This window comes from Paenibacillus sp. J22P165 (assembly GCF_059692015.1).
Genome location: NZ_JCAUAP010000002.1, coordinates 517,668 through 748,353, shown reverse-complemented (window position 1 = coordinate 748,353; position 230,686 = coordinate 517,668). Strand labels below are relative to the sequence as shown.

The 230,686-nt window shown below is 45.0% G+C and carries 185 protein-coding genes (1 of these 185 running past the window's edge); 153 read left to right on the top strand and 32 right to left on the bottom strand.

Going from position 1 to position 230,686, the window contains the following annotated elements:
* The first annotated feature begins 500 nt into the window (after positions 1 to 500).
* The 7 genes from pbfA to AC58QM_RS07470 all read left to right on the top strand — a co-directional run bounded on the left by pbfA (position 501) and on the right by AC58QM_RS07470 (position 8,828).
* Positions 501 to 1,865: a (R)-1-hydroxy-2-aminoethylphosphonate ammonia-lyase gene (pbfA, locus tag AC58QM_RS07500; protein ID WP_497282658.1), complete on the top strand. Its 1,365-nt coding sequence runs from the start codon at positions 501 to 503 to the stop codon at positions 1,863 to 1,865.
* A gap of 32 nt (positions 1,866 to 1,897) precedes the next feature.
* Positions 1,898 to 2,695 (top strand): phosphonoacetaldehyde hydrolase, encoded by a 798-nt coding sequence (phnX, locus tag AC58QM_RS07495; RefSeq protein WP_497282657.1) that lies wholly within the window; start codon positions 1,898 to 1,900, stop codon positions 2,693 to 2,695.
* A 17-nt stretch (positions 2,696 to 2,712) separates the two neighbouring features.
* Positions 2,713 to 3,819, top strand: a complete 1,107-nt coding sequence (phnW, locus tag AC58QM_RS07490) for a 2-aminoethylphosphonate--pyruvate transaminase (RefSeq protein ID WP_497282788.1) — start codon at positions 2,713 to 2,715, stop codon at positions 3,817 to 3,819.
* 127 nt (positions 3,820 to 3,946) lie between these two features.
* The gene (locus tag AC58QM_RS07485; protein ID WP_497282656.1) at positions 3,947 to 5,059 is read left to right on the top strand and encodes a putative 2-aminoethylphosphonate ABC transporter substrate-binding protein; all 1,113 of its coding nucleotides are present in this window, start codon (positions 3,947 to 3,949) and stop codon (positions 5,057 to 5,059) included.
* A 177-nt stretch (positions 5,060 to 5,236) separates the two neighbouring features.
* Positions 5,237 to 6,271, top strand: a complete 1,035-nt coding sequence (locus AC58QM_RS07480; RefSeq protein ID WP_497282654.1) for a putative 2-aminoethylphosphonate ABC transporter ATP-binding protein — start codon at positions 5,237 to 5,239, stop codon at positions 6,269 to 6,271.
* On the top strand, positions 6,271 to 7,992 hold the full coding sequence (locus AC58QM_RS07475; protein WP_497282653.1) for a putative 2-aminoethylphosphonate ABC transporter permease subunit: 1,722 nt from the start codon (positions 6,271 to 6,273) through the stop codon (positions 7,990 to 7,992). The genes AC58QM_RS07480 and AC58QM_RS07475 overlap by 1 nt, the downstream gene beginning before the upstream one ends.
* 50 nt (positions 7,993 to 8,042) lie before the next feature.
* Positions 8,043 to 8,828, top strand: a complete 786-nt coding sequence (locus AC58QM_RS07470) for a DeoR/GlpR family DNA-binding transcription regulator (protein WP_497282651.1) — start codon at positions 8,043 to 8,045, stop codon at positions 8,826 to 8,828.
* Positions 8,829 to 8,893: 65 nt separating this feature from the next.
* Here AC58QM_RS07470 and AC58QM_RS07465 read toward each other — a convergent pair whose 3' ends face one another.
* Positions 8,894 to 10,273 carry an extracellular solute-binding protein gene (locus tag AC58QM_RS07465; RefSeq protein ID WP_497282649.1) on the bottom strand — a complete coding sequence of 460 codons (1,380 nt, stop codon included), beginning with the start codon at positions 10,271 to 10,273 and terminating at the stop codon, positions 8,894 to 8,896.
* A 145-nt stretch (positions 10,274 to 10,418) separates the two neighbouring features.
* Here AC58QM_RS07465 and AC58QM_RS07460 point away from each other — a divergent pair, with 145 nt between their 5' ends.
* The 10 genes from AC58QM_RS07460 to AC58QM_RS07415 all read left to right on the top strand — a co-directional run bounded on the left by AC58QM_RS07460 (position 10,419) and on the right by AC58QM_RS07415 (position 24,140).
* Positions 10,419 to 12,659, top strand: a complete 2,241-nt coding sequence (locus tag AC58QM_RS07460; RefSeq protein WP_497282647.1) for a hypothetical protein — start codon at positions 10,419 to 10,421, stop codon at positions 12,657 to 12,659.
* 24 nt (positions 12,660 to 12,683) lie between these two features.
* On the top strand, positions 12,684 to 13,580 hold the full coding sequence (locus AC58QM_RS07455; protein WP_497282646.1) for a DMT family transporter: 897 nt from the start codon (positions 12,684 to 12,686) through the stop codon (positions 13,578 to 13,580).
* A gap of 756 nt (positions 13,581 to 14,336) precedes the next feature.
* Positions 14,337 to 16,355 (top strand): MGH1-like glycoside hydrolase domain-containing protein, encoded by a 2,019-nt coding sequence (locus AC58QM_RS07450; RefSeq protein WP_497282645.1) that lies wholly within the window; start codon positions 14,337 to 14,339, stop codon positions 16,353 to 16,355.
* 268 nt (positions 16,356 to 16,623) lie between these two features.
* Entirely contained in the window at positions 16,624 to 17,481 is an 858-nt protein-coding gene (locus tag AC58QM_RS07445; RefSeq protein WP_497282786.1) for an ABC transporter permease, read from the top strand.
* 1 nt (position 17,482) lies between these two features.
* On the top strand, positions 17,483 to 18,355 hold the full coding sequence (locus tag AC58QM_RS07440; protein WP_497282643.1) for a carbohydrate ABC transporter permease: 873 nt from the start codon (positions 17,483 to 17,485) through the stop codon (positions 18,353 to 18,355).
* Between the two features lie 64 nt (positions 18,356 to 18,419).
* Positions 18,420 to 19,973, top strand: a complete 1,554-nt coding sequence (locus AC58QM_RS07435; RefSeq protein WP_497282641.1) for an extracellular solute-binding protein — start codon at positions 18,420 to 18,422, stop codon at positions 19,971 to 19,973.
* Between the two features lie 147 nt (positions 19,974 to 20,120).
* Positions 20,121 to 22,379: a helix-turn-helix domain-containing protein gene (locus tag AC58QM_RS07430; RefSeq protein WP_497282639.1), complete on the top strand. Its 2,259-nt coding sequence runs from the start codon at positions 20,121 to 20,123 to the stop codon at positions 22,377 to 22,379.
* A gap of 160 nt (positions 22,380 to 22,539) precedes the next feature.
* Positions 22,540 to 22,887, top strand: a complete 348-nt coding sequence (locus AC58QM_RS07425) for a VOC family protein (RefSeq protein ID WP_497282637.1) — start codon at positions 22,540 to 22,542, stop codon at positions 22,885 to 22,887.
* 39 nt (positions 22,888 to 22,926) lie between these two features.
* The gene (locus AC58QM_RS07420) at positions 22,927 to 23,667 is read left to right on the top strand and encodes a WecB/TagA/CpsF family glycosyltransferase (RefSeq protein ID WP_497282635.1); all 741 of its coding nucleotides are present in this window, start codon (positions 22,927 to 22,929) and stop codon (positions 23,665 to 23,667) included.
* A 35-nt stretch (positions 23,668 to 23,702) separates the two neighbouring features.
* Positions 23,703 to 24,140, top strand: coding sequence for a GNAT family N-acetyltransferase (locus AC58QM_RS07415; RefSeq protein ID WP_497282633.1), 438 nt, complete (start codon positions 23,703 to 23,705; stop codon positions 24,138 to 24,140).
* A gap of 72 nt (positions 24,141 to 24,212) precedes the next feature.
* Here the strand turns inward: AC58QM_RS07415 and AC58QM_RS07410 are convergent, their stop codons facing one another.
* Complete coding sequence (locus AC58QM_RS07410; protein ID WP_497282631.1) at positions 24,213 to 24,662, bottom strand: VOC family protein; 450 nt, start codon at positions 24,660 to 24,662, stop codon at positions 24,213 to 24,215.
* A 418-nt stretch (positions 24,663 to 25,080) separates the two neighbouring features.
* On the opposite strand from AC58QM_RS07410, the gene AC58QM_RS07405 reads away from it, so the two are divergent.
* From AC58QM_RS07405 to AC58QM_RS07380, 6 genes are all read left to right on the top strand, one after another.
* Entirely contained in the window at positions 25,081 to 26,505 is a 1,425-nt protein-coding gene (locus AC58QM_RS07405; protein ID WP_497282630.1) for a WD40/YVTN/BNR-like repeat-containing protein, read from the top strand.
* Positions 26,506 to 26,532: 27 nt separating this feature from the next.
* Positions 26,533 to 27,231, top strand: coding sequence for an ankyrin repeat domain-containing protein (locus tag AC58QM_RS07400; protein ID WP_497282629.1), 699 nt, complete (start codon positions 26,533 to 26,535; stop codon positions 27,229 to 27,231).
* Between the two features lie 23 nt (positions 27,232 to 27,254).
* On the top strand, positions 27,255 to 27,689 hold the full coding sequence (locus tag AC58QM_RS07395) for an NUDIX hydrolase (RefSeq protein ID WP_497282628.1): 435 nt from the start codon (positions 27,255 to 27,257) through the stop codon (positions 27,687 to 27,689).
* 132 nt (positions 27,690 to 27,821) lie between these two features.
* Positions 27,822 to 28,349, top strand: coding sequence for a hypothetical protein (locus AC58QM_RS07390; protein ID WP_497282627.1), 528 nt, complete (start codon positions 27,822 to 27,824; stop codon positions 28,347 to 28,349).
* 329 nt (positions 28,350 to 28,678) lie between these two features.
* Positions 28,679 to 30,805 (top strand): pectate lyase family protein, encoded by a 2,127-nt coding sequence (locus tag AC58QM_RS07385; RefSeq protein WP_497282625.1) that lies wholly within the window; start codon positions 28,679 to 28,681, stop codon positions 30,803 to 30,805.
* Positions 30,806 to 30,924: 119 nt separating this feature from the next.
* Positions 30,925 to 31,272: a hypothetical protein gene (locus AC58QM_RS07380; protein WP_497282624.1), complete on the top strand. Its 348-nt coding sequence runs from the start codon at positions 30,925 to 30,927 to the stop codon at positions 31,270 to 31,272.
* A 10-nt stretch (positions 31,273 to 31,282) separates the two neighbouring features.
* On the opposite strand, the gene AC58QM_RS07375 is transcribed toward AC58QM_RS07380, so the two are convergent.
* Positions 31,283 to 32,449 (bottom strand): FAD-dependent monooxygenase, encoded by a 1,167-nt coding sequence (locus tag AC58QM_RS07375; protein WP_497282623.1) that lies wholly within the window; start codon positions 32,447 to 32,449, stop codon positions 31,283 to 31,285.
* An 85-nt stretch (positions 32,450 to 32,534) separates the two neighbouring features.
* Between AC58QM_RS07375 and AC58QM_RS07370 the strand changes: the two genes are divergently transcribed.
* The 3 genes from AC58QM_RS07370 to AC58QM_RS07360 all read left to right on the top strand — a co-directional run bounded on the left by AC58QM_RS07370 (position 32,535) and on the right by AC58QM_RS07360 (position 34,986).
* On the top strand, positions 32,535 to 32,918 hold the full coding sequence (locus AC58QM_RS07370) for a hypothetical protein (protein WP_497282622.1): 384 nt from the start codon (positions 32,535 to 32,537) through the stop codon (positions 32,916 to 32,918).
* 190 nt (positions 32,919 to 33,108) lie between these two features.
* A complete protein-coding gene (locus tag AC58QM_RS07365; RefSeq protein ID WP_497282620.1) occupies positions 33,109 to 34,230 on the top strand; it encodes an alpha/beta hydrolase in 1,122 nt (373 codons plus the stop codon).
* Positions 34,231 to 34,323: 93 nt separating this feature from the next.
* Positions 34,324 to 34,986 (top strand): serine/threonine protein kinase, encoded by a 663-nt coding sequence (locus AC58QM_RS07360; protein WP_497282618.1) that lies wholly within the window; start codon positions 34,324 to 34,326, stop codon positions 34,984 to 34,986.
* A gap of 86 nt (positions 34,987 to 35,072) precedes the next feature.
* Here the strand turns inward: AC58QM_RS07360 and AC58QM_RS07355 are convergent, their stop codons facing one another.
* Positions 35,073 to 35,981: a haloalkane dehalogenase gene (locus AC58QM_RS07355; protein ID WP_497282617.1), complete on the bottom strand. Its 909-nt coding sequence runs from the start codon at positions 35,979 to 35,981 to the stop codon at positions 35,073 to 35,075.
* Positions 35,982 to 36,077: 96 nt separating this feature from the next.
* A complete protein-coding gene (locus tag AC58QM_RS07350) occupies positions 36,078 to 36,932 on the bottom strand; it encodes an AraC family transcriptional regulator (protein WP_497282616.1) in 855 nt (284 codons plus the stop codon).
* A 156-nt stretch (positions 36,933 to 37,088) separates the two neighbouring features.
* On the opposite strand from AC58QM_RS07350, the gene AC58QM_RS07345 reads away from it, so the two are divergent.
* Both AC58QM_RS07345 and AC58QM_RS07340 read left to right on the top strand, forming a co-directional pair.
* Complete coding sequence (locus AC58QM_RS07345) at positions 37,089 to 37,337, top strand: hypothetical protein (protein WP_497282615.1); 249 nt, start codon at positions 37,089 to 37,091, stop codon at positions 37,335 to 37,337.
* Positions 37,338 to 37,503: 166 nt separating this feature from the next.
* Complete coding sequence (locus AC58QM_RS07340) at positions 37,504 to 41,760, top strand: PKD domain-containing protein (protein WP_497282613.1); 4,257 nt, start codon at positions 37,504 to 37,506, stop codon at positions 41,758 to 41,760.
* Positions 41,761 to 41,853: 93 nt separating this feature from the next.
* On the opposite strand, the gene AC58QM_RS07335 is transcribed toward AC58QM_RS07340, so the two are convergent.
* From AC58QM_RS07335 to AC58QM_RS07320, 4 genes are all read right to left on the bottom strand, one after another.
* Entirely contained in the window at positions 41,854 to 42,015 is a 162-nt protein-coding gene (locus AC58QM_RS07335) for a hypothetical protein (protein WP_497282612.1), read from the bottom strand.
* Between the two features lie 134 nt (positions 42,016 to 42,149).
* Positions 42,150 to 42,647 carry a hypothetical protein gene (locus AC58QM_RS07330; protein ID WP_497282611.1) on the bottom strand — a complete coding sequence of 166 codons (498 nt, stop codon included), beginning with the start codon at positions 42,645 to 42,647 and terminating at the stop codon, positions 42,150 to 42,152.
* 82 nt (positions 42,648 to 42,729) lie between these two features.
* Positions 42,730 to 43,812 (bottom strand): stalk domain-containing protein, encoded by a 1,083-nt coding sequence (locus tag AC58QM_RS07325; protein ID WP_497282609.1) that lies wholly within the window; start codon positions 43,810 to 43,812, stop codon positions 42,730 to 42,732.
* A gap of 153 nt (positions 43,813 to 43,965) precedes the next feature.
* On the bottom strand, positions 43,966 to 44,115 hold the full coding sequence (locus tag AC58QM_RS07320) for a hypothetical protein (RefSeq protein WP_497282607.1): 150 nt from the start codon (positions 44,113 to 44,115) through the stop codon (positions 43,966 to 43,968).
* Between the two features lie 215 nt (positions 44,116 to 44,330).
* Between AC58QM_RS07320 and AC58QM_RS07315 the strand changes: the two genes are divergently transcribed.
* The 7 genes from AC58QM_RS07315 to AC58QM_RS07285 all read left to right on the top strand — a co-directional run bounded on the left by AC58QM_RS07315 (position 44,331) and on the right by AC58QM_RS07285 (position 51,941).
* Positions 44,331 to 45,023: a response regulator transcription factor gene (locus AC58QM_RS07315; protein WP_497282605.1), complete on the top strand. Its 693-nt coding sequence runs from the start codon at positions 44,331 to 44,333 to the stop codon at positions 45,021 to 45,023.
* A 12-nt stretch (positions 45,024 to 45,035) separates the two neighbouring features.
* On the top strand, positions 45,036 to 46,034 hold the full coding sequence (locus AC58QM_RS07310; protein ID WP_497282603.1) for a sensor histidine kinase: 999 nt from the start codon (positions 45,036 to 45,038) through the stop codon (positions 46,032 to 46,034).
* Positions 46,035 to 46,186: 152 nt separating this feature from the next.
* A complete protein-coding gene (locus tag AC58QM_RS07305; protein ID WP_497282601.1) occupies positions 46,187 to 46,942 on the top strand; it encodes an ABC transporter ATP-binding protein in 756 nt (251 codons plus the stop codon).
* Positions 46,932 to 48,791: an FtsX-like permease family protein gene (locus AC58QM_RS07300; RefSeq protein ID WP_497282599.1), complete on the top strand. Its 1,860-nt coding sequence runs from the start codon at positions 46,932 to 46,934 to the stop codon at positions 48,789 to 48,791. The genes AC58QM_RS07305 and AC58QM_RS07300 overlap by 11 nt, the downstream gene beginning before the upstream one ends.
* Before the next feature lie 143 nt (positions 48,792 to 48,934).
* The gene (locus AC58QM_RS07295; protein ID WP_497282597.1) at positions 48,935 to 49,396 is read left to right on the top strand and encodes a MarR family winged helix-turn-helix transcriptional regulator; all 462 of its coding nucleotides are present in this window, start codon (positions 48,935 to 48,937) and stop codon (positions 49,394 to 49,396) included.
* A gap of 36 nt (positions 49,397 to 49,432) precedes the next feature.
* Positions 49,433 to 50,698 (top strand): MFS transporter, encoded by a 1,266-nt coding sequence (locus AC58QM_RS07290; RefSeq protein ID WP_497282595.1) that lies wholly within the window; start codon positions 49,433 to 49,435, stop codon positions 50,696 to 50,698.
* A gap of 40 nt (positions 50,699 to 50,738) precedes the next feature.
* Positions 50,739 to 51,941, top strand: coding sequence for a multidrug effflux MFS transporter (locus AC58QM_RS07285; RefSeq protein ID WP_497282593.1), 1,203 nt, complete (start codon positions 50,739 to 50,741; stop codon positions 51,939 to 51,941).
* A 108-nt stretch (positions 51,942 to 52,049) separates the two neighbouring features.
* Here AC58QM_RS07285 and AC58QM_RS07280 read toward each other — a convergent pair whose 3' ends face one another.
* Positions 52,050 to 53,474 carry a family 4 glycosyl hydrolase gene (locus AC58QM_RS07280; RefSeq protein ID WP_497282592.1) on the bottom strand — a complete coding sequence of 475 codons (1,425 nt, stop codon included), beginning with the start codon at positions 53,472 to 53,474 and terminating at the stop codon, positions 52,050 to 52,052.
* Positions 53,475 to 53,645: 171 nt separating this feature from the next.
* Between AC58QM_RS07280 and AC58QM_RS07275 the strand changes: the two genes are divergently transcribed.
* The 25 genes from AC58QM_RS07275 to AC58QM_RS07155 all read left to right on the top strand — a co-directional run bounded on the left by AC58QM_RS07275 (position 53,646) and on the right by AC58QM_RS07155 (position 80,395).
* A complete protein-coding gene (locus AC58QM_RS07275) occupies positions 53,646 to 54,479 on the top strand; it encodes a helix-turn-helix domain-containing protein (RefSeq protein ID WP_497282590.1) in 834 nt (277 codons plus the stop codon).
* 199 nt (positions 54,480 to 54,678) lie between these two features.
* A complete protein-coding gene (locus AC58QM_RS07270; RefSeq protein WP_497282588.1) occupies positions 54,679 to 56,406 on the top strand; it encodes a sensor histidine kinase in 1,728 nt (575 codons plus the stop codon).
* Positions 56,406 to 57,206, top strand: coding sequence for a response regulator transcription factor (locus AC58QM_RS07265; protein ID WP_497282586.1), 801 nt, complete (start codon positions 56,406 to 56,408; stop codon positions 57,204 to 57,206). The genes AC58QM_RS07270 and AC58QM_RS07265 overlap by 1 nt, the downstream gene beginning before the upstream one ends.
* Positions 57,207 to 57,376: 170 nt before the next feature.
* Positions 57,377 to 59,044 (top strand): type 2 periplasmic-binding domain-containing protein, encoded by a 1,668-nt coding sequence (locus AC58QM_RS07260; protein WP_497282584.1) that lies wholly within the window; start codon positions 57,377 to 57,379, stop codon positions 59,042 to 59,044.
* 86 nt (positions 59,045 to 59,130) lie between these two features.
* Positions 59,131 to 60,021, top strand: coding sequence for an ABC transporter permease (locus AC58QM_RS07255; protein WP_497282583.1), 891 nt, complete (start codon positions 59,131 to 59,133; stop codon positions 60,019 to 60,021).
* An 18-nt stretch (positions 60,022 to 60,039) separates the two neighbouring features.
* On the top strand, positions 60,040 to 60,927 hold the full coding sequence (locus tag AC58QM_RS07250) for a carbohydrate ABC transporter permease (RefSeq protein ID WP_497282582.1): 888 nt from the start codon (positions 60,040 to 60,042) through the stop codon (positions 60,925 to 60,927).
* Positions 60,928 to 60,954: 27 nt separating this feature from the next.
* The gene (locus tag AC58QM_RS07245; RefSeq protein WP_497282581.1) at positions 60,955 to 61,749 is read left to right on the top strand and encodes an endonuclease/exonuclease/phosphatase family protein; all 795 of its coding nucleotides are present in this window, start codon (positions 60,955 to 60,957) and stop codon (positions 61,747 to 61,749) included.
* Between the two features lie 26 nt (positions 61,750 to 61,775).
* Positions 61,776 to 63,059 carry a CehA/McbA family metallohydrolase gene (locus AC58QM_RS07240; protein ID WP_497282579.1) on the top strand — a complete coding sequence of 428 codons (1,284 nt, stop codon included), beginning with the start codon at positions 61,776 to 61,778 and terminating at the stop codon, positions 63,057 to 63,059.
* A gap of 58 nt (positions 63,060 to 63,117) precedes the next feature.
* Positions 63,118 to 63,306: a hypothetical protein gene (locus tag AC58QM_RS07235; protein ID WP_497282578.1), complete on the top strand. Its 189-nt coding sequence runs from the start codon at positions 63,118 to 63,120 to the stop codon at positions 63,304 to 63,306.
* Positions 63,285 to 63,500: a glycosyl hydrolase-related protein gene (locus AC58QM_RS07230; protein ID WP_497282577.1), complete on the top strand. Its 216-nt coding sequence runs from the start codon at positions 63,285 to 63,287 to the stop codon at positions 63,498 to 63,500. Before AC58QM_RS07235 ends, AC58QM_RS07230 begins: the two co-directional genes overlap by 22 nt.
* Before the next feature lie 21 nt (positions 63,501 to 63,521).
* Positions 63,522 to 64,400, top strand: coding sequence for a myo-inosose-2 dehydratase (gene iolE, locus AC58QM_RS07225; protein ID WP_497282575.1), 879 nt, complete (start codon positions 63,522 to 63,524; stop codon positions 64,398 to 64,400).
* An 83-nt stretch (positions 64,401 to 64,483) separates the two neighbouring features.
* Positions 64,484 to 65,419: an aldo/keto reductase gene (locus AC58QM_RS07220; RefSeq protein ID WP_497282574.1), complete on the top strand. Its 936-nt coding sequence runs from the start codon at positions 64,484 to 64,486 to the stop codon at positions 65,417 to 65,419.
* Positions 65,416 to 65,901: a hypothetical protein gene (locus AC58QM_RS07215; RefSeq protein ID WP_497282572.1), complete on the top strand. Its 486-nt coding sequence runs from the start codon at positions 65,416 to 65,418 to the stop codon at positions 65,899 to 65,901. Before AC58QM_RS07220 ends, AC58QM_RS07215 begins: the two co-directional genes overlap by 4 nt.
* Positions 65,879 to 66,877: a CehA/McbA family metallohydrolase gene (locus AC58QM_RS07210; RefSeq protein WP_497282570.1), complete on the top strand. Its 999-nt coding sequence runs from the start codon at positions 65,879 to 65,881 to the stop codon at positions 66,875 to 66,877. The genes AC58QM_RS07215 and AC58QM_RS07210 overlap by 23 nt, the downstream gene beginning before the upstream one ends.
* 14 nt (positions 66,878 to 66,891) lie before the next feature.
* Positions 66,892 to 67,659 carry an MgtC/SapB family protein gene (locus AC58QM_RS07205; RefSeq protein WP_497282568.1) on the top strand — a complete coding sequence of 256 codons (768 nt, stop codon included), beginning with the start codon at positions 66,892 to 66,894 and terminating at the stop codon, positions 67,657 to 67,659.
* A 181-nt stretch (positions 67,660 to 67,840) separates the two neighbouring features.
* Positions 67,841 to 69,217 (top strand): ABC transporter substrate-binding protein, encoded by a 1,377-nt coding sequence (locus tag AC58QM_RS07200; protein WP_497282566.1) that lies wholly within the window; start codon positions 67,841 to 67,843, stop codon positions 69,215 to 69,217.
* 118 nt (positions 69,218 to 69,335) lie between these two features.
* Entirely contained in the window at positions 69,336 to 70,208 is an 873-nt protein-coding gene (locus AC58QM_RS07195) for a carbohydrate ABC transporter permease (RefSeq protein WP_497282565.1), read from the top strand.
* Between the two features lie 65 nt (positions 70,209 to 70,273).
* Complete coding sequence (locus tag AC58QM_RS07190; protein ID WP_497282563.1) at positions 70,274 to 71,884, top strand: extracellular solute-binding protein; 1,611 nt, start codon at positions 70,274 to 70,276, stop codon at positions 71,882 to 71,884.
* A 49-nt stretch (positions 71,885 to 71,933) separates the two neighbouring features.
* A complete protein-coding gene (locus AC58QM_RS07185; protein ID WP_497282561.1) occupies positions 71,934 to 73,742 on the top strand; it encodes an NHL repeat-containing protein in 1,809 nt (602 codons plus the stop codon).
* Positions 73,743 to 73,767: 25 nt separating this feature from the next.
* Positions 73,768 to 74,622 carry an ABC transporter permease gene (locus tag AC58QM_RS07180; RefSeq protein WP_497282785.1) on the top strand — a complete coding sequence of 285 codons (855 nt, stop codon included), beginning with the start codon at positions 73,768 to 73,770 and terminating at the stop codon, positions 74,620 to 74,622.
* 14 nt (positions 74,623 to 74,636) lie between these two features.
* On the top strand, positions 74,637 to 76,367 hold the full coding sequence (locus AC58QM_RS07175; RefSeq protein WP_497282560.1) for a polysaccharide deacetylase family protein: 1,731 nt from the start codon (positions 74,637 to 74,639) through the stop codon (positions 76,365 to 76,367).
* 19 nt (positions 76,368 to 76,386) lie between these two features.
* On the top strand, positions 76,387 to 77,118 hold the full coding sequence (locus AC58QM_RS07170) for an SIS domain-containing protein (protein WP_497282558.1): 732 nt from the start codon (positions 76,387 to 76,389) through the stop codon (positions 77,116 to 77,118).
* Positions 77,115 to 78,035: an N-acetylglucosamine kinase gene (locus AC58QM_RS07165; protein WP_497282557.1), complete on the top strand. Its 921-nt coding sequence runs from the start codon at positions 77,115 to 77,117 to the stop codon at positions 78,033 to 78,035. Before AC58QM_RS07170 ends, AC58QM_RS07165 begins: the two co-directional genes overlap by 4 nt.
* On the top strand, positions 78,032 to 79,129 hold the full coding sequence (locus AC58QM_RS07160) for a neutral/alkaline non-lysosomal ceramidase N-terminal domain-containing protein (protein ID WP_497282555.1): 1,098 nt from the start codon (positions 78,032 to 78,034) through the stop codon (positions 79,127 to 79,129). Before AC58QM_RS07165 ends, AC58QM_RS07160 begins: the two co-directional genes overlap by 4 nt.
* 33 nt (positions 79,130 to 79,162) lie before the next feature.
* Positions 79,163 to 80,395 (top strand): DegT/DnrJ/EryC1/StrS family aminotransferase, encoded by a 1,233-nt coding sequence (locus AC58QM_RS07155; protein WP_497282553.1) that lies wholly within the window; start codon positions 79,163 to 79,165, stop codon positions 80,393 to 80,395.
* A gap of 120 nt (positions 80,396 to 80,515) precedes the next feature.
* Here the strand turns inward: AC58QM_RS07155 and AC58QM_RS07150 are convergent, their stop codons facing one another.
* Complete coding sequence (locus AC58QM_RS07150; protein WP_497282552.1) at positions 80,516 to 80,638, bottom strand: hypothetical protein; 123 nt, start codon at positions 80,636 to 80,638, stop codon at positions 80,516 to 80,518.
* Positions 80,639 to 80,860: 222 nt separating this feature from the next.
* Here AC58QM_RS07150 and AC58QM_RS07145 point away from each other — a divergent pair, with 222 nt between their 5' ends.
* The 10 genes from AC58QM_RS07145 to AC58QM_RS07100 all read left to right on the top strand — a co-directional run bounded on the left by AC58QM_RS07145 (position 80,861) and on the right by AC58QM_RS07100 (position 100,596).
* Positions 80,861 to 83,311 carry a carbohydrate binding domain-containing protein gene (locus AC58QM_RS07145; RefSeq protein ID WP_497282550.1) on the top strand — a complete coding sequence of 817 codons (2,451 nt, stop codon included), beginning with the start codon at positions 80,861 to 80,863 and terminating at the stop codon, positions 83,309 to 83,311.
* A gap of 826 nt (positions 83,312 to 84,137) precedes the next feature.
* Positions 84,138 to 85,763, top strand: a complete 1,626-nt coding sequence (locus AC58QM_RS07140; protein ID WP_497282783.1) for a type 2 periplasmic-binding domain-containing protein — start codon at positions 84,138 to 84,140, stop codon at positions 85,761 to 85,763.
* Positions 85,764 to 85,845: 82 nt separating this feature from the next.
* Positions 85,846 to 86,751, top strand: coding sequence for an ABC transporter permease (locus AC58QM_RS07135; RefSeq protein WP_497282549.1), 906 nt, complete (start codon positions 85,846 to 85,848; stop codon positions 86,749 to 86,751).
* Positions 86,752 to 86,772: 21 nt separating this feature from the next.
* Positions 86,773 to 87,666, top strand: coding sequence for a carbohydrate ABC transporter permease (locus tag AC58QM_RS07130; RefSeq protein ID WP_497282548.1), 894 nt, complete (start codon positions 86,773 to 86,775; stop codon positions 87,664 to 87,666).
* A 27-nt stretch (positions 87,667 to 87,693) separates the two neighbouring features.
* Positions 87,694 to 90,030 (top strand): helix-turn-helix domain-containing protein, encoded by a 2,337-nt coding sequence (locus AC58QM_RS07125; RefSeq protein ID WP_497282546.1) that lies wholly within the window; start codon positions 87,694 to 87,696, stop codon positions 90,028 to 90,030.
* 46 nt (positions 90,031 to 90,076) lie between these two features.
* Positions 90,077 to 90,880 carry a hypothetical protein gene (locus AC58QM_RS07120; protein ID WP_497282544.1) on the top strand — a complete coding sequence of 268 codons (804 nt, stop codon included), beginning with the start codon at positions 90,077 to 90,079 and terminating at the stop codon, positions 90,878 to 90,880.
* 1 nt (position 90,881) lies between these two features.
* Entirely contained in the window at positions 90,882 to 92,786 is a 1,905-nt protein-coding gene (locus tag AC58QM_RS07115; protein ID WP_497282543.1) for an FAD-dependent oxidoreductase, read from the top strand.
* Positions 92,787 to 92,825: 39 nt separating this feature from the next.
* Entirely contained in the window at positions 92,826 to 96,392 is a 3,567-nt protein-coding gene (locus AC58QM_RS07110; protein WP_497282541.1) for a heparinase II/III domain-containing protein, read from the top strand.
* Between the two features lie 31 nt (positions 96,393 to 96,423).
* A complete protein-coding gene (locus AC58QM_RS07105; RefSeq protein ID WP_497282539.1) occupies positions 96,424 to 98,994 on the top strand; it encodes a cadherin-like beta sandwich domain-containing protein in 2,571 nt (856 codons plus the stop codon).
* A gap of 171 nt (positions 98,995 to 99,165) precedes the next feature.
* The gene (locus tag AC58QM_RS07100; RefSeq protein WP_497282538.1) at positions 99,166 to 100,596 is read left to right on the top strand and encodes a golvesin C-terminal-like domain-containing protein; all 1,431 of its coding nucleotides are present in this window, start codon (positions 99,166 to 99,168) and stop codon (positions 100,594 to 100,596) included.
* Positions 100,597 to 101,055: 459 nt separating this feature from the next.
* Here AC58QM_RS07100 and AC58QM_RS07095 read toward each other — a convergent pair whose 3' ends face one another.
* Positions 101,056 to 101,841: a helix-turn-helix domain-containing protein gene (locus tag AC58QM_RS07095; protein ID WP_497282536.1), complete on the bottom strand. Its 786-nt coding sequence runs from the start codon at positions 101,839 to 101,841 to the stop codon at positions 101,056 to 101,058.
* A gap of 238 nt (positions 101,842 to 102,079) precedes the next feature.
* Here AC58QM_RS07095 and AC58QM_RS07090 point away from each other — a divergent pair, with 238 nt between their 5' ends.
* From AC58QM_RS07090 to AC58QM_RS07055, 8 genes are all read left to right on the top strand, one after another.
* Positions 102,080 to 103,237 (top strand): amidohydrolase family protein, encoded by a 1,158-nt coding sequence (locus tag AC58QM_RS07090; protein WP_497282534.1) that lies wholly within the window; start codon positions 102,080 to 102,082, stop codon positions 103,235 to 103,237.
* The gene (locus tag AC58QM_RS07085; RefSeq protein WP_497282532.1) at positions 103,234 to 103,608 is read left to right on the top strand and encodes a Rieske (2Fe-2S) protein; all 375 of its coding nucleotides are present in this window, start codon (positions 103,234 to 103,236) and stop codon (positions 103,606 to 103,608) included. The genes AC58QM_RS07090 and AC58QM_RS07085 overlap by 4 nt, the downstream gene beginning before the upstream one ends.
* Positions 103,609 to 103,759: 151 nt before the next feature.
* Positions 103,760 to 104,620, top strand: a complete 861-nt coding sequence (locus tag AC58QM_RS07080; protein WP_497282531.1) for a DUF421 domain-containing protein — start codon at positions 103,760 to 103,762, stop codon at positions 104,618 to 104,620.
* A gap of 272 nt (positions 104,621 to 104,892) precedes the next feature.
* Positions 104,893 to 106,455 (top strand): histidine ammonia-lyase, encoded by a 1,563-nt coding sequence (hutH, locus tag AC58QM_RS07075; RefSeq protein ID WP_497282782.1) that lies wholly within the window; start codon positions 104,893 to 104,895, stop codon positions 106,453 to 106,455.
* 31 nt (positions 106,456 to 106,486) lie between these two features.
* Complete coding sequence (gene hutU, locus AC58QM_RS07070; protein WP_497282530.1) at positions 106,487 to 108,163, top strand: urocanate hydratase; 1,677 nt, start codon at positions 106,487 to 106,489, stop codon at positions 108,161 to 108,163.
* A gap of 15 nt (positions 108,164 to 108,178) precedes the next feature.
* Positions 108,179 to 109,477 (top strand): imidazolonepropionase, encoded by a 1,299-nt coding sequence (gene hutI / locus AC58QM_RS07065; RefSeq protein ID WP_497282528.1) that lies wholly within the window; start codon positions 108,179 to 108,181, stop codon positions 109,475 to 109,477.
* Positions 109,474 to 110,457, top strand: a complete 984-nt coding sequence (gene hutG / locus AC58QM_RS07060) for a formimidoylglutamase (protein WP_497282526.1) — start codon at positions 109,474 to 109,476, stop codon at positions 110,455 to 110,457. Before hutI ends, hutG begins: the two co-directional genes overlap by 4 nt.
* A gap of 224 nt (positions 110,458 to 110,681) precedes the next feature.
* Positions 110,682 to 111,602 carry an aldo/keto reductase gene (locus AC58QM_RS07055; RefSeq protein WP_497282524.1) on the top strand — a complete coding sequence of 307 codons (921 nt, stop codon included), beginning with the start codon at positions 110,682 to 110,684 and terminating at the stop codon, positions 111,600 to 111,602.
* Between the two features lie 142 nt (positions 111,603 to 111,744).
* On the opposite strand, the gene AC58QM_RS07050 is transcribed toward AC58QM_RS07055, so the two are convergent.
* Positions 111,745 to 112,683: a hypothetical protein gene (locus AC58QM_RS07050; RefSeq protein ID WP_497282523.1), complete on the bottom strand. Its 939-nt coding sequence runs from the start codon at positions 112,681 to 112,683 to the stop codon at positions 111,745 to 111,747.
* A 148-nt stretch (positions 112,684 to 112,831) separates the two neighbouring features.
* Here AC58QM_RS07050 and AC58QM_RS07045 point away from each other — a divergent pair, with 148 nt between their 5' ends.
* The 19 genes from AC58QM_RS07045 (at position 112,832) to AC58QM_RS06955 (ending at position 136,002) form a co-directional block, all read left to right on the top strand.
* A complete protein-coding gene (locus AC58QM_RS07045) occupies positions 112,832 to 113,809 on the top strand; it encodes a phosphotransferase (protein ID WP_497282521.1) in 978 nt (325 codons plus the stop codon).
* A 71-nt stretch (positions 113,810 to 113,880) separates the two neighbouring features.
* Positions 113,881 to 115,635 (top strand): sensor histidine kinase, encoded by a 1,755-nt coding sequence (locus tag AC58QM_RS07040; protein WP_497282520.1) that lies wholly within the window; start codon positions 113,881 to 113,883, stop codon positions 115,633 to 115,635.
* A gap of 71 nt (positions 115,636 to 115,706) precedes the next feature.
* Positions 115,707 to 115,916: an alpha/beta-type small acid-soluble spore protein gene (locus AC58QM_RS07035; RefSeq protein WP_056615159.1), complete on the top strand. Its 210-nt coding sequence runs from the start codon at positions 115,707 to 115,709 to the stop codon at positions 115,914 to 115,916.
* 140 nt (positions 115,917 to 116,056) lie between these two features.
* Positions 116,057 to 116,824 carry a sugar phosphate isomerase/epimerase family protein gene (locus tag AC58QM_RS07030; RefSeq protein WP_497282518.1) on the top strand — a complete coding sequence of 256 codons (768 nt, stop codon included), beginning with the start codon at positions 116,057 to 116,059 and terminating at the stop codon, positions 116,822 to 116,824.
* Between the two features lie 170 nt (positions 116,825 to 116,994).
* Complete coding sequence (locus AC58QM_RS07025; RefSeq protein ID WP_497282517.1) at positions 116,995 to 117,444, top strand: chemotaxis protein CheX; 450 nt, start codon at positions 116,995 to 116,997, stop codon at positions 117,442 to 117,444.
* 27 nt (positions 117,445 to 117,471) lie between these two features.
* Positions 117,472 to 117,828 (top strand): response regulator, encoded by a 357-nt coding sequence (locus tag AC58QM_RS07020; RefSeq protein ID WP_497282515.1) that lies wholly within the window; start codon positions 117,472 to 117,474, stop codon positions 117,826 to 117,828.
* Positions 117,829 to 118,076: 248 nt separating this feature from the next.
* The gene (locus AC58QM_RS07015) at positions 118,077 to 120,338 is read left to right on the top strand and encodes an acyltransferase family protein (RefSeq protein WP_497282513.1); all 2,262 of its coding nucleotides are present in this window, start codon (positions 118,077 to 118,079) and stop codon (positions 120,336 to 120,338) included.
* Positions 120,339 to 120,659: 321 nt separating this feature from the next.
* Positions 120,660 to 121,064, top strand: coding sequence for a hypothetical protein (locus AC58QM_RS07010; protein WP_497282511.1), 405 nt, complete (start codon positions 120,660 to 120,662; stop codon positions 121,062 to 121,064).
* Between the two features lie 335 nt (positions 121,065 to 121,399).
* Positions 121,400 to 123,658, top strand: a complete 2,259-nt coding sequence (locus AC58QM_RS07005) for a right-handed parallel beta-helix repeat-containing protein (protein WP_497282510.1) — start codon at positions 121,400 to 121,402, stop codon at positions 123,656 to 123,658.
* 468 nt (positions 123,659 to 124,126) lie between these two features.
* Positions 124,127 to 125,086, top strand: coding sequence for a carbohydrate ABC transporter permease (locus tag AC58QM_RS07000; RefSeq protein WP_497282509.1), 960 nt, complete (start codon positions 124,127 to 124,129; stop codon positions 125,084 to 125,086).
* Complete coding sequence (locus AC58QM_RS06995; protein WP_497282780.1) at positions 125,086 to 125,922, top strand: carbohydrate ABC transporter permease; 837 nt, start codon at positions 125,086 to 125,088, stop codon at positions 125,920 to 125,922. Before AC58QM_RS07000 ends, AC58QM_RS06995 begins: the two co-directional genes overlap by 1 nt.
* An 86-nt stretch (positions 125,923 to 126,008) precedes the next feature.
* Entirely contained in the window at positions 126,009 to 127,712 is a 1,704-nt protein-coding gene (locus AC58QM_RS06990) for a sensor histidine kinase (RefSeq protein WP_497282507.1), read from the top strand.
* Positions 127,713 to 127,743: 31 nt separating this feature from the next.
* Positions 127,744 to 129,300, top strand: a complete 1,557-nt coding sequence (locus tag AC58QM_RS06985) for a response regulator transcription factor (RefSeq protein ID WP_497282506.1) — start codon at positions 127,744 to 127,746, stop codon at positions 129,298 to 129,300.
* Between the two features lie 122 nt (positions 129,301 to 129,422).
* Complete coding sequence (locus AC58QM_RS06980) at positions 129,423 to 130,748, top strand: ABC transporter substrate-binding protein (RefSeq protein WP_436244783.1); 1,326 nt, start codon at positions 129,423 to 129,425, stop codon at positions 130,746 to 130,748.
* A gap of 74 nt (positions 130,749 to 130,822) precedes the next feature.
* Entirely contained in the window at positions 130,823 to 132,913 is a 2,091-nt protein-coding gene (locus AC58QM_RS06975; RefSeq protein WP_497282504.1) for a glycosyl hydrolase 115 family protein, read from the top strand.
* A gap of 69 nt (positions 132,914 to 132,982) precedes the next feature.
* Positions 132,983 to 133,534 carry a GNAT family N-acetyltransferase gene (locus AC58QM_RS06970; RefSeq protein WP_497282502.1) on the top strand — a complete coding sequence of 184 codons (552 nt, stop codon included), beginning with the start codon at positions 132,983 to 132,985 and terminating at the stop codon, positions 133,532 to 133,534.
* Between the two features lie 123 nt (positions 133,535 to 133,657).
* Positions 133,658 to 134,209 carry an RNA polymerase sigma factor gene (locus AC58QM_RS06965; protein ID WP_497282500.1) on the top strand — a complete coding sequence of 184 codons (552 nt, stop codon included), beginning with the start codon at positions 133,658 to 133,660 and terminating at the stop codon, positions 134,207 to 134,209.
* Positions 134,210 to 134,212: 3 nt separating this feature from the next.
* Positions 134,213 to 135,136: a DUF4871 domain-containing protein gene (locus AC58QM_RS06960; RefSeq protein ID WP_497282498.1), complete on the top strand. Its 924-nt coding sequence runs from the start codon at positions 134,213 to 134,215 to the stop codon at positions 135,134 to 135,136.
* 161 nt (positions 135,137 to 135,297) lie between these two features.
* Positions 135,298 to 136,002 carry a phytanoyl-CoA dioxygenase family protein gene (locus tag AC58QM_RS06955; RefSeq protein WP_497282496.1) on the top strand — a complete coding sequence of 235 codons (705 nt, stop codon included), beginning with the start codon at positions 135,298 to 135,300 and terminating at the stop codon, positions 136,000 to 136,002.
* A gap of 22 nt (positions 136,003 to 136,024) precedes the next feature.
* On the opposite strand, the gene AC58QM_RS06950 is transcribed toward AC58QM_RS06955, so the two are convergent.
* Entirely contained in the window at positions 136,025 to 136,852 is an 828-nt protein-coding gene (locus AC58QM_RS06950; RefSeq protein ID WP_497282494.1) for a helix-turn-helix domain-containing protein, read from the bottom strand.
* A gap of 223 nt (positions 136,853 to 137,075) precedes the next feature.
* Between AC58QM_RS06950 and AC58QM_RS06945 the strand changes: the two genes are divergently transcribed.
* The 5 genes from AC58QM_RS06945 (at position 137,076) to AC58QM_RS06925 (ending at position 146,929) form a co-directional block, all read left to right on the top strand.
* Positions 137,076 to 138,086, top strand: a complete 1,011-nt coding sequence (locus tag AC58QM_RS06945; RefSeq protein ID WP_497282493.1) for a glycoside hydrolase family protein — start codon at positions 137,076 to 137,078, stop codon at positions 138,084 to 138,086.
* Positions 138,087 to 138,113: 27 nt separating this feature from the next.
* Positions 138,114 to 140,714 (top strand): discoidin domain-containing protein, encoded by a 2,601-nt coding sequence (locus tag AC58QM_RS06940; RefSeq protein ID WP_497282491.1) that lies wholly within the window; start codon positions 138,114 to 138,116, stop codon positions 140,712 to 140,714.
* 266 nt (positions 140,715 to 140,980) lie between these two features.
* Positions 140,981 to 143,269: a chondroitinase-B domain-containing protein gene (locus AC58QM_RS06935; protein ID WP_497282490.1), complete on the top strand. Its 2,289-nt coding sequence runs from the start codon at positions 140,981 to 140,983 to the stop codon at positions 143,267 to 143,269.
* 235 nt (positions 143,270 to 143,504) lie between these two features.
* On the top strand, positions 143,505 to 144,719 hold the full coding sequence (gene fdhA / locus AC58QM_RS06930; protein WP_497282488.1) for a formaldehyde dehydrogenase, glutathione-independent: 1,215 nt from the start codon (positions 143,505 to 143,507) through the stop codon (positions 144,717 to 144,719).
* Positions 144,720 to 144,877: 158 nt separating this feature from the next.
* The gene (locus AC58QM_RS06925) at positions 144,878 to 146,929 is read left to right on the top strand and encodes a MerR family transcriptional regulator (RefSeq protein WP_497282487.1); all 2,052 of its coding nucleotides are present in this window, start codon (positions 144,878 to 144,880) and stop codon (positions 146,927 to 146,929) included.
* A gap of 696 nt (positions 146,930 to 147,625) precedes the next feature.
* Here AC58QM_RS06925 and AC58QM_RS06920 read toward each other — a convergent pair.
* Positions 147,626 to 150,220, bottom strand: a complete 2,595-nt coding sequence (locus tag AC58QM_RS06920) for a GH116 family glycosyl-hydrolase (RefSeq protein WP_497282486.1) — start codon at positions 150,218 to 150,220, stop codon at positions 147,626 to 147,628.
* A 150-nt stretch (positions 150,221 to 150,370) separates the two neighbouring features.
* On the opposite strand from AC58QM_RS06920, the gene AC58QM_RS06915 reads away from it, so the two are divergent.
* From AC58QM_RS06915 to AC58QM_RS06900, 4 genes are all read left to right on the top strand, one after another.
* The gene (locus AC58QM_RS06915) at positions 150,371 to 151,234 is read left to right on the top strand and encodes a helix-turn-helix domain-containing protein (protein ID WP_497282484.1); all 864 of its coding nucleotides are present in this window, start codon (positions 150,371 to 150,373) and stop codon (positions 151,232 to 151,234) included.
* 86 nt (positions 151,235 to 151,320) lie between these two features.
* Entirely contained in the window at positions 151,321 to 152,070 is a 750-nt protein-coding gene (locus AC58QM_RS06910; protein WP_497282482.1) for an IclR family transcriptional regulator, read from the top strand.
* 145 nt (positions 152,071 to 152,215) lie between these two features.
* Positions 152,216 to 152,989 (top strand): SDR family NAD(P)-dependent oxidoreductase, encoded by a 774-nt coding sequence (locus AC58QM_RS06905; RefSeq protein WP_497282480.1) that lies wholly within the window; start codon positions 152,216 to 152,218, stop codon positions 152,987 to 152,989.
* A 47-nt stretch (positions 152,990 to 153,036) separates the two neighbouring features.
* Entirely contained in the window at positions 153,037 to 153,945 is a 909-nt protein-coding gene (locus tag AC58QM_RS06900) for a fumarylacetoacetate hydrolase family protein (RefSeq protein WP_497282479.1), read from the top strand.
* Positions 153,946 to 154,009: 64 nt separating this feature from the next.
* On the opposite strand, the gene AC58QM_RS06895 is transcribed toward AC58QM_RS06900, so the two are convergent.
* Positions 154,010 to 154,879, bottom strand: a complete 870-nt coding sequence (locus AC58QM_RS06895) for a helix-turn-helix domain-containing protein (protein WP_497282477.1) — start codon at positions 154,877 to 154,879, stop codon at positions 154,010 to 154,012.
* Positions 154,880 to 154,998: 119 nt separating this feature from the next.
* Here AC58QM_RS06895 and AC58QM_RS06890 point away from each other — a divergent pair, with 119 nt between their 5' ends.
* The gene (locus AC58QM_RS06890) at positions 154,999 to 156,192 is read left to right on the top strand and encodes a Gfo/Idh/MocA family protein (RefSeq protein WP_497282475.1); all 1,194 of its coding nucleotides are present in this window, start codon (positions 154,999 to 155,001) and stop codon (positions 156,190 to 156,192) included.
* Positions 156,193 to 156,206: 14 nt separating this feature from the next.
* Positions 156,207 to 157,031, top strand: coding sequence for a sugar phosphate isomerase/epimerase family protein (locus tag AC58QM_RS06885; RefSeq protein WP_497282474.1), 825 nt, complete (start codon positions 156,207 to 156,209; stop codon positions 157,029 to 157,031).
* Between the two features lie 103 nt (positions 157,032 to 157,134).
* On the opposite strand, the gene AC58QM_RS06880 is transcribed toward AC58QM_RS06885, so the two are convergent.
* The gene (locus AC58QM_RS06880) at positions 157,135 to 157,890 is read right to left on the bottom strand and encodes a helix-turn-helix domain-containing protein (protein ID WP_497282473.1); all 756 of its coding nucleotides are present in this window, start codon (positions 157,888 to 157,890) and stop codon (positions 157,135 to 157,137) included.
* A 171-nt stretch (positions 157,891 to 158,061) separates the two neighbouring features.
* On the opposite strand from AC58QM_RS06880, the gene AC58QM_RS06875 reads away from it, so the two are divergent.
* The 6 genes from AC58QM_RS06875 to AC58QM_RS06850 all read left to right on the top strand — a co-directional run bounded on the left by AC58QM_RS06875 (position 158,062) and on the right by AC58QM_RS06850 (position 163,857).
* Positions 158,062 to 158,991 (top strand): nucleoside hydrolase, encoded by a 930-nt coding sequence (locus AC58QM_RS06875; protein WP_497282471.1) that lies wholly within the window; start codon positions 158,062 to 158,064, stop codon positions 158,989 to 158,991.
* A gap of 91 nt (positions 158,992 to 159,082) precedes the next feature.
* A complete protein-coding gene (locus tag AC58QM_RS06870; RefSeq protein ID WP_497282469.1) occupies positions 159,083 to 160,435 on the top strand; it encodes a GGDEF domain-containing protein in 1,353 nt (450 codons plus the stop codon).
* A 162-nt stretch (positions 160,436 to 160,597) separates the two neighbouring features.
* Positions 160,598 to 161,614 carry an NAD-dependent epimerase/dehydratase family protein gene (locus AC58QM_RS06865; protein WP_497282467.1) on the top strand — a complete coding sequence of 339 codons (1,017 nt, stop codon included), beginning with the start codon at positions 160,598 to 160,600 and terminating at the stop codon, positions 161,612 to 161,614.
* 2 nt (positions 161,615 to 161,616) lie between these two features.
* Complete coding sequence (locus AC58QM_RS06860; protein ID WP_497282465.1) at positions 161,617 to 162,684, top strand: dihydrodipicolinate synthase family protein; 1,068 nt, start codon at positions 161,617 to 161,619, stop codon at positions 162,682 to 162,684.
* Between the two features lie 76 nt (positions 162,685 to 162,760).
* Positions 162,761 to 163,558 carry a polysaccharide deacetylase family protein gene (locus AC58QM_RS06855; protein WP_497282464.1) on the top strand — a complete coding sequence of 266 codons (798 nt, stop codon included), beginning with the start codon at positions 162,761 to 162,763 and terminating at the stop codon, positions 163,556 to 163,558.
* 128 nt (positions 163,559 to 163,686) lie between these two features.
* Complete coding sequence (locus tag AC58QM_RS06850) at positions 163,687 to 163,857, top strand: Spo0E family sporulation regulatory protein-aspartic acid phosphatase (RefSeq protein ID WP_497282462.1); 171 nt, start codon at positions 163,687 to 163,689, stop codon at positions 163,855 to 163,857.
* 22 nt (positions 163,858 to 163,879) lie between these two features.
* Here the strand turns inward: AC58QM_RS06850 and AC58QM_RS06845 are convergent, their stop codons facing one another.
* The 5 genes from AC58QM_RS06845 to AC58QM_RS06825 are packed head-to-tail and all read right to left on the bottom strand — an operon-like array spanning position 163,880 to position 169,020.
* Positions 163,880 to 164,983: a GerAB/ArcD/ProY family transporter gene (locus AC58QM_RS06845; RefSeq protein WP_497282460.1), complete on the bottom strand. Its 1,104-nt coding sequence runs from the start codon at positions 164,981 to 164,983 to the stop codon at positions 163,880 to 163,882.
* Between the two features lie 12 nt (positions 164,984 to 164,995).
* Entirely contained in the window at positions 164,996 to 165,226 is a 231-nt protein-coding gene (locus tag AC58QM_RS06840) for a hypothetical protein (RefSeq protein ID WP_497282458.1), read from the bottom strand.
* Complete coding sequence (locus AC58QM_RS06835; protein ID WP_497282457.1) at positions 165,223 to 166,422, bottom strand: Ger(x)C family spore germination protein; 1,200 nt, start codon at positions 166,420 to 166,422, stop codon at positions 165,223 to 165,225. Before AC58QM_RS06835 ends, AC58QM_RS06840 begins: the two co-directional genes overlap by 4 nt.
* Entirely contained in the window at positions 166,419 to 167,507 is a 1,089-nt protein-coding gene (locus AC58QM_RS06830; protein WP_497282455.1) for a GerAB/ArcD/ProY family transporter, read from the bottom strand. Before AC58QM_RS06830 ends, AC58QM_RS06835 begins: the two co-directional genes overlap by 4 nt.
* A complete protein-coding gene (locus AC58QM_RS06825; protein WP_497282454.1) occupies positions 167,500 to 169,020 on the bottom strand; it encodes a spore germination protein in 1,521 nt (506 codons plus the stop codon). Before AC58QM_RS06825 ends, AC58QM_RS06830 begins: the two co-directional genes overlap by 8 nt.
* A 238-nt stretch (positions 169,021 to 169,258) precedes the next feature.
* On the opposite strand from AC58QM_RS06825, the gene AC58QM_RS06820 reads away from it, so the two are divergent.
* Positions 169,259 to 169,891, top strand: coding sequence for an SGNH/GDSL hydrolase family protein (locus AC58QM_RS06820; protein ID WP_497282452.1), 633 nt, complete (start codon positions 169,259 to 169,261; stop codon positions 169,889 to 169,891).
* A 179-nt stretch (positions 169,892 to 170,070) separates the two neighbouring features.
* Positions 170,071 to 171,900 carry a heparinase II/III domain-containing protein gene (locus AC58QM_RS06815; protein WP_497282451.1) on the top strand — a complete coding sequence of 610 codons (1,830 nt, stop codon included), beginning with the start codon at positions 170,071 to 170,073 and terminating at the stop codon, positions 171,898 to 171,900.
* A gap of 100 nt (positions 171,901 to 172,000) precedes the next feature.
* Here AC58QM_RS06815 and AC58QM_RS06810 read toward each other — a convergent pair whose 3' ends face one another.
* Both AC58QM_RS06810 and AC58QM_RS06805 read right to left on the bottom strand, forming a co-directional pair.
* Positions 172,001 to 172,831 (bottom strand): helix-turn-helix domain-containing protein, encoded by an 831-nt coding sequence (locus AC58QM_RS06810; protein WP_497282449.1) that lies wholly within the window; start codon positions 172,829 to 172,831, stop codon positions 172,001 to 172,003.
* Between the two features lie 87 nt (positions 172,832 to 172,918).
* Entirely contained in the window at positions 172,919 to 173,683 is a 765-nt protein-coding gene (locus AC58QM_RS06805; protein WP_497282447.1) for a phytanoyl-CoA dioxygenase family protein, read from the bottom strand.
* A 259-nt stretch (positions 173,684 to 173,942) separates the two neighbouring features.
* Between AC58QM_RS06805 and AC58QM_RS06800 the strand changes: the two genes are divergently transcribed.
* The 6 genes from AC58QM_RS06800 (at position 173,943) to AC58QM_RS06775 (ending at position 180,200) form a co-directional block, all read left to right on the top strand.
* Complete coding sequence (locus AC58QM_RS06800; protein ID WP_497282446.1) at positions 173,943 to 175,589, top strand: putative bifunctional diguanylate cyclase/phosphodiesterase; 1,647 nt, start codon at positions 173,943 to 173,945, stop codon at positions 175,587 to 175,589.
* A gap of 191 nt (positions 175,590 to 175,780) precedes the next feature.
* Positions 175,781 to 176,749: a quinone oxidoreductase family protein gene (locus AC58QM_RS06795; RefSeq protein WP_497282444.1), complete on the top strand. Its 969-nt coding sequence runs from the start codon at positions 175,781 to 175,783 to the stop codon at positions 176,747 to 176,749.
* 131 nt (positions 176,750 to 176,880) lie between these two features.
* Positions 176,881 to 177,945, top strand: coding sequence for a Gfo/Idh/MocA family protein (locus AC58QM_RS06790; RefSeq protein ID WP_497282442.1), 1,065 nt, complete (start codon positions 176,881 to 176,883; stop codon positions 177,943 to 177,945).
* 40 nt (positions 177,946 to 177,985) lie between these two features.
* Positions 177,986 to 178,846: a sugar phosphate isomerase/epimerase family protein gene (locus AC58QM_RS06785; RefSeq protein ID WP_497282440.1), complete on the top strand. Its 861-nt coding sequence runs from the start codon at positions 177,986 to 177,988 to the stop codon at positions 178,844 to 178,846.
* 31 nt (positions 178,847 to 178,877) lie between these two features.
* The gene (locus AC58QM_RS06780) at positions 178,878 to 179,750 is read left to right on the top strand and encodes a sugar phosphate isomerase/epimerase family protein (RefSeq protein ID WP_497282438.1); all 873 of its coding nucleotides are present in this window, start codon (positions 178,878 to 178,880) and stop codon (positions 179,748 to 179,750) included.
* A 150-nt stretch (positions 179,751 to 179,900) separates the two neighbouring features.
* Positions 179,901 to 180,200, top strand: coding sequence for a hypothetical protein (locus AC58QM_RS06775; RefSeq protein WP_497282436.1), 300 nt, complete (start codon positions 179,901 to 179,903; stop codon positions 180,198 to 180,200).
* A 603-nt stretch (positions 180,201 to 180,803) separates the two neighbouring features.
* On the opposite strand, the gene AC58QM_RS06770 is transcribed toward AC58QM_RS06775, so the two are convergent.
* Positions 180,804 to 181,640 carry an AraC family transcriptional regulator gene (locus AC58QM_RS06770; RefSeq protein ID WP_497282435.1) on the bottom strand — a complete coding sequence of 279 codons (837 nt, stop codon included), beginning with the start codon at positions 181,638 to 181,640 and terminating at the stop codon, positions 180,804 to 180,806.
* A gap of 132 nt (positions 181,641 to 181,772) precedes the next feature.
* Between AC58QM_RS06770 and lacZ the strand changes: the two genes are divergently transcribed.
* Complete coding sequence (lacZ, locus tag AC58QM_RS06765; protein ID WP_497282433.1) at positions 181,773 to 184,925, top strand: beta-galactosidase, LacZ type; 3,153 nt, start codon at positions 181,773 to 181,775, stop codon at positions 184,923 to 184,925.
* Between the two features lie 60 nt (positions 184,926 to 184,985).
* Here lacZ and AC58QM_RS06760 read toward each other — a convergent pair whose 3' ends face one another.
* Complete coding sequence (locus AC58QM_RS06760) at positions 184,986 to 186,518, bottom strand: MDR family MFS transporter (RefSeq protein ID WP_497282431.1); 1,533 nt, start codon at positions 186,516 to 186,518, stop codon at positions 184,986 to 184,988.
* A 183-nt stretch (positions 186,519 to 186,701) separates the two neighbouring features.
* Between AC58QM_RS06760 and AC58QM_RS06755 the strand changes: the two genes are divergently transcribed.
* The 24 genes from AC58QM_RS06755 (at position 186,702) to AC58QM_RS06640 (ending at position 216,235) form a co-directional block, all read left to right on the top strand.
* Positions 186,702 to 187,583, top strand: coding sequence for an NAD(P)-dependent oxidoreductase (locus AC58QM_RS06755; RefSeq protein ID WP_497282429.1), 882 nt, complete (start codon positions 186,702 to 186,704; stop codon positions 187,581 to 187,583).
* 30 nt (positions 187,584 to 187,613) lie between these two features.
* The gene (locus tag AC58QM_RS06750) at positions 187,614 to 188,759 is read left to right on the top strand and encodes a glycerate kinase (protein ID WP_497282427.1); all 1,146 of its coding nucleotides are present in this window, start codon (positions 187,614 to 187,616) and stop codon (positions 188,757 to 188,759) included.
* Positions 188,760 to 188,866: 107 nt separating this feature from the next.
* The gene (locus tag AC58QM_RS06745) at positions 188,867 to 190,948 is read left to right on the top strand and encodes a right-handed parallel beta-helix repeat-containing protein (RefSeq protein WP_497282425.1); all 2,082 of its coding nucleotides are present in this window, start codon (positions 188,867 to 188,869) and stop codon (positions 190,946 to 190,948) included.
* 31 nt (positions 190,949 to 190,979) lie between these two features.
* Entirely contained in the window at positions 190,980 to 193,316 is a 2,337-nt protein-coding gene (locus AC58QM_RS06740) for a helix-turn-helix transcriptional regulator (protein ID WP_497282424.1), read from the top strand.
* 192 nt (positions 193,317 to 193,508) lie between these two features.
* The gene (locus AC58QM_RS06735) at positions 193,509 to 194,453 is read left to right on the top strand and encodes an ABC transporter permease subunit (RefSeq protein ID WP_497282422.1); all 945 of its coding nucleotides are present in this window, start codon (positions 193,509 to 193,511) and stop codon (positions 194,451 to 194,453) included.
* Between the two features lie 23 nt (positions 194,454 to 194,476).
* Complete coding sequence (locus AC58QM_RS06730) at positions 194,477 to 195,376, top strand: carbohydrate ABC transporter permease (RefSeq protein ID WP_497282421.1); 900 nt, start codon at positions 194,477 to 194,479, stop codon at positions 195,374 to 195,376.
* A gap of 80 nt (positions 195,377 to 195,456) precedes the next feature.
* Entirely contained in the window at positions 195,457 to 197,004 is a 1,548-nt protein-coding gene (locus AC58QM_RS06725) for an ABC transporter substrate-binding protein (RefSeq protein ID WP_497282419.1), read from the top strand.
* Positions 197,005 to 197,236: 232 nt separating this feature from the next.
* Positions 197,237 to 197,740, top strand: coding sequence for a hypothetical protein (locus AC58QM_RS06720; protein WP_497282417.1), 504 nt, complete (start codon positions 197,237 to 197,239; stop codon positions 197,738 to 197,740).
* 80 nt (positions 197,741 to 197,820) lie between these two features.
* A complete protein-coding gene (locus tag AC58QM_RS06715) occupies positions 197,821 to 198,735 on the top strand; it encodes a DMT family transporter (protein ID WP_497282415.1) in 915 nt (304 codons plus the stop codon).
* Positions 198,736 to 198,879: 144 nt separating this feature from the next.
* A complete protein-coding gene (locus tag AC58QM_RS06710; RefSeq protein ID WP_497282413.1) occupies positions 198,880 to 199,524 on the top strand; it encodes a chromate transporter in 645 nt (214 codons plus the stop codon).
* An 18-nt stretch (positions 199,525 to 199,542) separates the two neighbouring features.
* Entirely contained in the window at positions 199,543 to 200,085 is a 543-nt protein-coding gene (locus tag AC58QM_RS06705) for a chromate transporter (RefSeq protein WP_497282411.1), read from the top strand.
* A 211-nt stretch (positions 200,086 to 200,296) separates the two neighbouring features.
* On the top strand, positions 200,297 to 200,932 hold the full coding sequence (locus tag AC58QM_RS06700) for a helix-turn-helix transcriptional regulator (protein ID WP_310225158.1): 636 nt from the start codon (positions 200,297 to 200,299) through the stop codon (positions 200,930 to 200,932).
* 16 nt (positions 200,933 to 200,948) lie between these two features.
* Entirely contained in the window at positions 200,949 to 201,752 is an 804-nt protein-coding gene (locus AC58QM_RS06695; protein ID WP_497282409.1) for a pyruvate, water dikinase regulatory protein, read from the top strand.
* 46 nt (positions 201,753 to 201,798) lie between these two features.
* Entirely contained in the window at positions 201,799 to 202,764 is a 966-nt protein-coding gene (gene glpX, locus AC58QM_RS06690; protein WP_497282408.1) for a class II fructose-bisphosphatase, read from the top strand.
* Between the two features lie 98 nt (positions 202,765 to 202,862).
* Positions 202,863 to 203,528, top strand: a complete 666-nt coding sequence (locus AC58QM_RS06685) for a hypothetical protein (RefSeq protein ID WP_497282407.1) — start codon at positions 202,863 to 202,865, stop codon at positions 203,526 to 203,528.
* A 177-nt stretch (positions 203,529 to 203,705) separates the two neighbouring features.
* Entirely contained in the window at positions 203,706 to 204,791 is a 1,086-nt protein-coding gene (locus AC58QM_RS06680) for a Gfo/Idh/MocA family protein (RefSeq protein ID WP_497282406.1), read from the top strand.
* A gap of 152 nt (positions 204,792 to 204,943) precedes the next feature.
* Complete coding sequence (locus tag AC58QM_RS06675; RefSeq protein WP_497282404.1) at positions 204,944 to 205,726, top strand: SDR family NAD(P)-dependent oxidoreductase; 783 nt, start codon at positions 204,944 to 204,946, stop codon at positions 205,724 to 205,726.
* Between the two features lie 450 nt (positions 205,727 to 206,176).
* On the top strand, positions 206,177 to 207,298 hold the full coding sequence (locus AC58QM_RS06670; RefSeq protein ID WP_497282402.1) for a glycoside hydrolase family 88 protein: 1,122 nt from the start codon (positions 206,177 to 206,179) through the stop codon (positions 207,296 to 207,298).
* Positions 207,291 to 208,451: a DUF2264 domain-containing protein gene (locus AC58QM_RS06665; protein ID WP_497282401.1), complete on the top strand. Its 1,161-nt coding sequence runs from the start codon at positions 207,291 to 207,293 to the stop codon at positions 208,449 to 208,451. Before AC58QM_RS06670 ends, AC58QM_RS06665 begins: the two co-directional genes overlap by 8 nt.
* A 406-nt stretch (positions 208,452 to 208,857) precedes the next feature.
* Positions 208,858 to 210,132: a hypothetical protein gene (locus AC58QM_RS06660; protein ID WP_497282399.1), complete on the top strand. Its 1,275-nt coding sequence runs from the start codon at positions 208,858 to 208,860 to the stop codon at positions 210,130 to 210,132.
* Positions 210,133 to 210,351: 219 nt separating this feature from the next.
* On the top strand, positions 210,352 to 212,007 hold the full coding sequence (locus AC58QM_RS06655; protein ID WP_497282397.1) for a PucR family transcriptional regulator: 1,656 nt from the start codon (positions 210,352 to 210,354) through the stop codon (positions 212,005 to 212,007).
* Between the two features lie 122 nt (positions 212,008 to 212,129).
* Complete coding sequence (ald, locus tag AC58QM_RS06650) at positions 212,130 to 213,245, top strand: alanine dehydrogenase (protein ID WP_497282395.1); 1,116 nt, start codon at positions 212,130 to 212,132, stop codon at positions 213,243 to 213,245.
* Positions 213,246 to 213,596: 351 nt separating this feature from the next.
* Positions 213,597 to 215,243 carry a hypothetical protein gene (locus AC58QM_RS06645; RefSeq protein WP_497282394.1) on the top strand — a complete coding sequence of 549 codons (1,647 nt, stop codon included), beginning with the start codon at positions 213,597 to 213,599 and terminating at the stop codon, positions 215,241 to 215,243.
* A gap of 32 nt (positions 215,244 to 215,275) precedes the next feature.
* Positions 215,276 to 216,235: an acetylxylan esterase gene (locus AC58QM_RS06640; RefSeq protein WP_497282392.1), complete on the top strand. Its 960-nt coding sequence runs from the start codon at positions 215,276 to 215,278 to the stop codon at positions 216,233 to 216,235.
* 21 nt (positions 216,236 to 216,256) lie between these two features.
* On the opposite strand, the gene AC58QM_RS06635 is transcribed toward AC58QM_RS06640, so the two are convergent.
* Positions 216,257 to 217,171: a helix-turn-helix domain-containing protein gene (locus tag AC58QM_RS06635; protein ID WP_497282390.1), complete on the bottom strand. Its 915-nt coding sequence runs from the start codon at positions 217,169 to 217,171 to the stop codon at positions 216,257 to 216,259.
* Between the two features lies 1 nt (position 217,172).
* Positions 217,173 to 217,379 (bottom strand): YrzA family protein, encoded by a 207-nt coding sequence (locus AC58QM_RS06630; RefSeq protein ID WP_310223138.1) that lies wholly within the window; start codon positions 217,377 to 217,379, stop codon positions 217,173 to 217,175.
* 182 nt (positions 217,380 to 217,561) lie between these two features.
* On the opposite strand from AC58QM_RS06630, the gene AC58QM_RS06625 reads away from it, so the two are divergent.
* The 5 genes from AC58QM_RS06625 (at position 217,562) to AC58QM_RS06605 (ending at position 225,075) form a co-directional block, all read left to right on the top strand.
* Entirely contained in the window at positions 217,562 to 219,334 is a 1,773-nt protein-coding gene (locus AC58QM_RS06625) for an ABC transporter ATP-binding protein (protein WP_497282389.1), read from the top strand.
* A complete protein-coding gene (locus tag AC58QM_RS06620) occupies positions 219,300 to 221,120 on the top strand; it encodes an ABC transporter ATP-binding protein (RefSeq protein ID WP_497282387.1) in 1,821 nt (606 codons plus the stop codon). Before AC58QM_RS06625 ends, AC58QM_RS06620 begins: the two co-directional genes overlap by 35 nt.
* A gap of 87 nt (positions 221,121 to 221,207) precedes the next feature.
* Positions 221,208 to 223,424 carry a GDYXXLXY domain-containing protein gene (locus AC58QM_RS06615; RefSeq protein WP_497282385.1) on the top strand — a complete coding sequence of 739 codons (2,217 nt, stop codon included), beginning with the start codon at positions 221,208 to 221,210 and terminating at the stop codon, positions 223,422 to 223,424.
* Between the two features lie 36 nt (positions 223,425 to 223,460).
* On the top strand, positions 223,461 to 224,327 hold the full coding sequence (locus tag AC58QM_RS06610) for an EamA family transporter (RefSeq protein WP_497282383.1): 867 nt from the start codon (positions 223,461 to 223,463) through the stop codon (positions 224,325 to 224,327).
* A gap of 109 nt (positions 224,328 to 224,436) precedes the next feature.
* Positions 224,437 to 225,075 carry a hypothetical protein gene (locus AC58QM_RS06605; RefSeq protein WP_497282381.1) on the top strand — a complete coding sequence of 213 codons (639 nt, stop codon included), beginning with the start codon at positions 224,437 to 224,439 and terminating at the stop codon, positions 225,073 to 225,075.
* 867 nt (positions 225,076 to 225,942) lie between these two features.
* On the opposite strand, the gene AC58QM_RS06600 is transcribed toward AC58QM_RS06605, so the two are convergent.
* The 4 genes from AC58QM_RS06600 to AC58QM_RS06585 form a co-directional block, all read right to left on the bottom strand.
* Positions 225,943 to 227,187, bottom strand: coding sequence for a threonine synthase (locus AC58QM_RS06600; RefSeq protein ID WP_497282379.1), 1,245 nt, complete (start codon positions 227,185 to 227,187; stop codon positions 225,943 to 225,945).
* 34 nt (positions 227,188 to 227,221) lie between these two features.
* Entirely contained in the window at positions 227,222 to 227,974 is a 753-nt protein-coding gene (locus tag AC58QM_RS06595) for a YheC/YheD family protein (protein WP_497282377.1), read from the bottom strand.
* Positions 227,967 to 228,368 (bottom strand): aspartate 1-decarboxylase, encoded by a 402-nt coding sequence (gene panD / locus AC58QM_RS06590; protein WP_310223154.1) that lies wholly within the window; start codon positions 228,366 to 228,368, stop codon positions 227,967 to 227,969. Before panD ends, AC58QM_RS06595 begins: the two co-directional genes overlap by 8 nt.
* A gap of 175 nt (positions 228,369 to 228,543) precedes the next feature.
* Positions 228,544 to 229,308 (bottom strand): sulfite exporter TauE/SafE family protein, encoded by a 765-nt coding sequence (locus AC58QM_RS06585; RefSeq protein WP_497282375.1) that lies wholly within the window; start codon positions 229,306 to 229,308, stop codon positions 228,544 to 228,546.
* Between the two features lie 185 nt (positions 229,309 to 229,493).
* Here AC58QM_RS06585 and AC58QM_RS06580 point away from each other — a divergent pair, with 185 nt between their 5' ends.
* On the top strand, positions 229,494 to 230,686 hold the 5' portion of the coding sequence (locus AC58QM_RS06580; protein ID WP_497282374.1) for an MFS transporter. 133 nt of this gene lie beyond the right edge of the window; 1,193 of the gene's 1,326 nt are visible here — the first part of the coding sequence; its start codon is at positions 229,494 to 229,496; its stop codon lies off the right edge, out of view.

The following is a 230,686-nucleotide window of genomic DNA, read 5'->3' as shown; positions in this document are numbered from 1 at the left end:
AGGGACACGTCATTATGTGACGTGTCTTTTTCGTATATAGGGAGATCCAGAGATATTTATGGAAAGAATCGAGTCCAAAACAATTATGTGCTAGGTACGCATTAGCGACATAGTCCGATATTTCCTAACTAAAACCCAGGTTCATCGCTGAAAAGAACGATTAGTCCGTCTCTGCCGAACTATTTACGAGATTTTCTTGATGGAAAGGTGTTTGAGTCGATTTAGTTGGGCTATTTCTGACTATCGAAGATTCGATGAGGAAAAAAGTGAGATTACTTCGATGATTTCGGACTATTGTGTTGTTTTATACCTAATTTACTTAATTACGAAAGCGAAGTGCAATCAAAATGTTGCTAAAATGAGTGAAAATCAAGGAATTAACAACTAAAACAAATTAAATCAAATATAAAACACAAATTTTACTTGGATTTAACATTGCGAATACAAATGCCAGTTAAACTACGAATAAGAAACAACCAATTCCAACTTGAGGTGAACACATGCCAACCCAACAAGCGCATCTCGCATTCATGAAAACGGAAGGCGATATTAATTTAACGGAAGCAAGGTCCCAATGGTGGACAGCTCAAATAGATGAAGGGGCACGGTCGCTGTTGCAAGAGGATGAGGATGTCTTTTTACACCAAACCTTGTCTACACCTTGTCTGAATGTGCTGACTTCCTGTGAAGGCATATATGTCGAAGATAGCCAAGGGCGCAAGATCATGGATTTTCATGGGAATAACGTGCATCAGCTTGGTTTTGGTCATCCCGCTGTTATTGAAGCTGTTAAGCAGCAGTTGGACCAACTATCCTTCTGCACGAGAAGATATACGAATGGACCGGCTATTGAACTTGCCAATAAATTAGTCGCGTTAACGGACGGGGCGTTGCAAAGGGTGCTTTTCGCGCCAGGAGCAACATCTGCCATCGGCATGGCTTTAAAGCTAGCTCGCGCAGTAACGGGCAGATATAAAACGCTGTCGATGTGGGGGGCGTTTCACGGCGCATCGCTGGATGCGATCTCGGTAGGAGGAGAAGGTGCTTTCCGCCGTGGATTAGGACCCCTGCTGCCTGGTGCGGAGCATGTGATTCCTTTTAACTCGTATCGCTGTGAGTTTGGCTGCCAAGATGAAGCGCACTCCCTCTGTTTGAAGCCAATTGAGTATGTGCTTGAGCACGATGGCGAGATTGGTGCAGTTGTCATTGAAACGATTCGGAACACAGATGTGCAGATCCCGCCAGTTGCTTATTACCAAAAGTTGAGAGAACTTTGCGACAAATACGGTGCACTGTTGATCGTAGATGAGACAGCGACGGCGTTTGGCCGAACGGGCAAAATGTTTGCCTACCAGCATTACGGAATTGAACCCGATATGATGGTGCTGGGTAAAGGTTTGGGCGGCGGCGTGTTTCCCATGGCTGCTCTCCTCGTGAAAGAAGAGTTGAACAAAGCGCAGCAAATGTCAATCGGGCATTACACCCATGAGAAATCGCCGGTAGGCGCTGCTGCAGGCCTAGCAACGATCCGCGTCATCGAGGAAGAGAATCTATTGGAGCATGCGAATCATTTGGCAGAGCTTATGACCAAGCGTTTGCATCGCATGATGGAGATGTATCCCATAATCGGGGATATACGCCAAATCGGGCTGCTTGTCGCAGTTGAGCTCGTAACAGACAGGTTGAGCAAGGAACCAGCTGTCCAAGAGGCGGAGCGAGTCATGTATAACTGCTTGGCTAGGGGGCTTAATTTCAAAGTCTCGAAAGGGAATGTTCTTACGCTGTCACCCCCTTTGATCATTACGGAAGAACAGTTAAATGAAGCCTTAGATATTTTGGAAATGAGCATCGCCGAACAACAATAATCGCACGCAACTTACATGAAGGAGGAAATGAAATGATACAAGCAGTTGTTTTTGATTGGGCAGGGACGATGGTCGATTACGGGTGTTTTGCACCGTTAAACGTGTTTATGGAAGTGTTCCACAAGCGAGAAATTGCGATTACGATCGATGAGGCAAGAGCACCGATGGGGTTGTTGAAGCGGGATCACATCCAAGCTATTGTACAAATGGAGCGCGTAGCGGGACTGTGGCAGGCGCGTTACGGACAGCTTCCACAGGAGTCAGATATTGATGCGCTCTATGCCGATTTCGAACCTTTGATGCTAGCAGTCGTTCATCAATATGCCGAGCCAATTCCTGGTGCGCTCGCGCTGGTGGAGCGCTTGCGTCGAGCTGACATTCGTATTGGATCAACGACAGGCTACACGGCAGAGATGATGGCGATTGTCACGGAAGAGGCGGAGAAGCGTGGCTATGCACCTGACCATTTGGTAACGCCGAATGATGTGCCTGCGGGTCGCCCGTATCCTTGGATGATGTACAAGAATGCGGAAGCCTTGAACGTCTATCCGATGTCGAACATGATCAAGGTCGGGGATACCGTCAGTGACATTAGAGAAGGTGTAAACGCTGGAGCTTGGACAGTAGGTGTTGTGAAAGGGAGCAGTGAGCTCGGCATGAGTGAAGCTGAAGTGGAGCAATGTGAACCAGATATGCTGCAGCAGCGCGTAACGATCGTCGCGGCCAAGTTCCATGAAGAAGGCGCTCACTATGTGATCGATTCTATTGGCGAGTTAGATGCATTAATTCCAGTTATCAATCAACGAATTCAAAGAGGTGAACGTCCATGAGTATCAACATGAATCAATTGCCAGATAATCCGTACGTTTTGTTAACACCAGGTCCTTTGTCCACAAGTAAAAAAGTAAAAGCTGCCATGCTGCGCGATTGGTGTACATGGGATCAAGACTACAATCAGCTGGTGCAATCCATACGCAGCCGTCTTGTCACAATGGCTTCCTCGAAGCCGGACGATTATACGACCGTGCTTATGCAAGGAAGCGGAACATTCTGCGTGGAGTCTGTTATCGGCTCTGTTATACCGAGGAACGGTAAACTGCTCATTTTAACCAATGGGGCTTATGGCAAACGAATTGCGCAAATGGCGGAAGTCCTCGGGATTGATTCTCTTGTACTTGACTCAGGTGAAACCCAACCCGTGAACGTGAAGCAGTTGGAGGAAGTTCTCAATGTGGATGGTTCCATCACGCATGTAGCCGTTGTCCATGTGGAAACGACGACTGGGATGATGAATCCAATTGCTGATGTGGCTCGAATTGCCAAACAATATGGCAAAACACTTATTGTCGATGCGATGAGTTCCTTTGGCGGCATCCCGATTGATGTAGCTGAGCTCGATATTGATTATCTTATCAGCAGCGCCAACAAATGCATCCAAGGTGTGCCTGGATTTGGCTTTATCATTGCTCGCAAAGAAGCGCTGTACACATGCAAAAATCAGGCTCGTTCCCTTTCCCTAGACCTCTATGATCAATGGGAAACCATGGAGATCGGCAACGGCAAATGGCGATATACGTCCCCAACGCATACGGTTCGTGCTTTTGACCAAGCGCTTCAGGAGCTGGAAGAAGAGGGCGGAGTTGCGCGTAGATTTGAACGATTCCAACGAAATCAACATACGCTAGTTGCTGGCATGCAGCGCTTGGGGCTGCAGACGTTATTGCCAACAGAGCTTCAATCGCCGATTATTACATCATTCTTATATCCAGATTCACCTGTGTTTTCCTTTGAAGAGTTCTATGCACGCATTAAACAAGAAGGCTTCGTTATCTATCCAGGCAAAATAACGGCAGCAGCTACGTTCCGAATTGGTAATATTGGCGATGTCCATCTTCCTGATATTGAACGCTTATTGCAGGGAGTGGAAAATCAGTTGTTTTGGAAAACAACATAAAAACAATTAAAAGAAATAAAAAACATTATCTTAACTTGTATTTAATATGTACTTTACAAAACTATTTTACAATTAAACTAACAAATCGAACTTATGAACGAATAAAAAAGGGAGTGGGAAAAGAAAAATGAAAAAAACAATTGGCTCTACAGCAGCGTTATTGACGGTTGTATGTATGTTGGCGGCTTGTGGTGGTAAAGCAGTATCGACAGATGGGGCGAAAACGAGTCCAGCGACATCAACAGCAACAAATGCAGCGACAGAAGCAACGGTTGATACCAAAAGCAAAGATTTAACGGTCTATACGGCATTGGAAGATGATATTATCAAAACGTACTTAACCACGTTTAAAGCGAAATATCCCGATGTAAAAGTAAACATCGTTCGGGATTCAACAGGGATTATTACCGCTAAATTACTGGCAGAGAAAGATAATGCTCAAGCAGATGTTGTCTGGGGAGTAGCTGCAACAAGCTTGCTGGTGCTTGACCAGAATGCGATGTTGGAGGCCTATTCACCAAAAGGCGTAGAGCGGATTCTTCCCGATTTTAAAGATAAAAATGCGGTTCCTCATTGGGTGGGAATTGATGCTTGGGAAACAGCTTTCATCGTTAACAAAGTGGAGATGGAGAAGCGTAAGCTAGCCATCCCGCAATCCTACGAAGACCTGGCAAAACCAGAGTACAAAGGCCTTATCACGATGCCGAATCCCTCTTCATCAGGCACTGGTTTCTTGACGGTATCCGGTTTGATTCAATTGAAAGGCAAGGATGCCGCTTGGGACTTTATGAGTAAAATGCATAACAACGTTGCTATGTATACACTCTCTGGATCTAAACCAGCCAAACTGGCAGGCACGGGGGAATATCCAATTGGCATTTCTTTCGGGTACCGTGGGATTCAAGAGAAGAAAACAGGTTCACCAGTTGAAGTTGTATTCCCTAAAGAAGGTTCAGGCTGGGATGTAGAAGCGAATGCCTTGATGAAAAAGAAAGTCGTGAAGCAAGTTGCGAAAGACTTTCTAGATTGGGCAATTACCGACGAAGTGATGAAAGAATACAACAAAAATTATGCGATTTTGGCCATCAAAACAGATTCCGCTAAAATACCAGATGGTTACTCAGTAGACCCTATGAAACAGTTGATTAAGAATGACTTGAACGAAGTAGCGAAAAACCGCGACAGCATTTTGGCGGAGTGGGACAAGCGTTTTAATGCGAAAAGCGAACCGAAACAATAACTTATAACCATACAACGGCTGACTGCGAATTCTGTCTTGCAGCCAGTCGTTTTTATTTAACCGTAGCGAATTGAAAACCAACCAAAACAAAGGAATAACACAAAACATACAAAGGTTTAACAATGAGGTAACAATCCAAGCCTATACTTATTTTATGAAGATGAAGGGGGCTATATCATGACTCAAGCGTACCTATCCATACAGGGTGTAAATAAATCATTTGGTGCTTTCTCTGCTTTAAAGGAAGTTAATATCGATATTCAGAAAAACGAATTCATTTGCCTGCTCGGACCTAGCGGATGTGGGAAAACGACACTTCTCCGTATTATTGCAGGCTTGGAGAAGCCATCTCAGGGACGAGTCATCGTGAATGGGAAGGACATTACCGCGCTGCCTCCAGCCAAACGTAACTTTGGTATGGTGTTTCAATCCTACGCGCTGTTTCCTAACTTAACCGCCTATCAGAATGTAGCCTACGGCTTGCAAGGTAAGAAATTCTCGAAGAAAGAGATTGACGAGAAAGTGAGGGAGGTCCTCTCCTTAGTTGATCTATTGCATCTACATGATCGGTACCCTGCCCAGCTTTCTGGCGGGCAGCAGCAGCGGATCGCTTTGGCCCGTGCCATCGTGTTGACGCCTGATTTCCTACTGCTGGATGAGCCGCTTTCCGCCTTAGATGCCAAAGTACGCGTAAAGCTTCGCGAGCAAATCTGTGATTTGCAAGACAAACTTGGCATCACCACGGTGATGGTTACGCACGATCAGGAGGAAGCGCTCACGATGGCGGATCGCATTGTTGTGATGAAGAACGCTGAGGTGGTGCAGGTAGGAACTCCGGAGCAAGTATATGATGAGCCTAACTCTCCCTTTGTTGCTGATTTTATAGGCTCTATCAATTTCTTACATGTTGAACCACATGGCGAACGTCTGCAGCAGCAGGCCGTACGTCCTGAACATATTCGACTCTCAGCTCCTGGTGCCAATCGCGGTATGCAAGCGGTTGTCAAACACATTGAATTTAGAGGTGCTTTTTACAGATTGCTACTCCAGCCTTCATCAGTGAAGGGGATCGGTACAGATACGCTTATTACTGTCGATGTTTCGGCACATCTCGCTCATCAATTAGAGATTGTGAAGAATGCAACGGTATCGGTTGAATTCCCGCAAGAGAAAATGATCACGTTCTCATCGGAAGCGATGGTAGGTGCCTAATGAGTAAAGGGAACGTCAGCATGTATATACCAATTCGCCGTAACCTTGGAGCCTTTTTCACCTTACAAAATGTGTTAATTGTCATTCTTGTCCTTACGTTAACGACGAGTACGCTAATCCCATTACTTCTGCTATTCAGCAAGGCATTTGCGAATAAAGATGATCAATTTATAGGGCTTGCCAACTTTGTTCACTACTTCTCAACCCCAGCACTCATGCAATCCTTAACGAATACGCTTAAAATCTCAGTACTCTCCACCATAATCGCGGTTGCGCTTGCCTTCGCTTACGCTTATGGCTTGAGTCGGACAGCGATTCGCGGCAAAAGTTATTTTCATTATGTGGCCCTGCTGCCATTGTTTGAACCGACGATGATGCATGGAATCGCCTTAACGTATCTTTTTGGTAATCAGGGTATAATTACGAACGGATTTTTCGGTCTTCTGCCAGGATTACGTATTCCGATCTACGGTCCCATTGGGATTGTGATTTCGGAAGTCATTTACTTATTTCCTCAAGCGTTTCTCATTTTTATTACAGCACTGTCGATGTCCGATCAGCGACTCTACGAAGCAGCGGAATCACTTGGCGCTTCTAAGATGAAAACATTCTTTACGGTTACGTTGCCTTCTGTCAAATATGGCTTAATTAGTGCCATTTTCGTTTGTTTCACAGCATGTTTCACGGACTTCGGCGCGCCTCAAGCGATCGGAGGTAAGTTTAACGTGCTAGCTACGGATATCTACAAACAGGTGATCGGGCAACAAAATTTATCGATGGGTGCCACGGTGGGAATCTTACTTACGATCCCTGCCGTCATTGCCTTCGTGGTTGACCGATTCGTTACGAGAAGACAGCGTTCCATGCAGTCTTCCAAATCAACTCCCTATCGGGTACCTGAAGGCAAAGGGAGGGATACCTTTTATCGTACGTTATGCTGGATCATGTCTAGTCTCATTCTGATTCCTTTATTCACCATTGTATTTGCTTCGCTCATCAAGGTATGGCCCTATAACTTGACCTTCAGCCTCAAGCATTATGATTTCTCAAGTGTGGCTGGTTCAGGGTTAGAGCCATTCTGGAATTCGCTGAAGGTTTCGCTGATTACAGCTGTATTTGGAACGGTGATCACTTTCGTTTTCGCTTATTTAATTGAAAAGTCGAGAACAATGAAGGGCATGAGACAGGTTGGTTATTTTCTTTCTATTCTTCCGCTTGCGCTTCCAGGAATGGTCATTGGCTTAGCGTATATTTTCTTTTTTAACGATCCGAGCAATCCTTTGAACTGGATCTATGGAACGATGGCCATCATCGTATTAGCGAATATCACGCATTTCTATGCGGTACCTTTTATTACAGCGACTACGGCACTTCAAAAGCTAGATAAAGAATTCGAGCTCGTTTCGGAATCGATGCGTGTACCTTTTTATAAAACATTTCTAAGAGTAACGGTTCCGATGTCCTTACCTGCCATTGTTGAAATTGCGATGTATTTCTTCGTAAATGCGATGGTTACGGTATCTGCTGTTGTATTCCTGCGTTCGGCGGATATGAATTTGGCTGCTGTCGCTTTGGTGAATATGGAAGATGCCGGTGATGTGGCTGCCGCTGCCGCGATGTCTACGCTCATTGTAGCTACGAATATTGTAGTGCGTGTCTTCTATGAGCTCATCATGATTAAGGTTAAAAAAAGAACAGCTGCTTGGCAAATGCCGAAATAAAGCCATATAATGTGTTAACAAGCTGTATATAAACGGGAGGCTTATCCACCATGTCGTTGATCGGGGAAGAACGAAAAGACTATATTCTTAACCAGCTGAATTTAGAAGGCAGAGTAAAGACGAATGATTTGGTTGAACATTTGAATGTCTCCTCAGAGACCATTCGTCGTTATCTGGAAGAGTTGGAAGAAGAGAACATGTTGAAACGTGTATATGGCGGCGCGGTGAAAATCAATCTATCTCGTGAAGAGCCCTCTCATCTCAAAAGAGAAGTTCTTCATGCAGACGAAAAACGAAGAATCGGAAGAACTGCGGCTACTTTGGTCGAGGACAACGATGTTATTTTTATTGATGATGGTACAACGACGCTACATATCATTGATTATTTATTAAATAAGAAAAATCTAAAAGTGTTGACGATATCCATTCCAGCGCTATATTTATTGATCGATTACAAGAACAAGGAACTCTTCTCGGGTGATATTTATCTAATTGGGGGAAAAGTGAACACGACGCATTCCCGGGTGAGTGGATCACTTGCGGAGAAAATGGTTGAAAGCTTTTATGCGGATAAAGCCTTTCTTGCCATAGATGGCATCATGTTAGATAAGGGAATAACAGGCTTCGACGAAGGCAAAGCCCAAATGACGCAAAAATTTATTCAACATGCGAAGCAAAGTATTGTGCTGACGGATCAATCCAAGTTTGGACATGTACAGTTTTTCAAAATAGCAGATTTGAAAGACATCGATGTGATTGTGAGCGATGTTCCCGCGCCGAAAGAGTGGGAAGAAGATTTGGTGAAGAAAGATGTGACTTGGGTCACCGCTGATTAACATAGGGAATGATACAATGAAACCACCGTGATGATACGGTGGTTTTTTACGTGTGAGCACACCAGTTAAGCAAGTATCTTTTTCAGTATCGCTTCAGCAACAGATGATGCCGACTCCAGTCCAGTCCAATACAGTCCCATCTCAGACTCCATCTCCTCAAGAATACTCCAATCCGCAAATACTTCATGCTGGAAGTAGCAGTTCGCAATCGTATCGTTCACAATATTAAGAGATTCAAGCGTATCCGCATCCCAAAGCTTCTCATTGATGGACTTCAGGACAGATAAGAACTGTGAGGTCCTACTGATTAATTCCTGCACGTCGGGGTTGAACGCAGTTTGAAGAAACTGGACGGCTAGCTCCATCTCGTTACAGGTGGCTGGCACCATAAAAGCATTAGCTAATAGCAGTGTAGCTTTCACATCGCCAAAGGGGAGTGCTGCTACTTGTGGTTCAAAGCCAAGATTTTCGTTTCTCCAGCCCGCAAGCTCGATCGATGTGGTCAGCACCATTCCTGCTTTCTCATGAATGAAAGCCTCTGATGTGGCATGATACTGCGAGGTTAACGTAGCAATCCGCAAACGATAAAGCAGGTCATGAATAAAGGTTAACGTAGTCATAAGGGGTTCTTTTTGCAACGTGCCCCTGAAATTGAAACCGTTCTGCAAGGCCAATACGGGCCAGCGATTAGAAGAGGAATGGAGAGACAAACCATATTGGTCGACGATTCCATCGCCATCTGTGTCTACGGTAAGCTTCTGCGCAGCACAGATGAAATCTTCTTTGGTCCAATGTGGACCTGGCCGAGGTACGTTGTAGGTATCAAATAAATTCGGATTATACGCCAGATAAACAGTGGAGAAAGTAACCGGCACAGCAATCACCGCATCGTCCCGGCGAAAAGCAGTTACCATTCGTGGATACATGGCAGGCAGGTAATCTTTTAACGGCTCCCGCAAATCATAGAAGGTATCCGCAGGATCCTCCATTTCCATAATCTGCCGATCGGTCACCATGATGATATCTGGCTGGAGTCCCATTTCACGACTTGCCCGTATGGATGCCCAAAAATCATGAGCAGGTAAGCTTAGCAATTTGACATCTACGTTGGGGTGACTTTGTTGAAATCTATCCATGATCAACGGCATAGCGATATCGGCAAAATGGGAAGGAGAGATGGCAACGATTCGCAGCGTTTTCCGCTGTGTCGCGGGAATAACGAGATCGGGAGAGACAATTGTGCCTTGACCTGCCTTTTTGATGATGAAGTTGTCTTTTAATAATTCTTCTAAGGACTTTCGGACAGACGTTCTACTCATGTCATAATGTTTGCACAGTTCATGTTCAGACATCAGATATTGACCCGGTCTCAGATAACCAGAAAGAATTTGTTCGCGTAGTATATTGGCTAGCTGGGAGTACCGAAATTGGCTTTCTCGCTTCATCGTGTATCATTCTTCCATTCTTCTTTGGTTGTTTTCATTATAGCTTAAAAAGAAAAAACATTTTCAGTCGTATTTTAATCGCTTTTCAATTACAATACAAGTATGATACATGTTATTGAATTGAATGTGAAGTGGAGGCATGGAAATGAAGAGTTCATTACGAAGGAATGCGCATGGGGAGCCCTATTTCGTTTACGATGTGGAAGATATTAATGAAGTTCTTTCTTCAGAAGAATTTTGGAGCAAGCTGCCTGTTCTCCCATTGCAATCACCCCCTACAAACATATGGAAGGTCCCATTGTTTCGCTCGTTTTTTTGGGGACTAACGGAAATGGAAGAAAAACATGTGACGTTCCAAGTAGCGAATGATACGGTGAAAAGGGATAATGAAACGCCAGTTGTCTCGAACGCGCTAGGAAAACCTGTACAGGAACGATTGGTCGTGGATGACACCATGCCATTTCAACCGTTCATGACGGGACATGACATGCAAACCCTCACCTACAGCAGTCGTTATTATCCGAGACGCATGCATGACTATGTTTTGCAGGATTATTTGCCTGCTTTTGTCTTAACGGAAGATCAACGGTTCTGGCACCGAGCGGAAGAACTTCTTGCCTTCCTTCGATTTACACGTTGGAAAGAAGACGGAACGAATGATTTTGTTGAGCAGTTCTATCCAGAGGCGTCATACCCGCGTCCCGACTGGGCTGGAGGGTGGGATTATGTATTCGATTGGGAATGGTTGGATGGATACGGCTATCAGTGGAGCCTTCACGAGCCCGATCACCACGTATGCTCAGCGATAGCTTCTCTTCACATCAATATGTATGAGCGAACCGGATTACAGCATTATTTGGAGGAAGCTAGAACTTTTGTTAAGAATCAAATGCCCCGTTACGGATTTCATAAAGGGGTTTGGAATGGCCGCGTTTATTATTGGACGGAGTATAACCCGACAGGAGAATCTGAAGGGAATCCAGTCGTCGACGCGACGGATAATGTAATCGCTTTAGTTGCGATGGCGGTTGCAAAAACCGGCTACTACGAATCGGATCCCTTAATGAAAGGGCGATTGTTGGAATACGCTCGTGGCTTATTATGGTACTTAATCCGTGAGTGGGAGACAGACGGCAGATGGTTCTACGATGGGGCCGAAAATCCGATGAATGAACGGAAATACAAATCCCATGATATTGTCTGTATCGTATGTGCAATGATTGCGTTGGTGTATCTCTACAAAGCTGGTGCGGATATCGCTCCGTTCGTGAGTAGTCTGTCTGATATGGAGGCGAAATACGCCGCAATGTCCGGGGTCTTTCAGCGCAAAGCGTATTTGAAAATGGCAAAAGTTTATGATGGTGAACCAGCCCCAGGGAATCAGCTGATGTTCAGCACCTTTTTCCATATAAGTGGTTCATCGTTACAAAAGGTTCAATTCAAGGATAACCTTGCAGCTGGTATTTCCGTGCCAGACACAGTAGCTATTCGAGTAAGCCGGTTGTTGCCGCCAGATGACCGTACGTCCGATTGGAGGTCTGATCCTGATACAGACCGAACGATCCTGATTACGAGTAAGCAGCTGATGGAAGGCATCGAATTGCCATTTGATTTGAAAACGGGAGAAACCTATCGAATTTGCTACTGGGCCTATTGCGAGCAGAATTTTGACCGAAGTGAGGCAGAGAATCCCGATAGCGAATTGGCATGTTGGCTTGATGTCAAAGGCGAATCCTATTGTGTCCGATCAACAACAGGAAGCTATGGCGATCGACTCCACAGTTATACACTGCCCTTATCTTTCCAATCACCGATGAATAGCGCCAACTTTCTTTCTTTTGGAGCAAGGCTGCTGTTTCCTTTTCCAGAAGAGATAGAAGCGCAAGTACTAGATAGTCCATGGCCGGAAGCGATTCCTTATGTGCAGCAAGAAATGACCCCTTTCGAATCTCAAGTTCATGTATACGAAGTCCAAAGTTTGTTCCCTTGGCATACAGGGGGACTCTCGTTTGATCCGGAGCAGCATATCGGCAAAGGGAGGGTTTGTAAAGCTTTTGAGGTGGGACAATATGTTGAAATGGAGTTCCAGTGGCCTAATGACACGTGTAAGGTGGAATTGTTTGTGGATTATTCCATGGGAAGGGACCGGGGAATCGTTCAAGTTTATGTAGACGGTACCTCCTTTGGTGATCCGATTAACCAATTTTGTGAGACAGATGACTCCATCCCGGTCAAGCGAATTTCCGTAGGCCAAACGTTGCTGGAAAAAGGCAAACATACGCTTTCCTTTCAAGTAGTTGACAAAGACCCTGCTTCATCTGGCTATTACATCGGACTGTACCATGCGATTCGTATTGAGCGTGTGCCGGTATCCGTTATTGCATAGTTACCTGTAGGAAAGACGGTGGAAGTGTTGAAACGAGCAGACGGATTGCTCTTACTTTGTGTAACCCTTTGGGGAAGTAATTTTGTATTTGCTTCCATACTTTCAAAGGAGTTTTCACCCTTATTGCTTGCTGCGTTACGATTGACCTTAGCTATCCTCGTTTTACTGATTTACGGTCTGCTTACAAGAAAGTTAGTCCGTGTGAGCCTAAAGAATTGGAAGCAATTATTACCACTCGGAATCACCGCTGTACTCATTCATCATGGTACCTTCTTTATCGGTTTAAAAGAAACAGATGCGACAACAGCTGCATTAATCATCGCATTAGTCCCTATGACTACCGCTATTCTAGCGGCATTTTTCCTGAAAGAAACCATTACCTTACGAATCGCACTAGGATCCATTCTAGCGCTGCTCGGCGTCTATTTGGTTATTGGCTTTGGAAAAGTAGTGCATTGGAACATGGAAATAGGTATGATTTTCATCTCCATGTTTGCATTTAGTGTCTCAATTATCCAGACCAAGAAAATAGCGAACAGGATAGATCCTTTTGTTATAACCGTGTATAGTACGGCGGTTGGTACTAGCATGCTATATCCCATCGTATTTATGATTGAACCAGCAATCCAGGTTAGTAGGCATTTGTGGGCATGGGGATTAATGTTGCTCTCCGCAGTTGTCATACAGGCGATATGTTCACTGATCTGGGCTTACCAAGTGAAAGCGGTTGGAGCAAGTCGAGCTGCCACGTATATTAATTTAGAACCTTTCATCGCTATGTTTGTTGGTTTTCTATTGTTGGGGAATAGCGTTAATCTTGCTCAGATTATCGGTTCGGTTGTTCTGGTTGTTGGCGTAACGTTGGTGACTTCGCACAGTAGGGGGATGAAGGTGAAGCGGGAGAGGGATGTGGTGTCTTGAGTAATGACTTTTAGTAAATGAACCTTTACTGCGACTATCCCCAACGATTGAACGTATAGGATTATCTATTAAAGGTTTATACGAAGAGAGGCTGTCCCATAAGTGATCTATAGAACACATCGGGAACAAAAAAGATCACTTTCCACGAAAAGTAGTAACCTTGAAACTCTGGGGTATTCTTGCTAGCTGCCACTACGTGTTTAGATGTATAAACTACAGCTAATTTATCCGAATCTGACCTGTTTGCAGGATTAGATGGAAAAACTACAGCTAATCAGCATGAAATTCGAAGATATGAGCAAATGGAAGGGAATTAACTTCAGGAAATACAGTTAACCTTTTGAATGCTAGATATCCTCTTCAAATAGATGGAGAATATCCAGTTAGATTGCGGGAAGCAAAGGAAGCAGGTTCACGACTCAAAGGTCATGAACGGAAAAAGAGGCTGTTCCCAAAAAGTCTAGATCAACTTTTGAGACAACCTCTTATCATTAGAAAAAGAGAAGCTGGCGAAGTGCAGCTTCTCTTTTTTGTCTATTCATTCCAGCAGAAAATGACAATGTAATAACAGTTGATGATTACTTTTTACTTATCTAACCATGGGCAACGGGTTTAAATCATAAGAACCAACAGAATGAATATCGACGGAAACGGAGTGCGCTCTTTAAGATGAGGATGTCGACGAGTGCTAGAGAATTGGATAAATCGAATACGACTATGTACGACTGACTGTATGAGGAAAAGGAAAGGTGAAACATGACTTATCATTTGAACGACTTTGCATTCGATTTGCGTGCTAGTGTGGCTCCAGCTAATCACATTTGGGTAGGCAGTGGATTTAGTACGGTTGCGCCAATTGCGGGTACGGTTGCTGGTGTCAGCGGGTTATTCTCTCCACCGTATGCCGCGCAAGATATGGAGATGCTCCTTGATTTAACTGCGGACGGACATCGCGTGAGTGATACTGGAAATCGTGGGAAAGGGGATTGTGGACTGTTATACGCAGGAGCTGAGTGGCGACCGGATCGAATCGAGCGGATAGGTACGTATCATTACTTCGTGGAAGAACGTCTGATTTCACTCTCCGTGCGAAGCTCACTTGTTCCGCTTTCGGATCGTGCTGGATTTGTGTTAACAGTTCGGGTCGTAAATCGGACGGATCGCAGTATGCAGCTGAGCATATTTCCGCGCGTTACGCCAGGCCATCCGAGCTTCCAAGCACTGAACGATTGGGATTTCGGCCACCCTTCTATGGGTGCACAAGTGCACGAAGTTGGAGCGGGTACTTGGGAGAACGATCAAGTTAGGGTTACGCTTTTGCAGGAAGAAATTGGACCTGATCTTGTCGCATCGGGGGAAGAAGCGGTTTACCGTGCAGCTGTCCTGCTGACTAAGGCTGGAGAATCTGTAGGTATGGATGAAAGTCTAGCCTCATGGGAACAGCGAACGCATGAGGTCTGGGAGAATCGGATTCAGCGCTATAGTGAAGCTATCCCCAAATTAACTAGCAACATTCCCGGACTTGAAGATTACTATCGGCGCTCGCTTGTCAGCGGTCTGATCTGTCTATGGGAGCATCCCGACTTTGCTATGCAGCCCTTTACCGTCGTAGCGGGGATGGAAGGCGCCGGAATATGTTGTTACCCATGGGATACCGGAGGTTATGCAGCTCGGATGCTAGGACTCATGCTGGGAAGTGACAAAGTGATCGAGCTGGCGCACATGATGGCGCGAAGCGGCATTGAGCGGCACTCGAGATTTGCCCCGAGTGGGCTGGGTAAGGATGTTCCTTATTCCTACAGTCTCTGGTCCTTCTACAATTTAGTTTGGTGCAATGTGACACAGTATGGCGAAGGATTAGAACTATATGATTTGATGAAAAATCTACTGCTTCACGACGAAGAAAGGTTACCGGCCTGGGGCGAATTGTTGGATTACGGCAAGCAGCATAATCTGCTCGAAATGAGGAGCGCTGCCCATGAGCATGTCGTATCCAGCCCGAACGCTGAAAGAGCGTGGTGTTATGATCGTTTAGCCGATATGGCAGACCGTCTTGGACATGAAGAATCAGGAACATGGCGTGATAAAGCCAGCCGTATCCGTGAGGCCATTCGGGACCACTTGTGGGATCCAGAGAACGGATGGTTTCTATGCAGATACCCGAACGGACACGTAGAGCGGGTGTACACGATTCAAGCATTCGATACATTAAGAATGGGCGTTTGCAACGAAGATATGGCCAAGGCTTTATTAACTCATCTGAATGACGGAGCTTTTCTCGGGCCCTACGGTGTTAGCAGTATATCCGCTAAAGACTCGCTACATTATGAATTGAATGACCCCGACTGGTCCGGCGGAGGCAGCTATACGGGTGAGAGTCCGACACTCGCGCTTACGTTGTGGGAGCAAGGTCAGCCCGAGTTAGCTTGGGATGTCTTGAAGCGATTGTTCTGGATGGGCAAGCATCTCCCGTATTTCCCACAGGAGCACTATAGCGACCGACCTGCTGTTCCGAGCCATAAGCGGGGGAATATCATAGCGGGTCTCACAGGCACGGAAGCCCTGGTGTTTGGCATGGCGGGCATCAAACCGAAATTGGACGGCACGCTGGAGATATTCCCGCAGCCGCCGCTTGAAGGAAGTGTCTCGATTACCGGATATCGCTATCGTGACCAACAGATTGACGTCCATATGGAGCCGAACCATTGCACAATCGTTTGTAATGGAGAGCCCGTGTATAGCGGTGTTCCATCCGCCTATATCCTATCCAACTAACCAAACCAAGGATAGCAGATGACAACGGCAGGGAAGAAAATGAATATCGGTTGGAACTAGCAACGAAATGAATATCGACGGAAACAACATGAGGCAATTAACATGAAGGCAGTGAACGATTGTTGGAGGATGTGACTGACCGATGAATAGATCAACAGTCCAGAGAAAGCGCGTGCTGACGCAGGCGACCTCAGTGGGCACATCGCACAAACCTGGATATCTGAAGCAAATATTGTTGGATATCAATAAAGAAAAGCTGCTGTATGGCATGCTGGTCCCAGGCCTTTTATTTTTCGTCTTGTTTAAGTATTTACCAATGTTGGGTGTGGTCATTGCCTTTCAAGATTATCAACCGTTTGCGGGCATCTTAAAAAGTCATTGGGTCGGCCTGCAGCATTTTGAACGATTTTTCACGAATCCAGATTTTTGGAAGTTGTTCAGAAATACACTTGTGCTGGCTGTTTACAATCTGCTCTTTTTCTTTCCGCTGCCGATTATTTTAGCTTTGATGCTGAATGAAGTTCGGAAGGAGTTTTTCAAAAGATTCGTGCAAACGATCATTTATATCCCGCACTTTATCTCGTGGGTTGTTGTCGCAGGGTTGACATACACCTTGTTTACAACAGAGGGCGGTATTGTGAATGAAGCTCTCGCTTATTTTGGCGGGGACAAGATTAATTTCCTATTAAGTAAGGATTGGTTCCGTTCGATGATTACTTCGCAAGTCATTTGGAAGGAAACGGGATGGGGAACGATCATTTTCTTAGCGGCACTCTCAGGCGTGGATCAGCAGCTGTATGAAGCAGCGCGCATGGATGGGGCTAACCGGTGGCACCAACTCTGGCATATTACGTTACCAGCCATCCAAACGACGATTGTCTTGTTGCTTATTTTAAGACTAGGCAGCTTCTTGGACACTGGCTTCGAGCAAATATTCCTCATGTTGAATTCAGGAAATCGGGAAGTTGCTGAGGTGTTTGATACGTACGTGTATACGTCGGGTTTGGTCAATGCGCAATTCAGTTACAGTACGGCGGTGGGATTGTTTAAATCTCTCGTAAGCCTCATTCTGGTCGTTTCTGCAAATGCAATGGCTAAGAAATACGGTGAGGAAGGGGTTTATTAGCATGAGAGATCGTACCCTAAGCAGCAAAGCGTTCGATGCAATCAATTATTTGATGCTTTTTATCGTTGCGGTCATTACGGTGCTGCCGTTCATTTATGTCATATCGGGTTCGCTCGTGGCGTCGCAAGAGCTGCTTATCAAGAAGGTTGTACTATTTCCTACGAAAATATCGTTGGATGCCTACAAATTTATCTTTTCCACCAAAATCATTTACACAAGCCTATTCATCACCATATTCATTACGGTTGTAGGAACACTGATCAATTTGGTGCTTACAACGCTGATGGCCTATCCGTTAGCACGCAAAACCTTGCGCGGCCGTGGGAAATTCATGCTGTTGATTGTCATTACCATGCTTTTCAGCGGAGGTATGATCCCCACGTTTCTGGTTGTCAAAACCTTTGGATTACTGGATACTTATTGGTCCCTATGGATCCCTTCAGCGATCAGCGCGTTCAATCTGATCCTGTTGAAAAACTTTTTCCAGCAGCTGCCCGAGGGTTTGGAAGAATCAGCAAAAATGGACGGCTGTAATGATTTGCAGATTTTGTACAAAATCGTTGTTCCGTTATCCTTACCGGCGATGGCTACGTTTGCGCTATTTTATGCGGTGGGGCATTGGAACTCCTATTTTACGGCCATTATGTACATCAATGATGCGAAAATGTGGCCCATCCAAGTGTGGCTGCGCCAAATCGTCCTTCTATCGGCAGGTGGTTTTACGGATGCCAGCGCAGCTTCGGAAATCGCAGCTCCGCCTCAGAGCATCAAGTATGCGGTTATCGTCGTAGCGGCTGTACCGATATTGCTTTTGTATCCATTCCTACAGAAACATTTTGCCAAGGGCGTTTTGCTAGGTTCGGTTAAAGGTTAGACGGTCAAGTCTGGTAAGGTCGTCTTTCTTTCTATACAATAAAATGAAATAGCGGAGGGTTTGTATGCGAAAAACAAAGGGTCAATTGAAAACAGGGTTAGCAGTTACTTGCACGGCAGTCATGATGGCATCCGTATTAGCGGCTTGCGGAGGCGGAGATCCCGTAAGTGACAGTGCGAAGAGTTCCCCAGGGAGTACTAGTACGGCTCAGGCTCAAAAGCAGATCAAATTCAGTATGATGTCTCCCTTCTATGGCCAGCAGCCACCAGCAACAGATGATACGAACGCTGCTTTTAAAGCCATTCAGGAGCAGACCAATAGCAAGCTGGAAGTCACGTTCGTCCCTGGTGCGTCCTATAATGATAAGCTGAATGTGACCATTGCCTCAGGTAAACTTCCGCAAGCGATGGTCGTATTAGACACTAAGAATTCGGCGATTATCAATGCCGTCCGTTCCGGTGCTTTCTGGGAAATCGGGCCTTACCTCAAGGATTTTCCGAATATCAAGAAATATTGGAATGACAAGATCGCCAACAATATCTCTGTAGATGGTAAAATATACGGGCTCTACCGTGACCGTCCGTTTGCTAGAAAGGGGATTATTTTCCGCCAAGATTGGCTCGATAACCTCGGTCTGCAGCAGCCGAAAACCGTAGATGACCTCTATAATGTTGCGAAAGCATTTACATTGAACGACCCGGATAAGAACGGCAAGAATGATACGTACGGTCTGACTTTGACGGATGATAATTTGATCACCGATGCGAGTCTTGTCCTTGTTACTGCGTTAGGCGGCTTTAATCAGTGGGGCGTACAGGACGGCAAGGTGATCCCTGACTTTATGACCAAAGAATTTATGGATTCGCTCAAGCTGCTCAAAAAAATGTATGATGAGAAGCTGATTAATCAAGACTTCGGTGCCATCAAGGGTACCAAATTGCATGAAAACATCAACTCGGGTAAGGCAGGCATTTATCTGGCAAGTATTGATGATGCTCCGAATAAGCATGCTGATCTGTACAAATTGAATCCGAAAGCCAAGATGGATTTCGTCATCGGGCTGCAAGGGCCGAAGGGCGTCAAGCTACCAGCGAATTCAGGTTATTCCGGCGTATTCATGTTCCCTAAATCCAGTGTGAAGACAGAAGCAGAACTGAAGGACATTTTAACTTACTTTGAGAATAATCTGAAAGACGATGTGTTGAAAACGTTTGCTTGGGGCGTAGAAGGCGTTCATTACAAAACAGAGAACAGTAATCCCGTGTTCACCAATGAGCAATTGTATAAAGATCAGGTTGGTGATCTAGGACAGCTTCGTATTGCACCTTCAACCTTGGCTTGGCCAACAGAACCCGATATGGGGAAAAAAGTGAAGAAGCTGTATGAAGAGGGGATGCCTAACGCGGTGCCAAGTGTCATTGAGCCGTTTCTTTCTCCGACAAAAACTCAGCTGGGCGCAGAGCTGGATAAGCTGATCAACGATGCTCGTGTTCGTTTTATCATGGGCGAGATCGATGAGGCTGGCTTTAACAAAGTCACGGAAGAGTGGCTTAAAAAAGGCGGCGATAAAATCATCGAGGAATTTACAGCCGAGCAGAAAAAGGCTCAGCAAAAATAAGAATGCTGAAAAGCAGCGCTTGTTCCCGCATAGATTCGGGGATCAAGCGCTGATCTTATTGACATTTCCGCGCATTTGCTGATAAAAGTAAAGAACCGAGAGTAAACAATAAGTTATGGTTAGTACTAGGACAGCGGGGGCTTGTTTATGAAATTACGTGCATCTACATTTTTATCCAAGCTCATATGGTTTACACTGCTGCTAGGGACGATTCCAGTTATGGTTCTAGGTGCTTTTTCCTATTACCAGGCATCCGATGCCGTGCAAACCAAGGTCTATGAGAGCAATCAGCAGATGCTGAAACAGACAGAATCACAAATTGAACAGCTTCTGAGGCTAATTGATTACTCGGCTATTCAATATATGAATCAACCGGTAGTAATCGACGCTCTTAAGGGAGAATTAGCCGGTACGGATGGATACGTTCAGAAAGTGAAAAGTCTGCTCGAATCGATGAGTAAGCTGCAAAGCAATGAGCTCGGTACAATGGGCATGGAACTTATAAGCATAACCAACCAATGGTCCATTAATGAATCCGGTTTGTCCATGTTGGAAACGAAGTCTGTTGAGAATTATGCGGGATGGGTGAAAGATCCTAGAACCTCATTTTGGTCTACAAGCGCTACCGGAATGAAACTCATCAAAAAAATTCCGGCCTATTCCCCCAACCCGTCGGGGTTGCTAATCATGACAATTCCGATCTATGAAGTCAATAACCTAATAAGCAGGGATACGGCTATGGGGAACGTTCTGCTTCTGGACGATCAGCAGGTCGTCTTCGCAGGCAATGCCCTTAAGCTGCTGGGCAAGCAGTTTCAAGAACTAGCGATCAGCAAAGACCAGTCTATACCTGCAGCGGTGCAGGGTTTCTACACAGCCCGTTCGGAACGGGAGCGCGTCGGGATCAGTTACCGTAAGTCCGATTATAATGGTTGGGTTTATTTATCGGTGGTGTCCATCGATGAGTTGAACAAGGAATCGCAGGGCATAGGATGGTTCACCCTGTATATTTGTCTTGGTATATTATTGATTGCCTTTCTTATTGCTTATTTAGGATCAAGGAAAATGTATAAACCCATACGAAAATTGTATGAAGTTGTACGCAACTCACCAGAAACCGTAGGCGTTGATGCGGCCATCGATGAATTTGAATTTATCAATGAGCGTTTTCGAGGACTCATGCAAAGGGAGTCAAGTCTTCTACAGGAGGTTCTGGGGCAGTCCCAGCAAATGAGGGAATACTTTGTTTTCAAACTATTCCAGAGCGATATGGCAAGGACGGAAGCTCAGGATAAGCTGGAAGCTTTCGGGCATCCAACAGCATGGAACACCATGTGTGTCATGACCATCCAAATCGATACGTTATCCAATACACGTTTCGAAGAACAGGATCAGGATTTATTGCTGTTCGCAATCAATAATATCGTTTCTGAGCTTTTCCTGCCGGAGCAGAGGCTGCCCCCCGTCGTAATGGGGGACTCGCAGGTTACTTTGCTAGGAGGGGCCGAAACGGATCCCAAGCTGTTCAAGAATCAGCTCGACACGGCGGCACATCACATTATGCAAATGATTAATCAGTATCTGGAACTAAAAGTGAGCATTGGCTTCAGCCATATGTTTACTGACATGAAACAAATCCGTCATGCCTATGGTGAATCGTTGCAAGCACTGAAGTACCGGATGAACCTGGGAGAAGAGTCGATCCTATTCATTGAGGATGTACAGCCGGAGAAGAGCATGCAGTTGAGTTATCCGGATGCCCTAGAGCGGCAGCTGCTTGATGCCTTGAAGCTTGCAGACCGAGAGCAGGCTACGCGCTGTCTTCATCAATTCATCACGACGCTTGCTGTCGATGAGCGTACGCATGAAGAATATTTCATGTCTTTCGTCCGCCTGCTCGTGCAAATGCTTCAGGCTGTCAAAGATGCAGGCGTGTTGCCTAAACGGTTATACCCCGACGAACAGACCTTATTTATTCAATTATTTCAATTGAAAACAGTGAGCGAGGTGGAACGGTGGTTTCTGGACATGGTCATGCTTCCGTTCTTAATTCACTTGGAAAATAAGCTAGATGCGCAGTACCAAAGTATTTCCAGTCAAATTATTCATATGGTAGAGACCGGTTTTGACACCGATCTTTCACTAGAAGTGTGCGCACGCCGGATGAATTACAGCCCGAATTACTTAACCAAAGTATTCCGCAAGGAAACGGGGGTTAATTTCAGTGATTACTTGTCGGAGTATCGTATGAAAATGGCCAAACAATGGCTGTTAGAAACGGATATGAAAATATCCGAGATCGCGGAGAAGCTGAAGTATAATACGCCTGCCAATTTCATTCGTTATTTTCGTAAGTTGGAGGGAACGACGCCAGGCCAATATCGTGATAACATTTTAAACAAATAGGGGATAGTAAGTGATAATGATGGAGCTTGCCTTGCGGCGGCTCTTTTTTGTTCATTCAAGTTGCAGATGGTATAGTTGAAAAAGGAACTTACATGTAAATCTCGAATAGCTAAAGTAATCGGGCAGTTAGAAATTTGATGACAGACAGGAGTTAGATACGATGATAAAAGGTTTCGGAGGCATATTTTGGAGAACTAAGAATCTTGATGTTACAAAAAAATGGTACAGTGAAGTGTTGCAGATTGATATAGAAAACTGGAACGGGACTGTGATAAAACCTCAATCAGGAAACGAAACGATTTTTTCTTTCTTTTCTGAGGATGATAGTTATTTTCCAAAAGAACAACAAGTCATGTTAAATTTCGAAGTACATAATCTAGACGAGACGCTTCAGCATCTTGCACAGATTGGTGTACCTCTTGCAAAGAACAAAGAGAGTAGTGACTACGGACAGTTTGTTTGGATTGAAGATCCTGAAGGCCGACTGGTCGAGCTTTGGGAGAGATGATGTAAAATAAGGGTAACCATAAATAAAGGTGGACATGTCATGACAGAGAAATACGCCAAAGTAATGGGAGTTGACTTTCCCAAAATTACATTAGAACGAACCATTGAAATTATCAGTGATGTCATTGAAGAGAATAGATCCGAACTTTTTCATGTAATAACGGTTAATCCAGAGATCACGATGGCTTGTCAAAAGGATAAGTCGTTGCGTTCTATCATCGATCAAGCAGGTCTCATTACTGCGGATGGTATTGGAATCGTGATGGTATCTCGACTAAGGGGAGGAAACCTTCCTGAAAGGGTTACTGGGTATGATACATTGTTAAAGCTACTTAATTCAGGCAATCAAAAGAAGTGGTCCTTTTATTTTTTAGGTGCAGATCCGATTACGAATGAAAAAGCATGTGAAGTTATTCGTGAAAAGTATCCTAACCTTGTAATCGCGGGGAGGCATCACGGCTTTTTTAATTCATCCGAAGAAGAGCAAATTGTTGAAGAAATTGGCATATTAAAGCCTGATATTTTGGTCGTTGCACTTGGAGCACCGTATGCGGAGAGATGGATTCATCAATATAACGCACAACTTCATGCGAAAATTGCGATAGGGGTTGGTGGGAGTCTCGATGTCATAGCTGGAAAAGTAAAGGAAACTCCCGAGATATGGAAAAGGCTAAACTTGGAGTGGCTTTTCAGGTTGAAACAACAACCTTCTAGATGGAAGCGACAGTTGATCTTGCCGCGGTTCGCTATTCGTGCAATTTTTTTTAGGGAAAGTAAGTAGGTAAGCCAAACGATAGTTTTGAAGGGATGACTTTTGTGGGTAAATTTGTAAGGTGGGCCAATGGAAATGATGCCGAGGTTCTTGTCGCCTTGAACGAGGAATTTAATGGGGTAGGGATGACGGCTAGTGAAGTTAAAGAAAGCCTTACGAAGAACAATGAATTAGTGGCACTTGCCATACTGGATGATATTCCGGTTGGATTTGCTTGTGCCCAATGTTTTAAATCCTTTTGCTATCGCAGTACACAAGGTGAAATAACGGAAATGTATATTCAAGATGCTGCTCGAAAATTAGGGTTAGCTACTATGCTTATATCGTTCCTGGAACAAGAACTTTCCTCACGAGGTGTTACAAGTATAAAGATTCTAACAGGAAAAAATAATAGGGGTGCACATAAAACCTATGAACGGTCAAGTTATGTGCTGAAAGATGAAATGACGTTCCAAAAAAAGTTGAACTCATATAGAAGTTGAAGCGTTTTGATCTGAAAAAAGGAAGTTCATCGGCATATTCATGTCGAGGAACTTCCTTTTTTTCCTACTTAATTATTTACGGAGTTGTTCCGCCAAACCGACTAGAATGCCTTCAGTTCCGCGAATGTAGCAGAGCCGATACGAATCCTGGTACTGAACGACTTCGCCAACGAGCTCAGCACCAATCTTAATGAGTCGGGATACCATTTCGTCAATATTTTCAACGGCGAACATGACGCGTAGATAACCGAGGGCATTTACAGGAGCAGTTCGATGATCTGATACAATAGGTGGGCTGAGGAAGCGCGAAAGCTCAATTCGACTGTGGCCATCAGGGGTAGCCATCATAGCAATCTCTACATGCTGTGAACCCAGCCCGGTTACGCGACCAGACCATTCACCTTCAATGGTAGCTCGCCCTTCGAGCTTCAAGCCAATCTCCTCGAAGAACGAGATTGCATTATCAAGGGATTCTACAACGATGCCAACATTGTCCATTCTTAGTAATTTGTTATTTTCCATTATAGTATCTCCTTATGTGTACATAGTGATGATCTAATTATCTTCCTAGTTATTCTTCCATGATGTACGGATTCCTTCCAAAAGATTAACTTCTTATCACAGATCACTTTTCACATAACCAGTGAAAAAGAGATCGAAGTATCTCATTTGAATAAATGGTATAATTTGAAAGAAATTGCCGATATCTACTCATTAATATGAAAGGTTGGTCATCGCTTTGATATCTTTGCTGATAAAAAGAACCTCTATACTGCTAAGCTGCCTAGTGAGTCTTGGTATGACAGGTTGTACTTCTAACGAAACAAAGACAACGGAAGCAACGTCTTTAACAACTAACTCATCAATTGTAAAAACAGAATTTGAAACCATGGCGCCACCAAATGCCGTTGGATATCTCAGGTCAGTGTTGAGACCAAACATGCTTCAGGAAGATCTACTGAGCCTTCTTGGGCATACCTATAAAGAATTTCAAACTCAAACTGGAACTAGCACAGAGACTTTATGGAGATATGATATCGGAGTTAAAGAGGGATTTAATCCCACGGGAACACAAGATTTTCACGACTGGGCTGATGAAACAGGGATACAAAAAGGGAACGTATACGCTCAATTCTTGATCCGATGGGTAGACGGTAAGTCCGAAAGCTTCTGGTTGGCCTACCGAGGGGCTGATAACGAAAGCAAATTTGAGGAAGTAACAGGGGAATTTCAAGGGATAACGTGGGAAATGGCTCCAAATGAACCACCTGCAGTATTCCATGCGGATATCTTTGGTTATAGCGATATGAATGACATCAACAATGGTTGGGCAGCTGGCAGAAAAGTGTGGAAAACAAGCGATGGAGGGGTAACATGGGTTGATCGTACACCTCCTAAGGAAGACGGATCCTACGAATTACTTAAATTCGCAGATCCAAACACGTTAATGGCCTTCTTTCGTCCGAAAGAGTTTACTGAAGAGATGACAACAAATACGGATTTGTATCTAAGTGAAGAACCTGTTTATCTCACTACGGATGGGGGGGATAACTGGGAGCAATTGGAGCATCCACTAAAGGGGCACTGGGGTATTCACCCTTTGGTTACAATGAGCGAGGCACAATTTGTAGATGAACATGTTGGATACTATTATGCATATGCCGAACCTGGTTTGGCAAAGGAACGTCGAAATTTGTTTTTGAAAACCATAGATGGTGGTCGACATTGGACCGTACTCAGTGAAGATATTACGAACCAAAGAGATCTCGGGTATGCTAGTCCTAGTGGATTGGTTATGAGGGATCACAATGAACCGTGGATCACTTACAACAATACGGGTAAAGGAAATCCTATCATTTTCAAGTCCACTACGAATGGTCTTTCTTGGGAACAAGTGAAATTGGAAGTACCCTTGCAGGCATTAGACACAAATATGTATCCTTTAAATAAGCCGATGTTCTGGGGACCCCATCATACAAGTGGGCTCATGACCTTTTCATTTTACAAAGACAATCATTTGAATGGGATTATTTGGTACAAAACCACGGATGGAGGAATTAGCTGGACAAGTCGGGTTTCAACTTATGAAAGTATAACAGACAAGCCTACTTCAGCGGGGCGGAATAACGGGAGTTTTTCGGTTTACGCCTATGATATCAACAATCTATGGATACTTGAAAATAATTTAGGCGAATTATATCGTTCACAAGATGGCGGTGAGAGTTGGCAGATTGTTGGTTCATCTCCATCGTTTCAGAATGTTCATAGTCTTATTTTTTCAAGTCCGAATGAAGGCAGGGCCTATTCTCGGTTTATCAACCTCTATACCAAAGATGGCGGAGTAACATGGAAGGAACAACAATAACGAGACGAGATTAAGGGAGTGTTAATCATGGATTCGTTCGTACAAGCCATTCAAACAGGAGACGTGGACGCGTTGCGTCATCTCCTAGAAGAATATCCTGAATTGGCTACAAAGAGAGAAATAGACAAAATAGGCAGTTCTCGTACTGCGTTGCACGTTGTGAGCGACTGGCCAGGATACTTCCCTAACGGACCCATAATCACAAAAATACTCCTTGCCGCAGGTGCTGACCCTAACGTGCCTATGATTGGAGGAAGTCACTCGGAGACACCGTTGCATTGGGCGGCCAGCAGTGATGATGTGGAAGTCGCAGCTGTGCTGATCGAAGGGGGCGCCGACATTGAAAGGCTGGGCGGCTCGATTGATGGTGGCACCCCTTTGGACAATGCAGTGGGCTATGGGTGTTGGCATGTTGCTCGATTACTAGTACAGCAGGGAGCTAGTGTTGATAAGCTTTGGCACGCATCAGCTTTGGGATTGATGTCGCGTGTAGAGGAACTTATTGACAGTAATCCATCACATGCAGCGGAAGACATTACTATCGCATTCTGGCATGCGTGCCATGGAGGACAACGGAGGGTTGCCGAATACTTACTGACGCGTGGAGCTGACATCCATGGGACTCCTAGTTATAGTAGAGAGTCGGCTGTTCATATAGCAGGTGCTCTCGACACTCGCAGGCAGACTATGGTTGGTTGGCTGAAAAGTAAGGGCGCATTAACTTAATGGTGTTCCAAGGAGGAAGAGACTTGTATCCACGTGCTAATGTATTAGGAATCGTTATCCGAAACAAACAAGTGCTTGTTGAGGAACAATCTGGCAAACATTCAAAAGGTACTGGTTTTTACTATCGACCAATTGGTGGAACAATTGAATTCGGGGAACATTCAGAAGAGGCACTCGTTAGAGAATTCCAAGAGGAATTAGGTGTCCGAATTAGTATTAAAAGTCATTTGAAATGTATAGAAAATATTTTTAAAATTGATGAGAATATGGGGCATGAAATAACTCAAATATATCTCGTTGAACTAAGTGATCCAACGCTATATAAGCAAGAGCGTTTTAAGGTTAGTGAGAGTGATAAAATAACTTATGCGCAATGGATACCGGTATCTGATTTTGAACTAGGATTACGAATTTTATATCCGAATGGCTTAATGGAACTACTAAAAGATGTTACGTAAAAACACTGCAGAGCTCCTAGCTTCTAAAATAAAGTATACCTTGTTTTTTTCTTTATATGGTATAATATCCCAGATGTTGGTTTAATGATTGAACTAATTCACGAGGATATATTTTAGAAGGAGTTTATGGTGATGAACATGTTTAAAAACAAGGTAGTTCGATGGTCTTTATTTGGATTGGCGCTGGTTATTGTAATAAGTGGTTTATTTTTAACATTCGGAAGAACATCAGCTTTAGCTTCTGATCCTCAACGAGTACTACAGGCATATTTGGATAGCCTTATAGCCGAAGATACGAATAAAGCTTTCTCCTATGTTACCTTCACCGGAAAAAATGAAATAGATATGAGGCAAGAATTCGAACTTGCCATGAAGTCGGATAAATTATTATCTTACAAGATCGATAAGTTTTTTAATGACGATGACACACATGCTAGCGCCTCTGTTACCCTTCATTTTTTAAATCAAGGTGAACAGAGAAGTGTAAATGAATTACTTAAGTCAAACGGCGTTTGGAAAGTTATACGAGACATAAGTGCTTCTTCCACAGAGGATCAATTGCTGCAACATCCAAGTCAAGCAGTCATTTATCAAGTTCAGGAAGATGTTCGGAATGGAAAAGTTGGAACTGCACAGCCAAGTACGCAGCCATTAAAATGATAAGAAGCATGTGATTAACACGCCATACATACGATACAACCTGAAGGCTGCCGATAAGAAATAATCGGTGGCCTTTTAACCGTAATATCATAGTCAGTTTTTTGAGATTCGGCAGGGAGAGTATCATTCACACGGCTGATAATCATTATCTCAGAAAATGAGGAGATATGATCAAATGATTGTTTCGGAACCTCTTTTTAAACTGATAAGCTGTGGTTGTTGGAAATATTTGAGATTAAGAAGAGTTTGGTTGAGAGAAGGGAGCGGATAAGACAAACTTGTAAGCGATTCCATGTATGCTAGACCAATTGATCGCGGGAGGAATTAAATTGAAAAATAGTGCAGCGAAAGTTACGAGTTACGTTTTATTGTTTGCTCTAGTGTTTTCAATCATCGTAAGCGGAGTGGGGAATACGGTCGTACATGCTTTGGGTGTTTCGATCACGAGTAGTGGAGGATGGAATGAGACGGCCTATGTAGAATGGTCACCTGTCAGTAATGCGCAAGGATATAATGTCTATGTTAAACCTGCAAGTGCAGCAGATTCACAATATAAACAAATCGATACCCAATTAATTCGAAAATACGCTTCCTCCTGGAGAGCTGATGCTGTAGGGCTTGCAGCTGGAAGTTATGTCATGAAGGTTGAAGTGGTATTGGCTGATGGTACGAAAGAAAGCACGGTTTCTAATACGCTATCTGTTGCGGCACATGACAGATCTGGATTTGCCTTTGCAGATAGTTCACCTTTTGGCACAGGTTCAGGTGCTTATAATGATGATGGCACACTTAAGAGTGGCGCTCAAGTTATGTATATTACATCTGCGACTGCACAGACGGTAACGCTTGATGTGATAGTCAATAGCTCAGGTGGCAAACAGACAGGTGTTGGACTGGCTGCAATTCTGGCGCTAAGACAAAAAGGGTATGATACAACACCACTTGCTATCCGATTTATTGGAAAAGTAACAGATGCGAACATGAGCGGGCAGCTTAACAGCAGTGGGTTTTTGCAAGTAAAAGGTAAAGCCATTTATGCAGAAATGAATATTACATTAGAGGGTATTGGGAAAGACGCCTATGCCTATGGATGGGGAATACTTCTTAGAGCTGTTGGTAATGTAGAAGTAAGGAATTTAGGGATAGCGTTATTCCCTGACGATGGGATTTCACTTGATACAGGTAATGCGAATATTTGGCTGCATAATAACGATATTGTCTATGGAAAAGCGGGAGGAGATGCGGACCAAGCCAAAGGCGATGGTTCAACTGACCTCAAAAAAGGATCAACTTATATTACCATTTCATACAATCACTATTGGGATTCCGGAAAAGCTGCACTAGTCGGTTTTGATGATTCGGCAGAGTTCTTTGTTACGTTCCACCATAACTGGTTCGATCATTCGGACTCTCGTCATCCACGAATTCGGACAGGATCTATTCATATTTATAATAACTTCTTTGATGGCATATCCAAATATGCGGTTGGTGCTACAACGGGAAGTAATGCATTTGTAGAATCCAATTATTTTAGACATACGAAGAAACCTATGATGATTTCCTTGCAAGGTACGGATGCTTTAGAAGCAGAAGGCACTTTCTCAGGTGAAGATGGCGGTATGATAAAAGCCTACAATAACACGATTGTTGATGCTGAAAGCATCATTTATGCCAATTCCAACATTGGAACAGCGCCTGCTAGTGCAACCTCATTTGATGCCTACTTAGCTTCGTCAAGAAATGAAACAGTGCCTAGTTCCTACAAAACATTAGTTGGTGGAACTTCGTACAATAACTTCGATACAAGTATCGATACGGGTGTAAATGTTGCTGATATTGATAGCGTAAGTAATGTTGAGCAAGTAGTTACGGCAGAAGCAGGGCGCCAAAGTAAGGGAGACTTTACATGGGATTTTGTAGATTCTGTTGATGATCTATCCTCTAGCCTTAATGCACCGTTGATGACTAAAATACTAAATTATACAACGCAACTTGTATCCGTTGGCGGTAATTCAACCCCACCAAGCTCTACACCAGCACCAACGACGACACCAGCGCCAACGACCACGCCTGCCCCAACCACGACACCAGCACCGACGGCAACACCAACACCACCGCCTGCATCGACAATAGTTCACAACTTTACGACTGATGGAAAAACAAGCAGTTTCTTTACGATTACAGGCTCCCTCTCAACGACCAAGGGAACAGTGGTATATAATGGTTTAACGTTAACCCAATGTTTGAAAATCGAAAGTGCAACCAATATTGCCTTTACCACAACCGCTGCTAAAACATTAACCTTAGTGTTAAATACAGCAACTGGAACCAAAATAAAGGTTGATGGAACAAGCTATGCGGTAACAAATGGTGTTGTCAGTGTACCAATTGCAGCTGGCTCACATACCATTACCAAGGATGATGTCGCAAATCTTTATTACATGAAAGTAGAATAAAAGTAATGTTGCCAACTGTATTGCGAACGTAGCATATGGTTGGCATTTTTTTATCAACTACTTCATTTTCATAATATGGTATAGTGTAATGGATATTAATTCCATTTAATGGAGTGAAGATGATGAGTGAAGACATTATGAAGAAAATCGCTTCCAATATAGGATTTCTTGCTTTAGCAGTTACGATATTTCTTTTTATTAAGATTAAGATTGAAATTGGCTCAGACTTAGGAGGTCTTCCAGCCATAATGATCCCACTTAGCTTAGTGTTAATCATCGCATCCGTTACGCAAAAGGCAATATTCATGAATGTGTGTTTGCTTTTGAGCTTGCCTCTTGTTTCTTTTTGGAACCCGAACATGGGAAGTGTGGGACTTCTTGTAATAATTCCAATGTTGATTTTACTTGCCTCATTGTTAATGACTTATCCATGGCTCCGATCTAAATTGTTAAAATCACAATCATAGATCAAGCTGTTTATTTTACTTCATAGCCAATGATAGGATCAAAGCGTCTAATATATAGGGCATCTGACAAAGAAGCCAGAAGCTTATTGCGGCCATAGATAAGTAGCGTGTTCTCAAGTTGTACGATTCGTCCCATCGATCGAGACATTCTAGTGATGCGGTTTACACGTGGCATACGTTCCTTCTCATAGGCTGCAAGTGCAACCGGAATATCCGAGTGCTGCAGGCATCTGGCTAGGACAATGGCATCTTCGATCGCTTGCGCGCCTCCCTGTCCTAAATTGGGCAGCATGGGATGTGCCGCATCTCCGAGAAGCGTCATTCTACTGGAACTCCACTTTGGTAGTGGTGCTCGGTCAACAATGTTATGGGCTAAAATGGTGGATGCCTCTGTTCCTTCAATAGCAGTCAGGATCGGACTATGCCAGCCGTGAAATTGACGCAGTAGTTCCGATTGTCTCTCTTCTACTTGAGGTAGCTTGCCTTGTGGCGCATTAATTGCAGCAAACCAGAACGAACGGCCATTGCCGAGGCTCGAGAGTCCAAAACGTTTGCCAGGCCCCAGCGCTTCGAACCCCCCGCCAATATGGGTATCTATGGACTCTTCATGCTGACAAACACCTCTTAGCGCGATATAACCCGAGTAACGTTCCATACTCTGGCCAAAAAGTCGTTCGCGTACAGCAGAGTGAACTCCGTCGGCACCAATCAAGACATCCGCAGTCTCCTGGGATCCATCTTCGAAAACAGCGACAACACCTTGATCATTCTGTTGCCCATCCATCCATTGTTTGTTGGTCTGAATGGGGGTTGTCGCAGTGACCGCTTCCACAAGAATCGATTGAAGATCAGCTCTAAGAATGACATAGCTTTGGGTGCCGTATAGAGCCGCTTGTTTCGCAACGGGGAGGCTCGTAATGATTTTGCCGTCCCAAGTTCGAATGTCACCATGCATAACTGATGCTCCTATTTTCCGGACGGTATTGCCAACACCAAGCAAATCAAGAGCTTTCATCGCGTTGGCAGCTAGCACAATTCCAGCTCCAGCTTCTCTTAAAGAGGTTGCCTTTTCGAAAACCGATACTTGCCATCCTTGTAACTGAAGCGACAATGCTGCGCATAATCCACCAATGCCTGCTCCAATTATGATCGCTTTACGTTTTGTTGTTGTACCCATAGGTAAATCCTCCCTACTCGTTGAGCCGTGCTTTTTTCGTTAGTCTCATCATAATCAATGAGGGGGCGGATGACCACTCCTAAATATGGCGAAATATTTTATAAACAGGAGGCTTACAACCATAAATAAAAAAGGTCGTTGGATTGGACTCATTGTCATCCTTCTTTGCATATGTTCAATATATTCTCTGCTTGAAGTGAAGAAGAGTAGACTTGAAAAAGGCTTGCGAGTATATCTTGTTAACGAGAAGCACTATGAATTATCTGAAATCGCTAGAATTAAAGCTTATTTTGGAAAAGTTCCACAAATGGGCGTATATGTAATTTTTACTGATGAACCTGGTGTTCCATATACCTATACGGATAGGGGAATTGGGCAGTGGATACAGATCGGACCCAGTGACGGGGATATACAGAGAGGCATCAAGTTTAATCATTTAGAAGAAGGACGAGACCCGTATAAGAGATAAGTGAAGGGACATCATGGAAGTTTTTAGATACCAAGGGGCTGCTCATTTTGAGCGGGCCCTTTTTTAATAACCTAAAACAAGGTCAATAATTTTAATAGACAGGTAAAATATGTATATATAAATCCCAGTAAATAACAGTTACAATTTTAGTTGAATACACGCCGATGTTAATAGGAACGGAGGTTGTTGAGTGGAACTTCGTAAAAAAGGTATGCTGATGATTACCATATTGTTTGCATGTTTGAGTGTTGTAGGCGTATCAAGTAATCTGATCTTGTACAAAGTAATCATTTGGTCTAAACAGTTAGAGCAAATGAAGTTAGGTGATTTAGAATTTTTTAAGAGGAATGCATTCGCAATACATATTTTCGCTATAAGTTCCATAATTCTACTTGTACTTTTAACGATAATATTCATAAAAATGAATCAAAAACAGGTAAGTAAATTAAAAATAGTACTATCTTTAACTTGTTCAATCCTGGTCGGCACGTATTTATGCCTTTGCCTCTTTATTTATCACAATCTAGATGGAATGATAAATATAAATCACCTTGTTTACCAACCCAAGAAATTGGATCAAGTTAGTTCAGATCACATAAGCTTACTTTACAGTCATGCTGAGGAAATCAAAATAAATGCAACTGACAATATCCAATTACATGGGTGGCTTTTGAGGAATACGGACAATGATAAACAATCTCCGCTTATTTTATACTTCGGTGGTTCTTCAGAACAAGTATCAGATATGCTATCAATCGCTGAGATACTGGATGGTTGGTCGATAGCGCTAATTAATTATAGATCGTTTGGACGGAGCGAGGGGGAGCCAAGCGAGCAAAACTTATACCTCGATGCGAATTCCATTTATGATTATTTCTCAAAAAGAGGCGATATTGATAATACGAAAATAGTATCTATGGGATATAGTCTTGGAACTGGGGTCGCCGTGAATTTATCAAAGGAACGCTCTACAATCGGTACAATTCTTGTGTCTCCCTATGATAATTACGCTAAGTTATTAGGTACAAATATCTCAAATGCGTTACAGCTGCATCATATGTTTCCGCTTTCCCTTTTTATAGAAGAAACCTTTAACTCAATAAAAAAAGCGCCTTCAATTCATACTCCTTTACTATGTCTAGCAGGTGAGTTAGATCGAAATATTCCTATTGCTTATTCTAAAAAACTAGTAGATAAGTGGGGAGGCGAGAAGACAATGAAGACCATATATCGTGGTGATCATTTTTTCTTATTCTCGAGCGGGGAAGCTTGGAATGAAATAGAGAGCTTTTTAAAGACTATTTCCCTGTGAAACATAGCACGAACGTGCATACTAAATTTCTTCTAGCATATTACTTCATATTTTTGTATAATACCTCCAATAATAGATGGGGGTGACAGGGGCGTGCAGAAACGCTGGATCGAAGTAATTGAAACGCAATTGCTTCCGAATTTGCATATTGCCAGTGAGCGACCTTATGACCCAATCGTCGTTTATCGTGTTCCTGAACCATGGCAGCTTGTCGGAGCGGGTAATTATGCGGCTGTGCTGATGCATCCAAGCTTTCCGGATTTGGTGGTGAAGGTGTATGCGCCAGGGCGGCCAGGCTTAGAGGATGAAAAAGAAATATATCGACGGCTGGGCAATCATCCAGGGTATTCCGAATGTCTGTATGCGGGGGATACGTATCTCGTGTTGCGTCGTTTAACGGGTGTTACATTATATCAATCCGTGTTACGAGGCATTCCAATTCCGCGTCAAGTACTGCATGATATCGATGAGGCGCTCAAGTATGCGGTTAGCCGGGGATTAAAACCACATGATGTGCATGGTAAAAATGTGATGCAAAACAATGGTCGAGGCTTGGTCGTCGACGTATCGGATTTCTTGAAAGATGATCATTGCTCGATGTGGGACGATTTGAAGCGCGCCTATGATCGCTTTTATTTCCCATGGGTACGCAAGCTGCCGTTTCCAGAGATCCTGCTGCTACTTGTCCGCCGAGGTTACCGGAAATACCGCAGTTGGACACGAACTTCGGGTGGTCTATCCAAGAAAGGTACGTAGGCAATTATTTTTCTTTCAATAAAATTAAAAGAAGGCTGCCGTGATCAATCAATACCTGATCGGCAGCCTTTTTCGTTAGCAATTGGCTAATCTTGCGTAATTTGAAGGTACCACCTTTGGAGTTCTTGCCCAATGAAGTGTGGGTTTTCCTCCACTAAATGATGAAAGCCCTTGCCAATATCCTTCATCTCCAAGTTCTGTAGATTGGCATGACACCAGCTAAGTTGCGGTTCACGAATGGTACATCCGGGTGCAGCGTAAAACAAAATTTTTGGCATGGCGGACGCAGTGAACCATTTGTTCCTTTCCTCCACGGCTTGAACGACTTCGCTTGGCTTACCTTCGATTGGAATCTGGTTTGGAAACACCCACATAGGTTTTCGCATCTCTTTGTCCCTGAAGGGTTCACGATAGTATTCATGCTCATCCGGTGTAAAAGGTCGATTGATGATGATATGCGGCATGCCTTCCACAAATACGTTGTTATCTCGCATGAACGGCCATCCCAATTCGGGATCGCGAAGTGTCTGGAAAAGCTCTTTCGATTCAGCAGGCGTAAATTCAGACCACGTCGGGCAAGGATACAACGCTTGCGGTTCAATCATCGCAATTGCCTTCACCCGATCAGGATGATTCATCGCATACTGCAAGCCAATGGCCATTCCCCAATCGTGTCCGACGATAGTGATATTGGTAAGACCCAGTTTCTCAATAAACTGGCTAATGTACTCGACATGCTCCAAGAAGATGTGGCCAGTATCTGATTTGTCGGAGCGGCCCATGCCCATTAGATCCACAGCTATGCAACGGGCAGTATTTTCCAGATGGGGAATAATGTTTCTCCACATGTAAGACCACGTTGGGTTGCCGTGCAAATACAGGATGGGCTCCCCTGAACCTTGATCGATATAATGTAAGTGATGACCGTTTACTTCAAGAAAACGGGACTCGAATGGGTACTCTTTTCCGATAGGGAGAGACTCCGGGTTAGTCATACAGTTGCAGCTCCTTCACATGTTTGTTTCAACATGGTCTATTGTATCCTTTGTTGAGCGTATCCCATTGTAAAAAAGCGTCATTGTTTGGAATAACTATTGATACATAATATCCGTTGTGAGTGATTGGTCACGGCTCCCGCTAAAATGTTTGGCGAGTTCCGGTTGCACTTCATTTCGGAAAAATTGTTCAGGCGTACACCCAGTGAACGCTTTAAAGTCATGCGCGAAATGGGCGTGATCGTTAAAATTACATGCATGAACGATATCCAGGTAATCGTGTCCGGATTTTTTAAGTTGAAGGGTATGCTGAAACCTGACAATATTGGCAAACTTTTTGGGTGTGATACCAATAATCGCGTTAAACTTACGTTCCAACGTTCGTTTGCCAACCCAAAAGTCATCGGCTAATTGTTTGATGGAAACGTCCCCTTTTTGCTGTTGTATCTGCTTTGCGACTTGTACAATCACCTGATCCCCAGACTGATGCTCCAGCGTCAAAAGTAAGAATGCTTGTACAATAGCTACCCGATCGGCAATAGTTGTTGCTTCGCTAAGTCGCTGTTCCATCTGGGAAACCAGATGCAGCTTGAAGATGAGATGTAGATCTATGTTGGCATCCTGAAATTCGTGAATCGGATAGGGTGTAAATGCCTTCAAACCACCTGGCTTGAACCGAATAATGATCGTTCCGACGCTCCCAGTGCTTAGATATTCTCTATACGTGGTTTGCAGACCGGTTAACCCGCTAGTACCTAGCAAATCGATTTTGTGGTCCACAATGACTTTCATACGATTTCCATATTGTATCCCAATAACAGCAAGTGTCGAAGGCAGAACCTTAACGGGGTTCCGATTGGCGAAGTTGATGGGGTCAAAGTCCTCCTGAACCAAAATGCTGTCAACATACGCACTAAGCTGCGGAAGTGGGCGGAATTGTTCAAACAACATAGGCCATATATCCCTTTCTAGCTTTGGTAGTTCATCTTTATTATACGTATGATCTGCAATTTATGAAATGAAAACCAAACGAATCAAACCATCAAGTGTATATATATGGTAAAATTGTAAAGGGGAAAGTGGCAGCGGAAAGGAAGGTGACTAGTAATGAATAAAGGTATAAAAATACTAGGAATTGTATTCAGTTTACTCACTGTAGCTATTGGCCTATCTATTTTGCTATTTGAAAGTAGTGAAACTGACACAAGGCTTTCTTGGATGATGGTTGCACTGAATGCTTCATTGATTTTTAATGGTGGTGCTCAATACTTAATCAAACAAGATAAGAAAGGACTGTTCTCTGTAGTCGCCGGAACCCTCATTTTGCTATTCGTACTCATCAAATTTCCTTTCTAAGATAAGGAGCAGTTGCCGCGGCAATTGTTCCTTATTTATTTTCCAGAAAATGATGTTACTTTCAAAAGAAAACACAACACAACCCCAGAAAAATCCAATTGAAGCGTTTCAACAATCTTTATAATAAAAGGGATTTTATACCATTCATGCGCAGGAGGTAGACGTATTGAAGCATTTAAAAAGTTTGATATCCGCAGGTGTCGTTGCAAGCATGCTAGTAACGCTGCCTAGTTTAGTAAGCGCTTACGACTATTCGTCCTTTACGGGGATTCAGTTCACAGATCCTGACTTGATTCCGCCTGAATCCAAAACTTCGGATGAGAAAAAGAGTACCACAGAATTGAAACAGAAGCTGGCAGATCCCCAAACCATTTTAGGCGCATTGCCTGCCAAAGAGATGCATCCGAGTCTGTGGTTTAATTCCAGTGAGCTTGAAGCTTACCAAGCAAGAAGAAATATAAAAGGCTCTTATTATGAAAAGTTATGGGCCAAAATCAAAGCTGATGTCGATACGGTCTATATGAACTATGACTACAGTAATGCCAATTTGCATGAAAATGATCGCTCTCGTGGCGCGAAATTATTAGCTTTTTATTATGTAATGATTAAAGATGACAAGAATTATTCAGAGGCTGAAATCAACAATGTGAAAAATAAAGCCATTACAGCAACCGTGAACATGTACACGGGCACTGTAGCAAATCGAACCAAAGATGACGGTGATATCTACTGGGCGACCTATTTGCAGGATTATGCGTCCGCATACGATTGGTTAGTTCCATTTTTAACAGAAACAGAAAACAAAGAAGCGCGAGCAAGGCTGAAGAAAGAAGCGGCTTTTATCGCAGATTGGCTGATGCAGCCACAACCGCCTCGTCCACATAATCATCGCTCGAAACCAGCGCTAGGCTTAGGTACAGTTGCACTCACCTTAGCTGAAGAACCAGAAGCACAGTACTGGATGAATTTGGCGATTGAGCGTACCCATAACACGTTTGACTATCAGTTTAGTGCGGATGGGATATCGAGGGAAGGTGCTCATTATGGCGTGTTTACCTTTGTTAACTTGGTGCCGTTTCTGTATCAGTACAAGAATGTTGTAGGCGATCAAGCACCTGGCAATATTTCACCTGCAGCACTCATTAAGCAGACGGAGCCCATGTTTGAGTATGCTGTTCGGGGGAGAATGGGCAATGGCTGGCTGTCCAGCACAGAAGATAGTTATGTGAAGCCGTATCCAACGCATATGGCTGCTCATTTATACAAAGATGTTCAAGCGCCACAGTTCGGAAGCGGGCTTAAGCTGGGTGAAGTTTTTCAATGGAATTATGCCAATTCTCAGATCTACTTGGATGACTATACAGGTGCGACATCGCAATATCAGATTGCCATTGATGAGTATCTGACCTATGATTCGACCATTGAGCCAAAGCGTCCTACCGTGTCTCGCACTACATTTATGAATGGCGGTGTCAATTCGAAGACGAAGGAACCTTTTGGCGGGATCGCAATCTTGGGTAATCAATGGGATTCGAAATTCGAACCAAACGGCAAGAACAGCCTGTGGTTAATGTTTAATGGCCATCCAGAGTCGGACAACCATCAGCATCAAGACCAGCTTCATTTTAATATGTATGGAAAAAATGCACTCCTAGCGAATGATACCGGATATGGGCAATACAGCGCATTCGCGTCCTTCTTGAAAAAGCCGCAGGCGCACAACGTCATTACGATGAACGGCAGGGGCGTGAAGAACGAAACCGATCCCATGACCGGTGTTCGAAGCAGTTACGAGATCGATACGAATTATTTTGATTTTGCTCAAAAAGAAGGCGACTACTACTCCGATCAGGCTGAAGTATTGGGGACACATAACCGTGGAATTGCATTTCCGGGACAAGAATATTTCGTCGTCGCCGATCGAGTTACGTCGAAGAGTGGTAAGGCTGACTTTGATATGTATCTGCACAGTCTCGGTGCCTTGAATTTGACTGGCAATCAAGCAGAGTGGTCGATTACGAAGGAGAAAACGCCAGAATTATTGAACAAACCAGAAGCTTCACAAAGTGCTGTAGTGCCCTACTACGACTTGAGTGAAGCGAAGATGGCAACGTATATGTTCCCGCAAACGGCTAAATTCCAAGCGAATGATTCGGTGACGAGTCTGTTCAAGGAAGATATTAAAGAACAGTATGTGAGTGCGGAGCAGAAGAAGGAGAATGCTCAGTTCTTGACGATTCTCGTGCCGCAAGAATTAAACGAGAATGCACCCGATGTGCAAGATTTAAGCACTAGTTCGATGACAGGTGCTCGTGTGGTTAAAGGCAACACAACGGATACGTATCTGTTGCAAGCTGGCAGCGGTGTACAAGTCACAGCAGGTCATTTGACGTCGGACGCCAACTTCGCTTGGCTGCGAGAAACAAGCGCTAACGCTAGTGATGTGATGGTTCGCGAGGGCAAGAAGGCGCAAGTGAATGGCGCATCCATCATGACGAGTGATGTGGCGGTTACTTGGGTTCAGCACATGGATAGTAAAGGCTGGACCGGTAAGGTTTCTGACCTGAAACAAGCAGCCCAAATGAGCTTGACGCTGCCTGCAGGTGTAAATGTGAAAACCATTACGATAAATGGCATCAAGGTGGACACGAAAACGAAAGATGGCGTGATTACTTTAGATTTAGCCCAATCGTCCGACTATGCCATCGAGTTTGAGAAATCCGCTGCGCTCGTTACCAATCTGCCGCTTGCGAAAGTCTCGGCAAACAAAGCTATTGAATTCGGTGAGCGGGGGAAAGGCACACGTACTGTTACTTTCTCATCATCGGGAAGTACGGGAGCAGGTCTGACCTATGCGTGGAATTTCGGCGATGGAACGACATCTGATCAAGCTTCACCCACGAAAGAATATAAAGCATTTGGTATGTATTTGGCCAATCTGAAAGTGACAGATAGTGCGGGAAATACAGATACAATGACCATTCTGGTTGATAACAAGGACCCGAACAAGGTGCCTGTGGTTAAACTGAATTCCGACCACGCCGCTGGTAGACCTGGAACGAAAATCGCGTTTGATGCGTCCGCTTCGAATGATCCAGATCTCGCATTGGGAGACAAAATTGCGAAATATGAATGGGATTTTGGCGATGGAACACCGCTTCAAACGGGTGAAAACTTAAGCAAGACAAGCCATGTCTTTAACAAAGTTGGCGCTATGAAAGTAACCTTAACGGTCACGGATACACTGGGTGGAACTTCTTCCATCACACTTCCGATCAGTATTGGCAGTCCGTTTGGCTATTTGGATGTCAAAAAGACGGATCCAGATGATGAGAATACGTACGTCTTGTTTGAAGCGGAAGATTATACAGCGAACTCGAGCAGCCAGAGTGATCAAATCTCCCTCGTTTCATCGAGCAAAGCTTCTGGCGGTACCTACGTTAAATTTGGTAAAAACCTTCCAGATGTGACGAATAAGGATGTGCTGGATCCAGCGTATAAAGATACGATGCCGGCGGACAAAGTTTTACCTGATATGAAGTACGTTCAGTATGAATTGAATGTGACCGATCCTGGGGCTTTCCAAGCCCATATTTATTCAACGGGTGAATCTGCCTCAAATGGTTCTGTCTTTATTCAGTGGGATGATTCGGAGCTGAAACGCATTACGTTGAAAGATGCGGATTGGAAACGCGCCTTCGATAATTATCAATTTGCTTTGGATGAGGGCATTCACGTCCTTAAAGTTTGGTCCCGTAAAGGCGGTGCTGACATCGATCGTATTCTGATCATGACAGATGGTACGACGCATACGAAAGTACAAAGCAGCATTATTCCTAAGATAAAACAGAACTACCCAGTCAATCTGTTTACGGATTTGGCAGGTCATTGGGCGAGAATGGATATCGAAGATCTTGGTATTAAGAAGCTGATTCGCGGAGTCGAAGAGAAGAAGTTCAAGCCTGATCAAGAAATGACAAGAGCTGAATTCACTTCGATGCTTGTAAGTGCAAGTGGGATGAAAGCGGATGTGGCGGCTGCTTCCAAAGTGAAGGATGTGCCTGCAACAGCCGCATATGCAGGTGATATCGGTGCTGCAATCAAGGCAGGCATTATTACCGAAGGGGAAGGTGGCTTCGCGCCTAATCGGAAGGTGACTCGTGAGGAAGCTAGCAGCTTCATCGTGCGCACGCTGACATATTTGGGTAAATCCGTCACGATCTCGGACTCGGAAATAACGAGGGTACTCGCTGCATTCGACGATACAAAGATGATTAATAACGCAGTAAAACCAGAGGTGGCTGCCGCGATAAAAGCAGGATTACTAAATGGCATTCGCACGAAGGAGCTCGTTCCACTCGGGAACCTAACTAGAGCACAAGCCGCTACAATGATCAAACGGATGTTAGATTCGGCCCAATAATTGGCATTGTTTAAAGGTCATTAACGAAAAAAGAGGCTGTTTCAAAAGTCTAGCTCGACTTTTTGAGACAGCCTCCTTTAATGGGTAGGTTCGTTACGGTTTCTTAATGGTATAAAAGCCAAAACGTTCGATTTCCTCAAGTGCTTTACGTCCAAAAGACTCTGTTAGCTCGTCTGCTCGGATTTTGGTTCCACCTAGTGTAAGCCCATCCCAGCGTACGATTCTACCGTCTTTAACCAAAAAATAATCATCCATATTAAAGCCTCCCATATGGTCATTTTGGAAATCTGTATGCGCTAGCATTTGCAGAGCATTAGTCTGCCTATTCGTATTTTAACATATTCTTCATGGGAAACATAAGAGCTCTTTATAGGTCGAAAATGTTAACGTTACGTGTTGATTTTTGGCCCATAGGAAGATTGATTGCTCCTAAATGGATCGAGTTCAATTTCGCCATTGAGATTTAAAAATAGTTTTTCTGTACCATCATCAAAATTCCAAAACAAACTATGGTTAATGAGAAATAGGTGTACATGTTGAACAGAGCTGGTTCCAAGTTTGACATGGTAACCCTCGGATTCGATTCGGTTAATGATATTTTCATAAGTAATAGGTAACTTTACAGTTTCAACTTGTTCAATGGAGTGAAACAGTACTGCGAATTGTTGTCCATTTTCGTCTTTTGCTACACATAGGAATGGTTTAGTAAAGTAGGGGAGTGAGGCAACCTCAGTAAGTTTCATCGAAGAAAGTTTGGTCGTATAACCATCAATGATGTAAAGCTGGTCTCCTGCCACTGCATTGATTTGTGTTGAACTTTTCTCGCAGCCGATTAGCGATAAACTTATAGTGAATAGCCATACAACCAGTAGGATACCTCTTTTCATTATTAACCCCCTAACATAGCCCCTATAAAATAAAAGCCCCGAAATTCAACCGAGGTCGATTTCGAGGCTTTTCAATATTTATTTATCTTCTAGCGTTGAAGCCGATGAAAGCTTTTGTGTTGAAATCAAATACAGCTGTCAAAGGTCCAAGCAACTCGTCTTGATCTGTTGTGTAAGTAACCGTTACAAAGTTACCGTTCGCAGCTTGAACGTCTGCAAGCAATTTCTTTTGCTCGTCTGTGGAAGCCAATACCCCAACTTCTTTAGAGGACACAATTTGAACGGATGCTTCGTCTTGTTTTGTCGTAATATGGGACACTTGCTCTTTCACTTGTGCCCATGCTAAGTCACGGTATTCTTGTGCCGATTCTGGTGACATTTTCGGCTGGCCAATAGCTGGCGATTGTGACTGAACAACTAAAAGGTAAACTGGGCTTTGAGGCGGAAGGCTTTTCGTCTCGAAAGGACCGTAGTAAGCTTTTACCTTCGTACCTGCTTTCAAATCTTCCCAATTCACGGACTCACCTTGGGATGTCAATACGCGAGTTTCTTTACCTGCGTTCAATACCAAAGCATCGCCAAGCTGAACTTGCCAGCCATCATCTGTATGTTTTACTTCTTTGATTGTATCTTCTTTGATTGCACGATCAGCGTGAACATTAACATTTACTGCATGCGCTTGGCCAGGGTAACTCATCGCCATAGCAGGTCCGAATTCGGCATCGATTTGTGTGCCAGCTTTCAAATCAGCAGGAGTTAGTGTTTTACCGTCTAGGCTTTTAATCGTTGTTGTTTTATCAACAGTCAGGATAACCCATGTGCTGCCAAGCAGTTCGATACGGTAGTTACCGTCTTGGTTAGATTGCACGCTTACGATCACACCAGTTTCACGCATCAAGTCAGCCGCTTCATCTAGCTCGATTTCTTTGTTGGCTTCATCGTAACTTACTGTATATCCAAGTTGGGTAGCTGCATCGCGAACTGGCAGATAGGCTTTGCCATCGATATAGACAGGTGTAAGTGCGCTGTCTTGTCCGTTTACAATGATCTTAACATCCTTTTGTAAATAACCTGTCACCTTTTCAACTAAATCCTCTGCTCCAACTGCTGCAGTCGTGCCGAGTATCCCTGCCAATGTTAAAATTACCGTTAGTTTCTTTTTCATTAAATATTGCTCCTTCCAATTCTGTAGAGTATGTATCAATCAAGTTGACAATCCTTCAGACGGAGGTTGTTGCAAATAGGTTGCAGTTATTAAAAAAAAAAGCCCTAGGGAGTTCATGCTTCCCCGGGCTTTCATTGTGAGATATGGATTTTTCTAAAAACCAGACTCTAGATAGTCATCGTTGTTGTCGAAAGGAATTTCTCTTTCCACAGCGGAGTCTATGATCGAAATACCATCTTTCATCGTCACATGCCAATCCTCATTGGATTTGAGGACTTCAGTTAGAAAAGCATCAATGTCCAAGATCGTCGTCCTCCAAACGTCAAATAATCAAGTAGTACGCTAAGGTGTATTCTTAGTATGGGTGATCAAAATCAAGTTTATTCTTCCAGTGCTCATTACTTCGAAGAAAAGCAGAATCTGATGATAATTAAGTAGATTGGATAAAATGATACAATGGAATTGTCTTTTTTTTGAAATTCGATGTCGATGTGCTTGAACCTGGAGGTGGCTGTTACATGAAGTATGTGATTTATATCATTGAAGATGATCTATCCATCAGTCGTTTATTGAAAGAACATATTGAGAAATACGGACTTTCAGCCACAGTTGCTGACAATTTTGAAAGCATTTTGGAACAATTTCAGCTTCTCCAGCCTCATCTTGTCCTATTGGATGTTAATCTGCCCAAATTTGATGGGTTTTATTGGTGTAGGAGGATCAGAGAATCGTCCAAGGTCCCCATCCTCTTTATTTCCGCCAGAGAGAGCGGGATCGATCAAGTAAGAGCTCTTGAGAACGGAGCGGATGATTACATCACGAAACCCTTCTCGTATGAGGTCGTTATGGCCAAAATAAACAGCCATATCAGACGGGTATTTGGGGAATATGCCCCTGCTACAGTCGAGCGGGTAGTCGAATTGGAAGGGTTGAAATTTTATCCAGAAAGAGTAGAGCTGGAGTTTCAAAGTAAGATGACGATCCTGACTAAGAAAGAAGCTATTTTGATCGAGAATCTCATTCAGACCTACCCTAAAGTGGTAAACCGAAACTATCTTTTGGAGCAAATGTGGGATCACGCCGATTTTGTGGAAGAGAACACACTCAATGTAAATGTCACGAGGTTAAGAAAGAAATTGCAAGACCTCCATATTGAGAACGGGATTGAAACGATAAGAGGCTTGGGCTACAAGCTAAACAAGAGCTGGTAAGGGGAATGGCAGATGAGTTTATTTTTAAATGAACACAAGAGTTATATCGGGTTTTACTATTTCTCTGTTATTCTAACTACCTTTTATTGTGTGCTTGCGAGCGATTTTCCATGGGTAGATGTGTTATATGCTTTCCTATTCAATTCTTTTATTCTTCTTGTTTTTTTAGGGTGGAAATATGTGAAATCGAAGGATGTCTATGTACGACTACATAGAAACTTTGAGGACATTGAGGAAACCACTTTGGATCAAGGTGATTCCTTCTGGGGTCGCCATATAGCTGCACTATTAAAGCAACAATACGGATTGTACGGGAGAAATCTGCAACAACTTAAGCAAAATCATCAAGAGCATTTAACCTTTATTAATCAATGGGTGCATCAAATGAAAACACCGCTTTCTGTCATGAGACTTCAGCTCGAAGCCCATGCAGGTGAACCCTATGCACATGGGATGAGTGAAGAAGTATATAAAATGGAAAAAGGTCTGAATATGGCGTTATATTATGCACGGATCGATGCTTTCGAAAGAGATTTTGTGATTGAAAAGGCAAGCTTGAAGCCATTAATTTTGGACAGCATCAGCCAAGAAAAAAAACTGTTCATTAAAAATAATATGCTGCCGAAGGCAGACGTGGACGACACGATTGAGGTATACACGGATGTAAAATGGATCAAATTCGTCATCGAGCAATTGCTAACAAACGCCATCAAATATGCCAAGGGAAAAGGGAAATATGTGACGATTACTGCTTATACAACTGAAGAGCATGCTGTGTTAGAAGTCATAGATGAAGGCATTGGCATACATCCTAAGGATATAAGGAGAGTCTTTCAGCCATTCTTTACAGGTGAGAACGGAAGGGTTTTCGGAGAATCTACGGGAATGGGTCTGTATTTGGCCCAAAAAATATGTGAAAACTTACATCATAAACTTGTGATTCAGTCCGAAGTGAACGAAGGTACCAAAGTCAGCATTCTGTTTGAACTTATCCCAAAGGATCATACCTAAAGCCTATGAAGAACGTGCCTTATATCTAATGCATGTTCTTTTTGCATCTTCCAACCTTACAACAATGTAAGAATCGAGTAAGAAAGTTGAATCGCTGAAAAGGAGGCGAAGGAGTACGATCATGAAGGAAAATCAAATAACAAGGAGTTGGCATGGCTATGTTAACAGTTCATCATCTGAGTAAAACATATGGGAAAGAAGTAATATCTCATGCTTTAAATCAAATTAGCTTCGCCATTGAACCTGGAGAATTTGTCGGAGTGATGGGACCATCGGGCAGCGGCAAAACGACTTTATTAAATATGATCTCTACAGTTGATCAACCCACGACCGGAGACATTCAGATTAAAGGCTTCAATCCACTGCAACTAACTGGAGATAAATTAGCGCTATTTAGACGTAGAGAACTTGGTTTTGTCTTTCAAGATTTTAATTTACTTGACACGTTAACCGTGGGGGAGAATGTGGTTTTGCCTCTTACCCTAGATCGGGTCTCGGTTATGGAGCAGGACAGAAGACTGCAAAGCATTGCTAAGACATTACGTATTGAACATTTGCTCGACAAAAGGACCTATGAAATCTCTGGAGGCGAAGCTCAACGAACGGCGATAGCCCGAGCTATCATCCACCAACCTTCACTCCTTTTGGCGGATGAACCAACGGGGAACTTAGATTCCAAGTCTGCAAGAACCGTCATGGAATTGTTTGAGAAAATCAATAAAGAACAGCAGCTGACTACGATCATGGTGACGCATGACCCAGTGGCAGCCAGCTATTGCGGCCGAATTATTTTTATTAAAGACGGCGCTATCTATAATGAAATTCATAGTGGAGGCAGGAGGCAGCCTTTCTACCAACAGATTATCGATGTACTTTCGTTATTAGGCGGTGCGGATCATGGAATTTAAACAGTTTGCGATGAGAAATGTTCTACGCAACGGTAAGCACTATTTCGCTTATTTCTTAAGTATGCTTATTTCCGTTACGCTATTTTTTTCACTTACTATGTTTATTTTTCACCCGGATAAAGGCACTTTCAAATCTTATATCAAGGTATCCCTTTTGGGTACGGAAATCATTGCTTATTTATTTTTGTTCTTCTTCGTCTTCTATTCCATAGGCGTCTTATTAAAAAAGAGGTATAAGGAATTTGGCATCCTCTATATGCTCGGCATCACGAGGAGTCAACTGCTTAGGATGATCGCGATTGAAAATATGATCATCAGTGTCGCGGCTACAATCGGCGGTATCGTTACGGGCTTGGTGTTTTCCAAACTCATTCTGACGATTATCGAGAGGTTGCTGAGGCTGACTTCCTTGCCGTTTTATTTTCCGATAAAAGCGATTCTGATTACGCTTGTCTGTTTCCTGCTACTCGGCATATTGGTCTCTTTCTTTACTTCATGGATCGTGAAGGAGAAAGATATTTTACGCTTGCTTAAAGCAACGAAATCACCGAAGCCAACGCCTAAATTTTCTCCACTAGTTGCGGTCTTGGGCATCCTTCTACTCCTTGCTGCGTATGCCTTGTCATTTGTTGCCTTTAAAGGTAATTTGGATAAATATATAGTCATGATTATAGGCATGGTCGTGATTGCCACGTATTTGCTATTTTCACAGTTCAGTGTATTCGCGATCGCTTTATTAAAAAAGAACAGGATCCATTATTTAAGAAACACGAATCTGATCTGGATATCGAATTTGTTCTATCGCATACGGGACAATGCCAGCATGTTTTTTATCATTACCATTACGTCAACAGCTGCTGTTATATTGAGCGGCACCTCTTATGCCTATTGGATGAATACGCTAACTAAAATAGAAGAACGACATCCTATGGCTTTTTCATATCAAACGTTTGGAACGAATGCTTCCACGGCTGAAGAGATACGATTTATTGAAGATCAATTGCAGAGAAACCATTTTCCCTATGAGAAAATAGTTGTAGACATGAAATATATGGTTCAAGTGGACGAGTCTGTGATACCGATTATGAAAGCAAGCGTGTATAATCAATTCGCCAAAGTATTAAACTTGAATACCATGTCTTTTCGTGAACTAGAAACGATGAAAATCGTACCCACAGAGGAAAACGAAGGTGTAAGTCATCCAACGATTGAAGGGAATAGTCTGCAAATCAAAGAAGAAATTCATGCGAAGCTGTTTACGGATCATATAAATACGCTATATGTTGTAGCCGATTCGTTGTTTGATCGAATTGAAGTCGTCGAACAAGCCCAGCCTCAATATATGTTTCATGTCAAGGATTGGTCCAATACTTATGTTGTATATGACGCATATGAGCAGCAATATGGGGATAATCAGTATGCCTTATTTTATTCCAAAGCCCATATCTATGAAACCGAGAAAAGAGCGTATGGCACGATTTTGTTCTTATCGATTTTCTTAGGTATCATCTTCTTCGTCGCTTCAGGCAGCTTTGTGTACAACAAATTTTATATGGATCAGGAAACCGATAAACAGAAATATAAGCAATTATATAAAATCGGTGTCACTTTCAAAGAAATTAAGAAAGTGGTTTCGATTGAAATTGGTGTCATGTTCTTGCTTCCATACATGGTGGCAACATTACATTCCGCCATTGCTTTAGCAGCTCTGCATAGGCTTTTTAAACTGGATGTCAGTGAAGCCGCGGTTACGGTTATGGGCGTCTTCTTGGTCCTTCAAATCGTCTATTTCTTGTTTATTAGAAGAAATTTCTTGAACGTGATCAGAAAGCATTTAATCGTCAGCTGAAAAAAGTCTTACAGGTAATAGGCGTCCAATCGGGAGGATTGGATGCCTTTTTTTTTGTAGCGAATAAAACTTCAATGACCTTGACAGAAAATGTTGTCTAACATATAGTTGTCTAAACAACTATTAATGAGGGGGCATCACTTATGTCAACCGATTCCCGTCTTTTGCCGATCGGATTCGCGATGGGGGTTACACACCGCAAGTTGACAGCTTTGTTTCAACAACGACTACACGCGCATGGGATTACGCCCGAGCAGTGGTCCGCTTTGAATCAGATTGATTGCGCGCAAGGGTTGATTCAGCGTGAAATTGCCGAACGGACCGGTAAGGACAAGCCGACAACTACGCGGATTTTGGATCATCTGGAGAAGAAAGGGCTTATCTATAAGAAAGCAGGCGATCGAGATCGACGATCGTTTCTCGTGTACAGCACGGAGCTCGGTCAAGACCTCATCCGTGTAACGACACCGATTGAAGATAGTGTGACAGCTGATGTGAAAGCTTGTATATCAGAAGCGGAGTACGACATTATAATGGAGTTGCTGCTACGCATCCAACTTCACGTGAGTGGAAAGCTCGGACATTCGGAGCTAGTAGAAGACTAATCATAGGAATAAAAATTTATGCGGAGATGATCTAACGTGCAGCCAGAACAACAACAAACTCCCTTATGGACGAGACCGTTCATCGCTTTGACGATTTGTTTTTTTCTATTATTTCTAAGTTTGCAAATGCTACTTTCATCTTTTCCAGCCTATGTGAAGGCTGAATTTCATACAGGAAACGTACAAGCTAGTCTTGTTACGTCTGTTTTTGCGCTTGCGGCCATCTTATCGCGCTTCGCGACGGCAGCGCTCATGCCGCGCATTTCGCGGATGAAGCTATTGCTCGCAGGGCTTATTATTGCTGCGGCAACGACAGCGCTGTACTCGGCAGCAGGCTCATTCGCCACGTTATTGTCGCTGCGTATTGGCTATGGCATCGGCTTCGGGATGGCGAGCACGATTCTGCCGACACTTGTATCCCGAATCATTCCGCTGCGCCGAATGGGCGAGGGCATCGGGTATTTCGGTTTGTCGACGAGTCTTGCCATGTCGATTGGCCCGTCCATCGGGCTGAATGTGATGAAACAGGCAGGCTTCATGCCATTGACGATGATCGGATTGATTACATCCGTGGTTATCTTCCCAGTATTGTGGCTGTCGCGTTCGAAGCGGGATCAAGCCGCCGAGGAGAAAATAAAGCTTGATTCTGATCAACAAGGTGTTCAATCCAAACCTGCTGCCAAACCTGGCTTCAACCGTCAGCTGTTGTTTCCCGTACTTCTGAATGTGTTTCTCTCCATCACGTATAGCGGTCTGCTTAGTTTCCTAGCCCTATTCGGCGATTATGTTCACATCGAGCAGGTGGGCTTATTCTTCCTGTTCAACGCGATCACCATTATTCTCGTACGTCCCTTCTCGGGTCGCATCTTCGATCGGTTCGGACATGCTTCCATACTGATTCCGGCTGGCTTGTTCGTTACCGCAAGTATGGTCGTGTTGTCGAATACACATGCCATGCCGATGTTAATCGTATCCGCGCTGCTCTATGGTGCCGGATTCGGCGCTATCCAGCCTACCATTCAAGCTTGGATGTTGCGTTCCTCGAAGCCGGAGCAGTATGGCATGGTGAACAGCATGTTCTACAATTCAACCGATTTCGGCGTTGCTGTTGGCGCGATTCTGCTTGGTCTCGTTTCCTCAATCACTAACTACTCTGTGATGTATCGATATTCTGCGGGCGTTATGGCCGTGTTCGTCATCCTCGGGTCGCTGCAGTATGTTATAGCGACTAAACGCCATTCTCGCGTTTTAACTGTTGTCAAAAACTATACAGTTATGTTATGGTGGAACAAAAATAGATAGAGATTAGGATACGGAATGCAGAAGAGGAGAACATAATACAATGACCAACAAGAACAAACAGCATGCCGTTCGCTTGGCACTGCTGCTCGGTTTATTTTCGACACTTGGCCCTTTTACCATTGATATGTATTTACCGGCCTTCCCACAAATTGTAGAACAATTTGGCACGACCGCTTCCCTCGTTCAACTCAGTCTGACCGCCTGTTTACTCGGTCTGGGTATTGGTCAGATGGTCATGGGTTCGCTAAGTGACGTCTACGGCAGACGCAAGCCGCTGCTCATTTCCATGGCTATTTATGTTGTGATATCAATCGTTTGTGCAATCTCGCCGAATATATGGACGCTGATTCTCGCGCGACTCGTACAAGGTTTTGTTGCTTCAGCGGGAATCGTCATTTCCCGGGCAATTGCACGCGATATGTTTAGCGGTCACGAGCTCACCAAATTTTTCTCACTGCTCTTGCTAGTAGGGAATTTGGGTCCGCTTGTAGCTCCTGTAACGGGAAGTGGCGTTTTAACGCTAACTAGCTGGATCGGCGTCTTTATCGCTTTGGCGATACTCGGGACTTTCCTCTTTGCGATGACAAAATGGAGACTCCAAGAGACGCTGCCTGTCGAGCGCCGAAGTCCTAGTAATTTCGCTCAGCAATTGCGTAATTATGGGTCGCTTTTGCGTGACCGTTCCTTTACGGGATACATGCTCGCACAAGGGGTTATGATCGCGGGAGTCTTCGCGTATGTTTCGGGTACACCGTTTATTTATCAAAATATTTACGGGGTTTCCCCTACGGTTTTTGCCTTATTATTCGGATCGAACGGTATTACCTTGATTATCGGTTCCCAACTTGTCGGTCGGATGTCACATCGTGTATCCGAGCAGACATTCATGTTGTTCGGTCTATGGCTTGCTAGCGCAGCTAGTATCGCCGTCTTATTGGTGGCTATTTTCCACGGTCCACTGTACGCACTCGTGATTCCGCTCGTTTTCTTCGTAGCGGCTATCGGGATTACATCCACAGCAGCATTCCCGCTGGCCATGGAGAGTCAAGGACATATGGCGGGGAGTGCGGCTGCACTCATGGGCGTCATTCCTTTCTTGCTCGGTGCGGTCGTTTCTCCACTAGTTGGTATTGCCGGGGAGCATACGGCTGTTCCACTAGGTGCCATTATTCTAGGCACTAGCGCCGCTGGGATGTTATCTTATTTCCTTTTAGTGAGAAAAGGAGCGAAAGCAGCGGCTTGACGACGATTTCAATAAATTCCAAAAAAATCCCAACCATCGTATCTGATGGTTGGGATTTTTCCGTTTTCTTGTGACGAAGTCAATTCTTTCTGGATGTACTGGACTGGATTAGACACCAACGCTTTTTAAGGAATTCTCTTCAACAGTCGTATACCAATGACTCGGTATCACATCACGCTCCAACTCCAGCAACTCTTCAATAATACGATCAGCGTCTGCAATGGAATTAACCAACGGATCCGTCAACATTGCCCGTCTCAACTTCTCACGACTGCCTTCAACAACGGCTTCCGCCGTCAATTCATGTGCATCTAGCACAAGTTCCTGCAAGCCACGAAGTCCCCGGGGCATATTACCAACGGGTAACGGTTTGATACCATCCATGGATACATCACATAACAATTCTAGGAAAGCGTCATTATTCATATTGGGTACAGCACCTTGATTTGTCGTGTTGATGTAGAAAGGTTTGCCCAAGCCCCCAACCATATTCTCAATAATATCCGTCGCATGGTCTGGTCCGAAGGTGTCCATATACGATTGAATAGGGATTCTTCCTTCGATAAAGTCGTCGACTTGCTTCCACATGTCATCATGTCGGATATAACGTGCATCTGTTTCCCAGATGGATAATGGAGGAATGGCATCCGGTGTACGACCGAGCCCCTGCCAGAAACGCAGATACTCTTTCGTATGAGGTGTGCATGTCGGTACATAACCGTAAATGTCATACAATTGATAGCTTATGGCATCATTGTCTTTCGCTTTTGCACCAGTATCCCCACCAGCAGTTTCTGTTTCGGCGGATTTCTTCAAGGAAGCTGCAATGTCAGGCATGACATCGGTACCATCATAATCTGCCTGGAGCATCCAGGTAAAATGATTGACGCCAGCAATTCGCAGATCGAAGCGACTGTCCATCTCCGCTGTATATTCGCTTGGATCTGCCACAATTCCAGCGCGCCAAGCGTAGTTAATTTTCTTCCCTGGCATATGATGACCATCGCATAGAGCAAAACTCTTCAGTTTTGGTGCGTAACGACTCAAGGCTATACCGTGAACAGCAGAGGGGTTAATGTAATTGATTACCCACGCATCAGGGCATAATTCCTCGATGTCACGCGCACATTCCATGATGACAGGCAATTCCCGCATAGCTCGGAAGATACCGCCTGGACCAATTGTATCGCCGGAACACATGCGAATGCCGTATTTTTCCGAAATCGCACAATCGATGCCTCTGTACTTAACCGTATCTTCAGCGAAGCTAAGCACAACGAAATCCGCACCCGGCAACACGTCTCTACGGTCGGTAGAACCTTCAATCACTAGTTCCACTTGGTTCTCTGCGGCGACCATTTTGGCAAGCGTCACCATCTTGTTCAGACGTTTCTCATCCGTATCCACCAAGGCAAGCGTTCCTTTGTTCAAATAAGTAGAATGCACCATCTGCCAGATAGACTGGCGTCCGAAAAATAAACTTCCTGCTCCGATAACCACAACTTTAGGTTTCTGAATCTGTGTAGTAGGCATGTTAATTTCCTCCATTTCAGGGTATGCCTTAATTATAAGAGAATAAGTCTGAGAGAAAATGCAGGATAGTTCCACATAGATGTCAAATAGTATGATTATTGATGCAGGGAATACTCGGGAAGACTATAGCTTTGAGAGTTTTATGACAAAAAGTAAGAGGATGATTAACCGATGAATAGCACGGATCTGTTTAACGATTTGTCAGAGCATGTCTCATTACGCATTACTTCCTATAATTCAATTCTTCATCCCGCTGGCTGGGTGGAAAGCAAGTCCCATCATAATTACGATCTGTGGCTAATCCAAGAAGGTCAAGTTGAGATTCAGTCAGGAAAATCAATTCATACAGCAACCGTTGGCGATTTGGTGTTGTTTTATCCGGGAATCCCTTACACGGCAATGAACGGCATTCAAGCATGCCGTTTTATTTATCTTCATTTCGATTTTGGATTAGGGGAGCAACAACGCATTCTGGAGTCCTTCCCTTTGAGTGGTATCGTCACAGGAAGTCTTATCGCAGAAGAAGTAGATGGTTTGCGGAAAATTTTTCAGGGAAACCTGACTACAGTAGGGATGTCTGGAATGCGGTTGAAGGGAAGTTTGATGATTCTGATTGCCCGCATCTTAGAATGCTATGGAGCTGGAACTTACAAAGGAGAATTTCTGACTGATTCGCTAAGGCATGAGCATGCTGGGAATTTATTTTTTTTGCAATCGACGATTCGTTACATTCAGGAGAATTTGCATCGAGCCATCCGTATTACGGAATTGGCCGAGGTGGCTGGGATGTCGGAAAAATACTTTATACGCTATTTCAAACAAGCATTAGGCGTTACGCCAGGACAGTACATGTTCCAATTAAGGATGAACCGAGCGAGAGACTTGGTCTACACCCAGCGGTATTCGATGCAGCAAGTCGCTTCCCTTTTAGGTTACCCTGATGCCTATTCGTTCTCCAAAGCATTCAAGAAACACTACAAAGTGCCTCCAAGCAAATTTGTGTAAACAGTAAGGTAGAAAGACCGATATCCCCTTTCACTAGGGGAACATCGGTCTTTCTTTATTATCAATGATTTGAAGCGTATTAAATCCGAATATCCTTATATTTTCCAAACGGTGTGTGCAGTTCAGCGGTTGTTAGCGCTTTATTTGTTTTGTATACTAGGCAATACTAAGACAAATAACAACAAAGCGAGGCTGAATCATGACTATATGGAATAAGTTTGGATTACCACCGAAGCCGCATTCGTTAAAATATCGACTCATCATCATTCTGTTTATAAGCTCGCTTGCCCCTTTAATTCTGATAGGAAGTATTTCATATTTCTCGATGTATGCCATCCTGCAAAATAAGGCAGAGGGCGGTGCCCTTAGCAATTTGCATCAAGTCCGAATCATGTTGGAAGATACGCTTGGTCAATTGAATCATACTTCACAGCAGCTAGCCTTTGACGGCAGAGTAGGGAAAAGCTTAGAGAGCTACTTAGCAGCGGATATTTACGAGAAAAAAAGACTGAATGATGAGATTCGAAGTGAATTAGGATTAATTCATTTCACGAACCCAACGCTAGGATTGATGTTTTACTATTTTGAAAATGACAATCAGGCCTTATTTGAGAATTTTAGTGTAAATGACAATTATGATCTAAAGAATCTTCCTGTACTCATTAAATTCGATAAACTTACGTATATGGGTCCGCATCTTTCACTTAATCCTATTGATGGCAATCAAGTGCTTTCGATTCTTCGGAAAGTAGAGCTGCCGGATCGTGACGATGTGTATGTCTATATTGAAACGAATTTTAAGTTGGCTGAAAGCATCCTCAAAGACAATGATCAATTCGGCGGGAACTTAGTACATCTGATCGTTGATAATAACGGCAAAATTGTCTATAGCGAGGATTCGGAAGATTTTCCTGTTGGGAGTGTATATGCTTCTGCTGATTCTCATAAGGACAAGACAGGTAAATATCGGATGTTCGAGGAAGCCAGTAATCAGAAATGGAAAGTGATGTCGGCTGTCCCCAATTCGGTCTATAACCTCGAAGTATATAGGTGGATGAAGCAGTTTGTGTTTTTTGCTATTTTAACGTTAATTGCGAGTTTCTTTATTGCCTGGATGATTTGGAGAACCGTGTATCGACCGCTAAACCTGCTGAGTACGGATATTCGTAATGTAAAAAGCAATACGGAAGTATTTCCTAGAAGACAATCGCAAATTTCAGAGTTTGCAATGATATACAGAGAATTTGCCGAGATGAGAAGTCGTATTTTTGAGCTCATTAGTGAAGTAGAGCAGAAGGAACAGAGTAAAGCTTTTCTTGAGGTTGAGAAATTAATGACGCAAATCAATCCTCATTTTATACATAATACGCTGGATACGATACGCTGGCTGGCTCGTGCGAATGGGCAAAAGGATATTGATCGATTAGTATCTACGTTAAATAAAGTGCTCTATTATAATCTCGGAAAAGGCGGCCCGGCAAGAATCAATGATGAGATTGATGCTTTGAAAAATTACGTGGAGCTGCAGGGGATCCGCTACAATTTTCATTTTGATGTGAAGATCCATGCGGATGAGAAGGCACTTGCATTAGCAGTTCCAAGGTTTATTCTTCAGCCGCTCGTCGAGAATGCGTTATACCATGGCTTAGGTGACAATGGCGTTATTGAAGTGAGTGTAATCGAAGACGGTTTATCCCATGTCATTATTGAAGTGAAGGATAATGGTGATGGCATGACGGAGGACGATATTGCACAATTAATGAGTGAAAACACGTTAGAGAAGAAGAAAGTAGGAATGGGGATTGGGCTGCAATACGTGTATCGTATGGTCAAATTTCAATTCGGACCAGCAGCAAGTTTCCATATTGAAAGCACAATCGGCGCAGGGACGACGATCGTTCTTCGTCTTCCGATAGGAGGAGTTTGATGATGATAAAAGTTATGGTTGTTGACGATGACCATTTGGTACGGAAAGGCTTCATCACGATGATGCCTTGGCGTGAGCATAAATTAGAAGTGGTAGGCGAAGCTGGAAATGGGAAGAAAGCATTGGAGTTTCTTGAGAATAACCAAGTGGACTTACTTATTACAGATTTGGCTATGCCGGTTATGTCTGGTATTGATTTAATGAGATCGGTGAAAGAGAAATATAAGGATATCAGCATGGTCGTGTTGACGTTCCATCAGGATTTTGAGCTTATTCAAGAGGCGCTTCGTTTGGGCGCGCTGGATTACATAACGAAGGTTGAGCTTGAGCATGAGCACATGGATGATGTGCTGAGACGCATTGTGAACAAGATGGATGAGCAGAAAATGCGCACAAGGGATGCAAATGCACCTATTCAGCATCTGCATTTGACAACGCTATTGGAAGAAGATGAAGGGCCTTATTCACCAGAAGTTAATGCAAGTGTATGGAAAGCGGTAGATATTATTCAATCGGAGTTCCAGCAGGACCTCTTAGTCACGGATATTGCGAAAAGGGTCAATATGAGCCGCAGTTATTTCAGTCGTTGCTTTCGAGATATTGCGGGGAAAACGTTTAACGATTTCATCCGTGAAGTGCGGGTAAATCATGCGAAAGCCTTACTAATTCAGTCTAGCAAATCCATTGGGTGGATTGCGACGCAGGCTGGATATCCCAATGAGAAATATTTCAGCAAGGTATTTCGTGAGTTAACGGGGATGCTGCCCGGTGAGTTTCGCAAGAAGGAACCCGTAAAGTAACTTAGATTTGGTCGCAAATCGTCTCCTAATAAGTGCACTTTCGTCTACTGGACGTTCAAATGTGCCGATTACAAGACGATTTGCTACCTAAACACAAGACAGAATTGGACCTGAATGCCTTTCTTTTATTTTAAGATGTATGTGTAGGGTAATTAAAGAGGAGGGGCATTATGAAGAATAAAAAAGCTCTAATTTCTATGATGGCAATCGCTGTTCTAATGACAGCATGTTCAAGCAATAACACAGGGACTAGTAAGGATGGCGCACAATCAACGGCGGATTCTAACGTGAAAGTGGACCCTTTCAAGATGCCGAACCCGATTGAAGTTACCACATTCAAAAGTTTAAGTCCTGGAGCGAAGTTGCCAGCTGGTGATACAGTGGAAAGCAACCAGTACATGAAATATATTTCACAAAAAACGAATATTAACTTCAAAATTCTCTGGTATGCCGCTCCTCAGGATCATGAGCAAAAAATGAAGCTGGCTATCGCAAGTAACGACTTACCTGACGTTATGCTAGTGAATGAGCAGATTTTTCTAGCATTAGCTGAAGCGGGTCAAATTGAAGATATGAGTAAAGTATATGACAAATATGCTTCGCCTTTAGCGAAAGAGTTATACGGTTCAACGAACAATAAAGCGCTTGAGAAAGCGACGTATAAGGGCAAGTTGATGGGTATTCCGAATATCAGCGTTCAAGCGGATGCAGCAAGTATGGTATGGGTGCGCAAGGATTGGATGGATAAATTGGGGCTGCAGCCGCCGAAATCAATTGATGATGTAACGGCTATCGCCAAAGCTTTTGTTGAGAAAGATCCCGACGGCAATGGAAAAGCGGATACCATGGGGATCGCTGGGTTTGAGAAATCCTTGGCTGTGAATGGCAAAGCGCAACGTGGAGACTTCAAAGGTATTTTCCAAGCTTTCGGTGCATACCCATCCGGTGGGGTTGAAGGTGTCTCTAACTGGATTAAAGATAGCTCAGGCAAGGTAGTCTATGCTTCAATCACGCCTGAAACGAAACAAGCACTAACTAAGCTGCGTGAAATGTATGCTGCAGGCGCAATTGATAAGGAATTTGCGCTTCGTAAAGAGCCGAACGAAAATATTGTTTCTGGTAAATCGGGCGTTTTCTTCGGGCCATGGTGGTCCGGCGGTTTGGCTGCTGACGCGATGAAACTTAATCCAAAGGCTGATTTCGTACCCTACTTGATCCCTGATGCTAAGGGTGCAGTGAATACCATGATGGTACCAGTAAGTACACAATTTATCGTTGTGAAAAAAGGGATGAAAAATCCTGAAGCTGCCATGATCTACGCTAACACGTTTATCAATGCGCAACGTAAAGTAGATCCAGATGCCTTGAAGCTTGATTTCTCCGTAAGTGCAGAACACTGGCCGATCGGAAATGCGACGTTCGACTTTGCTGATGCGGTAGAAAGAAAATCAGACATGTTGAAAAAAGCGCTGGGTGGGCAAACCAAACCAGAAGAGCTGAGTCCAGAAATGAAAGAAATGTTTGATAAGGCAACTCGTGATAAAGCTAATCCGAAAGCAGATTTGAAAGATTGGTCTGGTTATTATGGCTACACAGCTCCTGCTGAGTTATTGAAACAAAACATGAATAAAGTGTATAGCGAATTTACGGCTAACACGAAGACGATGGAAAGAAAATGGGCGAATCTGCAAAAGCTGGAGAAAGAAACGTTCTTCGGAATTGTCATGGGCGAGAAACCGCTAGAAGCATTCGATAAGTTCGTAACCGATTGGAAGGCGCAAGGCGGCGACGAAATCACGAAAGAAGTGACAGAGGAACTGAACAAATCCAAAAAGTAATAGGTACTGACCAAAAGCGCACCGCCTAACCGATTGGTGGTGCGCTTTTTGTACACAATCATGTTTGAACTAGAGGTGTAAGACTAATGAATATTCGATCATTTTATAAGCACTATCATTTGATGCTCTTACCGGGAATTGTGCTTCTTATTATTTTTCACCTTATTCCGATGTTCGGGGTCGCCATTGCGTTCCAAAACTTTAAGATTGGTTTAGGTATCTGGGATTCGCCCTGGATTGGGTTCGAAAATTTCACGTACATGTTCGAGTTGGAAGACAGCAAAACGATTTTCTTTAATACCGTATTTATCGCAGTATGTAAAATTATTGCACATCTGATTGTTCCGCTCACATTTGCCATATTGCTGAATGAGATTCGCTTTCATATTTTTAAAAGATGGGTACAGACGGTTGTTTACCTCCCTCACTTTATTTCTTGGGTTATCTTAGCTGGCGTCGTGATGGATATGTTGTCGTTGGATGGCATTATCAATAGCACGTTGAAAATGTTTGGTATCGAGCCAATTATGTTCTTGGCGAAAAATAGTTGGTTTCCTACGATTGTAGTTAGCTCAGATATTTGGAAAGAATTTGGATTCGCTGCCATCGTTTATTTAGCGGCTTTAGCGGGCATTAATCCCTCACTGTATGAAGCGGCTGAAATGGATGGCGCTACGCGATTAAAGCAGTTATGGTATGTCACTTTGCCAAGCTTAGTACCAACCGTCGTGTTGTTGGCTACTTTGAGCATAGGAAATATTCTTAATGCAGGATTTGATCAAATTTTCAATTTGTATAATCCGCTTGTCTACAAATCAGGCGATATTATTGATACGTATGTGTACCGGGTTGGACTTGTGCAAGCACAATATGGTTTAGCGACAGCTGTCGGCCTATTGAAATCGATGATTGGGTTCATCCTTATTATCCTCTCTTACAAAATTGCTTATAAATACGCTAATTACAGAATTTTCTAATGAAGCAGGTGAATACTTATGGTACGTAGTAAAACAATATCCGCTCAGGTAGCCGAAGCCATTCTCGTCTTAGTTATGCTTCTGATCTCATTCATGTCGCTTGCTCCTGTTGTACACGTATTCTCTGTCTCGTTTAGCGATAATGCAGCAGCGGCAGGCGGCCTCGTCAAGTTCTGGCCTGTGGGATTTACTTTGGAGTCTTATCGTAAAATTCTTGAAGAGCCTCACTTTTTCAATGCTTTTCTAGTTTCTGTCAAACGGGTATTGCTTGGCGGTGGGATTAACTTCATTTTGACTGTCATGATGGCCTATCCTTTGTCTAGAAGCAATAAAGAGTTCCCGCATCGGACTTTGTATATGTGGTTTATGTTATTCACGATGTTATTCAGCGGTGGGATCATTCCTCTATATTTAACGATTAAATCCTTAGGGATGTTTAATACGATTTGGGCGCTAGTGCTGCCAGGAGCAGTCCCTGTGTTTAACGTCATTTTGTTAATGAACTTCTTCAGAAACTTGCCGAAGGAGCTTAGTGAAGCAGGTTATATGGATGGGGCAGGACCTTGGTACATGATGATTCGCGTCTATCTGCCACTTTCATTGCCCGCTATGGCAACGGTTACATTATTCAGTATTGTGGGTCACTGGAATGCGTTCTTTGACGGGATGATTTTTATGCGCAGCGCAGAATTTTATCCGTTGCAGACGTATATTCAGCAGCTCGTTGTTAGTCAGAACGCCATGCTCGAACTAGATTCCTCCAAATTGGAATTATTAATGAAGGTATCAGATAAAACACTCAATGCGGCCAAGATCGTTGTGTCGATGGTACCGATTCTAATTCTCTATCCGTTTCTGCAAAAATACTTTATCCACGGCATCATGCTAGGATCAGTCAAAGAATAAGAATAGTTGAAAAAGAGGTGTAATGTGATGTTAGGGAAGGTCATGACTTTCAATTTACGATACAACGAGCCGAAAGATGGGGCCAATGCATGGCCTTATCGCGTTAAACGCGTGGCTCAAACCATCCAAGAACATGATCCCATTCTTTTCGGCACACAAGAAGGCTATTATGACATGCTAACGGAGCTTCATGAAGAGCTGCCAGCCTACAATTGGATTGGCACGGGACGCTTTGGCGAACATGAGGATGAGCATAATGCTATTTTTTATAAAAAAGATCAGCTTGAGGTGCTTGAAGAGGGACATTTCTGGCTATCGGATACACCAGACGTTGCAGCAACCAAATGCTGGGACAGCATGTTCCCTAGAATGTGTACCTGGGTTCGATTCCAAGATAAGATCAGCCAGAAAGCGTTTGTCGTGTACAATACGCATCTGGACCATCGCAGCCAGGATGCCAGAGAAAACGGTGTTAAGGTGATTTGGAATTACGTATCTAGGCATCAAGCTGCTGGGCCCTTACCAGTTATTCTAATGGGAGACATGAATAGTCATCCAAGTAATACGACAATTCGTTATTTAAGCGGGAAGTCGCAGAAGACAGGACCCCAAGGCTGGTTGAAGGATGCTTATTCCCTTCTAGAAGGACCTATAGGTCGAACAGCTCACGATTTCAACGGTGGTGCAGATGAAGCACCTATCGATTATATCTTCGTCTCACCTGAAATAGAATTGCTGGATACGATTGTTGATAGAAGGCAAGTCGAAGGGGGCTACCCTTCCGATCATTACCCTATTATTGCAGCTGTGAACATACCCTAAAATGGTGTCAATCAAGGAGAATAGCGATGAAACCTGAGGCAAGAAACCGTTCAGTTATGACTATTACGCGCGAAATTGCTCATGCGGAGCAAAGCGCTTATATCGAAGTGCCTTTTGAAATGCCAGAGCATGTAGAGGAACTAGTAGTAACGTATTCGATTGAATCTCATAGTGAGCAGAGAGCTATTATTGACTTGGGCTTAAGAGACTCGGAGCGAGTGAGAGGCTGGAGTGGCGGTGCGCGTAAACAGTTTCAAGTTGGCTTGGAAAAGGCAACGCCTGGCTATACGTCAGGTGATTTAACGCCAGGAGACTGGGCGGTATTGCATAATGCGTATAAAGTGCCAAGTGAAGGCTGTTCGGTTCACGTCACCATTCAATTTCTGTATAAAACACCGCGTTGGCTCAAAGGCGATCTGCACACACACAGCGTGAATAGTGACGGAACGTTTACACTTGAGGAAAACGCGGCAATGATGGAGGGGCTTGGGTGCGATTTCATCGCCATGACCGATCATAATGCGGTTAGTCAAAACGTGACGTACCCACGGAATACGAATGTGCTCATGATTCCCGGCATGGAGTTTACGACGAACTTCGGGCATAGTAATTTTCTTGGCGTTGCCGATCCCATCCTTGATTTTCGAGTGAAAGGGCAGGAGGACGTCGAAGCTAAGATTGCTGAAGCGCGTGCAAATGGTGCCAAAATCGTCATCAATCACCCGCATTGTGAATTTTGCCCATGGGAATGGGATTTCAATGTGGATCACGATTGGGTCGAAGTGTGGAACGGGCCGTTTGCCGATCGAAATGCGAGAGCATTGCAATGGTGGCATGAGCAACTCGTCTCCGGCAGAAGACTTGTTGCTGTTGGTGGAAGTGATACACATCGCCCAGATCCGTACGTGAAGCATGCAATGCCGTGTACATGGGTGTACGCTTCTGGAAAGACCGTTGACGGTATTCTGAGTGCGATCGATTTGGGTCATGTTTGCATCACGTATGCGCCGCAGGGACCTTTCGTACAGCTGAATTGCGGCACCTATATGGTGGGAGATGTTGTACCCGCAGGAGAGTCAATTAACGAAGTTTCCTTCCAAGCAGAGGATCTGCTCATCGGGGATACGGTAAAACTAATAAGTAATCGTGGTTTGGAAAAGGAAGTTGAAGTGACGGAAGCTGGCAGTTTTGCCCTTCAAGTTGACATTCAAGACACAACCTTTGTAAGAGCGGAAGTGTGGCGACATTTTCAAGAGGTTGACATGACTTTAATGGCTGCGCTTACAAATCCTATTTATTTTGACAAGTAAGTACGCATAGACGAATAGACGAATAGACAGATGAATGTCAGGGAAAGGAGTTCAGATAATGGCGCAAAAGCTTGAGAAAATTTATGTTGTGTTCAAAACTCATTTTGATATTGGTTTTACAGGTTGGGTGTCTGATGTTGTCCAGCGCTACAGGACAGAAATGCTAAAAGATGTGATTGATATTTGTGAGAAAACGGCTCCGAATGCGGAGCATGAGAAATATGTGTGGACGATGGTTGTATTCTAAGATTGCGCGAATGGACGGGGACTGCAAGGGAGCTTGTTATTTCGCTTCCAGCTTCAATCACCCGTGTGTTCCAGACCGATCTGTTGGAGTATACGCAGTGTGAATTACCACTTGTATCTCGCAACGAAAACGGAGTTAAGCAAGTCATTCTTCCAACGAAGCCGTTCGAGGTACATACACTTCGCATTTGTTAGGACGTTTAGGAGGTTATCGACATGAAAGTTCAATACGGCATTTCCGCCATCAATTGGGTGAATGAAGATATCAAGGAATATGGGAACCACTATACAGCAGAGCAAGTGCTAACTGAAATGGCGAGTCTCGGCTTCGAAGGCACGGAGTTCTGCCGCAAATTTCCACGGGATGTCGATGCGCTCAAACAATTATTAGCAAGTAAAGATATGGTCCTCACCTCACAGTGGAGATCCGTTCACTTCAGTGATCCGTCTCGACATGAGGCAGAGATGGAAGCGTTTCGTGCACATGCAGACTTTCTGAAAGCCATGGGCTGTCAGTACGTCGTCACGTGTGAATCGAGTAATAAGATAGAGGATCTCGCGAATAACAAGATCAGTATTACACCCTTAACGGATGCCCAGTGGGAGTTTATGGTGGAAGGCTTACACAAGGCTGGTCAGTACTGTAAAGACAACGGCATGAAGCTCGTATACCATTTCCATGGTGAGACCGTCGTTGAAACCAGTGAAGAAATTGCTCGCTTAATGGAAATGACAGACCCCACGTTAGTTTATCTGCTTTTTGATTCGGGCCACGCGTATTATGGCGGCTGCGATCCGCTTTATATTTTGCAAACCTTCTATGATCGGATCGCTTACATCCATTTGAAAGACGTACGTGAGCAGGTGTTGGAACAACATCTCATAGACGGATACCGTTTTCGGGAAGGCGTGCGAAGAGGCGTGTTTACTGTGCCTGGGGATGGTTGTATTGATTTTAAACCTATTTTTGAAGAGTTGAAAAAACGCCATTATGAAGGCTGGATCATTGTGGAAGCGGAACAAAATCCAGACATTGCGAACCCGCTGTTCTACGCAGAAAAAGCAAGGAATTATTTGAAATCACTAACCGAATAACTCGGCACTACCTTGCCCCTGGCGCTTATGCATCCAGGGGCACTGTTTCACATATCTCAGTTACGATGAAGGAGTACAACCAAATGAAACAATTAGCTATTCATGGATTCGAGTCCGCATGTTCACAAATGATTCTGGGTTCGGATTATTTTCAGCCTGCGATTCAACCCCAAGTAGACAGTCTGCTCGATGCGTATGTTGAAGTTGGCGGCAATATGGTAGATACAGCACATGGGTATAGAGCTGGTGAGAGTGAAAAATCTATCGGTCACTGGATGAAAGCGAGAGGCAATCGCGATAGCATGTTGATTATGACGAAGGGAGCCCATCATGATGCGAATGGACCCCGCGTGAATGCCGCAGCAATTACGAGTGACCTAACTGATAGTTTACAACGGCTGCAAACCGATTATATCGATTTCTATGCGTTACATCGTGACGATCCTGAAGTGTCAGTGGAACCTATCATCGATAGTTTGAATGAGCATATCCATGCCGGGAAAATTCGTGCGATCGGTGCCTCGAATTGGACGCATCAGCGAATCCAGTTAGCTAACGACTATGCGGAGAGAAAAGGGCTGATGGGTTTTACTTTTAGCAGTACGAATTTAAGCCTTGCAACACCGAATATGCCTCGCTGGCCAGGTTGCGTCTCAGCGGATGAATCGACGATCGAATGGCATCAGATGACCCATACACCATTATTTTCTTGGTCATCGTTGGCTGCGGGATTCTTGACGGGGCGTTTCACACCAGACAATCAGGATAACGAAGAGATGGTTCGCGTCTACTACAACGAACTCAATTGGCAACGATTGGAACGTGCCAAACAATTAGCAGCCGACAAAGGGGTAACATTGGCGCAAATCTCATTAGCCTATGTAACGAATCAAGCCTTCCCTACTTGTGCAATCGTTGCTGCACATTCCTTAGAAGAATTGAATGCGAACTGTGTTGCGGTAGATATCGCGTTGTCACCCGCAGAAGTGCGTTGGCTCGAAAAGGGATTACCCCTATGAAGGCGCTTTTTTCTGCTGAGGGGGTTGTAACCCCTAGCTGCTCGAAAAGTCATATCACGTACACCTTGCATCTCCATTCGCCTGTAGATGAACTCTATGTGGATTTTGCTTACGAACCTAAGACATTAGAAGAGGAGTGGAAGGCCAAATCATTGATCGAGGAAGGTCTTCAGCGTTATATGCTGCCGGAGCACGTCGAAGCCAGCCAACAGAATTGGAGAGCGTACTTACCTTTGCAGAATTTGCTAACGCTATCATTCGATGATGAGCATGGCTTTCGTGGAGCAGGACATCGACATGACCCCGTTCAACGCCTGAAGATTGCAAACGAAGAAGCCTCTCCAGGTTTGATTCCAGGACAGCTTCCACGTGGTCAGTTCCGAGTCACGATCAGCCTTCATTGCGTTGTATCTGAGCAAGTCAGATACAGATTGCGGATTGAAGAAGGGGGGCAGGCAGATGAGACAGTGGCAGCCCTATGAGCTTCATACGCATACTTTTCATAGTGATGGGAAACAGTCGCTCCTTGAATTAGCAGAAGCGGCTAAGTCACTTGGATTTGCTGGCTTCGCCTTAACGGACCACAATACAATGACGGGGCTCTCCGACCGTGAGCACATTCAAGATGGAGTTGGGATCAACATTATTCAAGGGTTGGAATGGACAACGTTTTTTGGTCACATGGTTACACTGGGGATTCGCGATTATGTGGATTGGCGGCAACTAAGTCCCTTTCATATTTCCCGGGGAATCGAAGGGGTTCATCGTCAAGGCGGTGTAGTAGGGATCGCTCATCCCTTCCGTGTCGGAAGTCCAATGTGCACCGGCTGTTTCTGGGAGTTTGAAATTTCCGATTGGCATGAAGTTGACTACATCGAAGTATGGTCTGGCGTATTCCCTTCCATTCAAAAGAATAATAGACGGGCATTTGCACGATGGACCGAATTACTAAATAGTGGAGTCAGGATATCCGCTACAAGTGGAAGGGATTGGCATATCAAAGATCCTGTGAAAGAACCTATCAGTGCCACGTACCTGCACATCAATCAGAATGAAGGAGCGGAATCTGGTGTCATAAACGCCCTGCGTACTGGAGCGATTGCTGTTTCCATGGGGCCACTTCCACTTCTAGCTATTAAATGGGAAAATCAGGTGTTGGCTGGCATCGGAGGATCAATTAGTAGAAAAGCGCATGCATCCAACTGTTTTGAAGTTGTAATCGGAGTTGATTTTACTGTGAGAAGTGGTCAATGGGAGCTAATGGACATGTCCGTTACTCTACGATTGAATAGCAACAAGGGTGAGATCGCAGTATGTGAGCTGTCAAAGGTAGATCAAGAGAGGGTGTTCTCGCTAGACTTGGAGGGTGTCAGTTGGCTGCGAGCGGAAATGTTCGGGACATTCCATCAGGTGCACACCATGATCGGGTTTACGAATCCCATTTATTTGAATGATTAAGGAGGGGGAAAACAATGGCGGATATTTCTAGTGTTTGGTATATTTCTCACCTAGATCTATTGATTCGAATGTTGGTGGCGACTGTACTTGGGGGATTAATTGGATTAGAACGGGAATGGAGTAACCATGCCGCTGGGTTTCGTACGCATATACTGGTGTGTTTGGGTTCTACCACAATCATGCTTTTGTCCATTTATGGGTTCTCGGAATTCGTTAACGAATCGAATGTACGTGCAGATCCAGCAAGGCTCGCTGCGCAAGTCATTAGCGGTATTGGCTTTCTTGGTGCAGGCGCGATTTTACGCAATGGATCCGTAGTGAGTGGACTCACCACGGCTGCTTCGGTGTGGGTGGTTGCTGCTGTTGGATTATGTGTCGGAGCCGGATTTTTCTTCGTGGCTGTGTTATGCACCTTCTTGGCTTTAGTTAGCTTGCTCTTATTGAACAAATGGGAGAAGCACTTGTTAAGAAATCGTCGCGTACATGAGATTACCGTTAAAGTGCTAGATCATCCAGGTGTACTTGGCAAGATTGCATCCGCGTTAGGGGACCAAGGCATTCAAATCATGAAGATGAAAATGATGCCGGATATTGAAATCACGGGAAATAGCCTCGAGAAGCCGACTATGCAACTTTGTTTTACGATGAAGGCACCAGAGAAAGGCAAGCTCCTTGCAGCACTAGATGAAATTCATCGCTCCGAATATGTACTGTCAGCAGATTCTCCTTGGTTGGAAAGTTCTCCAATCAAGCAAGCGGTCAAAACGATGAGTGTACAGTAATACATGGAATTCCCAATAAGCAATACAAAAACAGAGTTCCGTGAGGTGTCGGGCTCTGTTTTTTTTGTTTGTAGGGGAAATTGATGACTACTAATGTACAATTAACTATGTACATGGTAAAATAATACACAATAATTTCGAAATTTAAACTGGATATAAACTGGTGCGAGGAGAGATCATCTTGGTCAAAGGACGTAAGTCATTCAGAGAACGATTAAATGAGATGGTAGGCACACTTCGCAAAGAAATCATACAGGGTACATTGCAAGTTGGTGATTTTTTGCCCAGTGAAATAGATTTGTCTAGGAAGTTCGATTTGAGTAATCTTTCTGTTCGTAAAGGCCTTCAAACCTTAGTGGAGGAAGGGTATATTACGAAAATTCCTTCTGTCGGCAATCAGGTCATCGAACAGTTTAAACAACAAAAATGTCATATCCGATTTGCTTATCCAGCTGACTTAGAAGAGTCGGTTCAAATCTCCACGTTGTTGGATCAATTTGAAGCACGATATCCTCACATTGAAATTGTTCGCATTGCCGAAAGTGGAGGCGACTACACCTCCTATTTGCGTTCAGGATTGCAGGAGGGGCAAATCGATGTCGCGTTGTTAAGTGATTCCGTTTTCTATAGTTTAACAGCGGAGCAAGAGGCAGCCGCTTATTTTGCGCCAACCCCGCCACTAGAAGGACAATATCGCATGTTAGCACAATGCTTTAGTCAAAATGAACACTTATATGCTTCGCCATTTTCGTTTTCACCGCTGGTGCTTTGCTATAATAAATCGCACTTTCGAGAGATGTCCCTTGCTATGCCAGATTCAAGCTGGACATGGTCTGATCTCGCGGAGCACGCGAAGCTACTGACACAACCGAATACGAAGTATGGCTTCTATTTTTACACAAGGTCGCGCAACCGTTGGCCTTTATTCTTGATGCAAAATGGCGTCGAAGCGCCGCGTGATCATGAAGGATCTATTCCACAGTGTGTGGAGCAAATTAAAGATGGGCTTAACGACTATCGACGTGTCTTAGATGGTCCCATGTTGTTTCCTCATTTCCTAGCGAATGCGCCATTACCTTTAACACCGGAAGCTTTATTTGCGCAAGGGAAGCTGTCGATGATTATTACTTCCTATTTCCATCTCAATCGATTGTTGAATCTGCAAGACATTGACTTCGATATTGCACCCATTCCACGTGGGAAAGAAGCGAAGACACTGCTAATTACGCTTGGCATTGCCATAGCCAATCGTTCGCAGAATAAGGACGAAGCCGCACTGCTTGCCCAATTCTTCACTTCGTATGATTCCCAAGTTGGCTTAAGGCTGCGTACGACTAGTATTCCTGCCCTTCGCAGCGCAGCAGAATTAGAGGGAGCTGACATGGCTTTCAGTCGCTATACAATGTATCGGGATATTGTACCTACGTATACCTCGCTCAAAGAGATGGGACTGTCTTCCGAGAAGCTGGACAAAATAATGGAAGCCGCACAGCTCCATTGGTCCATGCTGGAAGATGAAGCAACGTTAAATCAACGTTTGACGGATATTCTTACATAATTATGTGTATAGCAGTTTATATCCAATTTATTTTGTTGTTGACACGATAGATGAAGTCATGTAATTTATATTATGACAACACAAATATAAATTACATGTAAATCGGAAGGGGGATTACATGAAACGTCCGATGTCGAGCCGAATCTTCGACGGGATAAACGTTTGGCTGCTAGTCGTGATTTCGGTGACGATGTTATTTCCGTTTGCCTACATCTTCTCCGTTTCATTCACGACACTGGAACAATATTTGCACAGTGAAGTGCTGCTCTTTCCACGTGTATGGGTCATGGATGCTTATCGTTATATTCTAGGTTCCAGTACCTTTATTCATGCCATGTGGATCACAGTTCTTGTTACCATCTTGGGAACTTTCGTCAATTTATTGTTTACCTGCACATTTGCTTACGCGCTAACAAGAAACATTTATGGGCAGAAGTTGATGCTGTTGCTCATCCTCATCACGTTATTATTCTCTGCGGGCATTATTCCAACGTATCTTGTTGTAAAAGCAACTGGACTTTTGGACTCCATTTGGGCGTTAATTCTGCCAGTTGCCATCGCTCCGTTTAATCTCATTGTCGTACGTCAGTTTTTTCTCAACATTCCAAACGAATTGAATGAAGCGGCCGTTATTGATGGGGCCAATGATCTGACGATTTTCCGGAAAATCGTACTACCACTTTCTAAACCAGCTTTAGCCGCATTTTGCTTATTCTACGCAGTCACCCATTGGAACAACTACTTCACAGGCATCCTCTACATAAACAATCCTTTTTATTGGCCCATTCAGGTTATCCTACGTCAACTTGTTGTACAAAGTGATTCCAAAGCTTTAACGGGCATGGACCTCGCGATGGTTGAAAACCCGCCGCCGCCCGAGACGATTCAAATGGCAGCAATTTTGGTTGCCACACTGCCGATCTTGCTTGTTTATCCGTTTCTACAAAAGCATTTTGCTAAAGGTGTTATGCTCGGATCCGTTAAGGGATAGCTGCATGTCGCTCAGTAGGAAAGGGCATGTATTCACGCGTGATAACTAAAAAGGGGACGTGACCAATGAATCGTAAAGAGTTTTTTGTCGTGTTAATGGCTTCAAGTGTATCGCTTGCAGTAGTTGCCTGTTCCTCCAACTCTACATCAACCACCTCTTCGTCACCGACGGGTACTACGCCCGCAACCAATAGTCCCGCACCTACTGCGGAAACAGCCAAGAAAATAACCATTACAACGATGAAATCCATTAATGGCGATGTCCCACCCCAAAATGGCAAAGCCGTTCAAAAAATTAACGAAAAGTTTAATGTAGATTATCAAGCTGCTTTAGTGCCAAGCGGATCCTACACAGAGAAATTAAATGTCACTTTAGCATCGGGCAGTCTTCCTGATGCAACCTTGCTGCCTTCAGCTGAATTAACCGATAAATACAGTAAATTTGCGAAGCAAGGCGCATTTCTAGCGTTAGACGACTACATAAAGAGTTATCCCTCCTTAAAGCTTGTTCCTGACTATGTGTGGGATCAGTTCCGAGTGAATGGCAAAGTCTACGCGATACCAGGCTATAATCCCAAATTCGGTTTTACAGTTGTCGTGCGTAAAGATTGGCTGGATAGCTTAGGTTTAAAAGCACCGACGAACTATGAGGAGCTTAAGCAAGTTGCGCTAGCTTTTACCAAGAATGATCCGGATAAAAACGGTAAGAACGATACGTATGGACTTGCGATTGGAAAAGACATTAACTGGCCAATTCCAATGGCAGCGTACTGGGATCCAGATGCTTGGTACCATAAAGATGATAAGAACCGTTTTATTCCAGGAATTGTATCGAATGCGCGGAAGGACATGATTCAGTGGTTTTCAGATCTGTATAAGGAAGGTGCAATGACTAAGGACTTCATTACACTGGATTGGGCAGCGACGAATAAAGAGTTTTATTCAGGCAAAGCGGGTATTTTCATTGGTAGTCCACGCGGAATGTCAGAGCAATACATGGATGGTCTTTTGAAAATTGAACCGAAAGCACAGTTCCTTCCATTAGATGCTTTTACCGCACCAGATGGCTCAAAAGGGTTCACAGCAAGTCGTGGCTTCGCCAACATGGTCGTGATTTCAGCGCAAGCTGGCAAAGATCAAGATAAGGTTAAACGTATCCTAAGCATGGTTGACTTCTCCCGTAACTTCTATCCGAATGAGCAAAAGAACGATAAAAATAAAGATTTTGATTTCTTATATGGTGGACTTGGCGAAGGTTATGATCTTACCGATGGCATTGGCGTTGCGAAGCCAGCATCCATTACGCAAGGGCTTGTGCCAGCAACGTATCTACTTGATGGTGTGATGGTTCCGTCCAAAGATACGGATGTAGATTATCCAGCCATGTATAAACTGCCACAACTGAAAGAATTGACTGCGGCGATTTCCAAACAGTATACACAATTAAAATTCTACCAAAGCCCGAATTACGCGGTCATTTCCCAAACTGAGATTTCAAAAGGTGCAGAATTAAAGAAATTTTTACTAGATGAACAATCCAAAATGATTGCTGGCGTTCGTCCTGTTGCAGACTGGAGTAAAGTAGTCGAAGAATGGAAAACCAAAGGCGGCGAAGCCATCATCACAGAAATGAATGCAGGTATTAAAATCAAGGACGCAAAAGAAGCATGGCAATAAGCTAGACGCGTGTCGCACTTGCGAACATTAACATGGGGGAGGGCTAGCCGTGTTTAAATACCTGGGTCGTCCTTGTAGAAATTTTAATATTTTGGCTAAAACAGTCATGATCGATCCGCTGGATGGGAGGGAAAAGCTGGTTCTCTCCAACTTTGTAGCTGGGGGTACCGGTTCTCTAATTTTCATCGATACGGAAAGTCACGCGTACGAAGTCCTTCCATTGCCAGGAGATGAAGGCGCTTGGGGGCTAGTGAATTGGTTTGATCAAAAGTTAGTCGTAGGCACATGCCCAAATCATGCGTATCTCCATTGTTTGGATTTAGTAACGCGAGAATGGGCACCTCCGCTCTCGGATCCAGATGAGAAGTATTTCTGGGATATGACACTAGGTTCAGATGGGCATGTGTATGGTGGAAGTTGGCCTGGCTGCAGCTTGCTGCGATATGATCCACGCTCTCATGAATTGCTTAATCTAGGCAGGGTATCAGATAACTTGGATAATCATTACAGCCGTCCGGTCTATGGCGGTTTACCAGGCACAATTTTCGTAGCTGGTGGTTTCAGCGAGTCATTCCTAAAGGCGTACGATTTGCAAAAAGGTGAATTTCAATCCATTGATGCGCCTGGATTTACCGTTCGGGAAGCGAACAGCTCATTCATCTGTTTAGAAAAAGGAACAGAACAAATTTGGTATGATCCAGTCACCTTCAAGCGTATACCGGACCTAGATCCACAATGTCTGAGTGTAAATGCAATTACACTGCCCAATGGTCAATCCTGTTCTGTCATCGCACTGGCGAATGGCAGGTATGCTGGGGTGCGGGGTCAGGACTATTTTATCCTTGAGCAGCTCGCAGACGTTCCTGTCTTACAAAGAATACCGTCTGATCCATCACCGACTCGCATATTCACATTACTGACCGACGCTAAGAATCAGGTGTGGGGATCCAGTGGATTTGGCCAAACCATCTTCCGGTATGATCCGGTGAGTGGTGAAGCCTGGAACTCAGCAACAGTCTGCAATGCTGGCGGTGAAGTGTACGGGATGGTTGCTCTAGGAGAGCAGTTGTATTTATCTGCTTATGTTGGTGGCGATCATATTATCTATCAGCCCGAGCAGCCTTGGGATCAATTAAATAATCGCAATCCCAAAATGTTGCAAGCGGCTTCGCCAGATTACATTAGGCCGGAGGGACGCAGCGTGCTGGGACCAGATGGCGGCATCTGGACAGGATGGTCCGCCAAATACGGGCAATACGGCGGCGCGTTGAGCCGCATGGATCCAGACACGGAGCGCGTACACATATGGCGTGAACCACTGAACAATGGACAGCAAGTTTGCGGAGTGGCGGCTGATGAGCGTTATGTGTATGTGAAGACGAATGGCGGTGCCAGTGGACTTCCTATTCGTCAAGTAGCTTGTGGATTCGGGGTTTGGCAGCCAGGCGTTGGACTCCTGCATCAAGTTGCGTTCCCCGAAGAGGAGCAGATGGGTCATGCGATTGCAGTTGGAAACTTGTATGTGTTTATTCAAGCGGGATCATCCCTTCATCTTTTTGATCCGAACACGATGGAGGTTGTGGAGCGTATAGCAACTGCTGAGCCTTGCAGCTGGCTTTTGCAAGGGGATGAAGGCACGATGCTGGCTTTTATCGGGAAAGAAGCCGTTTGGTTCGATGAACGGACGACGCAGGTTGTGAGAAAAGAGGAACTGCCAGGTCCGGTAAGAGCGGCTGCCCGTGCTTCGAACGGCGATATTTATTTTGCAGTAGGAGATGTCTTGTATAGCTTCGAAAGCACGAAAGTGATAGGGAGGGATTCCTCAGTTGACTCAATCATTGCGCAGGAGACTGTATAAAGACCGGTATCTCTTCCTGCTTGCTATGCCCGGCATCTTGTATTTTATCATCTATAAGTATTTACCTATGGCTGGTATTGTGATTGCTTTTCAGGAGTATAGTCCCTTCTTAGGTTTCATGAAAAGTCCCTGGGTAGGCTTCGATCAGTTTCGCGCCTTATTTGCTGAGAGTGAATTGACGAGGGTCATGTGGAACACATTAGTGCTTTCCTTTATGCAGATTGCGTTCGCCTTTCCTGCGCCCATCTTGTTAGCATTGATGTTAAATGAGCTTCGGAATGAACTGTTTAAGCGATTTGTACAAACGGTCGTCTACTTGCCGCACTTTTTATCTTGGGTTTTTGTTGTAGGGATCTTCATTATTTTCTTGCGTGGTGAAGGGCTGATTAATAATTTCCTAGAAGTGTATTTCCATCGAGCGGAGCCGGTTGGTTTTCTTTCGAACCCGCATTTCTTCCGGCCGCTTATTGTTCTGCAAGTCATCTGGAAAGAGGTAGGCTGGGGAACGATTCTGTTTCTTGCTGCACTTGCCGGCATAAATCCCGATTTGTATGAAGCCTCCACCATGGATGGTGCGAATCGCTGGTGCAAAATATGGCATGTCACCTTGCCAGGTATTCGAAGTACGATTGTTATTTTATTAATTATACGTTTAGGTCATGTCATGGATAGTGGATTCGAGCAGTTGTTCTTGATGCGGAGTGCGTACAATAAAGAAATTGCGGAAGTCTTGGATACGTATGTGTACTACAAAGGGATTGACCAATCGAATTATAGCTTTGCAACAGCTGTAGGGGTATTTAAAGGTGTAATCGGCTGTATTCTCGTACTCGGTGCAAATCGAATTGCGAAGAAATACGGCGAACAGGGGATTTATTAGGAGGGAAAACATAGATGAACATGGTGAGGCTAGGTATCCTCAAGGATGACTCTGCTGCCCAACGCAGACAAAGCTATGGACTTAACTGCTGGGGCAGCTATATTGCAGAGATCCTTTCCCATGCAGGGATTCCCTACGAATGGGTGCAAGTCACGACGACGAAGTCGCTTGCAGCTTATGATATGCTCATTGAAACGAATTTGGATGAAGAAGTGCAACCCTATGATGAAGAAATATGGCATTATGTAGCTGGCGGGGGGAGATTAATCTCCTTCGGCGGGCTGAATAAATGGGCCAAACGATTAGGTTGTCTCCGAACCCCCTATTTGCAAGCAGGGTATGCAAATGTGAGCTTGTCGAACGAGCAAGGGGGTGAGGATGAGCTGCTGCGATTTATAGGCGCAAATCCTTGGACGGTCGTAAATGCGGATTCGCTGTCAGAAGCAAGTGGCTCGATTACGTCTTATACGCCGGACGGCAAAGAGGAGGGTTATCTGCTTCTGCAATTCTCAATTGGTAAAGGAACAATTGAACGATGGGCTGTTGATGTTCCCAAAACAGTTGTCAGCCTTCAGCAAGGTGAGGAGCCTATTCTCGGAGATGGCGTGCCAGCTGCAGATGGAACAGGCAATGTGGACGAAGGTATTTTGAAAGCGGATGACGGATGTACCCATCACTGGGAGTATGACCGTCAAACAACTGAAACGGGCGGCAAGTATTTCGCTAAGCCATACGGAGATCTTTGGCGTGAAGCCGTGATATCGCGGTTAATTGGTTCAGCGCTGGCGATCGGTAAGACGCTGCCTTTTGTGGATATATGGCCAGATGGCATCGACCAGGTACTAACGATTTCCCATGATAGTGATGGGAATCTCGATACCCAAGCTACCGCAGCTCTGGCGTTGTTAAAAGACTTAGGCGTGCGCTCGACATGGTGTATGTTGGAGCCTGGATATTCCGACGAGGTTTATCGTCAAATCAAAGAAGATGGGCATGAGCTGGCTTTTCATTACAATGCACTGGATTCACAACGAAGCGAGAACGCATTGGCGGGGAAGACGTGGAATGAGCTTGAATTCGCTAGGCAGTTGCAGCTTTTGAAGCGATCTGCTAAGCTGTCGTCCGTTGTTACGAATAAGAATCACTATACGCGCTTCGAAGGTTGGGGCGAGTTGTTCGAGTGGTGTGAAAAGCACGGGATCGAACTGGACCAAACGCGTGGTCCGAGCAAACCTGGCAATGTTGGCTTTGCATTTGGCACCTGTCATCCGTATTTTCCAATCGCGTGGAGTCAGGATCAGAATCGGTTCTACAATGTGCTGGAGCTGGGCTTTCTTACACAGGATATGGATTTGAAAGGCTGGGCTGACAGCTCGATAATCATGCCGTTTTTAGATGAAGTTGCTCGTGTGCGAGGGGTAGCCCACTTCCTCGTTCATCAACTGCACATTGAAGCGCAGCCACTCGTTCGGGATTCTTTCCGTAAGGTAGTTAGCGAAGCGTTGAAGCGCGGATTTGTTACGATGACAAGTGCAGAAATTAATGCCTGGGAGCGGAAGAGACGCCTTGCGGTCATTCAGGGATTTGGTGATGAAGGGGAGCTTATCGTAAAAGGCGCAATGCCTGAGATGGTCATTTGTGTGCCGTTTATACCTATGAACACGCAAGTATCTAACGCTTCCATTGTTAAAAGGTATGGGTATGACTGTTACCAAAAAGTAGGCGTCGGTATGGTGAGTGTTTAAAGAGGAGGATTGTAAACCGATGGAAACATTTATGTCCAATGTACAAAGCATGCTATCCTCCGTTATGCAGTCCCAGATCGATGCCATGAAACGTGCTTCTGAGGTGTTGGCAAATACGTTGGTAGCCGGGCGTCATATCTATGTTTTTGGCACGGGGCATTCTCATATGATTGCAGAGGAAGCTTTTTATCGCGCGGGTGGACTTAAAGATATTATTCCCATTCTAGAGAGCGGTCTTATGCTGCACGAAGGTGGAGTCAAAAGCACAAAGCTAGAAAGACTGGAAGGCTATGCGGCTGTTTTATTGGATACTTATAAGGTATCTCAGGGGGACGTACTTATTCTAGCCTCCAACTCAGGGATCAACGCAGTTCCAGTTGAAATGGCGCTCGGTGCCAAAGAGCGAGGGGCCACTGTGATTGCAATTACCAATTTAAAGCAATCTATGCAGGAATTACCTAGACACTCTAGTCAATTACGCTGCTATGAAATTGCCAATATTGTCATTGATAACTGCGGTGTCGTTGGCGATGCATCCGTCTATGTCGAAGAGATGCAGCAGTACATTGGGCCAACGTCCACAATTATCGGAGCTTTTATCTTAAATGCGATCATCGTTCAAACGGTTAAGAATTGTTTGGCTCAAGGCTTTGTCCCGCCAGTCTATGTTAGTGCGAATGTGGCCAAAGGTGATGCACACAACGCACAGTTGAGCAACAACCCTCCTTCTGGAGGGAGTGACGCGAGTTGAAAACCTTTGTGGCAGGGATTGATGGTGGAGGTTCCAAGACAGAAGCGCTGCTCGTAGAAGTAAAGACGGGTGAAACCCAACGATTTATCGGCGGTGGTATGAATGCGTTGACGGATGACAGCTTGATTTCTGGAACTAATTTGCAAGGAATATTGAAGGAGATGACACATTGGCTGGCAAGCAGCCAGGGTTGTCTCACGTCTATATGTCTAGGATCAGCTTCCATGCTTAGAGAAGAGGAGCCGGATTGGGCGGTGAACCTAATAGCTGGTTTCTTTCCTCAAGCTCAGGTTCAAGGAGTTGCGGATGGACGTATTGCGTTAATAGGTGCATTGAATGGTTCGCCGGGGGTCATTGTCGTAGCGGGTACCGGGTCTGTGGCCTATGCATTGGATGAAGCAGGAATACTCAGACGTTGTGGGGGCTTTGGTCCAATTTTCGGTGATGAAGGAAGCGGATATGCGATTGGGCGAGACGCTCTGCAAGCGGTCGCCATGGATTTGGATGGCAGAGGAGAGTCGACCCTGTTAAAGGAGCTGCTCCAGCAACGATTATCTTTTCAGAGCGAAGAGAGTTTGATAGAAAAAGTATATGGCGAGATGTCAAGGAAGCAGATTGCTGCTCTTGCCCAAGAAGTCGGGCGATGTGCACAGCAGAACGATCCGGTTTCACTGCGCATTCTTGATCATGCGGCTAAACAATTGGCGGTCCATTATTTACATCTTCTTGCACAATCTCACTGGTCCGTTCCTCCACCTTTGTCTTATGCGGGTGGCGTTTTTCAAATGGGAGGCAGCATACTGCGGCCACTTAGAAATTACCTTGAATCGTGGGCGGAACGCCTGATACCTCCGAAACAGACTCCCGTTTATGGAGCTGTTAAGCTGGCAATGCAGGCGTTAGGAGATCATAAATGAAAATAGGGTTTGCCAAAATAGAGATAACACCATCGCTCCCGGTTACGCTAGGGGGCTATGAACATCGGCAACACCAGGCATACAACCTTCATACCCCGCTATATGCACGTTGTATGACAGGGGAATCAGAGGGTACACTCTTTGCTTTCATTTCATTGGATTTGCTTGGTGTTGATCATGCGCTTCGTGAAGATGTTTGTGGCATTGCGGTTGAGCGTTTCGGTATGCACCCACAGCAAATTAGTTTAATTGCAACGCATACGCATTCGGCGATCGATGGTATTCCCGATGTATTGCACAAGGGATTATGGACGGAGCAATTGACTCACGTCCCAACGGCGTATAGGCAAGAACTAGCCTCACTTATTGCGCTAGGCATAGAGCAGGCGTTGGCTAGTAGGTGTGAAGCAGTGATGCAATGGACGGTATCTACCTGTAGCGACATTGCCTCCAATCGTCGTGATGCCTTTGCAGAAGCGGATCCAGAGGTTTACTGGTTACATGTGTATGACCGTTATTCAAATGAAACGCTGGGTGGGCTTCTTCATTTTAGCTGCCATCCCACGGTTATTGGCTGGGAAGAATCGGTTGTCTCTGGCGATTTTCCCGGAGTAACAATGGCGGCTTTGGAAAACCAACATCATGGCAGTGTCTTCTTGTATGCAAACGGAGCTGCTGGGGATATCTCTACAAGATTTACGCGACAAGGCTCAGATTCGGTCGAAGCGGAGCGTATGGGGAATGGGCTGGTTGGGAGTTTGCAAACGAGCCGTCCAATCGCTTCGTTGTCCCGATATACGTTCTTGAGGGATGAAAGTCTCTGGCTGCAAGACCAACGGACAGGGGGATGGCTGGTTGGGTTTCAGCAGTGGATTGAACTAGGCGGTATGCGATTGTGGTTAGTTCCTGGTGAAATCTTTTCGAGCTATGCCCGTGTAGCCAAAATGCACAATCAACTCATCATTGGCTACGCCAATGGCTATATCGGGTACATACCGGATGAGCAGGCTTGGGATTTGGGAGGATACGAAGTTGAGGTATGCCGAATCTCAAGGGAAGATTGCCAGCTTTTTCTTCAATATGCAAGAGAATAATTGGAAGTAATTGAAGCTCACTGGAGGGATATAGTGGAAAAACTCGCGATTGAAGGCGGCACCCCAACGAAGCTGACGCCATTTGGAACTGGCCGAAGATTCGGAAGTGAAGAAGCGCAAGAGCTGTTAAGTGCCTTGGAACAGAACACGTTATTTTATCATCATGGAACGAAAGTAAAGCAGTTTCTTGCTGATTTTGGTCATTTATATGGCGTTGAGCATCTTGTGGCAACTTCTTCAGGAACAGCAGCTATTCATGTTGCCCTTGGAGCAGCAGGGATTTCGGTCGGCGATGAGGTCATAACGAGTCCGATTACAGATCAAGGAACATTGATTGGCATTTTGTATCAAAATGCGATTCCTGTATTTGCGGATGTAGATCTTCGCACGTACAATTTGGATCCAACGTCTGTGGAGGCTAGTATTACTCCGCGTACCAAAGCCATTATAGCCGTTCACCTTGCCGGGAATCCATGTGAAATGACCGCGTTAATGGAGGTGGCGAAGCGTCATAACTTAGTCCTGATTGAAGATTGCGCACAAAGCTATCTGTCACGTTACCAAGGTCAATTAACAGGGACACTTGGGGAGTATGGCTGCTTCAGCACCAATGATTATAAACATATCTCCACGGGTGATGGGGGGATGGTAACCATTAATACAGGGGATGAGCGCGATTATTTCCGGGCACATGCTTTTGCGGATAAGAACTACCAACGAATTGGCAACGGGGTGACGCGTGATCTCCACTATGTAGCGCCGAACTACCGAATGACTGAGCTTCAAGGTGCTGTCGGAATTGCGCAGGTGAAGAAATTGCCTTGGATTTGTGGCCGCCGAACAGAAGCAGGGGATCGCATTACAGAGGGCATAGCGGATGTGCAAGGCTTGTATACGCCAACAGTCGCCGAAGGGAATGAGTCTACATATTGGTTCTACATGTTTCGAATGGATTTGGAAGCTTTCGCTTGTACTCGCGATGAATTCAGTGCTGCTTTGCAGGCAGAAGGGATTCCAAACTCGGCCGGCTATATTCCGGATGTTGTCTATATGCAGCCGCTTTTCACAGCCAAACAAGCGTACTTGGGGAGCTCTTTTCCATTCGATCTTACGGATCGAGAGTATGGTAGAGGCTTGTGTCCTCGTGCGGAAACAGTTCTACAAACGGCCATTCGACTGCCAATCAGCGAATTTTACACGGATGAGGATATCGAGGATATGATTCGAGCGATTCGGAAAGTGGCAGCTTTTTATTTTAAAAAATAGGCTCTGTTAAATTTTAATGTTGATAGTAAGTGAAAAAAATAGAACCACCAATTGTCTGGGAGTTCTATTTTGTAATATAGTCTTATTCAATCAATGCACCCGTTTGAGTGAGACATTGGTTCACGATTTTCCCTCTAAATCAGCAATTCTCTTTTCAAGTTCTTTTACTTTTTTAATACTGGTCAATGTATTCGTAAAAGCAATAAGTCCGAAAGCGAGCCCGCAAATACCAAAAATTTCCACGTAATCACTCCTTGTTTAAAACTTTACGATGTAATGATATCACTATTGTAAAAATTATTCAATTATCAACAACTAACTTTAACAGAGCCAACAAAATAAGAAGGATTGTCCGCTTGAAAGGGGGGATGCCACTGTTCGTTGTCCACATCACCAAGATGAGCCTGTCATGTATCAGGTCTTACATGGTTATGCATTTCAATTACCAAAAGGAGGTAATGAAGGATGAAACGAAAGGTAAGCGCAGCCGTTGTTTTGCTCTTTATCGTATCATTAATTAGCACGGTGTTCTCAGCTTCTGCAGCCGATATGTTGATTACGAACTACAGCTTTGAAAGCGGGACATCAAGCTGGACACAAGCCTATGGGACTACAGGTATAACAGCAAGTACGGAGCAAGCGTATACGGGTACGCAAAGTGCCAAGATTGTGGATAGCAGCACGACGGCTAATCTTGGGCTTGAGAGTGTGAAGTTTGATGCGACAGCGGGAACGACTTACTTGGCCTATGCCAAAGTATTTCTCGTCAGCGGAAACGTTGACATGTATCTGCGATTTTGGAATAGCAGCGGTACCGTTATTGGAAACGGCATCGTAAACGTAGCTGCGCCTACAAATCAGTGGACGACAACACAGGTGAAATACACGGCTCCGGCTAATACAGCAAAGGTTTCTGTACTGCTCTATGCGGGCATTGGTTCCGTATCGACGGCGTATTGGGATGATGTCTTAATCACAAAAGAATTTACTTCGTTGGGTAATCAAGTCGTTCATACGTCAACACTTGGTACGACTTTTGGCATTAGCACGAGCCAAGACAAGATTTATACCGTTGGATCAGGCTCAGCTGGAAGTGACGCGATGATGTCGATTATTGATGCGGATACGAATGCGGTCGTTGCTAATTATCCGCTTCCAGGTGCCTTGGGAGCTTGGGGGGCGACTACTGCGACCGATGGCAAAATATATTTTGGTGCGTATTCGAACGGACACGTCTATCGTTATACACCGGGATCTACCTCGGTAACTGACCTTGGCTTATCGTATACAGGCGGCGAGAATATCTACGCAGTAACGGCCGGAACAAGTGGCAAAATATATGGCGGCGGCTTCGGGGACGCAGGATTTTTTAAATACGAGCCGAGCGCCGGTTTCTCCATGATTAATACGAAGCCCATCTGGCCTTCTGAAGAATATGTGCGTAGTCTAGCATATGATGCGGCCTCGAACGTCACGTATATTGGCACCGGAACGAACGGCAATTTAGTACGTTTCGACAACACAACGGGTGCGAAAACGAATATATTGCCAGCTGCTTACGCGAGTGAAACGTTCGTCTACGAATTGAATTTCACTGGCGGCAAGTTGTTTGCTGGACTGCGTCCGAGCGGGACTGTGCTTGCGATGAGTATTGATGCAAGTGGGAACGCAACCCTAGATGCAACGCTGCCTGCACTGCCTTCTCCAGCTCTAAATGGCAAGGTGTACTATGTATCTGGTGCTCAATTGTACTCCTATGACCTTGTTGCAAAAACATCTACTAATCTTGGAGTTACAGCAGATCTAGGAGCTAATAAATATGGCTGGGTACAGTTGGCTGACCAGACGAATTTCCCTGGAGATTCGCTTGTGGTGTATGGGTCAAAGGATGGTCGTATGAGTCTGTTCAAATACAATCTGCAAACCGGAAATACAAGTATCGCTTATGTGAGCGGAATGCCGGAGCTTACGACGATCATTAATCAAATTGGCGGCGGCTCCGACGGTAAAATTTATTCGGGTGGGTACTTGGATGGTGGTATTGGCAGATATACACCGATGCGTGGAGATGCAAACGAGGGGTACCCCGATGAAAACTATGCAGCCCCTTTTCAAACTTATAGCTTCTTAGCGTTAAATGGTTATACGTATTTCGCCTCGTACGGAAGCGCGAAGCTTTGGAAGTTCAACCCAGCCCTTAGCTGGTCGAGTACGAATCCGACCCTCTTATTTGATCAGAAGAGTGACGGTATGGATCGGCCAGTTGAGATGATAAGTGGCGGCGGTAAAATATTCATGGGCAACGTAGCTGAGTATGGCAGTTTGAAGGGTGGTTTGACGATTTATGATCCGACTACCAATACGCGCACGCTGAAAAAAGACATTGTCACCGACCAAAGTGTCACCGCACTTGCCTATTATAATGGCAAAGTCTACGGAGGGACGTCCATTAAAGGGGGCAATGGTTTGGCGCCAACGCAAACTCAAGCGAAGCTCTTCGTCTATGATGTGGCGACCGCAACAAAAAGCGGGGAATATACACTCCCTGTTTCCGGATTGACTGGCATTACAGGAATGCATACGGTGGACGGTAAAATATGGGGCATGGCCGAAGGGTACTTGTTTATCTTTAATCCTACGACAAATACGTTTGATTATTTCCAAGAAAAGTTTGCTGATGTGGATTACAATGGCGAGGGTACTTGGGTAGATGCCACTTTGCTTACCGTTTCGAAAGATCCGAACTATGTTTACGGCACCATCCGTGGAACCTACCTGTTCAAGATTAATCGTTCCACGAAGGCTGTCACCATAATCAGCTCTAGTGGCGCTTATTTCCTAGCTGCAGATGAGTATGAGAATTTGTACTACGTGCTGCCTGGTGGGCATACGGAATTAGTGCGATATGCGTATTAATCGCAGATAAGTTCGCGTAAGGAGGGGAGTTGCTTCGGCAACTCCTTTTTTGGTTTGGGGGTAGGTTGCATGTAGGAAGGGTGATGGGGGAAGGGGCGAGTGTGGAGGTGATGCACACGTGGTGCCAAGGCTCCGGGCGTATTGGGCAATTGAGTAGCTAGTTTTTGAATAAATGGATAATGTACAGCTAATTGTGCAGATTTTCGTTGGTTTTAGAGATTAGATGGAAATAGTACAGCTAATCCGAGCACGATTGGCAGTTTGGTGGATTTGAGCTGAAATTACCTGTAGGAAATCCATCTAATGCTTCCATATGGGGGGAATCAGTAAAATTAACTACATAAAATCCATCTAATTTGTTTGGGGTGGGGGAGAATGGTTTGGTTGCAGAAGTAGGGGGAGAGGTAGAAGTAGAGATGAAATCGAAGTGTGGTGGTGATGCAAAGTGCGTCATAGAGTGAATGAGCAAACCGTACCAGCTGGCACGTGGTATTGCTGGAAACACATCCGTTTACAACAGGAACATTGGGATATGTGGAGTTAACGGACAATGCCGATGGCACTTACGTGAATGTTGATGCGACATTAGAACGTATGTTCCGAAAGTGGTTTTGCAATAACCACAGCAATGTGCTTTTCATCATGTGCATCTCATGCTTTGACTTTGCATCTCATGACATCGTCATCAAATGCGAAGCCATCTCATGATTTACAGATTGTCACGAGAGATAAGCCCTCGGTATACTAAGGTCAATCCACGGAACACAGGCCAATACAGTGGGGGGCACATGGGATACATTATAAGGAGGTCAGATCATTGAAACTTATGAAAAGTTTAACTGCCGTTAAAGTTGCTTCGGTCTTTGCAATCTCAGCTAGTCTCGTAACAGGTTGTGGTTCTTCTCCATCTTCGGTGGACAACTCGGCAGCACCTGCGGGATCTACGGCGCCTGGAGGTTCATCGGCACCAGCAACATCAACAGCTCCTATTAAGCTGTCGTATTGGGTTGGCTTACCAACGGATTCAGCACGTATCATGAAGAATTATAGTGAGAATATGTTCTATAAGGAATTAGAGAAGAAAACAAGTGTGAAAGTTGACTTTCAGCATCCAGCGATTGGCAGTGAGAAAGAGCAGTTTAACTTATTGATTGCTTCCGGTAATCTGCCTGATGTGATTGAATACAATTTCACCACGTATCCAGGTGGTCCAGAGAAGGCTATCGCGGACAAGGTCATTATTCCTCTGAACGATCTGATTGATAAGAATGCACCGAATCTGAAGAAGTATTTGGCAGATCATCCTGATTTGAAGAAAGATATAAGCACGGATTCAGGTGCCATCTATTCCTTCCCGGCGATTGGAGTGGGTCATTCGGATGTGAGCAGCGGATTCGTTATGCGGAAGGATTGGCTGAAGGAACTTAACCTGCAAACACCAGAAACCATGGATGAATGGACGACGGTCCTTCGAGCTTTCAAAGAAAAGAAAGGTGCCAAAACACCACTTACTGTAACGCGTGACGAGTTAAAATCGGATCGGTTTATCGGTGCCTACGGCATCAGCAACAGCTTCTATCTCGACAATGGCAAGGTTAAATATGGTCCTGTCGAGCAGTCCTATAAGCAATATTTAACTCAGATGAATGCTTGGTATAAAGAAGGCTTACTAGATGTGGATTTCGCTACACAAGATGCAAAAGCGAAAGACAGTAAAATTACAAATGCAGGGTCAGGCGCATTCATCGCTTATATCGGCAGTGGCATGGGCAAGTATCTGAATGCCATTCCAGCGAACGATAAAACCTTTGACTTAGTCCCACTTCAACATCCTGTTCTGCAAAAGGGGCAAGAGCCTAATGTTTTCGTAGCTGCTTACGAGTATCGTGGTGATGGAAGCGCGGCGATTACACCTTCGAATAAGAACGCAGCGCAAACAGCCAAATGGTTAGATTATTTATATTCCGAGGAAGGTAATATTTTGAAATCCTTCGGTGTAGAAGGCGTCACGTTTAAATCGGATAACAACTTCCCGAGATATACGGATTTGATTGTAAACAATCCAGAGAAGCTGTCTGTCGGCGAAGCTATGGCGAAATACCTGCGTGTGTCTACACCAGCACCAGGCTTTGTCGGTGATGATCGTTATACAGAGCAATATTATAAGTTCGATCAACAGAAGCAAGCAGTAGATATTTTCAATAAGTATGTGAAAAATATTAATAAAACTCGTTTCCCACGCGTATCGCATACGAACGATGAGGTTCAAGAGCTATCGGCGATTATGGCAGAGGTGGAAACGTACAGAGATGAAATGGTTCTGAAATTTATCATGGGCTCTGAGCCTCTTACGAATTACGATAAATACGTGCAACAGTTGAAAAACATGAAAATTGATAAAGCGCTTACACTTAAGCAAACTGCGCTAACACGTTACAACAGCCGTAAATAGGCACAATATCTCGGATGCGTAGGGGCGCTTCTTGCCAAGCGAAGGCGCCCTATCGAATTCGCAAGTGAAAGGAGGAAGAGGCATGTCATGGCTAGTTAACGACTACCGAAAGCACAAATACTTGTATGTCATGATTTTTCCAGTCGTCCTTTTTTATATTATTTTCCATTATGTTCCCATGTATGGAGCAATCATTGCATTTAAAAATTATCGGATTGCGGATGGATTCCTGCACAGTCCGTGGGTGGGATTCGATCATTTCATAAGCTTCTTCCAAAGCTATTACTTCTGGCGACTGCTGAAGAATACGCTGCTGCTCAATGTATACATGCTTTTAATTTCGTTCCCAGCACCGATTATTTTCGCTTTGCTTATTAATGAAATTGTCAGCAAGCGGTTCAAAAAGCTCGTTCAAACGATCACCTATCTTCCGCATTTTATCTCCCTGATTGTTGTGTGTGGAATGATTACGCAGTTTCTAGCTAGAGATGGTTTTATTACGGACATCTTGGTTTGGTTCGGCATGGAACGGCAGGTCTTACTCGCTCATCCGGAATATTTCCGCAGTATTTATATTATCTCTGATATTTGGCAGGGAGTCGGTTGGGGATCGATTGTTTACTTAGCTGCCATCACCGGCATTAATCCTGAACTGTATGAAGCGTCGAGGATTGATGGCGCCAATCGCTGGAAACAAATCCTGAATGTGACGATCCCAGGCATGATGCCAATCATTATTATTTTGTTTATTCTAAAAGTTGGCCATATGCTGGACGTCGGCTTCGAGAAGATTATCCTTCTCTATAATCCCAATACGTATGTTACCGCAGATATGATCAGTACATTCGTGTACCGTAAAGGCTTGCAGGGCTCTTTCGAATTTAGCTATGCGACCGCAATCGGATTATTCCAAGCTGCCATCAATTTCATCTTGCTGATAACGGCCAACCGAATCAGCAGGAAAGTTAGTGAGAACAGCTTATGGTAAAGCGATGCAGGAGGAAATCAAATGGTACTTAATTCGATTCGTAGAAGTACGGGAGAAACGATCTTCCAAATACTGAATGTCCTGTTTATGGTACTGATGATCGCGGTTACGTTGTATCCCTTCCTATTTGTCGTGTTCTCTTCGTTGAGTGATTCTAAGAGACTGATCGCGCAAACTGGACTGCTTGTGGCTCCTGTTGGATTTACGGTAGAAGCCTATCAACTGGTATTCAAAAATCCGAATATCATAAGCGGTTATATGAACACGCTATTCATAGTTATTGTAGGAACTACTATGAATTTGATTATGACTAGTCTAGGCGCATACGTGTTATCACGTAAGGGCATTGTATGGACGAAGCACATTATGCTGATGATCGTCTTCACCATGTTTTTCTCAGGTGGTATGATCCCGACGTATCTGTTGGTTAACAATTGGCTGCATTTAGGCAACAATCTGCTGGCGTTGATTATTCCTGGGCTTATTTCCACTTGGAATTTAATCATTCTTCGTACTTCGTTTAGTACGATACCTGAAAGCCTGATTGAGTCAGCTAGGATGGATGGCGCCCAAGATTTCACGATACTGTTCCGAATTGTCATCCCGCTTTCCATGCCGGTTATGGCTGTTATGCTGTTATTTTATGGCGTTGCACACTGGAATTCCTGGTTTGGTGCGATGCTCTATCTCCGTGATCGAGAGTTATTTCCTCTTCAATTGATTCTGCGTGAAATATTAATTCAGAACAATACGTCGTACATGTCGGGAAATGCTGCTATCGAAGATGTAGAAGCGGTAGGAGAAAGTATCAAGTATGCCACGATCATTATTGCGACTTTGCCTATTCTATTTGTCTATCCCTTTCTGCAGAAATACTTTGTGAAAGGTGTTATGATAGGGTCGGTGAAGGAATAAGAAAACTGGCATCCGAGGTGTAGTGACATGAAGTTAAGGTATAGTTGGAAATGGCGTGGCATACGAAGCAAATGGCTGGGTTCCTATGCGATAGTGCTGATGATTCCAATTATTTTGATGGCGGCAACTCACATGCAAACGCGACGGGTTATTGAGGATGAGATTTTTAAAGCGAATTCAGCTTTATTGTCACAGCTTCAGCAAGAGATTGACAATTACATTGATTACACGTATCGCTTGACGGAGGTTATCTCTCTTAATCCGAGGGTCAGCACCTTGGCACGCGCTCAGAAAGATATTGGTACCACAGAACGACTATCGATCGTGCAGCTGCTAGCGGAGTTCAAAGCCTATAACATTTCCAAAAGGTACGTCAATAACTTTTATATCTACTTCCCCGACGGAGATTTTGTCCTTAGCGATAGTTCCTATTATCAAAGCGAGTTATTTTATAAGCAAAATATTAGCGCCACCGGAATCTCCATGGAGCAGTGGCGGAATTACCTGGCACAAACCCAAAGGGGCTCTTTCTATAACTTTCTCGAGCTAGGCGGCGTTGTGCAAAATGGCATTATTTATACCCAAGGACTTCCTATTCAACAAGGCGGCTCCTATCCAGCCGCACTTGTTATTGAATTAAATGAAGAACGTCTCTTGTCATCCATTCGCAATATCCAAACGTATAATCAAGGAAATGTGTACATTTTTGATGCTCAGAATAAGCTATTGGCTTCGACTGAAGGCGACAAAGCGCGGGAGCGGACTTTTGATTTTTCCAAAAAAGGTGGAGAAAGTATCGGAAATACGTCCGCTGTGTGGGATGGCGAACAGGTCGTTCTCTCATATATCGAATCCCAGCAGAGTAACTGGAAGTATGTCTATGTCCTTCCTGCCAAATTGTATAGTGAAAAGTCTGAGTATGTGTGGAATATGTCACTGCTCATGTTAGCTGTTGCCTTAATTGTTGGCTTAATTATTGCCGTGCTGCTCGCTAGAAGAAATTATTCGCCTCTCCAAAAGCTTGTGCGCAGCGTCGCTGAACGCAGTGGCAATCAGACGTTAAGTCATGCCAAGTCCAATGAGTATGACTATCTGGAAGAAGCGATTGATAACACATTTGGCCGCTATCAAGATATGAATCGTACGATTGAGAAGCAGAATAAGACCCTGCGATCCAATCTCCTTGTGCGGCTTCTCAAAGGCAGAATCGAGAACGATTTTCCGATTGCAGACGTCCTTCCGGAATATGGCATCAAGCTGCGTTCTGAGGATTTTGCCGTTGTCTTATTTTATCTCGATGATTATAGCGGCTTCTTTCGGCATGATGAGCAGGATGTGGAGAAGAAGCGTGAATTCGTTCACCTCATTATGACGAATATTGTGGAGGAGCTTGCAGGACAGAAGCATCAAGGATGGATGACAGAAATAGACGAAATGCTTGCTTGTATCATTAACTTTGAGCCGGGCACATCGACTGAAACCGCAATTGCTGATCTCAAAAGCTTAGCGGAAGAGTCGCAAAGGTTTATTAGTAATCGCTTTCACATTTTGTTCACCGTATCGATCAGCTCCATTCATAAATCTTCCATGCAGCTTCCCGTAGCTTATCTAGAGGCTTTGGAAGCGATGGAGTACCGGATGCTGCTTGGCGGTCAGACGATCATTTGGCATGATCAGATCAAAGTGCAGAAGCCGTCGTACGACTACACAATGGAGAAGGAACATCAGTTAATTAACTATGTGAATGCAGGAGATTTCCCTGGTGCGAAGGCGATGTTAGATGACATCATTGACCATAATCTGGCTGAAAAAAATATCTCAGTCGATATGATTCGTTGTCTCATGTTTGACATTAGCAGTACGATGATGAAGGCAGCGATGGAATCTAATCTAGATCAACCTGAGATTTATCAAGAAAATTTGGTTGCGATCCGTGAGCTCATGAACGGGAGTACCGTCGCCTCGATGCGAGAGCGCATGACGCAGTTCTTACAAAAAATTTGCGGATATGTGGATGAACGAAAGAAGAGTAACAAGAAAATCCGTTTGAAGGAAAATGTACTCAGCTTTGTTTCCGAAAACTACCGCGATCAAGATCTCAATATTGGAACTATTTCTGCCAATTTTAATGTACATCCTTCGTATATGTCCCGTTACTTCAAAGAGCAAGTTGGCGATAATTTAACCGAGTATATCAATAAGTATAGAGTGGATCAATCCAAAACGCTTCTGCTGCAGGATGACATTTTGATTAAAGATATCAGTGATCTTGTAGGCTTTTACAGTATCAGCACGTTCATCCGTGTATTTAAGAAGTACGAAGGGGTTACACCAAGCGCTTATCGGGAAGGCAAAAAATATTAACTCTTCGATATTGGATTGTCCAGACAACGAAAAGAGGTGATGCAGCGTGGTTCATATGGAGCATCGGTATTATCCGATGATTATTTTAGGAGCGACATTTGCAGGGCTGGGAGCAGCGTATACCAACAAAGCTGCACTTGTAATTGAAAGAACAGCGCATGTCGGACATGAATTCATTAATAGCTATCATCTAGGGGAGGGATGGCAACATACACCTGTAACCGAAGAAGGTGAGAAGCTGAAAAAAGAATTACTCGATCGAGGCATCTTGTCAGAGGAGGGGAGTGTGCACATTCCCGCAATCGCACCTGTCCTCTACAACAAGATTGCTGAGGATGCCATTTCGATCATGCTGCATACCGATGTTACGGAAATCCGCAGCCTAGCTGACGGATTCGAAGTCACGGTGTACAATGCCTCTGGCTTCAGCCGGTTCAAAACGGATCGCATTATGGACACCCGATCAGAAAGCACATTGTCAGGTAGTGTCGTGTCTAAAAGCTTGAATGCGATGCTGAGTTGTCGTGAAGAGGGCTTGGAAGTGCCGTTGTTCACCATGGAAGATGTTCGCTTTGTTACTGGCAAGCTTCAGGGTGAATTGATTGTGAAAGTGCCCGTTGATGTTGAGGATGATTGGATTGCGGCTAGACACAAGCTGCATCACATTTGGGCGAATAGGCCGGATGTATGGGAGAAGTGGACGATTTCTGCTATAGCTGGCTGTTTCGAGCTTCATATTAATCAAGAGCCGACTGCCATTGAGCCGAACTGGTGGAGTCATCCATCCGGTGCTTTTCGTAATCCTTTAGAGGCATTCGAGGCAGGACTTGCGTTTGGAAGGGAGAACTAGCATGCAGTTATCACAAAATGTGAATGGTGCCATAGCAGTTACAAACATCGAGGTACCTGAATTTGTCCAAAGCTATGATGTAATTGTAGCGGGGCTTGGCACATCAGGCGCGATTGCATTAATCACCGCCGCCCGCAAAGGACTGAAAGTCCTTGGCATCGAGCGTATGAACTGTATGGGCGGCATGGGAACGGCCGGTTCCGTTAACGGTTACTATTTCGGGTCTACCGGTGGATTATACGAACAGTTGGATGAGAAGGTAGCAGACTATGTGGATACGATCTACACGAAGTCAAGTGCTTACAACGTAGAGGCTAAGAAGTACGTTCTGGAGCAGGAAGCGATCCGCTATGGCGCGGAACTTGCTTACGAATCAGCCATAACAGGTGTTTATCTGGAGGGCAAGCAAGTAAGAGGTGTGAGCTTCATAGGAGCTAGAGGGATGCAGTCGGTCAACTGCAAGGTGTTGATCGATTGTACAGGAGATGCCGAAGCGGTTCACTTGGCTGGGGGTGACTTTCAATACGGCCGAGAGCTGGATGGCCGAACACAGCCTTTTACAAGTGTGAAGGTATTCGCTGCAGGTAATAAAGTAAGCTGGAGAAATTTTGATTCCGGCTGTACGAACCAAACGGATGGAAATGCATTTTCCACGGCTTTGGTTCTTGCGCATGCGCAGCATTTGGAAGAAACGTATTCGAACGAGAATCGACTGCTGCATATCGCTCCTTTATTGGGTGTAAGGGAAGGCCGTTTGATAAAAGGTGAAGAGACAATTGCACTCGGGGATTTCTTCGCGGATAGGACGACAGAACAGCCTGTGTTTTATGCCAATGCGGATATTGATAAGCATGGTCGGGACCATGCTTTCGAGAGTCAGCATCTGCAAGATTGGTTTGTTGCCAGTAATCTAGGAGCAGCCAATATTACGGTTCCGGTCCCCCTCGGAGCTATGATCCCTAAGGGATTCGAGGGGTTGCTCGCTGCAGGTCGCTGCTTATCTGTCGATCATGATTTATCCACGTGTGTGAGAATGAACAGAGATATGCAAAAGTCAGGCGAAGCCGCAGCCACAGCAGCATTTATTGCGATAAAGGACGATTTGGCACTGAAAGATGTACCGTATGTAGTGCTTATCGAGCATCTAACTGAAACGGGTTGCTATGATCCCCACAACGATAAAGGGTATGAATTTGCATATCCGGGTGGGAGGAAACCGGCACTGCCGATAGTTTGGCTAACCGAACTGGATCAGATCCGCCTAGGCTTAATGAGCGAGCAACCAGGCGTGGCGATCTGGTCTTGCAAAAGACTTGGTGATGTGATGAAGCATCATTTGCACATTTGGATGGAGGAAGGTCAGGAAGGAACTGACTCCCTTCGCAAGCATTGTGCCTTCGCCCTAGCACTATTGGAGGATGAGGCAGCATTGCCAGATCTACGTGCCATGGTCATGGAGCGGGACTCGCTCGTTCTGCAGGATTGCCGCAAAAACAATCAAATGCGCGGATACATGGCCATCTATTTGCTGGGGAGAATGCAGGATAAGGAAATAGCTTCCGAGCTCATTCGCCTTTTACAGGATCCAGAGGAAATCAAGCGGCCCCTCTACAATGCAGGAGACGGAACGGAAGCTGCGAGGCAGAAGAAATACAACGATACGTATTTCCAGTTTTTCTCCCATGCTGTTATCGCGCTCATTCGCATTGGTGAACAGCATGCTTCCATGCAAAATGAGATTGGCAGGGCCCTGCGAGAAGTGGTTGCCAATGGAGACTACGTGGAAAGAATTACACATCGGCCGTATGGGACCTACGAGTTTTCGATCGTCGATAATATTCGGTTCGTGATTGAAAAAGAATTGAAGCATTGGAGACTCGGGGAAAATGCGGTTAGCGCAGGCTAAAAGAATCATTATTTTAGGATGAGGGAAGGAAGGGTGAAGATGATCAAAATGCTAGCTAGGAAATGGCGCGCTATTGGGATACTTACTTCAACAATACTTCTGGGAGCAAGCGGTTTACCGCTTGCTGCCTCTGCAGCAACAGATGAGGAAATTCCGATACTTTATCAAGAAAACTTTGACAACGTGACAGATGCCAGCCAATTGACAGATTGGACATTTACGAATGGCGTGCCCATGACGGTAGTGACAAGGCCTGATAATGGGGTGGATACAGGATCTGATCCTACGAATCACAGCTTGAAATCGACAAGCAGAAAGGCGAATACGAAAGCATCAAGGACATTCGATCCATTAGAGGGAAAGGTGGTCTTAACTTACGATTTAAGGGTTGAAGCAAACACAGCAAAGCAAATGAAGCTTCCCGAAATTAAAGGAAATCTGGATAATGGCGAGTCGATCGTCACCTCCATTTCGACGGCGCCAGCAACGGTAGACGGCAAATTCAAAATGGATATTCCAGCCGTGGATGCAAGCAAACGCATTCGAGTCGATTTGCCGACGAAGCAATGGATTGCCATGCGGGTGGAACTGGACACAGACACGGATACCTTCTCTGTGTGGCATGATGGGAATCTACTCGTCGATCATTTAGGCTTCTATAATGGAGCGAAAGTGAAAAATATCAAATCTATTGATTTCTTTCCGACCAATGCGGATGCGCAGGACTATTATATCGATAATGTAACAGTCAGGGGAAAAGAAATGACGGTTGTGACGCCGGGTGTTAGAGATACGAAGCTTTCTGTACTGCCGGTGACACCGATGATTCCGAATGTGAAACAGCAGCATCCCCGCCTTTTCGTAAATGATTTCGATGCCATCAAGGCCAAGATTGCAACGGATTACAGGCCTATGCAGTGGTACAACGATGTGAAAAAACGTGCGGATGTCTTACTAACAGAGCCCGTTCGTCCCTATGGAATCGAACCTACGAATAATGCCATTCTGGAACATGCACGCGAAATGGAAAATCGGACGTATATTCTGTCGATGGCCTTTCAGATGGAGCGTGACATGAAATATCTGAATCGATTATGGCTGGAAATTCAAAATACTGCCTCTTATCCGACCTGGAAGCCATCGAGTTTCTTGTCCGTAGCGGAAATGCTTCAAGCCTATGCGATTGCGTATGACTGGAACTATTATGATTGGACGCAGGAACAGCGGCAATTTATTCGGGACACGATGTTGGATAAAGGATTGACGTACGCAGTGGATGCGTATAACGGCATCATTAGTGGGACTAACTTTGTAATCGCTTCCCACAACTGGAATTTAGTCTGTAATGCATCCATTATGAGCGCTGCCATTGCCATTTCGGATGAGTATCCGAACTTGTCTGAATTTTTGTTGGAAAAAGGGTCAAATTCCATTCAAAGGGGCATTACGGAATATGCCAACGATGGTGCCTATCCAGAAGGCGCTATGTATTGGGTGTATGGGACCAACTTTTTGACGAATGCGATGGCGACCTTTGAGACGTCCTTTAATGAAGACTTTGCACTACCAGCGAAATATCGTCTCTACGATGCTCCAGGTGTTGCCAATACGCCGGACTTCCCGATCTATATGTCTGGCTCCGAGGGAGCATTCAACTACGGGGACAGCTCTGTAGGAAAGCCGAATAGCCCGTTAATGTTATGGTTTGCGAATAAGTTCAACAAGCCTCAATATGCCTGGTATTACTTGCGCCTGCAGCAAGAAACGTATAATCCGGTTGTTGCGGCAACGCGAGATCAAGTATTCGCTCTCTTATGGTACGACTCGGTAAATAGCACGGCAACAGGCAGTTTTCCATTAGATAAAAGCTATCAATTTCAAGAGGGCCCCAATGCTGTGCTGATGAGAAGCTCTTGGCAGGATGACAACGGTATTTTTGCAGGGCTCAAAGGCGGGTATAACAAAGAAAACCATTCCGCGCTATCCAATGGTACTTTCGTTATTGATGCGCTTGGTGAACGCTGGGCTACCATGAGGGGACCAGGTAACTATGCTTGGCCGGGCTATTCCGACACGACTGGTGGTCGTTTTCAATACTACACGACGAGAGCGGAAGGACAGAACACGCTTGTCATTAATCCGGATGGCGGCTTCGATCAAGATATTTATGCGACAGGTCGCGTGATGGATGCGCAGTCTAGTGCCACAGAAGCATTCGGTACGTTGGACATGACGGAAGCTTATGCGGCCGATGCCACAACGGTCCGTAGAGGAATGCGATTATTTGATAATCGCTCGAAGTTGTTGCTTCAAGATGAAATAACAGCGAATGCGGACGTGGATGTTTGGTGGTTCATGCACACATCAGCCAAGGTTCAAACGAGTGAAGACCGTAAGTCTGCGATGCTGACGTTAAACAACAAACGCGTGTGGGCACACATTGTAGAAGGACCAGCAGATGCGGGCTTCTCAATCATGGATGCCAAGCCGCTGCCACAATCGCCGAATCCATCGGTACAAAGCTCTAACTATGGATCGAAGCTCGCGATCCGGATGCAGCATGAGAACGCCATTCGTTTGGCGGTGGAATTTGTGCCGTTGAAAGAAGGAGAAGCAACGCCAACTGAATTTCCTGCCATCACGAACATGGCAGATTGGACGCTTGCAGATCAGAGTTCTACCCTTTTAGGACAAAAGCTAGCTGATGATATTGGTTTTTTTAAAGGAAGTCCGCTGGTATACACCAATGGGGGCAGAACACTTATTCAGCCGAATGATCCCAGCGTGACAACGAAACAGGCAGATGGGCACACCTGGGTACCTGTGCAATTCGTTACACAAGGAATGGGCGGAAGCTACCACGAGGATGAGGCATCCAGCCATGCAATTATCAACTATGGTGGCAGAGTTGCCGTCTTACCTGTTGATGATGCGCTGCCTTCACCGACGGTGGAAGGCTCTAGGATCCTCATGCCTGCTCCACCAACTGCAGCGGGTGGTATTGTTCAAGTATCGGTCAGCTTCGATTTATTTCAGAGCGCATTGCAGCATGCAGTGCCAGATAGCAAGGGGATAAAAACGATAACGATTCAAGTCGGTTCTACGCAACAGGCAACCTCCTATCAAGTAGGACTGCCGGTAGAGGCAGTGTCCTCTTCGAAAAGGAACCTGAAAGTGCTTGTTGAGACGGACATTGGCTCCGCACAATTGCTGGGGAATATGCTGCCTAACCAACAACCAGATACGAAGATTACATTTGCAATTGAAAAAGTAAATCCATCTACGTTCGGAAGCATAGCCAGCAAGGTCATAGGAAGTCATCCCGCGGTGAAGTTCACCCTCTTGAAGAATCAAGTGCCGATTCCGTGGGTTAGCCTGCTCAACAGTGTTACACTGACCATTCCATATGAAGCTGCAACGGAAGAACTGAACCAAAACCTTGTGGTATGGCGCGTCAATCAAGAGAAACTGCTGCTTCCCGTGTTGGGAAGTGCCTATAACGCAGAAACAGGCAAAGTAACCTTTGTAACCCACTTATTGAATTCTGATCCCTATGCGATCTCATTCTTGCCCAAACTAAAGGATATAGGCGATGTATTAAGGTGAAATGAATCAGTTATATACAAGGAGGATTTATATGGGGAAAAAGTTGATAAGCCGGTTGCTGCTTCTGGTCTGGCTCGGAACACTTCTGTTGGGGATTGCTTCCCCGGTGGGAGCGGCGGATCTGGGTGTAGGTGCATCGGATATCGTTGTGGATAATTCGGACGCAGGCATAACGCGAACGGGCACATGGACAGTGGGCACTTCTGCAAGTGAGAAATATGGCAGCAATTATGAGTCGGTACAAGGCACAGAGAACAAAGGACAAACGATTCAATACACCCCTGTGTTACCCAGAGCCGGATCCTATGCGGTGTATGCAAATTGGAGCAGGTCATTGAATCGAGCAAGCAATGTGCCTTTTGAGATTTTTCATAATGGTATAAGTGATATCGTGACAGTCAGTCAGCGGGCTAACGGGACGGGCGGCGTTTGGAATTTGCTCGGAACCTATCATTTCGCAGCAGGAAATACGAATTTTGTTAAAATAAATGCGGCCGGAACGGACGGTTATGTGATGGCTGATGCCATCCGCTTCGTACCACAATTCGAAGTACCCAAGAGTAATGATGCTTCATTAAGCGGATTGACTGCACTTCCAGGTACAGTGGCTTATGATGTCGTGACAGCTACCTATCATATTACAGTTCCTCCACAGACGATCCACGTCGATCTAACACCAACCGTGTCATCCTCCGTATATAAGAGTTTGACGGTTAATGGGATTAGCCAAGGGTCAGGGGTTGCTTATCGAGCTGTCCTCACAGGGAATACGACACCTGTAGCGATTACAGTTACTGCTGAAGATGATACACAAAGGACGTATCAGGCGCTCATTCGCAGAATGAATAATGATGCCACCTTGAGCAGTCTGTTCATCAATCCTGGGGAGTTGAATTTCAGGCCGGAGACGACAACTTATGATGTTGAGGTGGGGAATGAAGTAAGCAACATGGAAATAACACCTACCGTAACTTCACAAGTTTATCAAAGTTTGAAAATAAACGGTGATCCTCTATTGTCCGGGGAAACGTTCACAGCGGTGTTATCCGCTAGTGTAACCCCCATTTCCATTACGATTACTGCTGAGGATGGTACCCAACTAACCTACTATTTGAATGTGAAAAAGGCTGGCGTGGCGCCAGTTTTGGGGAATTTACTGATGACACCAGGTCAATTGCCATTTAGCCCGCTTAGAACGGATTATGAGGTTGTAACGGGGAACAGCTTGACGAGCATTGACATCACACCATCCGTTTCCTCACCGACGGATACCCTCCTGATTAACGGAATGGCGCATCCTTCGGGCACGGCCTATACTAAAGCGCTCTCGGTTGGCGATAATGTACTTTCGATTATTGTCACTTCGCAAGTTGGCTTACAGACGACTTATACGGTTAATATCGAAAGAATGATGATGAACCTGGATGCGCAGTCGATAAATGGTGTGATTACTTTCCCGGCGGAGGAACTTGCACATGCGATGGGTATTCAAGTCTATCAGGATGCCTCAGGTCTTCTTATTTTTGGTAAAGAGCCCATCTCCTTCATGGGAGCAAATGAACAAGCGCTCCAACAACAATTAGTTCAGTTACTGTCACAGCATGTCACCGTGGATGGGAAGCTTGCAGATTTCTTCAAACCTGAAGTGAGGAGCTATCAGCTTAATCTTCATCCGGATGGTAGTATCCCCGTAATAGGCATACAGAGCTACAACGGGGCGAGTACGACCATCCAACAGGCACAAAATGCGAGTATGCCAACCATTATGCAAATTGAAGGTGTTGGGACGTATACGTTCCATTTTGTAAATGATCCATTTTCGTCTAATCAACCTGCGAATCTTGCAATGCTTAAGCTGTCTATTGAAGGCGAAGTGCAGGAGGAACTTGTGAAAACATGGATTCCTGTAGAGAGCGTGCTATCGAATGATGGATACGCGAATACAAATACACCTGAAAAAACGATAGACAATGATTTGAACACGAGGTGGTCTACAACTAGCGCAGGCGAAGTCAAGTGGATTAGCTATGATTTCGGCAACTTTGTCAACGTCCATGGGATGGGGGTTGCCGGTTATCTCGGAAATGAACGATCGTACAACTTCGATGTAGAAATTTCAGATGATGGCGAAAGCTGGCAAGTGCTTCAAACGGGTTTGAAAACGAGTGGTACGACGCTGTATCCGGAAATTTACCCGTTAAACGATGTACAGGCGAGATTCGTTCGTTTGAAATGCTATGGCTACGGTGAGACACGAACCGGTTGGAATGGACTTTCGGATGTGCGTTTTTATGAAAGTGAGGCTCAAGCGCAAGATGATCAATCCAAATGGGATACGTATTTTTCGCATAGTACCCAATATGAGGTGGGGGAGGAGCTGCAATTGATCTTCCAAGGGATGAGCGCGAGCGGGGAGATTGTGGAGATTACACCCACTGAAACCGTGTTCGCCTCGAGCCAGCCAACGGTCGCGCAAGTCGATCAGTCAGGTAATATCACGATTACTGGCGTTGGTGAAGCCCAAATCTCGGTGATGGTGACTGTAGGAGACAGGATTCTAATTGCCAATAAGACCCTTGTCGCAGGGCAACCGGTCGAATAAAACAGTTATGGCAACTAGCCTAGGCGATGCAGCCAGAAGGGAGGTGAGTTATTAACTTCATACAATAAGGGAGGTGATTGAGCCCTGTCCATTTCGAAGTGAAACGAGTTGGTTTAGCTTACGGACCCGTCACAGGTATCTCTCGTATTTAGAAGTTAATAGGGAGGCGTTATGTTGAATAACAAAGTAGGAACGCTTAGTCTGCTTGCCTGCATAGGCGCGATTCTCTTCAGCTTAGTTATGAACCCAGCACGTGTAGAAGCTGCTGAAGTTATCGTGGACAACAGTGCTACGACAGGTATCACAACCGTTGGGACATGGAGCACCTCGACATCAGCTGCAGGTTTCTACGGAACCAACTATGCGCATGATGGAAACACGAGCAAAGGATCGAAGTCCATCACGTTTACCCCAACGTTGACCGAATCGGGTAACTATGATGTCTACATGCGATGGAATTCCTCCGCCAATCGTGCTTCCAACGTGCCGGTTGATATTTCGTATAATGGCGGCAGTACGACACTTACTATGAACCAACGTTCGAACGGTGGTGACGTATGGAATTTCGTCGGTCGTTATGCTTTCGTTTCAGGAACGAGCGGCTATGTTCGAATTCGGAATGACAGTACGGATGGCTTTGTTATAGCGGATGCTGTGCGTTTTGTGAAAGCGCCATCGGCACCTACAGGAACCACATACGCGCCCAGTGGCTCACTTATTTTTCATTCAGGCTTTGAATCCGGTTCTACCGGAGCAACAAGTGCATCTTGTATAACGGATATAACGGGTACAGATACTTCAGTTACTTCCCCGAATGATTGGGTAACTCATCTCGATGGATATTCGAAGTTCGGCTCATTCAGCATTCAGTATCAAGGAACGGACTGCTTAGACCGCAATGCGAGCATCGTAACCGATCCAACGAATTCCGGGAATAAGGTCATGAAGTATTGGCTGGGAAGTGTTGGCGATGACATTACGAAGGGCCGAGTTCAAGCCAATCTGTATAGCAATACCAGTACATTGACTGAGATTTACTATTCATTCCGGTTTTATCTCGACCCTGATGTGGAGCTTATCAAGCAAATTCCTGATCCAGTGAGTTGGTTTACGCTCGCAGAGTTTTGGAATCAGCCTAGTTGGACCACCGGCACGGTCTATCCCTATCGGGTTAGCCTTAATCTGACCAAAGCAGCGGGCGGCGCATCCAGTCAGAAGTTCTATTTTCAGGTCAAAGGGCAGCGTACCCCAATAACAGATTCCGAAGATGAAGCGGATTTTGATACGGTGTGGTTACAGGATAATCGGAATTTTATCGTACCTACGGGGCAATGGTTGACTGGGGAAATCTATTACAAGCAAGGGAATGCGACCACAGGCAGATTTTATATGGCCATTACGCCTGCTGGGGGCTCCAAGCAAGTTATTTTTGATGTGACGAATTGGACCTACGATCCAGATAACCTTACACCAGCTGGGTTGACACATTTTAATCCGTTTAAGTTGTACACGGGCAAATCAACCGTGAACTTTGTTCGAGATCATAGTGGCGCCATCGAAGTCCTATGGGACGATGTCGCGTTCTGGCCGTCTATGAACTGATAGGCTAAATAGAAGAGGCTGTCTCAAAAGTCGATCTTGACTTTTTGAAACAGCTCTTTTTTCGTCAATGACCTTTGCATAATGAACCTGCTTTCTATGCTTCATCTACTTCATCTGCATCTCCTACTCCTACTCCTACTCCTACTCCTACTCCTCTACCCCTCTACTCCCTTTGCTTCCCGCAATCTAACTGGATTTTCTCCATCTATTTGAAGCGTATTTCTAGGATTCGAAAGGTTAGCTGTATTTCTTGTAGTTAAATCACTTCGATTTGCTCGTTTTATCAAATTCCATATAAATTAGCTGTGGTTTTTCCATCTAATTATGCAAACAGGTCAAATTCGGACAAATTAGCTGTAGTTTATCCATCTAAACACGTATCGGAAGCCACCATGCGTTCGCCCGCTATTAACCGACCTCATGATGGGATATCCGGCGCACTACCAGCTACGACAACAATCAAATTTGATTGTTGTTCCTAAACTCAGATGTCGTTACGCCGACCTTAGCACGGAACACACGGCTAAGGTACGAGCCGTTCTCATACCCGCAACGCGCAGCGATCGCTTCCAACGTCTCGTTGGTTTCAAGCAGCCTACGCTTGACTTCCTCCAGCCGCAGCTTCGTGGCGTATTCCACGGGCACAGTCCCGTACTCCAAACGGAAACGGCGGGTTAGTTCAGAAGGCTTGATCCCAAGTTTTGCAGCAATATCCTGCATGTGAATCTCACCGAAGAGATGCCTATGTATGTGACCAGCGGCCTGTTGCATGAGAGGGTCGGTACTTTTTTTACGGCTTTGCGCGTATTGTCTCTCCAAATCACACAAATGTAGAATATCCATCAACATGTGATTCGCTATTGTCGTCATATGGGAGCTCGTCCCCGATGATTGCCAAGTTTTGCGAAGATAAGCATAGGTTGAGGCTAGCCGGTTAACATCGCCAATACTCACTTTACCTACGGGAAGTGTAGGGAAATATGGATTACTTTCCATAACGGAGGTGAAGGAGAGGAGGTGAAACGTAATTTCTCCCAACGATTTTCGCTTAAAAAGAGTGCCAGGCGGGATGCACACCAAATCCCCGAAAGAAGCTCTGCCGGAGATCTCACCGACCGCATAATCGAACGAACCCGACTCTACGCCAAGTATGACGTAATATTTATGTATTTCTTGACTTTTAATAAAGCCAGGCTGCGGCCCGGCGTAAGTATATATGTTCAATTCAAACGAAGGATTGTACAACACGTTCACCTCATTTTGCTCATAAATAGGTTATCTCGAGTGTACCATGATTCAATGGTTTCGTCAGAGGCAACACGCTAAAAAAAGTACAGCAAATATATAAAATACGTGCATATCCTTGGCAAACCACTGCCTGTAAGATGAAAGTAAGAGATCTCATTGCAGGAGTTAAATGTCGGATTCATGCATGATCCGATTACGCAATTCATCTGAATCATACAAGGAGTGGTGAACCTAAATGAGCACGATCGAACTAGGAGAACTGGTACAAACTGTTGAAGCAAATCCAACTGCCGCAAGATCAAGAATAAAACAATCGATTATAGACACAGACATCCACGCATCGGCTCCGCGAGAGCACATGTTGTCTTACCTGCCACGAATATATCGCGAGCAGGTGTCCACATTCGGATGGCGTATGCCATCGCAAGGAGGCATGTATCTAAACGGAGGGACTAGGGGCTCGATGCAAGATGTGCAATATGTGGATGATGGGACAGAAGACAGCCATTTGAAGCATTTGCAGAAGCATCATTTAGATCGATACAATCTGGAATACGGCATACTTACAGGCGCAGAATACGATGTACATGGCACACCTGATACTGATTTTGCAGCGGCTGTATGTTCTGCGCATAACGACTACTATGCAGAGAGATACCTATCCCGGGATAGCAGGCTGAAAGGGTCGATTCTCATTCCCAAACAGGACCCCATCCTTGCTGCAAAAGAAATCGATCGGCTGGGCAGCCACCCTGGCATGGTTCAGGCTATCGTCTCGAACGGTGCTCAGAAGCCATATGGCCAACGATTTTATCACCCGATTTATGAAGCGTGTGTACGTCATAATCTGCCTTTTACAATCCATGTCAGTATGGAGGGGCTAGGGATTAATAATCCGCCGACTGGTGCCGGACACGTAACTAGCTATATTGAATACAGAGCAGCCCGTGCTCAAATCATGATGGCCCACATGGCAAGCTTTATTTTTGAAGGCGTTTTCGAGAAATTCCCGACCTTGAAAGTAGTTATGATGGAAGCCGGGATGCTTTGGATCGCCCCGCTCATCTGGAGGCTAGATCAGGATTGGAAAGCGCTGCGTCATCAGACACCGTGGGTAAAAGAACCGCCTAGCGAGTATTATCGCAAGCATTTCAAGGTCACTTCACAGCCGCTGGAGCTGCCGCCGAAAATGGAACTGTTCCAACCGATGATGGAGGCCATTTTTGCCAAGACGAATCTGATGTTTGCGAGTGATTTTCCACATTGGGACTTTGATTCACCGATGCACGCTTTTCCGAAGCTGGCGAACGAGACGTGGGAGCGTATTTTTTATCAAAATGCCGCAGAATTGTACGGTTTGCCACAGCGTAAAACAGGAGGAGTCACAGCATGAATCGTTATGTGGTAGGGACTATTGCTGAGTTGAAGCCGGGATCGAAGAAGATCATCGAAGCAGGTGGACGAAGCGTCGGGGTTTACAATCTGGGCGGGGAGTATTTCGCGATTCGCAATCTGTGTCCACATCAGAGTGCTTCGTTATGCGAAGGCATCACGACATCATTCCTTACATCGAAGGGGCCAGGTGAGGAATTTTGTTTTGAGCGTGAAGGAGAAATCGTGAGGTGCCCTTGGCATTTCTGGGAGTTCGACATCAAGACAGGGCGGATGATCGTGGATCCGAAAACACGCACAAAGACGTATGATGTTTCTGTCGAAAAATATGACGTGTCCGTTGAAGAGGAATACATTATTGTTCACATGTAAAATAAGATGAGAATGACCCACCAGCTTCCCATGAAGCTGGTTTTTTACCCTACTTCTGTTGGCATTTTTTCCTTTTATTGCATAAATTTCACCCATTCAACAAACAATTGAATACAATTGGAATTTGGCATCGCAAAAAGGAGGATTCATCGTGTTAGATTGGCTTGAAATTGTTTTACGGACATTTTTATCAATTGTGGTGCTTTTCCTGATGACTAAGCTGTTGGGTAAAAGGCAAGTGACCCAGCTTTCCTTCTTCGAATACATAACCGGGATTTCCATTGGTAATCTCGCGGCGTATATATCGTTGGACACGGATACGAAATGGTATCTAGGATTGGTCGCTATTGGGGTATGGGTGACTTGTACGTTAGGTATTGAATTTCTGCAGCTAAAAAGTAAAAAAATGCGGGATTTCATTGATAGCAAAGGGACAATCCTCATTAGAGATGGTAAAGTCATGGAAGATAATTTAAAGAAAGAACGCCTAACCTCTGATGAGCTTATGGAGCAACTGCGCAAAAGATCGGTATTTAAAGTGGCCGATGTGGAATTTGCCATTATGGAACCAAGCGGAGAAATTAATGTCCTCTTAACGCGCGAGAATCAACCGCTGACGCCCAAACATTTAGGTGTCCAGGTTGCGCCAGAAAAGGAGCCACAGGCAGTAATTATGGATGGTGTAATAATGGACGAACCTTTGGCTACTCTAGGTTTTAGCCGGGGATGGTTGAATACGGAGTTAGTTAAAATAGGTGTCACGGTCGAAAATGTATTTCTAGGTCAAGTGGATTCCTACGGCCAATTGTTTGTTGACTTGTATGATGACAAGATCAACGTCCCTGTGCCACAGGAGAAAGCGGCGTTATTTGCAACCTTAAAACAATGCGAAGGCGATTTAATGTTGTATGGACTGACCACGAATAATAAAAAGGCTAAAGAAATGTACGAGCAGACCTCGAAGCAAATGGAGGAAATCATTGCACAACTGAAACCGATCCTTAAACGTTGATGTGAAGTTGGACTAGACATGTGCCACAACTAGGCTTTAAGCCATCTTGACAGCTCACGAAACAGGTGTGAAAATGGGAATAGGTAAGATTAGGAAAAACAAAATAACGATAAAGTGAGTGATCGCGATGATGGATCGGCTGGAGCTGGATACCGGACAATCGCATACAATCCTCTTTTTTAAAAAGGGACCGAATGGAAGCTAACAACTTCCGTACGGTCCCTTTCTTTTGGTAAAGCGAGAAAGGAAAGGAGTCTGAGTTGATCATGGCGATGGTATCCAAACAGCAGGAAAGCAGCCTAGAAGCGACTCCTGTTTTATTAAACGGGGAGCAATTGATACCGGAGTTAGTCGCGGCGGTTGTTTATGACAATGTGCCCGTCGAATTAGATGAGCAGGCACTCAGGCGTGTGATCGCGTGCCGCAAAATGGTGGATGAACTGGTCGCTGCTGGCAAAGTAGTCTACGGGGTCACGACGGGCTTCGGCAAATTCAGCGATGTGACGATTTCCCCACAAGACGCTGCGCAGCTGCAGGTTAACCTGATCCGCAGCCATGCCTGCGCTGTCGGCAACCCGCTCCCGGAACCGACGGTTCGTGCATTGATGATGCTGCGCGCCAACGCACTGGCTAAAGGCCATTCCGGCATCCGCTCAGCAACGCTGCAGTTATTAATCGACTGCATCAATCGTGGTGTACACCCAGTCGTGCCAGAGCAAGGCTCGCTTGGTGCTAGCGGAGACTTGGCTCCGCTGTCTCATTTGGCACTAGTGTTGATGGGCGAGGGGGAGGCGTTTTACCATGGTGAACGCATGTCGGGTGAGAAAGCGCTTGCGTTGGCAGGGCTCAAACCGATTAGCTTGCAGGCCAAAGAGGGGCTAGCGCTAATTAACGGCACCCAAATCATGACGTCTATCGGTACGTTGGCACTCATCCAATCACTTCGATTAGCGAAAATCGCCGATGTGATTGCATCCCTAACGGTCGAATGCTTGCGCGGCATTCCGGATGCTTTTGCAGATGAGGTGCAGCAGGTTCGACCGTATCCGGAACAAATCGGCGTAGCGAAAAATCTGTGCAGCTTGCTGCGAGGCAGCAAGTTGACGACACGCCAAGGTGAGCTTCGCGTACAGGATGCGTATTCACTGCGCTGCTTACCGCAAGTACATGGGGCTACTCGCCAAGTGCTAGCTTATGTGCAGGATAAGCTTGCAATTGAAATGAACTCCGCGACGGATAATCCCTTGTTATTCGTGGAGAAGGGTCTCGTCATCTCCGGCGGTAATTTCCATGGGCAGCCGATCGCATTTGCTATGGATTTTCTGAAAATTGGCATGAGCGAGCTCGCTAACATTTCTGAACGTCGTACCGAACGACTGGTTAATCCAGCATTATCGGGGGGACTGCCTGCTTTTTTGAGCCATAATCCAGGAGTGTGCTCTGGTATGATGATCACGCAATATGTAAGTGCATCAATTGTTTCGGAAAATAAAGTGCTCGCTCATCCGTCCAGCGTGGACTCGATCCCCTCCTCGGCGAATCAAGAGGATCATGTGTCGATGGGAACAACAGCAGCACGCCATGCCGCACAGGTCATCAGCAACGTGTCCAAGGTGCTGGCTATCGAGTTGATTTGTGCAGCTGAAGCCGCCGAATTTGTGGGAGCTGAGGGGCTTGCTCCAGCGACAAGGGTTCTGTACGACAAGCTGCGGGCGCTCGTGCCTCCGGTTGTGGAAGACCGATCGACTTCCCGTGATATCGAAAACGTGGCAACGGCTTTGCTGGAAGGCGAGTGGCTGCAAGCAGTGGAGGCAGTGGCTGGAACGCTTTTTTGACGAATAAGAGTAACTTAGAAGGAGATCACTTATGACGAATTCTAATCCTCACAAACGAGTAATTCACGCTCCTCGGGGAACAGAACTGTCCTGCAAAGGGTGGGTTCAGGAAGCAGCTATGCGCATGCTGATGAACAATCTTGACCCGGAGGTGGCAGAACGACCGGAAGATCTCGTCGTCTACGGCGGTATCGGCAAAGCGGCTCGCAACTGGCCTTCCTACGATGCCATCATTCGGGAATTGCAGCGCCTGGAAAGCAATGAAACGCTGCTGATCCAATCCGGCAAGCCGGTAGGGGTTTTCAAAACCCATGAACGAGCACCACGAGTGCTGCTTTCGAACTCAGTACTTGTGCCGAAGTGGGCGAATTGGGAGCACTTTCGTGAGCTGGAGCAAAAGGGGCTGATGATGTACGGGCAAATGACGGCGGGCAGCTGGATTTACATCGGGACGCAGGGCATTTTGCAAGGGACATATGAAACCTTTGCTGAAGCAGCTCGCCAACATACTGGCGGTTCACTCAAAGGCACTTTGACGTTGACCGCAGGCCTTGGCGGCATGGGAGGCGCTCAGCCGTTAGCTGTCACGATGAATGAGGGTGTCGTCATCGCGGTCGAAGTTGACCGAACTCGCATTGAGCGCCGAATCCAAACTCGATATTGTGATGTGCTGGCGGAAACGTTCGATGAAGCGCTATTGCTAGCTACTAGAGCAATGGAAGACAATAAGGCGCTAGCCATTGGTCTTCTGGGGAACGCAGCGGAAATATTCCCCGAATTCGTGCGGCGGGGTGTTAAGCCGCATTTTGTTACAGACCAAACGTCGGCTCATGATCCGTTGATCGGCTATATACCAGTTGGTTTTACGTTGGACGAAGCAGCTGCATTGCGTGAGAAGGATCCCGAGCAATATGTGAACATTTCCAAAAGCAGTATGGCCACTCATGTGCAAGCGATGCTCGATCTGCAACAAATGGGCTCCGTTGTTTTTGATTATGGCAACAATATTCGTCAAGTCGCCTTCGACCAAGGAGTAACGAATGCTTTCGATTTTCCAGGCTTCGTTCCAGCCTATATTCGTCCACTTTTTTGTGAAGGCAAAGGACCGTTCCGTTGGGTAGCACTCTCCGGTGATCCGGAAGATATTCGCAAAACAGACGAACTTGTGATGAAGCTGTTTCCGGAAAATGATCACCTGCGTCGCTGGATTACGATGGCGAGTGAGCGAGTGGCCTTCCAAGGACTCCCAGCGCGAATCTGCTGGCTCGGCTATGGTGAGCGTGAAAGATTCGGTCTCGCACTGAACGAAATGGTGAGAAATGGCGAATTAAAAGCTCCGATTGTCATCGGTCGCGATCATTTAGATTGCGGCTCCGTGGCTTCGCCTAACCGTGAAACGGAAGCGATGAAGGACGGTTCTGACGCCGTTGGCGATTGGGCGATCTTGAATGCGCTGATTAACACGTCAGCAGGCGCATCATGGGTTTCTGTCCATCATGGCGGAGGCGTAGGTATGGGCTACTCGCTGCACGCAGGGATGGTGATCGTAGCGGATGGGACGGATGAGGCAGATGAGCGCCTACGCAGTGTGCTTACCAGCGATCCCGGTATGGGTGTGATCCGCCATGTAGATGCAGGTTATGATGAGGCGATTGAAACTGCGGAAGGGCATGGGATTCGCATCCCTATGCGTGAGCAGGGACAGTGAAGGAGGAGTGAGGCGATGGAACGGATTGATTTGCTCATGACAGGGATCGGCCAATTGGTCACCCCTCCAGGAAATGTACCGCGCTGCGGGCAGCAGATGAAGGAAGTTCGTGTTATCACGGATGCAGCAGTCGCCATACGTGAAGGAAGAATCGTCACATTCGGTCCTGTCGAACTTGTTCTGGAGCGTCTGACAGACATCGAAGTTACAGAAATAGTGGACGTTGGCGGACGTATGGTTACGCCAGGATTGATTGATCCGCACACTCATCTCGTTCACGGCGGTTCCCGTGAGCATGAGCTGGCATTGAAGCGGTCTGGTGTTTCGTATTTGGATATTTTGGCACAAGGAGGCGGCATTCTTAGCACTGTGCAAAGTACGCGGACCGCATCGGAACAAGAGTTATATACGAGAGCACGTAGAAGCCTGAACGAAATGCTGTTGCAGGGCGTCACGACAATTGAAGCGAAAAGCGGCTATGGTCTTTCCGTGGAAGATGAATTGAAGCAATTACGCGTGGCCAAACAGTTGAACGATACACATACGATTGATATCGTTTCTACGTTTATGGGCGCGCATGCGGTACCTCTGGCGTATAAAGGTCGGACTGAGGACTACGTTGATCTCGTCATTAATGAAATGCTTCCCATGGTGGCTGAACAAGGGCTTGCTGAATTCTGTGACGTGTTTTGTGAGCAAGGTGTTTTTTCTGTGGAGCAGTCACGCCGTATTCTGATGAAAGGAAGGGAATGTGGTTTGATTCCGAAGCTGCACGCAGATGAAATAGAACCGCTTGGCGGTGCAGAGCTGGCGGGCGAAGTCGGTGCGATTTCCGCTGAACATTTGCTGGCAGCAACGGATAAAGGGTTGGCCGCCATGGCTGAGCATGGTGTGATTCCAGTGCTCTTACCCGGCACATCGTTCAACCTAGGTTTGGCGAGACATGCGCGTGCACGCGACATGATCGATACCTATGAACTGCCGGTGTCGCTGTCTACGGACTATAACCCGGGCTCCTGTCCAACCGAGTCGATCCAACTGATCATCATGCTGGCTTCTCTGAACTTGAAAATGACACCTGAGGAGATTCTGACCGCTTGTACTATCAACGCAGCGAACGCGCTGGGACGCGGCGATGATATTGGATCGATTGAGGTAGGGAAGCGAGCGGATTTAACGATATTTGATGCACCAAATCTCGCTTATCTGCCATATCATTTCGGAATTAACCATACGTTTGGTGTCATCAAAAACGGCAAGGTCAGCGTATGGGACCGTAAGCTAACGACGAATAAGGAGGAGGCTGGGCAATGAGCCATGAGATCCCATATCTCAAACCGCCAGATCAAGCTGTGTTCAGAGATCACATGGAAACCAAGGTTGCTCATTGGATTCGCCAATGGGATGGCCAAGAGCAGCTGCTTGCAGGAATCATTGGCATCCCCTTGTCTAAGTCGTCTATTTCGCATTCAGGCGCTTCGACGACACCTGCGGCGATTCGTGCCGCGTTCAAGTCGTTTACTACATACTCGATGGAGTATGGTGTTGACTTGCAAGCGCTAGCTGTTCGTGACCTAGGCGATATCCAAATGCATGTGACAGATATCGCGGAATGTCATCGCCGCATCGAGGAAAGCTTGCGCGCGCTGTATACTGACATGCCAGGTTTGATTCCGATCATCTTTGGTGGTGATCATTCCACAAGCTGCCCGTCAATCAAAGCCTTCGCCAATCGGTATGCTGGACAGAAGGTGGGAATCCTTCATTTTGATGCCCACCATGATGTCCGCAATTTTGAGGACGGTGGCGTCACCAATGGTACGCCGTTCCGTGGAATCCTCGAATCCGGTGTGGTCGAGGGACACCATATCGTACAAATCGGTATTCGTGGCTTTATGAATTCGAAGCCGTACCATGACTACGTAAAGAGTAAAGGCGTACATGTCTATACGTCACGTGATATTCGGCGGATGGGGATGGATGCGGTGCTCGACCAGGCCATTCAGCTAGCGGGAAATGAGACGGATGCGCTGTATGTGAGCTTCGATGTTGACGTCATCGATCAGGCCTACGCCCCGGGGTGCCCAGCGATCGGTACTGGCGGGATGCATCCGTGGGATGCGCTGGATGCGCTCTATCGACTTGGAACGCTGCCGCAGGTGCAGGGACTAGACTTCGTCTGCATAGATCCGACCGTGGATGTGCGGAATATGACCTCGCGTCTAGCTGTGCAGTTCATGCTAAGCTTCTTGGCAGGACTCGCAGAGCGCCCGTTATCTTTTCGTAAGGTATAAGTCTGGTTATATACTGAAAAAGCTGCTAGTTCCTATGTCGTTGGAGCTCGCAGCTTTTTCAATTGGCGGCGATGCCCGTGATTGTTCCTATCCCATCATCCCAATAGGCAGTTGTCTAAAACATACTTCGTCATTTCTTGAATCTGAGTGAGCAATATGTGACAATGGGAGAGGCGAATCAGGCATACATAAAAAAGATGGATTTTTGAAGGAGGATAAATGACATGTTAAAAACAATGAAGCTTGGAACTAGTACGTTAGAAGTTCCAGTTATTGCCGTAGGTTGTATGCGAATTAACTCATTGGACAAGCTCGAAGCAGAACGCTTCGTACAAGGAGCTATGGATATCGGAGCTAATTTCTTCGACCATGCGGATATATACGGTGGCGGTACTTGTGAGGAAATTTTCGCAGATGCCATTCATATGAACGATGATGTGCGTGAGAAGATTATTCTGCAATCCAAATGTGGAATTCGCAAAGGGATGTTCGACTTCTCCAAGGAGCATATTCTGGAATCCGTGGATGCGATTTTGAAAAGACTCAAAACGGATTACTTGGATATTCTGCTTTTGCATCGTCCGGATACGTTAGTAGAGCCCGATGAGGTCGCTGAAGCTTTTGACCGACTTGAAAGTACGGGGAAAGTAAGACATTTTGGTGTTTCAAATCAGACGCCACGACAAATTCAATTATTGAAAAAATCAGTTAAACAGCCACTTGTCGCGAATCAGTTGCAGTTAAGTATCACGAACGCTACGATGATTTCGAATGGGATCAATGTGAATATGCTTAATGATTCTGCCGTGGACCGTGACGGTGGTATCTTGGACTACTGCCGCTTGAACGATATTACCATTCAGCCATGGTCACCGTTCCAGTATGGATTCTTCGAAGGTGTATTCCTCGGAAACGAGAAGTTCCCAGAGCTGAATAAGAAGATTGATGAAATTGCGGCGAAATATGAGGTGTCCAATACGACGATCGCGATTGCCTGGATTCTACGCCATCCAGCACATATGCAGCCGGTTACGGGGACAATGAATATCAATCGCCTAATTGATTGTGCGAAAGCTAGCGATGTCCATCTGACGCGTCAAGAATGGTATGAGATTTATCGTGCCGCTGGGAATGTTCTTCCTTAGTAGATAGAGTTTGAGAAAAAGCGTTCACTCCGATGGAGTGGACGTTTTTTTTTCGAAGTAAAACCAAAAAAACATAAACACTCTCCATCATTTTAATAAAAAAGACCATCATTTCCTCTCAGGGAACTGATGGTCCTTTTTATTACTCTACATGCAAGGTATGATGATTAGTAATCGTATCAAGTAATGTCTGAACATAGGCATCAATACTGAACCACCGTGTATCGATCGTAACAGAGACTTTATTTTCAACCATGTTAATCGCTTCTCTAGGATGCAGTAGATCATATCTAGGGCTATACATTTCGGTGAATGGCGGCAAATCAGCTCGACCCATGGGAGCAATTGGTATTGCACCAAGCAGTTGCGCCTCATAGAGGGCTAGGGTCAGACTACCGCCGATCGTGACGGACACGGCAGCGGTTGCTTTTGATAATAGTTGATAATACTCCGCATGTGGCAGTCTTCCGACTTCGATGCCCAATTCTCTCCACATGGCAACTGGATAGTGAGAAAGAGGTGTTACAGGCGAAGCCACAACGACTCTGTAGCCTAATTCCATGAATTCAAATGCCATTCGAACAGACAGATAAGGTTGATAGAATTCATTCATTCGACCTGGGAAAACAACTAGCTTTTCTCGTTCATCGGAAGATTGGATTCCGTTTAAGGTGGCATTCACATAGTCGTGGTCATAAGGAAAGCCAGCTGCAATGACTTCAACTTGAGAGCCTGGAGCTAGGCATCGTTTCCCCCAAGGTACCATGCTGGGATTCGTATAGAAAATGGCTTTTAAAGACGGATGATGAAAAATCCATAAGGATGCCAAGTCTAAAACATTTGTGAAAGGATTCCAGACATCATGCTCTTGAATATAAATGTGTTTCGGTACAGGATCGGCTTCTTTAATCATATCAAACAGGGTGAAACGTGTAATCAAAACGGGATGATTGGGGTCATCGGGAAGATTGGGAGAAAATGCATAAGGCACTCCCGCGGCATCAAGTCCTTTTTTTAAACCACTGAGGTAATTGGGATACCACGCTGTTTGATCATTTTCGTCGACGAGCACATGTAACATAATAAATTGGCCTCCATGTGAACTATGTATTGAATCTATAAGCAAAATATATCATATTATAATTCGAATATCATTTATATCATGACTTCTAACTTAAGTAAGCAGGTAAGTTGAGAATCGTGAATAATGTCAGGACGGTGAAGCAATCATGGTAGCAAGGAACGAACGTATTTTCTTAGAGTCCGGCAGGGTTCGTGACGATATTCCCCATGAACGAGAAGTTATTTATGTGGGACGTAATGGTCAGAAGGTAGAACGGATTCGGGTGGAAATAGAGGGTGCCATGATTAGTTTTATTTTTAAGCCCTTAACGAATTTTCCGAATAAAGGTAAAGAGTTATGGGTTCAAGAACATATTAATTATCGAATTCCCGAGGTACGTGTTCCCCGAATTTTGTACAGCGCTCATGCGATTGAAGCGGAAAAAGAGTGGATGGTTTTTGAAGATCTGGGTGAGCTGGAACATAGCTTCCGCGCGGACATGCTGATCAAAGCGTCGGAGCTCATGCCGTATTGGCATCTCTTGCCTACATCACTTTTACCTCAGGCATATGAAGGTCATTCACCTAAAATAATAGAAATTCAACGTTTTATCCAAGCCAAGGATGAACAAATAAAGCAATTATGGCTTCGGCATGGTTTTTTAGATGAACATTTGACCTACTTTCTTGCACAACTTCTTCCCTATGAGCATCTTGATAGTGAAACAGTCATTTCCCATGGTGATTTGTATCCGTTAAACTTAGCGGAAGTGGATAATCAATTTTTCATTTTCGACTGGGAGTACATCCATGTAAATAGTGTGTTCTGGGATCTTTATAGCTTGATGGACATTACGAGCCCGCAATATAGCCGTTTGGTTATTCAACAGGAACCACGGGTAGGCATCATTGAAAGATACATAGCTGTTCGCACGAAGCTGCAATTTCCAACAAGGGAAGGCTTTATTCGTGATTATCATATCTTTAGTGCTTTGTACTCGATGTGGTTATTGCTGTTAATTGAAGATGACATCGCACAAGAAAAGTTTGAAAAAACAGCTCTTGAACGGCAATACAACGAAACTCTTGAAATATTCAGAATTGTTCTGGGTTTTTTAATAGACACAAGTGGACAAAATTTTTAAAAAAACTGCAAAATTCGACAGAATTGCTTTATAATGAAGAGACAAAACGCCTGTTGAGGGAGATCGTAAGCATGTTTTCATCTCTAGAAAAGTTCCCATTAAAAACGATATTAATTTTTCTAATCGCTATTTTAAGTATGAATTTAACGTATTTTCAACATTCGAAAGTTCTTCTGAATATCCAGCAAAAAGAGAAAATAAATTTGGTGACCTCGACGATTTCGACCGAACTCGATAAGCAGAGCGAAGTAGAGGCAACCTTTGATGAAATGCTAGGTCACGAACTTAGGACAGCTTCGATCGCTATTCAGAAGTCATTACATCCCGACTTTAACCATGTGACGAACGAGCAGCTAGTCGAATTAGCGCAGCAGTTGAATATTGGTGGTTTAACGCTATTTGAGCGTCGAGGCAATGAGTTTATTGGGGTTAGATCTTCGGATCCCAAAGAAATTGGAGCAAATTCGAAAACGTGGGGAATCGTATACACAGCCCAATTACAGCTAGCGGATCGTAAAGCCGTTGATGTAGGTACGGGATTAACCTTGGAAAACTTTTGGAGCGGACCGATCGATACGGCCTCGACTGATGAAACCAACATCAGAAAATGGGGAGAGTATTATGATGGCACCACCAATTATATTATTAATCCGTATCTGAATGTTTCAAGCAGTTTGGAGCATTATCGCGAAAAGGTAGGTGTGGATGTCAGCATCCATGAACTGCTAGATAGTAACAAAGGAAATTTATTGGAAATCGGGGTCCTGAATCCTGAGAAGATCTTCGATAAAGGTCCAACCCCTAATAATAGAGAAAAGTGGTATTCGGAACGGCTCATCCTGAATGGTTCCTACACATATCGAGATCAGGCAGAAGAGAGTAAACTGAAAGAAGCGTTGGAGAAAAAGAGTACAGTCTTTTACAATGTGATGATTAATGGAACGAACGTTTTGAAAAGCTTCACACCGATCGAAACCTCGAATCTGAAGTATAAGCGGGATGACTTGAATAAGGTGGTCATGGTTGCAACCGATTACACACAGATCGAGAAAACATTGCAACAACAATTCCGTGAAGTTTTCTTCTTTATGAGCATTGTCACGTTGCTGGTTTGTGCTGTTATTATCATTCTTTACTCGGCTACTCGGAAGAAGAATGAAGGCGCTGTAAAGACGGTTCAAGATGTGTATCTAGATAACATTAATTCCATTGTTCAGTCCATTAAGGAACAACGTCATGATATTATTAACCATATAACAACCATATCGTGGATGATAAAATTAAAGAAATATGAAAGCCTGCAAGAATATATTGATCCTTTAATCCAAGAAGCCAAAATGATGGATTACAAAATTAAAGCTGTTGAAATTAATATTCCTGCGTTAAGTGGAATTATCCAAGCGAAGCTAGCGCAATCAGAGGTTCATAACATTGACATGCAGGTTGATTTTAAAAATATGGAAAATTTGCGACTTACGACGATCAAGACGACGGATTTAGTTCGCATCTTAAGTAATTTAATCGATAATGCCTTTGACGCGGCGAATGAGCTTCCTATGACAGAAAGAAAAGTCACTCTGGAAGGCGTCGTTCAAGCTAACCAACTTATTATTAAAGTGCACAATTCCTGTAACCCGGTAAGTCCAGATATCCACTCCCGCATATTTGAATCTGGTTTTTCAACCAAATCAGGAAAGAACAATAAGGGCTTAGGGCTTCACATTATTAAACAGATAATTGAGCGTTACAAAGGTAGTATTGATTTCTCGACGCAGGAGGATAGTGTTACGTTTTCCATCGTCATTCCATTAAAACATGAAAAATAAAAATTTGAATGTATAAGATTTCCTTACACTCCACATCCTAAGTTTACACCACGAGAAGGAGTGATTTACGAATGGCTAACAACAACACATTGCTAGTTCCACAGGCCAAAGCCGCTTTAAATCAATTGAAGTATGAAGTTGCTCAAGAGTTAGGGATTGCACTGCAACCAAATGGTTATAATGGGAATCTCCTTACACGCGACGCAGGTTCAATCGGTGGTACAATCACAAAAAGATTAGTACAGATTGCTGAGCAACAACTGCAAGGTTTCAAACGCTAGACAATTGCTTATTGGTAATTGGTTCGAGAAGACTGCGATCACTCTTATTACTTGGGTGAATGCAGTCTTTTTTCTTTACAAATCCAATCAATTAGGGAATTATGGTACATGAGACTATTTCAAATTGAGAGGGAACAGCAATGATTCTACCTGGCATTGTATCGGTCACATTTCGGAATAAGACAGCTGATGAAATACTTCAACTAAGCAGCAATTGTGGGTTGAAAGCAATTGAATGGTCAGAGAATGCCCATGTTCAACCTGGGGATGCAGTAGGCGCGAGTGAACTTTATAAAAAAACGATCGACTCCGGCATGGAGGTAGCGGCTTATGGTTCTTATTTTCGGTTGCTGGAGAACGAACAGCCAGTAGGAACTTTTCGAGATAGCCTGATTGCTGCGAAGGCGTTGCATGCGCCAGTTATTCGCATTTGGGCAGGAACCCAGTCATCTTCAACAGCTAACGATGAATATCGGGCACGGGTTGCTACGGAAGCCAAGCTTATTGCAGAAATCGCTGCAGAGGAAGGGATTAAAGTTGCATTGGAGTGCCATAGGGGAACGTTAACGGACACGAATGAATCGTCGATGCGACTGTTAGAAGAGGCAGACCATACGAACCTGTACAGCTTGTGGCAGCCAACACCAGAGCTTTCCATGAAAGAACGTTGTGAAGGGCTGCAAGCATTAGCAGCTAAAAAGAAGTTGTTGAACCTTCACGCTTATTATTGGCAAGGAGACACTCGCCGTCCGTTCTCGGAGGGAATTCATGAATGGTCACAGTACTTGGCACAGGTGGATCTCCAAGAAGAACGTTACATTCTCATGGAGTTTGTGATGGATAGCACAATCGAGCAGTTCCAATCCGATGCTGAAGCTTTAAAGCAATTATTAGATCATTTAAAATAAAAGCCTTCCAAATAAAAACGGAGAATCGCGATAAGCGAGCTCTGTTTTTTTACTTTTTCACATACATCCTTAACATTTAGGAGTGTAAATAACTAACAATTATAAGCTAAAGTAAACGTATAGAAGGTAGTCAACAACCGGTTACATACAACTGAATAGAGGAGAGAAGTATGACACAGAGTCTGCAGAATTTACTTTTGGATAGTGTAAGAGTTTCGATCGGGAATGTGATTCCAAAGTCGTTGGATCAAGCAGAAGTAAGCACAAGCAATGAACCGCTGAGCAAGGATGAAATTGGCGTCTCCATCAATTTTACGAACAGTGAGTATTGTATGATTTTAGACGGTCAGCGGGTCGTGTTTAGCCGAATGAGTGAAGCGATTTTTGGTATGTATATGGAAGGTGACATGCTGGATAGCTGTGTAAGTGAAATTGCTAATATTATTGCGGGTGGAACTACAACGATTCTAGGGGAGCAAGGTGTTTCACTCGACATCACGCCACCGTCATTGCTAGAAGATAATTTTCATGTTAACGATACATCGAACAAGCTCATGCTTCCTATATCTATTGAGACGGTTGGCGATATCCGGGTTGTTTTATTGAAAGAGCAAGAATAAGAGTATGACTAAGAGGAGTGACTGAGAATGGCTAAAATTTTAATCGTAGATGATGCAGCTTTCATGCGAATGATGCTGAAGGATATTTTGACCAAAGGCGGACATGATGTCGTAGGCGAAGCGGAGAATGGCTTGGTCGCCATACAGAAATATCAAGAACTGAAACCAGATATCGTGACGATGGATATTACAATGCCCGAGATGGAAGGCGTAGAAGCCGTCAAGGAAATTAGGAAAAAAGATGCGAATGCTAGAATCGTTATGTGTTCGGCTATGGGGCAGCAGGGGATGGTCGTTCAAGCGATCCAGGCTGGCGCCAAGGATTTCATAGTTAAACCATTTCAAGGTGATCGCGTGTTGGATGCGATTCGCAGAGCTATCTAAATCAAGCAAAATGTAAAAACGTTCATTCCTTGCAATTGTTGCAAGAGGGGTGAGCGTTTTTCTTGTTTTTGGTGATTTGTGGATGAATTTCTCTTCGAAATAGGCAAGTCCTGTAAATGTTAGAAGTCCGCGAGAGGGTTCTTAATTTTTTCTTGTTTTAGCTTGGAAATGCTCAAACTTTATTAGCAAACGTTCCGTCTTATTCTTATCTAAAGATTAGCGTTATACACAGCAGGAGGTTTCATCTAATGGTAAGCAAGTCGGAAAGTAAGCAAGAGTTGAGCAGTGACAAGGTGAATAAGCATTATATGCCGGGATTAGACGGGTTGCGTGCGCTGTCGGTATTGGTTGTAATTGTTTATCATTTGAATAGCTCATGGATGCCAGGAGGTTTGTTGGGGGTCGGGGTTTTCTTCACATTATCAGGCTATCTGATTACCGATCAGTTGCTCATCCAATGGCACACAACACGGCGGATTGATTTGAAGGATTTTTGGATAAAAAGAATGAGAAGACTCATGCCGGCTATGATCTTCATGCTGGTGTTTGTAAGCTTATGGCTGCTCATTATGGATCGCGCTAGATTCATTGCTTTAGGGGACGATTTCGTATCGGTATTACTCTATTTCAATAACTGGTGGCTGATCTTTCATCAGGTATCGTATTTCGAGAGTTTTGGTCCGCCATCTCCGATTGGTCATCTCTGGTCGTTGGCGATCGAAGAGCAGTTTTACTTCTTTTGGCCATTGGTTTTAGCACTTATTTTGTGGTTTGCGAAACGGCGAGGCTACCTCTTTTTACTTACATTGTTAGGCGCACTGGCTTCCGCACTTGTAATGGCGTTCGTCTATCAACCGGGTGTAGACCCAAGCAGAGTTTATTATGGCACGGATACACGCGCATTCGCGTTGCTGATTGGTGGAGCGCTGGCGATAATATGTCCTAGTCGCATGGCAAGGAAACGCTCGGGAACCGGCAAATCGGGCTTGATGCTCGATTGGATCGGCGGTGCAGCCTTCATCGGTATCCTTTTCATGATGTGGAAAACGAATGCTTACAATGCTTCTCTGTATTACGGTGGATTAGTGTTATTCGCCGTATTGTCAGCCATCGTCATCGCGGCCATCGTTCATCCAGCAACCCTGCTGAGCAAAATTATGGGGTGTAAGCCATTGCGCTGGATCGGAAAGCGGTCATACAGTCTGTATATTTGGCATTTTCCAGTCATTATTCTTACTACTTCGGCCATAGATACAGGAGAGACGCATCTGATCAAAATGGGTATGCAAGTTGTGCTAAGTTTTCTGTTGGCATCATTTTCGTATACGTACATTGAGGAACCTTTCCGTCGGGGAGCTTTTCAATCTAACATCTGGAAAATGGAATTTTGGTCCCCATCACGACTCCGTTATATGCTAGTGATCACCATTCTGCCAATTCAATTATTCGTCATCTCCTGTTCAAATAACTTGTCTGCGCAGAAGTCGGTAGATAGCGCAGGTGGGATTATAGAGGAATATATGAATGTGATGGAGGGAATAGGAACAACAGTAGGAATGGGAACGGCAGTGACAGGGACAACGACTGTAGGGGCAGGAACAGGAACTACGGCAATTGGGACTACGACTATAGAAACAGTAGAGAAAGGGAAAACAGGGGTAACGGCAACGGCAGTAGGAGGAGCAAGTGCAGGAGCGGGGACAAAAGGGACGGCAGCAGGAGCTGGGGCTGGGGCTGGAACAGGAAAAACGGGGACTACAGCGACAGGGGGGACCGCAGAAACCAAAGGAACGACAGGCACTGCAGAAACCAAAGGAACCGCAGGCACCACAGGCACTACGGGAACCACAGGAACTACAGGAACTACAGGTACGACCGGAACGACCGCAGGAAGCACAGGCACAATGGGGACTACAGGGACATCGGGAACCACGGGAACAACAGGGACAGCAGAAACATCACCAAAACCACTATCACCTGGGCCACAAACGACTGAAACACCAGTCGATCATCCAACCGAACCTTCGCATGTAGAATTTAAAGGTATTACCGCTATTGGTGATTCTGTTATTTTGGATGTAGCGCCATTCCTTGAAAAATTACTCCCAGGCATCATCGTGGACGGCAAAGTGGGCAGACAGATGACCCAAGCGCAATCGACAATCAATGAACTTAAGTCCAAAGGAATGCTGGGTAAACGTGTGATTATTGAGCTTGGTACGAATGGTGCGTTTAATCCAAACCAATTGCGTGACCTGTTAGCTTCGTTAGGGGAAATGCAGCAGATTATTCTGGTGAACACGCGCGTACCTCGAGACTGGCAAGATACAGTGAATGCCACATTATCTACTATTGCTGCAGAATTTCCAGCAGCTACGATCGTAGACTGGTATACGGCAAGCAAAGGGAAGGAGGCATACTTCGTGAATGACGGCGTCCACTTAACTGAAGCTGGTGCGCAAAAGTATGCAGCACTCCTTCATGATGCGATACGTAAAAATGCTAAGTAGACAGCACCTACTGTGTTAGAAGAGCAGCACAAAACATGAATATGTCTAAGAGTGGGGTGAGCGGAGCTCACCTCTCTTTGTTGTGTCCCGAGGGGCATCCCGTGCGAGTTAGTCGAATCGACTCACTACCTGCCAAAGACGCTATCCCTTCCACCTGTGCACCCACAATAAGGAATTATTTGTAAGAAACATTAGCGAACTATTAGCAAAAAACATGGTTAGCTAAAACCGGAAATAGAAGTTTCACAACATTTTATCGATAAGATATGCGTAAATCAGAGTTTGCAAATATTACATAGGAATTGCGGGGAACTAACAACGATGAATTTAATCCATTACTATCGCGAGCAATTTCTCGAATTAATATCACAATTCGAGCCTAATTGGGAAGAGGAGCCATTTTTTAAATTTGGTTATCGCTGGAACGCTATGACGGCTAATTTGTATAAGGAGTTCTTTCAGATCAGTCAAATGAAGGGTGAGCACATGTACTTGATGTACGCGATCGAACTCCCCAAGATATACAAAAATACGAATATTGTTGAGGTTGTTAAGAATGTGTCTTCGTCTTATGAGCTTTCCATGTATTTTTTCTCGGATAAAATTCTCCTTACTTCCTGCGTCTTGATTGAGAATTTGCAGCAGACTTCGTTAGGCTTTTTAAACCAAGCACGTGGGGAAATCATTGATCTTGTGTTCTCAGCTATCCAATTAATAGATATGTAAACCCAAAATCGACTGTAAATATCCAAGGGAACTGGCTGTCTAGTATTCTCAAAATGAATCACATTCAAATAACCAGAAAATCTCAACTAATTCTTACTAAACTGAAAGAAAATTGTTCAATTCCCCCCTATGTTCTCCCTCCATTGTCAACTATACTGAACTCAAATTTGAATGAGCCGGCATAAACAACAAGACAGCATTTTCTTAATGAGATGTCGACTGTTTAATAGGAGGGATGATTAGAAAGTCAGTAAAGTCCATAGTGGAGAACGCAAGTATGTCGTTTTATTTTCACAAAAAAGTTAAGCGCTTACAATATGGAGGAGGCTATGATCATGCGATTTGTTTTGAAAAAAAGGAAGTTCATAGAGGTGCTATTCGTTACTGTTATGATGCTGTTCTCGATGATAGCAGTACTTATACCGGATACCGTATTCGCTGCGAATACGACTTACTATGTAGATGCAGGTAACGGCAACGATTCAAACAATGGCACAAGTACTGCAACAGCTTGGAAAACGCTGACGAAAGTAAATAGTACAACGTTCCAGCCAGGTGATCGCATTTTATTTGAGACCGGAAATACATGGGTTGGCCAGTTATATCCGAAAGGCTCGGGCACCTCAGGGAACCCAATTATCATTGATCAGTATGGCACAGGTACTAAGCCTAAATTTCAAGGGCAAGGTGCGGTTAAGGCTACGGTATATTTGTTCAATCAGCAATATTGGGAAATTCACAATCTAGATATTAGCAACCAAACAACATCGGGTTCCGTTGGAGATCTTCGAGGTATACATATTACAGGAGCAGATATTGGTACGCTCAATTACTTCCGGTTAGATGGCCTCAATGTTCACGATGTGAGCGGTGAAGTCAATTGGATAGGTGGCGATGTAGCCGATAATGCAACAGGCATCAACTTCCAAACGGGATGGGATCGATCGAAGAGAACTGGCGGCATTGTATTCGATATGTCAACGAACGTGCTAGCGCCAGCTGCAGCAACCGTAAAGAGCAAATTCAACGATGTGGTCATTTCCAATAGCTCCATTAAGGACACTTCCTTTGGAGGCATCATTTTCAAGCAATATACCGGTGATGGAAAAGATAATAACGGAAATCCATCCGTTTCAGTTGGTTGGGGTGTTCGGAGCTCAGCTTCGGATACGAATTGGTACCCTTTTACGAATATCACGATCAAGAATAATTTCATTAGCCAAGCGAACACAATATACGGATGTAATGGCATTTATTTGACAGATACCAAAGGCGCGTTAATCGAGAGTAACGTGGTTGCAGCAGCGGGCACTTCGGGGATTGAAACTTATTATGCCGATGATGTTGTGATTCAGAAGAATGAAACTTATGGTGTGGTTAAAAAAGCAGGAGGCGCCGACTTCAACGGCATCGACACGGATAAAGGAACGACGAAGCAAGTCGTTCAATACAACTATGTTCATGGTAATGGAGACGGGATTCTGTTGTGTCAATTCAGCTTTGGTGACTCCATCATCCGCTATAATGTGATAACTGGAAATTCAAGGTATCAAATTTATCTCCATTCTGATTCGGCTGCAACCTCACAAATTTACAATAATACGATCTACAATACGAATAGTACGTATTTGATTTATGGCTATGGGTCCTATATTAATGCTAGTTACAATATAAGAAATAACATTCTGGATTCAACACAAAGTTCAGCTGTCCTAACGACAGGGGGAGGTATTGCCTATAATACGAATAGTTACTATGGGACTGGACTTTCCGTTCCAGCTGGAGATGCGAATCCGAAAACTGGTGATCCCAAATTGGTGAGTCCAGGAACTGGCGGTACGGGAACAGAAGCGAGCGGACCGGCGATGAGCACATTAGGAGGTTATAAGCTTCAAACCAGCTCGCCACTCATTAACCAAGGAGTGACTATTTCCTCAAATGGCAGCGTTGATTTCTGGGGAGATACGTTATACACAGGCGCTGCAGATATTGGAGCTGATGAAACGCAGGTTACGGGAGGCAGTACGGGACCTACTTACTTGGTAAATGATACATTCGATGCTGTAACGACGGGCAGTGCTCCAACAGGTTGGACCATTGCCAACGGCACGAGTCCGAATGCGATTACCGTGCAAGCCGTACCAAGTGCAACCGATAAGAGTGTGCAGCTCAGCAAACCGACGGCTTCGGGAAAAACCACGATGTCCAAATCGTTTGGTGCCACAAGCGGTACGGTAACCATCGAAGCACGGGTTAAACGAAGTGAAACAACGTCATGGTGGTGCTTGCCGTATCTCTATGACAGCACAGGGGTCGTTGCAGAGTCAATCGCCATGGATACAGGGAATATCAAAGCGAATGTCAATGGAACCTGGACGACCATTCAAGCCTTCACGGCGAACACCTGGTACGATTTCAAAGTTGTTCTAGATACGAACACCGATATATTTGATTTCTATGTCAATGGCACGTTGAAACTGTCCCAGGCAACTATGAGAGCCGCTGTTTCCAATGTGTCCAAGATCGAATTCTACGCAGATAACTCACAAACGGGTACAACGAACGTAGACAATGTAAAAGTATATACGCCGTAACGATTAGTAGTAATGAAATCCCAAATTGCCGAAGACGGCGATTTGGGATTTTTTGTGCGTATGCCACAGAGCTAAGCGAATAGCTGGATTTCCTGCAGCTAATTCAATCGAAAACACGGCATTTCGCAAACTAACTGGATTTCCTCCCGTTATTTCAAGCCAATTTCGCCAAACGGGACATTTCGAGCGAATTTAGATGTAGAAAATCCAGTTAAACACCCCAATGGCTAATTTTGTCTGGAAATAGATGTAGAAAATCCAGTTAATGCCCAAAAGCAAAAGCTACCCAGCCTGGGAACGTAAATGAATGCCACTGTCCAAGCAGACGGTGTAGACGTTTTTTTACTGTGAAATAGTGAAAGAACTTCATTCGATGCGCAATGTAACTAATCGGAGATGCCTTTTATAATTAACCTATAAGATAACAAGCGAATCTCGTAGCGCTTTGAACAGGGAGTGGAATGATTAATGGAAAGCACCGTGCTGCAAACAGAACGTTTGCTTGCAAAACCGAAGAAAAAGAAAATCCCGTTTCTGAGCCGATGGGAATCTCCTGTGGCCGGATACCTCTTTTTGTCCCCGTGGCTGATTGGGTTTTTCCTGTTAACACTAGGGCCAATCCTGATGTCCTTGTATTACTCGTTTACGGATTACTCCTTGCTGGATGCACCGCATTGGCTTGGGGCACAGAACTACAAGCATATTGTGATGGAGGATGATACCTTCCGCGAGTCCATCAAGGTAACCTTGCTATTCGTCGTATTCTCCGTACCACTGAAGCTGGTTACAGCTCTATTAGTGGCGATGCTGCTGAATAAGAAAATCAGAGGGATCTCCTTCTATCGGACGATGATCTACTTCCCATCATTGATCGGGACGAGTATCGCAGTGTCGATTCTATGGAAAAATATTTTCAGCAAAGACGGCTTTATTAACCAAGCCTTAGCGCTTGTCGGCATTCAAGGGAAGTCATGGATTGCTGACCCCGACACGGCTTTAGGGACGCTAGTACTTCTAATTGCGTGGCAATTTGGATCGGCGATGATTATTTTCCTTGCAGGACTGAAACAAATTCCAACGGATTTGTATGAAGCCTCCTCCGTAGATGGCGCTAGCAAGGTAAGACAATTTTTCACAATTACGCTACCGATGTTGTCTCCAATCATTTTGTTCAACTTTGTGCAATCAACGATTAATTCCTTTCAGATGTTCACACAGGCATTTATCATCACCAATGGGGGCCCTGTAAATTCAACGTATGTATATGTGATGTACTTGTATGAGCGAGCTTTCTCGAAGTTTCAAATGGGCTATGCCTCAGCACTAGCTTGGATTCTACTGGTCATTATTGCAGCGGTAACAGCGCTTATTTTCGCAACCTCTAAATACTGGGTTTACTATGAGACGCAAGGAGGGAAGGGGAAATGATGGCAAGACGCCAAGGTTTGACCCATCTGTTATTACTAATTTCAAGCATCATAATGATGTATCCTGTTTTCTGGTGGCTAGGAGCTTCGCTCAAAACGAATGATGAAATGCGCTCACCGAATTTATTTCCTGAAACATTCCGCTGGGCTAACTATACAGAAGGCTGGGTATCGGTTCCTAACTATGACTTCAGCGTATTCTATATGAATAACTTTCAGTTAATTATTGGCGTATTGTTCACTAGTATTGTATCTTGTTCACTTGTTGCGTTTGCTTTCGCCCGATTAGACTTCCCGCTTCGTAAGCTATGGTTCGGTATCCTGCTGGTGACTTTAATGCTTCCGACGCAAGTAACAATCGTACCTCAGTATGTGTTATTCAGTAAATTTGATTGGATTAATACGTATTTACCCTTTTATGTTCCTCATTTGCTAGCAGGCGGTGTGGGTGGCCCATTCTTTATCTATTTGCTTGTGCAATTTATTCGTTCCATACCGAAAGAGTTGGATGAGTCTGCCAAAATAGATGGATGTTCTTGGTTCGGTATTTACTGGCGCATCATAATTCCGTTGACCAAGCCTGCGCTGGTTACTGTCGCTATTTATTGTTTCCTATGGAACTGGGATGATTTCTTTGGTCAATTATTGTATATCAATTCCGTCGATAAATACACAGTTAACTTAGCCTTGAAACTATTCATTGATTCTGCGGGAACGGTGCCGTGGGGGCAAATGTTAGCCATGTCTTTAGTCTCTGTTATGCCTGCCGTGATCATTTTCTTCATCGCTCAGAAGCATTTCGTCGAAGGTATTGCTTCGGGTGCTTTAAAAGGATAAGCTTAGGAATGACTAGGAAAGCTGCTGCATTTGCCGCGGCTTTCTTTGCATAAGAGCTTAGTTTGAATCATACGGAGGGCAGACATATGCTGCAAAATCCATTCAAAACGTATCGCATTATCGCGGTTTATTTCTTCAGCTCAGCCGTCATTATTGCCATGTTGATCGGTATTGTAATTGCCGTTAGTTATTCAGGGACGTCAAGCGAAATTGCTTCGAATACTTCCTTTTATCAGCAGCGCTTACTAAATGAATTGAGCAAAAAAATGAGCACGAGCTTAATTGGTATTGAACAGACCTCGGGAACCTCGGCCAAAAACGTCGATCTCCTTTACGGCCGTTTGCGAGATAAGGACGCTTATGAGCGCCTGCAAATCGAGACAGACCTTCAGAGTCAATTGAATTATTTGGTCTTCGGCACTCCGATTCTGCAATCGATCCATGTCTATTCCGATTATCCATTTACATCGGATACCCAAGGTCCTGTTACATTCTTTCAGATGTCGCAATTAGATAAGGAAGCATGGTATCCGAGTATTCTAGAAACGGATAGCGCTTGGCTTGGCGAGCACAAAATTATGACCAATGGACGTGAAGAATCGGTGATAAGTTTCGCTCGTAAGGTCATCAATAATAGCAACCAGTATTATAGTTTAATGGTTTTTAATATAAAAGTATCGAGCATTCGGCATCTGATTTCAACGGAAGATGATACGACCAATATGGCGTTACTTGATGCTGCTGGCAGATTGATAACGCATGCTGGCAACAGCAGCAAATTGCAGCAAGCGACACTCACATTGAAGGGGGAGATGGATAAGCCAAGCGGTTCCTTACGTGTGGAGGATGATTTCTTCGTTTGGGCCAAATCACCGGATTCCCAGTGGACACTCTTCGAGGCAAGCTCTTGGAGTGAAATGACCAAAGGCAGTAAAAGCATGGCGAAGCTCTTCCTGCTTCTTGGGGCTACTTCGATTGTGCTCGTACTGCTGCTGACCTTATTCTTATCCCGCCGATTCATGAGACCGATGAATCAATTGATTCGAGCCATGGGGCAATATTCGCCTGGAGAAGACCAAGGTTTACCTACCGACTATAAGAATGAGTTTGGTAAATTATTTCATGGGTATCGGAAGTTAACACAACGAATAGAGGACCTCTATGAATCTCTGCGGGAGCAGCATGTGCAGCAGCGGGCTGCAGAACTGAAATCGTTACAAATGATGATTAATCCTCATTTTCTATATAATACGCTCGATCAGATTAACTGGACGGCGATCGAGGCAGGGCAGAATAAGATTAGCTCGATGCTCGCGCAAGTAGCGAGTATGTTTCGCTTAGCGCTTTCTAATACGAATAGTCTGGTGGCTGTGACAGAGGAAGTGGCGCATATTGAACACTATTTGAAATTTCAGCAGGTGCGTTGGGAAGATAAATTGTCGTATCGAATCAAAGTGGATGAAAGCTGTAAGAACACACGGATGCCGAAGATTTTTCTGCAGCCGTTCGTAGAAAATGCGTTTATGCATGGCTTTCATGGCGCTTCCGAAGCTGAAATAGGTATAGACATCTATCGAGATGAGAAGAACTTATATGTAACAATTACGGATAATGGAAAAGGACTCAGTGATAACTGGCAGAATAAGCCTAGGAAGCGCGGAGGCTATGGACTTCGTAATGTGAAGGAAAGGCTGGATGCCTTATTCGGCAATCAATATAGCTTACAACTGAGTAACCGAGAGCAAGGTGGCGTTCAAGTTGACATTCGCTTCCCGCTATCAGACCATTAACCATATTCATAACATAAGGGAGTAAATGAGCATGTGGAAAATAGCCATAGTGGATGATGATTTTCAGGTTTTACGAGGTTTGCGACATATCATTCCTTGGGCTGAGCTGGATGCAGAATTCGCGGGAGAGGCAATTGACGGAGAAAGTGGACTAGAATTAATCCGTGAAGTGGAGCCCGATATCGTCATTACGGATTTATATATGCCTGGCATTAGCGGTATTGAAATGATCGAGAAGCTGCGGGGAGAGGGCTTTCAAGGTAGATTTATTATTCATAGCGGTTATACCGACTTTGAGTATGCTAGACAAGCGATTCGACTCGATGTCGACGATTATTTGAATAAACCAATCACAATTGAACAGATACGCGAAGTCTTGTTTCGGACGATTGGGCAATTAGAAGATTTTTATTTGGAAAAAATGGAGAAAAAGCGGCTAGTTCGTTTTGTTCAAAACTATGAGCAACAAATGGCAGATGAGCAGCTTGCAGCTCTGCTTAATGGTACGCTTCAGCCTAATGCGGATGACATGAAGCTGCCCACTGTCGCAACGTATTGGACAGACTATGATCAGCAAGTAGTCGTGCTTGAACTGGTGAAGACAGACCGAGTTACCGATATCTCGGTGGCGGATTGGCATTTATTTCGCTTCGCCATGTCCAATATCGCGAAGGAACTGACCCAGCAGGAATGGCCGGAATCAGCGTTTATTTGGCTATTCGGGCCGTATTCAGCACTTGTTCTACATATTCCTCGCAGCGAAGCAGAAGAGATATCCCTTGAACGTTCTGCGCGTTTCATAGAGACATTAACGAGCAGTATGCTGCGGTATTTGGGCTTAACGGTGGAATCCGCAGTTGGTGAACGCATAAGTAAATGGGAAGATTTGAAAAAGTCAGCAGACGTTGCATTTGAATCGTTGCAAGCATTTGAACAAGGACAAGGTGCAGTGGATCTGGTTCGTTACCTTTCCCAGTCTTTGCAGGAAAGCAGTGAGGAAGAGTTGTGGTCGCATATTCAGCGGTTCATTAATCGGCAAGAGGCATCAGCCAAAGGCGGAGACCCCAAGCTATTCTATCGCGTCTTAGCTACGGAAATTTGGACGCTGCTGCAATACGCAGCACAGCAAGCTGACATGTCGATTACCCCCACGGATGAGAACGAGTTGGTTACGTCAACCGATACGATTATTCATCGTGCGGATGTGGAGAGCTTCCTGCAAGCGAAGGTGAAGAGCATTGGACTGAAGCGACAGCCAACTATTAACCAGAAGCATAAAGGGGCAGTCGATTTCATGCTCGGGTACATTCATGAGCATTATGCGAAAGACATTACGATGGATGAGTTGGCGGGACAGTTATTTATCTCGAAAAATTATTTGAATCAGTTGTTTAAAAAGGTGACAGGGGAAACCTTTATGAACTATGTCATTCGTGTCAGGCTAGAGAAAGCGAAGGCTCTTCTCTTAGAAGGGAATTTGTTGATTTATGAAGTCTCAGAGCAGGTTGGATATCAAAATGTGCCATATTTCAGTACTCTTTTTAAGAAATATTGCGGAATTAACCCGAGCGATTTGCTGAAAAGGTAGTTTTTCTCCCCACTTGTTTCAAAAACTGAAAGAAATCAGTTCGATTCTCTCCTATACCGTTCAGTCTTTCAGCGATACGATAAGTGTGTGAGATCGACATATGCGAGAGGGGTAATTATACAATGAAGAAAAAATTAATGACTGCTGCATTATCACTTGTTGTCATGGCATCTGTATCTGCTTGTGGATCCAAAACGGAGGAAGCTCCAGCGAAAGCTTCCGTTCAACCATCAGCGGCAGCGGCTGCAACACCAAAGGCGGAACCTGCTACACCTGTCAAACTTCGTATTGCTTGGTGGGGGGCACAAGAACGTCATGATGCGACACAGAAGGCACTTACACAGTATACGGCCCTACATCCGAATGTTACTTTTGAAAGCGAATTCTCGGGTTGGGATGGCTACTTCGATAAGCTCGGTGTTCAGTTCGCAGCGAAAAATGCCCCTGATATTATCCAAATGGACGCTGCTTACTTGAATGAGTATGTTGGCCGTAATTTGGTTGCTGATCTTGCAAGCATTAATGTTGCGGATATGGATAAAGCACTTATTGAATCAGGCAAAGTGAATGGTAAGCTCTTCGCAATGCCGTTAGGAACTGCTGCACTTGGTATGGCTTACGATAAAACAGTGATCGAAAAATTAGGTTTAAAGGCACCAGCGTGGGATTGGACTTGGGATGACTATTATAAATTCGGCCAAGATGCCAAAGCCAAACTAGGGAAAGATAAATACGTTTTCGTTGATCAAAGCTCAGATTTAGTTGACTACACAGCTTATCAGCTTAGCCAAGGTAAAGGGCAGTCTTTTACAGATAACAAGCTATCCATCGACAAAGATACTTGGATTAAATATATGAATAAGCAAACTGAAATGCGTAAAGCAGGCATCGTTACACCTGCTGATATTACGGTCACAGACAAAGAACTTGATCCGAAAATGGATAGTGTGGTCAATGGAACAGCGCTTGCTCGTCACATTTTCTCCAATCAAGTGGGTGCTATCAATGGTCTTAAACCAGACGCTTTTGGATTTACAACACTTCCGAAAGCAGGTCAAACGGGTGGTTGGTTGAAACCAGGTATGTTCTGGAGTGTGAATGCAGGATCCAAGCAACAAGATGAAGCGAAGAAATTCGTTGATTGGTTCATTAACGACCAAGAAGCAGGGAAAACATTATCATTAACACGTGGTATTCCAGGAAATGCGAAAATCGTAACGACATTAGCACCAAATTTTAGCGCGTCTGACAAAACATCCGTTGATTTTATTAACAAAGTAGGACCGGCAGCACAGAAATTCGTCGCTGAACCGCAAGGCTGGGGTAACTTCAAGAAAGACTACAAAACGATCGTAGAGAAAGTCATGTTCGACAAAGCAACAGCTGATCAAGCTTACGAAGAATTGATGAAAAAAGCCAAAGAGTATGATACAGCAGTAAAAAAATAATAGATGGCATAGAATCATGGCGTTGTCGCTTCTTAGGACGCGCCATGTTTTTTTCCTTCGATAGGGGTGTAGACATGCATTTAAATGTGAATAGTAGATCTACGTTTCGGCTGGAGGGAGTAATTTCCATTTGCCCGCCAGATCACTTGGCAACGCCAGTTCGCCATGCTTTGAATATGCTGACGAGAGATATCAGGCAAGTGCTCGGTACGGAGCCCATTTTAGTGAATGATCCAGCCGAGGCTGAGATCGTCGTTCGTTATGCGTCTAAGCATGATGGCTGTGCGGTTCATGCGGAAGCATTTGCTCTGCGATATATGCACGAAGGTGAGAAGTCGCAGCTGCATATCGTTGCGAATGATCACTTGGGACTCGTTTACGGCATCTTGCATGTGAGTGAAACGGTTTTAGGGATTCATCCATTCTGGTTTTGGATGGATCAGTCGATACAGACATATACGTCGATAGATGTAATTAGCGAGCCATATGACTCACCTGTTGCTAAGGTTAGATTTAGAGGATGGTTCGTGAATGATGAGGTATGCCTGATCGGCTGGAAAGAGGCTTACCCACCGTCGCGTGAAGTATGGTTGCCTGTGTTTGAAGCGCTGCTTCGCTGCGGTGGAAATATGGTGATTCCGGGGACGGATCTCCCGAAGACAGGCATTCACTTAGAGCTGGCAGCAGAAATGGGGTTGTGGATTACACATCACCATGCGGAGCCTTTGGGCGCAGAAATGTTCCTCAGAGCTTACACAGGGAGATCCGCAAGTTATAAGGAGGCTCCTGAATTATTTGAAAAGCTATGGCTGGAAGCCATTGAGAAGCAAAAGAACCAAAACATCCTGTGGGTGCTCTCATTCAGAGGGCAGGGGGATAAGCCTTTTTGGGAGAATGATCCCTCCTTTGATACACCAACAAAGCGTGGGGAAATGATTTCCCGCGTCATTTATCGCCAATACGAGATGATTAAGGAAGCCGTTGATAACCCCGTCTATTGTGTGGCTTTGTACGGTGAGATTGCGGAGCTATACAAAGGCGGTTATATTGATTTGCCTCCTGATGTGATCAAAATTTGGGCCGATAATGGCTATGGTAAAATGGTTTCGCGCCGGCACGGCAATTTGAATGTGCGGATGCCAGCGCTGCCTGCTGCGGATGATGGGGGTCAGCATGGTATCTATTACCACGTCACCTTCCATGATCTTCAAGCGTCGAATCATTTGACGATGTTTCAAGGTTCCGCTGCCTTTGTGAAGGAGGAAGTGGAGAGCGCTTTTGATGCGGGATGTACCGATTATCTCCTGCTCAATTGCGGGAATATTCGTCAGCATGTGTACATGCTAGATATCATTCGTGAGCTGTGGCTTCAAGGAACGATGGATACGGAGACTCATTTACATGCCTTTGTTAGTCGTTATTACCCAAGTCATCAGGCAGAAATTGCTGATATATACCGAACTTATACAGAGGCGGCAGTTGTTTATGGGGCTCATACAGATGATCTGGCTGGAGAAGAATTCTATCATCATCCTGCGAGAAGACTGATAGGACATTGGCTGAAAGGTCGCTCAGAAGCAGCTGATCAAGGATTATTGTGGGCGACTGGTGAAGTGACATTCACTGAGCAAGTGCGATGGTTTGAACAGCGCAGTGAAGAGGGACACGCTTCTTGGTCAAAGTGGGTTTACAAATGTGAAGACCTACTTAGCAAGCTAGGTGGAAATGACAAGCAGCGAATTGTTGACCATTTGTGGCTCCAGGGTGTCATTCACCAAACGGGATCAGAAGGCTTGTTCTGGCTCTGCCGTTCCTATGCTGCTGCACTTAGCGAGCAGTATGCGCAAGCTTTTGTATTTGCCTCCCAATCGATGTGGTGTTATAACAGAGGTTTACAAGCACTTCGTTTGGCTGAGCACGGCAAGTGGGCGAATTTCTACCGAGCCGATTGGCTGACCAATATCGCAAGTACTGTTAATAATATAGATACACTGCGTAGATTCCTACGCATGCAGGGAGACAGTCCTGACTTTTTCCACTGGTACAAAGAATACCTCATGCCAGAAACGGAGAAATATATTTATTTGGAAAACACACATCGGAATCCACTTCCAGATGATGAGCTTGCTGTACAATTACAGCACTATTTTAGTAAACAAAAGTAGCTGTAATTTGAACCATTCTTTGTTCCGACGTATAATAACAGGAGCTCTGGATAAAGGATGATGGTAAATATGAATGACAAGAATGGAAGCGTGTATATCCGCTTTTTGGAAATAAGTGACACAGATGATATGTTGGATCTCTTACTGCGTAACCGTCAATTATTTGAGGGCGTATGCCCTAAGCGCAATGCATCTTTTTATACAAAAGAAGTGCAAGAGAAGAGTATTCTAACTGGTAATTTACAAAGAGAAGAAGATAAACGATACGCTTTCGGTATTTTTTTAAACGAAACGCAGCAACTCATCGGGGATATTTCGCTATTTGAAGTCCAACGCGGGCCTCATCAGAAATGTATCCTTGGCTATAGTATGGACCAGGCACACAATGGAAAAGGCTACATGACAGAAGCGATTCAGCTTGTTATGAAATTTGCTTTTGAGGAAGCGGGCCTACAGCGAGTAGAAGCAGGCGTGATGCCGCGTAACTTGGGATCGATGCGTGTGTTGGAAAAGGCTGGTTTCCAGCAAGAAGGTCTCGCTCGCAAGTTGTTGGAAATTAACGGCGTACGTGAGGATCACGTGCAGTTCGCTATGCTGGTAGAAGATTTTTTGAAAGCGTAATAGAATGCTTGAACGGTAAAACAATAATACGGTGGCCCTAGACTTTTTTGTCTTGGGTTATTTTTTTTACCACAAAAAGGAACCTTTTCGTAGTTGAACGGTCTTATACATAGAGGTGAGGGCGTGGCGAACGATTTGGAGTATTTAAAACATTTGGCCAATGGGTACGATCGAGAACTTGTACTACGAGACCTCATGGAAAACTTCGGGGAAGATGTATGGAACTTTGCCTATTTTTTGACACGTCGTTCACATGTGGCAGACGATATTGCCCAAGAAGTGTTCCTTGCCGCATTTACAGGGATGTATGCATTTCGCGGGGAATGCTCGGTGAAAAGTTGGTTGCTAACTATAACAAGAAATAAATCACTTCATTATCTACAGGGGGCTTTTTTCCGAAAAGTAACTTTAACAGATCGTTTCATCGCACCCGGTAGCTCACCAGCTGCCGAGCAGGTTGTCTTCGATCGGATGGAAAACCGAGATCTCTGGGATGTAGTGATGACGTTGCCTCGTAAATATAGGGAAGTGCTTATTTTAGATTATCATTATGGTCTCAAAATGAATGAAATTGCCAAACTATTGCATGTCTCAGTAGGAACCGTGAAATCAAGATTGCATCGGGCCAAGACAAAGATGAGTAAGTTAGTAACCTTGAACAAGGAGGATGCGTAAATCATGCGTGATGAAAAGCCTGACTGGGCAAAACGAATGTCGGTTTCGCCTTTTGCAGATCGTCATTTTACAAAGCAGCTTGCAAATGGTGTGATAGTACGTGTCAATGAAGCGGGTAATACCTTGAGACGTAGATATAAATGGGGAGCGGCAATTACGATGCTGCTGATTGTCGTTCTTGTATTTGGTCTTGCAGGTACGCCAAACTCCGAATATGTACACGTCCAAGAGCAGAGAGCCTATTACGAGCAGGGGCGTCTGATGTTCTCGGTTTCACCAGAACCCCAAGCGCGAGCAGGAGTAATGAACGGTTATATCTTTCATTTTGAAGAGACGATGGAGACATATAAAGGGAAAACGCTAACGATTCAGGCGGTGCAACTCCAAACAGGACGCCGTGAAACGGTCTCTTCTGAGAAGATTGCAACATCTAGCCCAGGGTACTCTGGGTTAGAAAGGTATGCTATTCGTTTTACACTCCCTCTTGCTGGCCTGTGGCAACTAGATGTGACTTTAGATAATCAACCCTATGGTGATGTAACAGTGAACATGGGTGATCCGTCTTGGGAGATCAGTCCGATGTTTCAATCTGGCAATTATTGGATGCGTGGGATTGAGAATCAGGTTGGCTTTATTGATGCTGGTTTTATCGCTGGCAAGACGAATAAATACATGTGGCACTTCTGGGGGACAGATGAGAAGTTGAATGGGCCTTTCGAGGTATTTGCTGTAAAGGAAGGAACAGATACGCTGATTGAAGTCTTTTCCTCCAATAAATTTTCTTCCGCAAACGCCCTAGGGGGTTCAAATAATGGTGCAGACCGTCATCTTCCAACTTCGATGATGCTGCCAGAAAAAGGCCGATGGCGGTTACTGCCCTACGTGCAAGGTCACTTACTGAATTCGATTGTGGTCGATGTGAAGTAGGATCTGTCTATTACTTGTACCCAAGTGCGACAACCTGTGACCGGACTGAACAAAATTGCTAGTTTTAGCTAGTCGTACTGCAAGAAAACATGGGATGATTTGTGTACGATAAAAGAGTAGTAATCATAGTAATCCAAGAGGATATTGAGGAGGCAGACGCAATGTCACAAGTTACGAACTTTCAATTAACAGAGGAAATGATCAACCAATTTTACCGTGAGGGGTATTTCTACGCACCTGGTTTTATTACACCGGAAACTGTGGAAGCGATTAACAAAGAGAATGCCGTGTTCGCGAATACGATGGGGAACGGGCAATGGAAAAGTCATGCTATTATTGATATCGCCAAAGAAAGTGAGGCTTATCCCCAAACAACCAGCTTTCTGACGAATCAGGATGTTGTTCGCGTATTTGAACGTATTTTGGGTGATGACGTTAAGCTTTGGATGGGGATGTATGCCGTCGTAGATCCTCAGGGGAAGGGTCTTGAGTGGCATCAGGATAACCAATATACCCACATTCTTGGCCATATGCTGAATGGTTTCATTGCACTTGATCATATCTCGCAGGAAAATGCGGGACTTTGGCTGGCGCCAGGCTCTCATCTGTTGGGTCGGCAACCTAATATCAATACAGAAGAGGGGCATCGAAGAGCAGCTGAACCAGCCAATGGCGCACCGTGTAACCCGATGGCACCAGGGGATGCGGTATTTTTCCATCGAGAAACGCTTCACCATAGTAAAATGAACCATACCGATAAGCCAAGACGTGCCTATGCCTTCCAAGTTGGAGCTGCGAGCTGCCGTTATGCCAAGACGGGTAAGTTGCTGGAAGATCGCGTACAGCTATCAGGTTACCAATCCTAAGAGGTTGAAGTGAGGCGGTGGCTCATCGCTTGCGGTAAGCTCTCGGTGTCAATTGGTGAAACGTTTTGAACACTTTATTGAAATAACTGGCTGAACCGAAGCCGCAAGTCAAGGCAATCTCGGTAATGGATTTCGTCGTGGCGTGCAGCATATGCCCGGCATACTGAAGTCTCAACCGAACGATAAACTCATTCGGAGTTAGACCTGTCACTTCCCTGAATTTGGTATAAAACCATGTTTTCTTCAGGTGTGATTGGGCAATCACAAGGTCCATATCCAAGTCCTCAGACCAATGCGTCATTACATATTCAATCGCCTGAATAATGCCACTGGAAGAGGAATCATCTTGGCAGTAATCACGGTTATGTGTAAAATAATACCTTTGCATGTGAACAAGCATTTGGATCATCAAAGTTTGCTGTTGAAGCTCCCAGCCGGGAAGTGCTTGTTTCTCCTCCTCGAGAGCTTCAATGGCCAATCGTTGCACGGCTTGTGCGTAGACTGTATTTGCAGGAATAAGAGGAGAGGTATTCGTCATGTAAAAGGGGGTAAGTAAGCTGGAACCTCGCGGCACGAAGCCGACAAAGGAGGGAGAAAAAAGCAACATGATCCAGCGACTCGGCTGTCCCTCTTCTTGAATGAGATTCCAATGCGGCTCAAAAGGGCGTAACAGGAAAATATCCCCTGGTCCTGAATAATAGCAGGCATCTCCAATCTTATATTTCATCCCTTGATCCAGCGCGATGCTGACCTCAAGTGCATCGTGCATATGTAAATCATGATCAGTGAATTGGGCGTATTTCTCTTGAATGGTGTAACCGGAAGTTAGGGGCATGCGCTCATACTGCATGTTAGTTTCACTCCTTCTTTTTCAAGATTTAGTATATCTTTTTTTCGAAATGAAGTCTTATCTAAAATGACAAAACCAATGTTCCGTCTGGGTAGATGACCTAGGCGGTTTTTTCTATTAAACATAAGAAAAGACATAGAGGTATAAGTGAAGACAATGACAAAGGAAAAATAGGGGAGTAAACTGCAGAGATGATGAATAAACGAAAAAGGAGAGTGTTGTTATGCTAAACAATTTCTTGCCAGCTCCCGTAAACGGTGGATTCCGAATGGAAGATTATTGGGTCTGGTGCGGATCAGCCGTTCAAGGGGAGGATGGCAGATTCCACTTATTTGCCTCTAGATGGCCGAAATCACTTCCGATGCACCCTGGCTGGTTAGTATCCTCAGAGATCGTTCGTGCTGTTTCAGATCGACCGGAAGGTCCGTACTCGTTTGAAGAGGTGGTTTTACCTGCACGAGGAGCAGAATATTGGGATGGTCGCAGTACACATAACCCTCATATTGTTAAGCATGAGGGCATGTATTTATTGTATTACATGGGGTCAACGCATCCATTTCCTGATCCGATTGTGGGAGATGGATTTGGTCTGCAAGATCCGCGATGTATCGTTGCTCGGTCGAACAAGCGCATTGGGTTGGCGGTGTCAACTAGCGTGTTCGGACCCTGGCAGCGGCGTGATGAACCTATTTTATCAACAAGGCCAGGGAAGTTCGACAGTTTCTTAACGTCCAATCCTGCTCCTTGCGTAAATGAAGACGGTTCCGTGCTATTGATCTATAAAGCTAGACAATATGAAGGCTATGGACATGGGAAAATGACTTTTGGGGTTGCACAAGCACCTCATTACGCAGGGCCATACCGTGTGATGAGTGAAAACCCGCTTTTTCCTCCGGACGCACATTTGGAAGACCCATTCGTGTGGCGAACAGATGATGGATATGCCATGATTGCGAAGGATATGGATGGACATTTATCTGGCGAAAAGTACGGTGGTGTATACGCTTTTTCGAAGGATGGTATATCCTGGGAAATTCGTCCGTCGCTTGCATATTCTCGTAACGTAGCATGGGATAATGGCATTACAAAAACAATGGGTAATTTAGAACGACCTTTTCTATTGTTTCAAAATGGTCAGCCTACGCATTTATTTGCCGCTACTTCGGATGGTACCAATGGCTTCCATGATGCCCAACAAACTTGGAATATGGTGATTCCGTTAGCTCATGAGTGAGCAACATTAGGATGGAGGGACACTTGGATGTCAAAGACAGAAGTTATAACGGAGATCAATCTCGCGCTAAATGGCAAAGTAACTTGCAGCTCAGAAAGTTCGAATGGGACTGGCCATCAAGCGGTCGATGGTGCCCTTGATACTTGTTGGCAACCATTGAGCTCCGATCGCAGGGAGAATAACCGCGTATGGATCACGGTTGACCTCGGGGACTGCTATTCTTTCAATGTTGTCCAGTTGAAGCTGGCGTCCGGTTTCATTCATAAATACCAAATTCTTCATTCTACTGATGGAGAAATTTGGCGGGAAGCGTTTAGCAGGGAAACGTCGAGAGGTGGCATTCATTCAGACGAAAGTGCTCTGTTTCCAAAAGTTAGAGGAAGATATGTCACTTTGGATGTGGAACTATTTGATCCAGAGCGGGATTTTCAGCTTATTGAACTCGGTATATATGAACGGCTAACGATCCCTTCTGGCCCCTTGTTAGATCGCGTAGTTTGTAAGGTTGAAGGTCGCGCTTACGATCAAGACGATACTTTAACAGTACAAGTGAACAATCGGGTGCAGTTGGATCTGATGGGGATTCTAACAGACGGTTCAGATATCTACTTCGATTTTGAGGATATCTCGCTTAGCAACAGCCACGCGGATGTGGTGACAATAGATAAGAATTGGGTAGTAAGCAGTCTCAAGTCAGGCATTTCACAGATAAAGATAAGTGTCACTTTAGACGGGGTGATGAAAGAGGCTAGCTTCTTTATTGATGTAAGTGATCCTACAGAGTGGTTAGTTGATATCAATATGGTACATCCCTCATTGGTTATGGATATCGGTCAGCCAGCCTTCTTGGAATATGGTTGTCCATATCCAGATGTGCATGTGAAACCCACTGAGGCAATGACGATGGATGTTTCTTTAGTAAACATGACTTTGGAACAGCTGGTTGATCGGCATTCTGAAATTCATGTGGCCTCGGGCACGGCGTCGGTTATTACATTTCCAGGTGAAGTGAGGGAGTCTGGTAACTACCGAATAAGCGTTGTCATGGAATTAGAAGGAGGCCGCTTCTTCTATGATGCTTTTTATTTTACCGTTAAGGATTCTCACAGTAATAAAGATGGGCAAAGTGAAATCGTACATATCGATGACAAGGGGAAACTGGCTTACGTACCTGATTACAAAGGGAATCAGATCCTCGATTTCTCAAATTGCGGTTATGGTGGGGGAGACGTTGCCTTACCTGATGTGGAGACAGTTATTGTCCTTGAACCTGTGGAAGGAGATAATACGACACATATCCAGGCAGCAATTGATCAGCTAGCTGATGTACCGCTCTCTGTCTCAGGTTTTCGAGGTACCGTTCTTTTGAAAAAAGGTGTCTATCCCATCGGCGGTACATTGCAGATTCAAGCAAGCGGCATTGTCGTACGTGGTGAGGGGGAAAGCGAAGATGGAACCCTACTGTATGCCACAGGTACAACGCAGCGAAATGTGATTGAAATTAGGGGCGAATCAGTTCCTTGTTTACTGCCCGATACACAGAAAACTATTTGTGATCTTTATGTGCCAACGGGAGCACGAACGATCCATGTTAGCGATGCATCTTGTTATCGGGTGGGAGACACCGTCAAGGTGCTCCGCTATGGAAACGAACGATGGATTCATGCCATTGGCATGGACGCCATTCGCTTGAGGCCCATTGGAGGAGGAACTGTTCAATGGCTTCCGTTCCAGCTGGAGTTCGATAGAGTAATTACTCATATCGATGGCAATTGCATAACACTGGACGCGCCTATCGCGAATGCAATTGAAAGCCGCTGGGGAGGCGGGGCTTTGATTAAATACGCGGATACGGGCCGTATCGAGCAGATCGGTATCGAGTATTTGAGAGTGGTTGTTTCGTACGATCCAACTATCCATGAATCACGAATCGACGGCAATGAGGGTAGTGAACCGTACCTAGCTGATGAGCAACATGCGATTAATTGTATAGATTTGGACAATGTCAAAAACGCATGGATTCGCAATGTCGTTGGCTTCCATCTCCAGCATGCACTGGTGCAGGTTGGTCGCTCTGCGAAATGGATAACCATCCAGGATTGTGCAGCCTATGACTTTGTCAGCGTAGTTACAGGTGGTCGCCGGTATGCCTTTCATCTCATGGGTGAGTTAACGCTCGTCCAGCGAGCTTTTACGGAAACCGCAAGACATGCTTTTGCCGTAGATGCGCGTGTTGCAGGGCCTAATGTATTCCTCGACTGTGAATCACAAAAGGATTATAACTCGAGTGAACCCCATCATCGGTGGTCAGTAGGCTGTCTTTATGACAATGTAACGGGCCGTATTCATATTCAGGATCGAGGGTGGTTGGGGAGCGGCCATGGCTGGTCTGGAGCGAACTATGTCACTTGGAATACCTCCAACGAGCTAGTCTCTCAACAGCCTCCAACGGCCCAAAACTATGCGATTGGACATGTCGGAACGCAAGGTAAGTCACTTCTCCCAAGTCCCTATGATCAACGGCAGCGCAAGGAAGCCTACTGGGAAAGTTTCGGGAGCCATGTAACCCCACGAAGTCTATATACACAACAGTTACTGGACCGTCTCATGGTGAAGGCGTGTAAATAAATTGCCCGAATGACTGTAAGTGGTCCATGCAATTCCGCATGGGCTTCTTAGCATGAGCTCTCTTCTATATTTGAATAGCCAGTTTAGGTAATGAGGGTAGTTAGTTTCGATTTTGAAGATGAAGTTACGATTATGATGATGATTATTTTCGGTGATTTGTATTAAATTGAAGAGGAGTGCACGCACTCAACATCTATGAAAGGAGTTTAAAGATTCGAGAGATTTCAGTGTCCACTGAGTAAGTAAGATTAAGGGAGGATGTATTTATGAAGAAAGGTAAACAAGTAGGAATGATGATGCTTTTGATGAGTTTGTTGCTTGCTATGATCCCATTCGCAGGTTATGCTGCTGACGCTAAATTGTCGGTCGTACCATCCGGTGTGACGGCGAGTGCGGATGATGGGAACGTGCCTGCCAATACGGTGGATGGAAGCTTAACGACACGTTGGTCAGCAAGTGGAGATGGGCAATGGATTAAATATGATTTGGGGTCTGTTAAGAAGGTTTCTTACATTAAAATGGCATTTATTAGTGGGGATACGCGAACATCGAATTTCGATATTCAAACCTCTACAGACAATGTTAATTTTACAACGGTTCAGTCGAATGTGACGAGTAGTTTAACGACAAGCCTTCAAACCTTTGATTTTCCAGATGTAGACCCCGCCCGTTATGTTCGCATAGTTGGACACGGCAATTCTGCAAACTTATGGAATAGTTATACCGAGGTCGAGATTTATGGCGACACTTCTGTAAGCGCTTCCGTAGATGTGAAGTTCTCCGTCTCAGGGTCTAACGTGACCGCAAGCGCGGACGATGGAAATGTCCCAGCGAACACGGTGGATGGGAACTTAACGACAAGATGGTCGGCTAGTGGGAATGGACAATGGATCAAGTATGATTTGGGGTCAAATGTTAAGGTAGCATTTATTAAAATAGCCTTTGTAAGCGGAGATACACGAACCTCCACTTTTGATATTCAAACGTCCACGGATAATGTGAATTTCTCGACGGTTCAGGCCAATGTGACGAGTTCTCTAAATACAAGCTTACAAACGTTCGACTTCGCAGATGTAGCATCAGCACGTTATGTGCGAATTGTTGGTCACGGCAACTCCAACAACTTATGGAACAGTTACACGGAGGTAGAGATTTATGGTGAGGCTCCTGTGATACCATGTGTTTCTGTTTCTACATCCGCACAGTTAGCAACTGCCTTAAGCAATGCTTCCGCAGGTACGACCATCGTGCTCGCTAACGGGACGTATGCCCAAACAGGACCATTTGTTTTAAGTAACAAAAATGGCACATCGAGCAGTCCAATCACAATTAAGGCAGCAAATGCAGGTCAGGCAATCATTTCTGGTGGCGCGTCGCTACAAATACAGAATTCATCCAACGTCGTGATCGAGGGATTGAAATTCACAAATTTAGGGAATACGGGACTTCTGTTAGATGGTTCGAATAACATTCGTGTAACTCGAAACCGATTCGCACTGCAAGCCACAGGCAGCACCCTCATCTGGCTTCAGGTTAGTGGCGTCAACAGTCATCATAATCGAATTGACCATAATGATTTTGGTCCGAAGAGTGATACAGATCCACTGATTGCTTATCAAGGCGATAACAATGGAAACATTTCTCAGTATGATGTCATTGAATATAATTACTTTCATGATGTGGGGCCATGGGTGGCAAATGGTAAAGAAACGATACGCCTTGGCTTATCTGGAATCTCCTTGTCCAATGGGTATAATACGATCCAGTACAATCTCTTTGAGAACTGCGATGGCGAACCGGAAATCGTGTCTGTGAAAAGCAGTAACAACACGGTTCGTTACAATACATTTAAGACTTCCAAGGGTGGACTCACTTCCAGACATGGGCATAACAACTCCTTCTATGGTAACTATTTCCTAGGAGATGGCGTAGAATCAGAACAAGCGGGCATTCGCATATATGGCAATGATCATAAGATTTACAACAATTACATGGAAAATCTAACAGCTAACGCGATCATTCTTGATAATGCTGATTATGATGGTGGTACAGGTGGTTATCCGTCTAATCCATCAGCGGATGACTTGAGAGCACAGTGGAAAATCTACCGTGCGCAAGTGGTCAACAATACGATTGTGAACAGTACGACGGGGATCATCGTTGGTTCGGGTAAACCCTTAGCTCCTCAGGACAGCAGGGTGGCTAACAATATCGTAAGAAATTCCACGGGTACGCTGTATTATGAAGTGGGGACTACCAATACAGTATTTGAGGGGAATATCGGTTACGGCAGTACAGTAAGCAATAATGGTTCGAGAACGACTTCCCAAATATGGAGCACGAATCCGTTGCTCACAACGGTAAATGGATTGCAAAAGTTGTCATCCACAAGTCCGGCGATCAATGCAGCAGTAGGAAGCTATGCGTATGTGACAGAGGATATGGATGGAGAATCACGTTCTTCCAATGACATTGGAGCGGATGAGCGGTCTTTAAGCACAACTTTTGGAAAACACCCTATGACAGCAGCAGAAGTTGGACCTAATGCGCCATAGATCGTGAAGAGTTTGAATACCGAGATTGTAGAAATGAAGAACGCACAGCTTGACTGTGCGTTCTTTCTTTCGTTTGTAATCGTTATCATTTTATATCTTGTGATTGCAGGATTATAGGCAAGAAGGGAGAATAGTATCCTTGTGTTTGCGTTACTTCCGAATTTGTATGATCGAAGACACCTTTTATGAATGGGACTAACTCAACATAATTAAAGTGTGGGAGGAAGAAGAGAACATGGCAGGAAACAAAGCAGTTGTCTACAGTAAGCCAGGAAGCGTTGAGATTCGTGACACCGATTATCCAGAACTAGTACTGAAGGATGGACCTGGCGTCAATCCCTTGAATGTCGGTAGAAAATGCGAGCATGGGGTTATACTGAAAGTCGTAACGACGAATATTTGTGGCAGTGACCAGCACATGGTGAGAGGTCGGACAACAGCTCCGTCAGGACTCATTTTAGGTCATGAAATTACAGGGGAAGTAATCGAGGTAGGACGCGATGTGGAATTTATAAAAAAGGGAGATTTAGTATCTGTGCCCTTTAATATAGCCTGTGGTCGTTGTCGCAGCTGTAGAGAGCGGAACACCAATGTATGCTTAAATGTAAATCCAGATCGGCCAGGTTCAGCCTATGGATATGTTGACATGGGAGGTTGGGTCGGCGGTCAATCGGAATATGTCATGGTGCCGTACGCAGACTTTCAACTGCTGAAATTCCCTGACAAAGATAAGGCAATGGAAAAGATCCTTGATCTGACGATGCTCTCAGATATTTTCCCGACGGGCTATCATGGTGCCGTTAGCGCTGGCGTTCGTCCAGGCTCAACGGTATATGTAGCCGGTGCTGGCCCAGTTGGTCTCGCTGCGGCACACTCCGCACAACTGCTTGGAGCAGCTGTGGTTATCGTTGGAGATCTGAATTCCGAGCGCTTAGCACAAGCGAAAAGCTTTGGATGTGAGACCGTTAATCTCCGCGAGAATGCAGATTTAGCAGGACAAATCGATCAGATTCTTGGCTCGCCTGAAGTAGATTCCGCCATCGACTGTGTAGGATTCGAAGCACATGGTCATGGCAAAGCGCATGGCGAAGCGCCTGCCACTGTGCTTAATTCCATCATGGAAGTAACTCGCGCGGGTGGCAGTCTGGGGATACCTGGACTCTATGTAACGGGTGACCCTGGTGCCGTGGATGAAGACTCCAAAATTGGCACATTAAAGATCCGTTTCGGACTAGGCTGGGCAAAATCCCACACATTTGTAACAGGTCAAACACCAGTTATGAAATACAATAGAGACCTAATGATGGCGATTCTCAGTGGCAGAGCACAAATCGCCAAAGCGGTTAATGCGACTCTTATTTCCTTGGCAGAAGCGCCGCAAGCGTATCAAGAATTTGATCGTGGTGTTTCTCGCAAATTTGTTATTGATCCACATGGACTTGTAAAATAATACCATATTATTTTGTTGAGGCTGGCCCGTATAGGGACAGCCTTTTTGCGATGCGAACTATTTGACGCTTTCATTGTCATTTGTAGAGAGTCCTGAATACCATGTTATAGATGCCTAAGCCTACGGGATAGAAGAAGAAAGGATATGATCGTTAACAAATGAAAAGGACATACAAAGTTAATGAGATCGCACGTTCAATTCGAAAAACGCAAGCGACTGTCGTGGAATGGTCCAAACAATTTGCTGATTTTCTTCCGACTACCGCTGTTGGAGGAAGCTTAAGATATACAGAAGAAGCAGTCGAAGTCTTTCGCGTGATTGCCAAATTAAAAGATGCCAATAAATCTCTTAAGCTGATAAACGAACATTTACAGGAAATGAGCCTAAAAGGAATTCATACGCCGAGTAATGAAGTGAACCTTGTTACTCCGACACCTGCCGCTGACCTGGAATTAAACGTACCCCCAGTAGAAAACCAAACTAGCCCGCTAGTCAGCAATGAGATCTTGGAACTACGTAATTTGGTCCAGTTTTTAACGCAAAAAATAGAAGCAAATAAAACGCCAAAACGCATAAACGAACAGCCAGAAGAAAATCCAATGGTAAGCATATCTTCACTATCAAGTGGTAGACAAGTAGCGCCTACTAAGAATTATGTCAATGTTTTGTTCGATGAGCTTTCGAATGAAGTCACGGAACTTCGAAATATAGTCCTTACATTTATGGAAAAGATGATCGAGGTCACAACGGACGCTAATCAAGATGAACGGTTAGCCAACATGGCTGACTCATTAAATATTCAATTCAACGGCATTTCCGAAGAAGTTGCCGAGCTGCGTAATATCATTAAAGTTTTTACTTACAAAGTAGCTGAGGTGATTGAGCAAGACGACAGCAAAGAAGTTGCCGCTAATGTGGATGTACTCAACACGCAATATAAAAGTGTATCCGATCAGGTAACTGAACTGCAGCATGTGCTCTATACGGTTCAGCCCAAGTTGATTGAAACGCTTGAGCACGAGCTCAAAGATGAAATGCTAGCCGTGACAAAAGAGCAACAAGAACAACAAGAACAACAAGTACAACAGCATGGAAGTATTACAAAGCTAGAGGATGAGCTCCAAGAACTCGCTACCATTCAGCTCAAAATGACAGAAGCGCTGGAGCAGAGTTTTAGAGGAGATTTACTCGCAGCAACAACGGAGTTACAGACGCAACTTCATGAAAATGTCTCGACTTTGGCACAGGAGCTCCAAGAGTTCTATACGGTACAGCCCAAAGTGATTGATGCACTGAAACAAAATCTCAGAGGTGAGTTCCAGGTCACGACAAGTGAGTTACAGGCACAGCTTCATGAAAGTGTCGCGACTTTGGCAAAGGAGCTGCAAGAGTTCTATACGGTTCAGCCCAAAGTCATAGAGGCACTGAAACAAAATATCAAAGGTGAGTTCCAGGTTACGACAAGTGAGTTACAGGCACAGCTTCATGAAAGTGTCTCGACCTTGGAGCAAGAACTGCAAGAGTTTTATACGGCACAACCCAAAGTCATAGAGGAACTGAAACAAAATCTTAAAGGTGAGTTCCAAGTCACGACAAGTGAGTTACAGGCACAGCTTCATGAAAGTGTCTCGACCTTGGAGCAAGAACTGCAAGAGTTTTATACGGTTCAGCCCAAAGTAATAGAGGAACTGAAACAAAATCTTAGAGGTGAGTTCCAAGTCACGACAAGTGAGTTACAGGCACAGCTTCATGAAAGTGTCTCGACCTTGGAGCAAGAACTGCAAGAGTTTTATACGGCACAACCTAAGACCACAGAGGCTTTGGAGAGAAATATCCGAAATGATATGCAGACAGTGACAAATGAGTTGAAACATCAACTTTCTGAAAGCATCACAAAGATGGAGCAGGAACTCGAAACCTTTGAACCCAAAGTCACGCAAGTGTTGGAGCAAAATCTCAGAAATGAAATGCATGCAGTGACGTATGAATTGCGAAAACAGCATAAGGAAAGTATCACAGAATTAGAGCAAGATATGCGTAATAATTATGCTACCAATTCTCAGAAATTAAATGAGCTTATTGAACAAGCGATTAACAGTCAAGTTGTTAACAATGAAGAATTATTAAACAATCGATTTGATAGTATCACGATACAATTGTCTTCCCAACAACGATTGCTTGATAAGCTCGCAAAGTTTCTGGGGATTTAAATAGTCTGCCGCAAGGAAGAGGCTGTCTCAAGGCAGCTATAGGAGCAACGTAAGTCGAAAAAATCGAGTTACAGGTGGCGAGAGTGGCAATAGGAGCAACGTAAGTCGAAAATAACGAGTTACAGGTGGCGAGAGTGGCAATAGGAGCAACGTAAGTCGAAAAAATCGAGTTACGTGTGGCGAAAGTGGCCCAAGTAGCAACGTAAGTCGAAAAAATCGAGTTACAGGTGGCGAAAGTGGCAATAGGAGCAACGTAAGTCGAAAAAATCGAGTTACAGTGGGCGAAAGTGGCAATAGGAGCAACGTAAGTCGAAAAAATCGAGTTACAGGTAGCGAAAATGGCAATAGGAGCAACGTAAGTCGAAAAAATCGAGTTACGGGTGGCGAAAGTGGCAATAGGAGCAACGTAAGTCGAAAAAATCGAGTTACGGGTGGCGAGTGTGGCAATAGGAGTAAGTCGAAAAAATCGAGTTACGGGTGGCTAGAGTGGCAATAGGAGCAACGTAAGTCGAAAAAATCGAGTTACGGGTGGCGAGTGTGGCAATAGGAGCAACGTAAGTCGAAAAAATCGAGTTACGCGTCGCGAAAGCAGCCAAAGTAGCACTTCCCCAGTAACATCACAAAAGCCTCCAACCCCACTCGAAGTGGAATTGGAGGCTACTTGCTGTATCGGGCATCACACGATACCAAACTAGTCTAGCGGAATGTAAGAATAAGTGATGATTTTGACGCCATGTTGAGCGGTGATAACAGCTGAATGCCATCTTCGCATCTATTAAAAGCTAGGTTAACCCCATCATGCTGCAGGTGTTGGATCGATGGCAATTCCGCCAAAGGGAGCTTCAATTGGCTAAGCTCCAGCTTACCACCGAGCACCTGTATGTGAATCTGCTCGGCAGTTTGCTCATACGTCCCCCAGCCCATATCCAGGGACCACACAGTTCGGAACTTACCCTCGACCAGTTGTACGGGACGGAAGCCAATCATCTTACAGACCATGTTATATTCAAAACCGCTAAAAGCCTGAATCAAAGCGTAACTCGCCATAGATCGGGCATAGTTGCTTCCACACTCGATCTCATTCCAAGGATTTCGTTTCTCGCCGTCATAACGATCCCGAATTGCCGCAACGATGGAGACGCCTTCCTCGATAAAACCTTCTTGAATCATGTGCGATGCAGCCTGGTATTCGAATCCCGTCATGGTTTCCGAGTTGTAAGTCAATGGAATAGCAGGCTTGCTCACGCCATTCGGCCATGTGCAGATAACAAGGCCACCCTCGTCATTGAGTGCATACAACCGCCACGTATTCGCTTCCTGTCGCATGCTAGATTTGAAGTTGTGCTGATACAACGATTTCAAAGCGATTTGCGTCTGCTTCTTATCAAAAATCTCACCTAATCCGCACAGATTAGCATGCCATTGAGCGATGACCTGATCAATGGCGCAGCCTCCGGCGATCTGATATTTGATTTCGCCAGTCTCCTTATTCCAATAGCTTTGGATGGTTTCTTCACCAAAAGAATCAAGAACTGTTTTATCTGTTAAATCAATGTGTTGTACATAGTAAGAACCGTTAAACAAATGCTCATTAACCCAAGCTTTACCGGTTTCAAAGATCTGCATGTAGGCTTCAGCTGTCTTCTCATCGTCTAGAAATGAAGCCATTTCTGCACCTGCCTTGAGAGCAGCCAAATAAAATCCGCTTAGCCAGGAGTTGGCACCATAGAGCTCCATGTCTAAGGTGTGATGCTGGCGGCCTGTCAGAACACCTTTCTTCTCAGGGTCCCATTTGTCTTCGTTCGTGTCAGCCCAAGCATATTCGATCGATTGTTTGACAGCGGGCCAAATCGAGCGCAACCACGCGGTATCCCCAGATATTTTCCATTCCCGATATGCCTTCAGAACACCGCCGAATTGACCATCCGCGCAGGCACGGTAGTTATTTCGCTCTCTTCCAAGCGGCAGCATCAAACGAAAGGACATGCGACCATCCTCGCGTTGATTGTACGTGAAATCCAGATCGCGCATGCTGCGCTCCAAGGAAGGGAACAGAAAAGGCAAGGCATAGGCATAATTCCAGACATGGGTGCACGAGCCTTCACAACAGCCGGTATCTGCAATGGAGCCCTCAAATCCATAGAAGGAACCATCTGTCAGGCGTAGACTTGTTGCTGTTTTGATAACAGAAAGATTAGCCGAGACGGCGTCAAGCACAGCAGCTGGCAAAGTAGATAAGAATAACGCTTCCTTAAAAGCTAGCGTGTCTCCATACAGGCGATCCCAATGGTTGAAAGCGTACTGTGCAGTCGACTGAGAATCTGGGAACAGTGTTGCATAGTAATTGTGCCATGTATTGGGACCAGATGGGTTAGGGTTCCAATAATTGACGACCTGGGGAAAATGCCAAGAGATTGTGAATCGAATCTTTTGCTTCTGTCCGGGCAGTAAGGCCAGATGTCCGGCTAACGATGCTGTGTCCTTGCGACGCGGTGGGCGCTCATCTTCCTGGTATTGTCTATTCATGAATGGTCCAGGTTGAGTGAAATCATGCCAGAACATTTCCAGATTATCGCACCATTCACCACGGTACCAAAACTCTTGATAACTAACATTGGCAGCATCCGTAGCTATTGTAATATCCCCGAATGGAGGATCATCACGATTGATTTGATTGGAACTCAGCTTAATCATATGTAATTCGCGATCATGCTCCCCAACGGCATGTTTGTAGGTGTGAATGATTTTTTCAGTTGGCTGCGGATTACTGGCCGAGAGGCATATCGTATAGGTAAGGATGCTTTCCGTTGTGTTTTCAATCTCCCATTCGAAGAAGGCAGCAGGTAGGCTGGAATCATCCGCCTGGAGTGGGATCAAGGGATTATAAGCGATTAATCGAACATTGCCAGGGAAAGCCGGCTCTGCAAAAGTCATTTCGGCCAAAGGAAATTCCCCTTGAAACGTTACCTCTTGAAAATGTGGCATACCAGCCATCGTCTGGCTTTCGGGGCCAAATCCATATCCACTATGCAAAGGTCCACCGCGGATATATTCACCCATATAGGGGGCTTGCATATCGCCTTGAAGCACACGTGCATCGACAACTGCACCATCGCGCTCTACTTTAATAGCGAAGTGACTAAAACCGTTAAAACTCTTCTTATTCGGTCGATTGAAGATTTCCCAATCGACAAGTTGGCCATTGCCTGCAAGGCCAATGCTTCCACTGCCGATTCCTCCTAATGGAAAGCTGATTTCCCTTGTTTTAAGGCCTTTATACATGTTTTTCATACCTTCAACCTCACTTCAGTAAATGGTATACTAATACCCATATCGCATCTTTAGTATAAGGGAAGGGCAGGAATATGCCTTTGTAAATTACACGCATTTGTAGGGTGAAAAACGACTGAAATGTTTCTTTGGAAGAGAGGGTTCTGACAGATGATTCTTGATCATTACGCGATAGCTCCCTATATTCGTATTGCTGATTATGCGATACGTCCGCCTTTTTTTCTAGGTGAACGCAATTTGTTGGATTATATTATTTTTTATGTGCAAGAAGGTCAATTCGATATACAGATTAATGAACGGAAACATGTCTTGAAAGAAGGCGATTTATGTCTCTTCCAGCCAGGTGATCTGCATACGATCAAAGGTCTCAACAATACCATTAACCCGTATGTTCATCTCGATTTTTTCTATAATGTACACCGAGAAGAAAGCTTTGTAACGCGGCCTGGACAATTGGACATGATGCCTTACAGCGCTTACTCGCAACCCCGATTGCACGAATGTAAGGATATTCGTATACCATTTCGAATAGAGACTTCTCAACCTAATAAAATGCGGGATCTTGTTTTGAAGATGATTGAATGCTGGCAATTACAGACCTATTTGGGAATCATGGAAGCTAATCAGCTAGCTAATGAGTGGATCACGCTCGTATTTAAGCAGTACATGAAGCCGCAATCTCCCCAGCGAACGCATCAGCCATTTCTAAACTGGATAACCTCTTACTTTGCATTTCACTTGTCTGAACCCATAACCGTTGCGGATATGGCTCAAAGAGCTGGTTTATCTTCGTCCCGATTTAACGTGCTTTTCAAGCAGCATTTTCAGCAGACACCGTATCAATATTTGATGAATTTGCGAATAGAACATGCCTTAGAGTTATTAAAGGAAGATGTTTCGATTCAAAAGGTGAGCGAGTATTGTGGATTTACCGATGTGCATCACTTTTCGAAAGCATGTAAAGCTGTTACTGGGATTACGCCTGGTGCACATCGGAGGAGAGTGAATCCATGAAAAGCTGCACAGACTTACACCAGCACGTACTTTGTGTTATCATCGAATGAAAAAGTCTGTTAGTGAAGTCTGTGAGGGTGTTAAACATGGAACGTAAATATTGGGTCCCGGCACTGGAAAGAGCACAAGACGTGCTGCAGCTAGTTGCTGCTGGGCCTTCTAAGTTAAAATTAATGGATTTGAGCGCAGCGACGGGCATTAATAAAAGTACGATGTTTTCTCTTTTACATACGATGGAAACCTTGAATTGGGTGATCAAAGAAAAAGGGGATACCTATGCATTAGGTTCCTTCTTCGGAATGATTGGCAATGCATATTTCTCTGGCATGTCGCTAGTGAAGTTATTCGAAGAGAAGGCAAGTCGATCGGTGGAGCGGCTTGGTGAGACGATTCAGTTAGGTCGCTTGGAGAAGGGCGAACTCGTTTATTTGGCGAAGAAGGAGGGAGCGACGCAAGTCCGACTCATCTCTGAGCCTGGGATGCGTTTGCCAGCGTACGCAACGGCAATGGGCAAGGTGTTGCTTGCTGCGATAGCGGATAAGCAGGTGCTCTCGTACTATGAGGAAGGCAGCTTCCAAAGCTTCACGCCGAATACGGTTCGAAGTGGTGAGGAGTTGCTCGTTCAGCTCCGAATCGCAAGAGAGAACGGGTACGCGGTCGATCATGAAGAAGTTGTACTCGGATTTTGCTGCATCGCTATGCCGATTCTTGATCGTAACGGTGAGTCGATTGCTGCAGTTAGCTGCTCCATGCCTATCCATCAATGGACGGTAAAACAAGCGTTGGCGAAGCAAGAGATGAAACTGTTGGCACAAGCGTTGTCAGCTGTTTTTTAAAAGGACATAACCATGTATCTATTCGTAATAAGGATAGATACATGGTTTTTTTGTTCATTGACGAGACAGAAAGCGGATGTTAAACTTGATTTATAATTAATATATTAAACTGAGTTTATTATAATAAACTAAGAGGTGAATCTAAATGAGACTACAGAATAAGGTTATTATGATTACAGGTGCTGGTTCGGGGATCGGGAAGAGCACTGCGTTGCTTTTTGGACAAGAAGGTGCACATGTGATCGTAAATGATTTGGATGCCATCAAAGGTGCAGAGACGGCTTCCGAAATTGAAGCTAACGGTGGTAAAGCACTCTTCCTGCAAGCAGATGTAACCGATCCGGAATCCGTTAAGACGATGGTAGACCGAGCAATCGAAGCATGCGGGCGAATTGATGTGCTTTTTAATAATGCGGGAATTAGCGGCGTTGGTGCGCTTCATGAGCTAGAACCGGACCAATGGGATCGCGTCATTCGTGTGAATATTCGAGGCGTTTTTCTGCCATCCAAATATGTCATTCCTCATATGATGGAGAAACGCAGCGGGTCAATTATTAACATGTCCTCCTGCATTGCGGAGATTGGCTTGGCTCGGCGTGCCTCTTATGCAGCGACGAAAGGAGCGGTACTGGCGTTGACGAAATCGATGCAAGTCGATTATGCGCCTTACCAGATTCGTGTAAATGCACTCTTGCCGGGCACAATTTTAACACCTTTTGTTGAGAATTATTTGAAAACCTCTTATGATGATCCTGAGGCTGCGATTGCCTCTTTAAAAAGTAGACAGCTTAGCGATGAACTCGGTACTCCAGAGGATGTTGCGCAAGCCGCGCTATTCCTAGCTTCGGATGAATCCAAGTTCATGATGGGCTCGCCTTTGTACATTGATGGTGGCGCTGTGTTTGGTAAGAATGCGTAAATAAGCATGATTCAAATCAATTAACGGAAGAGAGAGGAAGTTCCCTAATGAAACTCGTCACAATTGATCAAGCCGGTAGTCTTCATCTAGGTGTGAAGCTGGAGCGTTATGTATTGGATATTAACGAGGCGTTGAAAGGATTCCCGGAAGAAGGGCTTCCAACGGATATTATGTCCGTTATTGGTAATGCTGCAACCGCGATCCCTCAGCTGGAGAGATATATAGCAAGAGTCGTGGAGGAAGTGACAGAGGGCAGTTCATACCTTTTGGAGGAATCCCAAGTTACGTATGGCCCCTGTGTGACGCATCCAGGCAAAATCATCTGCGTAGGCTTAAATTATCGTAAGCATGCCGAAGAGACCAATGCTGCAATCCCGCAATATCCGATTTTATTTAATAAATTTAATAATACAATTACTTCGCATGGCGACGACATTCCGCTTCCGAATCGCGTTACGAGCCAAGTCGATTATGAAGCTGAGCTGGTTATCGTGATCGGGAAAGAGGCTAAGTATGTATCCAAGGATCAGGCATTGAGCCATGTACTTGGTTATTGTAATGTGAATGATTTGTCTGCCCGTGATTTGCAAATGCGTACCCAACAATGGTTGTTAGGTAAATCCTGCGATAAATTCAGTCCGCTAGGTCCTTATTTGGTCACGGCTGATGAGGTGGGAGATCCAAATCAGTTGACGATCAAATGTACGGTGAATGGTGAAACGAGACAAAATTCACATACGTCCGATATGATTTTCCACTGTGATGAAATCGTCAGCTATATTTCCCAGCATATGACGCTGTCGCCTGGTGATATCATTTTGACTGGAACCCCTGAAGGTGTAGTTCTCGGCAAGCCTGTTGATCAACGTGTATATTTGAAGCATGGGGACGTAGTTACGATTGAGATTGAAAAATTAGGTGCTTTAACCAACCGTATGGTGGATGAGCAATTATAGACTTTTTATATGTTGAAAAAGAGAGAAGGCAGCCTGCGGGCTGCCTTTTTGTCGTTCAAATGAATCACGATTCCCGCATTTGTCTACTTTCCTGTGTGCTTACCTGCTTCGCATAGTGTTTCGGTAGAACACCTGCTTTTTTCTTAAACATACGCAAAAATCCCGTATAATCGTTAAAGCCAGAACCCAAGCAAGCCTCTGTCACGTTAGCCCCGTCTTTCAGTAGTTTTTTGGCAAGCGCAATGCGTTTATACACGATGTATTCGTGGATGGTACTGCCGGTATGCTTTTTGAATAGACGACTGAGATGATAACGGCTGATGTAGAACTTCTTTTCCAACAACTCGAGAGATAGATCTTCTGCCAAATGCTGATTCAGATAAGCAAGAATGGGGGTCAAGCGAACAGGCAAGCCCACGCCAAGCTCATTCTCGTTGTTCGTCTCAAAAAAACGCTGCACAAGCGAAATAATTTCTAAGAGATAACCTAGCTTAAGCAACGTATCACCAGCACTGGGATGTTTGTTTATGTAATCATATTTGTGAAATAAATCAACCAAGGAAGACGTTTCCTGTTCGGTGAGGGAGATTTTATTATTTTCGCCAAGAGGGCGATTATAGAAGCATTGTAAGGGACGAAGGGTTTCCGTTTGAAAATGTGCCAGCAATGCCGGGTTAAATTCGATCGTGACACGCTCATACATGGCATCCGTGGTTAAAGCAGGCTTGTGAATTTCGTGTTCATTCGTAATGATCAGATCACCATACTGTAAAGGATACACCGTTTTCTCTACAAAATAATTCACGTCTCCTCGGATGAGGAAGAAAATTTCACAGCCTTTATGCAAATGGAAATGAACATTAAAGGGTGGTTTCCTAGTGGCATGCTGGAAATGAACGTGTTGATCGAATTGTGCCAAATAGTCTGAAATCATCGGCAATCCCTCTTTCACTGAGCAAGATTATCCATATCTGAGGCAATTTCTTCAAGGAAGTAGTAATTAGAATGATATAGGATGAAGATGAGATATTCAATATAGAGGAGGGAACATAGATGACTATTACGAAAATTAAATTCGGGCTAGTTGGGATAGGCAACATTGGCAAGACACATCTGAAATATTTGGCTGAAATGGACAATGTGACGCTGGAAGCTGTCTGTGATGTGGATCAAACGAAGGCTGACCAGTTTGCGAGCACCTATGGGGTGAAAGCCTACTATAGCGCCAGTGAAATGTTAGCGCATTCAGGAATCGATGTCGTAATCATTGCCGTTCCGCATTATGATCATCCTGTGATTGCCATTGAAGCTTTTGAACGAGGCATTCATGTTTTGTGTGAGAAGCCCATCGCTGTGCATGTGAACGATGCGAATCGCATGATTGACGCCTACGAAAAGGCAAAGCTGACGTATCCTAATCTGCAGTTCGCCATTATGTTCCAAGAAAGAACGCTGCCGTTCTATGCGAAACTGAAGGAAATTGTGGCAAGCGGCGAGCTAGGCCAATTAACGCGTGCCACATGGATTCATACGAAGTGGTTTCGCTCCCAGACGTACTACAATAGCGGCGGCTGGCGCGCGACTTGGGCTGGTGAAGGCGGCGGCATTCTAACGAACCAGTGCCCGCACACACTTGACATGTATCAGTGGCTGTTTGGCTTGCCATCGATGATTTCGGGGCATGCCCATATCGGGAAGTACCATGATATAGAAGTGGAGGATGAGGTCACGGCTTATTTGGAACATGCAAATGGGATGATTGGACATTTGATCGTAACAACGGCCGAGTTGCCTGGAACGAATCGTCTGGAAATCGTGGGAGATCTGGGGAAACTGTTACTTGAGAATGGCAAGCTGCTCTATTACAAATACCCCCAATCCATGCTTACCTTTACCCGAGAGACTGAGCAGCAATTCGCATCATGGGAGATTGAACCTATCGAGGTTGCCGTAGACACCTCAGTTCCGAGCGGGCATGCCTTCGTGACAAGGCGGTTGGTGGATCGGTTAATCGGCTTAGATGTGGACTTAATTGCTGAAGGTCCGGAAGGTTTGGGCGCGTTGACATTAGCCAATGGCATTATGTTGTCTTCCTTTGAGAAGCGTCCGGTATCTGTTCCGTTAGATGGTGATGCGTTCTTGGCTCATTTAAATGAAAAGATTCGCACATCTAGCTTCATTAAAAAAGTGAACCAAGCAACCGAGGTGGCCGTAGATATGTCGGCTTCATTCGGGAGTACGAAATAAGAGGAGGAAACGCCATGTTAAAAGTAAAGGTAACGTGTTTCGCGGACGAAATCTCGCATGATTTGGAAGAGCAGCTGGATGTGCTTACACAGGAGGGGCTTGCTAATCTCGAGCTTCGCAACGTATGGGGGAAAAATGTGTTGGACTTAAACGAAGAGGAATTACAGTCCATACGAAGCGTACTAGATCAGCGAGGATTTACCGTCTCTTCCATCGCATCGCCAATAGGTAAATACGCTGTGACAGATGATTTTGCACCTGAATTGGCCGCCATGCAGCGTGCAATTCATGCGGCGCACGCCGTAGGTACACCCTATATTCGAATCTTCTCGTACTATACGAAGGACATCGATTTAGATGCATGCAGAGATGAAGTTCTAAGTAGAATGAAGCAATTAACTCAGCTTGCAGAACAGGCGAATGTCATTCTCCTCTTAGAAAATGATAATAATCTGTATGGATCGAAGGATGACCGTGTATTGGACATTTTGCAGCATTGTAACTCCAACTCGCTTCGCACGGCATTCGATCCCGGTAATTTCGTTATGAATAAAGTGAAACCTGCAAATGAAGCCTATCCGAAATTGCAGTCATACTTGGCCTATGTCCATGTGAAAGATGCGACAAATGAGCCGCATCAATTCGTTCCTGCTGGTGCAGGCGCAGGACAGCTTCCTGAGCTGTTGCTTCAATTGCGAGAGGATCGGTTTACGGGATATCTTTCCGTCGAACCGCATTTGCAACATTATTTGCCCTATGCTAGTAATCCCAAACGTGTAGTAACCGCAATTCGTGCCTTGAAAGACCTGCTCGCTCGAGCAGAGATGGCATGGGAATAAGCAACGCTATAAGTAACGTCATTTACGTGATAGTTTTCGACGGGTCGGGCACATGCTGCTCGGCTCATTGTATTTCAAAGGGGCACTTCCATGGATATCCTGCCTATTTGCTAGAAGCTTGCATACGATATCGGCGAGGAGAGAATCCGGTAGCTTTCTTAAAAAGGGAACAAAACTGCGTGTCATTGGAGAATCCACTGTCATTAGACACGGCAGAAATCGAGAGATCTGTTTGCAGCAATAGACGTTTGGCTAGCTCAAAACGCTTAGACATCACGTATTGCATAGGGGAGAGACCATACTTTTCTTTAAAGAGATGACGAAATCGATCATAGCTGTAACCAACCAATTCGGCTAAGATGTCAACACTAATCTTCTGATTTACGTTTTCATCAATGTAGTTCTTGGCGTAAATAACCTTATCAACAGAAGGTTCAGAGGAGGTGAATTCATCATAGCGGAGGAGTTCAATCACCAACTCGCCAACAAGATGATTCAACTTAGCGGAGTAGAAGGACCGTTTATTCTGCATCTCAATGAGCATTCTTTGCAATAAGGCAAGAATAGCTCCGTCTGTTTGGTCGCGATATAAGCCTTCCCGGAGGGTATACCGACCTAGCTCTACTTGAAATCCGATAAACAAAACATCGCTGTCTGTTGCATGCTTCTCATCATGTAAGGTAAGAGGTTTGATAAGGGTGAAAGCGTCAGCTTGAAAGGCGTAGGTATAGTCTCCGATCCGAGTTACGCCGTTCCCTTGCAAATAATAAACTAATTCATAGCATTGATGTCGATGTGGGATGACCGTCTGATGTTGTTGCCGTGTCGTTCGAAAAAGAAAATCCAAATGCCCATTCATGGTAGCTCGCCCTTCCACTTTGAAAATCGGATAGATAGCCGAATCGTATAAAAAATAAGCCGATCTATGATAAAAATATAACACGAATATAGATAGAATAACTCTATATTCAAAAGAATGTACACAAGATGAACAGCCACATGATGATATAAAAAAGTGAGGAGATGTCCCATGGAATTCCCATTGATATCGGATGAGGAACGTATCCAACGATTGAGATCAAGATCTGGCAAGATACGAATGGTATTGGATACGGATACGTTTAATGAGATTGATGATCAATTTGCTGTTGTTTATGCCTTGCAATCGCCTGAACGCCTACAAGTAGAGGCATTCTATGCAGCGCCGTTCTTTAATGATTTGTCGTCAGGGCCTAAGGACGGTATGGAAAAGAGTTATCAGGAGCTGCACAAAATTGCATCTCTGATGGCACGCACAGACATTCCTATTTATAAAGGGTCTGAAACCTATTTACCAGGTCCTGAGACACCGGTAGAGAGTGAAGCAGCGCGTAATATGGTGGAGCGAGCGATGGCATCCTCCCCGGAAGACCCTTTGTATGTTGTAGCTATTGGCGCAATAACCAATGTGGCTTCCGCCATACTGATGGAGCCTCGCATCATCGCGAACATCGTGGTTGTTTGGCTTGGCGGCCATGGGCTTCACTGGTCGCATACACGTGAATTTAATTTGGAGCAAGATATCCATGCTGCACGTGTTATTTTGAATAGCGGTGTCCCACTCGTGTTAATTCCTTGTATGGGTGTGGCTTCTCATCTGCAAACGACGTTATCTGAGATGAAAGATTTTGTGAAGGATGCAGGCGAGATCGGTGCGTATTTGTACGAGACGTTCCGACAAGTCCATCCAGATCATTATGCCTATTCCCGTGTGATATGGGACATTTCAACGATTGCTTATCTCGTTAATGAAAAGAGTACACCGAGTGTACTTCTCGCAAGTCCGATTGTATCCGATGAGGCAAGATGGAGCCAAGATCCGTCACGACATCTCATACGCTACGTGCATCATATTGATCGTGATCTTGTATTCCGAGATTTGTTCCTCAAGCTTAAGGAAGACCATGCTGGAAAATATTGATTCCTGCATTTAAAGACACAATAACGATTTGTCTTTTATTCGAGAACAGGCGTATACTTGATCATAATGATGAAGTAAGGAGCCGCCATGTATGGATATTCCGAATCGAATTGCCATTGGTATCTTAGGGCCTGACGCTCTTGTGAATAAAGTGTTAAGCGTTCTTGGGACGTCTTTTCCATCTTTTCAGCCGATTTCGCGCGCCTGTTCAGCAGAAACTGCGTCTGAGATTGCCGAGGAGCTGCTCTTAGAGGTAGAAGTACTGCTTGTAACAGGTCCTACACTCTATCGAAGAGTCAAGGAGCATGTGATTACCCACTTGCCTGTACATATGATTCCATTAACGGACACGGGACTATTTAGTGCGTTATATCGTTTACGCAGTAAGCCCCAGCTTCATTCAGCGGATGCTATATTTAGTATCGATTCTTTTACATCCTCCTCCTTAAGTAGGCATGTTAAGGAAATCGGTGAAACATCATCCAGCTTTTTGATTTACGATGGTGTGCCCTATCCGCAAGTGGAAACCATGATGCACTTCCATGTAGAAGCGTTCCGTAGAGGAGCTGCCCAAGCAGCGTTGACCACTGATAGTGAAGTTGCGGATAGGCTGAATGAGCAGGGGATTCCTTGTGAATGGATTACTCCGACCGATCAGAATATCACGGTAGCTTTGGAGCGTGCGCTTCTCTCAACAGAAACTCGGCGCAGTAAAGAAGCACAAATCCTTGTAGGCATGATCAATGTGGATGATTTCGGCAAAAAGCTGCAACAGCAGAGTACGGAGCACGATATCCAACGTTTCAAGTTAGAAGTTCACAGAAAACTGATTGATTATGTAGAGTCGTTGGACGGCTATTTAACGCATCTCGGTGCGGATGAGTATTTATTTTTTACAACACGGGGAATCTTCGAACGTGAGACGGTGGGCTATAAGTCGGTTCCGCTTGCTCGAGAAGTATGGAAATCGCTGGGTCTTTCGCTAAGTATGGGCATCGGCTTCGGTCGCAGTGCGAATGAAGCAGGTACGCATGCCCGACTTGCCTTGCGCAGATGCAAAGAGGCGGGCGGGAACACTTGCTTTATTGTTCGTGAAGACAAAACGCTTATTGGCCCACTAGAAATGGCTGATCCACTAAGTCGGGATTTGTCAGTGACAGATCCAGAGCTGCTGAAGTGCGCAGAAGATGCCGGGATGACTTCTACGTATTTAAGCCGGCTCATGGCGACAGTCGCAAGGACGAGTAAGCTAGACTACGAAGTGCACGAGTTAGCGAGTATCCTTGGCGTCACGGTTCGAAGTACGCATCGTCTACTGCTGCAATGGATGGACCATGATCTGATTTCGAGCGTTGGTTATGTGAAAGTCCCCAAAGGTAGACCCAAACAAACGTTCAGACTTCAATTCCTGGAGAAATTGGCTGCCGATCCAAGTCGTGTATAGATAGGAACATACGAACCGCTCTTAGATTGGCCATGCTGCCAGTAAGGGCGGTTCTTTCCTTTTATTTAAAGACGATATAAAGATTTGTCTTTTATGTTTGAGAGTCCGTATACTACAGTCAGGAAGCTTAATTCAAGATCATAATGTGAGGAGATTGCGAGAATGAGAACATTAGAAGATTTGGATAAGGTTATGTCGTCACCGTCACCGGAATTAATCCAGTTTATGCGGGAATTGGATGGGGATATTATGCTGCTTGGCGTTGGAGGCAAGATGGGACCGAGCCTAGCCAAGCTAGCCATGAACGCGATTCAAGCTGCTGGTGTTGATAAAAAGGTGTATGGGGTTTCGCGCTTCTCTGAAAGCGGTTTGCAGGAGGAACTACAATCTTTTGGAGTAGAAACCATTGCCTGTGATCTTTTAAATGACGAAGCGCTGCAAGCCTTGCCAGATGTGCCTAATGTCATTTATATGGCAGGCACTAAGTTCGGTACAACGGGAAAAGAGCATTTCACTTGGGTGATGAACGCGTATCTGCCTGGAAGAGTAGCTGAGAAATATCGTAACTCCCGGATCGTCGTATTCTCAACAGGCAATGTGTATCCGTTCACACCGGTGGCCTATGGCGGGGCTCACGAAGCGATTAGTCCTGCCCCAATCGGCGAGTATGGTCAGTCCTGTCTTGGCCGTGAGCGTATGTTTGAACATTACAGTCACAAGAATGGCACGCCGGTTTTGATCTATCGTTTGAATTATGCCATTGATTTACGCTACGGTGTATTGTTAGAAATTGCGAAATCTTTGAAGGAAGGTCGTGCCATAGATCTTGCTATGGGGCACTTCAATTGTATCTGGCAAGGAGATGCGAATGATATTGCAATTCGATCACTAAAGGCTACGCAAAGTCCAGCTAATTTCTTGAACGTGACGGGACCTGAGACCGTCTCTGTGAAATATGCCGCGGAGCAGTTAGGTAAACGCCTTGGAATTGAGCCTATCTTCAAAGGTCAAGAATCGGAAACTGCACTGCTTAGTAACGCAGCGAAGAGTATGCAGCTATTTGGCTATCCGCGTGTTTCACTTCTACAGATGTTTGATTGGGTAGCAGAGTGGATCGAGCATGGTGGCAGTATGATTAATAAACCTACTCATTTCCAAGAGAGAGAGGGGAAATTCTAGCCATGACAGGACGCCGGGAATTAAGTAATGAGCAACGAATTGCGCTGCACGATGGACTGGTCATTCCAGCGCATCCACTTGCCCTAACCGCAGATCGGTTGCTGGATGAGCAAAGTCAAAGAGCGTTGACACGTTATTATATGGCAGCGGGTTCTGGTGGAATTGCGGTTGGCGTGCACTCCACACAGTTTGAAATCCGTGATCCGAAATACAATTTGTACGAGAAAGTACTTCGTATGGCTTCGGAAGAGGTGGATCGCGCAGGACTAACTAGACCTTTTATCAAGGTCGCAGGCATTTGTGGTCCTACAGATCAAGCCAAAGACGAGACAGATACAGCCATCTCCCTTGGCTATGATGCAGCCTTATTATCCATGGGTGGCTTGAGCGGCTGGACGGAGTCTCAAATCTTGGAGCGGACAGCACGCATTGCGGAGAAAATGCCCGTCATCGGATTCTATCTTCAACCTTCTGTTGGCGGCAAGGTATATAGCTTTGATTTTTGGAAGCAATTTGCTAACATTCCGGGCATTATAGCAATCAAAATGGCTCCTTTTAACCGCTATCAAACGATTGATGTCGTACGTGCCGTCTGCTATTCAGAGCGCCGCGATGACATCGCTCTTTATACCGGTAATGATGACAACATTATTAATGATCTTCTAACTGTTTATAAATTCCAATTTGAGGGTAAGAACATAGAGAAAAGAATTGTAGGCGGATTACTTGGACATTGGGCCGTCTGGACGCAAAAAGCAGTGGAGCTTTTAGACGAAATAAAGGGAATCCGAATGAATCCTACGCTGGCATCCGAATGGCTTACACGGAATATCGAGGTGACCGAAGCGAATGCAGCGTTCTTCGATCCTGCCAATGGCTTCGCAGGTTGTATTCCTGGTATTCATGAAGTGCTTCGTCGTCAGGGATTGTTGAAGGGAACATGGTGCTTGAATCCACATGAAGAATTGTCGCCTGGCCAATCGGAAGAAATTGACCGCATGTACAGAGACTATCCTCATTTGAATGATGATGCCTTTGTGAAGACGAATCTATCGAATTGGTTATCCTAATTAGGAAATGATAGCCCGCCAAAGAAGTTTCTGATACATTGAAAGTATGAAATTGACTTATTTTGGAGGGGTTCATTTGCGTATTCGATTAGATCGGTTTCCACAAGGTGTCACCAAAGCTTTAACGCTAAGTTACGATGATGGCAAGTTACATGATCGCCGGCTTGTGCGTATATTGAATGAATACGGAATGAAAGGCACATTTCATTTGAACAGTGGATTTCTAGGAAAAGAAGGGTATATCGAGGCTTCTGAGGTAGCTTCGTTATTCGCGGGACATGAGGTATCTGCTCATACCATTGATCACCCTTTTCTAGAGCAATCGCCAATGGACCAAATCGTACGAGAAATTTCACGTGATCGTGAAGCCTTGGAATCATTGGTCGGCTATCCGGTGCGCGGAATGAGCTATCCTTTCGGAACCTACTCCGAGCAAGTCGTTCAAGCACTGCCTACACTAGGCATTGAATACGCACGTACGGTTGCTAGCCATGGCGGATTCCAAATGCCGCAAGACTTCTTAAGGTGGCATCCAACGTGCCATCATAAGAACATGCTTGAGCATGCCGATGCGTTTGTACAACTGGAACAAAGGCATTCTCGGATGTCGTTATTGTATGTCTGGGGACACAGTTATGAGTTCGAAAATGATAACAATTGGGAGATACTTGAGGAGTTCGGTGAAAAAGTAAAAGGCAGATCCGACATTTGGTTTGCAACGAATGCTGAAATTGTGGCGTACATGCAAGCCCTTGAACGTCTTCGTTTCTCCGCGAATTGCCAGATCATCCAAAATCCTTCGGCCATTCCAGTCTGGATAAGTGTAGAAGGGGAACAGGTAGTGGTTCAAGCGGGGCAAATTATCAATATATAGTGTTTTTTTGTGAAAAAGTGTAAAATCGCCTAATTTGCTAATAGTTTCTTAACAATATTCAATTATGATAAAGGTAACAAAACGTGTAAGTTATCCACAGAAAGAATTTCAAAATCGGGGGGATCAATATGGGACAACGATATGAGTTGGAAGAAAAGATTGAAGCACTTCGTAATGAGCTGAATCTTGCTAGTCAAACATACGGCCTATTGTCTGATACGGTATTGAAACTTTCTATCGAGTTGGATGAACTGTTGAATACCTATTATCAACTTCTTTTTCTTCGAACGATTGCCTAATGAAGCAACGAAGAAACCGAGTTCACACTTGCGGGTGTGAATCTCGGTCTTTTTTATTTCTAAGCCATGATATTCCCCATAAGACAAGGGGGATGGCTAACATATGGATCGGGAAAATAAACTTAACAGCAATCTTTTGCGGGAAAAAGATGGAACTGTCGTAATAACTGCGCGGCACCATGGCGAGAATCAGAATAACCGGAGACACTACCCAAAGCATGCGAGGCCAATGCGTAACTTTGAACACTTGTGCCGTGCCGTATGTGCACACGAAGAAGTACAAGGATACTTTCATGAAGACGCCTATAATCCAGATGGGGATAATGAGGGCATCTAGATTTTGGAAAAAGTTATAGACGGAAATATAACGTACCAGATTGAAATAAGGATACGTCTGCCCGGCAGCCATTTGAACCCCAAAGACTGTAATGAGCACGAACGTTGCTATACTAGTCAGCAAGCCACCTACAGCAACGCTGAGCAAAACGGGCTTCGTCCCCCGATCAGGATGAGAAAGGAAAGCAAGCAGGAACACAAGCAAAATACAATCGCCGAGGAAAGCACCAGTATGTATAGAGCCCTTCAGAATGACTTTCATTCCTGAATCCACATAGAAAGGGAGGAGATGTTTAAGTTGAATATCTCGGATACTCAGTAGAAATGTCACCATAATCATAATGAGTAGGATGGGTCCTAAGAGTTCACTGCTCCGGGCTAGGGCTTCAATTCCGCTTCTCGTGACATAGATAGCAACAAGCATCATTGCCGCAATGGGCACGATGATGGGGGTTCGCGGCAGAAGGGTTGCGAGAATGAATTCAGCATATTGTCTTAATATGATGGCAAGCACAACATACCAGTAAGCCCCATAGATAATAAATAGCAAACCTGCTACCCATTTACCAACTAGTTTAGGAAGGTATGCAACGAAGGTTTGACCTGGATAGTTCCGATTGATTCGCGTACAAATGAAGGCGATAAACATACCAATGAGTGTCGCAATCAACATGGAAAACCAGGCATCGTTTTTGGCCGTTATTAAAGCAGGATGGATCGTCAACAGAATGGTCATGCTGATTTGCATCGTGGCTATCATCCAAAATAATTGCTTTCCACTGATCCGCATTCGCATACTCCTTTATTGATCGATCAACTTGGCTAACGGTTGAAAAATATGATCCACCCAATGTGTTGGACCTGGCAGTAGAGGGTTCATAGCGAGAATCACGGCTAGGATCCAACACAAGCTAAGGATGGTAAAATAAGTAACTCGCTCTTTATTCGGTGTCTTTTTTCGAATCATAAACCATTGCACCCCAGTGACTAGGAAACAAATCAGCATAAGCCATGGAATCGTTTTAGAAGTCATTTTCTCGGATTTTCCTCCAATTCAACTTCCTTAATACTGGTTAGACCTGGGCGTTGAATCGTTGCATGAGGCTGAATATCAACCTCAATGGTGGGGAACAACTCCTCCCATTGTGCTTTTCGCTTTTCCCATTCTTTCGGGTAAACGCGATGAAAGGCACCGCCAAAATCAAAAATATCTGCTTGTAGTTCTTTCTGAACTTTGTTCAAAGCAATGCGGACGCGTGCTTCGATATCATCATTCATCGCTTTTTCAATGATTTTAACTGCTTTGGGATCAGAACTAATTTTTAATGATGTTGAATTTTGCAGAGCACTATTCTCTGTGCGAATTTGGAGCTGAACCGTCCAAGTTCCGTTCTTGATCATTGGCTTAATCTTGGTTTTACTGTTTATTAATCGGAGTGAAACTGAGCCAGGGCTATCTTCTGGATTCACTGTGACTACCGCTTGACTAATTTCATCTCGGACCCAGAGTATGCCTCTTGTCGTAAACTCATCGATGACACCAACCATTTTGCCCTCTTGAAAGATAGCTGTACCATTAACAGGTGCAGGCATGTTATCGTAATTGTCTGGAGCGGACACAGGTAGAAGTTCAATCCAGGGCGTTGCAGCCGCGCCAGTCTCATCGACAAGCATTTGAGCAAGTTCAGCGAGTGTAACGCTGAGAGAAAGCTTTCCTTTCGATATTTCACGCATAATCTCCGCTGAGTTTCGTTCAAGGAAAGAACGCGTATCTAGCAATTGTCTCGCCTTTCCTTTGGCTACATACATATAAGCACGTTCTCTTGGCTGCGGAGCGCGCATTAAGTAGTCAATTTCATCTCGAATGCCATCCTTGGCAATATCTTCGCTAAAAATAAACACCTCTGCATGCCCCCAGAAAAGCTTCCTTGGAAGCTTTTCTTGAATATGGGACAGTGCATCAGCAATATTTTCCCCTGTCGCAGAAGTGACAATAGAAGCTTGGTTTCCCACATTTGCACCTTGTCCCCCCATACCATTGGCAGAGGAAGTCCTTGGGACGAAGATTTGAACAGATAGCAAAATTGTTTTCGAGTCTACCTTATCAATAGCTGCGCCAGTAATCAGAGCGACATCATTCACTTCTATGCGATCCCAACATCCAGTGAGAAGGAAGAGGCTAACTACTAATGCCATCGGTAATCCGAGGTGACGAGTGAAGGCACTCATCGCTGAAGCCTGCCTTTGATGAGAACAGTGATAAGTAAGAATGCTGGGATGACGACTTGCATGAGCAATGAGAAAAACGGAATGCTTGTGTTTAAAGCATGAGCCATTTCTTGGGAATTAGGGGCAGCCCAAATGTTAACGAGAATGATGAGAAAGCCCATTGGAATAATAAGCGGTCGATAGTCAGACAACTTGAACAATTGCGCGGTCCCCAAAGTGGCCCAATAATAGGTGATTGCGACTTTAATAAAGATGCCCATTAACGAAACAGCCATCAAGACCGATTCAAGATGCTCAACAAAATCAGAGAGAGCGATATAGCGTACGGCGACTAATAATGGAAAGCTCATAGCCGTGGTGAGTGATCCAAATGTAAATAAAAGAGCCAAATTAATGGTTATCATGGTGAACATGACGGCCAACATGCTGTAAAGACTCCATTTCATAGCGTGTTCCTTTTTTGTTAAATAGGGAAATAGGAATGACAGGAAGAAAAACTGTGAGAACCATGAAGCGGGAGCGATGGACCCTAGCAACGGTGGAAGTGGGCCATTTTCAAAAACGGGACGTATTTGTTTGAATTGAAAATCTGGGATTAAGGTTAAAATCATCGTCATGATAATAATCATGGCAGCCGGAATGAAGAGCAGAGTGGTTCGCGCAATTACTTCAAGACCTGTGTATAACGCATAGGCACATACGGCAGTAATGGCAATCACGACGATAATTAACGGTGTTTCACTTAGGAAATTAGTTGAAATAAAATCACCATACTCTCTAAGTGTGAGACTAGTTGAATAGAGGAGAAGTAATAAATAAGTAAATGCAATAAAGGATCCCAGATACCGCCCCCAAATATGAGGGAGATATTGAATAAAGGTATCTCTTGGAAACTTCGAATGTAATTGAAAAACAATATAGATCGTTAAAAGGCCGACAAGGGAAGCAAGAATGGGTGTCATCCACATATCCGTTCCTGCTAGTCGCATCGTTATGGCTGATATCGAGATCGATGTTGTTACGAGTATCATTGGATGCATGATGAGCGCCATCTGCATGGGGGAGATTCTACCTTTTTCAATCATGGGCATCATTTCCTTTGGGATGATCTGGTAATTGCCCATTAGGCTGACCAATCGGGTTCGATTTGACCGTGGACAGAGGTCGGCGTCTTATCGACCAAATCGGGGCACGGACAAGCACATCTTTCAGTTCACTTCCTTTCATAGGAGCAAGTGGCTGAAGATAAGGCACGCCTAATGAACGTAGGGAGCACAAATGAATGACAATCACAATAAATCCTAGCATCAGGCCTAATAACCCTAGCATGCCAGACAAGAACATGATGGGGAATCGCAGCATACGCAGTGCAATCCCCGTTGCGTACTGCGGCATCATGAATGAGGCAACCCCAGTAATGGCCACGACCATGACCATCGGTGCAGATACTAAGCCAGCTGATGTCGCAGCCTGTCCAATGACAAGAGCGCCAACGATACTGACGGCAGCGCCAACTTGCTTAGGAAGTCTGACCCCTGCTTCACGCAAAGCTTCAAAGGATATTTCCATGAGCAAAGCTTCGACAAGCGCAGGGAAAGGAATGTCCTCACGAGACTTCGCGATGCTAAGTAATAACGAAGTGGGTACCATTTCTTGATGAAAAGTTAGAATTGCGATGTAGAGAGATGGCAGCAGAAGTGTTGTAAAGAAAAAAACATAACGCAACCAACGTATTAATGTACCAATAATGAACCGTTGGTAATAATCCTCTGGTGATTGCAACATAGAAAAGAGTGTTGCTGGTGCAATCAAGGCGAAAGGCGTGCCATCGACTAGGATCGATACTTTGCCTTCTAGGAGTGCAGCGCAAACGACATCGGGGCGCTCGGTGACTTGAATCTGAGGGAAAGGTGAGAAAGGACTATCTTCAATCAGCCCCTCAATGTAGCCGCTCTCCAAGATACCATCAATCCGAATTTCGCTGATCCGCTGGTTGACCTCTTCGATCAGTGATTCTTTTGCGAGCCCTTCCATGTACACCGCATAGACCGTCGTTTGGGTGTGGGTACCTAGCGTATACGGGATCATTTTCATAGCTGGACTCTTGATTTTCCTACGCAGCATGGATGTATTAATCATAAGTGTTTCGGTAAATCCTTCTCGCGGTCCCCGAACCACCGATTCAGCCGAAGGTTCGTTAATAGCACGTTTCTCCCACCTAGCCACACCAAGCGCAAAGCAAGCTGGCACGCCTTGTACGAAAAGGCCGACACAACCGGAAGAAATATGCGAAATTACCTCGTCCATCGTCGTAACTTCAGTAATATTAGAGATCGAGACGAGGGTTGATAACTCTTTCCTTGTATAGTTCCATTCCACTTCAGGTTCTTTAATAAGTGGGGTTAGGATATCTTTATTGACAAGTTCCAAATCAACTAAGCCTTCCACATAAATAAGAAAAGCTTTGGTTGTCTGACCAACGTCGAAAGGGTGAATATGGATATCATGACATTTATGATAAATAAGGTTAAGTTCACGCAGATTGTCCTTAAGTTGATCAGAGATGAATGTGGGTGAAATCGTAGACATGGCATCCATGAGCAAAACTCCTTATTAATTTCACGTCCTTAGAGAAGGCGCAGTCATTGATTTGGGTATTCCGTATCTTTTTGTCCAATTTTGTCAGAATTTAAACGCATGTCGTCCATTCAGGGGTTACTTGAATCGTAGATTTTCTTTGTTCACGCGACTCATGAGACATGGTATAATTTGTGAGGAATTTATTTCATCCGTAGGTAAGAAGAAGGCTTGGTCAATCAAAGGAGGATTCATGAGGATGGCAGTATGGGTAGAGCAAGGGGATACCGTTCTATTTCAAGGAGATAGTATTACGGATGCTGGACGTATTCGTGATAATGGCAACGATCTAGGCAGAGGCTATGCACTTATGACAGCTGCACTTTTTTCAGCGAAATATCCGGAGAAACAGGTTAAGTTCTTGAACAGAGGGATTTCTGGCAATCGTGTTCCTGATTTGCAGGAAAGATGGCAGCAAGATTGTTTGGATTTGAAACCAAATCTAGTTTCGATTTATATTGGCATCAATGATACGTGGCGTAGATTTGATCGTAATGACGGGACCTCAACGGAGAAATTTAAAGAGGGGTATCGTCAGCTGCTAGATCAAACAGTAAGCACTGGAGCGAAGCTGCTTCTTATCGAGCCATTTGTTCTGCCAGTGCCTGAGGATCGCAAGCTTTGGAGAGAGGATTTGGATCCTAAGATCACGGCTGTTCGTGAATTAGCTAGAGAATTTGGCGCACGTCTACTATGCTTAGACGGATTATTTGCCCAAGCTTCTACGCAAGCTGACAGCGCTTTCTGGGCACCAGATGGTGTTCACCCATCTCCTGCTGGACACGCGTTAATTGCAAATGCTTGGCTGAGGGCAGTTGGAGCTGCAGAGTAGAAGATTAAATATATTGTTTCGCTTTAGATTTTAAAGCTTCCGCAACTTGCGAGAAGCTTTTCTTGCTATAGAAGAAAAGTGGTCATTATTTGACGTAGAGTGGTCAAAATAATAGCTAGTTTGTAGAGATGCGTTGGGTTTATAGTTAATAGAAAAAGTGTAGGCTAGGAGGATTATCTATGAATAGTCGATTATTATTGGAAGCATTGCTAGAAGCTGAGAGTGACCATAGCCGCTTGTTTGACGAAGCTTTGCAGGTGGTCAAATCACCGATTAAGCAAACGGAGAGTCCTCTGCTCACATCGGTATATAACGAGATAACGCCTTTAATTCAGGCCTTTGAAAGTAAGCCAATTGCAGCGTTACCCTTCAAAGAGTGGGATTTATATCGCTCTGAGGGTTTGCGAATGGAGTTCGAAACGCACTATTTCGATCGCCGCCGCCGCTTAGCAGCTTTGGTTGTAGCCGCGTTGAAGGATGGCATTGCGCCTTATGTGTCTGCTTTAGAAGATACGATCTGGGCCATTTGCGATGAATATACGTGGTGTTTGCCAGCACATTTAATGAATCATGATGCTGCTGTTGAGGGGGAAGAATTCAAACATATTGATTTATTTGCTTCCGAAACCGCACATGCACTCAGTGAGACCTGTCATATGTTCCGAGATCAGCTGAATGGTATCGTCGTGAGAAGAGTGCAGCGTGAGATCATGGAGCGAGTACTCGAACCTTATATGGCCATTAAGCGATCTTATTGGTGGGAAACATGTGAGATTAATTGGTCCGCGGTTTGCGCGGGAAATATTGGTATGACTGCGATTTATCTGATCCCTGATTCGAAAGCGCTGTTGCCGATTATTGGACGTGTTCTCGACTCGATGGATTGCTTTCTGGAAGGCTTTTCAGACGAGGGTGCTTGTTTGGAAGGTTTAGGCTACTGGTATTATGGGTTTGGTTATTATGTGTATTTTAGCGAGCTGCTGAAGCAGCGTACGGGAGGCAAGGTGGATATTCTCCAATCCGATGCCAAAGCTCGCAAAGTCGCTCAATTCCCACAGCGCTGTTTCTTGCAAGGCAACCATATTGCCAATTTCTCTGATTGCTCGAAGAAGAATGGGATTCAAATTGGCATATTCAGCCGCTTATGCGAGCAATTTACGGAAATTCGTATTCCAACTCTAGCGAATCAGCCAAGTACAGTGGATCATTGCGGACGCTTCGCAAGTGCTGTGCGTAATGTGGTGTGGTTGAATGAACCGTTACTCCGCGAACGGGAGGAAATGCCGCTGCAGTCAGACTTCCTGTCTGAAGCACAGTGGATGGTCAGCCGAGCAAAGGTAGAAAACAAAGTCGTTAGCTTTGCTGCCAAAGGCGGTCATAACGATGAACCGCATAATCACAACGACATTGGCCATTTCTTATGGGTTGTAGATGGGGTTAGATGGTTTGAGGATTTGGGAGCAGGCTTATACACCAAGCAATACTTCGGTGATGAGCGGTATTCGATTCTCTGTAATAGCTCAGCTGGTCACAGTGTTCCGATCATCAACGGCAACTACCAACAAGAAGGCAAGGCACATTGCGCCCAGGTGATAGCCGCAGACCTCTCAGAGCGTAGTGATAGGTTCAGCTTGGATTTGACGAAGGCGTATGCGGAACCAAGTCTAGAGAAGCTCGAGCGCAGCTTCGAGTTTGATAAACAGCAAGGGAAGCTAACCCTTTCGGATGTCTTTGAATTCCGAGAGTCTGGCGCGGCGGTAACGGAACGCTTCATTACACAGCATAAGCCAGTTCTCGTGCAGGCTGGGGAGATCGTACTAGCGGATAGCTCGGCGGAGAAAGTGTCGCAGCAGGTGTTACGTTATGATGCCCAACAGCTGCAGGCATCATTTCAAGCTGTGGAGCATCAGAATCATGAGGGCGGTACAGAGACGGTGTACCTAATCGATTTAGCTGCTGCTGAAGTAGGCGCTCAAGTAAGCATTGTTGTGACGTTGGAATTGGAATAAGCGAAGGTTAAAAGAAAAACCTCCAGCTACTTTTCGGTATCGACTGCCTATGCAGCGGTAATCCGAGATAAGTTGGAGGTTTTCTGTTACATTAATTCTCCTAAGCATTTAACCACAATCCGAACTGTTGGCGATATTGCAGGGGAGTTAAGCCTGTCTTCACTTTAAACATTCGAGAGAAATAGTTCGCATTTTCGACGCCAAGCTCATAAGAAATCTGAGAAATGGGCTTCACGCTAGTCGCTAGGAGCTTCTTGGCTTGTTCGATTTTGATACTATGCACGAAATGAAGCGGCGCTTGACCTGTTTGCTTAATAAACAATTTACGCAAATGAGAGTCACTTAGCTGAACTAACTCTGCCAATTCATGAACTTCCGGCATCTGTTGCGGATGCGCGTGTAAGAAATGGATGATGGTGTGGATCCGTTTGTCCAAGTGTGAATAACTCGAGCTGGACTCAGCCACCCCACATGTATGCAGCAGCGCATGCAAGATGCGGAGCAAGGAAGACTGTTGCAGCAGATGGACATAGGGGGATAGATCACGCTCAGAAAGTAGCATCTCATGTATAAATGGTTCAACCACGCTTGCACTATCCTCATAGAGAAGCGGAATATTCAATAGCTGAACCCAGCTTCGATTACTGACTAAGGAGATTTCGGCATCGAAATTGATGCTGGTCAACAATAGCTCATCAGAAATGGCGTGAAAGCTGATTAAGCTCTCAGCAGGCAGAATAACGATATGGCCTTCTTTACATCGTAAGGAAGTTTGATCAATCTCCAGTTGGAAGCTTCCTTTATGCACGAACCACATGACGCAATGTCGGAGTGTACGGTCTTTGGCTTGCCAGTGATAATCGAGTTGATATTGTGTAATATGCAGAAATCGGATCTCTAACGCTTCAATCATCATCTGAAAAGAATTCAAGGTGTATCCCTCCGCACCCAGTCTCGTCTGTTTCTATTATTCTATCATGTTCGCTAGGACAAGACGAGGTGAGGAAGTGTGGTCGTATTACTCCGTAGGAATTACACCTTTAATATCTTCATTGCGTTTCAAACGATCTTCACCATTCACGAGGAACGTACGGATACGTGTAGTATCGCCGCCCCACTCTTCAATTTTGAACTTGACCTCGGGGGTCGTATAACGGACCGAGAAGGCCACGCGAGGTATGTTTGATGGATTATTTTCAGAGCCGTGGAAGGTAGCTTCATTGAAAAAGGCAATCTGACCCGGAGACATCTCTAAGTCGATGGCTAAGGATTCGTCGATGGACTCCGGTGGAAGGCCTTGCTCAAAGGCACTTTGATCAGTTCCAGTAGCGACATGTGCAACGAACGATTTGTGCGTTCCTGGGATAACACGGAGGCATCCGTTCTCACGAATCGACCATCCCAAGCTTACCCAAGCTGTTGCGTTGATTGCAGGTTCCATAGGCCAATAATTGATATCTTGGTGCCAAGGAATGAATTTATCATTATTAGGCTCTTTATACCAGAAATGCATAGCCCATAGCACGAGGTCATCTCCGAGAATCTGTTTCATGGCGTTAATGATGCTCGGATGCGTGGCCAAAGTATACGCCCAATGATGATGCTGATGCCAGGCGGACAAATTCATTTTGGTGGGACCGGGCTCGAATTTGTTTTGTCCGATGACCTCGAAGAATAGATTATAATACTTATCTGATTCCTCCAGCGTAAGGCCTTGTATAGGACCGCTATAGCCTTCGTTGACGTACTGCGTGAGTGAGAATGGATCGCCTTTTGTTATCATTTGGATAACCTCCCATGTGAGTTAGCTTTGATTGCTTGCTTAATGCAATTGTAAGGCTTAGCGCTCTCAGGAGTAAGGAAGTAAAACGATTATGAATAGCACAAAACGCTCATTTTTCATTACTACAGAAACCGAGATCAAAGTGATGAAACGCTAGGACCATTTAGGAAGGAAAATTATAGAACCCTGTCGAACTGGTAGTACTATCGGCCCATACCGGGCATACAGCTTAGGTTATTCGGAAAAAGGAGTTCTACGGATGACAATTCCTGCAACGACAACATTGGATTTGAATTTACTGCAAATGATGCTGGATGATATTGAAGACTCTATTTACATTATGAAGGTATCTGGTACGGAGATTATGTATTACTACGTTAATCAGGCCGCAACGAAATTTAGTGGAATTACAATGGATCGAATGGGGACGTCTTTTTTTGAATCCAACTCGAGCCAGATGGCAGATTATTTATATAAAAAATATGCTCGGGTTCTTGAAGAACGACGGACGATCCGGTACGAGGATGGCGTTAAATTACCCAATGGGACACATAGCGGCGAGAGCATTTTAACGCCTATTTTGGATGAGAATGGGACGGTTACCTTTATTTTTTCAGTGACTCGGGATATTACTGAGCGTAAACAGCAGGAAGATATGTTGTATAACTACGCATATCAAGATGATCTTTCTAATTTGTTTAATCGCAGATATCTACTTGAGCATGTCGTAGAGCCTTCAACGATTTATTTATTGGATTTGGACAATTTTAAAAATATTAATGACACCTTTGGCCATCAGGCTGGAGATTCGGTGCTTGTTGAAGTGGCGTGCCGCCTCATAGAAGAGTTTGGGGATAATCGTTATTCGCTCGTGCGCCTTGGCGGTGATGAATTCGTTGTTGTGGATTCCATACCCGCGATACGGGCCGAAGAGACGGCAGAACAGCTGAGTGAGCTGTTCCATGCTCCTTTTCGCGTAGATGAACATGCAGTGAAAGTGAATGTGAGCATCGGAATTGCGGAGCGGAAGCACGAAGAAACGATTCAAGATTTACTAAAACAAGCAGATATTGCGCTGTACACAGCCAAAGGATCGGGTCGAAAGCGCTATCATTTATTTGAAGCTTCCTCCCGCTATAATCATGTGGAGAATTTCATTCATGAACTAGCTCTCTCGCAAGCGATTGATAAAGAAGAACTGCACTTGCATTACCAGCTGATTTATAATCCGGCGTCTGGGCGGGCTGTTGGTGCTGAAGCACTGTTGCGATGGCATAGCAAAAATGTCGGTCCTGTGCAGCCTAGTGATTTCATTCCGATTGCTGAGGAAACAGGTCTCATTGTACCTATCGGCTATTGGGTCATTCGTCAGTCCTGCAGGGACTGGCATCAATTGAAGGAAATGTACGGACCTCTATTCAAAATTTCAGTCAACATCTCACGTGTTCAACTGAATGAGGAGTTTTTTGTTGGACATGTTTTGCAAATTTTGAAGGAGGAGGGCGTGGAGCCCTCCGTGATGGAATTAGAAATTACCGAAAGCACGACGCTTCACTCATTGCAGGAAGTACAGTTGATTTTGAGTAAGCTGCGTGGGGCAGGCTTTACCATTGCGTTAGACGACTTCGGAACGGGCTATTCGTCGTTAAGCATGCTAACGCTTCTGCCAATTGATAAGCTGAAGATTGACCGTCTTTTCATTGCAGACGGGAATGTCCCCCTGATCGCGGCTATACTAGCTATGGCCAAAGCACTGAATTTGCTCGTTGTGGCTGAAGGCATCGAAACGAGTGACCATTTCCACATGCTTGCAGACATGCAGTGCTGGGGCATACAGGGGTATTTCATTAATAAACCTAAGCCGATTACTGAACTACCCAGTAGGTTGGATCTGTCCATACATTAATTTCGTAACGAGTGAGTAGTTAATAGACATAACTAGTAGTTCAAATGCCGTTGTACGCTTCTTGCGTATGACGGTATTTTTTTTGGATTACGAGTTGAAAAGGTAGGCATTATCAGAAACCCTATTTGTTTTTGCTTCGCCCATCGCGTATGTTAAAATAACTACGGTTAATTAAGCGTTGGAGGTTGCATATGAGAGCATTAATTTTCGAGCAATTCGGTGGTCCCGAAGTACTCATATATAAGGAGATTCCAGATCCTGTCGTACAAGGAGATCAGCTTTTGGTAAGGGCGAAAGCGATAGGTCTGAATTTTGCTGACGTCTACCGTCGCAAAGGTAACTATCATTTGGCAGGGAAGCCGCCCTATATTCTAGGATACGAGGGAGCGGGCGTTGTCGAGTGGGTGCCTGCGCATATGACGCATATTCACATCGGGGATCGCATCGCTTTTGCGGATGTTCCCTTTGCAAATGCGGAGTTAGTCGCTGTGCCTGTTGACCGCGCGATACCACTGCCTGCAGACATCGCCTACGAACAGGCGGCTGGACTTCTGCTGCAAGGAATGACCGCGCATTACCTAGTGAACGATAGCTATCGTGTTCAAGCTGGCGATGAAGTGCTCGTCCATGCTGCGGCAGGGGGAGTGGGTCAACTTTTGATCCAATTGTGCAAAAGGCAAGGTGCTAGGGTGACAGGATTAACGTCATCCGAAGCTAAAAGGCAAATCGCCCTTGGTGCTGGAGCTGATGAAGTCATCCTGTACGCCTCGGACTGGGTTCATGAAGTTCAGCAATGGTCCAATGAAAAAGGTGGCGTCCAGGTTGCCTATGACTCCGTTGGCTCAACTTTAATGGATAGCTTCGCTGCCGTTCGTACGAAAGGGACTGTCGTATTCTATGGCATGGCTGGCGGCGATCCAGCGCCTGTCGATCCAAGGATGTTAATGGATACATCCAAAACCTTAACAGGCGGAGACCTCTGGAATCACGTGACCAGCTTAGAGAATCGTATAAAGCGAGCCCATGATCTATTCGATGCACTTCGAGACGGAAGCTTGAAGCTGGATACGTTGACGAGATTCGCCTTGAAGGAAGGCGCAGATGCGCATAGATTACTGGAGAGTAGACAGAGTACAGGCAAAATTATACTAATCCCATGAGACGAAGCAGCATGTCGATGTGAGTCGTTTTGAACATATAGTCCATGCAGCTGCATATTTTAGGTATTCTCGCTATGCCCAAACCATGTTAACTTTAAAGGGTAGATACTTTAAGGAGGCTTGAATGTGCAATGAGCGTAAATAAATTGAGAATTGGTGTTATCGGTGCGGGTTCCATTTCAGATTTGCACTTTGCGTCATATACAAAATCAGAGGATGCTGTCATTGTTGCTGTCTGTGATCTTAATCGTGAACGTGCAGCTGCGAAAGCAGAGAAATATGAAATTGCTCAAATTTATACGGATTATAAAGAACTGCTTGCCAATCCGAACATTGATGCCGTCAGTATTTGTACATGGAACAATACACATGCTGAGATCAGTATTGCTGCTCTTCATGCTGGCAAGCATGTTTTGGTAGAGAAGCCGCTATGCAAAACAGTGGAAGAAGCGCAACGCATTCAAGATGCGGTCCGTGAAACAGGAAAAATTCTACAAGTAGGATTTGTTCGAAGATATGATACGAATGCTCAGTTAGTGAAGCATTTTATAGATAATGGTCAATTGGGTGAGATTTATTATGCCAAAGCATCTTGCCTTCGTCGATTAGGAAATCCAGGCGGGTGGTTTTCTGATGTTGAACGCTCTGGCGGCGGACCGCTGATTGATATTGGTGTGCATGTGATTGATGTGTGTTGGTACTTGATGGGCAGACCGAAGCCTGTTGCCGTAAGTGGGCATACGTATAACAAGCTTGGAAACCGGAAGAATGTGAAGAACCTATCTTTTTATAAAGCAGCCGACTATGATGCGGAGCGCAATACAGTTGAGGATTTGGCGAATGTGTTGATTCGTTTTGAAAATGGGGCTTCCCTTATGGTGGATGTGAGTTTCACACTGCATGCTAAGAAGGATGAAATCGCTGTCAAGCTGTATGGCGACAAAGGCGGCGTAGAGCTTGAGCCTGAAATTGTGTTTGTAACGGAGATTTTGGATACGATCACGAATGTAACACCTCAAATCAATAACAAATCGATTGACATCAACGGTGCTTTCCAAAATGAGATCAATCATTTCGTTTCCTGTTGCCAAACAGGTGAAACACCCATTAGTCCGGTTGAAGATGGTCTAGAAATGATGAAAATTCTTTGCGGTATTTACGAATCCGCAGCAAAGGGTCAAGAAATCAGATTGTAGCCCGAACGAATCGGAGCATAGGAGTATTGGAGGAGCACGTATGAAGCTGGGGGTAAGCACATATAGCTTGTATCAGGCGTTAAAGTCTGGCGAGATGTCGATCATGGACGTTATCGATTGGATTGCGGATCAGGGAGGTGAACATGTCGAGATTGTACCATTGGGATATGATTTACCGGGTAACTTTGCGCTTGCGGATGCGATTCGTGAGAAAGCTCAGGCTCGAGGTATAGCGATTTCCAATTACGCCATCGGTGCTAATTTCTTAACAGAATCCGAAGAGGAATATGTGCAGGAAATTGAGCGAGTGAAGGGCGAGGTCGATCTTGCTGCCAGACTAGGTGTCACCAAAATGCGGCACGATGTTGCGCGAAGTGAGGATCTATCGATTCGTAATTTCAACGCTAACTTAGCGCGTCTAGCTGAAGCATGCCGTCAGATTGCTGACTATGCGAGCCAGTTTGGCATTGTGACGAGTGTTGAGAATCACGGATTCTTCGTTCAGCATAGTGAACGTGTTCAAGCCCTGATTCATGCTGTTGATCGTGCAAATTTCCGGACAACATTGGATGTTGGTAATTTTGTGTGCGTGGACGAGGATTCCGTTGCAGCAGTGACGAATAATCTTCCTTATGCCTCTATCGTCCATGTGAAGGATTTCTACATACGTCCTTCCAATCAGAATCCAGGAGAAGGCTGGTTCAAGTCATCCTATGGTACCTTTTTGCGCGGAGCGATCGTTGGTCAAGGGGATTTGAATATGCGTGAAATCTTGCGTGTGGTCAAAAGCTCAGGCTACGACGGTTACATTTCCTTGGAATTTGAAGGGATGGAAGAGTGTAAAAAAGGTACATCCATCGGTTTGCAGAACATCCGCAGATTATGGGATGAAATTAACTAACGCTTAGTTCGCGATAAGGAGTGTAGCAAATATGATTATCAATCCTATTGGAATTATGGTAGATAGCTTGCGTCTTGGTTTACGGGATGGTTTAAAGAAGTCCAAGGAACTAGGTGCGGATGGTGTGCAAATTTATGCCGTTTCCGGTGAGATGGACCCGGCGAACTTGAGCGCGGCGGCGCGTAAAGAGTTGCGTAACTACATCGCATCATTGGATCTTCAAATTTCAGCGCTTTGCGGCGATTTAGGTGGACATGGTTTTCAAGATCAGACGGTAAATGCAGCGAAAATTGAAAAATCCAAGCGCATTCTTGATCTCGCTGTTGAACTAGGATCGTCTGTAGTAACGACTCATATCGGCGTCGTACCAGAGGATCGGAACGATCCCATTTATCAGACGATGCTGCAAGCTTGTGAAGAGCTTGGTGTCTATGCGAGCAGTTTAGGCGCATATTTCGCAGTGGAAACAGGTCCAGAAACGTCGTCACATCTGAAAAGCTTCCTTGATAACTTATCCACCAAAGGTGTCTCGGTTAACTTTGACCCCGCCAATATGGTGATGGTAACGGGAGATGATCCTGTTCAAGGTGTATATACACTGAAGGATTACATCGTTCATACGCATGTGAAGGACGGGATTCGACTTCGTCAAGCAGATCCGCGTCAGGTATATGGCTCACTTGGCTACAAACCAATGACACACGAGAGCATTGCGGAAGCGGCAACATCTGGCGATACGTATCGTGAGTTGGCTCTGGGTGAAGGTCATGTCGATTTCGACCGCTACTTCCAAGCTCTGCAAGAGATTGGGTATAAAGGTTATCTAACGATCGAACGTGAAGTCGGCGAACAGCCGGAGAAAGATATTGCAAGTGCCATTGCTTTTATTCAAAAATATAAATAAATGGGGAGCCCTCGCCAGTGGTGGGGGGTTCTTTTTTTCGCGTGAAACCGCATGAGAAAAGGGGATTTACAAACAAATATTTACAAAAAGGGGCTTCTTAATCCGCCAGAATGAGAGTAAAATAGAGGACAAGAGGAGGATTGATCGAAGATGAGTACACTGAAGAGTTTCACGGATTCGGAACAGCAGATTTCATTAGAGTTAAGAGATGATCATTTAACAGTGCTTCGTTTCCGCGGTGATACATCCATTTACCCTTTCAAAAATATTACACTTGCCTCTGAACCGATTCCGGAGTACCCACTTAATTCAATTGCATTAACGGTTATTGATTTTCACACAGGTGTAACCGATTTCAAATTTTCGTCGAATCTGCGAGATTTTGAGATTTTCGTCCAGAAGCTGCTGGAAGTGCATAGTGAATTCATCCCCAATCATAAAATTTCATAAGTTCATGTATTCATAAACCGCTGAGGCGGTTTTTTTGCGTTTGTATGGGTGAGGTGCTTGAAGGGGGAGGTTCTTGGAAGGACGATTTTCTGTGATATGTACAAGTTTAGGAGATAAAAGATTCATCTTAGGTGGATTAGGTATAATCAACTCACCATACCTAGCTTACCAGCAATACTAGCAAATACGAGCAACGAGTAATGAGCAACCAATCAGGAGTATAAAGCATCAGCTACAATAGCACATTAGAACAACGGAACAGCAGAAGTATCAGCTCCAACAGCGCATTAGCATCACTGACCATCATGTAACCAACAAGTTTGATGAAAATAACAATAACTGTATATTATGTAGTTAATTTCATTGAAATCTTCGACTAAATTCAATTAACTGTAAAAAGCGTAGTTAATTTTTAACATTTCCCTTAAAAACGAGCTTAAGCCGAAGATTAGCTGTACTTTTTTCCATCTATCCTTCAAAAAGACGCGAAACCATCCTAAATAGATGTGCTTTTTCCATTTATTTATAAATCTGGATTCAAGCCACGCACCAACACGTCGGTACCTGACTCAATCTCGGTTCCCACCCGCCTCAGCACTTCACTCACTTCACATAAGGATGCCGGAAACCATCCGGCGTCTGCCCGACGGCCTTGCGAAATGTCGAGATGAAATGCGAAGCATCCAGAAACCCCGTAGCCTCTGCGATGTGTTTAACTGTTAGATCAGGCTGAGCGATCAACATTTCTTTGGACTTCTGCAGGCGCAGCTGAAGCAGATACTGGTAAGGAGAGAGTCCGAAAGCGCGACGAAATAATGTATTCACATGCTGCGCAGAGACACCGAGCTGAGTAGCCATCCAGCTCAGCCCAACGTGCGCGGCAGCGAAGTTTTGTTCGAGCTGTAGCAGCAGCGGCAGAAGCCGCTCGTGACTTTGCGAGAAGGAGGCACTTTTGTTCAAGATGCCGTGCTTCTTAAGCAGCGTCAGGAATTGATAGATTTCTAAGGAACCGTTGGTTCCGGTGAAATCGTGACTATCACGATATTTATGATAGTAATACTCATGAATATTAGCGAGCGGCGTATCAGGCCCCCAGCTGATTTGCGCTGATAAAGGGATTTCCAAGGCATGCACGATAGATGCAGCTAACGCGCCATCGAACGTTAAATACCACGTGGACCATGGCGTGTCAGGCACGTTATACGTATGAGGGACACCGCCTGCGAGGAGCATGCCTTGCCGTTCACCAAGTTTAACGGGGCCGCTGTCTAGAATGATTTCGCCACTACCGGCGATGGTTTGCAGCCAGTGAAAACAAGGATATCCCTCTTCCCTTTGATAATAGAGCTGCTCGCGTTCATATCCGATGGTTTCGAGGATCAGAGGGAGCTTGCGGTCCGTCTCGGTAATTACGAAAAACTTTCTATAATCAATAGCCATGACTAGTCCATCTCTTTCATTTTTTAATATGTGATGCGTAGTATCTTATATTTTAAAAGAAATAGTTGTCTTGTACAATGAGGGAAGCAGGTTGATTTATAATCCAATAACCTAAAGTGAGGCATAACATCCATGGCGAATAAATTTGTATACACAGCACCCGAGAATGGTTATCCTGAATGGAATAATAATCCAGACATCTATCAATTGAATCGGTTAGAGGCTCATGCTACCTTAATGCCTTATCATACGGAAGAGGAAGCATTGGCAGGCGTTCGAGAGGCTTCGCAATTTTATCAAAACTTAAATGGCACTTGGAAATTTCATTTTGCTGAAAATGCAGACGGACGTCCGCAGGATTTCTATAAAGTGGACTTTGATAGCAGCAATTGGGCGGAAATTGCCGTACCTTCGCATTGGCAGCTGCAGGGCTTTGACTTTCCACAGTACACGAATATCATTTACCCTTGGGTAGGTCACGAGGATCTTAAGCCGCCATTTGCCCCGGTAAAATATAACCCAGTCGGTTCTTATGTGCGCAGTTTTTCGATCCCGGAAGGTTGGGATGGTCAGCCCGTGTACCTAAGCTTCCAAGGGGTAGAATCAGCTTTCTACGTGTGGGTGAATGGTGATCTGGTTGGCTTTAGCCAGGATTCGTTTACACCAGCGGATTTTGATATTACGCCGTATCTGATCGAGGGCGAGAATAAGCTTGCAGTGGAAGTTTATCGCTGGAGTGATGCAAGCTGGTTAGAAGATCAAGACTTCTGGCGCTTGAGCGGGATTTTCCGGGATGTGTATCTGTACACAACACCTACCGCACATATTGCTGATTTTAAAGTAGACACGCATCTAGACAGCGCTTGCGAAGATGCTGAACTGCGTATTCAGGCGACAATCACGAATTATGATCTGAAAAGTCAAGGTGTGCACCATGTTGAAGCGATGTTATACGATAGCGAGCAGCAAGCAATGTGGGATGCACCTCTACGTGTTGACGTTCAAACGAGCAATACAGCTAAGCAATCCATTGAATTGTCTGCTAACATGGAGCGTCCTGCCAAATGGAGCGCGGAAAATCCATACTTGTATACATTGGTACTTCTTTTATCGAATGAAGAAGGCGAGCTTCTCGAGACAGAAAGCTGTAAAGTCGGATTCCGTAAGTTTGAAATTGAAGATGGCTTGATGAAAATCAATGGTCAGGTCATCACGTTCAAAGGTGTGAATCGTCACGAGTTTGATCGGGACCGCGGTCGATCTGTTGAAGAGGAAAGCATGCTTGCGGATATTTTACTGATGAAACAATACAATATCAATGCGGTTCGGACCTCACATTACCCGAACAATCCGCGGTGGTATGAGCTTTGTGATCAGTATGGGTTATACGTAATTGACGAAACCAATCTAGAAACACATGGTTCCTGGAGCTATCCACAATCAGAATTAGGTGAAACGGTGCCAGGAAGTCGGCCTGAGTGGACTGGGGCTGTGCTGGATCGCGCGAACTCCATGCTGCAAAGAGACAAGAATCATCCATCCATCGTTATTTGGTCGCTCGGTAATGAGTCTTTTGGTGGCGATAATTTCTTGAAAATGCATGATTTCCTGCGCGAAGCTGATCCTTCCAGAGTTGTTCACTATGAAGGTGTGTACTGGTGGCGCGAATCCGAAAGAGCATCGGATATGGAAAGTCAAATGTATTCCAAAATTGAGAAAATCGAAGAATACGCCAAAAACCAGCCGAAGAAGCCGTTTATTCTTTGTGAATACAGCCACGCGATGGGGAATTCCTGCGGTAACTTATTTAAGTACTGGGAGTTGTTCGATAAATACCCAGTCCTTCAAGGTGGGTTCATTTGGGATTGGATCGATCAATCCATTCGGACAACGACACCAGATGGCATCAGTTATCATGCCTACGGCGGTGATTTTGGCGACACGCCGAATGATGGCAATTTCTGCGGCAACGGCTTGATCTTCGCAGATCGCTCGGTTTCGCCAAAATTGAACGAAGTGAAGAAGTGCTACCAGAATGTGAAGTTCGAAGCGGTAGATTTGGCGAAAGGTCAAATCCAAGTAACCAACCAATTCTTATTCACGAATTTGAATGAATTTGATTGGACATGGTCAATTACACGCAATGGTGTCGCGGCGGCTAGTCGTGAGATTAGCAATTCCTATACCGTTGCACCAGGTGAGACAACGACGATTGAGCTTGCGTTGGATGCCGTGGAAAGTCATTTCCCGAACGATGAATTCGTACTAACACTGAGCTTAGCCCTGAAAGCCGACACCTTATGGGCTGCAAAGGGACATGAAATTGCTTGGGAGCAATTTATCCTTCCAGTAGCGAATCTTACTGAGATTTCGCGTAATTGGGAAGCGGAGAAGGAATCAGCAGCGGCTCTAACCACAGAGACTGCCGTGCAAGTTGTAACAACTTCGGAATATAGCATCTTGCTTCAAGGGGAGCGTTTTGCCCTGAGAGTGGATGCTTTGACTGGCGATATGACTTCCTACGTCTACGAAGGAGTCGAACTCTTCCAAACAGGACCGGTGCCGAACTTCTGGCGCGCGTATACAGATAATGACCGAGGAAATCAGCACCATATTCGTTGTGCGCCGTGGCAGGGAGCAGGAAGCGGTCGCAAGCTTCTTTCCTTACAAGCCAAATCACTGGATTCTGGTCGCGCTGAAGTTCGCGTACGCTTTGGGTTAGCGACACAGCCTGTGTCGGACGTTCAACTCGTATACACCGTTTCCACCTCTGGTGAAGTTGAGGTTCGTATGCAATTAACGCCTGGCGACAAGTTGCCAGAAATCCCTGAAGTAGGCGTCATGTTTGAATTGGCTGGTTCCTTTGAGAACTTAGCGTGGTATGGCCGCGGACCGCACGAAAACCATTGGGATCGCAATGTTGGCGCGAAGCTTGCTCTGCATAACGGAACCGTCGAAGAACAGTTCGTTCCGTACTTGCGTCCGCAGGAATGCGGCAATAAGACGGATGTTCGTTGGGCGACGCTCACGAATGCAGCTGGACGTGGATTGCGTATCGCAGGTTTACCAACGGTTGAGCTCAATGCGCTGCCGTACTCCCCTTCAGAACTGGAAGCACATGACCATCCTTATAAGCTGCCTGTGAGTGATAAAGTTGTGGTACGTGTCAACTACAAGCAAATGGGCGTTGGTGGCGACGACAGCTGGGGGGCAAGAACACATCCCGAGTTTACGCTATTCGCTAACCGTACGTATGAATATGCCTTTACCTTTAAAGGTATCTAATTAAACATAAAAAAGAAGCTGTCCCTTAAGTAGATTCTACTTTAGGACAGCTTTTTTTATTCACGAATGCCCAGCCGCACCCTCAAATTCCTTGGTAGGATCGAGCTGCTCTTTACTCATGGTAAAGGCGAAGATCAGCGCTAATGATGCCGGAATGATCGTCCAAGCGAAGGTGAGTACGATAGACGAGGATAAGGCAGTTGTGATTTTGTCCAGCACAGGGGCTGGAATGTCGAGTCTCTTGGCGGGATCCAGCAAAGTATGCGAATCGCCTGCTGGCATAGCGATCGGTGATTGCCCGTCAGCGGTGAAAGCTTCAGTCATTTTTCTTGTAAATGCATGGCTTTGGATAATCCCGAAAACGGTAATCCCAAGTGTCATGCCAAGGGAACGGAGGAAATTCAAAGTTGATGTGGCTGAGCCGCGTTGACGAATATCGAATACGTAAATCGCCGCATTACTGAGAACCGAGAAGGAAGCGCCAATACCCAGTCCAATAACTATCATATACAGGGTTACGAGCCACCGAGGTGAATCCCCTGAAAGCGTCGTTAGCAATAGCGTGCCCACAACGAGCAGCGCGATTGTCGGTATCATGATGGACCGAAAGCTGAATTTGGTCATTAAGAATCCGCCTCCTGTTGCAGTTACCACAGTACCAAGCATCATAGGCAGTAGGACTAGGCCTGAGTTTGTGGCCGACCCGCCTAAGACCCCTTGAATAAATATCGGAATATACACGGATGCCGTTATAAAGGCTGCACCACTACAGATCGCTACCGCATTACTGGTTGCATACAAGCGATTCTTAAACATCCCGAACGAAATAATCGGCTCGGCTGCTTTACGCTCTATACATATAAAGGTGGTCGTCAACACAGCGAATAGGCCGAATAAACCAAGGATGAGCGCCGAATCCCAAGCATATTGTTTGCCGCCTAATTCAAGTGCAAACATAAGCGCGACGATGGCGGCGACAAGTAGGCTAGCTCCCCACCAATCAATGCGCTGCTTCGAATGTTCAACAGATTCTTTATAGAAGAAGGCAATAAATATAAACGCGAGCATACCCAAGGGAAGGTTGATGTAAAAGACCCATTTCCAACTAATATAATCGGTTATGTAGGCGCCTAACAACGGTCCGAATATGCTCGACATCCCGAATACAGCCCCGAACAAGCCACCTAACTTGCCTCGGGATTCCAAGGGGACCGCATCAAACATAATGGTGAAAGCGATCGGTACAAGGGCACCGCCGCCAATCCCTTGAATGGCACGATAAATACTCAGCTCAACAATCGATTCTGCCGTACCGCACAATATGGAGCCTAACATGAAGAAAAGTAGCCCAAAGACGAAAAACTTCTTACGGCCATACATATCAGATAATTTCCCGAATATCGGCATACCAGCCATTTCTGCAACCATATAAGCGGAGGTTACCCATACGAATTTATCCAATCCGCCAAGTTCCCCGACAATGGTCCCCATCGCCGTTGCCACAATGGTATTATCCATAGCAGCCATAAGAATGCCAAGTAGAAGCCCTGCAAGGACAATGCCTAATCCTTTATTATTTTGTACAGTGGACATAGCGTTACATTTCCTCACTTTCTTGTACATAATTGGGTTTCAAACACCTATTTTATATGTACGCAAGATATGCAACATGATATCAGCCTAGAGATGTATTTTACTCGTTGGCGATCCGTGTTTGACCAGAAGGAGTGAGGGTGATAAGTTTAAAAGGAGATACAACGAAAGGTGGACTACCACATGACAGAACATTCAGCACAACCAATCATAGGACTTATTGGAACAGGCGTTATGGGTAAAAGTATGGTAGGGCATTTTATTCAGGCGGGATATGAGGTTCATGTCTATACACGAACGAAGGCTAAGGCAGAAGAGCTTGTAGAGAAGGGTGCGGTATGGCAAGAAACACCAGGGGAGTTGGCACAGAAGTGTCAGATCATTATGACCATGGTTGGTTTTCCGAGCGATGTTGAGGACATTTATTTTGGGCAAAATGGGATTCTCACTATGGCACATCCTGGCAGCTATTTGATCGATTTGACGACCTCGAGCCCGTCTCTGGCTAAAAGAATTTATAACGAAGCACTGACTCGGCAACTATTCTCTTTGGATGCGCCTGTCTCTGGTGGAGACATCGGAGCGAGAGAAGCGCGATTGTCCATTATGGTCGGAGGCGCTCGTGACTCGTTCGAACAAATGCTGCCTATTTTCCAGAAGATCGGCACGAATATCGTTCATCAAGGTGAAGCGGGTGCAGGACAGCATACGAAGATGTGCAACCAAATTGCCATTGCAAGTAACATGATGGGTGTCGTTGAAGCATTGGTTTATGCGAAGAAAGCAGGGCTGAATCCAACAACCGTGCTGCAAAGCATAGAAACAGGCGCCGCGGGAAGCTGGTCTTTAAGCAATTTGGGACCGCGGATGATTGCGGATAATTTTGCGCCAGGCTTCTATGTGAAGCATTTTATTAAGGATATGAAGATTGCCTTGCAATCAGCCGAGGAAATGAAAGTGGAGCTTCCTGGTCTGACTCTGGCCAAATCCCTCTATGAGCAATTAGCGGCAATGGGCGAAGAGGAAAGTGGTACCCAAGCGTTGTATAAGTTAATTAATAAGTAACGTTAGATACAACGACCTGGAGGCTGACCTATGAAAATTATTATCGCACCGGATTCATTTAAAGGAAGCCTTAGCTCAGAACGGGCGGCCGAGGCGATAAGAGCCGGGATTCTGCGAGTTATGCCCGAGATAGAAACGATCCTCATTCCGATCGCGGATGGGGGCGAAGGAACTGTAGATAGTCTAGTTCAGGCAACACATGGCGAGAAGATTACTCTCCAAGTACAAGGGCCGCTGCAAGAACAGGTGACGGCTATGTACGGAGTTCTCGGAGACGGTGTTACGTGCGTAATTGAAATGGCGTCAGCATCTGGTCTTATGCTCGTTCCCACGGAACAGCAGAATCCGTTACTGTCGACTACATACGGGACGGGTCAACTAATCAAGCATGCACTCGATCAGGGATATCGTTCCTTCATTCTTTCCCTTGGCGGAAGTGCAACCAACGATGGTGGAAGCGGCATGCTCCAAGCGTTGGGCTTGAGGCTCCTGGATGAAGAGGGGCGCGAGATTGGGGCAGGCGGTCAAGCCCTGACTCATCTTAGGCATATTGATGCCGCCAATTGGGACGAGCGTATTGCTGAATCTCGGTTTACAATTGCTTCCGATGTCACCAATCCATTCATTGGACCGCAAGGGGCATCCCATGTCTTTGGTCCGCAGAAAGGTGCGACACCGGAGATGGTTGAAGTTCTCGATAAGGCGCTCACGCATTGGGCAGATCAGATGGAATCGCATACGGGGATTGCTGTGCATCATCAGCCTGGTGCTGGCGCGGCAGGTGGACTTGGCGGTGCCTTTCAAGCTTTCTTCCCCTCCAGCACGAAGCGAGGTATTGATGTCGTCATTGAGAATACCAAGTTGATGGAGCATCTCCAGCATGCACAACTTGTATTCACTGGCGAGGGGCGGACAGACGCACAGACCGCCTCGGGCAAAGCCCCGATGGGGATTGCACAAGCCGCAGCGAAGCTCGGCGTGCCAGTTATCGTTTTATCAGGATCCGTTGGGCAGGGGATTGAGAAACTTTATGAATACGGCATCACAAGTATTTACAGCATCGTGAATGGTCCTATGACACTTCAGGAAGCCATGAGCCGCACATCTGAGCTGCTCACGCAGAAAGCGGAGCAAGTGATGCGTACATTTTTGGCTGGGAGGAAGAAGGAAGAATAGAGGAAGTCAACGAATAAACAAATGAGGTTTTTAAGCGCACGAAAGAGGTATACCTACAAGCTCCTAGTCATAAATAAGGTTATCATGTTGTATAAAGGAGTAAGCTCATGACATTGGCAGCCCAATTCTATGTAGCGACAACTGGGAATGATGATCACGATGGGAGTAAAGAAAAGCCGTTTTTAACCATAACGAAAGCACAGATGACAGTTCGGAATCGCATCCAAAACGGGATGAATCACGATGTCATCGTGTTTTTGTGCGGCGGCACCTATTATGTAGAAACAACATGGCAATTCGACGAGCGAGATTCCGGAAGAAATGGTTACCGCGTAACGTATCGTAATGTGCCTGGGGACGTCGTTACTATCGTAGGAGGCAAGGCTATTACGAATTGGGAACCCTATAGCTCAGACATGTGGCGAGCGTGGTGGGGGACTGGAAGTAGCTTCCATACGCTATATGCAGATGGTGAGCGCCTAACCAAAGCACGTCTTCCGGCAACGGGTTACTTCCAAGTAGAGGGAGAGCCAGAGGAAAGCTATATAGAAGGAATCCATTACCGCGAAGGGGATATTCCACAAGGAAGTGATCTCTCTCAAGCGCAGGTATTCCTGTGGCCTGGAAAAGGGGAGTGGAATTGGTTTTCCGAGCTGAGGGCTTTGAAAGCTCACGATGCGGAAGCTAGATTTGTGCAATTCCAGCAACCTTCGATTTGGGACATCGGCGTGGGCTCGCGTTATTTTATTCAAGGCTCCCTCGATTTTCTTCAAGCGCCTGGTCAATTTCACTTGGATGAGAAGGAAGGCTGGCTCTATTACAAACCGAAAAAAGGAATACCGTTACAGCAAGAAGTCATTGTCCCAACGGTAACAAGGCTGATTGAATTGAGAGGCAACGATCATAATGAGCCTATTCAGCATCTTCATTTTCATGGACTCCAATTCGCCTGCTCGGACTTCTGGTCTGATTATCAAATGATTCAAGAAGACGAGGGCTTGAGCAACGTGGAGCGAGATGAGCATCGTGAAGGCATGGTTTACATGCAGAATGCGGCTCATATTGAGATCTCACATTGCCAGATCGTTAATTCAGGCAGCTGCGGCTTATTTTTGGATCAACAGGTGAGGAACATCCAGATAAGCAATAATCGCATTGAACATATGGGATATATGGGCATATGTGCTTCCGGATTTTCACCGCTTCAAGGGCATTACACCTCGGCGGCAGCATCGTACACGAATAAAGACCATACGATCACGAATAACGTGATTCGGTATGGTGGAGAGCTGATTGGACATGGTTGCGGGATTCTGCTCTATCAAAGCGGACACAATGAAATCACACATAACTTGATTTCACATATGCCTCGATACGGTATATCGTTGAAAGGCTTGCGTCATAAGGTCATGCCAGCAATGATTTATGACATACCGGTTTCTTGGGAGAATCACTGGGACTTCCTGCACACACGGAATAATAACATAGCCTATAATGATATTTCGCATGTCATGATGGATAGTCAGGATGGCGGATTAATTGAATCGTGGGGTGTCGGGACTCAGAATATCATTCATGGGAACCGCTTACACCACAGCGGAATTCATTTCTCTTTCGGCTTCGGCATTTATTTAGATGATGCTTCGGACTACTTTACAGTGACTCAGAATGTGTTGACGCACCTCTATTCTACAGGGGAAGGTAAACTGTGGATGCTCATTTTTTCCAAAGGGATTGGCAACCTCATTCAAGGAAATTTGCTGGTCTCGAATCCTGATGCGATTGCTGCGATTGGTACACAAGAAATGGCAGGCGAAGACAATAAGGATGTCAGGGTGAAGGGAAACATTATTTACAATTCTGGTTATCTCTATTATTTCGTCAATTGGCGCGATGATAAATTTGCTGAAGCAGATGGGAATCTCTATTGGCAAGATCACACTAAAGGCATTTGTCAGATTGCTGGCAAGCTCCCTCTACCAGCATCCGGTGCTGACATACTGGATCGTCATGTTTATGACTGGGTGTCATGGCGTTCCTTACTAGGAGGTAAGTTTGACGCGAATACATCGATCGCCGATCCAAGGTTCATCCAGTCAACGGATGGGATGATGCGGCTCCAATCGGATTCACCAGCCTATGCACTTGGTTGGGTAGACATTGATGTTACCCGGATAGGACCACAATAATATCGCGAGCATGTGAGGGGGCTTGGTCGTCTTGAAAGGCTTCGGGTTCTATAAATCCAAGAAATATTTGCAGCGTGTACTGAGCTCTATCATGTTATCGATGGTAATCGTCCTATTAGCTTCCTCGTTTGCCAATACGTATTTACTCGAGAAGTCAGTCAAACGGATTCAAGAAGATTCCAATCTGAAAATCCTCACACAAATGCAATACAATTTCTCCTATATGAATGAAATCATCACGCATTTATCCTACTTCGTTTTTAAGGATAACCTGCTAATTCCATTGATGTTTGATGAAACTTTACCCAAGATGGATTTAATCCGCAGCTACCAACGCATGTCCAGTATCATGGACAGTTCCTCGTTCTTACATTCCATGGTCGTCTATAATCATACGCAAAATGAGATTTACGGGACGACCAGCAATTTCCTATTAGACGGCGGCGTTACCAAAAAGAAAATTTTCGATTGGCTGTTAGACCCCTCTCAGATGCACGAAACTTCCCGACTCATCCCAGTGAGCCTTGAACACGAGGATGGACAGATCGATGCGTTCGCTTTTGTTGTAACCGACTCTTTAAAACCCTTCTCACGCGGTGAATCAGCCATCGTACTCTACATTAAATCCGATTGGGTATTCGATAGTTTGAAGAAAATGAACGACACGGGCAGCCGATCGCAAGGTGATATTCTGATGGGGGATCAGGAAGGCCGCTTGTATTCTTCCCACGCCTTAGGTGATTATGCGCAGTCATCGACGCAAGACGCCATACACAACTACATTATGGATCATAAGCTTGCAACGAACGAACCGTCTGGCTTTGTTATTGGGGACGTTGAAGGTAATAAAAGTATGATTACCTATATGGCAGATCCAATTCCGAATTGGACGATCCTGTATGTTCAGTCGTATGACCAATTGATGGCTGAGGTCACACAGACTCGTGTCAAATCACTGCTGGTCTCGGGTGTATTACTTTTGATCGCCATTGGTATTTCGGTCTGGTTGTCCTACAAATTGTATCACCCGATCGAAGATATGCTGCACCGCATTCGCTTCCAGCATCCGCGTGATGAACACACGAGGCGAACCGAAGGTGATGAACTGCATGCGATGAGTGAGAATTATTTAGCGTTATCCCATACCCTGCAGGAAATTAGTTCCGAGCACATCGTAAATAAGTATTACATCCGCAAATTTCTGACAGACGGTCAAATGTTTTCCCATCACGACATGATCCATCTGATCGAAAAGCATCGCTTAAACATTGTCTATCCATCCGACATTCTGGTGTGTGTACTTCGATTGGACCATTTTCAAGCGTATGCAAGTCATACAGACCTTGCCTTAAAGAAGATGCACAGCTTTGCCATCACCAATATTGCGCAGGAAATGATGTCTAAGACATATCCTTGTGAAGCAGTGGAGGTATGGGGGGATCATGTCATCCTTATTGTTTCACGGAATGATACAGCGTCGTCAAGTGAAATGGATCGGATGATTCCCATTCTGGAAGAGATTCAGCAAACGATTGCGACGTACTACGATTTGAGTCTGTCTTGTGGGCTTAGTGACCCGATTACGCAGCTGACGCAGCTGTCATCCGGGTATACCCAAGCTTTACAAAACAGCTTGTACACGGTTATTTTCGGCTACAAATCCATCATTACGAGTGAAATGGTCAAGGAAAACAACGCGAACAAGCGAGTATCCATCCCAGAAGCGATTGAGCGCAAATTATCGGAGAGCTTGAAGAAGGGCTTAATGACGGAGGCTGGTATCGAGTTAGAGAAAGCATTCTCGCTTTTTGCCACTTTTCATTATCATGATATTCATCGCGCTGTAACGAACCTAGCCTGGGTGATCAAATATACAGTCGTTGAGATTATGGAAAATCGGGTTACGAAGATGAGCTTCAATGTCGACTATATTCATCACATCCCACAAGAGAAAGAGACGTTGGAAGAGATGTACGTCGCTCTGCTGGCCTTATGTGCCCAAATCTGTGAGGGTCAGAAACCGTCCAACGTGGAACGCAATGACATGATCCTTGAAACGGTCAAAGAACTTATTCATCAGAAATATGCGGATATTAACCTCAGCCAACAAACCATTGCTTCAACCGTCAAGCTGTCATCAGCTTACTTGGGCAAATTATTTAAGGATAGCTGCCAGCTAACGTTAACGGAGTATATCAATGATATTCGACTCAAACATGCGCAACAGTTACTTGAGAATGGGGATCATTCGGTCTTAGATATTATGGAAAAATGCGGATATGCGAATCCGAGTTACTTTTTCCGGCTGTTCAAAGCCAAATTCGGCAGTACGCCGAAGGAATACCGCATGAAGAAATCCATTTCATAAGAGGGGCAAGGAATACGACCAGCCGCCACTTCTTCCACCTTTTGGTGCATGGAAGGGCGGTTTTGCACTTTTTGATGGTAAAAAAGAGAGTAATTCGAACATTGTACATAAGCTTTGTACATGAATTCGGAAATCTTACGCTATGTAAACGCTTTATCCTGTGGCAAGATACGAATATGGAGGAGGAGCACAATGAGGAAATCACATCCCATCAAAAACCGATGGCTTATACAGGAGTTCAAACATCTGCGCAAAAATCGAGAGCTGCTGTTGCTCGCAATGCCAGGCATCTTGTTTAAACTGGTCATTGCCTATTTCCCTATGATTGGTCTCATCCTAGCCTTCAAATTTTTCAGATATGATCAGGGGATTCTGGGGAGTAAGTGGAACGGGCTCAAAAATTTTGAATTCCTATTTAAATCGCAGGATGCCCTACGGATTATTCGAAACACCTTATTGTACAACATGACGTACATCTTACTTGGCACATTGGCGGCGCTAATCTTATCCATTTTGTTATATGAAGTTAGTGGACGCATGGTGAAAGTGTATCAAACTACCTTATTTTTACCGTATTTCATATCGCTTGTTTTAGTTGGTTACATTGCGTACGGCTTCTTAGAGCATAAAAGCGGCTATCTCAATACGTTTCTGACGACCTTCGGGTTATCCCCACACAAATGGTATTTGGAAACGACACCATGGCTATTTATTTTACCTGTGGTGGCTGTCTGGAAAGGTGTTGGATTCTCAACCTTGATCTACTACGCGGGAATCGTAGGAATTAATACTGAATATTATGAAGCTGCTAAATTGGATGGCGCTTCGCGCGTTCAGATGATCTTTCGCATTACATTGCCCCTCATGAAACCATTAATTATCATTGTTTTTATTTTGGGCCTGGGCAATATTTTCCGAGGGGACTTCGGGTTGCATTATTTCGTTCCGAATAATGTAGGAGCTAACTTAGCGACAACAGATGTAATCGATACGTATGTGTATCGTGCGCTCTCGAAGCTTGGCGACATCAATTCTGGTGCGGCTGTGGGCTTTCTGCAATCGATTGTAGGCTTAATTACCATCGTGTCAGCAAATGCAGCAGTTCGCCGAATTGACAAAGATAACGCACTATTTTAGTGGGGGAGGGGCTTAGGAGTCCTATGGAACTTGCATTAGCAAAACCAGTTAAAACAGCATCGATTTGGTATATCCATGTATTCTTTACGCTCATTTGTCTGTTGATGATCATCCCCTTTGTGCTCGTTATTGCGGTGTCGCTGACTTCGGAGAACAGTTTAATTCAGTATGGTTATCGTTTTATTCCAAAAGAACTCAGCTTAGAAGCGTACCGAATTGTTTTGAAATCACCGGAAATTTGGATGAAATCTTATGGAGTTACGATTGTCATTACAATCGTTGGAACCGTGTTATCGCTATTGTTAACGACTCTGACGGCTTATCCGATGTCGCGACGCGATTTTCGCTATCATCGCCCCCTAACGTTCTATATCTTCTTTACGTTATTGTTCAATGGCGGCACCATTCCGTTCTATATGCTAATGACGCAGTATCTCCATTTGAAAAATTCGATGCTTGCACTCATCATCCCGTTACTGATGAATCCGTTCAATATCATTATTATGAAAAGCTACCTCGATAAAATCTCGATGGAAATCATCGAATCTGCCAAGATTGACGGCTCTAGCGAGGTTCGTATTTTCTATCGCATTATTTTGCCGCTATCAACACCAGCACTAGCGACGCTCGGCTTATTCATTTCTTTTGCCTATTGGAATGATTGGTTTAATGCGTTGTTGTTTATTGACGATAATAAATATGTGCCGCTTCAGCTGCTGCTCGTTCGCATTTTATCGCAAATTGAGTTTCTCGCGAATTCACCTCTAGCGGAGACGGCAAGTAAATTACAGTTCGCGAACTTCCCCACATTATCTGTTCGCATGGCTATGGCTTTGGTAGCAGGTGGGCCGATGATGTTTATGTTTCCTTTTTTCCAGAAGTACTTTATTAAAGGAATTACGGTAGGTTCATTAAAAAGCTGAGAGGAGGTGAGCGTTGCGTTGGTAAGGTTTGTTTGATGAATCTAATAAACTTAGGGGTACTTATTATGGAGGTGTGAAGCTTGAAAAAAGGAAAAAAAATGTACCTGAGCAGTGTAGCCATTATGCTTCTGAGTATGACGGTGTTAGCTGGATGCAAGACCGACACGGCAAGTGAAAAAGCATCGCCGGCGGCAACAACGCCAGCAACTTCAAGCGCAACCTCCGCCACACCTGCACCAAGCACGCTGCCAGAAGTCAAGTTGACATTCTATTACCCAAGTAATCCGCCTGGTAAAGATCAAGCACTTGTGAATGAGGAAGTCAATAAGTATTTGAAAAGTAAAATCAATGCTACGGTAGACTTAAAGCCTCTTTCCTTTGATGAATATGATCCAAAGCTGAATACCATTATGGCGTCCGGCGAAGCCTTTGATGTGGCATGGGGCTCGAAATATTGGCTTCTAGGCTATCAACCGAACATCGATAAAGGAGCACTCCTGGAGCTGCCAGAAGCGATGATTAGTAAATATGCGGCTCAGGCGAGGAAGAACATTCCAGATAAATTCTGGCCAGATATGAAAGCGACCGATGGGAAAGTCTATGGCTTCCCTGTGTATCAAATCGCTGCGAAGACCAAGAGTCTTGTTATTCAAAAACAATTCGTTGATAAATATAAATTGGATGTCAATTCAATTAAAACCTATAAAGACCTCGAGCCTTTCTTGAAAACGATCAAGACTAACGAAAAGGATGTTATTCCATTCGGAATGGCTATGAATTCTTGGGGGCTCTATACCGATCCTAATTTGGTGAATGCAGACGGTCTTGCAGTCGCTTACAAAAAGGATGACAAAACCTACACATCCATCACGAAAATTCAACAATTGTTGAATAAGAAGGACTTCTACACGACGATGCACAACTGGTCGAAAGCAGGCTATATTAATGAGGATGCACCGCTAGTGAAAAACATCACGGATCTCAAGAAAAAAGGAAAAGTGGCTGTCAGCCTTGAGTTTACAACAAAACCTGGCGGCGAAGTGGATGAAATGGCTAATAATGGCGGTAACGCTGTGGTGTACGTGCCGATTTCTGACTCTTACTTTACTGGTGTGGCGAGTGCGATGCAGGTTATTTCCAAAACATCTAAAAATCCAGAACGTGCCCTTATGTTTATTAACTTGCTGAATACGGATAAAGTGTTATACAACCTCATTTCGAATGGTGTGGAAGGCAAGCACTACACGAAGAAAGATGATAAGTATATCGAACCGATCAAGGATTCTGGGTATGCGCCGAATGTAGATTGGGTGTTCGGTAATCAATTCAATGCCTACTTGAAAGGTGCGCAGACGGCTGATGTATGGGACAAAACGATTAAATTGAACGAAAGCGCCATGGTTCCGGCTTCCTATGGCTTTGATGTGAACAGAGACACCATCAAATCTGAGGTTGCCAATGTGACGGCCGTAGACAACGAGTTCCAAGTTGCTCTTGAAACAGGTGCCGTAGATCCTGCGGACCAACTGCAGAAATACATCGACAAGCTGAAAGCTGCGGGTCAAGACAAGATTGATGCGGAAACGACGAAGCAATGGCAAGCCTTCTTGAAGGCGAAAGGTTTGTAAGAAGAGCAGCACAAGAAGCCGTCCCTTGAGGTCATTTGACCTTGAGTGGCGGCTTTTCCTATAGCTTGTCTATCATATTAGGCCAAGTTCCCGAATATAGTTGAGTGAGGGAATCATGATATAAGGTGGATGAGTAGACAAAGACAGCTACCTTTTCAAAGTAAAAGGATGGCTGTTTTTGTTTTCATGCATATACTAATCCTACAACCCAGGAACGAAAGAGGTGGTCTTAGTGGGAACACGGCTTTTATCGGAAAAGCTTGTGAAAACTCGCTTTCCCCATTTAAGGTACATCCGAATTCACACTTCAGATAAATATAGGGCAACGATTTATGCATGGACGGAGGATTTGCAACTAACGAAGCAGGATGCACTTAATGTAGAGAAATATGCAAACGCTTACTTGTACCCCTACGTTGTATTTCAAGTAAAAGCTTACTGTGCGGTTCGCGCAGACAAAGTGCCATTAGTAGAAGAGGTGCCTGTCGAAATTGTTCAAACGGCGCTGCGCACGAACCTGAATCAATTTGGTATTCTAGCTGCGATTAATCGACAGTTTCCCTATGGGCGTTTGCGTTTCAAGCATTATGATGTGATCCATAGTATGATTCATTTTGATTTCGATGCGCTTAAGCAAATGAGTGAGTCTGAGAAGGACAGTCTGATGCGCTATCTGCGCGAAATGATTCCCCTTGGTTGTTTCTGTGAGGTTTGTTTTCTGGAAGATGATTCATAAAGCACGGTTGTTAAGATCTGCGGGAAGGTGGTAAACTTGTTGTGCCGCAATAGCTCGTAAGATCTTAAAGGAGTGCAACTATGCTGAAACGTTCACCGTATTTCTTATTAATTCTCGCAACCTGCATTTGGGGAGGTAACTTTGTCGCGGGTAAAGCACTCGTTCTGCAAATCCCTCCCATCACTTTAGCGACGGTTCGCTGGGGAATTGCTTTCTTATGTTTACTGCCTTTTTTTGGCCAAGCAGCTTGGCGGCTCAAACATGAATTTCTTGCTAATTGGAAAATGGTGCTATTTCTCTCGCTGACAGGCGTGGCAGGATTTAACTCACTGACCTATGTTGCTGTTCAATATACAGGCTCTATTAATGCGTCATTAATGAATTCAGCGACGCCTATTTTTGTAGTCTTGATCACTTGGGTAGTGATGAGGGAAAGACTAGCCTGGTGGGCGCTGCCAGGAATCGGTGTATCGATTGTAGGTGTGTGCTGGATTATAAGTCAGGGCGATTTGTCTGCGATTCTCCGATTATCGGTTAATCAAGGTGATTGGTTCATGCTAGTCGCCGTTATCTGCTGGGCTTTATACTCAGTCGGCATGAAAAGGATGGCAGGGAAATTCCCTGCTAGTCCTTTTTTGCTGGTTCAAATATCAGTAGCACTTGTTGTATTGCTGCCAAGCTCAACCATAGAGTGGGCGATCCGAGCACCGCAAGTTACGTGGAGTCCCGGCTTAGTGAGCGGTTTATTCTATGTGGGTATCTTTGCTTCCATCGTTGCTTTCCTGAGTTGGAATCGAGCGATTGAGCTTGCCGGCCCTCAGCGTTGTGCGGGATTTCTCAATTTTATCCCTTTGTTTAGCGCGATCTTTGCAACCACCTTTACTGGGGAGTCCTTGCAGCTATATCACTTGATTGGAGCCTTCTCCATCGTGTTAGGTGTGTACATGACAAATAGGGCAATGAAGAAGCAAGTTCGCCCATTTATATCAAAATAAATTAAACTTATTATCGATGAAACTGCTAATTGGGTGAAAGTCCCGAATTATAAGCAGTTTCTTTGTGTTGGATCACGAAAATTGATTGGATTTCTCTGTGACTTTAATTCAAAATAGAATTAAGTGCAGAGGAGGTTGAGCATCATGTTAAAGAACATACCGAGCAAACTTATCGCTATATTTTGGGTGTTTTTACGCATTAGCCCGCTCACATTCGGTGGCGGCTATGCGATGCTTCCTGCCATTCAACGAGAAGTGGTCACCCACAAGCAATGGATGACAGACGATGAGATGTCTGAACTTTTGGCTATTTCCGGCGCAGCTCCGGGTGGCGTTGGTGTCAATGTGTCGGCGCTGGTCGGATACCGACTTGCGGGCATTTCGGGCGCAGTTGCTGCGATTGTTGGGATTACATTGCCGACCTTCATCATCGTTCTGCTGCTTAGTTTGCTGTATGCTTGGCTGGAGCATTACCCCAAAATGCAAGCCATCATGGAAGGGATCCATGCGGCAATTATTGGCCTCATTGCAGCAGCTGCATATAAAATGGCTAAATCCGCAATCTTAGATAAGCTCACACTTCTGACTGCCATAGGAACGGTGATTGTGATGATTGCGGTTCCCATCTCACCTCTTGTGTTGGTCGTACTTGGCGTAGTGGTAGGTATGATTGCAACGCATTTGAAGAACAAATGGGGCAGGAACAAACTCGTTACGCATACAGTTTCTCCACCTTCCACGAGCAAGGACAACAGGACTGCCGATTTTTATATGGCAGATGGCATATAGGGATGGGGTGTTTGGCAAATGCTGCTTCCATTATTTCTCACATTTCTCCAAATCGGACTTGTCTCCTTTGGCGGCGGTTATGCCATGATTCCCGTCATCCAGCTCGAGGTCGAGCGGCATCAATGGATGACCGTAGATGAATTCTATCATGTGATCGCATTAGCAGGATCCAGTCCAGGACCGATTGCCACGAACAGCGCGACATTAATTGGCTATGAGACAGCGGGAATCCCTGGGGCGATATTGGCCACCTTAGGGATGGTACTTCCTTCGCTAATTGTTATCATTCTCGTGGCTGCATTCTTATTTCGCTGGCACTCGCACCCATGGTTTCAATCCTCCTTCTATGGATTAAAGCCTGTGGTGACTGGGTTTATCGTGTATGCGGCGCTGCATTTTGGCCTGACTTCCTTCGGATCAGTACGCACGGGTGTCACATGGCGCCAGATTGCTACACTTTTCATTGCAGGTGGAGCTTTCCTAGCTATTGTCAAATATAAGCTGCATCCCTTTCTCGTGATTGTTTGTGCAGGCATGTTGGGCATCGTGTTTTTCTTGTAAGTAGGGAGTTCAGGGAGATTAGAATGAAACGTCTTTTCAGCCGTTGTGGCTGGATTGGCGTTTTTTTTGTCTTTTAGCAAGAAATAGGTGATAAATATTTCTTTTATAGGCAATAAACAACTTTATATTTCAGTTAAGTGTTATATAATATACAATATATAATAAATAGAACATACTATATAACGGTATTACGTGGCATTAGGAGGGAAGCATCATCGAACTTACGGCTCGCCAGTTAGAAATTATTGATCTTGTCGGTAAATATGCGCCTATTGCGGGGGAACGCATCGCGGAGCTGTTGGGCATTAGCCGACCAACCATTCGCTCGGATTTAGCCGTATTAGTCATGCTGCGGCATATCGATGCGAAGCCAAAGGTAGGTTATTTTCTCGGCACTGCAGCACTCGACGTACATGCGCCACTCAAATTGATCGAATCCATGAAGGTGAAGGACGTGATGGGCATTCCCGTCATCCTTCGTGAGACGGTTACAGTTAGTGATGCAGTCGTTACACTTTTTCTGGAAAATGTAGGGAGTCTGATGATTGTCAATCAAGAGGGAACCCTTGCTGGCGTTGTTTCACGTAAGGATTTGCTTAAGGTTACACTTGGACATGCAACGGCAACGTCGATGCCAGTCTCGCTAGTAATGACAAGGCAACCGAACATCATTACAGTGAAGCCGGAAGATAGTGTGGTGGAGGCCGCACGGAAGATGATTCACCATGAAGTCGACAGCTTGCCCGTCGTTCATGCTATTGAAGGTCGGGAAGGCTTGGAAGTGGTTGGCCGAATTACGAAAACAACGATGACCAAATTGCTGCTGGATGTAGCGCGGGGTACGTAAATCAGGGGGAATTTACATGGGAGAGAAGCTGCATACCATTTTCGTGTGTTCGGATTCGGTAGGGGAAACAGCTAATACGGTTGTACAAGCAACGATTCGACAGTTCAATGCAAGTCAGGTTAGCGTGAAGAGACATGGTTCTATCCGAACAGAAGATGAAGTACGAGCCATTGTAGAAGAAGCTTCGCGACTAAAGGGATTTATTGCGTACACGCTGGTGCTGCCAGAGCTTAGAGAAATGATGCGGCAAGAAGCCATTCGCTTGAACGTGAATGCGATTGATATTATGGGTCCGATGATGCAAGCCTTTATTGATACGTTCAAGGATTCGCCTAAACGCAAGGTGGGGCTGTTGTATCAGCTGGATGAACAGTATTATCAACGGGTTGAAGCCGTAGAGTTTACGGTTAATAGTGATGATGGTAAGGATCCAAGCACGATGAAGCAAGCACATATCGTACTTCTGGGGCCATCACGAACGTCAAAGACACCACTTAGCATCTATTTGGCGCATAAAGGTTATAAAGTATCGAATTATCCCCTAGTACCCGAGGTAAAACCACCAAGTATTTTATTTGAGTTAGATCCGAAAAAATTGGTTGGACTCACCATGAGTACAGATAAATTAATTGGCATTCGCACGGAACGGCTGAAAGCAGTTGGTCTTCCATTTGGTGCTAAATATGCAACGAAAGATCGCATAGAGGAAGAAATTGCTTTTGCCATGAAATTGTATCGTGAGTTGGGTTGTTCCGTAATTGATGTGAGTGAGAAAGCAATTGAAGAAACAGCAGGCTTAATCTTGGCCGAAAGATCGTAGCGCATCATATAACGAATCAAACCAATTTCGGGAGGATGGATTGCTCATGCATAGAGACTTGTCGTTGGAAATCGTACGGGTAACGGAGGCCGCAGCCATTGCATCGGCAAGCTGGACGGGCAAAGGGAATAAGATCGATGCGGATGGAGCGGCAACGGCTGCGATGCGTGAATATTTCAGTGCCGTTCCTTTTCGCGGGACCGTTGTTATCGGAGAAGGGGAAATGGACGAAGCTCCCATGCTCTATATCGGAGAAGAGGTAGGTAGTGGCGCAGGGCCGGAATTTGATGTTGCCGTCGATCCTTTAGAGGGAACAGACATTGTGGCCAGTGGTCGGAATAATGCACTCTCCGTCGTCGCAATTGCTGAGAAAGGGAATCTACTCCATGCCCCGGATATGTATATGGCGAAGCTAGCTGTAGGGCCGCGTTTGGCTGGTAAGTTGAGTCTGGATGATCCGCTGGAGGTAACCATTCAGAAGGCCGCAAGTTTGCTGCAAAAGCAGATCTCCGAGCTGACCGTCTCCATTCTGGATCGCAATCGGCATGCCGAGCACATCCTTACTTTGCGTAAGCTTGGTGTCAAAATCTATTTACTCAGCGATGGTGATGTGGCAGGTGCCATGGCGGTCGCTTTTCCCGAAACAGGCATAGATTTGCATGTAGGCTCAGGTGGAGCACCTGAAGGCGTGCTTGCTGCCGCAGCACTGCGCTGTATGGGAGGCGAGCTGCAAGGTCGTTTGCTGCCAGAGAATGAGGAAGAACGTCTACGTTGCCTAGCAATGGGGATTTCCGATCCATCGAAAGTATTAAGCATGCGTGATCTAGTGGGAGATTCCGATATCATCTTCGCAGCAACAGGCGTTACTTCCGGTGATTTCCTAAACGGTGTCAAATATGGCTGGGGTGGCCGTGCGCATACCCATTCAGTCGTTATGAGAGCTCAAACGCAGACCGTACGTTTTATCCAATGCGTCCATCAATTGCACAATGAGCAGCGCGGGAGTGCCTAATCCTTCGAAACTACAAAGCATCTCTACGAATGATAATCATGTGCCAAGTTCCCCTCCGCATATACTTGTGTTGAGAAGATGCGAAAAGAGGGATAACGATGAGCTTGTCTTCAATTGATTTTCTTTCTGTCGTCCGCAGCTGTATTCCTGAGGAGGCCGAGATTGTCGTACTGCAGCAGGAGGGAAATCCCGCGGCGATACTTTATGCCGATGTAGATGGGGATGGATTTCAAGAAATCACAGCTCTGTATAGATATTTAGATAGTCAATATTTGTTCTCCTTGAAAGAGTACTCGGGCAACTGGTTCCCGATTGCCTCGGCGTCTACAGGCAGGGAGCAGGCTGTAAAGGATTTTGCAGCAGCGCCGATCTCACGTAGAGAAGGCTGGGACGTGATCATCGGTTGGGAAAATGCTAGTGAGCAAACCGCAGAGTTGGATATTATCCAATGGACGCAGTCTGGATTTCAACGTGTTATTCCTCCTGGCACGACCTATTCACATGTGGAAATTGAAGATATGCCTACACGAAATGGCTCGGATGGACTTTGTGAAATTGCCTTATGGACAAAGGAGCAAGGTCAGGCATATCGCGTAGAAACATATCGCTGGGATCCACATCGCTTGGTTCCGACTACAGATGTGCATGCGTACTATTTCCAAAAGGTAGCTCGCTACTACGAGGATTTAACGAAGGAGCATCCGGAAGAACAATTGTATAGGAGCTGCTTAGAGGATGCCCAGAAGCGGGCTGGTGGAAGCTAAGTTGTTCATCTAGATACCAGGAGAGATGATCTCCTGGTTTTTGTTGTGTCGTATTTTCTGAGTAGGCTTGTCCGAAATTTAGACTTAAATTAAGCGTTTTCCTGTGCTAACATTTAAGGAAGTTGTCTAGATATCATATAGTTGAATGCAAGGACAAAACCTACTGGAGGTCTTCACATGTCACGTAAGTATCGTATCGGGATTATTGGTTGCGGTGGAATTGCAAATGGTAAGCATTTACCAAGTTTGAGCAAGTTAGCTAATGTTGAATTAGTTGCATTTTGTGACATTGTCCAAGAGCGCGCAGCAACAGCAGCAGCAAAATACGGGATTGAAGGCGCAATAGTTTGCGAAGATTATAAAAAAGTACTGCAAGATGCTACGATCGACATTGTACACGTGTTAACACCGAATATTTCACACGCTGAAATTTCGATTGCAGCACTTGAAGCTGGTAAGCATGTTATGTGTGAGAAGCCAATGGCGAAAACAGCTGAGGATGCGAAACGCATGCTTGAAACTGCGAAACGCACAGGCAAAAAACTAACCATTGGATATAACAACCGTTTCCGCGCGGATAGCCAGCATTTGAAAAACGTTTGTGTCGATGGCGAGTTAGGACATATTTACTTTGCTAAAGCGCATGCGATTCGTCGTCGTGCTGTACCTACATGGGGTGTTTTCCTAGATGAAGAGAAACAAGGTGGAGGTCCGTTAATCGACATTGGTACGCATGCGTTAGACTTGACGCTTTGGATGATGGACAACTACAAGCCGAAGGTTGTGTTAGGAACTTCCTATCATGAGTTGTCTCAAAAAGAAAATGCAGCCAATGCATGGGGCCCTTGGGATCCAAGCAAGTTTACAGTAGAGGATTCTGCTTTCGGGATGATCGTGATGGAAAATGGCGCGACCATTATCTTGGAGTCCAGCTGGGCGTTAAATACGCTTGAAGTGGATGAAGCGAAGTGCTCGTTGAGCGGTACTGAAGGTGGGGCAGACATGAAAGGCGGACTTCGTATCAATGGTGAGAAGCATAGCCGTTTGTTCACAACCGAAGTTGAGCTCAAAACAGGTGGCGTTGCTTTCTACGACGGAGCTAGCGAAAGTGCAGCAGATGTAGAAATGCGTTCATGGATCAATGCGATCGAGCAAGATATCGATCCTGTTGTGACACCAGAACAAGCCTTCGTGGTATCACAAATTCTTGAAGCTATTTATGAGTCTGCTCGTACGGGCAAAGCTGTTTACCTAAATCAATAGGAAACTAGACGGAAAGCCATTAGGATGATTAATCCTGATGGTTTTTTGTCATAGCTGTTGGTCAACTTGGATTTGAAAAAAGGCGTCGAGATGGCGTATGCTTATCACGATGAAGGAATCATTCTGTCATAGAGAGAAAGGAAGCGAAAGCTATGCAACTAGGCTTACAAAATAAAGTTGCTTTAATTACAGGAGGAAGCAAAGGGATTGGGCTTGCGACAGCCATTGCCTTATCGCGCGAAGGTGCAAAAGTAGCCATACTTGCACGTAATGCTGAGCAGCTTCAAGAAGCGGCTGTCCAAATTGCCAACTTAACCGAGGGTGAAGTGCTGACGATTCCAGCTGATGTGACATCGGAAGCGGATTGTCAGCGTGCGATTGAAGAGACTGTACAACGTTTCGGAGGTTTACATATCCTAGTGAACAACGCAGGTACTGCTTCGGCAGCGCCATTTCAGCAGGTAAGCTCGGACGTGTGGCGTCAAGACTTGGAGTTGAAGCTATTCGGAGCGATTCACTGCTCGCAGTTTGCCATTCCACATATGCGCGAGGCAGGCGGTGGTTCCATCGTGAATATTACGACGTCCGCAGCAAAGACGCCACCAGCTTCTTCACTGCCAACTTCCGTTAGCAGAGCGGCTGGCTTAGCCTTAACCAATGCGATGAGCAAGGATCTGGGTTCTGCACAGATTCGGGTCAACACCGTATGTATTGGAACGATTCGCAGTGATCAAATCGAGAAGGTATGGAAGCGAGTTGCTCCAGACTTGACTTGGGAAGAATTCGCTAGCGATCCGCGGCACGATATTCCACTAGGACGTATTGGTAACGCGGAGGAAGCGGCCAATGTGATCACCTTTTTAGCATCGGATGCTGCTTCGTATGTGACAGGAACCTCAGTGAATATTGATGGTGGAAAAAGCGCAGCCTTATAGCAGACAACAAAGCCTATGTCTCTCCCGCAAGGGAAAGCTATAGGCTTTGTTCTTCTTCTATGTTTCTTAGGGCATGGAGTTGGATATTAAGCTCTACGCTTCTTTCTTAAATACCAGACGATCATAGAGATAGCGTCCCGGATTGAAGTGTTTGGATGAAAAGCAAATGTCATTGTCATAAGCAAGAAACCTCCCTAACCCTGAAAGAATGTCATGCATGAATAGTATTACGTAACAAATGTAACGATGGTTCTATTTTTTTTTAGTGGGCAAAGCCTATTTTTTTGCAACATAGCTTGTATCGAATTTGCCCCTCTGAATCGGATATTTTTTCTTGACAGGTTAAACGTTTCAATTTAAGCTAAGAGTGAGTGTTAAACGTTTAACTCGCTCGAGCAGTTGGAGCAGCTATTGAGCAACCTATAACAAGTGATACGGAGTGATTCTAACATGTGGAAACAAGCTATTGAGGATGCTTTGCAGAAGACGAAAGTAAATATTGAGCGTTTCGGGGATAAGTTCCCTCATGTCAGTGAGAACGATATTTATCATTTGAATCCAAATACCGATTGGACGGATGGCTTCTGGTCCGGTATTTTGTGGCTGGGCTATCAATACACGGGAGACAAAGTGTTCCAAGAAGCCGCACAGCGCACAGTTGCAAGCTTTAAACAAAGACTTGAAAACAATGTAGGATTAGGTCACCATGATATCGGCTTCCTCTATTCCTTATCTTCGAAAGCGCAATGGATCCTTGAAAAGGATGAGAACGCGAAACAACTTACTTTGCAAGCTGCTGATGTGTTAATGAAGCGTTGGAGACCGAAGGGCCAGTACATTCAAGCTTGGGGTCCAGAGGGTGACGAGAAAAACGGTGGAAGAATCATTATCGATTGTCTGTTGAATTTGCCATTATTGTACTGGGCATATGAACAAACAGGTGATTCGAAATATAAAGATGTAGCAATTATCCATGCGGATCTGTCGCGCCGCTACTTGGTACGTGGAGACGATTCTTCGTACCACACGTTCTATTTCGATCAAGAAACAGGTGAGCCGCTGCATGGTGGAACTCATCAAGGGTATTCGGATGGGTCAACATGGACAAGAGGACAAGCGTGGGGGATTTACGGTTTTGCGCTTTCATACCACTATACGAAAAACCCATTATACTTAGAGACTGCCAAACGCTTAGCGCGTTACTTCTTCGAGCGTCTGCCGGAAGATGACGTTGTGTATTGGGATTTCAATGCACCAGTTAATGCTGAAACGAAGAGAGATAGTTCTGCTTCTGCCATTGCTTCTGCTGGGGCTCTTGAGATTCTTGAGCATTTGTCAGCTGATGATCCAGATCGTGTGTATTTGGAAAATGGCGTGCAACGTTCGATGGCTGGACTAGTGAAGTCCTACGCTACCATTGGCAAACCAGATGCACAAGGTTTCCTTGAGCGCGGTTCCTACAGTGTTCGCGGCGGCGCAGCACCGGATGATTATGTGATTTGGGGCGACTACTACTATTTAGAAGCGCTTCTTCGTTTAGAAAAAGGATTCAAAGGTTATTGGTATGAGTAATTCACTATCAACTGTGGCAACAGATCGCGCTTATTGGGTTCAGACGATGCTTCGCATCGCTGAGCCTGTCCTTCGAGCGCTAGCAACTAGACAACTTCGTGCCACAATGCCAGTGGAATGTAAAAAAGAAGAGCAACGCGCATTTACGCATCTCGAAGCGTTCGGTCGTACACTCGTTGGGATGGCGCCTTGGCTAGAGACACCTGCCTTGAATGCCGAGGAAGAAGAGCTTCGCCTGACATATGGCAAGCTGGCAAGAGAAGCTATGGATGCGGCTACGGATCCCGAGTCTCCGGATTTCTTGAACTTTGCGACAGGTATGCAGCCGATCGTGGATACTGCTTTTCTATCGCATGCGATTCTACGTGCACCGAATACACTCTGGCACAGCTTGGATGAACGTGTAAAAGCCAATCTCGCAGCCGCGATGAAAACCTCGCGGACACGCAAGCCAGGCTTTAATAACTGGCTGCTCTTCGCAGCGATGACCGAAACTGCACTTGGTGTCATGGGCGAGGACTGGGATCATATGCGTGTTGACTTTGCACTAAAGCAGCATGAGCAATGGTATCTAGGCGACGGCATGTATGGGGATGGCGTAGACTATCATGCGGATTACTACAACAGCTTCGTTATTCAGCCCATGATGGTGGATATCATTGAGCATGTACATGCGCTATATGCGGATTGGGGCAAAATGCGGGCGAACATCCTGAAACGAGCGCAACGTTATGCAGCTGTTCAGGAGCGTATGATTTCTCCGGAAGGTACATTCCCTGCGATTGGCCGGTCATTAGCTTACCGCTTTGGCGCGTTTCAGTCGCTAGCTCAGACGGCGCATCGTCGTGAGCTGCCTGTAGAGGTTGCACCAGCTCAAGTACGCGGCGCATTGACCGCTGTCATTCGCAGATTGATCGAAGCGCCAGGTACCTTTGATGAAGCCGGATGGTTGCGTATCGGTCTGTGCGGACACCAACCTGAGTTGGGCGAGCCTTACATTTCGACAGGAAGCTTATACCTGTGTTCTGCGGTATTCCTTCCGCTTGGATTGCCAGCGAATGATGAGTTCTGGCAAGGTGCGGACGTACCGTGGACTTCCCAGCAGGTATGGTCAGGTCAGACAGTGGCTATCGATCACGCGTTATACGAATAATTATATTGCATAGCACGTACTCATCCCGATGGGATGGGTACGTGTTTTTTTGAAAAATCTCCATGTCTCCATCAAATAGATGGGTTTTATACAGTTAAAACTTAAGAACTTTCGAACAAAAGTAACTTAGATGTAAATTCTCCAGTTAATTTCAACTAATTCAAGGATATAAAACAAATGAGGCAAAATTAACTGCATATTTTCCATCTAAATCGAGTTATTGAGGAGATTTCTCATATATACCTGTACATTTTCCAGTTAATACAAGTTGAGAGCTGAATACAACGCGCTCCAATCGACCAACATTTCCGATATAATTCGTTCCATGTCCTCATTGAGTGGAGAAGTTCATTTTTCTACAAAAGGATGAAAGCGCTTTATTAGCCTAGCTCTTGGGAGGGGTATCATGGGTGATTGCTATCAGGTAGCGCAAAATAACGGGAAATGGTCGTTTATAACGCCGCAAAATCAACCTTTTTATTCCATTGGTGTGAATGGCGTGCATAATCAGATTGTGGATCAGGCTCATTGGTTGAAAACGGATCTGGTACAAAAATACGGTGGAAATCGAGAATGGTTCCCCAACTGGGCTAAGGAAAAACTGACCCAAGTGGAGCAGTTCGGATTCAACACGTTGGGAGCTTGGCACGAACCCTATTATTGGGGAAACGGCATGCCGAAAACAGTTGAAATCCGTATGTCTAGGTTTGCGCCAAAGGTGAATACGGATTGGGGAACGGGTTTCCCTGACGTATTCGACCCCAAATTTCATGCTTCCGTGGAACGCGCGTGCTTGGATTGCTTTATGAGTGGCCGTGGGGAAGCCCTATTGAACGATCCTGGTGTAATTGGTTATTATACCGATAATGAAATTCACTGGTGGGGGCATGGCGGCAAATGGGGCAACAATGACCCAGGCAATGGCGCGAATGAAACGAGCCTAGTTGATGACTATTTGGAACAGCCGGCAAACGGGTACGGGAAATTGGCCTGGATCAAGACACTAAGAGAACGCCACAGTACGATTGAGAGATTAAATGAGACTTGGGGAGCGGAGTATACAGATTTTGAGGACTTGGCGCATATTGCGGTTTACCGGGCGGATCATCCAGAAGCGTTGCTAGCGGATAAATTGGCTTTCCTTCGTCTGATTGCTGAGGTTTATTATAAAACGACATCAAATGCACTTAAGCGTTATGATCCAAACAGGCTTAACCTGGGGGACAGAATGGTAGGTACGAGCACACCAGAGGTTGTTTTTGATGTCATGAAAAACTACGCAGATGTGATTACACTGAACTTTTACAGCTTCGACCTGCCGGAACGGTGGATGAGTTATATTCACGAGCGCACAGGCTTGCCGATCATGATCACTGAATTCAGCTTCTGCGCGGGTGCGCAAGCAGGGTTTTTGATGAATACCAACGGTGCGCGTAATGTCTTAGTACGGACCCAAGCTCGCAGAGGCGAAACGTATCGCAACTTTGTGGAAGAAGCTGCCCGCATGCCCTATGTTGTGGGAACGCATTGGTTCGCCATGTATGACTATGGAAATCCGCAAGGTTTAATTGGGAATTACGGGCTGCTGGATCTTGCTGATGAACCCTATGAAGAGTTCGCCGAATTGGTTCGTCAGACAAACGAAGATGTGCTTCTTACTAGAAATTCGCTGGAACAATGATTGGAATATCGTGCGCGTGAAGATCACGCCGCTTGCTCATTTTGTCGGAGCTGGCGGCGTTTTTATTTGCGGAGACTTTGGAACCCGTCTGATTTTCGTGTAAACTTAAATGAAAGCTTAATGTAAGTACATCATCGTGATATCCACAAATACTCTCAGGCAAATATTGTGGATAACTTTAATGTGAAGCGTAGATTGAGAAGAGAGAAGTGAGTTTGCATGCATCAACATTATCAATTAACCGTCGAAGAGGTATTGAAACGTCCCTCTTTTCAGCATGCCTACATCGCGGCTGGCGCAAAAGGCTTAGGCCGATTAGTTCGTTGGGTTCACATTATAGAAGTGATACAGTTTGAACAGCTGCTGCAAGGTGGCGAGATGATTCTCACCACAGGTGCGGCTTTTAAGAATGATACTGATTTGTTCATGACTTATTTAAAGCAGTTAATCCATAGAAATGTAACTTGTCTCTGTATTGAGATGGGACATTATATTAGTTCAGTACCACAAGCTTGGATGGATGCGGCAGAAGCTCACGATTTCCCGCTCATTATCTTCTCAGAGGCTGTTCGATTTATTACGATCACGCAAGATATTCATGCTCATATTATTAATCAACAACATCAGGTGCTTCAGGATTTGGAGAAAATTTCGCGTGAATTCCATCGCATGACCTTAACTTCGCAAGGTGTCACGCATGTGCTAGCTTTACTGCAAAGCAGTACCAAAGGACAGGTTATTTATGCCCCTATGGATGCTCCGCCAAAGTTTACGCCACCGCTTGGGAAAAAGGAGTCCTCCCAATGGCTGGCTTTTCTTGATAAACGCAGCCTAGAAAGCGGAAATGAAGGTCCAAGTGTTGGCCCATTGTATGAAGAAGTGGAGGGACGCACGGTCATTGCTCAGCCTGTAGGTGCCATGGGCAAAACCTGGGCGCACATCCTACTCGTTCTAGATCGAAAGCCACAGGAGTACGAGTATTTAATTTTGGACTCCGCATCCCTGTCCATCGCGCAGGATTTGTTGCGTAAAAGGTATATGGAAGAGCGGAAATTGTATTCCCAAACGCTATGGGTCGATGATTTACTGCACATGCGCATTCAAGATGAGGAGCAGATTAAGGGGCTGATAGGCGCCGAGTTTAGGCGCTTGAATACACTAACCTATCGGGTGATTTTGATTGAATTTGACCAGGAGCATGATGAAGGTGGAGCCACAGAAAATGAGGGAATCGAGTCTGCAGGATTGCACTTGTCGCTAGCAGCACGATCGATTTTCGAGGGTCAGCTATTTCACCCCTTAATCACCTTGAAACACAATAGACTCGTCGTTGTCGCATTCGATAAGGCTCCCCAGAAGGCGGCTAAGGAGCGTTTGAAGCATGTGTGTGAGTTGATTCAGGGGATGAAGGATAATGAAGGGATTCAGTTGAAAATGGGGATTGGCCTGCCGAATCAAAAGTTCCTACAAGCGCATCGCAGCTATCAACAGGCGCTTCAAGCCTTATCGTTAACGGTTACACTTCAGCAGAAAAACGTGACGTTTTATGATGAACTGGGCGTATTTGAGTTGCTATTTCATATTGCGGACAAGGAGATTTTGGCATCATTTATTCGCTCCTACCTCGGTCCAATTCTTGATCATGATAGTCAAAAAGGCAGTGAACTGCTGCGAACGCTTAAAGTGTATCTCGACCATGATGGTTCGAAGCAAATTGCTGCGCAGCAGCTTTTTATCGTGAGACAATCCCTCTATTACCGATTGTACAAAATTGAAGAGCTGCTAGGCGCTGACTATATGAATTCCGAGAAAAGATTAGCCCTGCAAGTAGCCATCCGTGCCTATCAACTTTTGCATCCAGAGAAGAAATTGTGAAAAAAAATGTGTTTATTTTTTGACAAAATGTCTAATGGAACGGAACCGTTTCTCTCTTATACTTGGAGTCAAGTAGAGAGCGATCCTTGTGTTAAGGGGTCCTCAAGAGAGGTTGATGGGGCATGATTATTGGCGTTCCTAGAGAGATTAAAAATAATGAGTTTCGTGTAGGCATGACACCGAGCTCGGTGCTATCATACATTAAAGCAGGTCACGAAGTACGGGTGGAAACATCAGCTGGGCACAGCATTGGGTTCATGGATGAGGATTATACGGCAGCAGGAGCAACGATTGTTCCAACAGCAGCAGAAGTATGGTCCTCTGATATGGTAGTCAAAGTGAAAGAGCCGCTACCTGAGGAGTACGGGTATTTTCATGAAGGCTTGATTTTGTACACATATCTGCATCTGGCTCCTGAGGCTGAATTAACACATGCTTTGATCAGCAAAAAAGTAACAGCTATCGCCTATGAAACGATCCAACTCGACAATGGCAGTTTACCGTTATTGACGCCGATGAGTGAAGTGGCTGGACGTATGGCTGTGCAGATTGGTGCGCACTTTTTGGAGAAGGCACATGGCGGCAAAGGCATCCTGCTAGGTGGTGTACCAGGCGTTGAACCGGGGAAAGTAGCCGTTATCGGCGGCGGGATTGTCGGTGCCAATGCAGCCAAAATGGCCATCGGGCTTGGTGCAGATGTGACTATCATTGATTTGAATGCGGATCGCCTGCGTCAATTGGATGATCAATTTCAGGGACGTGTCAAAACGATCATGTCCAACCCGTATAACATCGCTGAGGTTGTGCGTAAAGCAGATTTGGTTGTAGGTGCGGTGCTGATCCCTGGTGCTCGCGCTCCTCGTCTAGTGACGGAGGAAATGGTGAAAACGATGAGCCCAGGCAGTGTAATCATTGACGTTGCCATCGATCAAGGAGGTTCAATCGAGACGATTGACCGAATTACTACACATGATCAACCAACCTACGTAAAGCATGGCGTCATCCATTATGCTGTTGCGAACATGCCTGGAGCGGTGGCTCGCACTTCTACCTTGGCGTTGACGAATGTCACAACGACCTACGGACTTCAAATCGCCAGCAAAGGCTTCGTGCGTGCAGCGCTCGACAACAAGGCCATTGCGAAGGGGATCAATGTGGCAGAAGGACATGTTACGTATCAAGCTGTTGCGGAAGCACACGGATATACGTATACCGATATCTATTCTTTGATTCAGTAAAAAGAGATAAGGGGCCTCCACAGGTATGTGGAGGTCTATTTTTATGGGGAAGGCGGGAGCTTCGTATTCGTTGGCACAAGTATTGCTTATGCCGCGATTAAATGGATTTTATAAATGAAATAAATGTACAATTTCCAGTTAAAATCTATTTCCACTAGCTTTGAAGTTTTGGTCTCAGGTGCAACCCAACCCAACCATTCCCCACAGTTGATCTATCCCGGTAACTTCACATTGACGCTACATGTATTAGACTATAAAATGATAAAAGTGAAACGTTTCAATACCAAGAAGATATCTGATCTTTGCTGGGAAACAAAAAGGCTTAAGAGCTTTTCAATAGGAGATGACAATTTGACGACGATACAGCAACGACAAGTAGAAATCATTGCCAGCATTGCAGCCGCTGCTTATATACAGCCAATTTTGAGTAATGGCTTTCTTTTCGAAGGGGACGTTCGAGATAATTTCTATTACGCCTCCTACCTATTTGCCGCTTCCGTGGATGCAGAGATTCCTTTCGAAGGTGATCGCAAAGAGGCAAAGGACAAAGCAGAGCGCGTGTTCCTGCACTTACTAGAAATTCAAGATCAGGATCCCACTAGCAGCACCTACGGTCATTGGCCGCTTAATCTAAGACCAACGCCTCAAGAGGCGTCTAAGAATACATTACCTGTCGAGTTAATGGGGAGCTTGATGGTTTATTTTGCCCAGCGCTATCAGGAGCAGTTGAGTGAAGCTCTCCGCACCGCTTTTGATAACACGCTTCGCCATATATACAAAAGCAACTTTTACCGGAAAGCGGTTACAAATTACGGCCATCATGAAGCAAAATATACCGCTGCTAAGCTGATTTTGGGACAACGGTACGAGGATGCCGAACTCCTTAAGGATGGGCACGAAAGCTTGCGTGTTACGTTGGAACGTGTAACATCCAACGGGATGACGGAGTACGGAGGACTGCCATGGTTCTGGCACTGGGTACAGGCTTTTACCTGTGCGTGGCAGTTGACGCAAGATGAAGAAATTCGCAATGATTTAGCTCAAATGTTGGACTACTTATGGAATGAACGTGCGACGTACTACTTAGGTGGAGCCTGGGTAGGTCCGCATGCGCGGATTTGGCCGCATGATATGCCTAGAGATATGAATGTGCTGCATGATTACGTACAATTCGGAGATTTCAAGCTGCCAGCGCCAATGCCAAGAACGGAATATGCGGGTTTCCTTGTGTATGAAGCACCTGCACATTGCCTTGAAACTGCTCTTCAACGTTCATCAACTCCTGTGGAGATTAAACGACAAGTGCCCAAACAAATTGGACAAGCAGAGCATGAACAGGATCATCTCCACAGTTATGTCTATATCACAGAAAATTATGCAATCGGTGGTATGTGGGAGCGAATCCGTGAGTTTGATAACGAGCAGCACCGCTGGGACGTTGCCTTCCCGCTCGATCATTTGCAAGGTGTGAATCATGCTTATTTTTTCCATCCGGATTTAGAGAAGCCAGAAGGAGATTTACGCCATCAAAGCGAATACACAGAAGTGCTTTTTCATAGGCATGTAATTATGGCGACTTATGACATACCGGAGGACCAACCGGGCTATATCAAAGGGTGCTTACCGCTGGGTGAGTGGGTAGAGTCACCAACTGGACTATTTGGTCGGTTTGCTAATGTCTACTTAGCCGTATTCATTCAGCAACCGTATAAGCGTGAGATTCTTGAGGATCGCTGCTTTGTAACTAGCCAGGGGAGAAAGAATGCAGTCGTCGTTGAATGCATCGATCTGGTAGAAGCGGAGTCCTACGGCATTCGCGATGTTCACCATTTTGCCGAAATCATGCTAGGTAAGCAACCTCATTTTGGTGAAAATAATACCCTTTCCTATACGTCTTTAACGAATCAAACGTTGTTATTAAGCGGCGATCCAACGAAGGAAATCACTAAACTTGTAAATGGTGAAGCAGTAGATTTTACTTCCTACACGGTCGCTTAAATTCATACATATGATAGAAAAGAGGATGTCTCATGCCAGCAGTTGATTATCCATTAGAAAAGTTGCTCACGTACGAAGGGCGAAATCCAAGACCCGAAGACTTTGATGCTTACTGGGAACGTGCCATCGCTGAAATGAAAGCAGTAGATCCCCAAATTGAACTTCGCCCAAGCGATTTTCAAGTGCCGTATGCGGACTGCTTTGATCTGTATTTCACAGGTGTGAAAGGTGCTCGTATTTATGCGAAGTACATTCGCCCGAAGAACGTGACAGAGCCTCATCCAGCGATTGTTCAGTTTCATGGATATTCAGGTAATTCTGGGGATTGGAATGATAAGTTGTCATACGCAGCGCTTGGTTATTCGTTCTTCTCCATGGATTGCCGTGGTCAAGGCGGATTCTCTGAAGATGTTGGCGGAACCAAAGGGACAACTTTACGTGGCCACATTGTTCGTGGTTTAGATGATCATCCTGATCAACTCTTATTCCGTGATATTTTCTTAGATACCGCACAGCTTGCGGGGATTGCCATGAACATGCCTGAAGTTGACGCGACACGTGTAGGTGCGATGGGAGGCTCACAAGGCGGTGCATTGACGATTGCTTGTGCAGCGTTGGAACCACGTATTAAGAAACTGGCACCCGTCTATCCATTCCTCAGTGATTACAAACGCGTGTGGGAGATGGATTTGGCGAAAGATGCCTACCTAGAATTGAAAGATTTCTTCCGTCGTCATGACCCGCAGCACAAGCGTGAGGAAGAATACTTTACGAAATTGGGTTATATTGATATTCAAAACTTGGCGAATCGGATTCAAGGCGATGTGATGATGGCCGTAGGTCTCATGGACACGGTATGCCCACCGTCTACCCAATTTGCAGCATATAATAAAATTACTGCCAATAAAAAACTGGAGATTTTTCCGGATTTTGGGCACGAAGGTTTACCAGGCTTTAATGATTTGACTTTCCGATTCATGATGGATCTTTAACAAATAAAAAACCACTCCCATTCAAATTGATGCGAGTGGTTTTTTGCGCTCAGCTTGCTGCTGGCGATATTGACTCGGTGTGACACCGATCATTTTTTTGAAAAGCTGATTGAAGAATTTCATGTCCTGATAGCCGACAAGAGCGGCTATATCGCTGATTTTGTCAGATGACTCGCGTAAATACTGACAGCAAGCTTCCAATCGAGCATGCTGTACATACGTGGTGAAGGTCATACCCGTGAGCTTTTTCAGCTGGCGTTGGAGCTGGCGCTCACTTAAAGATAACTTGGCTGCTGCCTCAACTAAGGTGATCGGATGGCTGCAATTCATACGAATATAAGCCAAGACATGCTCGATGCTTTTCATATTGGCCTGAGAAACCTGTGGATGCGGATCCAGCTTCGCACGATGCATATACACGAGCAATTGCTGCACAGAAGCTTGCATAACGGTGATAAAGCCGACGCGGCGAGCATTATACTCGAAATGTAATCGCTCAAATAGAGATTGGAATTCACCGTTCTGTTCATGAAAAGAAAGAAATTCTACTTCGTCATTCGTTTCCGTTGCTTTTTGAAAAAAAAGCTGCATATCTGGATCCCCCATTGCTGCAGCATGCTGAAGCAATTGGTTCATCCAGGCTTGTGTGAAGATAAAGTTATATACGATGAGCGGTTTTTTTTGATTCGTTGAGGAAGGTCGGAACACATGGGATATGCCAACTGGTAAAAAGAAGAGGTCTCCTTTGGTTACTTGCATACTGACATTGTCAATATAATGGGAACCGCTTCCTTCAGCTACATAACTAATTTCGATGAAATCATGCGTATGCTGCTGTAGATCAAAAGTTTCATGTACACGATTCACATAAAAGGGTAATTCAGGAATGAAATAGAGGTGGCCCGGCGACTCCATAATGCTTCGCTTGATCGTCATCTTATTTCACTTTGAAATGAATAACAGCACTGTACAGCATTTTACCTGCATTCGGGTCGAATACAATGTGGTGCTGTATCGCATAAACATCAAGCATGAGCGCTTTGTTATTGTCGATTTGGTCATTAATTTTCTTTTCGAGTGTTTTCATGTCGTAAGCTTGAAAAAATTCAATTTTATTTTCAATACGATCTAAAATAAAGTCCATGATCCTGCGCCTCCTTCGGTTGAATGTAAATTTATGACGACTTCTCTTATTATAACGTCAATTTTTGATATAGGAAGTGCAACTGAATAGGCGTATACTGTGAATTGCATAGGATCGGACGTTTATAATACATGGGCAAAGCCTTACAAGACAGTCAAAAAAGATATGGGAAGTGATGTCGTTTGAAACCTACACGGTTATTAGTTGATTTCTTATTAAGGAAATGGCCGTTGTATGTCATTGCCGCACTCTCTATTACGGTAGGGAATATTGTTTACTCGTTCTACCCCAAATTACTGGGGATGTTTACGGATCAGTTGCAAAAGGGTGGACTCAGTAAAAGCTTAATTGCGAAGTACAGTCTAGAATTGCTCGTCATCGGGGTTACTTTTGGTGTTTTATGTGCGATTGGGCAATACATGATCATGCGGAATGGGCGACGCTTCGAATTCGAAACGAGAAATCGCTTGTTTGATCATTTCACCCATTTAGGAGCTACGTTTTATTCGAAGAATGGCGTTGGCAAGCTGCTGAGTTATGTAATGAATGATGTTACGGTTATTCGAGAATCGATCTCGATGGGCATCAACCAAGTTGTAAACTCTGTTATTTTAATCACTGCCGCTATTTTTTCGATGCTATTCAGTTCCATTCCGTTGTATGTCATCCTAATCTGTATCGTACCTTTAGTACTCATTCCAATCTTATCGGTTAAATTTCAACCCATTATTAAGGAACGGTCTTTAGCGGTTCAGGAAGCATTAGGATCCATGACGGAATCGGCAGAAGAGCAATTCGGCGGTATTCGGGTAGCAAAGAAATTCGCAGTAGAACCGATTATGATCGGCCGATTCAGTGAAACCGTTGATCGCATTCGAGACAATCAGTTACGATTAGTGCGGCTTTCCTCTTTGTTTGAAGCAATAATTCCGTTTCTGGGTGCGGTATCGCTTATTGTTGCGATTGCTTTCGGGGGCTATTTGACGATTCACGACAGGATTACAATCGGGAACTTCGTTGAATTAACGTTGTACATTCGGATGATGGTCAATCCCTTGCAGCAAATCGGACGTGTGATTAATGCACTGCAGCGCTCACGAGCATCCTTGGAGCGGGTGAATGAACTGTTATCGATGGAATCGGAAATCAAACAGACGGAGCTTGCCCAGCCTACCCATCTCGAGCAGGAAGAGATTCGTATTGAACATTTATCCTTCTCTTATCCAGACGATGAGGATGAAGTACTGCACGATATCTCACTGACGATTGAACCAGGCAAATCGATTGGTATTATTGGCAAAACGGGCAGTGGGAAGTCCACCTTGATGAAAATCATGCTGCGTATCTATGATCCGCCAGAAGGGACCGTGTGGATTGGCGATTGTGATATCCGTGATGTGACGCTTGAAAGCTTGCGTAATCAAATCGCTTACGTACCGCAAGAGGGATTTCTGTTCAGCACATCGATTCGGGATAATATCGCCTTCTTCAAAAGGGAATCCTCGATCGAACAAGTGGAACATGCTGCCAATAAGGCGCAGATTTTATCCAGCATTGTGTCTTTTCCAGAGAAATTTGAGACGAAGCTCGGGGAACGCGGGGTCACTTTATCAGGTGGTCAGCGCCAACGAACGAGCTTAGCAAGAGGGATTATTAAGGATTCACCTTTGATGATTCTAGATGACAGCGTGAGTGCGGTAGATTCAGTGACAGAGAAGCATATTATTGATGCGATCAGGCAGGAGCGATCGAATAAAACGACGATCTGGATTGCACACCGTATCTCGGCACTGAAACACACTGATGAAATTATTGTGCTGCATGAAGGAAGAATTGTGCAACGTGGTACACATGATCAACTGCTTATGCAAGAAGGCTTGTATGCAGAGCTATATGCTATACAGGAAGGGGGCAACGAAGATGTTCAAGCAGACGAAACCTCCACTAGAGCCTAAGCAAACGCAAGCATCCTTTCGCGCGTTAGCCAAGTACGCCAAACCGCATAAGTTCACATTTGCTATTGTCATCGTGTGTGCGCTCCTAGGTATCGCGGCAGATTTATTTCAGCCTTATTTGGTCAAAATTGCAATTGATGATAATTTGATGATCGGTAAAAATGACTTCAGTGCCCTGATTATGATTTGTGTGATGTACGGGGGGTTATCAATCTCAAGTATGTTTTTCAGCTACATACAAAATAATTTGCTGCAGTTCGCAGGTCAAAGCATTGTAGCTAAAATCCGCAAGGATCTCTTTCAACATATTTTCAAGCAATCCATGTCTTATTATGACAAAACGCCAAGTGGCAGCCTCATCACCCACGTTTCTAGTGATACGGAAACCTTGAACCAGTTCTTTACGCAAGTGCTTCTAAGCTTAGTACGTGATAGTATGACATTAATTTTCATCGTCGTTCTTATGTATCATTTGGATCCGACACTGACGCTGTACAGTATGATTGTGATTCCCATCATCCTACTTATCGCGGTGGGCTTCCGTGAATACATGCGCAAAACCTATCAACTTTCACGTTCGAGATTGTCTCAAATGGTTGCTTTCACGGCGGAGAATTTATCAGGCATGCACCTGATTCAAGCCTTCCATCAAGAGAAAGAACAGATGAGTCGCTTCACAGATAAGAATACAAGCTATTTCAGAGCGAACCTGAGAGAGGTTCGAACGAATGTGTTATTCAACCGCTCTTTTGACATCTTAGGCAATTTATCGATTGCTTTTATTACTTGGATTGGCGGTATTGCCGTCTTCGACAAAGCGGTTGAATTCGGGGTGCTCTACGCCTTTATTACGTATATTAGGCAATTCTTTCAGCCGATCAATAATATTACGCAGCAATGGAATACCTTACAATCCACGCAAGTGTCCATGACTCGGATATGGAACATTTTTGCGGCACAGCCTGAAGTAAAAGACAAAGAGGCTTCAGATCTGGTCCCGCTGGTCGATGTGAAAGGTGATATCCATTTTGATCATGTACACTTTGGTTATCAGAAAGACACAGCTGTCATAGAAGATCTTCAGTTGCATATCGCGCCAGGCGAGATGATTGGTATTGTTGGCACCACGGGTGCAGGTAAAAGCTCTCTAATTAGCCTGCTTTGCCGCTTCTATGATGTTCAAGGAGGCAGCATCCGGATTGATGGCGTGGATATTCGAGACATTTCACAGAAGGATCTCCATCGGACGATTGGCTTGGTACAACAAGAGCCTTATTTATATGCTGGAAGCATTTTGGAAAATGTAAGAATGTTCGACCCTACGATTTCGCCAGAGACGGTTATAGAAGCCTGTAAGTTAGTCGGTGCGGACGCACTCATTTCCCGGATGAAGGATGGGTATGAAACACGGATTTCAGAGCGAGGCAGCGGTTTGTCAGCAGGGGAACGGCAATTGATTTCTTTTGCCCGTATCATTGTATTCCAGCCTAAAGTTCTTATCTTAGATGAGGCTACTGCTAACCTGGATTCACAAACTGAGCAGCTCATTCAAACCGCATTGCAAATTGTTGCTGAAGGAAGAACGACGATTGTCATTGCACACCGGATCTCTACGATTATGCATGCTGACCGTATTATTGTGATGAGTCATGGGGAAATTGTTGAAGAAGGTACACATACCGAGCTACTTGCTTTTCAAGGCTTTTATGAGCAATTGGTTCAGCATTCACAAGGAACGCAAACGAAGGGGAACGAAACGGAAGGTCGCATTTCATCCATAGGCTAATGATCAGGTACTAGGAATAGATAGTACTTCTCAAATCAGTGATCTCCTGTACAATTAGAAGCATGGAAGAGAGAGGAGATGAACAGCATGAAAACCAATAAAGTCATGATCCAACTGGGATATATATTGGGAGCTAGTGCTCTTTTAACTGCGATCGGTTACTTCTTTGCTTCGAACTGGGCGATGTTAAACCGATTCGAGAAGTTTATTCCGATATTTGTACTCATTGTGGGGTTCTATGGATTATCTGTGTGGCTTTCACGCCATGTCGGAAGAGAGTTTTTAAGTAAATTAAGTCTGTTTGCCAGTTGTATTTCCTTCGGTGTTGGGGTTGGGTTGATCGGTCAGACCTACAATTCGCATGCAGACAGCTATAGTTTGTTTCTCGTGTGGTTTGTGCCAGCACTGCTATACGCGATCTTAACAAGGTGGCAGCCTTACTATGTGTTGAGCTATATCCTTGGCCACCTTGCGTATGGTTTGTTCTTCTTTCCCAAATGGGGCAGTTATTTCGAAGCCGAGGGAGCTACACTCGTTATCTGGTTAGGGCTAGCGATTATGAACGGTATCTTGTTCGTCTTGTTTGAGAAGGGCCGATTACATGCGCCTTTTCTCAAATGGGTGACCTTTCAAGCGACATTATGTATATTCATTATCATGTCCGTGTCCCACACGTTCGAGCATTATGGCATTTGGATGAACCTGCCGCTCATTGCCGTACTGGCAGCAGCTGTGATGTATGCGCATCGAACACAGAATAAAGTGTATCTGCTGTTCGCTGGTTTGTGGATTTCAGCCGCGATCACCACGAAGTACATTGAACTGATTATTGAGTATCACAATGAACTTTTCTTTATAGTGAGCTTGCTTTTCGTCATTGTGTTTATTGGTGCGAATGTGATGTTTATGAACTATGTACGTGCCTGGAAGCCTGCTTCTAAGCAAATAGAAGAAGGATTCGAAGTGGAAGTCGAATCGGCTGCCAAAGGTGATGGAGATTTCAGTAAGTGGGTCGTTCGCGTGCTGACAGTTTCCGTCATTATCATCGGCTCGCTGCTAGGCTGCTTTACCTTGATTGGTCTCGTAACGGTTGTTCTCGGGTTTGACGATCCTGCCAATATACTGATTGGCTATGGGTTCGTCGCTGTAATTGGGATGTTAGCTGCGAGAAAATTCAATGTACTGGCCCGCTTTACCATTCTGTTGAGTGGACTTATGCTCGGCACTGGCGCTGCCGTGGGTACAGAGCAATCCTCGATGCTGCTCATCTTTTTAGCCTTAACACTGGTTGCCTTTATTTATCTTGAAGGTTTGGTTACACGGATCCTGTTCTTCGTGGCATCCATTATCATTGTAGCTTTTGTCTTGTTTGACTGGATTAACAACGAAGTTGCTGTGCTTAGTATACTGGCTGGTTTGCTCTTCTTACTGTTTGCAGGCGGCCAACTACTTCGTCAATCTGCGTATCGGGAGCCGGTCTTGTTCAGCAGTTATCCCACTTTCTTGTTAACACTGTTCGCTTTAACCTTCTTAACAGAGTCTGGTTGGTACTACTTCACGAATGTGCTGTTCTTCTTGCTAGTTCTAGCAGCGATTGTGATAAGCAGACAGCTTCAAGTTCAATGGGTATACGCTTGGTCCATGGGCTTCTGGATTGCTTTCCTCGTGTACAAATATTACGATTTGGCTTGGAAGTTGCTCCATAAATCCATTAGTTTCGCGATTATCGGACTTCTAATTCTAGGGATCACTGTTTGGCTTGAAAAGAGACAAAAGCCCGAAGAAGACGAGGCAGCACATGCGCTTCCTGTATATGGAGCAAATCGTTGGCTCATCGCTTTACTGGTCTTATTGCAAGTGGGGGCTATGTCTTTGCAAATTGGCAAAAACGAATATCTGCTTAGTCATGGAAAGCTGATCAAGTTGCAGTTGGAACCACTGGATCCTCGCTCATTGATTCAAGGTGACTATGTACGACTTCGTTACACCATTTCATTGCCGCCTATGTATCAAAATAACCTGGAAGAACGGACGGGGAAAGGAAAAGTAGCCGTTGTTCTTGCGCCAAGCGGAAACTCGGAAGTGTATGAGTTCCGCAGAGAGTATAAACCAGGCGAATCGCTCTCTCCTGAGGAAATTCGTTTGAATGGTGAAAGAGAGGGATACGAAGGGATCGTATACGGTATCGAGAATTTCTTCATCCCAGAGGGTACGGGTAGAGAGTATGAACAAAAAGCCAAATTTGCGGAAGTGAAGGTATCCGCAAATGGTGATGCGATACTCGTACGTTTAACAGAGAAATAAGTCAGCATTTATAGAAAGAATGAGGTAACGAACATCATGTGGCTGTTATTTTCCGTCCTCGCGGCACTATGCTTTGGGTTGCGAGGCATTTTATATCATTGGTCAAGTCAGCAATCGCTGAATCGCAATGTTTTGCTTTGCGGCACGTTTGCTATGGGAGCCGTTGTAAGTTTCGTGTGTGCACTAATTTGGCAAGCGAAGTGGGAAACCACCGTACTGATTGGGATTCAAATGGGTTTGTTCTCCTTTGGAGCTAACGCCAGTATGTTCAAAGGCTTCGCAGTGGGCAAAGCTTCGTTAGTTGCGATTTTGACAGGTTTACCATCGGTGGTGGTCGTACTATTTGCATATGTGCTATGGGGTGAACGGCTGAACTTGCTTCAGCTGTTTGCTTTTGTTGTTATTGTGATCGGTATTTTATTCGTCAGGTATTCCAATGATATTACGTTGAAAAACTTACAAGGTGCGGGATGGGGCGTGATCGCTCTCTTCTTATTTGCGGCCAATGACTTGTCCAGTAAATGGACAACACTTGTACACGCGTCGTTATTTCCGACCTTGTTCTTTATGTTTACGACAGGCACGATTTGTTTTGGCATCTGGTGGTTGCGGGATAAGAAGAACGCTGCGCAGCAGCCCACGACAAGAAGTACTTGGACAGAACAAAAGACGTTCTTATTTGGCATGGCGGTTGGCATTACCAATGTCATGGGAATGATTCTAATTATTCATGGTTTTGCAAATGGGATTACCGGTCTGGTTTCTGCAGTAGTTGCTCTGAATGTACTGATCGTCTTGTTGTATACGCGATTTATTTTGAAGGACAAATTCTCGAAGCTTGAACAGTCCGGCTTAGCGATTGCGATGGTTGGTATCCTCATGATGAAGCTTGTTGCCTCTTAAATTCGCATTTCATCATGTAAATTACAACATATACTTTCTGATCTGGCGTAAATGCGTTACAATAAGAATATTCGTGCCATTAAGAATGATTCAGGAGGCTATAACGACAATGACAGACAAAGATATTGAAACACAAGCAACCGAAGAGAACGAACATGATCCGGAACGTGATCAGGCCCAAGTCATTATTACATGGTTTCAACATATCCAAGAGATTGTGAAAGAACAATTCCCTGAATATGAAGTCGATGGGCAAATCGGGAATAACCCGACTTACGGTCCGATGTTTGCTTTTACCCTCAAAAAAGACGAGAAGTCCACAGCATGCGGATTTTTCTTAAATGAAATTATGCGTAATTTCCAAACGAATCCAAATGCAGGACTATGGTTATCCTCTTTCTTCGTAGATTTATTGAGAAGCGACGAAAGTCACCTGCTTCCGAATCCACCGCAATCCGAAGATGAAGCCAAAGAATTACTGGACAAGCATATTGTTCCTTATTGCGCGGCTGCCGTGCGTGAGGAGTTCCCTGAACAGAAGATTTATGTAGATCTAGAGCTGCATGAGGAGCATGGCCCCGTGCTTGAGGCTGGCTTCGTAGCTGTTGAAGAAGGCAATAATACATGTGCATTACCATTGCAATATTTAATGACGTTATATTTACTGAATCGTGACCCTGCAGAACCTCTAATTCAAGCGATGTACCGTTTATACGAGGAAAATAATTTAGGTCAAGAGAATACTTAGTTACTATGCGAGCCACCCAATTGGGTGGCTCGATTTTTTTTGGTCGACTAAGTAGGCTAAACTAGTATAAACGACGAAACGCGCAACTGAGAGGTTAATAATTGCAGTCTCAGATGCGCCTCAGCACCAAATACACGCTGAGCCGTCGAAAGTAGCCGTCTCAGCTAAACAAACTAGTTTAAACGCCGAAACGCGCAACTGAGACGTCGATAATAGCAGTCTCGGTAGCGCATCAGCACCAAGATCACTCTGAGCCGTCGAAAGTAGCCGTCTCAGCTAAACAAACTAGTCTAAACGACGAAACGCGCAACTGAGACGTCAATAATTGCAGTCTCAGATGCGCCTCAGCACCAAATACACGCTGAGCCGTCGAAAGTAGCCGTCTCAGCTAAACAAACTAGTCTGAACGACGAAAAGCGCAGCTGAGAGGTTAATAATTGCAGTCTCAGTTGCGCATAAGCACGAAGTACACTCTGAGCCGTCGAAAGTAGCCGTCTCAGCTAAACAAACTAGTATAAACGACGAAAAGCGCAACTGAGACGTCGATAATAGCAGTCTCGGAAGCGCATCAGCACCAAGTTTACTCTGAGCCGTCGAAAGAAGCCGTCTCAGCTAAACAAACTAGTTTAAACGCCGAAACGCGCAACTGAGACGTCGATAATAGCAGTCTCAGCTGTGCATCAGCACTAAGTACACTCTGAGAGGTCGAAAGAAGCCGTCTCAGTTAAACAAACTAGTCTAAACGACGAAACGCGCAGCTGAGAGGTTAATAATTGCAGTCTCGGTAGCGCGACAGCTCCCAGACCATAATGAGCCGTCGAAAGAAGCCGTCTCAGCCACGCACCAATCACCGTTGCAGTTATCAATTCAGATGTTCCGATATACCATAAACTCCTCATACGTCTTAATAATCGGAATCGCTGCACTGGCACCCAACTTCGCATATTTCATCGCATGGGAAGTATTGAACAATACCACGGAATCTGTGGAGCGAAGCCACCCTGTGTCACAAAGGAGTAGCATTGCTGCCCAGGTCGCTGCGCCCTCGGGGGAAGAGGAAATGCCCTCTGCCCCTAAGCTTTGCGTGGCTTGGGCAATTTGCTCTTTGGAAACCGCGATAGCGGTTCCGCCACTCTGTTTCACAATCGACAGCAGCAACTCCAAATCCGGTGGATTCGGTACGCGCATTCCTGTAGGATTGGGGATGATTTTGTGCTGCTCCGGCGTCAACGAAGTATCACTGACATGCGTTGGCGTCACTGCCAACGGTTGCCCTAGACCATCGACAATGGGCTGGCAGCCTACCTCTTGCACACAGACGAATCTAGGCATATCGCCATCGATAAAGCCGAGTTTCTTCAATTCCAAAAAGGACTTCCACATGCCGATAATGCCCGAACCGCCGCCTGTGGGATAGATAATCACATCGGGGAATGTCCATCCCAACTGCTCGGCAAGCTCAAGCCCCATCGTTTTTTTACCCTCAACTCGGCCAGGCTCTTTCAAAGTCCCAACATTCACCCAACCTTGCTCCTTGCGGCCAGACTCGATAATTGCGGCTGCATCATGAATAAACCCATCGACCAGCACTGTCGTTGCCCCGTACAAAGGGCACTCATCCACAATGAGTGAAGGACAGTCCATGGGGATGAACACAAAAGCTTGAATACCAGCTCTTCCTGCATATGCGGCTAAAGCGCCTGCAGCATTCCCGTTGGAGGGAACAGCAGCTTTTGTTGCCCCAGCTTCTTTTAATAAAGACACAGCTACTGAAAATCCGCGCGATTTAAAGCTGCCTGTTGGATTTTGTTCCTCTCGTTTGATCCACAGACGTTTGAGTGATAGCTTGCTCTCCCAAATTGGCATACGCAATAGTGGCGTCCAGCCTTCACCTAAGGAGATGATACTGGCCTGATCCTGTATGGGAAGCAGCTCACGATATCGCCACATGGAGGGATAACGGAGCTGTAGAGAAGCTTTCGTAAAAGTTTTCGCAACGTGTTCGAGATCATAGTCAACCAATAAAGTGCCGCCGCATGCGCATTTCATGTCTTGATAGCGGAAGGGCAGCCTTGCAGAACATCGTGAGCATTGCAGCTCCCATTGTTTCATTTGTGGGCCTCCTCAGCGTCTCTAGCAGGATCAGTCATGGCTGTTTCCTGCGAACATGAAATGATTTAATTTTGTGAAAGGCAGTTTTTGTAGGCAGCTTCAAAAATAATTCGAGCATCGGGGCGAAGTTTACTTCGATTATCCATACATGCCCTTGTTTATCAAAGGCCATATCAATGCCCATTGTTTTGACCCAGCGATAGGATGGACCTAACTGCTCGGCTGATCGGAGGGCAACGCTATGCAGCTCCGCAAGCAGCTCGGATGTCGGCATGTCCCTAAGCTCAGAGCCGCGGAGCGCACTCTCTACTGTAACAACACGGCCTCCGCTTCTGCGAATATTAGTGATAATATAGCCTTTACCCGCCACTTTCGCCAACATGCCTGTCACTTGCCAGGGGGATTTGCTATGCCTCTGAACCATCACTCTCAAATCAAAGGGACGCCCATTCTTGGTTGCTAGATGGATGCGTTGTTGCACGATGTAGTTTTTCTTTGCTTTTTTCTTAATAAAAGCATTCAGATCTTCTGGATCCTGATATGTTCGGTGTTTTGCGCCATCTTGGACCTCATAAGAAGAGTTACCGGAGGTTTTGACCTGAAGAACGCCACTTCCGCCATAGCTGCCAGTTGGTTTTAAGATGAGTTGCCCATATTTGGGCAGCATGCGCCAGAAACTGCTCACACTCAACCAATCCGTTTCTGGCAGCGCAGCTTGAAGTTTTTTGGACTTGCGCAGCAGCTTATATTTCGTCCATTTACTTGTGGAAAGATTACTCTTACTCATACGCTTTCTCTTCTTGCCTTTGAATAACTAGATCATGTTCCTCTACTTGAAGAAGTTGGTTATGCTCATCAACGAAGACAACCTGTGGCTTGAGTGAGCGAATTTCTTCTTCGTTCATAAGCCCCATGCTGAGTATGATTACAAGGTCTCCTGGAGAGAAAAGGTGGGCCGGAGGACCATTTAAACCGATCTTGCCGCATCCTTCTGGTGCAGGAATCGCATAAGTTTTCCAACGTGTTGCATTTCGCAGACTAGTAACTTGCACCATTTCATAAGGGTAAATATTCGCTTTGCGCATCAGTAATCCATCAATGGTAATACTGCCTACATAATCCAAATCGGCTTCCGTCACAGTCGCACGATGTATCTTCCCTTTACACATTAGTCGCTGCATGTGCAGTAGCGCTCCTTTATGATCACATGTTGTTCTTCACAGGGTATGAGAGAGTCAAGGATCACGATGTAGGTATGAGGCTATTTTTATCGAAAAATAGGCACTTCTTAGACGGTTATTTCCCGGGAAACTAAGTAAAATAAAAAAAGCAGAGCTCAAGGCTCTGCTTTCAAAGTTAGATTAGTTTTAATCCACTAATTAATACTAAGCTGGCAATAATCGTACGAAGCACGTTAGTAGGTGCTTTCGTTGCAAGCATACTTCCGAGAAGTACGCCAGGAATCGAGCCGATGAGTAGATTAAAGACGAGCGTATAATTCACATTTCCCAAGCTAGCATGTAGAATTCCTGCAGTTGAGGCGAGTAGAAAGGCATGCGCGATATCTGTCCCTACGAGCTGAGCAGGGATCATTCGGAAAAAGTAAAGCATAGCAATAGCATATAAGGATCCAGAGCCAATAGACGTAAGACCAACAATAAAGCCAAGAACCGCACCAATCGTAATCGTGAGCCAGCGTTTCTCTTCGAGCGATTTCAGCTGCCAGCGATTTTCTTTCAGACGGTGTCCGAAAAACACCTTAAACAACGTTGCGAAGGCTACAAGAATTAATACATAACCAAGTGCATGCTTGATAATGACTTCTTGATTGTCGAAGAAAGAGTCGAACACCTTCAGGAACACGACAGCGAGTATAACCCCAGGAAGACTGCCTAGGGCAAGCATTTTGACCAGTTTAAAGTCAATTGTTTTCTGCCGCCAATGTTGGATAGTTCCGAACAATTTCGTAATAGAATTATAAAGAAGGTCTGTTCCTACAGCAATGGAAGGGTGAATGCCAATTAAAATTAAGATGGGAGTCAGCAAGGAAGCACCGCCAACACCTGTCATTCCGACCAGAAACCCTACAATTACACCCATTAGAATAATACTCAAAGTCATGTTGTCATGTCCTCTTTTCATTACCCACTAAACACATTGGATTAATTTTAGTCCCGTGTCTATGATTTGTAAAGATAAATTTTCCAAGCTCGTCCCGTAATTCAAGTAAATATCATGCTATTCTTCGAATCTGGAATCAGGTACAATGGGTAGACGTGTCAAAGTTAGCTTTGGGAGGAAAAATCATGCGTAATCGAACTACCGTGATGGTCAGTATCGTACTGGCCATGTTAGTCGCGTCTATGGATACGACAATTGCAAATACAACCATGCCGATCATTGTGAATGACATTGGTGGAAACAGCCTTTATGCTTGGGCGTTTACCTCCTACATGGTGCTCTCTACCGTTCTTGCTCCTTTGGCAGGACGATTATCGGATTTATTTGGGCGCAAGCGCATTTATGCAGCGGGTATTGTCTTATTTCTTGGGGGCTCAGTTCTCTGCGGGTTAGCAGACAGCATGGTGCAGCTCATTATTTTCAGAGCGATTCAAGGGATTGGTGCAGGGGTGATGATGCCATTCCCATCCATAATTGCCGGCGATATTTACCCGGTGGAGCAACGTGGCAAGGTGCAAGCATTTTTCACGGGCATGTGGGGGTTATCCGCGATTTTAGCACCTACATTAGGCACATTTTTTGTAACTTATTTGAATTGGCGCTGGATTTTCTTCGTAAACGTCCCGATTTGTATCATCGCCTTATTAGCTCTGCTGCCATACAAAGAAGTATATCAACCGAAGAAAGCCGTCATTGACTATTGGGGCGCACTCTTGTTTGCTGCGGGGATATCGTCTTTATTACTCATAACGGTGGTCGATTCCTACACCTATGTGTATGGAGGCGTTGGTGTTTTGCTGCTAGTTGTTTTCTTCCTGTATGAAAAAGGGCATGCTGCCCCGCTCGTTCCACTGACGCTAATGCGAAATCGGCCTGTGGCCTTGATGATAGGCGGCTCTTTTCTGAGCTGTGCGGCGCTTTTCGGAACGTCCAGTTTCATTCCCTTATTTCTGCAGAATCAAGGGCACTCTCTGTTCATCAGCGGTATTGCATTACTGGGTACATCCATCGGGTGGATGGCTGTTGCCGTCCCTAGCGGGAAATGGGTGATACGTTTTGGCTACAAGCCGTTACTGCTAGCGGGGAACGCGTTACTTGTCGTAACCGCGGTATTGCTTTTCTTAATTGAAGAAGGGACCTCATTTGGATACATATTCAGCGCACTTACGATGTTAGGACTTTCGTTTGGACTGCTGTTTACGGTATCAACAATCGGTGCTCAACAGTTAGTAGAAGCACATCAAAAGGGGATTTCAACCTCACTACAGCTGTTCGCGCGAAATATCGGTACAGCAGTCAGTGTAACCGTGATGGGGTC

Bases quoted from the DNA above. Each gene is read 5' to 3' on its own strand.
- AC58QM_RS06845 (WP_497282460.1), bottom strand. From the start codon at position 164,983: ATGCGGATCAGTGGAAAGCAATTATTTTGGATGATAGCCACGATGCAA.
- AC58QM_RS06610 (WP_497282383.1), top strand. From the start codon at position 223,461: ATGTGGCTGTTATTTTCCGTCCTCGCGGCACTATGCTTTGGGTTGCGA.
- AC58QM_RS06685 (WP_497282407.1), top strand. From the start codon at position 202,863: ATGAGCTTGTCTTCAATTGATTTTCTTTCTGTCGTCCGCAGCTGTATT.
- AC58QM_RS06820 (WP_497282452.1), top strand. From the start codon at position 169,259: ATGGCAGTATGGGTAGAGCAAGGGGATACCGTTCTATTTCAAGGAGAT.
- AC58QM_RS07175 (WP_497282560.1), top strand. From the start codon at position 74,637: ATGAACATGGTGAGGCTAGGTATCCTCAAGGATGACTCTGCTGCCCAA.
- AC58QM_RS07235 (WP_497282578.1), top strand. From the start codon at position 63,118: ATGGCGCAAAAGCTTGAGAAAATTTATGTTGTGTTCAAAACTCATTTT.
- AC58QM_RS07245 (WP_497282581.1), top strand. From the start codon at position 60,955: ATGTTAGGGAAGGTCATGACTTTCAATTTACGATACAACGAGCCGAAA.
- AC58QM_RS07215 (WP_497282572.1), top strand. From the start codon at position 65,416: ATGAAGGCGCTTTTTTCTGCTGAGGGGGTTGTAACCCCTAGCTGCTCG.
- AC58QM_RS06695 (WP_497282409.1), top strand. From the start codon at position 200,949: ATGGGAGAGAAGCTGCATACCATTTTCGTGTGTTCGGATTCGGTAGGG.
- AC58QM_RS06620 (WP_497282387.1), top strand. From the start codon at position 219,300: ATGTTCAAGCAGACGAAACCTCCACTAGAGCCTAAGCAAACGCAAGCA.
- AC58QM_RS06875 (WP_497282471.1), top strand. From the start codon at position 158,062: ATGGAATTCCCATTGATATCGGATGAGGAACGTATCCAACGATTGAGA.
- AC58QM_RS07160 (WP_497282555.1), top strand. From the start codon at position 78,032: ATGAAAATAGGGTTTGCCAAAATAGAGATAACACCATCGCTCCCGGTT.
- hutU (WP_497282530.1), top strand. From the start codon at position 106,487: ATGACGAATTCTAATCCTCACAAACGAGTAATTCACGCTCCTCGGGGA.
- AC58QM_RS06955 (WP_497282496.1), top strand. From the start codon at position 135,298: ATGTCACAAGTTACGAACTTTCAATTAACAGAGGAAATGATCAACCAA.
- AC58QM_RS07035 (WP_056615159.1), top strand. From the start codon at position 115,707: ATGGCTAACAACAACACATTGCTAGTTCCACAGGCCAAAGCCGCTTTA.
- phnX (WP_497282657.1), top strand. From the start codon at position 1,898: ATGATACAAGCAGTTGTTTTTGATTGGGCAGGGACGATGGTCGATTAC.
- AC58QM_RS06600 (WP_497282379.1), bottom strand. From the start codon at position 227,187: ATGAAACAATGGGAGCTGCAATGCTCACGATGTTCTGCAAGGCTGCCC.
- AC58QM_RS07310 (WP_497282603.1), top strand. From the start codon at position 45,036: ATGAGTTTATTTTTAAATGAACACAAGAGTTATATCGGGTTTTACTAT.
- AC58QM_RS07240 (WP_497282579.1), top strand. From the start codon at position 61,776: ATGAAACCTGAGGCAAGAAACCGTTCAGTTATGACTATTACGCGCGAA.
- AC58QM_RS07190 (WP_497282563.1), top strand. From the start codon at position 70,274: ATGAATCGTAAAGAGTTTTTTGTCGTGTTAATGGCTTCAAGTGTATCG.
- AC58QM_RS07090 (WP_497282534.1), top strand. From the start codon at position 102,080: ATGAGCACGATCGAACTAGGAGAACTGGTACAAACTGTTGAAGCAAAT.
- AC58QM_RS06655 (WP_497282397.1), top strand. From the start codon at position 210,352: ATGCATCAACATTATCAATTAACCGTCGAAGAGGTATTGAAACGTCCC.
- AC58QM_RS06630 (WP_310223138.1), bottom strand. From the start codon at position 217,379: ATGGACTTTATTTTAGATCGTATTGAAAATAAAATTGAATTTTTTCAA.
- fdhA (WP_497282488.1), top strand. From the start codon at position 143,505: ATGGCAGGAAACAAAGCAGTTGTCTACAGTAAGCCAGGAAGCGTTGAG.
- AC58QM_RS06710 (WP_497282413.1), top strand. From the start codon at position 198,880: ATGTTAAAGAACATACCGAGCAAACTTATCGCTATATTTTGGGTGTTT.
- AC58QM_RS06870 (WP_497282469.1), top strand. From the start codon at position 159,083: ATGGATATTCCGAATCGAATTGCCATTGGTATCTTAGGGCCTGACGCT.
- AC58QM_RS07025 (WP_497282517.1), top strand. From the start codon at position 116,995: ATGACACAGAGTCTGCAGAATTTACTTTTGGATAGTGTAAGAGTTTCG.
- pbfA (WP_497282658.1), top strand. From the start codon at position 501: ATGCCAACCCAACAAGCGCATCTCGCATTCATGAAAACGGAAGGCGAT.
- AC58QM_RS06640 (WP_497282392.1), top strand. From the start codon at position 215,276: ATGCCAGCAGTTGATTATCCATTAGAAAAGTTGCTCACGTACGAAGGG.
- AC58QM_RS06795 (WP_497282444.1), top strand. From the start codon at position 175,781: ATGAGAGCATTAATTTTCGAGCAATTCGGTGGTCCCGAAGTACTCATA.
- AC58QM_RS07275 (WP_497282590.1), top strand. From the start codon at position 53,646: ATGAATAGCACGGATCTGTTTAACGATTTGTCAGAGCATGTCTCATTA.
- AC58QM_RS07330 (WP_497282611.1), bottom strand. From the start codon at position 42,647: ATGAAAAGAGGTATCCTACTGGTTGTATGGCTATTCACTATAAGTTTA.
- AC58QM_RS07110 (WP_497282541.1), top strand. From the start codon at position 92,826: ATGATCAAAATGCTAGCTAGGAAATGGCGCGCTATTGGGATACTTACT.
- AC58QM_RS06585 (WP_497282375.1), bottom strand. From the start codon at position 229,308: ATGACTTTGAGTATTATTCTAATGGGTGTAATTGTAGGGTTTCTGGTC.
- AC58QM_RS07205 (WP_497282568.1), top strand. From the start codon at position 66,892: ATGGCGGATATTTCTAGTGTTTGGTATATTTCTCACCTAGATCTATTG.
- AC58QM_RS07345 (WP_497282615.1), top strand. From the start codon at position 37,089: ATGAATAAAGGTATAAAAATACTAGGAATTGTATTCAGTTTACTCACT.
- AC58QM_RS07115 (WP_497282543.1), top strand. From the start codon at position 90,882: ATGCAGTTATCACAAAATGTGAATGGTGCCATAGCAGTTACAAACATC.
- AC58QM_RS06840 (WP_497282458.1), bottom strand. From the start codon at position 165,226: ATGACTTCTAAAACGATTCCATGGCTTATGCTGATTTGTTTCCTAGTC.
- AC58QM_RS07055 (WP_497282524.1), top strand. From the start codon at position 110,682: ATGTTAAAAACAATGAAGCTTGGAACTAGTACGTTAGAAGTTCCAGTT.
- AC58QM_RS07405 (WP_497282630.1), top strand. From the start codon at position 25,081: ATGCTTCAGGAAGATCTACTGAGCCTTCTTGGGCATACCTATAAAGAA.
- AC58QM_RS07325 (WP_497282609.1), bottom strand. From the start codon at position 43,812: ATGAAAAAGAAACTAACGGTAATTTTAACATTGGCAGGGATACTCGGC.
- hutH (WP_497282782.1), top strand. From the start codon at position 104,893: ATGGTATCCAAACAGCAGGAAAGCAGCCTAGAAGCGACTCCTGTTTTA.
- AC58QM_RS06990 (WP_497282507.1), top strand. From the start codon at position 126,009: ATGCTGCAAAATCCATTCAAAACGTATCGCATTATCGCGGTTTATTTC.
- AC58QM_RS07050 (WP_497282523.1), bottom strand. From the start codon at position 112,683: ATGTTACATGTGCTCGTCGACGAAAATGATCAAACAGCGTGGTATCCC.
- AC58QM_RS07260 (WP_497282584.1), top strand. From the start codon at position 57,377: ATGAAGAATAAAAAAGCTCTAATTTCTATGATGGCAATCGCTGTTCTA.
- AC58QM_RS06975 (WP_497282504.1), top strand. From the start codon at position 130,823: ATGCATTTAAATGTGAATAGTAGATCTACGTTTCGGCTGGAGGGAGTA.
- AC58QM_RS07420 (WP_497282635.1), top strand. From the start codon at position 22,927: ATGACAGAGAAATACGCCAAAGTAATGGGAGTTGACTTTCCCAAAATT.
- AC58QM_RS06715 (WP_497282415.1), top strand. From the start codon at position 197,821: ATGCTGAAACGTTCACCGTATTTCTTATTAATTCTCGCAACCTGCATT.
- AC58QM_RS07195 (WP_497282565.1), top strand. From the start codon at position 69,336: ATGAAACGTCCGATGTCGAGCCGAATCTTCGACGGGATAAACGTTTGG.
- AC58QM_RS07135 (WP_497282549.1), top strand. From the start codon at position 85,846: ATGTCATGGCTAGTTAACGACTACCGAAAGCACAAATACTTGTATGTC.
- AC58QM_RS06635 (WP_497282390.1), bottom strand. From the start codon at position 217,171: ATGACGATCAAGCGAAGCATTATGGAGTCGCCGGGCCACCTCTATTTC.
- AC58QM_RS06835 (WP_497282457.1), bottom strand. From the start codon at position 166,422: ATGAGTGCCTTCACTCGTCACCTCGGATTACCGATGGCATTAGTAGTT.
- AC58QM_RS06800 (WP_497282446.1), top strand. From the start codon at position 173,943: ATGACAATTCCTGCAACGACAACATTGGATTTGAATTTACTGCAAATG.
- AC58QM_RS07020 (WP_497282515.1), top strand. From the start codon at position 117,472: ATGGCTAAAATTTTAATCGTAGATGATGCAGCTTTCATGCGAATGATG.
- AC58QM_RS06805 (WP_497282447.1), bottom strand. From the start codon at position 173,683: ATGATAACAAAAGGCGATCCATTCTCACTCACGCAGTACGTCAACGAA.
- AC58QM_RS07140 (WP_497282783.1), top strand. From the start codon at position 84,138: ATGAAAAGTTTAACTGCCGTTAAAGTTGCTTCGGTCTTTGCAATCTCA.
- hutG (WP_497282526.1), top strand. From the start codon at position 109,474: ATGAGCCATGAGATCCCATATCTCAAACCGCCAGATCAAGCTGTGTTC.
- AC58QM_RS07480 (WP_497282654.1), top strand. From the start codon at position 5,237: ATGACTCAAGCGTACCTATCCATACAGGGTGTAAATAAATCATTTGGT.
- AC58QM_RS07390 (WP_497282627.1), top strand. From the start codon at position 27,822: ATGAACATGTTTAAAAACAAGGTAGTTCGATGGTCTTTATTTGGATTG.
- AC58QM_RS06945 (WP_497282493.1), top strand. From the start codon at position 137,076: ATGCTAAACAATTTCTTGCCAGCTCCCGTAAACGGTGGATTCCGAATG.
- AC58QM_RS06660 (WP_497282399.1), top strand. From the start codon at position 208,858: ATGGGTGATTGCTATCAGGTAGCGCAAAATAACGGGAAATGGTCGTTT.
- AC58QM_RS07170 (WP_497282558.1), top strand. From the start codon at position 76,387: ATGGAAACATTTATGTCCAATGTACAAAGCATGCTATCCTCCGTTATG.
- AC58QM_RS07475 (WP_497282653.1), top strand. From the start codon at position 6,271: ATGAGTAAAGGGAACGTCAGCATGTATATACCAATTCGCCGTAACCTT.
- AC58QM_RS07000 (WP_497282509.1), top strand. From the start codon at position 124,127: ATGGAAAGCACCGTGCTGCAAACAGAACGTTTGCTTGCAAAACCGAAG.
- AC58QM_RS06760 (WP_497282431.1), bottom strand. From the start codon at position 186,518: ATGTCCACTGTACAAAATAATAAAGGATTAGGCATTGTCCTTGCAGGG.
- AC58QM_RS06935 (WP_497282490.1), top strand. From the start codon at position 140,981: ATGAAGAAAGGTAAACAAGTAGGAATGATGATGCTTTTGATGAGTTTG.
- AC58QM_RS07005 (WP_497282510.1), top strand. From the start codon at position 121,400: ATGCGATTTGTTTTGAAAAAAAGGAAGTTCATAGAGGTGCTATTCGTT.
- AC58QM_RS07400 (WP_497282629.1), top strand. From the start codon at position 26,533: ATGGATTCGTTCGTACAAGCCATTCAAACAGGAGACGTGGACGCGTTG.
- AC58QM_RS06885 (WP_497282474.1), top strand. From the start codon at position 156,207: ATGTTAAAAGTAAAGGTAACGTGTTTCGCGGACGAAATCTCGCATGAT.
- AC58QM_RS07220 (WP_497282574.1), top strand. From the start codon at position 64,484: ATGAAACAATTAGCTATTCATGGATTCGAGTCCGCATGTTCACAAATG.
- AC58QM_RS07450 (WP_497282645.1), top strand. From the start codon at position 14,337: ATGACTTATCATTTGAACGACTTTGCATTCGATTTGCGTGCTAGTGTG.
- AC58QM_RS06750 (WP_497282427.1), top strand. From the start codon at position 187,614: ATGAAAATTATTATCGCACCGGATTCATTTAAAGGAAGCCTTAGCTCA.
- AC58QM_RS06755 (WP_497282429.1), top strand. From the start codon at position 186,702: ATGACAGAACATTCAGCACAACCAATCATAGGACTTATTGGAACAGGC.
- AC58QM_RS07355 (WP_497282617.1), bottom strand. From the start codon at position 35,981: ATGACTAACCCGGAGTCTCTCCCTATCGGAAAAGAGTACCCATTCGAG.
- AC58QM_RS07445 (WP_497282786.1), top strand. From the start codon at position 16,624: ATGCTGGTCCCAGGCCTTTTATTTTTCGTCTTGTTTAAGTATTTACCA.
- AC58QM_RS07250 (WP_497282582.1), top strand. From the start codon at position 60,040: ATGGTACGTAGTAAAACAATATCCGCTCAGGTAGCCGAAGCCATTCTC.
- AC58QM_RS06995 (WP_497282780.1), top strand. From the start codon at position 125,086: ATGGCAAGACGCCAAGGTTTGACCCATCTGTTATTACTAATTTCAAGC.
- AC58QM_RS07030 (WP_497282518.1), top strand. From the start codon at position 116,057: ATGATTCTACCTGGCATTGTATCGGTCACATTTCGGAATAAGACAGCT.
- AC58QM_RS06985 (WP_497282506.1), top strand. From the start codon at position 127,744: ATGTGGAAAATAGCCATAGTGGATGATGATTTTCAGGTTTTACGAGGT.
- AC58QM_RS07085 (WP_497282532.1), top strand. From the start codon at position 103,234: ATGAATCGTTATGTGGTAGGGACTATTGCTGAGTTGAAGCCGGGATCG.
- AC58QM_RS07425 (WP_497282637.1), top strand. From the start codon at position 22,540: ATGATAAAAGGTTTCGGAGGCATATTTTGGAGAACTAAGAATCTTGAT.
- AC58QM_RS06830 (WP_497282455.1), bottom strand. From the start codon at position 167,507: ATGATTGAAAAAGGTAGAATCTCCCCCATGCAGATGGCGCTCATCATG.
- AC58QM_RS07145 (WP_497282550.1), top strand. From the start codon at position 80,861: ATGAAACGAAAGGTAAGCGCAGCCGTTGTTTTGCTCTTTATCGTATCA.
- AC58QM_RS06705 (WP_497282411.1), top strand. From the start codon at position 199,543: ATGCTGCTTCCATTATTTCTCACATTTCTCCAAATCGGACTTGTCTCC.
- AC58QM_RS06735 (WP_497282422.1), top strand. From the start codon at position 193,509: ATGAGGAAATCACATCCCATCAAAAACCGATGGCTTATACAGGAGTTC.
- AC58QM_RS06970 (WP_497282502.1), top strand. From the start codon at position 132,983: ATGAATGACAAGAATGGAAGCGTGTATATCCGCTTTTTGGAAATAAGT.
- AC58QM_RS07375 (WP_497282623.1), bottom strand. From the start codon at position 32,449: ATGGGTACAACAACAAAACGTAAAGCGATCATAATTGGAGCAGGCATT.
- AC58QM_RS07465 (WP_497282649.1), bottom strand. From the start codon at position 10,273: ATGAAGCGAGAAAGCCAATTTCGGTACTCCCAGCTAGCCAATATACTA.
- AC58QM_RS07265 (WP_497282586.1), top strand. From the start codon at position 56,406: ATGATGATAAAAGTTATGGTTGTTGACGATGACCATTTGGTACGGAAA.
- hutI (WP_497282528.1), top strand. From the start codon at position 108,179: ATGGAACGGATTGATTTGCTCATGACAGGGATCGGCCAATTGGTCACC.
- AC58QM_RS07380 (WP_497282624.1), top strand. From the start codon at position 30,925: ATGATGAGTGAAGACATTATGAAGAAAATCGCTTCCAATATAGGATTT.
- AC58QM_RS06825 (WP_497282454.1), bottom strand. From the start codon at position 169,020: ATGGATGCCATGTCTACGATTTCACCCACATTCATCTCTGATCAACTT.
- AC58QM_RS06890 (WP_497282475.1), top strand. From the start codon at position 154,999: ATGACTATTACGAAAATTAAATTCGGGCTAGTTGGGATAGGCAACATT.
- AC58QM_RS07460 (WP_497282647.1), top strand. From the start codon at position 10,419: ATGAAGAGTTCATTACGAAGGAATGCGCATGGGGAGCCCTATTTCGTT.
- AC58QM_RS06785 (WP_497282440.1), top strand. From the start codon at position 177,986: ATGAAGCTGGGGGTAAGCACATATAGCTTGTATCAGGCGTTAAAGTCT.
- AC58QM_RS07130 (WP_497282548.1), top strand. From the start codon at position 86,773: ATGGTACTTAATTCGATTCGTAGAAGTACGGGAGAAACGATCTTCCAA.
- glpX (WP_497282408.1), top strand. From the start codon at position 201,799: ATGCATAGAGACTTGTCGTTGGAAATCGTACGGGTAACGGAGGCCGCA.
- AC58QM_RS07485 (WP_497282656.1), top strand. From the start codon at position 3,947: ATGAAAAAAACAATTGGCTCTACAGCAGCGTTATTGACGGTTGTATGT.
- AC58QM_RS06900 (WP_497282479.1), top strand. From the start codon at position 153,037: ATGAAACTCGTCACAATTGATCAAGCCGGTAGTCTTCATCTAGGTGTG.
- AC58QM_RS06980 (WP_436244783.1), top strand. From the start codon at position 129,423: ATGAAGAAAAAATTAATGACTGCTGCATTATCACTTGTTGTCATGGCA.
- AC58QM_RS06790 (WP_497282442.1), top strand. From the start codon at position 176,881: ATGAGCGTAAATAAATTGAGAATTGGTGTTATCGGTGCGGGTTCCATT.
- AC58QM_RS06880 (WP_497282473.1), bottom strand. From the start codon at position 157,890: ATGAATGGGCATTTGGATTTTCTTTTTCGAACGACACGGCAACAACAT.
- AC58QM_RS06940 (WP_497282491.1), top strand. From the start codon at position 138,114: ATGTCAAAGACAGAAGTTATAACGGAGATCAATCTCGCGCTAAATGGC.
- AC58QM_RS06895 (WP_497282477.1), bottom strand. From the start codon at position 154,879: ATGATTTCAGACTATTTGGCACAATTCGATCAACACGTTCATTTCCAG.
- AC58QM_RS07010 (WP_497282511.1), top strand. From the start codon at position 120,660: ATGAATTTAATCCATTACTATCGCGAGCAATTTCTCGAATTAATATCA.
- AC58QM_RS06670 (WP_497282402.1), top strand. From the start codon at position 206,177: ATGTGGAAACAAGCTATTGAGGATGCTTTGCAGAAGACGAAAGTAAAT.
- AC58QM_RS06850 (WP_497282462.1), top strand. From the start codon at position 163,687: ATGGGACAACGATATGAGTTGGAAGAAAAGATTGAAGCACTTCGTAAT.
- AC58QM_RS07430 (WP_497282639.1), top strand. From the start codon at position 20,121: ATGAAATTACGTGCATCTACATTTTTATCCAAGCTCATATGGTTTACA.
- AC58QM_RS06920 (WP_497282486.1), bottom strand. From the start codon at position 150,220: ATGAAAAACATGTATAAAGGCCTTAAAACAAGGGAAATCAGCTTTCCA.
- AC58QM_RS06770 (WP_497282435.1), bottom strand. From the start codon at position 181,640: ATGGCTATTGATTATAGAAAGTTTTTCGTAATTACCGAGACGGACCGC.
- AC58QM_RS06780 (WP_497282438.1), top strand. From the start codon at position 178,878: ATGATTATCAATCCTATTGGAATTATGGTAGATAGCTTGCGTCTTGGT.
- AC58QM_RS06730 (WP_497282421.1), top strand. From the start codon at position 194,477: ATGGAACTTGCATTAGCAAAACCAGTTAAAACAGCATCGATTTGGTAT.
- AC58QM_RS06860 (WP_497282465.1), top strand. From the start codon at position 161,617: ATGACAGGACGCCGGGAATTAAGTAATGAGCAACGAATTGCGCTGCAC.
- AC58QM_RS07045 (WP_497282521.1), top strand. From the start codon at position 112,832: ATGGTAGCAAGGAACGAACGTATTTTCTTAGAGTCCGGCAGGGTTCGT.
- AC58QM_RS06925 (WP_497282487.1), top strand. From the start codon at position 144,878: ATGAAAAGGACATACAAAGTTAATGAGATCGCACGTTCAATTCGAAAA.
- AC58QM_RS06960 (WP_497282498.1), top strand. From the start codon at position 134,213: ATGCGTGATGAAAAGCCTGACTGGGCAAAACGAATGTCGGTTTCGCCT.
- AC58QM_RS06745 (WP_497282425.1), top strand. From the start codon at position 188,867: ATGACATTGGCAGCCCAATTCTATGTAGCGACAACTGGGAATGATGAT.
- AC58QM_RS06865 (WP_497282467.1), top strand. From the start codon at position 160,598: ATGAGAACATTAGAAGATTTGGATAAGGTTATGTCGTCACCGTCACCG.
- AC58QM_RS07270 (WP_497282588.1), top strand. From the start codon at position 54,679: ATGACTATATGGAATAAGTTTGGATTACCACCGAAGCCGCATTCGTTA.
- AC58QM_RS06595 (WP_497282377.1), bottom strand. From the start codon at position 227,974: ATGAGTAAGAGTAATCTTTCCACAAGTAAATGGACGAAATATAAGCTG.
- AC58QM_RS07440 (WP_497282643.1), top strand. From the start codon at position 17,483: ATGAGAGATCGTACCCTAAGCAGCAAAGCGTTCGATGCAATCAATTAT.
- AC58QM_RS06775 (WP_497282436.1), top strand. From the start codon at position 179,901: ATGAGTACACTGAAGAGTTTCACGGATTCGGAACAGCAGATTTCATTA.
- AC58QM_RS07470 (WP_497282651.1), top strand. From the start codon at position 8,043: ATGTCGTTGATCGGGGAAGAACGAAAAGACTATATTCTTAACCAGCTG.
- ald (WP_497282395.1), top strand. From the start codon at position 212,130: ATGATTATTGGCGTTCCTAGAGAGATTAAAAATAATGAGTTTCGTGTA.
- AC58QM_RS06905 (WP_497282480.1), top strand. From the start codon at position 152,216: ATGAGACTACAGAATAAGGTTATTATGATTACAGGTGCTGGTTCGGGG.
- AC58QM_RS06615 (WP_497282385.1), top strand. From the start codon at position 221,208: ATGAAAACCAATAAAGTCATGATCCAACTGGGATATATATTGGGAGCT.
- AC58QM_RS07370 (WP_497282622.1), top strand. From the start codon at position 32,535: ATGGCGAAATATTTTATAAACAGGAGGCTTACAACCATAAATAAAAAA.
- AC58QM_RS07305 (WP_497282601.1), top strand. From the start codon at position 46,187: ATGGCTATGTTAACAGTTCATCATCTGAGTAAAACATATGGGAAAGAA.
- AC58QM_RS06915 (WP_497282484.1), top strand. From the start codon at position 150,371: ATGATTCTTGATCATTACGCGATAGCTCCCTATATTCGTATTGCTGAT.
- AC58QM_RS06950 (WP_497282494.1), bottom strand. From the start codon at position 136,852: ATGCAGTATGAGCGCATGCCCCTAACTTCCGGTTACACCATTCAAGAG.
- AC58QM_RS07125 (WP_497282546.1), top strand. From the start codon at position 87,694: ATGAAGTTAAGGTATAGTTGGAAATGGCGTGGCATACGAAGCAAATGG.
- AC58QM_RS07435 (WP_497282641.1), top strand. From the start codon at position 18,420: ATGCGAAAAACAAAGGGTCAATTGAAAACAGGGTTAGCAGTTACTTGC.
- AC58QM_RS07255 (WP_497282583.1), top strand. From the start codon at position 59,131: ATGAATATTCGATCATTTTATAAGCACTATCATTTGATGCTCTTACCG.
- AC58QM_RS07350 (WP_497282616.1), bottom strand. From the start codon at position 36,932: ATGTTGTTTGAACAATTCCGCCCACTTCCGCAGCTTAGTGCGTATGTT.
- panD (WP_310223154.1), bottom strand. From the start codon at position 228,368: ATGCAGCGACTAATGTGTAAAGGGAAGATACATCGTGCGACTGTGACG.
- AC58QM_RS07105 (WP_497282539.1), top strand. From the start codon at position 96,424: ATGGGGAAAAAGTTGATAAGCCGGTTGCTGCTTCTGGTCTGGCTCGGA.
- lacZ (WP_497282433.1), top strand. From the start codon at position 181,773: ATGGCGAATAAATTTGTATACACAGCACCCGAGAATGGTTATCCTGAA.
- AC58QM_RS07410 (WP_497282631.1), bottom strand. From the start codon at position 24,662: ATGGAAAATAACAAATTACTAAGAATGGACAATGTTGGCATCGTTGTA.
- AC58QM_RS06675 (WP_497282404.1), top strand. From the start codon at position 204,944: ATGCAACTAGGCTTACAAAATAAAGTTGCTTTAATTACAGGAGGAAGC.
- AC58QM_RS07335 (WP_497282612.1), bottom strand. From the start codon at position 42,015: ATGGATGATTATTTTTTGGTTAAAGACGGTAGAATCGTACGCTGGGAT.
- AC58QM_RS07295 (WP_497282597.1), top strand. From the start codon at position 48,935: ATGTCAACCGATTCCCGTCTTTTGCCGATCGGATTCGCGATGGGGGTT.
- AC58QM_RS07300 (WP_497282599.1), top strand. From the start codon at position 46,932: ATGGAATTTAAACAGTTTGCGATGAGAAATGTTCTACGCAACGGTAAG.
- AC58QM_RS06605 (WP_497282381.1), top strand. From the start codon at position 224,437: ATGACAGACAAAGATATTGAAACACAAGCAACCGAAGAGAACGAACAT.
- AC58QM_RS06910 (WP_497282482.1), top strand. From the start codon at position 151,321: ATGGAACGTAAATATTGGGTCCCGGCACTGGAAAGAGCACAAGACGTG.
- iolE (WP_497282575.1), top strand. From the start codon at position 63,522: ATGAAAGTTCAATACGGCATTTCCGCCATCAATTGGGTGAATGAAGAT.
- AC58QM_RS06680 (WP_497282406.1), top strand. From the start codon at position 203,706: ATGTCACGTAAGTATCGTATCGGGATTATTGGTTGCGGTGGAATTGCA.
- AC58QM_RS07280 (WP_497282592.1), bottom strand. From the start codon at position 53,474: ATGCCTACTACACAGATTCAGAAACCTAAAGTTGTGGTTATCGGAGCA.
- AC58QM_RS07040 (WP_497282520.1), top strand. From the start codon at position 113,881: ATGTTTTCATCTCTAGAAAAGTTCCCATTAAAAACGATATTAATTTTT.
- AC58QM_RS06815 (WP_497282451.1), top strand. From the start codon at position 170,071: ATGAATAGTCGATTATTATTGGAAGCATTGCTAGAAGCTGAGAGTGAC.
- AC58QM_RS07015 (WP_497282513.1), top strand. From the start codon at position 118,077: ATGGTAAGCAAGTCGGAAAGTAAGCAAGAGTTGAGCAGTGACAAGGTG.
- AC58QM_RS07210 (WP_497282570.1), top strand. From the start codon at position 65,879: ATGAGACAGTGGCAGCCCTATGAGCTTCATACGCATACTTTTCATAGT.
- AC58QM_RS07315 (WP_497282605.1), top strand. From the start codon at position 44,331: ATGAAGTATGTGATTTATATCATTGAAGATGATCTATCCATCAGTCGT.
- AC58QM_RS06665 (WP_497282401.1), top strand. From the start codon at position 207,291: ATGAGTAATTCACTATCAACTGTGGCAACAGATCGCGCTTATTGGGTT.
- AC58QM_RS07100 (WP_497282538.1), top strand. From the start codon at position 99,166: ATGTTGAATAACAAAGTAGGAACGCTTAGTCTGCTTGCCTGCATAGGC.
- AC58QM_RS07180 (WP_497282785.1), top strand. From the start codon at position 73,768: ATGCCCGGCATCTTGTATTTTATCATCTATAAGTATTTACCTATGGCT.
- AC58QM_RS07285 (WP_497282593.1), top strand. From the start codon at position 50,739: ATGACCAACAAGAACAAACAGCATGCCGTTCGCTTGGCACTGCTGCTC.